Raw genomic sequence first — 213,008 nt, forward strand, 5'->3', positions numbered from 1 at the left:
GGTGGTGATGGCAGAGGGGTTCCACACGTTCCCATCTCGAACACGACCGTTAAGCCCTCTAGCGCCGATGGTACTTGGACCGCAGGGTCCTGGGAGAGTAGGAAGCCGCCAAGCCAAAGAGAAAGAGTCTTTACCGTTCATTCGGTAAAGGCTCTTTTGTTGTTTAAAGAGTATTTTATCCCTTGCCCTTAATTTTGCGCCCTCGCAGCCGGCGAAGCCGCTGCCTCTTCCCTGCGGCGTATAACAGCCCGCTTGACCGTACAGTATTCCCGCTCTGCCTCTCAAGCGCCTGGAGGCTTGAGAGGCCTTCTCTACCCCCAGAGCGGGCCCGTTTCGAACCGGCGCGCCTTTGTCCTTCCCCTTTTTCCGCCAGATGCTTTAATTCCAATCGAGAAAAGGGGGAGGGCAACGAAGCGCAGGTCGAAACGGACCCGCGGCCCTCACCATCGAACAACAAGCCCCAAATGGGTCAGTCCCGCCCCGAATCCGTACATCGCAAGCAGGTCGCCCCGTTTGACTTTTCCCGCGTCGATCCCGAGCTGAAGCGCCAAAGGAATCGATGCGGCTGAAGTGTTTCCGTAATATTCGGCGCTTGTCAGCGTTTTGTCTTTGGTAAAGCCCGCTTTTTCGGAGATCGAATCGATCATTTTCAGGTTGGCGCTGTGGGGAATGAACCAGTCCACGGCCGGCGTGCCTTCCGGCAGGGAGGCATGCAGCTGTTGAACGCCTTCCGGAACGGTGCGAACGGCCCATTTGTACACTTCGCGTCCGTTTTGTACCACTTTCCCGTTGCCGTCCAAAGGCTGTCCGTTCAACGTATCGGACATACCGGCGCGATAGACGTGCATGCCTCCGCTTCCGTCGCTGCCCATGTGGGCCGCGAGAAAGGCGCCTTCTTCACTGTATTCGACAACTGCCGCGCCGGCTCCGTCGCCGAACAGGATGCAGGTGCTGCGGTCGGTGTAATCGATCGTTTTGCTCATGCATTCTCCGGCCACGACGAGCACTTTGCGATGCATGCGCGAGGTGATCATTCCGTTGGCCAGATGGAGCGCGTACGTGAAGCCGGTGCAGGCGGCGCTCAGATCCAGCGTACCGGCGTTCGGCAGCTTAAATGCATCCTGGATGAGACAGGAGACGGTAGGAAAAGGGTAGTCGGGCGTTGTTGTAGCAGCCAACACCAGATCGACGCCTTCCAGCGCTCCCGGATAACGCCGCAGCAGATCTTCCACGGCCCGTATACAGAGATGCGAAGTGAATTCGTCGTCGCCGGCGATTCGTCTTTCCCGGATGCCGGTTCGCTGAACGATCCATTCGTCGTTGGTCTCGACCAGCGCTTCCAGGTCGTCGTTGGTCAGTCTGCGCTCGGGAACGTAAGTGCCGAGAGCGGCGATGCGTGCAGTCGAATGAATTTGGGTCATTACGCAGGTCAGCTCCTTTAGCACTTTACATTAGTACCTGGTACTAATATAAAAGGCTTACCTATTTTTTGCAAGTTTTTAACGAAACAAATTTGCCGGGTATGCTAAAGTTGAGAAGAGGCGAAGCCGTTCGAGTCGGCATTTCGCCGCGATCTCGCTGCCGAGCGACATTTTATCGAGAAAGAAAGGGTGGATAGATTTGGATTCCGCAAAAATGATCGTCGGATTCGCCGGTATCGGAGTCATGGGCAAAAGCATGGCCGGCCATATTTTGGATAACGGTTACGAGGTACATGTCTATAATCGGACCCCGTCGAAAGCGCAGGAATTGATCGACCGCGGAGCGGTCTGGCAAGATTCGCCGGGCAAATTGGCCGCGGCCTGCGACGTGATCGTCACGATGCTTGGCTATCCGCAGGACGTGGAAGAGGTCTATACGGGCGAGGACGGCCTGATTCCCCATGCCAAAGCAGGCAGTTACCTGATCGACATGACGACGTCCAGCCCGCTGCTTGCGCGCCGTCTGGCCGAGCAGGGACAAGGCAAAGGGCTGCATGTGCTGGACGCGCCGGTCTCTGGCGGAGACGTGGGCGCCAAGAATGCCAAACTGTCGATCATGGTCGGCGGGGAACAGGCGGATTTTGAAGCGGTGCTGCCGCTGCTGCAGATTCTCGGCAGCAATATCGTGCTTCAGGGCGGACCGGGAGCCGGGCAAAATACCAAAATGTGCAACCAGATCGCGATTGCATCCAATATGATGGGCGTCACCGAAGCGATCGTGTATGCCGAGAAGGCGGGGCTCGATCCGAAAAAGGTACTGCAAAGTATCGAGACCGGAGCCGCCGGCAGTTTTTCGCTCAGTAATCTGGTGCCGCGTATGCTTGACGGCGACTTCGAACCGGGGTTCTACGTCAAGCATTTCATCAAGGACATGGGTATCGCCCTCGAATCGGCCGCCGAGATGAAGCTGGAGCTGCCCGGCTTGAAGCTTGCGGAATCGCTTTACCGCAAGCTGGCCGATGCCGGTTATGCGGACAAAGGGACCCAGGCGCTGTACAAGCTGTGGGCCGATTCCAAGGACTGATCGGATCGACAAGAAGGCATAGCATGGAATCGTTCGGATCGGGCTGTACAAACGGCCTGAAAAGCTCCCGGCAGACCGGGAGCTTTTTTTGCGCCGCAGCGTTTGGACAGGGTTGTATGACGGGTAAAAAAGGGCACGGGGACAGGCTTTACGGAGGCGTTTTTAAATTGTTTTAATTTTTTTATCAAAAAGGGTTGACGGTTATAATGCCTGCATGGTATATTATTTCTTGTCGCCGCGGACGAAACGCTGAAACGAGCGAGACGCCTGCAGGAAGCGAATGACAATGAGGCCCGTTGGTCAAGGGGTTAAGACACCTCCCTTTCACGGAGGTAACAGGGGTTCGAATCCCCTACGGGTCATAACATGGAGGCTTAGCTCAGCTGGGAGAGCATCTGCCTTACAAGCAGAGGGTCGGGGGTTCGAGCCCCTCAGCCTCCACCATGAAGACTTTAGTGACGAAGTCGGATATAGCAAGTATACACTCTGACGCGGGGTGGAGCAGCTCGGTAGCTCGTCGGGCTCATAACCCGAAGGTCGCAGGTTCAAATCCTGCCCCCGCAATTGTTTCACCTTTTGGCCTGGAACCGTGGTGTAGGGGTTAACATGCCTGCCTGTCACGCAGGAGATCGCGGGTTCAAATCCCGTCGGTTCCGCCATTTTAATTAAATAATGTTTTGCGGACGTGGCTCAGCGGTAGAGCATCGCCTTGCCAAGGCGAGGGTCGCGGGTTCGATTCCCGTCGTCCGCTCCATTGTTTTTTGCGCCCTTAGCTCAGCTGGATAGAGCGTTTGACTACGAATCAAAAGGCCGGGAGTTCGAATCTCTCAGGGCGCGCCATTTTATTTTCAAGAAGCGTATTTTCTGACGCGGATAAGAAAGACTGCTTTTCAGGCGGAAATTTCCGGCTCGAAAGCAGTCTTTTTTTGTTGTGTTCCGAACGATCAAAGGTTTTGCCGCCGGGATGCCGAAATTGAAGAAGCGGACTTCCTTTTTGGGTGTCTCCTTTTTTCATCTTTTGCTATAATGAAAAGACGGATACATATGTTCGGTGGAATGTATGGGCCGGACTGGACAAGACGCGCAGCGGATAGCCTGCAAGGCGATGCCGTCGTTTGCTTTTTCGGGGAAAAGGAGAGATCAACTTGCGGATATTGGGAATCGACCCGGGGATTGCGATCGTCGGCTTCGGATTTATCGACAAAGAGGGAAGCAAATGCGTTCCCGTTCAATACGGATGCATTCAGACCGAGGCGCACACGCCCGACGAAGAACGGCTGCTGCATGTCTATGAAGCGATGGTGCAGCTGATCGATAAATACAAACCGGACGAAGTGGCGTTCGAGAAACTGTTTTTCAACCGGAACGTGTCGACGGCGATGCCGGTCAGCCAGGCTCGCGGCGTGCTTATTTTGGCGGCGCATCAGAAAGGCCTGCCGATCGGCGAATACACGCCGATGCAGGTGAAGCAGGCCATCGTCGGATACGGCAAGGCCGAAAAGCGGCAGGTCCAGGAGATGGTGCGCATGTTCCTCAAGCTGCAGGCCATTCCGAAGCCGGACGACGTGGCGGACGCTTTGGCGGTCGCTATCTGCCACGCGCATTCGTCCACACTAAATTCCAAACTGAATGAGGTATTGCGAAAATGATCGATTTTGTGCGAGGGCAAGTGGCTCATCTGGAAACGGAATATATCGTCGTGGACGTGCAGGGCGTCGGGTACCGGGTCTTTTGCCCGAACCCGTACGCTTTTGCCGCCAAGGGGGAAGAACCGGTAACGGTCTACACCCATCATAGCGTGCGGGAAGATGCCATTTTGCTGTACGGCTTTTCCACGCGGGAAGAACAAAAGCTGTTCCGCCGCCTGATCGAAGTATCGGGTATCGGGCCGCGAGTCGCGTTGGGCATTTTGGCGGGGGGAACCCCGGAGAAAGTCGTCTCGGCGATCCAGCAGGAGAATCTTACGTTCCTGATCAAACTGCCGGGCATCGGGAAAAAGACGGCGCAGCGCATGGTGCTCGATCTCAAGGATCGGCTGGACGGATTCGCGGCGCCCGCGCTCGGCGGACTGTTCGACAACAACGCCGCGGCGGAAGCGGAACTCGACGGCGGCGGTTGGAGAGAAGCCCGCGAAGGGCTCGAAGCGCTCGGATATACGGAAGCGGAATTGGATAAAGTCTGGATGCACCTCAAAGAAGACCTGCAGCCGGGCGAACCGGTCGATCTGCTCATGAAACGGGCTTTGAAGGTTCTTTACAAAGGTTAAATGCGGTACAGTATAAACGGGGAGGAACGGTGGACTTATGGATGACCGGATCATATCGGCCAATCTGATGATGGAAGACCAGGCGGTGGAACTGAGTCTGCGTCCCCGCTATCTATCGGAATATATCGGTCAGAATCAGGTCAAGGAAAACCTGAAAGTATATATCGAAGCGGCCAAAATGCGGGGAGAAGCGCTCGATCACGTGCTGCTGTACGGACCTCCGGGACTCGGCAAAACGACGCTCGCGAACATTATCGCGAACGAGCTCGGCGTGAACCTGCGCACGACGTCGGGACCGGCGATCGAACGTCCCGGCGATTTGGCGGCGCTGCTGACGAACCTGCAGGAAGGCGACGTGCTGTTTATCGACGAGATTCACCGGCTGCACCGGACCGTCGAAGAAGTGATGTATCCGGCGATGGAAGATTCCGCGCTCGATATTATGATCGGCAAAGGTCCGAGCGCGCGTTCCGTGCGGCTCGATCTGCCTCCGTTCACGCTGATCGGCGCCACGACGCGGGCGGGACTGCTGTCCGCGCCGCTGCGCGATCGCTTTGGCGTCGTGAGCCGGCTCGAATTCTACGGCGTCGAAGACCTCGCTTTCATCGTCTCGCGCAACGCCGATACGCTGAACGTCGAGATCATCGGCGATGCCGCCGAAGAAATCGCGCTGCGCGCCCGGGGAACGCCGCGGATCGCGAACCGGCTGCTCAAGCGCGTGCGGGACTTCGCGCAGGTGCGCGGAGACGGGATTATTACGCCCGAGATCGCGGCCGAAGCGCTGTCGCGCCTGCAGGTCGATCCGCGCGGACTCGACAGCATCGACCATAAAATGCTGCGCTCGATGATTCAAAGTTTTCGCGGGGGACCGGTCGGGCTCGATACGATCGCCGCGACGATCGGCGAGGAGAGCCAGACCATCGAAGACGTGTACGAGCCTTACTTGCTGCAAAGCGGATTTATCCAGCGCACGCCGAGAGGCCGCGTTGTGACTGCCCAGGCTTACGCCCACTTGGGACTGCCAATGCCGGAAGACGGAAAATAATTCGCCTCGACCGATGAAGAGGCTCCGATCCACAAGGAGGAACGCAAGCATGATCAAGCAATTCTCGAACGCCAAGCCCCTCAAATGGGGAAAACCGCTGCTGGCAGCGGCCGTCGCCCTATCCTGCCTGCCGCTGAGCGCACCGGCCCATGCGGCCGAAGCCGACAACGCGGTACGCGTAGGACTGTTCCTGAATTTGGGGAGCACGTACAAGCAAACGACGCAGAAGATTACCCTTACGCCGGAAAGCACCGTAGCGTTCGGACTGAGAACGGATAACGGGTACGCCAAAGAGTTCTCGATCGCGGCCGGCAGCGCAGCGGCTTTCGCGCTTGACGGCGCCAAAGTCAAACTGGGCGAAAGCTCCGATCTTCAGGCGGTCTCTTCGGTTGCGTCCAAGCTGAAGTCCGGTTCCGACAAAGTGTCCGTCTACAAGATCAGCCGCGGCGGCCGGGACATGTACCAGCTGTACGCCGGCCCGTACGCAAACGACAAAGCGGCAGCCGACGCGGCGGCGCGCCTGTCCGCCAGTCCGGCCGTCAAGGGAATCGCCGGACTCTCGCCCAAAGCGACGGGTTCCTTCACCCTGAACGCGGGCAGTTACGCGTCGCTCGGCGCGGCTGCCCCGGCGCTGCAAAAAGCGCTGGATGCCGGCCTGGACGGCGTCGTCGCCTTATCGAGCGACGCCGCCGGCAAAGCCGTCTACGTCGTCCGCGTCGGCGAAGAAACGTCGGCGGCCGCTCTCGACGCGATCAAAGCCGCGGCTTCCGGCGCACTCGGCGGCGCGCTTTCGGCAGCGCCGGACTCCGCTTCGGCGTCGATCGTGCTGCGCAGCGACGCCACGGCGGGCCTTGTGGCCGGCACGGCTTCCCCGCTGTATCTGTTGACGCTCGGGGAAAAAGACCGGTTGTGGATCGACGGCACGGCGGAGAGCGGCATCCGCGTCGAAGAGCGTTCGAAGCGTTCTTACCGCGGCGGCCTCGAAATCGGCGTCTACGGCAGCCAGCTGTACCTGGTGAACGAGCTGCCGATGGAGCAGTATCTCTATTCGGTCGTCGGCTCGGAAGTTCCGGCTTCGTGGCCGGCCGAATCGCTCAAGGCACAGGCCGTGGCGGCGCGCAGCTACGCAACGGTGCAGACGCAGACGACGACCAAGTTCAAAGTGGCCGACGTCGTCGACTCCACGTTGAGCCAGGCGTATAACGGCATCGCTTCCGAGAGCAAGACGGTCAATGCGGCCGTCGACGCGACGAACGGCGAGATCCTCGAGCAGAACGGCAAGCCGGTCGAAGCGCTGTTTTCGTCCAATGCGGGCGGCGTCACTTCCGATCCGGTCGAAGTATGGAACAGCGGGGGCGCCAGCCTGTTCTCCAGCGTCCCGTCCGAATCGGACAGCGCGGCGGCGGCCAATCTCAAAAAATGGTATCATGTCGCCCTGGCCAACGGAACGGTCGGCTACGTGCGCGAAGATAACGTCAAAGACAAAGGCACCGACGCGACCGGCTTCCGCAAAATGACGGTGACGGCTCCGAGCACGAAAGTGCGTCCGCTGCCGATGATCCAGAGCAGCGTGTCGGAATTGTCGAAAATGAATCCGGGCGACGAAGCGCTCGTGCTGGAAGTCGTCAGCGAATCGAATACGTACGAATGGATTCGCGGGCCGTATACGTCGTCCCAACTGCTGACTTCGCTCAAAGGGCGCACGACGACGAAGCTGCCGACGACGATCCAGACGATTCAGGTCAGCCAGCGCGGCCCTTCGGGCCGGGCGACGGAAGTGAAAGTGAACGGCACCAAAGTCGACGTGAAATATCCGGATATGTTCCGGACCGCGTTCAGCGGGCTGCCGAGCACGCTGTTCGACGTCGTGTCGGCCGATGCCTACACGGCGATCACTTCGGCGACGGCTTCCGGCAGCGTGAAAGCGGCGCAGCTCAAGATCGGCGCTTCCGCGAAAACGGGCACGATCAGCCGCAGCCTCGCGGCGGTTGGCAGCAATACGTCCGCGGTGACTTCGGGCACCGGATTCTTTTTCGTCGGCCGCGGCAACGGCCACGGTCTCGGTCTCTCCCAGTGGGGAGCGAAAGGGCTGGCCGACCAGGGACAAAGTTACGAAGACATCCTGCTTCGCTATTACAATAACGTAGAACTCGTTAAGGACTGAAGACTCCATGAATGTAGAAGATTACGATTTTGAACTGCCCGAGCGTCTGATCGCGCAGACGCCGCTCGCCGAGCGGTCGTCTTCGCGGCTGCTGACGCTGGACAAACGTACGGGCGAGATGGCGCATGAGCATTTTTACGATATATTGGACATGCTGCATCCGGGCGATACGCTGATCCTTAACGACACCCGCGTCATGCCGGCGCGCCTGCACGGGATCAAACCGGAGACCGGAGCGCGGATCGAACTGCTGCTGCTCAAAAATATCGAAGGCGACCGGTGGGAGACGCTGGCGAAGCCCGGCAAAAAAGCGAAAGCCGGTTCGGTGCTGAGCTTCGGCGACGAACTGGAAGCGGTCGTGCTGGAAGAAGGCGATATGGGCGCCCGAATCATCGAGTTCCGCTATGAAGGTATTTTCCAGGAAATTCTCGACCGTCTCGGCGAAATGCCACTTCCGCCTTATATCAAGGAACGGCTGGACGACCGGGAGCGTTACCAGACGGTCTATGCCAAGCACGAAGGCTCGGCCGCGGCTCCGACGGCCGGCCTGCATTTTACCGAAGAACTGCTGGATCGGCTGCGCGCCAAAGGCGTGGAGATCGGCTTCGTGACGCTGCACGTGGGACTGGGCACTTTCCGTCCGGTCTCGGTGGAGAACGTCGAAGAACATGTTATGCACGAAGAGTATTACGAACTTTCGGCGGAAACGGCCGAATTGATCAACCGGACCCGCGCGCGCGGCGGACGGGTGATCTCGGTCGGCACCACGTCGACGCGGACGCTTGAATCGGCGGCAAGGCGCACCCTGGACGAACAGGGACGCCTCGGCGCCGATAGCGGATGGACGCAGATCTTCCTGTATCCGGGCCAGGACTTCAAAATCGTCGACGCGCTCATTACGAATTTCCATCTGCCCAAGTCGACACTTGTCATGCTCGTCAGCGCGCTTGCCGGACGGGACCGCGTGCTTGCGGCCTACCGGGAAGCGGTAGAGCGGGAGTACCGCTTTTTCAGCTTCGGCGACGCCATGTTTATCTATTAAATTTTCTTGCAAAGGAACGATCCGATGACATCAGCAATCCGTTACGAACCTATCAAAACCTGCAAGCAGTCGGGCGCGCGGCTCGGCCGCGTGCACACGCCGCACGGCATCATCGATACGCCGACGTTCATGCCGGTCGGCACGTTGGCCACCGTCAAAACGATGAGCCCGGAAGAACTCAAGCAAATGGACGCGCAAATCATTCTGAGCAACACGTATCACCTGTTCCTGCGTCCGGGACACGACATTATCCGCGAAGCCGGCGGCCTGCACAAATTCATGAATTGGGATCGCCCGATTCTGACGGACAGCGGCGGCTTCCAGGTGTTCAGCCTGGCGGAGATGCGCAAGATTACCGAAGAAGGCGTCAACTTCCGTTCCCACATTAACGGAGACAAGCTGTTCCTGTCGCCGGAAGTGGCGATGAACATTCAGAACGCGCTCGGTTCGGACATCATGATGGCGTTCGACGAATGCCCGCCTTACCCGGCGGAACATGCGTACCTCAAACGTTCGCTCGAGCGGACGTCGAGATGGGCGGAACGCTGCCTCGAAGCCCATGCGCGTCCGCAGGATCAAGGTCTGTTCGCGATCGTTCAGGGCGGCATGCACGAAGATCTGCGGCGCCAGAGCGCGGCTGATTTGACTTCGATGGATTTCCCGGGGTATGCTATTGGTGGACTGAGTGTGGGAGAACCGAAACATCTGATGTATGAAGTGCTGGAGTATACGGTACCGCTGCTCCCGGCGAACAAACCCCGTTATTTGATGGGCGTCGGTTCGCCGGATGCTCTGCTCGAAGGCGCCATTCGCGGAGTCGACATGTTCGACTGCGTGCTGCCTACGCGCATAGCGCGTAACGGAACGACGATGACAAGCCAGGGCCGGGTAGTTGTACGCAATGCCCAGTACGCGAGAGACTTCGGTCCTCTCGATCCGAACTGCGATTGCTATACCTGCCGGAACTATTCCCGGGCGTACCTGCGTCACCTGATCAAGGCGGACGAGACGTTCGGCCTCCGGCTGACCACTTATCACAACCTCCACTTCCTGCTCGAATTGATGCGCGGCGTTCGGCAAGCGATCCGCGAAGACCGTCTGTTGGATTTCCGCGACGAATTTTTCGAGCAGTACGGCATGCACGCTAATGATAAAGGGTTCTAAAAGCCCCACGGGTCCAGTACGATTCGTCGTACGGCCATTCGCACAATAAGGGGGATTCACTATGTTTCCATCTACAACGCTTACGGCTGCTGCCGGCTCGGGCGGCGGACTGCTCATGACCATCGTGCCTTTCGTGTTCATGATCGCCATCTTCTACTTCCTGCTGATCCGTCCGCAGCAGAAAAAACAAAAACAGCGCAACGCCATGCTCGGCCAGCTCAAAAAAGGCGACAAGATCGTCACGATCGGCGGCCTGCACGGCACGATCCTCGAAATCACCAGCGATATCGCGGTCGTTCGCGTGAACGACGTCACGAAGCTGACTTTCGATCGCAGCGCGATCAGCCATGTCACGACTGCGGGTTCCGACCTCAGCCTCGACAAAAAGTAAGCTAAGAGAAAAGCAAGCTAAGAACAAAGTAAGCTTAATCGAACAAGGAAGCGCCGGCGGGGGTTGACCGCTTCGGCCTTTCCCCGCAGCTGCCGCCGAACGGATCACTCCGTTCTCCGGCAGTTTCTTTTTTTGAGAACCTTTAAATTGCCGGCCGGACCGAAACCTTCCCGCGCAGATACACTCTATATAGATAGCGGGACAAGATCGGGTCCGATCCAACCCCAGGCCCCAGGCAAAGCTCGAAAGGAAGTGAACGCATGATTTCCGCATTCGATACCGCATTTTGGCCGGTCTATACGGCGGCAGCCGTGTTCGCGATCGTCTATGTGCTGGTCGTAACGGAAAAGATAAACGGAAGTTTGGCGGCCGGCATCGGCGCGCTTCTGCTGTTGGTCATGGGCATCGTCGACTGGAATGCCGCGCTGACGCATCATATTCTGTGGAATGCCCTGCTGCTGCTGTTGGGCATGACGGTGACCGCGGCGGCGGCCGACCGCAGCGGAATCGTGCAGTTTGCGGCGCTCCAGCTGATCCGCTTGTGCCGCGGCAGCCTGCCGGCGATTCTGTCGGCGGTCACGCTGTCGGCCGCGGCTGCTTCCGCGCTGCTGGGCAGCGGCCCGGCCCTGCTGCTGCTCGCGCCGCTGATTCTGCGGATCGGGCGCACGCTGCGGATCGGTCCGGTACCGCTGCTGATCATGAGCGTGATCGCCTGCAATCTGGGCGGCATGACGACGCTTGTCGGAAGCGTGCCGAACATGATGATCGGTTCCGCCGCGGAACTCGATACGCGCGCGTTCGCCGCACACTTGTGGATACCCGGCTTGTCGCTGCTGGTCGTGCATCTCGTGCTGCTGATGGTCATCTTTCGCCGGGAAATGCGCGGCGGAGCAAGCCGTAGAGCCGAGATTCAAGCGATGGAACCGTCGCTTTATGTGAGTGATCGCCCCCGGGCGCTGCTGTCGCTGGGGATACTGATCCTGTTGGTCGCCGGACTGCTCGGACAGGAGCAGCTGCGCTTGAGCAGCGGAGCGATCGCGGTATACGCGGCCCTGCTCATGCTGCTCGTCAATGTCCGCTCCGCGGGCGAAGCCCGGCAGATCCGCGAACGCATGGATTTCAAAACGCCCGGCGTGCTGATCGGTTTCTACATATTGGCCGGCGGCCTGGTCGAAACGGGGATTACGGGCGAGATCGCGACGCGGCTGCTGGAGCTGACGAACGAGAACAAATCGTTGACCGCGCTTGTGCTGTTCGCGGTAACGGGCCTGCTGTCGGCCGTGCTCGATCCCGTTCCGCTGACAGCCGCGGCCATTCCGCTCGTGCAGACGATCGGACTGCAAATGGAAGTGGTGCGGCCGTCCGACCTGAATCCGCTGTGGTGGGCGCTTGCGCTCGGCTGCGGCATCGGTTCGAGCGGCACGCTGGTCGGTTCGGTCGCCGGGGTGCTGGCGGCGGGACTTGCGCAGAAGGAAGGATACCGCTTCTCCTATTTCTCCTACTTGGCCGTCGCGTTTCCGCTCACGCTGCTGGCGCTCGGGGCGGGAGGCTGGTATCTGTACGCTCATATCCTGTAAGGCCTGCGCTTCTTTTGCCTGTCTCCGGCATGCGGCAGGAAAAGGCAAGGTCGGCGTCGAAAGAAGCATAGACGCCGGCCGCCCGCTTTCGGGCGCGGCAAGCGCCTATCCGCTTCGGAGAAAGACCGCACACAAGGAGGACATTCATGACAGACGAGCAGTTGAACCGGCAGGAGCCCCCGGCGGAAGAATTGACCGGAGAAGACTTGACGGAGGCCGTAATCGAGCTTTGCCGGCGCAAAGCCGACGAATTTCATTTCCTCGGATACGAACAGGCGATGTGGGAAGACGTGTGGCGCTGCGTCAATAAAAGGTATGCAGGCAAGGTCGATCCGCCGCTGCATCAGATCGTGAATGACATTCTGACGCTCCGTGTAGACGGGCTGATGAACCACCTTACGATGGCGGCGCTGAAAGAGGCTCCCTTTTCCTAAAGGAGAGTCTTTAATTTTGCTTCATTGACTCCATTTTCCGGCGTCGCTATAATGGGAATATTGAGAAAAAAGGGGGAACCAGAAACGGCATGAAGAGAATTGTCAGTTTCATTGTGATTGTGCTCGTCTCGATCGGGGTCATGGTCTGGAGTACGCCTAACCTGTTGAATTCGGTTCGATTGGGACTGGACTTAAAAGGCGGCTTCGAGATTCTGTACGAGGCGTCGCCAATGACGGGCGGAGCAGAAGTCACCAGAGAATCCCTGACCGAAACGGCCAAGAGTCTCGAAAAACGCGTAGACGCCCTTGGGGGAAGCGAGCCCGAGATTACGACCGAAGGCACGAACCGGATCCGTCTCAGAATCGCCGGCGTCACGGACGAAATGGCCGTTAGGGAACGCATCAAAGAACCCGCCAACCTGACGTTCCGCAGTATGGGGAACGCTTCGGAGACCGGCGCGGCAGGTAAGACCGACGCGGCAGCCAAAGACGAGGCCGCTTTGGAAAATACCGATTCCGCGGATGCGGCAGCCGGTACGGACGAAGCGGCTCCGGCCGAGGAAGACACGAAGACCGACGCCGCCGCAGGAACCGGTACGGACGATACGACCGGTACCGATAAAGCGGCCGGCACGGACGAAACGACCGGCACGAAGACCGACGCCGCGAAAGCCGATCCGTTCCAGGGGTACGACAAGATCGAGCTGACCGGCCAGGACTTCAAGCCGAACGGCGCTTCGGTCCAGTACACTTCGTTGAACGAACCGATGATTTCGATCGAACTCAACGACCCGGACAAGTTTGCGGAAGTGACCGGCAGATTGATCGGCCAGCCTATGGCGATCTTCCTGGACGACGAACTGCTGTCGGCTCCGGTCGTGCGGGATCGCATCACCGGCGGAACGGCGCAAATCTCGGGCGATTATTCGCGTGAAGAAGCGCAGAACCTGCGCGATACGATCAACCTGGGCGCGCTGCCGCTGCAGTTGACCGAGAAATACTCCCAGAGCGTGGGAGCGACGCTCGGACAGCTGTCGCTGGACCAGACGCTTCGGGCCGGCATCGTCGGTTCGATCATCATCTTGATCTTCATGATGTTCATGTACCGGATTCCGGGTCTGATTGCCGCATTCTGCCTGATCATTCATACGTGGGGCACGATTCTGGTCTTTATCTGGGCCGATATTACGCTGACCCTGCCGGGCATCGCGGCCTTCATACTGGGCATCGGGATGGCGGTCGACGCCAACATCATCACCTATGAACGGATCAAGGAAGAACTGCGCAGCGGAAAAAGCATTTTGTCGGCTTTCCGGTCCGGCAGCAAAAGTTCGTTCCGTACCGTTATGGATGCCCAGATTACAACCTTGATCGCGGGCGCCGTCATGTTCTGGCTCGGTACGGGATCGGTTCGGGGCTTCGCGCTCGTCCTGATGATCGATATCGTGACCAGCATCATTACGAACGTCTTCCTGTCCCGTTTCCTGCTCTCTCTGCTCGTTAAGGCGAAATCCTTGAAGAAGCCGGGGTATTTCGGAGTAAAGGGGAGTGAAATTCGTGAGCTCTAAAAATCAATCGAACCATTCGAACTGGAATTTCAACTTTGTCAAAAAGAGCAAGTATTTCTATACGTTCTCGTTGATCGTGACGCTCGCCGGCATTATCAGCCTCTCGGTGTTCGGCCTGAACTACGGCGTCGATTTCCGTTCCGGTTCGAACGTGGATATTTCGGTATCCAAAGCGGTGACGCAGGCTCAGGTGGAGAAGGTGGTCAGCGATGCCAAGCTCGATCAGGAAGCGAGTATCACGGCCGGCAACGACCGTGTCAATATCCGCTTCCCCGAAGTGCTGACGGACGCGCAGGTGCAAAGTTTGCAGTCGACGTTCAACAGCGAGATCGATCCGAACGCTTCGTACGAGATCAACACGGTCGATACGGAAATGGCGAAGGAGCTGGAGCGCAACGCGCTGCTGGCGATCGCCGTGGCCAGTATCGGCATCATGATCTACGTTACGATCCGTTTCGAATGGCGCTTCGCCTTGTCGGCGATCGTGGCCCTGCTGCACGATGCTTTTCTCGTCATCAGCGTGTTCTCGATCCTGCGGCTTGAAGTCAACCTGACGTTCATCGTGGCGATTCTGACCATCATCGGTTTCTCGATCAACGATACGATCGTTATTTTCGACCGAATCCGGGAAAATCTGCGCTTTGCCAAAAAGCAGACGCGCGGCGATCTGGAAGAACTCGTCAACCGAAGCATTTCGCAGACGATGATCCGCTCGCTCGGTACCGTATTCACCGTCTTCATCGCGGCATTCGCCCTGCTCGTCATGGGCAGCGAGTCGATTCGCATGTTCTCTCTGGCGATGGTGCTCGGACTGCTGTTCGGTACGTATTCTTCCATCTTTATCGCAAGCCCGATGTGGCTGGCGCTCAGAAGCAAGAAAAAGCCGTCCGCGGCCGCTCCGTCCAAAGCGACGAACTAAGATTGTTACGGCAGTGCCGTAAAGCCGCGTCCCGCATTCGAGGCGCGGCTTTTCTTGTGTAACAGGCTCCGCACAGATCGGCGCGGCTGCGTCCGATTCAATACGAGAGGGGAATGCTTATGGCGGTCCGTCAACAACAAGGCGGGAAAGCTTCAGGTTGGACCGATGCCTGCATACTGGGTGCCGCGGCACTGATCAAAGGCATCGGAGGATGGATGGGAGGAAGTCCGGCGCTGCTGGCCGACGCGCTGAACTCCGCTTCCGATGCCGTGCGCAGCCCGCGCGGGGGAAAAGGCTTGTCGGTGCCGGTCGTGCGCATTCTGTTCGCCGCGCTGATTCTGGTCGGGGCGATCGAAGTATCGATTTCGGGCTTCGACGATCTGGCGGCCGGGGTACCGCAGTCACCCGGCGCACGCGCGTTTGCCGCCTTTTTCGTCGCGGTGATCGTCGGGCAGGGCTTGTTCGTGCACCGTTATCGCCGCCTTGCGGCCCAGGACCGTCCGGCGGCCCGCCGCTTCGCGGCCGAACACCGCTTTTCCCTGTACGCGTCCATGGTCGTGGCCGCGGGCATGGCGCTGTCGATCACGGGCAGCCTGTACGATATGCCGCAGCTGATGTACGCGGATTCGGCGGCTTCGATTGCGGTCGCGTTCGTGGCCATCGTCAAAGCGCTCCGGTTGATGCTGCGGGTGCTCGAAGAATCGCCGGCCGCGGTCAAAAAAGTCGAAGAAAATCCGAAGCCTTTTGTGGAAACGGTCCAGCGCGTTCGCGGCGTGATCGAAGTACGCGAACTGAAAGCGGTCCGTTCGCTGGAAACGGTCCGTATCGAGCTGGTGCTGAGCGTCAATCCGCGCATGACGGTCAAGGAAGCGGAAGAGATCGCCCAGCGGTCCCGCGATCTGCTCATGCACCGCTTCGTGCAGGTAATCGAAGTCGATGTGCGGGTCGAACCGTATCATACGGGTTATCCGTACAAGTCGAATGAAGAACTGCTCAGCAGCGGCGAAGAGCCGACGATCGTGCAATGAATAGGCAGCATCTATTCGAACGCGGAGCAATCCGCGTTTGTTCGATTTGAAGCCCGAACTGAATTCTGATTGAAGCCCGAACTGAAGTATGAACTGAAGCCCGAAGCCGGTCGGGGCTCTAACGCCATCGATATCTATTCAAAAAAAGAAAAGGCAGGTGAGCTTGTGCTGCATTCGCAATATCAATGGAAAATCGCAAGTCCGGAGCGCGAGGCGGTAGAGCGTCTCGGCGAAGAACTGAACCTGTCCCCGCTGCTGTCGTCGCTGCTCGCGAACCGGGGGTACACGGAGCCGGCATCGGCGGCCGGCTTCCTAGACGGAGACGAAGACTTGGCCGGGCTGCACGATCCGTATCTGCTGCACGGCATGCAGGCGGCGGTGCAGCGTATACGCGCCGCCCTGGAAGGCGGAGAACGGATCTGGATCTACGGCGACTACGACGCCGACGGGGTATCGAGCACCGCGCTCATGATCCGGCTGATGAAGCGGCTCGGTGCGGACTTCGGGACGTATATCCCGCATCGTTCCAAAGAAGGATACGGCCTGCACCGCCATGCGATCGACGAAGCTGCGGCCGAAGGCGTCAAGCTGATCGTGACCGTGGATACGGGGATCAGCGCCGTCGATCAGATCGCTTACGCGGCGGAGCTCGGTATCGACGTCGTCGTGACCGATCACCACGAACCGCCGGCCGTGCTGCCGCAGGCATTCGCCCTCGTCAATCCGAAGCTGCCGCTGTGCGAATATCCGTACAAAGGCCTGGCCGGAGTCGGGGTCGCGTTCAAGCTGGCCCATGCGCTTCTGGGAGAGCCGCCGGAGGAATGGATGGACCTGACGGCGATCGGCACGGTCGCGGATCTGATGCCGCTGACCGGCGAGAATCGGCTGCTCGTCTCGCGGGGCATCGAAGCGATGCGGCGAAATCCGTCGCCGGGCGTGGAAGCGCTGCTGGCAGTTGCCGGCAGCGCGCCGGACCAGCTGACTTCGGTCGGCATCGCGTTTGCGATCGCGCCGCGCATCAACGCGAGCGGCCGGCTGGATCACGCCAACCGCGCGGTCGACCTGCTCATTACCGAAGAGCGCGACCGGGCGGAACATCTGTCGTCCGTGTTGGATCTGCTTAACAAAGAGCGGCAGAAAAACGTCGAAGACATCGTCGGCGAAGCGGTCGTCCTGCTGGAGAAAAAAATCGTGGACGCGGGCGAGGTGCCGAACGTGATCGTGCTGGCAGGCGAAGGCTGGAACGTCGGCGTCGTCGGCATTGTAGCTTCCAAAATTCTCGAACGGTATTACCGTCCGACGATCATTCTCGGGATCGACGCGGACAAAGGAACGTGCAAAGGCTCCGCGCGTTCGATCGCCGGCTTCGACATCTACGAAGCGCTGCTGTCGGTCGAAAAGACGATGGACCATTTCGGCGGCCATCCCGCGGCGGCGGGCATGAGCCTGGGTAGCGGCCGGATCGGCGAGTTCGAAGCCGGGCTGAACGCTTACGCGGCGAACGTGCTGAAGCCGGAACATCTGGTGCCGGTCATCGAAGCGGAGACGGAGTGCTCGCTGGCCGATATTCCGCTGCCGGTCATCGAAGAACTGGACCGGATGGCTCCGTTCGGCATGAGCAACCCGACTCCCCAGCTCGTCTTCCGGGGCGTCAAAGTGCAGCGCGTGCTGACGATGGGCAAGACGAACACGCATCTCAAACTCGTGGTCGAGCAGGACGGGTGCGTCGTCGAAGCGGTCGCCTTCGGCAAAGGCGCCCTGGCCGAGTACGTGGTCGAAGGCGACCGGCTCGATCTGCTGGCCGAACCGGGGATCAACGAATGGCGCGGCAGCCGCAAGCCGCAGCTGATGGTGCGCGATCTTGCGCTTCCGGCGTTCCAGGTATTCGATCGCCGCTCGGCGACGGCGTCGGCGGAAGACGTCGAACGCTTCCGCAAAAAAGCCGAATCCGTGCTTGCCTGCGGGCCGGATCAGATCGCGGCAGCCGTTCGGCCGGAGACGCTAAAAGTTTCGAATAAGACTCTGGCGCAACTGCCGGTTTGGCTGTATGATAAATATTCCGGGATTGAAGAAACGGAAAGCGGCCATGCGGAAGCGGACCCGGCCAAGACGCGCACGCTGTTCATTCTGGATCTGCCGGACACGGCGGAACCGTTCGAACGGATGCTGGCGCAATTCCCCGCTCTGGAAAACATCGTGTTGATGTATCCGGCAGGCGGCCCTTCGGCCGAACGCCTCAGCGACCCGAGCCGGGAGCGGATCAAGACCATCTACGTCGAGCTGCGCAAAGCCGCGGCCGAGCCCGTGGACGGTCGGCAGTTGGTCCAACGGCTCTGCCGGACGTCCGGCTGTTCGCCGCGCATGATTCGCATGACGCTGGACGTCTTCGAAGAACTGCGGTTCATCGTCCGGGCCGAAGGTTCCGTGACCGCGAATCCGAGCCCGCCCAAGGCGGCGCTCGATTCGGCCGCGGCCTATCGCACGCTGCAGGAAGCCGAGGCGCTGGAACGCCGGCTGCTCGGTCCGGGCGAGGACATCGGCATCTGGCTCACGCAGCGGATGCAGGCGGTCCGTGCCGCAAATCCGGACGCGGCTTTATCTTTTTCGGTGTAAGAGGGCGGAAGCCGTTCTTTCGCCGTCCCATCCGGGAAACCAGACTTAGGAGGAGATTGATTTGGATTTTAACGAACATATTCGCGTGATTCCCGATTTTCCGAAACCGGGCATCAGCTTTAAAGACATCACGACCCTGCTCGGCAACGGACCGGCGTATCGCGAGGCGATCGACGCTCTGAAGAAACAGGTCGAACATTTGCAAATCGACCTGATCGCCGGACCGGAAGCACGCGGATTCGTCGTCGGCGCGCCGCTGGCTTACGCGCTCGGCGTCGGCTTCGTACCGATTCGCAAAGTCGGCAAACTGCCTTACCAGACCGTTGAAATCGAATACGATCTCGAATACGGCAAAGATACGCTCGCTATGCATATCGACGCTGTCAAAGAAGGACAAAACGTCCTGATCGCGGACGATCTGCTCGCGACCGGCGGCACGATCGCCACGTCCGTCAGCCTCGTTCGCCAGCTCGGCGGCAACGTCGTCGGTGCGGCTTTCCTGATCGAACTCGAAGAGCTGAACGGGCGCAGCCGCCTGGACGACGTCGAAGTGTTCAACCTGATCAAAGGCTGATAAGCGCACGCAAGCCGGCTCGAAATCATTCCGATTTTATTAAATAAGAGCTTAAAGACCCGTTATTTGACATCCCGTGCAGCAAGCGGGAGCAAATGACGGGTTTTGTTGCTTTTTAGCGCTTTTTATGCCCAAAAGAACAAAAAACGAAAATAAATCGCCTTTTTTTGAAACCTTTTCTATTGCGGGCCGTAGAGTAGGGGGAGACTCGGAAAAAGAGCCTCTTTTCGTTTTGGACGGTTCTTTTTACCCGGTCCGCATTTTACAAGTTAAGGAGGGGATACCATGTCCGTCATTAGAGAAACCGACCTTCCGGGAATCGGGCGTAAATTCCTGATCGACACCGAAGAAGGCGACCGCTTCATCGTGATTTTGCATGAAGACGGCAAGCGCGAACTGTTCTGTCCATCGCCGGAGGATCCGGAGGAGTTGATGAGCGTCATGACGCTGACCGACACCGAAGCCCGCCAGTTGGGCGGCATCGTGGGCGGTATGAACTACCAGCCGACAGCGCTCGAGAAAGTCGAGCATACGCTGGACCAGCTGTCGATCGAATGGTACAAGCTCAAAAAAGGCATGAAAGCGATCGGGCGTTCGATCGGCGATTTGAAGATCCGGGAAAATACCGGAACGATCGTGATCGCCGCTATCGAAACGTCGCACAGGCAGACCGTAAGTCCGGGACCGGAATACGTGCTGGCCGAAGGCATGACGCTCGTCGTGGCCGGAGAACGCCAAAACATTCAGACGTTGAAAAGGATGCTGGAAGCAGGTGAGGCGTAATGGACCATATGGTATTCGAAGTCGGGATCGCGGTACTGCTTATCGCGCTCGCCGGGTTCCTGTCCGTTAAGCTCCGCTTCTCCGTCGTTCCGTTCTACATTCTCGCCGGCATGGCCGTCGGGCCGCACGCGCCGCATTTCGGGTTGATCGACCTGCGCTTTATCGAAAGCGCGGAGCTGATCAACTTCATGGGCCGGCTCGGCGTCATCTTCCTGCTGTTCTATCTGGGACTCGAATTTTCGGTCGGACGCCTGGCCAAAGCCGGCAAGTCGATCGCAATCGGCGGTTCCATTTATATCGGCATCAATTTCACGCTCGGACTGCTGTACGGCTTTATCTGCGGTTTTCCGATTCTCGAAACGCTCGTTATCGCGGGGGTTACGACCATTTCGTCCAGCGCCATCGTCGCCAAGGTTCTCGTCGACCTGAGACGGACGGCCAACCCGGAGACGGAAATGATTCTGGGCATCATCATGTTCGAGGACGTGTTCCTCGCCGTGTACCTGTCCATCTTGTCCGGTCTTCTGCTCAGCGGAGCGACCACGCTCGGCGGCATCCTGCTGTCCGCGGGCATCGCGCTCGGATACATGCTGCTCGTGCTGATCGTCGGCAGACTGCTCGTGCCGGTGCTCAACAAACTGCTCGGCATTTCTTCGAACGAAGTCTTTTTGACGACGGTGTTCGCGATGCTGTTCCTCGTAGCCGGCTTCTCCGAAACGATCCACGTGGCGGAAGCGATCGGCGCCCTGCTCGTCGGCCTCGTATTGGCGGAGACGAAGCATATGCACCGGATCGAAAAAGCGATCCTGCCGTTCCGCGATTTCTTCGGCGCTTTGTTCTTCTTCAGCTTCGGCTTGACAATCGATCCGCTCAGCCTCAAAGGCAGCGCGGTATGGCTTGCGATCGGCGCGGTCATCCTGACGATCATCGGCAACTACACGGCGGGCATGCTGGCCGGACGCACGGGCAATTTGTCGCCCAAAGCTTCGTCCAACGTCGGCTTGACGATCGTATCGCGCGGCGAATTTTCCATCATTATGGCGAATCTGGGCGCGGCCGGCGGACTGATGGCGATTCTTCAGCCTTTCGCGGCGATTTACGTCTTGATCCTGGCGGTACTCGGACCGTTCCTGACCAAGGAATCGGCAATGGTGCACAAGTTCGTCACGAAGATCATTCCGATGAAATCGAAGCCCGGCGGAGACAAGCTTCAGTAGAGGCAGACTCCAATAAAGACAAGCTTCAATAAAGGGATGTTCGAATCGGAAGTTTCGCAAAAAACGCTTAGGCCAGGCAAGGCCCAGCGTCACATGAATTATTTTCCTATAACATGGAGCGGCAGCGATTCTTCTCCACAACTCCGTATCATGGGAAAATAACTCGTGCAGCTTACGCAAAAAAGGCCGTGTCCTCCTTCTTCGGAAGGAGTGCACGGCCTTTTTGCTTTTTTTTGCCTGACTTGCAGCGTTCGATTACAGATCCGGCGTTTTCGTTTCCGTCGACGGCTCTTCTTTTTCGTTAGAAAGCCCGATCAGCACGATCAAGCGGAACACGACGTTCACGACGATACCGACGATCGTCGCAAGCGCCATGCCCTTGAGCGAGACGCTGCCGATCGTCAGGGTGATGCCGCTGAGTCCGACGCCCAGAATGAGCGCGGCGAGCAGCATGTTGACCGATTTCGAGAAATCGACTTTTTGCTCGACCAGAATGCGCAGGCCCGATACGGCGATGACGCCGAACAGCAGCAGCGAGACACCGCCCATGACCGGTCCCGGGATGTTGGCGATTGCCGAGGAAAACGTGCCGGAGAACGACAGCAAGATGGCGATGACGGCCGCTCCGCCCACGACGAACACGGAGTAGACGCGCGTGAGCGCCATGACGCCGATGTTCTCGCCGTACGTCGTGTTCGGCGTCGAGCCGACGAAGCCCGACAGGATGGTCGAGATGCCGTTGCCCAGCAGCGAACGGTGCAGGCCCGGATCTTTGGACAGGTCTTTGCCGACGATGTTGCTCGTGACCAGCAGATGGCCGACATGCTCGACGATGACGACGAGCGCGGCCGGCAGGATGGTCAGGATCGCCGCAATGTCCCAGCTTGGCGTGGTAAAGTCCGGCCAGGACAGGAAGTCGGCCTGGGCCACCGCGGCCGTATTCACTTCGCCCATCAGGTAAGCGACGATATAGCCGACCGCGATACCGATCAGGATATGGATGATTTTCGGGAAGCCGCGGAACAGCACGGCTCCGAGCACGGTCACGCCCAGCGTGATGATCGAGATCCAGATCGCGTTGGCGTTGTAGGCGACGGCTCCGGTGACGGCGTCCTTCGTGCCGAGCAGGCCGGCCAGGTCCGCTGCGACCGGCAGCAGTTCAAGGCCGATCAGGGCGACGACGCAGCCCATGACGACGGGCGGGAACAGGAAATCGATCCAGGCCGTGCCGGCCACTTTGACGAGCAGGGCGACGAGCACGAAGACGATCCCGATCACGATGAAGGCGCCCAGCGCTTTGGAGTAATTGTCCATGTGGTCGCCGGACCAGGCCAGCACGACGCCGACCGGGCCGAGGAACGCGAAGCTCGAACCGAGGTAAGCCGGAATCTTGCCTTTGCAGATCAGAATGTAGAGCAGGGTGCCGATCCCGTTCATGAGCAGGATGACGCTCGGGTCCACGCCGAACAGGTTCGGGACGAGGACGGTACTGCCGAACATGGCGAACAGATGCTGCAAACTGAGCAGCAGGCCGGGAGCGAAGCCCGGCCTTTCGTTGACTTGAATTTCACGCTGCAAAGACGCTCACTCCTTGGGGCATAGGTTGGAGCCGCTCCGGTGGATCGGAGAGCGGCTCAAGGCGGATGAGAAAAACGGGTAACTATCCGGCATGAAGCGTAAGCCGAAGCGGCAAAATCCGTACGCGCTTGATCATCTTAACTAGATTATAGAGGTTTTTGTTTTTTTTCAATAACATTTTCGCCAAAATACGCAATAACTTTCGGATTTAGCGCATTTTCCGTCAAAAAGAACGTACAGTCCCGCAGCGATGAGCATTTGGTGAAGAAAGCAACAATTTCCGTGCACGCATTGACGGCGATACACCTAAAAGGCATAATGAAAGGAAAACCCTATCGATACGCCTGAATGCGAATTCCGCAAGCAGGCTTCATTTTCTTATAGAAAGGAATCGGAAAGGACTCAATGGGCATTGAACGATTACTTGAAAAGGCGTCCGTTTATATCCGTGAATCGGACCTCCCCCGCATTCGGGAAGCCTACGAATTCGCCGATCAGGCCCATTCCGGGCAGGTCCGAAAATCCGGCGAGCCGTATATTCTGCACCCGCTGGCGGTTGCAGATATTGTCGTGGGCATGCAGATGGACACCACGTCCATCGAAGCGGCCCTCCTGCATGACGTAGTCGAAGATACGACCGTATCGCTCGACGAGATCCGCGAGCACTTCGGCGAGACGTGCGCCATGCTCGTCGACGGATTGACCAAGCTCGAACGAATCAAATTCCGATCCAAGGAAGAACAGCAGAACGAAAACTACCGCAAGATGTTTATCGCCATGGCGCAGGATATTCGCGTCATCGTGATCAAGCTGGCCGACCGGCTGCACAATATGCGCACGCTCAAGCACCAGTCGGAAGAAGGACAGCGGCGGATCGCCTACGAGACGCTGGAGATTTTCTGTCCCGTCGCCGACCGGCTCGGTATTTCGGCGATCAAATGGGAGATGGAAGATATCGCGCTGCGGTATCTGAATCCCCAGCAGTATTACCGGATCGCCAACCTGATGCACAAAAAGCGCGCCGAGCGCGAGCAGTTCATCTCCGACGTCATCGGACGGATCAACGAAAAGTTGGACGAGATGGGCGTGGAGGCCGATCTGTCGGGACGCCCGAAGCATATTTATAGCGTATACAAAAAAATGACGAGCAAAAACAAACAGTTCAACGAAATTTACGATCTGCTGGCGATCCGCGTGCTCGTCGACAACGTCAAAGACTGTTACGCCACGCTCGGCATCATCCATACGCTGTGGAAGCCGATGCCCGGACGGTTCAAGGATTATATCGCCATGCCGAAAGCGAACATGTACCAATCGCTGCATACGACGGTCGTCGGCCCGAACGGGGAACCGACCGAAGTGCAGATCCGCACCTGGGACATGCACCGCACGGCGGAATTCGGTATCGCGGCCCACTGGGCCTACAAAGAAGGCACGACGGCGACAGGCGGCGGGATCGAGAACAAAATGCCGTTTTTCAAAGAAATCATCGAACTGCAAAACGAAGCCAAAGACGCGTCGGAATTTGTCGAATCGCTCAAGATGGATTTCTTCTCCGATCTTGTCTTCGTGTTCACGCCCAAAGGACAGGTCATCGAGCTTCCGACCGGTTCGGGACCGCTCGATTTTGCTTACCGCATCCATACGGAAATCGGCAACCGGACGATCGGCTCCAAAGTGAACGGGCGGATCGTCCCGCTCGACCACAAACTCAAAACCGGCGATATCGTGGAGATTTTGACGTCGAAACATTCGTACGGACCGAGTCAGGATTGGGTCAAAATCGCTCAATCCTCGCATGCGCGCAGTAAAATTAAACAGTGGTTTAAAAAAGAACGGCGCGAAGAAAATGTCGAAAAAGGTCGGGACGGACTGGAACGCGAGATCAAAAAGCTCGGGCTCGAAGTCTCGGAATGGCTGACCGACGACAAGCTGCTTGAAGTGGCCAACAAGTTCGCGTTCAACGATACCGACGACATGCTGTCCGCGATCGGCTTCAACGGTATCACCGCTTCGCAGGTCATCACCCGACTGACGGAAAAATGGCGCCGCGAGCAGGAAGAAAGCAGCAACCATCTGGAATTGACCAACGAGGTGCGCGAAGTCAAAGCGGCCCCGGCGGACAAAGAGAAGAAGCGTCCGACCAACGGCGTCAAAGTCAAAGGGGCAAGCAATCTGCTCGTTCGCTTCGCGCGCTGCTGCAATCCGGTGCCGGGCGACGACATCGTCGGCTATATTACCCGCGGGCGCGGCGTGTCCGTCCACCGCTCCGACTGTACGAACATTCCCGGAGCGAACGACGGCCAGGAAGCGGCGCGGGTCATCGAAGTCGAATGGGAAGACGCGGTGGAATCGAACTTCAGCGTCGATATCGAGATTACGGGCCTCGACCGCCGGGACTTCCTGAACGAAGTGCTGCAGGCCGTCTCGGAAAGCAAAACGAATATGACCGCCGTCTCGGGACGCGCGGACAAAAACAAAATGGCGCTGGTGCATATTACGATCCTGATCCGCAACACCGAGCATCTGCAATCGGTCGTGGAGCGGATCAAGCGTGTGCGCGACGTGTACACGGTTCACCGGATCATGCAATAAACGGGCGGCGGCCTTCAAGCCGCGCCCGGTGAAGAAGGAGTTCGAGCTTCTATGAGACTCGTCATTCAACGCTGCAAACGCGCGTCCGTCGAAGTCGACGGGCAGGTCGTCGGCCGGATCGACGCGGGCTTGACGGTGCTCGTGGGCGTGACGGGCGACGATACGGAAAAAGACGCGCAGTACCTGGCCGACAAAACGGCCGGGCTGCGCATTTTCGAAGACGGGGACGGCCGGATGAACTACAGCGTTCAGGATATCGGCGGAGCCGTGTTGTCGGTGTCCCAGTTCACGCTGTACGGCGACTGCCGCAAAGGCCGGCGTCCCAACTTCATGGCCGCCGCGCGCCCGGAACCGGCGTTGGCGCTCTACGAAGCGTTTAACGAAGCGCTGCGGGCCAAAGGACTGACGGTCGAGACCGGCACGTTCGGCGCCATGATGGACGTCTCGCTCGTCAACTGGGGACCGGTCACGCTGATCGTCGACAGCCGCGATTAATCGCATGAACATTGCAAGCCGCTTCGGCCGCCTTCACGGGCAGCCGGGGCGGCTTTTCTTTTTCGGCGTTTGTTTTGAATTCCAAGTCGGCAGGGTAATAAGAAAGCGAGAACAGCTTACATCACGGAGGACAGAGAGGAGTTCTGAACCGATATGAGTAAAATCGCATTTTTGCTAGCCAACGAATTCGAAGATTCCGAAATGCAGGTTCCGTACGACGAGTTGAAAAAAGCCGGTCATACGGCGGATATCATCGGACTCCAGGCCGGAGAAACGGTCAAAGGCAAACTGGGAAAAGCCGAATATACGACGGACAAGGCGATCTCCGAAGCGAAAGCGTCGGACTACGACGCCGTCGTCATTCCGGGCGGTTCCTCGCCGGAGAATCTGCGCCTCGATCCGCATGTGCTCCAATTCGTCAAAGACGTAAACGCAGCGAAAAAGCCGATCGCCTCGATCTGCCACGGCCCGCAAATTTTGGCCAGCGCCGATCTGCTGCAAGGCCGCACGATCACTTCGTATCCGCCCCTGCAGGACGATATGGTCAATGCCGGCGCGCAGTTCAAGGACGAAGAAGTCGTGGTGGACGGGAACTTCATTACGTCCCGCACGCCGGATGACGAACCGGCCTTCGTACGCGAAATCCTGAAAGTTCTGTCCTGAAGGTTCTGTAAAGCCGGCTCTGCCGGCTTTGCTTCCTCATAGACTCCCAAGAACCGACCCGACGGAAACACCGATTTTTTTGATGAATGCCCATTCCAAAGGAGGGAATTACAATGTCCAAACATATCCAAGCTTATTTCAAAACCGAAAGCGAAGCGGAAGGCGCAAGAATGAGTCTGATGACGTTCACCACCGAGCAGCTCGAAGTCGGAGAACTGCAGGGCGGCGTCGGATACGGCGGAAATAACGGCGGCACGGGACGCGTCGTCGTTCCATTGGTTCCATTGTCCGGCACGACGAACGCGGGCTTCAACGGCGGTGCGGTCGGTTCCGGCAGCGCGGGCAGCATGATCGGCGATCAGGCCGTTCCGGTTCCGGCCCACAGCGAGTCGGGCGATATCGGCGGTCAGCCGATCGACAAAAAGGACGTTGACGCAGACAATTATGATGACGCTTCCGACAAGGATCTGCGCGATTTGTCGTATACGCTTTCCGTCAAAGTCAAAGACGAAGACTACAAAGACGTCGTACGCAAGCTGCGCAACAACAACGGCTACGTGCACGTATACGATTGAGCCTGAGCCGAGCTTCGCAGGCAAGTTGTCATACAACCGTAATGTCCGGTTCATCTTTCCTTAACAAGAAGCGGTTATATTAAACGTATGACCCCCTTAGATATATTTGAAGGCCCCAGGCAGCTGCCTGAGGGCCCTTTTTTTGCGCACAGATTCACCAAGTAAGCGCAACCATATGCAGGGCGGCGATTTTGCGCAGGCCAAACGGTTGACTTTAATCATGTACTTGATTACAATCATAAAATATAACAAGCGCAGTAAGTATTTTCTGGCCGGTCCGGCAGGAAGCTTGCGGCGAATATCATGATTCGATGACGGGAAAAAGTAGTCCGATCCCAAAGCGCACAAGAGAGGAATTCCATGGCTGGAAGAATTCCGCGCGGCGGCCGGACCAAAGACCTCCCCGAGAACGCACGGCGAACGACGGAAAAAGCGGCGGATTTCGTATCCGGCTTCCCTTTTTGGAGTTCAAGTAGCCGATGCGCGAGATCAGGCGGGCGTTAACCGTCTTCAATGAAGCGGGTTTTGGCTGTAATTGGATGTGGGGAATGTCCGGCATGCCAAGCAGAGAACCCGAAATGTGGGTGGCACCACGGGAGATTCGTTTATGCGGTCCCTCGTCCCTGTACTATGCGTAAGATAGCGGCATAGACGGCGGACGTGGGGCTTTTTGGTATGTTATAAAAAGAACCCGGACGCGCAGGCCGGAAAGGAAGGGAAAACAACATGGATTTTCAAAAGCCAAAAGGCACGCTCGATTTTCTGCCGGGTACGGTAGAAAAATGGCAGTACGTGGAGAATAAAGCCCGCGACTTGTCCAGACGCTTCAACTATCGCGAAATTCGCACGCCGATCTTCGAATACACGCAGCTGTTCCAGCGCGGCGTAGGCGAGACGACGGATATCGTGCAAAAAGAAATGTTCTCGTTCCAGGATATGGGAGGGCGCGGCATGACGCTGCGGCCGGAAGGTACGGCAGGCGTCGTGCGTGCCTACGTGGAGAACAAAATCTACGGCGAGCCCGACGTATCCAAGCTGTTCTACATCGGCCCGATGTTCCGCCAGGAACGGCCGCAGGCGGGACGCTACCGCCAGTTCCACCAATTCGGCATCGAAGCGATCGGCTCGGTCGATCCCGCGATCGACGCCGAAGTCATCGCGTTCGGCATGCAGTTCTTCGAAGATATCGGCCTCAAAGGCACGAGCGTCGAGATCAACTCGGTCGGCAACGCGGCATCGCGCGCCGAATATAACGAACGGCTGCTGGCGTTCCTCAATCCGATGCGCGATACGCTGTGCAAAGACTGCCAGAGCCGCATCGACCGCAATCCGCTGCGCGTGCTCGACTGCAAAGTCGATCAGGACAAGTTCACGGACGCGCCGTCGATCCTCGACAGCCTGGACGAAGAAAGCCTCGTGCACTTCGAAGCCGTGCAAAGCCATCTGGCGGCGATGGGCGTGCCGTACAAAATCAATCAGCGCCTCGTGCGCGGACTCGATTATTACACGCTGACGGCGTTCGAGTTCAAAACGGAAAGCGGCATCGGCGCGATCGATACGATCGGCGGCGGCGGACGCTACAACAAGCTGGTCGCCGAAGTCGGCGGACCGGACCAGCCGGGCATCGGCATGGCGATCGGCATGGAACGCCTGCAGCTGCTGCTGGCGGACCAGCAGACGGAGATCGAAGCCGAACCGCCGCTGGACATTTACCTGATCGCCCTCGGCGACAAAGCCAACGCGGAGATCACGAAGCAGCTGCACAAGCTGCGCCGCCTCGGCTTCTCGGCCGAGCGGGATTACCAGGGCCGCAAGATGAAAGCGCAGATGAAGTCGGCCGACCGGCTGCAGGCGCGCTACACGGCGATCCTCGGCGACGACGAACTGGAACGCGGTGAGATTGCCGTCAAATCGATGGAGACGCGCGAGCAGGTCACGGTGCCGCTCGGCGAGCTGGAATCGGTGTTGACCTCGCGTACGACCTAGAATCACCCACACCCGGATAGCGCCGGCTCCGGCCGGTCGTGTCCGAACCAAAGGAGAATGACCTTATGATGCTCAGAACTCATCACTGCGGACAGATCACTTCCGCGCAAATCGGCGAAACGGTTACATTGAACGGCTGGGTCCAGACCCGCCGCGACCTCGGGGGCGTCCTGTTCATCGATCTCCGCGACCGCAGCGGCATCGTGCAGGCCGTCTTCAACCCGGCTTACTCGGGCGAAGCGCTGCAAACGGCGGAACGCGTACGGACGGAATACGTCCTGGCCATCAAAGGTACGGTCGTCAAACGCGAAGAAGAGACGGTCAACAAAAACCTGCCGACCGGCGAACTTGAAGTGCGCGTCACCGAGATCGAAGTGCTGAACGCGGCCAAAACGACGCCTTTCTTCATCGAAGACGGCATCGAAGTCGACGAAGCGCTGCGCCTGAAATACCGCTACCTCGACCTGCGCCGCCCGGAAATGCAAAAGACGCTCATGCTGCGTTCGCAGTCGGCCAAAATCTTCCGCAACTACCTCGACGAACAGGGCTTCGTGGAAGTCGAAACGCCGATCCTGACCAAAAGCACGCCGGAAGGCGCGCGCGACTACCTCGTGCCGAGCCGTGTGCACGAAGGCGAGTTCTTCGCTCTGCCGCAGTCGCCGCAGATCTTCAAGCAGCTGCTCATGGTCAGCGGCCTGGAACGCTATTACCAGATCGCGCGCTGTTTCCGCGACGAAGACCTTCGGGCCGACCGTCAGCCGGAATTCACGCAGGTCGACCTTGAATTGTCGTTCGTCTCGCGCGACGAAATTCTCGGCCTGATCGAACAATTGATGGCGAAGCTGTTCCGCGAGACGATCGGCGTCGAAGTTCAACTGCCGTTCCAGCGTCTGACGCACGCGGAAGCGATGAGCAAATACGGTTCCGACAAGCCGGACCTGCGCTTCGGCATGGAACTGGTCGATGTCGGCGACATCGTCGAGACGAGCGAAGTCAAAGTGTTCGCTTCCGTGATCGGCAGCGGCGGGCAGGTCAAAGTGCTGAACGCCAAAGGCTGCGGCACTTGGACGCGCAAAGAGATCGACGATCTCGGTCCTTACGCCGCCCGTTACGGCGCGAAAGGCCTGGCCTGGATTCAGGTCAAGGAAGACGGCTTCAAAGGCCCGATCGTCAAGTTCATGAGCGAAGAAGTCATTCAGGCGCTGCGCGAGCGCACGGACGCCGAAGTGGGCGACCTGCTGCTGTTCTCCGCGGACAAAAAACAGGTCGTGGCCGACGTGCTCGGCGCGCTGCGCCTTAAAATCGGCCGTCAGCTCGGCCTGATCGACGACAGCATCTACAAATTCGCCTGGGTACTGGAATTCCCGCTGCTCAGCTACGACGAAGAATCGAAGCGCTACGTGGCGGAACACCATCCCTTCACCCGTCCGCTCGAAGAAGACCTGGAACTGTTCGAGACCGACCCGGGTGCGGTGCGCGCCCAAGCTTACGACCTCGTGCTGAACGGTTACGAAGTCGGCGGCGGTTCGCTGCGGATCTTCGAACACGACCTGCAGCAGAAAATGTTCAGACTGCTCGGCATTTCCGAAGAAACGGCGCAGGAGCAGTTCGGCTTCCTGCTGGACGCGTTCCAGTACGGCACGCCTCCGCACGGCGGCTTCGCGTTCGGCTTCGACCGTCTGGTCATGCTGCTCACGCAGCGTACCAACCTGCGCGAGACGATCGCGTTCCCGAAAACGGCAAGCGCAACCGATCTGCTGATGAACGCGCCGTCCGCGGTCGACCAGGGACAGCTCGAACAGCTGCATATCAAGCTGGCTCCGAAACCGGCCAAAAAGCCGGCGGCAGCCGAAAGCGAACAAGCCTAAACGTACGCAGGAGGAGGTTGTTGGACGATGCTGCATGCTTTTTCCAGAACGGAACTCGCGATCGGCCCCGGCGGGCTCGAAGCGCTCAAAAACAGCACGGTAGCGGTACTCGGCATCGGCGGCGTCGGCGCCATGGCGGCCGAAGCGCTGGCCCGCTCCGGCGTGGGCACGCTGATCCTGATCGACAAGGACGTCGTGGACATCACGAACATCAATCGCCAGATCCATGCGCTGACGACGACGGTCGGCCAGCAGAAGACGGAACTGATGGCCGAGCGGGTCAAACTGATCAATCCGGACATCCGGACGATCGTGCTGAATATGTTTTACACGGAAGAAACGTACGAAACGCTGTTCGAACACCACATCGACTACGTGATCGACGCTTCCGATACGATCGTCTACAAGATCCATATTATCAAGGAGTGTCTGGAACGCGGCATTCCGATCATCTCCAGCATGGGCGCGGCGAACAAAATGGACCCGTCGCGCTTCCAGGTGGCGGACATTTCCAAAACGAAAATGGACCCGATCGCGCGGATCATCCGCAAAAAGCTGCGCAAAGACAGCGGGATCAAAAAAGGGGTCAAAGTCGTCTTTTCGACCGAAAAGCCGATCAAACCGCGCGCGGACGTGACCGAGCAGATCGCTCCGGCCGGCGCCAAGATCCGCAAAGCGAAGCAGCCTCCGGCCAGCAACGCTTTCGTGCCTCCGGTAGCCGGGCTGATCATGGTCAGCGAAGCCATCAAAGACCTGCTGATCCTCGGCGGCCATCCGATGCCGGATCAGACTTGATTTCATACCGAATTTGTACAAGGCGCTTCCGCCAGGAAGCGCCTTTTGCTGCGCGCCCGGAAAATAATTAAGGTGGTTTGCGCGGGAATATGCTATGCTGGTAATCCTTTTGCATTTTCGCCCCCGAATCCGGCGGGCGAAAATGCCGATTGATTTCGGCATTTTGTGCGGCCAAGTTCGCCGGTTCGAGAGAACCTCTGTACAAAATGCTCATCTTAGGAGGTAACTGAAATGAGCGACAATCTTCAAAGTGCCTATCAAGAAGAGCAACACAAGCTGGATTCCGTTCTGCAAGAAATCGGAACGCAGCTTGCGCGCCTTCGGGCCGTGCCGGTCTATACCGGGCACGATTTCACCGAGCAGGTGCTTGAGGCGGGACGCGAAGAGCGCCGCCAACGGCTGATCAAGTCGGAACCCGAGCCGTATTTCGGACGGATGGACTTCGAGGAAGAAGGCCGCGCCGCGCCGGCGCCGCTCTATATCGGCAAGACCGGGCTTGACGGACGCGATCCCGGCAGTCTGCCGATCGTCGTCGATTGGCGGGCGCCGGTCGCGAGTTTGTTCTATTCGTTTACCGGCGGAGAAGAACGGGTCGAGTACGAAGCGCCGGAAGGGCTGATCGGAGGCGCGGTGCATCTCAAACGCAATATTATGGTGCGCCGCTCCGAACTGGAACGCGTCGTCGACACGTACACGCGCGGCGGCGAAGAACCGGCCGTCTCGGACGAGTTCCTGCTGTACCGGCTGGGCGAGAACAAAGACAACCGGCTGCGCGATATCGTCTCGACGATCCAGGCCGAGCAGGACCGGATCATCCGGGCGGAGAAAAACACGGCGCTGATCATTCAGGGCGTCGCGGGCAGCGGCAAGACGACCGTCGCGCTGCACCGGCTCGCGTTTCTGCTGTATCAGTACAAAGAGCAGGTATCGGCGGAGAAAATGATCATTTTCGCGCCAAACGGCATGTTCCTCGATTATATTTCCGGCGTCCTGCCGGAACTCGGCGTAGGCGATATCCAGCAGCGCACGTTCACCGATTGGGCGGTCAAGCAGCTGGACGCGGAATCGATGCTGGCCGACCCGGCCGAGACGCTGGACTTCTGGTTCGGCCGCTCCGCCGGGGAAGCTCCGGGCGACGACGCGCCGGGACGTTTCAAAGGCTCGGACCTGTTCCGGGGCATGCTCGACGCCGCGGCGGCCGCGCTCGAAAGTTCCGGCGCGCCGGAGCTTGAATTTTCACCGTGGGAAGGCAAAGTGCTGCCGTACGAAACGATTCTGCACTGGTACGCGGACGAGTACAGACATTATTCGGCGGCCGGCCGCAAAGAACGCGTACTGGCGAGAATCCATCGCTGGATCGAAATGGAACTCAAGCCGGTCAAGCCGGAGACGCTGCGCAAAGAGTTCAAAAAGAAAGCGGCCCAGCGCGAAAAAGCGTATGCGAAAAAATGGCCCGATTTCAGTCCGCTGACGCTGTACAAGCAGATGTTCGGAGCAGCCAAAGACGCCCGCGGCATCCTGCCGCAGGAGAAGCTCGCCGGCATTCCGGCCGCCGTGCTGAAATCGACACGCAAAGACCTCAAAGAAAACCGGCTGCGCGAAGAAGACCTGCCGGCGCTGCTCTATTTGCGGCTGCTGCTGAACGGGATCGAAGGGTCGGAACGGTTCGACCATATCGTCATCGACGAAGCGCAGGATTTTTCTCCGCTGCAGGTGACCGTGCTCGACCGGTTCGTGCGCGGCCATTCGTTTACGATTCTGGGCGATCTGTCGCAGGGCATCCATGCGTACAAAGGCGTTCAGGCGTGGGAGGAAATGAGCGGACTGTTCGGCACGCAGGACACTTCGTATCACGCGCTGACGCGAAGCTACCGTTCGACGATGGAGATCATCGGGTTTGCCAATACGATTCTGGCCGGCGGCGTGGCGAACGCGATCGAAGCGGTGCCGGTGTTCCGAAGCGGCAACCCGGTGCGGATGATCGATTTCGGGCTTGAAGGCGAAAGCGGCGAGGCCGAAACAGTCGGCGCGGCTGCCGCGTCCGCTGCGGCCAAAGCGCTGGGAGCGCTGTGGGGACGGGAGCACAAAACGGTGTCGCTGCTCACCCGGACACAGTCGCAGGCCCGGGCCCTGCATGCGGCGTTGAGCTCGGAGTTCCCCGAGCTGAACCTGATCGACGGCAGCATGACGCAGTACGAAGGCGGCTTGTCCGTGCTTCCGCTGCATCTGTCCAAAGGACTGGAATTCGACGCGGTCGTTATTGCGGACGCGGGAGATAGCCGGTACGGCGACAGCGAATGGGACGCCAAGATGCTGTACGTCGGCTGCACGCGGGCGCTGCACGAACTTTGGGTGCTGCACGGCGGCGCGACGCCGGCTTTTCTGGACGCTTCCGGCGAGTGGAGCGTACCCGGCTGGCCGGACGGCGAAGCTTGAGCGCTTCGGCCTGTCCTTGTTGACGTGTGACTTCTCGTTGTAAAAAAAGCAAAACAAAAGGACGGCCTGCAGGCCGTCCTTTTTGCGTATGGGTATGGCCGGCAGAGGAGGGGAGGGAATCGCGTCTCAGGCGGAGTCGTTCAGGTCTTCGCCGTGGATGCAGACCCGGTTGCGGCCTGCGGCTTTGGCCCGGTACAGCGCGGAATCCGCGGTGCGGATCAGTTCCTGCGCATTTTGCCGCAGCTGAAGTTCCGCGACGCCGAAGCTTGCGGTGACGACGTAATCCGGCGAAGGCGAATCGAACTCGATCAGCCTGCGCAGCCGTTCGGCGACGTCCGCCGCTTCTTCGATCGGCGTATCGGGCAGCAGCACGGCGAATTCTTCGCCTCCGAAGCGGACAGGCAGATCGCCGAAGCGGCTGTATGCGCGAAGCAGCAGGCCGATATGCTTCAGCACCGTATCGCCTTCCTGGTGGCCGCGCGTATCGTTGAGCCGCTTGAAATGGTCCACGTCCAGCAGAATCAGGCTGAGCGGGTGTGCGTTCGGATTGTGCTTGGGGAACGTCTCGTTGTGCAGCTTGACGAGCGAATCTTCGAAATACCGGCGATTCCAGAGGCCCGTCAGGCCGTCGCGCATCGCAAGCGACTGGATCTGCCCGGTCTGCCGCACGTTCTCGATCGAGGTGACGATCAGCGGAACGAGCTTTTCCAGACGCTGCTTTTTGACCGCGGTAAAAAAGAACGGCTGCACGGACATCAGGCTCAGGACGCCGACGATCCGTTTGTCTTTGCGCAGCAGCAGTTGGATGGACGAGCGAATCCCGTTCCCGTACAGCCGGTCGGCCAGCTCGCCGCGGGGCCTGCGCATGTCCCAATCTTCATGCAGCACTGACACGCCGCCGCGGATCAGCTCCCTTAACTGTTCCTGCTCGCCGGGCAGCAGCGCTTCTTTCGGTTTGAGGTGTTCGCCCTGCAGCACCGTTTTGAAATAAAAGCGCCGGTCCGCGTTTTGCATAATCAGGCTGATTTTGTCGCATTGGACGAGCGCGCGCATATGCACCAGCGTCTCGCGATAGACGTCCTGCAGCGAAGCGGCCTGATTGAGCGCATTGATCATCTTGTACGTGTCTTCGAGCTGCTCGCTTTCGCGCCGCATGTCTTCGCCCATCCGGTTGAAAGCGCCGACGAGCCGGCCCAATTCGCCGGAAGACGTATAATCGCTTCGTTCCAGCTCGCATCGGCTTCCTTCATAGAAGGAGATGGCGCGATCGAGCGCCGCCAGCGGATCGATCAACCTGCGAATATGTTTAATGATGAAGAAGACGTACAGGCCAAGCGCCAGCAGCGCGGCGGTGCCGGCCAGCGCAAGCGTCAGGCTGATCCGACTGAGCAGCCGTTCGCGTTCGAGATCGCGCTGCACGACGATGCGCGACAGCACGTCGTCGAATTCGGCGCTCAGCGCAAGGAACGCGGCTTCGTCGATTTTGAGCTGCGTCGCGCTGGCCGAGCGGCCCAGCAGCGATTGGTTGAACAAAGCCCGGATGTGCCGGCTTTCCCAACGCTGAATATCGGACAGCAGCGAATCGATATCGCTTTCGAAAAGAGGCGTCAAAAAAGCGCGGTCCCGGAGATTTCGCACAAGCTGCCCGTAGTCCGCGGTTCCGCGGTCGTACGCGTCGAGAAACGACTGTTCGCCGGTGATGCTATAGCCGCGCTGGCCGCTTTCCTGCTCGACCAGCGCTTTTTCCAGCAGGTCGAGATTTTCGGTTAGCAGGGCCAGATCGCGAACCTGAAGGTAACTGCTTTTGATAAAATGGTTCTGAAGCAGGTAGGCGCCCCCCAACAGCAGGGCGAATACGGCCAGGAAGGCGAGGCTGAACCGGACCAGCAGCGCGCCCAGCTTCGTTTCGTTTCGGTGCCGTTCACGGCTTGGCGAAATCATCTTCGTCACTCCCTCGGATTGGGCGGGTTTTGTGCGGAGTTACCCGATTCGGCGACCCGTCGTTGCATACAAAGGATATATCGGCAAATGGAAGCTAACTTGTAAGCGATTTTGCGCCAAAACGAACCTGTCGCTCCGATCCGGCGCCGAATGTTCGATTTTCGTGCGGGATCGTACGGAATTGGGCGTTTTTTGGAAGTTTGGAGACGGTTTTGATTTGCGTTCCGGGCAGATGCCCTCTATATTGGATAAAGAACGAAAGGACGTGACAAGCTTGGATCTGTTTTCTTACGGAGGCGACTCGGACGCGCAGACGGGCAGCGGCCTGCTGGCCGACCGCATGCGACCGCTGACGCTGGACGAATATATCGGCCAGGAAGACATCGTCGGCCCGGGCCGGCTGCTGCGCCGCGCGATCGAGGCGGACAAAGTCGGTTCGATCGTGCTGTACGGACCGCCGGGATGCGGCAAAACGACGCTGGCTCACATTATATCGAATCATACGCAGGGCAAGTTCGTACGCCTGAACGCGGTGGACGCCACGGTCAAGGACGTGCGCGAAGTCATCCGGCAGGCGGCCGACGACAAAGCGCTGCACGGCAGCAAGACGATCTTGTTCCTCGACGAAGTCCACCGCTTCAACAGCTCGCGCCAGGATGCCCTGCTGCCGGCGGTGGAGAAAGGCACGATCATCTTTATCGGCGCGACGACGGAGAATCCGTTTCACTACGTCAACGGAGCCCTCATGAGCCGCTCGACGCTGTTCCAGCTGGAGCCGCTCACGGCGGAGCATGCGTTGATCGCGATGCGCCGCGCGTTGGCCGACCCGCAGCGCGGTCTCGGCTACATGGACCTGCGCGCCGACGAAGAAGCGCTGGACCATATCGCGGCGATGTCGGGCGGCGATATCCGCCGCGCGCTCAACGCGCTGGAACTTGCGGCGCTGACGACGCCGCCCCAGCCGGACGGCAGCGTCGTCATCTCGCGGGAAGCGGCCGAAGAATCGGTGCGCCGCCCGATCGCGCGCGCCGACGAGTCGACCCAGTACGACGTCCTGTCGGCGTTCCACAAATCGATTCGCGGTTCCAGCGACGCCGCGCTGTACTGGTTCCTCTATGCCGTCGAGAAGCTCGGTATGGACCCGATGACGTTTATCCGCCGCCTGATCGCGGCGAGCAGCGAAGACATCGGGCTCGCCAACCCGCAGGCGATGGTGCAGGCCGTATCGGCGCTGGAAGCCTACCGCAACAACGGCTGGCCCGAAGCGAAGCTCAATATCGCCCAGGCGATCCTGTTCGCCGTCGAAAGCCCCAAGTCCAACGCCGTGTATACCGCGATTTCCCGGGCCGAAGCCGCGTTCGGCCGCACCGCGACGACGGAAGTTCCGCTTCATCTGCGGGACACCCATTACAAGGGAGCCGAGCAGCTCGGGCACGAAGGCTACAAATATCCGCACAACTTTCCGAATCATTATGTGGAGCAGGCGTATCTGCCCGCCGAACTGCAGGGTACCGTCTTTTACGAAGCGACCGAACAGGGCAACGAGTCGAAAATCCGCCTGAATCAACAGCGACGCCGCGATAAAGGCTGAACGGGGCGGCCAAACGGCCGGATCTCTCGAAATTTGCGCCGTACGGTCCGCAAACGCGATTCGTATGTTAGAATTGTCAGAACAATACGAAATGTAGTAATCTAAGAGATGTCTTGAACTTCGGGCACCCGCCCGAAGACGGTTTGCCCTGCACGCGCTTTTATTTTAGCTTCCATAAGGGATTATAAGGTCCGTAGTACGCTGACTGCGTTACAGGTTCGCAAGAGCCCGGTCAACGTGGCAAGCCGACGACTTTTGTGGAGAGAGAAAGGTACGAACAAAATGGATAAAAACCAGCCGGCCGAGGCTCGCGTTCTCACAAGAGCACAGAGGCATCGCAAGAAAAAGACGAAGAAAAACAAAGGCAGAGCCTGGCTGATCGCACTGGGCGTGGTGCTGGTGCTGGGGCTCGGAGGATTTATTTTCCGCAAAGAATTGATGGTGCTCGCGTTCGATACGTTCCTGGCCGATACCGTCAAAAACACGCTCGACGATTCTTTCGTTCCGCTGGATCAGCCGCCCAAAGGCGGAGGCGCGGAAGAACTGACCGTCGCCGAACTCACCAAAGAACCTTTTTCTGTGCTGCTGCTCGGAACCGACCAACGGGACGACGAACTGGCCCGGACCGATTCCATTATCTATTCGGTCGTACGGCCGGTGGACAACAAAGTGCTGCTGATCTCTATCCCGCGCGACTCCTACGTGGACATGGTCGGTACGCCGACGATCAAAGGCACGCGTTCGAAAACGAAAATCAATGCGGCTTACGCTTACGGCGGCGCGCAGATGAGCGTCGATACCGTGGAGGCGCTGCTTGAACACGACGTCGATTATTACGCGACGATCAACTTCAACGGACTGAAAGACGTCGTCAACGCGCTCGGAGGCGTCGAACTGCCGATTACCGAGACGATCGAGAACAAGCAGGCCGACCACGAGAAATTTACGATCGAAGCCAACAAGCCGATCTACGACGGGACGGAAGCGCTCAATTACGTCCGTTACCGCGAAGATTCGGACTTCAAGCGGACCGAGCGTCACCGCATCTTCCTCAAGCAGGTACTGGATCGGTTGAAAAGCGTCGAGAACCTGACGCAGATCCCGAAACTGATCGGGATTGCCGGACAGAACTTCAAGACGAACATGAATTCCGAATTTATGCTGTCGCTGGCCAAAACGGTCATTCTGAACGATTCGACGCCGACGATCAGCAGCCATATGCTGCAGGGCGAAGGCGTGTCGCGCGATGCGTGGTATTACGAGCTGGACGACGAAGACCTGGAAGAAACGATCGAGTCGATCAACAAATGGCTCGACCCGAATTCCGTGCCGGCCGATCTGATCGTGGACGACACCGACGAAGGCGGCGATTCGCATACGGACCAGGAAGGCCAGCCTGCCGGAGACGTCGGTCAATAACGTCATAACGCCGCTTCCCGGCTTTGGCTCGCCGGATGATCCGTGCCGGCGCGAACGTCCCGTTTTATCGACGGAGCTTTCGCGCCGCGCCGCATAACGAAAAAGCCCGCTTCTCCCCGTCAGACGGGAGAAGCGGGCTTTTTCGTTTTTTACACGGTGGGCCGTTCGCGATTTTGAATCCCGCGCCGTACGGCCCTCACGACGCTTCACCGCTTAAAAGCTGAGCGTTTGCTGCGGCTGTTCGGCCGGCACTTTCTCGACCGTCTCGATCGTTCCGCCGCCGAGGCAGACGTCGCCGTCGTAGAACACGACCGCCTGGCCGGGCGTGATCGCTTTTTGGCGCTCGTCGAACGCCACATGGACCGAGCCGTCCGCAAGAGCGGTCAGCGTAACGCCCTGATCGGGCTGGCGGTAGCGGAATTTGGCTGTGCACGACTTCGGTCCCGCCGCCAGTTCGTCGCGTCCCGAAGCGAACGTCACGCCGCTTGCGACGAGCGCGGTGGAGTACAGGCTGTGGTGCTTGTCGCCCTGCACGACGTACAGGATATTGCGTTCGAGGTCTTTGTCGGCGACGAACCACGGTTCGCCCGAACCGGAACCGCCGATGCCGAGACCCTGGCGCTGTCCGAGCGTGTAATACATCAGCCCGTCGTGGCGGCCTTTCGATTCGCCGGTGGCGATATCGATCATCTCGCCGGACTTGGCCGGCAGGTAGCCGCTCAGAAATTCGCGGAAGTTGCGTTCGCCGATAAAGCAGACGCCGGTGCTGTCTTTTTTGCGCGCGGTGGCGAGGCCCGCTTCTTCGGCGATGCGGCGCACTTCCGGCTTCGGCAGATGGCCGATCGGGAACATCGTTTTGGACAGCTGGTACGGATTCAGCGCATTGAGGAAATACGTCTGGTCCTTGTTGGCGTCTACGCCGCGCAGCAGCTTGAATTCGCCGTCTTCTTCGACGACGCGGGCATAATGGCCGGTCGCGACGTAGTCGGCGCCGAGATCGAGCGCCTTGTTCAGGAACTCGCCGAACTTGATCTCGCGGTTGCACATGACGTCCGGATTCGGCGTGCGGCCGCGCTTGTATTCGTCGAGGAAGTACGTGAACACTTTATCGAAATATTCTTTTTCAAAATTGACCGTATAATAAGGGATGCCGATTTTCTCGCAGACCCGGCGCACGTCTTCGGCGTCGTCTTCCGCGGTGCAGTGGCCGAACTCGTCGGTATCGTCCCAGTTTTTCATAAAGATGCCGATCACGTCGTATCCCTGCTCCTTGAGCAGCAGCGCCGTGACCGAAGAGTCTACGCCTCCGGACATGCCGACGACGACCCGGGTCTCCTGTGGAGATTTATTCATGAATATCACCGTCTTCTATTGAGGTATGGGCAAAAATGGGGAAGTTGGGCAGATCAATAGACGCGCCCCGCGCGTCTGACTGCATTTTACCACAAAAACGGTCGCCTTACGACTGCCGCACGCTTTTTCCGCAGCGGCTATTTCCACCTTACGCGGACATTCTCCGTCTGTACACGCATTGCGTAGTGCATCCGGCTCCGCGAGTATGGTACGATAGTCTGAGTATACACAGGCCATAACCCCGAATGAACCGAAAGAGGTGCCTCTATTGAAAATATCGACTAAAGGCCGTTACGGCTTGACCATTATGATGGAATTGGCAGGAAGATACGGCGAAGGCCCGACTTCCCTCAAAAGCATTGCCGAGAAAAATTCGTTGTCCGAACATTATCTGGAGCAGTTGATCGCGCCGCTCCGCAACGGTGGACTGGTCAAAAGTGTCCGCGGCGCCTACGGCGGCTACATTTTGTCGCGCGACCCGGACACGGTGACCGCCGGCGAGATCATCCGCGTGCTGGAAGGACCGATCTCCGTCGTGGACTTTACGGAAGAAGACGACCCGGCCAAGCGCGACCTGTGGAAAAGAATCCGCGACGCCATCGCCGACGTGATCGATTCGACGACGCTCGGCGAACTGATCACGTACCGCGAAAAAGGCGAGCCGGACAGTTACATGTTCTATATCTAACCGAGGTGAATCCAGCATGAACAGAATTTATATGGATCACGCCGCGTCGACGCCCGTGCATCCGCTCGTCGCCGAAGAGATGCTGCGGGTCATGACCGGCACGTACGGCAACGCCTCGAGCGTGCACGCGTTCGGGCGCGACGCAAAGCGGATCGTCAGTTCCGCGCGCGAGACAATCGCCGCCGCGATCGGTGCCAAGCCGGCCGACCTCGTCTTTACGTCGGGCGGCACCGAGAGCGACAATGCCGCGCTGTTTGGCGCGGCTGCCGCGCGTGCGGAGCACGGGCGGCATCTGCTCGTCTCCGAGATCGAGCATCATGCGGTGCTGCATGCCGCGGAGAGCCTGGCGGAGCAGGGCTTCGAAGTGGAATACATTCCGGTCGATACGCGGGGACGCGTCAGCGTCGACTGGATTCGCGAACATACCCGCCCGGACACGACGCTGATCAGCGTCATGCTCGCCAACAACGAAGTCGGCACGATCCAGCCGGTACGCGAGATCGGGGCGTTCGCGCGCGAGCGCGGCGTCTGGTTCCATACGGACGCCGTACAGGCGCTCGGCTCGCTGCCGATTCACTGCGCGGATCTGAACGCCGACCTGATCAGCTTCTCCGCGCACAAGATCAACGGGCCGCAGGGAATCGGGGCGCTGTACGTGGCGCCGGGCATCAAGCTTCCGGCGCTGCTGCGCGGCGGCAATCAGGAACGCAAGCGCCGGGCCGGGACGGAGAATCTGGCCGGCATGGCCGGCTTCGCCGCGGCGGTCCTGCTTGCCGTATCCGATCTGGAGGCGCGCCGGGCGCGGACGCTTGCGCTGCGCGCGCAGCTGCTGAACGGTCTGTCGGCGGCGATCGGCGAATCTTCTTTTGTAGTCAACGGCGATCCGGACCATCATCTGGACCATATCGTGAACGTCAGCTTTCCGGCGGTGGGGACCGAGACGATGCTGATGAACCTCGATATGACCGGCATTGCGGTCGCCAGCGGATCGGCCTGTACGTCGGGTTCGCTTGAGACTTCGCACGTGCTGCGCGCCATGAATCTTCCTGAAAATGTTTTGAATTCCGCGATTCGATTCAGCTTCGGATTGGGTAATAATTCGGAGGAAATCGAGACGGTCGTCAAAACTATTGAAACGATTATGAACCGCGTGCGTATGAAGCGTTGAGCGCTCCGCAAGGACGCTTTTCGCTCGGTAGGGTAGATTCCTTCCGCCTTCATGCGGACGCTGTTCGACGGGCGGCTTGCCCGGGTCTTATCTTGTGAATAATCATTCAATCGGAAGAGATATGCATTTCTTCGCGACTTTCAAATAAGCGGACGGATAGGTGATCCCCATAATGAAATGTCCAAATTGCAGTTCCAAAGATATCGGCAAGATCGGCTCGCACCAGTTCTACTGCTGGAGCTGCTTTATCGAACTGACGGTCAATGGCGGCAGAATGTCGGTATTCCAGGTCGAAAAAGACGGTACGCTCAGCTCTCTGGACGATCTGTTCTGCCTGGAAGAAGCCGAGTCGTTGTCGCAGCTTCAGGCAACCTCCTAAAGCGGACTGCTTGCAGACGGCCGGATATTCCGGCGCCGCGCCTTTACGGGCCGCGCGCCGGACTGTCCGGTTTTTTTGTGCGCGCAAAATAGATTGAAGCCTCGACGTGGGCGAAGCGGCGCCGCCGCGCCCGCCGCCTGTTCTTGCCGTCCGGGCTCGCGATCCGCCGGTGCATTGACAGAAAATCGGGCGCCCGATATACTGGGAAGGCATTGAAGATAACCGACAAATCGATGATGGAATGAAGTACGTCCCGAAGCGACGCCTTCTCAGCGAACAGGCTCCTTGCGCGATCCGCGCCTGGGTGGAAGAGCCTGGAAGGCCGACGGACCGAAAGCTGATTCCGGAGTGCCGCGAACTTTCGCCAAGCGAAGGCCGCGGCCGACTCGTCCCCGTTAACGGACTCAACGAGGCGATCGTTTTTTCGCGGCTCCGCTTCTGCGACAGGCAGAAGGCAGCGCGGCACAAACGGTAACCAGGGTGGTACCGCGAGCAATCGTCCCTGAATTTTTTCAGGGGCGTTTTTTATGTTTTTTACTATTCCCAAACGGAGGTCTTCCAACCATGAACGCTAGTGAAATCCGCTCCAAATGGCTGCAATTTTTCGAACAAAAAGGCCATCATATCGAGCCGAGCGCTCCGCTCGTGCCGCACAACGATCCGTCCCTGCTGTGGATCAACGCCGGCATGGCGCCCCTGAAAGCTTACTTCGACGGCCGGGTCAAACCGGAAAATCCGAGAATCGCCAACTCGCAAAAGTGTATTCGCACGAACGATATCGAGAATGTGGGCAAAACCCGCCGCCACCATACGTTTTTCGAGATGCTGGGCAACTTCTCCATCGGGGACTATTTTAAGGAAGAAGCGATTACGTGGGCCTGGGAATTTCTGACCGGACCCGAATGGATCGGCTTCGATCCCGAGCGGATCAGCGTCACCGTGTACGCGGAAGACGAAGAAGCGTTCAAGCTCTGGAACGAAAAAGTCGGCCTGCCCGCGGAACGCATCATCAAGCTGGGCGACGAGAACTTCTGGGATATCGGCGAAGGCCCGTGCGGTCCGTGCAGCGAAATTTTCTACGACCGCGGCGACGCTTACGGCACGCTCGACCCGAACGATCCGGAGATGTATCCGGGCGGCGAAAACGAACGTTTCCTCGAAGTGTGGAACCTCGTCTTCTCGCAGTTCAACCATAACAAGGACGGCAGCTACACGCCGCTTCCGAACAAAAACATCGATACCGGAGCCGGTCTCGAACGTCTCGCTTCCATCTTGCAGGAAGTGAACTCCAACTTCGATACGGACCTGTTCCAGCCTATGATCCAGCGCACCGCCCAAATGGCCGGTATCCAGTACGGCGTGAGCGAAGAGCATGACGTGGCGCTCAAAGTGATCGCCGACCATGTGCGCACGGTAACGTTCGCCGTCGGCGACGGCGTGCAGCCTTCGAACGAAGGCCGCGGTTACGTCATCCGCCGCCTGCTGCGCCGCGCGGTCCGTTACGGGCGCGTATTGGGACTCGACCGTCCGTTCCTGCACGAGCTGGTCGGCACGGTGGGCGACGTCATGGGCGTCTACTACAGTCAGGTACTTGACAGCCGCGAGCTGATCGAGCGCGTCATCCGTCTGGAAGAAGAACGGTTTCACAAAACGCTGTCCGACGGTCTCGCCATTCTGACCGAGACGGCCGAGCGAGCCAAAGCGGCGGGCGAGAGCCTGATCGGCGGCGAAGACGCGTTCAAAATGTACGACACGTACGGCTTCCCGCTCGACCTGACGGAAGATTTCGCGCACGAGCATGGCATGACCGTCGATCGCGAAGGCTTCGAGACGGCGATGCAGCAGCAGCGTACGCGGGCGCGCGAAGCGCACAAAAAAGGCGGCGGCATGAACATTCAAGGCGGCGCGCTGTCCGAACTGCAAGCCGGCAGCGAGTTCGTCGGCTACGGCCAAACGTCCGTCGAAACCAAAATCGCCGTGCTGATCCGCGACGGCGAAGTCGTCGATTCGGTCGGCGAAGGCGATACGGCGCTGGTCGTGCTCGACCAAACGCCGTTCTACGCGGAAAGCGGCGGCCAGGTCAGCGACGTCGGCACGATCTCTTCGTTCACGGGCACGCTGAACGTCGAAGGACTGGTCAAAGCGCCAAGCGGCCAGCATGTGCACCAGGTTACGGTACAATCGGGCGAGCTGCATGTCGGCGACGAAGTCCGGGCAAGCGTGGAGCGCGATTCGCGCGCGGCGATCGAGAAAAACCATACCGCGACGCATCTGCTGCACAAAGCGCTCAAAGAAGTGCTCGGCACCCATGTCAACCAGGCGGGATCGCTCGTCGAGCCGCAGCGTCTGCGGTTCGACTTCTCCCACTTCGGCAGCATTACGCCGGAAGAACTGGCGGACGTGGAACGCCGCGTGAACGAGCAGATCTGGAGAGGCGTCAACGTCCAAATCGAGCTCAAAGGTATCGAAGAAGCGAAAGCGATGGGCGCGATGGCGCTGTTCGGCGAAAAATACGGCGATATCGTACGCGTCGTCGAGATCGGCGATTACAGCCTTGAGCTGTGCGGCGGCTGCCATGTGCGCAACACGGCCGAGATCGGCCTGTTCAAGCTCGTGGGCGAGAGCGGCATCGGCTCCGGCGTGCGCCGGATCGAAGCGCTGACCGGCCGCGGCGCGTACCTGTACCTCGACGGGCAGCTCGATCTGCTGAAGCAGTCGGCCGCGGCGCTCAAGACGCCGGTGACCGAAGTGCCGAAACGGATCGACGGCATGAACAAGCAGCTCAAGGATGCCGAGCGCGAGATCGAATCGCTGCGCGGCAAGCTTGGCGCGATCGAAGCGGGCCAACTGACGGACCGCGTGCGCACCGTGGGCGACGTGCAGGTGCTGGCCGAAGCGGTGTCCGCTTCGGGCATGGACGCGCTGCGTTCGCTCGCCGACGAACTGAAAACGAAGCTGCCGCAGGCGGTTCTCGTGCTCGGGGCGGTAGACGGCGAGAAAGTCAACTTCGTCGTGGCCGTTCCCCAGGAACTGACCAAGCGCGGGCTGCATGCCGGCAAGCTGGTCAAAGAAGCGGCTTCTGTCTGCGGCGGCGGCGGTGGCGGCCGTCCGGATATGGCGCAGGCCGGCGGCAAGGACGCGTCCAAGCTGCAGGAAGCGCTCGGGGCGGCTGTCTCCGTGCTCGAACAATCGCTGAACGGCTGATCCGAATTGCCGGTCTTTGCCCGATTGCCCGTTTCTTGATCGGGCGAAAGTGTGATATGATGAATAAGATACAATACTAAGGCGTCAAGGCGCGCCGCGCGCACGCGGATGCCTTGTGAAGCGAGGTGTAATCCTTATGGATTCCATGGACAAAACTGTAAAGTTCAACGTGAAGGGCGACGAAGAGACCTCCGCGCAGGAGATTCTGCTTACCGTGTACGACGCGCTTGTGGAGAAAGAGTACAATCCGATCAATCAGATTGTAGGCTACCTGCTGTCCGGCGATCCGGCTTACATCCCGAGACATAACAACGCACGAAGCCTGATTCGCAAAAAAGAGCGCGACGAGCTGATCGAAGAACTGGTTCGTTCTTATTTGTCCAAGCTTCGATAGGAGATACGAACAATGAAATTGCTGGGCCTCGATTATGGAGATCGCCGGATCGGCGTCGCGGTCAGCGACATCTTCGGCTGGACCGCTCAAGGGATCGAAGTGGTTCAACGACGCGAAGACGATTCTCACCTGCGGCGCATCGCGGAACTCGCGGCGCTGCACGAGATCGGGGAAGTGGTCGTCGGTCTCCCGAAAAACATGAACGGCACGATCGGCCCGCGCGGCGAACTGTGCATCGAATTCGCCGAGTCGCTGCGCGAACGGCTGGGTCTGCCCGTTCACCTGTGGGATGAACGTCTTACGACGGTGTCCGCCGAGCGTACCCTGCTCGAAGCCGATGTCAGCCGCAAGAAGCGCAAGCAGGTCGTCGACAAAATTGCCGCGGGCCTGATCTTGCAAAATTATCTCGATTCCATATCAAACCGGTGAAAGGGTGACGGGCATGACAAACGATTCTAATCTCGTAGGCGAAGAGCCGGAAATTATCTATATCCCCGATGAAGAAGGCCAGGAAGAAGGCTTCGAAGTCATCATGAAGTTTGAAGTGGACGGTTCCGAGAGCAAGTACATGATGGTCGTTCCGCTCGATTCCGAAGACGAAGAGACGGACGAAGTGTACGCTTTCCGTTACGAAGAAGAGAACGACGATCTCAAGCTGTACGTGATCGAGGACGAAGCGGAGTGGCAGATCGTCGAAGAGACTTTCAACACGCTGGTTGCCGAATTGGACGGGGAGGAATAGAAGCGATGACGGAATTTTCCGCAAGTCAGGTCGTATACACGAACAAGCTGGAACAGGTGTACGGATTGGAAGTCGAGTTGATCGACGAGAATGCCGAATCGGTCACGTACCGGATCTTGAAAGAGTTCGAAGTAGGCGGCGGCGCTTATGCGGTTTTGCAGAACGAGACCGCCGGAGCCGAGGACGACGTGCAAATTCTCAAGATCGAGACTTCCCCGGAAGGCGAAGTTCAGCTGGCGACGATTGACGATGATGACGAGTGGGAAAACGTGGCCGAACTGTTCGACGAACTCACGTTCCCGGAAGAAATGTAAGGGAATCGGTAAAGCAAGCGGACCCGGCTAGCCTGGTCCGTTTTGCCGTGCGCAAAAATAAAAGACGAGGGAATTTCCCGACGGGGAATACCCGCGATTCAAGTCCGACAAAGGATGTGCGCCGTAGTGACCCAAATAAGAAAAAGATCGAAAGCCCCGCTCGTCCTGCTGTTGATCGTGCTGCTGCTGATCGCTTCGATTTCGACTTTCGTGTATGCCTCGATGCGCCCGGTGGCCTCTTCCGACGAGCCGGTCACGTTCGAAGTGGCCGAAGGCAGCGGAAGGGCGGAGATCGCCGATCGCCTGCAGGAGCAGGGACTGATTCGCAGCGCCCTGTTGTATAAGGTATATCTCAAAATGGAAAAAGAAGGCGGAGCGTTCAAAGCCGGCACGTATCGGCTGCTGCCGGGTTCTGATTACGCCGCGGTCACGGCCGCGCTGAACGGAACCGGGGAAGTCGAACGCGAAGCAGTAGTCAAGGTGACGATTCCGGAAGGACTGACGATCAAGCAGATCGCGGAGCGCCTGAACGAGCTTGGCGGCTGGGATGCGAAGACCGTTCGCCAGCTGGCGCGGGAACCGGAGAAATTCGCGGACGATCTGCCCGCCGGGATTCCGGCCGAAGCCGGTATCACCTACCCGCTAGAAGGGTATCTGTTTCCCGATACGTACGAGTTCGCCGCTTCCGCCACGGAAGAAGACGTCGTCCGCCGCCTCGTGCAGGAGACGAAGCGCAAGCTTGAATCGATCCCGAACTTCGAAGCGCTGCTCAAAGAACGGGGATTGAGCGTGCATGAGCTGCTGACGCTGTCTTCGCTCGTGGAGCGGGAAGCCGTCGTCGATTCGGAGCGTCCGATCATCGCCGGCGTCATCTATAACCGGCTGAACGATCCGATGAAGCTGCAAATCGACGCGACGGTCCAATACGCGCTCGGCAAGCAGAAAGACCGGCTGCTGTATTCGGATCTCGAGATCGACAGTCCGTACAACACGTACAAATACGACGGCCTGCCGCCCGGTCCGATCGCGGCGCCAAGCCTCAAGTCGATCGAAGCCGCGCTGCAGCCGGAGAAGACCGATTATTTCTTCTACGTAACCAAAAAGGACGGGTCCGGCGAGCATCTGTTTGCCGAGACGTTCGCGCAGCACGAACAAAACATCGAAGCGAGCAAAGCCGGCGGCACTCCGTAAGGAAGACGTCGAGCCGCCTAGGCTTCATGGCCGGGCTCGCTTGAATGGAACGCCAAGCCAATTCCGTATCACCGCAACAAAAGCCGCGCGCCTCTAAGCCAAGGGGACGCGGCGCAAACGAAGTCGAAGAAGGGAGTGGCCGTTTTGGGAAAAAAGCCCGAACTGTTGGCAACTTGCGGCACACTGGATGAATTGAAGGCGCTGGCGGAAGCCGGCTGCGACGCTTTTTTATTGGGGGAAGAACGATACGGCATGCGCCTGCCGGGCGAATTCACGCCGGAGATGATCGGGGAAGCGGTGAACTTCGCGCATCCGCGCGGCATCAAAATCTACGCGGCCGTCAACAATCTGATGGACAATGAGAAGCTGCCGCTTCTGCCGGAGTATCTGAAGCGCATGGGAGAACTCGGCGTGGACGGTATCGAGTTCGGCGATCCGTCCGTGCTTATGCAGGCCCGAAGCCTGCTGCCGGGACTGCCGCTGCACTGGAACGCCGAGATGACGTCGACCAACCACGGGACGGCGAACTACTGGGGACGCCGGGGAGCGACCCGGGTCGTGCTCGCACGCGAACTGAACATGGACGAAGTGACCGGCATGATGCCGTCGCTCGAAGTGGAAGCCCAGGTGCAGGTGCACGGGATGACGAACATTTATCATTCCAAGCGCAGCCTCGTGCACAGCTACATGGCGAATCAGGGACGGCCGGTCGAAGACGATAACGTCGGTCTGACCCGCGGTCTGTACCTGATCGAAGCGGAACGCCGCGACGAACGGTTCCCGATCTACGAAGACGCGAACGGCACGCATATTATGAGTTCCGGCGATATTTGCATTCTGGAAGATTTGTATCTGCTGATGGAGGCGGGCATTCAGAGCTTCAAGATCGAAGGCATCCTGAAAAGCACGGCGTACAACGTCGCGGCCGCCCGCGCCTATCGCCGGGCGATCGATTTGTTCGCCGCCGATCCGGCCGGATACGCGTTCGACGAAACGTGGCTGGACGAGATTCGGGCGCTTCAGGACCCGGAGCGCGAGCTGTCGTTCGGATTTTTCTATAAGGAACAGGTGTATTGAGAAAGGGGATTGTATCGTGGAAATGACACAAACGCCGGTTCAGGACAAGCCGCAGCACAAAGGCAAGCGGTACCGGCTGGACAAACCGGAGCTGCTGGCTCCCGCCGGCAATCTGGAAAAGTTGAAGTTCGCCGTGCATTACGGCGCGGATGCCGTCTATATCGGCGGGCAGAAATACGGCCTGCGCTCGGGCGCGGACAACTTCACTTTCGAAGAAATGAAGGAAGGCGTGGAGTTCGCCGCGAAATACGGCGCGAAAGTGTTCGTCGCCACGAATATTTACGCGCATGAAGAAGACCTGGACGGCATCGCCGAATACCTGCGCAATTTGCAGGAAGCGGGCATCGCCGCGATCATTACGGCCGATCCGATCATCGTGGAGACGGCCAAAACGGCGGCTCCGCGTATCGAAGTGCATCTGAGCACGCAGCAGTCGACGCTGAACTGGCAGGCGGTGCAGTTCTGGAAAGAAGAAGGACTGCCGCGCGTCGTGCTGGGCCGCGAGACGAGCCTCGAAGAGATCGCCGAGATCAAAAAGCATGTCGACGTCGAAATCGAATCGTTCGTGCACGGCGCGATGTGTTCATCGTATTCGGGGCGCTGCGTCCTGTCGAACCATTTTACCGACCGCGATTCCAACCGGGGCGGCTGCTGCCAGTCCTGCCGCTGGAAATACGATCTGTTCGAGAGTCCTTCCGCCGAAGGCGAATGGGTCTCCGAAGAACAGCAGGCCGAAGCCGGCGAAGGCAGCCCGCTGTTCCGTTCCGAAGACAATGCGTTCACGATGGGTTCGAAAGACCTGTGCATGCTCGGTTCCATTCCCGATCTGATCGAAGTCGGCATCGACAGCTTCAAGGTCGAAGGCCGGATGAAGTCGATCCATTACGTGGCGACCGTCATCAACGTCTATCGCCAGGCGATCGACGCGTACATGGCGGACCCCGAGCATTACGAGTTGAAGCCGGAGTGGATGGAAGAGCTGGGCAAAGCCGCCAACCGTCCGCTCAATACCGGTTTCTTCTATGATACGCCGGATCATGAAGACCATATTTACGAGCCGGAACAAAAATCGGTCCCTTACGACTTCGCCGGACTCGTGCTCGATTACGACGCAGAGACGGAAATGGCGACGATCCAGCAGCGCAACCATTTCAAGCCCGGCACGGAGATCGAATTTTTCGGTCCCGGCGGCACGTTTTTCAAACAAACGGTCGGCACGATCTGGGACGAAGACGGCACCGAGCTCGACGCGGCCCGCCATCCGATGCAGCGCGTCAAATTCAAGGTGGAGCGTCCGCTGCGTTATTTCGACATGATGCGCAAAAAGAACGTCAAAAAGTAGGAGACTTACGTCGTAGGTCTTGGGAAACCCTTCAATTCCTTCAAAGGAGTTGAAGGGTTTTCTTTGGATGTCAACTTTTTTTGAAAAAAGGCCGATTTTGCTGTTCATTTTGCTTGCTTGGGCCGATAATAAAGATAACCAGCATTTTGTAATCCCGGGCTTTTCAAGAAGAAAGTAGGTACATAGGCAAGCGAGAGAGCGCTTTCTAAACTCCGGTGTTGCAGCGCTGATTCTAAAGACTGGCGGGTGGGAGCATGAGCATGATGAAGAAAAAAGGCGATAACGGGGGAAATCCGATCCTTGAACCGGATGGCGAACAAGCGGAAGGAAAAGGGAAACCTTCGCTGAAGCTTTTGAGAAAAGATAAAGGACCGAAAAAGGTTCGAGAGAAAAAGCAAAAGCTGCCTAAGGTCGTTCCGGGGACATTGGAAAATGGTTCTGAAGGTACTGGACGAAATGAGAACGCTTTAAAGGGTACGGCTGCCCGGCTGCTGCCCGGCTTCGGTTCGAAAAAAGGCGGCCGTTCCAGGCTGCCGAAACGTTCCGTGCGCGAGTGGGGAGGCTTAATGGGCGGAGCGCTCAAAAACTGGCGCGCGCTCGATCCGGGCAAGTCGGTAGGCGTTCGCCTGTTCCTTATCTTCCTCGTGAGTATGGTCGTCTTCGTGTCTTCGCTCGGCATTTTCTCGTACGTTAAAGCCCGCGACACGATCAAGGCGAACGCCGCGACGGCCAACGAGCAGACGATCATCCAGACTTCGGAGAAGCTGGACATCATTTTGCAGCGCTACATGGATTCGTCGACGCAGATCTTTTTCAATCCGGAAATTCAGGACGCGATCAACAATTTGCAGCGGGCGACGAGCGATTTCGATCGTTTGCAGGCTTACCGCGAGATCAACGAATCGCTGAGCAATCAGGTCAACGTCACAAGCGGGCTGCAGTCGGTCTTCTTCCTGTCGACCGACGAAGCCTCGAACGATTTCTTCACGGCGGGTAACCGCCTTCCGACGGCGGAAGAAATCCGCGGCACGGCCTGGTACAAGGAGCTGACAACGACCAAGACGAACGTGCAGTGGATTCCGACCGACGTCGAACGCAGCAGTTATTCGCTCGTCCGGCTCATGTCCACGACGAACGGCAGCGGAGCGAAGTTCGTCATCGGCCTGCAGCTTGACGTCAAGACGCTGGAAGAACAGCTGGCCTCTGTCCAGTTCGGGGAAGGCAGCCATATCGAACTCGTCGCGGCCGACGGTACGAACGTCGCTTCCGACAAGGAAGGATCGGCGGGCCAGCCGAGCACTTACGTGTTCGACCGGGACCAGCTCGGCGAGAGCGGCAAGTTCGAAGCGAAGCAGTTCGGCACTACCGTGCTGGCCGCGTACAATACGATGGAGTCATCCGGCTGGAAGCTGATCGGAACGGTTCCGGTCAAAGTGCTGCTCGAAGGCGCGTCCGGCATCCTGATTCTGATCGTGATCTTCGTCGCGGTAGCGGTACTCGTGGCGATCGCGATCGGCATCTGGATGGTTCGTATGATCGGCCGTCCGCTCGGCCATCTCAAAGGCTTGATGCAGGAAGGCGCGACAGGCAATCTGAGCGTGCGTACCGATTACCGCTCGAGAGACGAGATCGGCGAACTGTCGACCGCCTTCAACCAGATGATGGACCGCATTACCGATCTCGTTCGCCAGACGACGGATACGGCGCAGCAGGTGCTCGATACGGCCGGCGAACTGGAGACCGCTTCGAAGCAGACGGCGTCTTCGGCCCGCGAGATCGCGATCGCGACGGAAGAAATCGCGAACGGAGCGTCGAGCCTGGCCCAGGAAGCGGAGAAGAGCACGGAACTGACCGAGCGAATCGGCGAACGGATGGAAAACGTCGTCTCCGCCAACCGCGAAATGGACGCTTCGGCGCGGGAAGTCCAGACGGCGAGCCGTCAGGGAACGGTCCATCTGGACAAGCTGCTGACCCAGACCGGCAGCACGGAGAACATGGTGCGTTCGCTCGTGACGCGGGTCGACGCGCTCAAGGAGAGCACGGCTTCGGTCATGAAAGTGCTCGACGTCATGCAGAACATTACGAAACAGACCAATATTCTGTCGCTGAACGCGACGATCGAAGCGGCCCGCGCGGGAGCGGCGGGACAAGGGTTCATGGTCGTCGCCGGCGAAATCCGGCAGTTGGCCAGCCGTTCGCGCGAATCGATCGATATGGTCGGCGAGATTACCGACAATATCCAGTCCGAGATGGACGAGACGGTGCGTACGCTGTCGACCGTCTACCCGATGTTCCAGGAGCAGGTGCAGTCCGTGAAGCAGACGAGCGGCATTTTCGACTCGGTGCAGGATCAGATGCAGCAGTTCTCCGGCAAGCTGGACGGCGTAACGGCGTCGATCGGCGAACTGGGCAGCGCCCAGAAGACGATGGCCGAAGCGATGACGAGCGTCAGCGCGGTCGCCGAGCAGTCTTCCGCGACGTCGGAAGAAGTCGCTTCGCTCAGCAGCGAGCAGCAGAATGTCGGCGTGCGCTTGGTCGAACTGTCGGCCAAGCTCAGCAACGCTTCGAACGAATTGAAAGATTCGATTTCGAAATTTACGATCTGATCGGAGCGGGAATGAAGTTCGTCGGACCAATCGTCCCGCAAGCCGGTTGAATATAAGCAAAAAGCCTGTTCCTCTACGGAACAGGCTTTTTGCTTATGTTTTTTTCGGAAGGATCGGGTTCGGAATATCGACGTACAGCGGCGTCTCGCCGCGCTGGTGGAAGCGGCTGAGCAGATTGGCTTTGGCCGGCAGCGTCGGCGAGGCCAACAAGTCGTGTGCGACGGCGCGAAGCCGCGTGTCCGAAGGGTCTTCGGCCAGCGTCGCAAGCGTTTGCCGCACGACGGCCCAGAAGAGATGTTCCGCCTGCCCGGAATAATAAGCGAGCCTCTGCACCACATGACTGAGATGATTGACGAAGAAGTAATATTTCAATCGGTGCAGCGCTTCTTCGCCGGAGTACAGGACGGGGCTGTCCGCGCTTACCAGCGTGCCGATCCAGCCGTGGCTCTGCGCAAGGGTGCGATCGACGCTGATGCCTTCCAGGTCGCGCACGAGCAGCGCCGAAGGCCGGCCGTTTTCGAGGCGCAGCATCGAATTTTGCACATGCGCTTCCAGGCTGATGCCGAACCGGGCATACAGCCGGAGAATCGGCACGATCGACACATCCGCATAGTCGCGGAACCAGTCGATCCAGTCTCTCCAGCCGCTCGTGTCGTTCCGGTCGCTTTCCGTGCCGGAGCGGCCTGCCGGCTGATCGGCCGGCTGATCGCGTCCAGGGGCGTCCGGCGCGTCCGGGCTGCCCGGTCCGCCCAGGCTGCGCCGGTTTTCGCGCACGGCGCGGAACAGCAGCGGCTCCGCTTCGCCGGGCAGCACTTCCAGCAGCGAAGCCAGCACGTACGGCACGCTGCGCGAAGGGTCGGACAGATCCGGCGCTTCGCGCACGATCATCGAAAAGCCGGACATGATCGGCTCCCGCTCGGCCGCTTCCGCATCCGGAAGCGACAGTGTCCGGTAGCCGGTCTCCAGCAGGAGACCGAACCGCGGAGAATCGTTCTCCCGCTGCACGGCAGCCGCGATCCGGGAAGCATCCAGCGTGCGAAGCAGCTGCTCCTCGCTGTTCTCGCGTATAAAATTGGTGATACGGATATGCAGCGACAGCTTGTAGAAGCATTGTTCTGTCGGGTTCCATACGGTTCGGACCGAAGAAGTGGGCACGACCCGCGGACCGATCGGGCCGAGATCGACCAGGTCGCCCGCGGCCAGCAGCCGCTGCACGCTGTCGAGCGAGCGCAGATAGCGGGCCTGCCAAGGATGGCAGGGCAGAATCCGGTACGATTTGCCCCGCGGCGGCAGCAGCCGAGAGGCGGCTTCCCGCATTTCGGCGGGCACCCACGCCGCATCGGGATCGCCGCCGCCGGCTTCAAGCCAGTCTTCGGCGATCAGTTCCGGGGCGGCGGCGAAGCCGTGCAGCGCGAAGTCGACGCCGTATTCCGGCGAATAAGCGAGCGAATCGGACAGGCTGAAGCCTTCCAGACTTTTGGGCGTGGGATGAAACGGATGGCCGCACAGAAGCGACTGCTCGGCGCGGCGGAAATCGAGCGCGGCCGGAGCGCCGGCAGGCGACGCATGCCGCAGATACGCGGTCATGCGATACAGGCTGTTGGCGATCGCCTCTTCCAGCTGTCTGCGCTTCAAGTCGGCCGAACCGGGATCAAGCGCATTCGGGCCGAGCTGCGCGGCCGCCGCGATCTCGCTCAGCAGCCGCTCGATGACCGGCTCGAAAGCAAGCGGCTGCCAGTCGTCGATCGGCTGCGCTTCGATCTCGATCCCGTACAGCCGATCGCCGTATTCATGATGGCCGGCATCGGAACGATGCCGCAGCTTGCCGTAGATGCGCTGCCCGGTAGCGGGCAGCAAGGCCGCCAGCGACAGACCCGGCAGGGAAGGGTCGTCGATGAAGGGATCGGTCTGCCCCGTTTCGCGCAAATAGGCATTGAGAATCCGGGTTAGCGTTTCGCGCTGTGCCAGGGCGGAAGCGGCTTCGTCGGTGCCCGCGACTTCGGGGCGGATAACCGGGCCGGACGCGGCCTTCGCGGCGTCCGTATGTTGAATATCGATAAGAATTCACCCTTTCTTCGTAGATTGGAGCGGCAGTCTTTCGGCGGCTTTTTTGCCGGCCGCCGAACCCGGCGGGATCAGGAACAGGGCAGACAGCATGACCAGGCCCATCACGACGTAGACCGAGGACAGGCCCCATAATCCGCCGATCCGCACGCCGAGCGTCGGCCCGATCAGCTGACCGGCCATCAACAGGCTGTTCGTCGCGCCGATCCGCACGCCGCGGTCGCGATCGCTCGAAGAGTCGAGCACTTGAAGCATGACGGTCTGCAGCAGCGCGCTGTACGCAAATCCCTGCAGCAGGCGGACGAACATCAGCCAAGGCACGCCCAGCGGGACGGCATGCGCCAGAACGCATACGCCGCACAGCAGTCCGGCAAGCTTGAGATTGCGCTCGGGCGGCCGGCGGTCGTTGCGTTTGCCCCACCAGGAAGCGCCGAGCAGCTCGCCGACAGACGACATCGCCAGCAGCAGGCCGACGAACAGGACGGCAGCATCGGACGGAATCAGTTGCCGAACGTAAGGCGTGAACATCGTAAACGTCGCAAAATCGACCAGTTTGAACAGAATGCCGGCCAGCACGAGGCGGCTGATCGTCGGGTGAGACACCAGAGAGCGAAAAGCATGCCCGATCCCGCCGCGGCCGTCGGTTTGCGCCGATAGGGCCGGAGGCCGCGACGCCTGCGAAGAGTCAGCCTGACGATCGCTTTGCTCCGCATCGCCCAGCTTCCAGGCGGCGAGCAGCGCGAAAGCCAGCGTCAGGGCCGCCGTCAGGAACAGCAGCAGGCGGCTGCCCCATAAATGGACGCACAGACTGCCGAGCAGAGGCCCGGCAAGCAGTCCGGCCGCCGAAGCGCGTTCAAGCGTCCCCAGCGCCGAGCCCCGCCGATCGGCCGGAGCATGCGACCCGACAAAAGCGCTGCTGGCATCCGAAATGCCGCCGAACGCGCCCTGACAGAGACGGAACAGGAAAAACTGGAACGGAGTCTGGGCGATCCCCATCAACATCATGCTGAGAGCAAGCCCGACCAGCGCCCGCACCACCATCCATTTGCGGCTCCATCGATCACCGAGTTTGCCCCATACAGGAGTCAGCAGCGCATAGGACAGAGCGGGCGCCGACACCGACAGCCCGGTCCACAGCAGCACTTCCTGCGGACTGCCCGCGTTCATCCCTTCCAGGTAATACGGAATGAACGGGCTGATCCCGGTCAGTCCCGCGCTGGACAGAAAACGTCCGCCCGACAAGAGGCGCAGGCTGTTATTCCAGGCGGGCGAAGACTTCATGCAAGCGATTCACCTCCCCGATTTTGGCAACGTAAAATCCAAGTTCAACCAGATTATCAATAATGATTATCATTGTCAATTAAGCTTTTTTACAAATACATGCACGATATTTCACGGTTGACAGGGGGAAAAAAGCGATAGCATAATAGGGGCTGTATCCGAGGTGATATTGATAATCATTATCATGTAAAGCCTGCGTATACCTAATTCGATTCGGAAAGCGGGTGCGTATTCATGGAACGAAATGCCGTGCAAGCGCAAGGTCAATCGCCCGGCGTCGCGGATTCTATTATCGATTGTATCGGCCATACTCCGCTGGTTCGGTTGAAGTCCCTGTTCGGTGAGCAGGGAGCGTCCGTCTATGCAAAGCTGGAATTGATGAACCCCGGCGGAAGCATGAAAGACCGCTCTGCGCAGTACATTATCGAGCACGGCCTGCGCGACGGAACGATCAAGCCCCATACCCATGTCATCGAGAGCACTTCGGGCAATTTCGGGATCGGGCTGGCGCTCATGTGCAAAAGATACGGCTTGAAGTTTACGTGCGTGGTCGATCCGAAAATCACGTCTACCAATCTGCGCCTGATCGAATGTCTCGGCGCGAATATCGATCGGGTGACGGAAGCCGATGCGTACGGAAGCTACCTGCAATCGCGGATTCGGCGGGTGCAGGAGCTGTCCGCCCGCGATGCGAACGCGTATTGGGTCAATCAATACGCCAATCCGCTGAATTGGCAGGCGCATTATCACGGCGCCGGCGCGGAAATCGTCGAGCAGATGAACGGGCGGATCGACGTGCTGGTATGCGCGGTCAGCACGACCGGCAGTCTGCTCGGCATCTCGCGCCGGGTCAAAGAAGCCAATCCGCATGCCAAGATCGTGGCGGTCGACGCGGTCGGTTCCGTCATTTTCGGAACCCCGTCCGGACCGAGAGAGCTTCCGGGAATCGGGGCGAATCGCGTCCCCGAACTGCTGCATCCGGCCGAGATCGATCAGGTCATCCATATAGACGATCGGGAATCGGTCCGCGGCTGCTACAAGCTGCTGGATCGGGAAGGCATTTTCGCGGGGGGATCGTCCGGTTCGCTTATCGCCGCGCTCGAAAAGCTTGTGCCTACGCTTGCGCCTTCGGCCAACGTCGTGACGCTGCTGCCGGACCGCGGAGAACGATACCTGGACAGCGTGTATGACAAGCGCTGGGTGGAGAACCTGCCGGGAAGCCGGATCGCTTCGGCCGAAGCCGTCAACTGAATCCATAAGCCGACAGCCGACCGAATATTCGTACAAACCACAAGGGGGAATCGCACATGAGCGTCGTTCAAACGCACAGCCTGCTCTTTTTGAGCAAACAGGATATCGAAGATCTTGAAGGGCTTCGCTCCGATCTTTATGTCACAGCCGTTACCCGGGCGCTGGAGCTGCATGCCCGCCAAGAAACGGTGCAGCCGTTGAAGCCTTATTTGCGCGTCGACGAAGCGAACGGACATATCGCCGACCGGATCATCGCCATGCCCGCCCACGTCGGCGGCGACGTCGCCATGAGCGGACTGAAATGGATCGGCAGCAAGCACGACAATCCGCAGAAACGGGACAAAGAGCGGGCCAGCGCCCTGATCATTCTCAACGATCCGGACAGCAATTACCCGGTCGCCGTCCTGGAAGGCAGCCTGATCAGCGGCATGCGCACGGCGGCCGTCACGGTGATCGGAGCCAGACATTTGGCCAGGCCGGGCTTCGGTACCGTTAGCGTGATCGGCTGCGGCGTGATCGCCAAAATGCAGATCGTCTCGCTGCTTGAGCAGTTCGAAACGATCGGCAAGCTGTACCTGTTCGACCTGAACGCCGAAGCTTCGAGCCGGTTGGCGGCGGAGATCGGGCTTCGGTTCCCGCAGGTGACGATCGAAATAGCGGAAACGTCCGAACATGCCGTCCGGGCAGCCGAAGTGCTGATTACGGCCACGGTTGCTTCAAGCCCGCATATTCCGTACGCCTGGATATCCAAAGGCACGTTTATCAGCAATATCTCGATCATGGATTTGCACAAAGACGTTTTCCTCGGAGCCGACAAAGTGGTCGTGGACGATTGGGATCAAGCGAATCGGGAGAAAAAAACGCTGCATCAGCTCGTGCAGGAAGGTTCTTTTTCCCGGGAACGGCTGCACGCCGAATTGGGCGAGATCGTCGCGGGCGACAAGCCCGGCCGCGAACATGCAGACGAGATCATCGTGCTGAACCCGATGGGGATGGCGATCGAAGACATCTCCAGCGCGGCGGAAGTGTACAAGCGGGCGCTCGCGCAGGGCAAAGGGACGCGGTTATGGATGTAAAACAACGGGATACGGGGCAGCGGGATACGGAACGACGAACGGAACGACGGGATGCGGAACCACGGGACATGGAAACGTCGGATGCGCAACGACGGGATGCGGAGTCGCGCAATCCGGAACAAACGGCGGCCCGCGATTCGTCGGCGCAGCAGCGGTCGGATGCCCGCGTGCGCGCCTGCGTGCGCGAACTGAAGCGGCCCGGCGAACCGCTGTGCGCTTATGTGCGCGATCTTGCCCGGTTGGCGGAGCATGTCAGCGATCTGGTTCGCCGGCTGCCTGCCCGGACCGAGCTGTTCTATGCGATCAAAGCGAATTCCGAACAGGAAGTGCTGCGCGCTCTGGCTCCGGTCGTGCACGGGTTCGAAGTCGCTTCGTTGGGAGAAGTCGAGAAAGTGCGGGAAGTGTCCGCGACAATCCCGATCCTGTTCGGGGGACCCGGCAAGACGGAAGCCGAGCTGGAAGGCGCGATCCGGCACGGCGTACGGCTTATTCACGCCGAGAGCCTGCATGAGCTGCGCAAGCTGGACGATCTGGCCGGCCGCCGCGGCACGGCCGTGTCCGTGCTGCTGCGCATCAACCTCAAAGGTCCGCTGCCGCATGCGACGCTTGCGATGGGCGGACGCCCGACCCAATTCGGAATCGACGAAAGCATGCTTCCGCACGTCATGGAGCAGCTTCCGAAGCTGACGCATATTCGGGTGGAAGGGCTGCATTTCCATTCCCTGTCCAACAATCTGGACGCGGAGCAGCACGTGAAGCTGGTGGACTATTACTGCCGCTTCGCGCAGGAATGGACGCAGCGGTACGGCTATCCGCTGCGGTATCTCAATGCCGGAGGCGGTATCGGTGTCAATTACGCGCAGCTCGAACAGCAGTTCGACGGCGCGCTGTTCGCCGGCGGACTGGCTTCCGTGCTGGAGCGGGCGCTGCCGCCGGAGACGACGCTGCTGCTTGAATGCGGACGGTACCTCACCGCTTCGAGCGGGTATTACGCTGCCGAAGTGCTGGACGTGAAAAGCAATCACGGCCGCAATTACGTCGTCGTGCGCGGCGGGACGCACCATTTCAGGCTGCCGTCGTCCTGGCAGCACAGCCATCCGTTCGAAGTGCTGCCGATCGACGAGTGGCCGCACGCCTACGACCGGCCGGGGCTTCCGCCGAACGCGCCGTATACGGTCGTCGGCCAGCTCTGCACGCCCAAAGACGTGCTGGCCAGCGAAGTTTCGGCAGCCGAAAACGTCGGCGTCCGGGTAGGCGACGTACTGCTGTTCCGGTATGCGGGCGCTTACGGCTGGGCGATTTCGCATCACGATTTTCTGAGCCATCCGCATCCCGGGCATGTCTATTTGCGGGAATGAAGAAGACGGACGGAAGCAGACGACGGACGAAAGTCCCTATATTTGGAGGAGGTGCGCGATGGACGGTTTGACAGCGGCGCTTGCCGGGTCGGCGGAGATGACCGCCGTTCGGCGGCGCGTATTCCGGCAGCTGATCGAGTCTCTGCTCTACGAACAAATGATTCGGGATCCGATTATTACGGACGCGGCGGAGCGGGAATACACACTGGAAGGACAAACGGAGGAAGGGCAAGCGGTGCAGTACGTGTTCCGGGCCGCGCGAAAACTAAGTTTCGATCGTATCCGGCTGTCCGATCGGCCTGTGCTGCGGATCGGCGCGGAAAGCGCCGCCGAAGCGGAATCGGTCGCCCTGTTCGTGCACGAATTGTCCGGACGGATCGGCGCGCCCGCCCATCTGCTGGTACGATTCGTGAACGAGCTGCAGCAGACGCTGTGGAAAGACGCCCAGTCCGCAGCCGAACCGGCAAGCCGGCCCGGTCCGTACGACAAAGACTATGATGGCTGGGAATCGGCGATGACCGAAGGTCATCCGTACCATCCGTGCTACAAATCGCGGATCGGTTTTACGCTGGCCGACAACCGGGCGTACGGACCGGAATTCAGCCCGGAATTCAAGCTGGTCTGGATCGCGATCCGGCATGACGCGGTGCGCTTGTCGACGTCGGCTTCGATCGGCAGTTACGCAGCTTTTGTCCGGGAACAACTGGGTACCGCCGAATCGGAACGGATCGGCCGCCTGTTCGGCGCAGCGGCGCCGGGCGCGAGTCTGGAAGACTATGCGTGCGTGCCGGTGCATCCGTGGCAGTGGGAGCGGGTTCTGTCGACCGCCTGCCTGGATCAACTCTCGTCCGGACAGCTGATCTTTCTCGGCCGGGCCGGAGACAGGTACCGTCCCCAGCAGTCGATCCGCACGCTGACCAATCTTGATCGGCCGGACCAACCTTACGTCAAGCTGCCGATGAATATCGTGAATACGTCTTCGGGCCGCATTTTGGCGCAGCATACGATTCTGAACGCGGCCCGCGTCTCCGACTGGATTGGCCGGATGGCGGAGGAAGATCCTTATCTGCATACGGAACTCCGTCTGATCGTGCTGCGGGAAATCGTCGGCATCTCGTACGACCACCAGAAGCTGCCGGACCTGCTGGAGCAAAGCGTGTACGGTTCGCTGGGCGCGATCTGGCGCGAAAGCCTGCATCCGCATCTGACGGACGACGAAGCGGCGTTTCCGTTCAATATGCTCACCCGGCTGGAACGTGCGGGCGAGCCGACGATCGATCCGTGGATTCGGCAGCACGGACTGGAAAATTGGTGCCGGCAGCTCATTGCCGTGGCGACGGCTCCGCTGCTGCATCTGCTCTATGCTTACGGGGCGGGTCTGGAATCGCATGCGCAGAACATGATTGTGATCGTAGAGAACGGATGGCCGACCCGGATCGCGCTCAAAGATTTTCACGACGGCGTGCGGTACTGCCCGTCTTTGCCGCATCCGTTCGGTTATCCGGGCGTCGATTATCCGCCGGCCAATCACCACGGGGTGAACCGCAATTCGTTTCTGGAAAAAGAACGTCCCGACGAAGTGAAAGACTTCATGCTGGATGCGCTGCTGTTTATCCATTTGACGGAACTGGCGTTTTTTATGGAAAAACAGTACGGCTTGAGCGAAGAGGCTTGGTGGAGTCTGGTGGCGGAAGCGGTGCTGGATTATCAGGGACGTTTCCCGAAACAGAGCGAGCGGTATGCGCAGTTCGACGTTTTTTCCGCCGATATCGAAGTGGAGCAGTTGACCCGCAGGCGCCTGCACGAAGGGCCGGGCGACTGCGTGCACCGCGCGGCCAATCCGCTGCATAGACACAGGCCGGTACAGCCGGATCAAGCGCCACGAGCGGAAGGAGCGGGACCTGAATGAGGAAAAAAGAAAATCGGGAGCGCGATCGGTATGCCGAAGCGTTATCGTCGCCGCACGATGCCGCCGCGCGCAGACGCATATTCAAGCAGCTCGTCGAATCGCTGCTGTACGAAGGGATCGTCGAAGCGTCGGAAACGGCCGGCCCGGATGGGTTGATGGTATGGACACTGGCGGGACGCGACGCCGAAGGCCGGCCGGTCGCTTATCGCTGCACCGGCCGAGCGCATCTGACGTTCGGCCGGCTGCGCTTGACGGACGAACCGCTGCAGCGCGAAGCCCCACGGCCGTCCGGCAGCGCGGAGCGCAGGCCGACAGCCGTGTCGGACGCCGGAGCGGCAGCCGCGCAGGCGGCGGACGAATCGGCTGCCGAATTGGCGGAGGAAGCCCGGCCCGCGGCGGAAGAAGCCCGGTCGATCGCTTTGTTTCTGCTGGAGATTATGCTGTCCGGCACGCCCGACCCGGCGAAACGGCTGTCTTTTATCCGGGAACTGGAACAGACGCTGCTCAACGATACGCTGGCCCGGCATTGGAACGCGGTCCGCTTCCGGCAAGGGCTGCCCGCCGCGCCGTCGGACGAAGATTGGGAGCAGCGGCTGATCGACGGGCATCCGTATCATCCGAGCTACAAATCGCGCCTCGGCTTCCGGGTGGAAGACCAGCTGGCGTACGGCCCGGAATTCGGAGAGAGTATTCGGCCGATCTGGCTCGCCGTGCGCCGGGAGCGGCTGCGGCTCGGCTTCTCGGCTTCGCTCGCCGGCTCCGGCGGAGAAGAAGGCTGGATCGCGGATCAGTCGGGCGCAGCGGTCTATGCCGGATTCCGGCGCAAGCTGCGGCAGGCCGGCGCGGACGAACGCGATTACGGGATCGTGCCGGTCCATCCCTGGCAGTGGCGCAGCGTGATCTCTTCGGCGTTGGCGGACGAGATCCGGCAGGGCAGCCTGATTCTGCTCGGCGAAACGGACGACGTCTATACGGCGCAGCAGTCGATCCGCACGCTGGCCAACCGCTCGCGGCCGGAGGCGTATTCGCTGAAGCTGTCGCTCAGCATCGTCAATACGTCCACGAGCCGGGTCATTGCGCCGCATACGGCGCAAAATGCCCCGCTCATTACGGACTGGCTGCAGGGCCTCGCCAGCCGCGACGCCTATCTTCGGGACGAGCTGCGCCTCATTCTGCTGGGCGAGATCGCCGGCGCGGCGTACGACAACGGCCATCTGCCCGATGAACGCAGAGCGGACGGCTACGGCGTCCTGTCGTGCATCTGGCGCGAGAGCGTGCAGACGCGGCTGCAGGGCGGCGAAGCGTCCATGCCGTTTAACGGACTCTGCTGCGTGGATGCCGCAGGGCGGCCGTTTATCGACGCCTGGGTCCGGCGGCACGGGACGGCCAATTGGTTGGAACAGCTGCTGAACGTATCGGTGCTGCCGATCATTCACTGGCTGTTCGCCCACGGGATCGCTTTCGAATCGCATGCGCAAAATATGCTGCTTATTCATGAAGAAGGCTGGCCCGTGCGGATCGCGCTCAAAGATTTTCACGACGGTATCCGCTTCAAGCCCGAGCTGCTGGCGCAGCCGGACCGCTGTCCCACCCTTGCGGACGTACCGGCATACCACCGCCGGGTGAACCGCAATTCCTTTTTGGTCGCGGACGATCCGGCGGAGGTGCGGGACTTCGTGCACGATGCTTTTTTCTTCATCAATCTCGGGGAATTGGCGCTGTTTATGCACAAGCATTACGGTCTGTCGGAGACTTGGTTCTGGACCGAAGTGCACGCCGTTATCGCCTCGTACCAGCGCCGTTTCCCCGAGCACCGGGAGCGGTACGAGCTGCTGTCGCCGTTTGCGGCCACGATCGGCGTGGAACAGCTGACGAAGCGCAGGATGTACGCCGACGACGAACTCCATATGCATCAGGTGCCCAATCCGCTAGCCGAAGCAAGCCGCGAAAGCCGCGCCAAAACGGCTGTACCTACGCCTACGCAATCAAAAAGTGTATGAGATCGAAAGATTATTGCATGGACTAAGCAAGCATGATCGGGTATCTTTTTATTAATAATGAGAATCATTATTAGTTGGAGTTTACCGAGGAAAGAGGGGGCGCTATGTCTATTCAAAGCAACAGACAGAAAAAAGGAACGTTTTTCTGGATGAACGCGGTGCTGTTGGCCGCTTTGGTCCTGCTTCTTGCCGGGTGCGGCAATCCGGGAGCCGGCGCGGCCGATCCGGCCGCCGAAGCGAAGCCGCAGCAGGCGGCGGCCGAGACCGAGACCGGTGATACGCGCAAGGTCAAAGATGCCTACGGCGAAGCGGAAGTGCCGGCGAATCCGGCAAGAATCGTCGTGCTGGACATCGGCGCGCTGGACAATTTGCTGCAAATGGGCGTAAAGCCTGTCGGGGCACCGTCCATTTTGGCAGCCGGCGATCCGTATCCGGCTTACCTGCCCGGCACGGACGGGATCGAGAATATCGGTTCGGTCAACGAGCCGAATCTGGAAGCGATCGACGCGTTGAAGCCGGATCTCATTATCGGCAACAAAGATACGCATGACGCGATCCACGCGCAGTTGGCGCAGATCGCGCCGACCGTGTTCGTGGAGACGCTGGGCGTCACGTGGAAAGAAAACCTGCAGCTGCACGCGGACGCCGTCAACAAAAGCAAGGAAGGCGCCGAACTGCTGAGCGCGTACGAGCAGCGTGCCGCGAAGATGGGCGAAGAACTGGCGGCGCAGCAGCCTGCGGAAGTGTCGCTGATCCGTCCGCGCGAAGACAAAATCCAGATTTATTTGACCGAGACGTTCGCGGGCACGATCATGCGGGATGCCGGCGTCGTCCGTCCGGCGGCGCAGCAGGCCGCCGAATTTTCCAAAGACGTGACGGAAGAGCAGATCGCCGATCTCGACGGAGACGTCATTTTGTGGTTCGACCGGGAACCGGACGCTTTCGCGAAGCTGGAGCAAAGCGCGCTGTTCGCGACGCTCAAAGCGGTGCAGAACAAACGCGTCTATCCGGTCAACTGGGAATACTGGCTGAGCGGACTCGGCATTCAGGCGGCGAACAAAGTGCTGGACGACCTGGATACGCACGTCGTTCATCCTTCGTAAGGGATCGTCCGCAGCCTGCCGGCCGCGGACAGAATTTTTCGCCGGCTCGCCTCGCCAGGCGGGGGTCGCAGCTATAAGTTTGCCCGCAAATTGGGTCGTCCCCGCGACGATCCAATTTTTCTGCATGATCGGATTGGAAGGAGAGACCACCATGACAAAAAGTAGGGGATGGAGCCTGCTGGCGCTGCTCGCGGCGCTCACGGCGCTGGCGTTCGCCGGCAGCCTCACGCTCGGCATCGTGCCGGTTCCGCTGCGCTCGGTGCTGGACGCGTTCGGCGCGTTCGACGGTTCGCGCGAGCAGCTTATTATCCGGACGGTCCGGCTGCCGAGAGCCGTTATCGCGGTGATCGTGGGCAGCGCGCTGGCCGTGGCGGGCTGCTTGATGCAGGCAATCAGCCGCAACGCGCTGGCCGGGCCGGAGCTGTTCGGCATCAATTACGGCGCGGCGCTGACCGCCGTGCTGGCTTCGTTCTGGCTCGGCACTTCTTCGCTGCAGCTGTTCGCCGCTTCTTCGCTGCTCGGCGCGGCGTTTGCGGGCCTGCTCGTCTTGGGTCTCGGCGCGGCGAGCAGACCCTCCCTGTCCCCGGTCAAGCTGGTGCTGGCGGGATCTATGCTGAACCTGCTGTTCGCTTCGCTGACGCAGGGCATTTTGATCCTGAACGAACAGTCGCTGGACACGATGCGATTCTGGCTGGCCGGTTCGTTGACGGGCCGGGATATGGCGCTGCTGCTGCAGGTGCTGCCTTACCTGCTTGTCGGGCTGCTGATCGCGCTCGTCTTGAGCCATCCGCTGAACGTGTTCAAGCTCGGCGAAGAAGTGGCCCGCAATCTGGGCCAGCGCATGGGCGCGATTCGGATCGCCGCTATCGCGGCGGTCGTGCTGCTGGCCGGCGGCGCCGTAGCGATCGCCGGACCGATTGGGTTCGTCGGCCTGGCCGTGCCGCATATTGCGCGAAGCCTGACCGGCGGCGATTACCGCTGGGTCATTCCGTGCGCCGCGGCGCTCGGGGCGCTGCTGCTGCTCTCGGCCGATATCGCGGCCCGGTTCGTGCTGCCGGACCGGGAGATTCCGGTCGGCGTGGTCACGGCCTTTTTCGGGGCGCCGTTCCTGATCTATCTGGCCGGGCGCAAGGAGAAATCGCTATGAGGCCCCAGACGCGCAAGCGTACCGCGGCCGTAGGGATCGTGCTGATTGCTTTGAACCTGGCCGTACTGGTGCTGAGCGTCATGCTCGGCGAACGTTCCGTGCCGCCGCTCGAAGTGCTGCGCAGCCTGACCGGCTTCGGCGATCCGGAATACCGGTTCACGATCTTCGAACTCCGGCTGCCGCGCGTGCTGACCGGATTTCTGGCCGGCTGCGGTCTGGCGCTGGCCGGCGCCGTGCTGCAGGTCGTCACGCGCAATCCGCTGGCTTCGCCCGGCGTGATCGGCCTGAACGCGGGAGCCGCCGCCGCGGTCGTCACCGCTCTGGTGCTCGTTCCGTCCGTACCGCTGCGGGCGATGCCCTGGGTCGCTTTCGGCGGAGCGCTGCTCGCCGTCGGCCTCGTGTACGGCTTGTCCGTCCGCGGCAGGGGCGGCGATCCGACGACTCGCATCCTGCTGATCGGCGTCGGCATTTCGGCGATCGCCGGAGCGCTGATCACGTATCTGCTGACAGCCGGCCAAATTTTCCGCGTGTCCCAGGCGTCGATCTGGATGGCCGGCAGCCTGTACGGCCGAACGTGGGAACATTTCTGGCCGCTGCTGCCGTGGCTGCTTCTGCTGTTCGCGCTGCTGCTGAGCAAATCGGTCGCGCTCGATGCTTTCCTGCTCGATACCGAATCGACGGCGGGGCTTGGCGTCCGGCTGGAGCCGATGCGGATCGCTTTCCTGCTGATCAGCACGGGGTTGGCCGGTTCGGCCGTATCGATGGTAGGCACGATCGGTTTTGTCGGCCTGATGGCGCCCCATATGGCCCGAAGTCTGGTCGGCGTGCGAAGCTTCGTTCGCCTGCCCGCCGCGGCGCTGCTCGGCGGGTTGATCGTCATGTCGGCCGACCTGATCGGCAGGCAGCTGTTCGCCCCGCACGAAATTCCCGCCGGATTGATCACCGCCCTGGTCGGCGCGCCTTACATGCTGTATTTGCTGGTTGGCCGCAGATCGCTATAATGAACATAAACAGCAAGCCAATGAGAGGCGGTTGCCCGACGCATGACATCCCAGTTGAACGAAGCGCAGCGCATGTACCTGTTGTCGTGGGCCAGCAAGCGCAAGCTGCCCAGATCGGGACGGTCCGGGCAAATACGCATTTCCGCTTATTTGCTCGGCTTCGTCGTCGAAGGAGAAGGCGTCATCCTGCTGGACGGCGTTCTGCACAAAATCAAGCCGTTCCAGCTGTATCTGCTCGTGCCCGGTATGGTGTTGGACATTCCCGAAGGAAGCGGCAGCTTCGACTATTACGCCGTCCGCTTCGAGCCGATGCGGCTGTCCCGCTCAAGCGGACGCTGCGAGGGAGAGCTGCTGCCGCTGCTGCCCGGTCCGCTGTCGCCGGGACGGCTGCCCGTGCACCGGCCGCAGTCCATGCTGCAGGCGTTCGAGCGGCTGCACGAGTCGGGCCGGCGGGAACCGGCGCGGCATTCTTTTTCCGGGCGGCTTCAACTGGAGCAGCTGCTGCATGAACTGATGCGCAGCGAACCTCCGGCGGCGGCCGTCGACGAGCGGGTTCAGCGCAGCCTGGCTTATATGAATCTGCATTATAAGCAGAAGCTGAGCATCGAGCAGCTGGCCGAGTCCGCGGGCGAGATGTCCGGCCCGGCGTTCTCGCGGTTGTTCCGGCACGAGACGGGGACGACGCCGATCGAATATTTGAACCGGGTCCGTATGGAACACGGCAAGCGGATGCTGAACGGCAAAGACGCCCGGGTCAAGGAAGTCGCGGCGGAAGTCGGGTTCCGCAGCGAATTTTATTTCAGCCGCATGTTCCAGCGGCGGGTCGGCGTATCGCCGTCGCTCTACATGAAGCGCGGCACGCTCAAAGTCGCGGTCGCTTCGTCGCTCAGCCTGCACGATCATCTGACGTCGATCGAGATCGAGCCTGTATGCACGGTCGACCTGTTCCGCTATCCCGGGCAAAGCGACGACGAATACGCCGAGCGGCTCGCGGACCAGCTCATGCGGCTGCGCGAAGCCAAGCCGGATCTGATCGTCGCGGACGAGTACCATACCGAGTTCGAGGAAGAATTCAAGCGCACGGCCGCGCCGGTATTTCTCGATTTCTCGGTCTGGGACTGGAAGCGCAATTTCGAGCAGATCGCCGAATTGGTAGGCCGGGAACGGGAAGCTTCGGAAATGCTGACCCGGTTGTATATGCAGGCGGAGATTACGGGCCGTGAACTGCGCCGCACGCTGGGCTCGGAGCGCCTGACGATGCTGCAGGTCAACCATCGCACCGTCGGCATTCAGGGGCGGGCGAAGCATCCGCTGAACGAATTGGTGTACGGCGAGCTGGGGTTGAAGCCCTGCACGCAGACTCCGCGCGAAGTCTGGCGTCTGGAGATGCCGCCCGAAGCGCTGCCCGTGCTGGAAGCGGAACATCTGTTTATCCATCAGCATCACGTGCTGGCCGGCAGCGCGGACCGTTACCGGGAGCTGACGGGAACGTCGGCCTGGTCGGCGGCGGAAGCGGTCAAGCAGGGCAACGTGTACGATATTCCGAACTGGTTCGCGATGAGCTGGACGCCGCTCGGCCGGCAGCGCATCATGAACGAACTGCGGCGAACGCTCGGCGGCGCGGACGCTGCCCGATGAAGCTGCCCGGGTCGCTGGCGCGGAGCACGCCAAAGAGCTTTGGACTACAAGTCCAAAGCTCTTTTTGGTGTGCCGATCGCTGCTCGGGAAGAGAGGAGCCATACAGGCGGCAGGCTCAGTAAGGGCCGGCTTCGCGGCCTTTTTCCTGCGACTGTTCGACGGCTTTGTGCGGATTCGCCTGACCGTCGGCCGACTCTTCGGACTTGGCGGAGACCAGTCCTTCGGAGACGCGTCTGCCGTAATCGGCGTCGGCCTGGGTGAAGTAATCGATCATCCGCTCTTGAATATCGGATTTGCACGGCGAGAGAGCGCCGACCAGATTGTCGATCAGTTCGTCGCGCTCCCAGTCTTCGAACGAGCGGTAGGTGTCGCCGGCCTGTCCGAAGTTGTTCGGACGGTCGATCGGCGCTCGGACCAGCTTCGCATGGTATTCCGGTTCATGGTCTTTGCCCGGCTTCGGCGCTTCCTTGAGGCCGCCCATGGACGACGGTTCGTAATTGACATGCGGATTTTGGCCCGGTGCGCGATCGACTTTGAACTGCATCTGTCCGCCGCTCTGATTGGTGGCGACATGCGTCTTGGGCGCGTTGATCGGCAGCTGCAAATAGTTCGCCCCGACGCGGTGGCGCTGCGTGTCGGAGTAGGAGAACGTGCGGCCCTGCAGCATTTTATCGTCCGAGAAGTCCAGCCCGTCGACGAGCACGCCCGTACCGAACGCCGCCTGCTCGACTTCCGTGAAGTAATCTTCGGGATTGCGGTTCAGCGTCATTTTGCCGACCGGAAGAAACGGGAACTGCTCCGGCGGCCACAGCTTCGTATCGTCGAGCGGATCGAAGTCCAGCTCCGGGTGCTCGCCGTCTTCCATGATCTGTACGCACAGCTCCCACTCCGGGTAATCCCCCCGTTCGATCGCTTCGTACAGATCCAGCGTGGCATGGTTGAAGTTGGTGGACTGGATCTCGTTGGCTTCTTTTTGCTTCAGGTTCTTGATTCCCTGCTTCAGCGGTTCCCAGTGGTATTTGACCAACACGCCTTCGCCTTCCGTGTTGACCCATTTGTACGTATTCACGCCCGAACCCTGCATCTGCCGATAGTTGGCGGGAATGCCCCACGGCGAGAACAGGAACGTGACCATATGGGTCGCTTCCGGACTGAGCGAGACGAAGTCGAAAAAGCGTTCCATGCTCTGCACGTTCGTGAGCGGGTCCGGCTTGAACGCATGCACCATGTCCGGGAACTTCAGCGGATCGCGGATAAAGAACACTTTGAGGTTGTTGCCGACCAGATCCCAGTTGCCGTCTTCCGTATAGAACTTCGTGGCGAACCCGCGCGGATCGCGCAGCGTTTCCGGGGAATGTCCGCCGTGGATGACGCTTGAAAAGCGGACGAACACCGGCGTTTCCTTGCCTTCTTCCTGGAACAGCTTGGCGCGGGTATATTTCGATACCGGCTCGTCTCCGGCTGTGCCGTACGCGGTAAAGACGCCGTGCGCGCCCGCTCCGCGTGCGTGAACGACCCGTTCGGGGATACGTTCGCGGTCAAAGTGGGTAATCTTTTCCAGGAACTGATAGTTTTCCAGCGTCGTCGGTCCCCGGCTGCCTACCGTGCGTACGTTCTGGTTGTCGCGGACGGGATGTCCCTGGCGGGTCGTTAACGTCATGTCGTTTTCCTGTTCGGCGTCCTGGTTCGGTTTTTGTTCGTCGGTCATGAGAAGTCCCCTTTCCATCGTTCGAATAATGGATGCGGCCTGTTCCAAAGACTTACAGATTATGGGCATACGCAAACCATATACCCGGAGCGGCAGACGTTAAAACGGCAGGGGAGAACCCTTCATGCAACCTTCATTCCGGTTTCGGCGAGCGCCGGGAAGGCATATGGGGATAGTCCGTATTTGGGCATTGATTCGAGAAGGAGCTATGATAAAATAAAGTGATGGCATGGCGAGCAATAGACGAACCGGACTTTTGCTCGAATAGAGTTGCTCGAATTTATTTGGATGAAGAAACGGAGCGCGGAAATGGAAACGACCTTGCTGATATGGCTTTTTTACCTCTCTTCCTTTTATGCGTTCATTCCGGGCTTGATCAGCCGGATTTTCGGTTTCCGGGCTTTTCGCAAAGGAAAAAGCGGGACGGAACTCGCGCTGACGTTCGATGACGGACCGGACCCCCGTTACACGGCGCAGCTGCTCGATTTATTGAAACGATACGGGGCGAAAGCCACGTTTTTTGTTGTGGGTTCGCATGCGGCGCAGCATCCCGAACTGCTCCGTCGGATGCAGGCCGAAGGTCATGCGATCGGTATCCACAACTATGTCCACCGGACCAACTGGCTGATGCGGCCGGGTTCCGTGCGCAAGCAGGTGAACCGGACGAACGAAGTGATCGAGCGGGTCACCGGGCAGCGCGCTATTTATTACCGTCCGCCGTGGGGGATCGTGAACCTGTTTGACCTCGTCGGGCGGCATGAACTGAAGCTCGTGCTCTGGTCGGGCATATTCGGCGACTGGCGCAAGCGGCTCGGCGAAGAACGGCTGCTCAAGCGGCTGCGCCGCAAAATGCGCGGCGGCGAAGTGCTCGTGCTGCACGACTGCGGCGCGACGCTCGGAGCGAACGACAAAGCGCCGGAAAATATGCTGCGCGCGCTCGAACGTTTTCTGGAAGAAGCTTACGCCAAAGGGCTCAGCAGCGTGACGATCGAACGTCTGATGGAAACGACGAAGAAAGCGGGTGTCAAAGAAATGGGCAAAATTTCTCCGCTCAAAAAAGGGCTGGTCGGCGCTTGGCTGCTGTACGAACGGGGCTTTCGCTTCGTGTTCCGGCTGCAGGAAGCCGAGAACGCGCCGCTGTACCATTTCCGCAAAACACGCTACTCGGGCAAAACGCTTGATCTCGGCGAAGGGCGGCTGCTGAATGCCGGCGACGCGATCGTGGAGCTGCATTTTGACAACAAGATGCTGTTCGAGTTCGGCAGCCGTTCCCGCTCGGCGGTGCAGCTGGCGATTCTGATGATCCGGGGGACGGAACAAAGCTTCCCCGGCATCGCCGACCATATCCGCCGGGACCCGGACCTGCGCGAAGCCAAAGCGGTCTACGCGGTAAGCATGATCAACCGGGGACCGGAACAGTTCGGATTTCAGGTACACGACCTGCCGGACGGACTGTTCGCGCGGGCGACCCGCCTGTACTTGAAGCTGCTGCTCTGGGCGATGCACCCGTCGGGCAGCGCGCGGCTGCAGGAACAGAGCGAATTCCTCGTGCCCAAGATCATGGTGATGCCTATGGAAGTGATGCTCACCCGCGATTTCAAAGCGGACAAACGCAAAAACCGCCGCACGGCCGCGCGCAGCGAGACCGGTCCCGCAGCGGTGGAACGGGAATCTGCGGCAGCGGCAGACGCGCAGCCGGAACCGGCCGCCGCGGCGGTCCGCTCCGACGGCACGCCTGCCGAAGCGGCCGCTGTGCGCTAACGGCCGCGCCGCGTCGATGCGGGCGGCCGCCGCAATCGCGCGGCCGGGCTTTACGCGTCTCGTAAGTATCGAAAAAGGACTTCGACATCCGCCTTGCGGCGGGAATCGAAGTCCTTTTTCGTCTGTCCGTATGTGTCTATCGGTATGCGTGCGGTATGCGCGTTACGCGGGCTTGTCCGTACGCGCAGCGAGGCCGCAAATCAAATCTTCATGATGCCGCCCATGCTGGCATTGGTGACCAGCTTGGAGTAGCGGGCGAGGTAACCGGTTTTCACTTTCGGTTCGAAGCCTTTCCAGTTCGCGCGGCGCGCGGCGAACTCTTCTTCGCTGATCTCCAGCTGGATCGTACGGTTGTTCAGGTCCAGTTCGATGATGTCGCCTTCTTCGACGAAAGCGATCGGTCCGCCTTCGGCCGCTTCCGGCGAGATATGGCCGATACTGATGCCGCGGGAGGCGCCGGAGAAGCGGCCGTCCGTGATCAGCCCGACTTTGGCGCCGAGCCCCATGCCGACGATTTGCGACGTCGGAGCGAGCATTTCCGGCATGCCGGGTCCGCCTTTGGGTCCTTCGTAGCGGATCACGACGACGTGGCCTTCCTGCACGCGGCCTTTGGCGATGCCTTCAAGCGCTTCTTCCTGCGAATCGAAGCAGATCGCCGGCCCTTTGTGGTAGCCGCCGACCGAAGCGTCGACCGCGCCAACCTTGATGATCGCGCCTTCCGGAGCCAGGTTGCCGAACAGGACGGCGAGGCCGCCGCGCTCGGAATGCGGGTTGTCGATCTTGTGGATAACTTCCGTGTTCTGGATCTCCTGGCCTTCCACGTTCTCGCGGATCGTTTTGCCCGTGACCGTGATCCGGTCCGCATGCAGCGCGCCCGGCTTCTTGAGCAGTTCGTTCAGCACGGCGCTGACGCCGCCGGCGTTATGCACGTCTTCGATATGCCAATCGGACGCCGGAGCCAGCTTGGCCAGATGCGGCACGCGGTTGGCCACTTCGTTGATGCGTTCGATCGGATATTCGATGCCGGCTTCCTGCGCGAGGGCGAGCGTGTGCAGCACGGTGTTCGTCGAACCGCCCATCGCCATATCGAGCGCGAACGCGTTGTCGATCGCTTCGACCGTCACGATGTCGCGCGGCTTCAGGTCGAGCTTGATCAGTTCCATGAGCTGGGTCGCGGACTGGCGGACGAACTCGCGGCGTTCGGGAGCGACGGCCAGAATCGTGCCGTTGCCCGGCATGGCGAGGCCCAGCGCTTCGGCCAGGCAGTTCATGGAGTTGGCCGTGAACATGCCCGAGCACGATCCGCAGGTCGGACAGCCGAACTGTTCGAGTTCCAGCAGCGTCTGGTCGTCGATCTTGCCGACCTGGTGCGCGCCGACGCCTTCGAAGACCGAAGTCAGCGAGATGGAGCGGCCGTTTTTGTCTTTGCCCGCTTTCATCGGTCCGCCGCTGACGAACAGCGTCGGGATGTTGACGCGCAGCGCGCCCATAAGCATGCCCGGCGTGATCTTGTCGCAGTTCGGGATGCAGACCATGCCGTCGAACCAGTGGGCGGAGACGACCGTCTCGACGGAGTCGGCGATGATCTCGCGGCTGGGCAGGGAATAGCGCATGCCGATATGGCCCATGGCGATACCGTCGTCGACGCCGATCGTATTGAATTCGAACGGAACGCCGCCCGCTTCGCGGATCGCGTCTTTGACGATTTTGCCGAATTCCTGCAGATGCACATGACCCGGAACGATATCGATATACGAATTGCAGACCGCGATAAACGGTTTGCCGAAATCTTCTTCCTTGACGCCGGCTGCACGCAGCAGACTGCGGTGCGGCGCGCGGTCGAATCCTTTTTTGATCATGTCGGAACGCATTTTTTTAGGTGCCATCCTGTCTTTCCCCCCACAACGGTATATTGGCGCACTGCTTTAGCGCGGTTAACGGCCAAAGCTTGCAGCGCAAAAAAAAGAAGCTAAATTTTCTAAACAGTCTAACACAGGATGTCCTTTTTATCCAGCCTGCAGGCACAAAATCGGACCGGGCGCTTGGAAGCCGGCGAAAGCCGGACCCGAACGGGGGGAAGATTCAGGGCCGGACATGCCGAAAAAGCGCGCCCAGGCGAAAGAGCCGAACACGCTGATCATAAAGGTTTCGGCTCTTTCGCTTGGCGCGCGCGAGGGAGTTGAACGAATAGTGGACAAACCGTGTAGGCTGCGGATTACTTTTGTCCGCCTTTGCGTCCGATTTCCCGATAAAAATCTTTGTCATGCGAGTTGGAAGTGGCTTCTCCGCCTTTGCGGCCGATTTCCTGATAGAATTCCCGGCTGTGCGACTTGGCTGTAGCTTTACCGCCCTTGCGTCCGATTTCCTGGTAGAATTCCCGGCTGTGTTTCTTGGCCGTAGCTTCTCCACCCATACGTCCGGCTTCCTCGCGACTCATCTTCTTGTTGCTCGACTGACTGTTTGTCATCTCAATCACTCCTCAGTAGTTGTTATTGCCGCGTGCACAAACTATTTACCACCGAGTTTTTGCGATGAAACGCCGAGCAAGCTTCAAAAAGCCCCGGCCCGGGCCGGATTTCTTTCCAAATCCTTGCAGCGGCGCGGTCTGCGGCTGTTTTCATTTTTTCGCAGATTTTCACGCTTTTTCGCTTTATCGCTTCGTTTTTTGCGAAAAGCAGGTTGTTATTGGTTCTTTTCCGTTTTTTGCATTGACACCGTAAAAGTGTTTGCCCCACAATGAAAGCGAGTACAAGGCGGCGGAAAAACGTACATAACTTATCCAGAACAGGTCGGCCGGACTGCCGTATACGGCCGTAAGCGGAGAGGACTGAATCATTGATGAAAAAGATCAAAGTGCTGCAGCGCATTCTGGACTGCGGCGTCGTGGCGGTACTGCGCGGGGATTCTCCCGATCAGGTCGTCGAAATGGCCGAGCAGGCGATTGCGGGCGGCGTCAAAGTCATCGAAGTCACGATGACCGTGCCGAATGCGCTTCAAGCGATCGAGCGCCTGAGCGCCAAATACAGCCCGGACGAGCCGATCGATTCGGACCGGTTCGCGGTCATCGGCGCGGGGACCGTGCTGGAGCCGCATACGGCGCGCATGGCCATCATGGCGGGTTCGCATTTTGTCGTCTCGCCTTCCCTGAACGAAGAGACGGTCAAGCTGTGCAACATGTACCGCATTCCGATCATGCCGGGCGTCGTCACAATCGCCGAGCTGCTCAAAGGGCTTGAATTGGGCGCCGACGTCATGAAACTTTTCCCGGGAAATATGTTCGATCCTTCGATCATCAAAACGTTCAAAGGACCGGTTCCGCAGGCCAATCTCATGCCGACAGGCGGCGTGTCCGTGTCCAACCTCGGCGAATGGATCGCGGCGGGCGCAGTGGCGGTCGGCATCGGTTCCGACCTGACCAGCGAAGCGCTGAAGACCGGCGACATGAACAAGGTGCGCGAGAAAGCGGCGCAGTACGCCGAAGCGTACCGTCAAGCGAAAAGTGTCTAAGCCGCGGACTTCTCCAACAGGGGGAACATCCGCAAGCCCGCAAGCTTTTTCCGGATTCGGAAGGCGCGGGCTTTTTTTGCGTCGACTTTTCGGCAGGATGCTTTGCCGGGGAGGAGGCGTTTCTTTATAATGGGACGAGGACAGCCAACGAATCGTAAGGAGGACGTAAGATGTTAACGGGAGACAGATCGCCGATCCGGGCGTTCGAAAGCGGGAAACGAAAAGGAACGCCGAAACGAAGCGGAGGAGGGTCATACCGCAAAAAAAGAAAGAAATGGCTGCCGATCCTGCTCGTGGTCGTGCTGGTGCTGATCGCGGCGGCCGTCGTGTACGTCAGTACGCCTTACGGGCCTTCCGCGGAAGCGCGGGCGGCCCTGCAGGGCGACGATGGGGTAGCCGTGTCGCAGACGGACGACTGGATCGAGTTCGAACCGATCGAGACGGAAGCGGCAGGCGCGGTCAAGCAGCCGGGCGTTATCTTCTATCCGGGAGGCCGGGTAAAAGCGGAAGCTTACGCGGCTTTCGCCCGCGAACTGGCGGAGACCGGCCGGCATGTGTTTATTGCCAAAATGCCGCTGAATTTCGCTTTTCTTGGCCAAAATGAAGCGGACAAAATAGTTGACGCTTATCCGGACGAGCGTTTTGTCATCGGCGGCCATTCGCTCGGCGGCCCGTTCGCGGCCCGGTATGCGGCGGAGCACAAGACGGACATCGCGGGCATTTTCTTCCTCGCCTCCTATGCGGAAAGTAAAGGCGACCTGTCCGGCACGTCGATGCCGGCGCTGTCGATTACCGCTTCGGGCGACGAAGTGCTGAACCGCGAAAGCTACGAGACCGGCCGGGCTTACCTGCCGGCCGGCGCCCGGCACGAAGAGATCAAAGGCGGCAACCACGGCCAGTTCGGCAGCTACGGCGAGCAGGGCGGCGACGGTCCGGCTTCGATCTCCGGCGCGGAGCAGCGGAAGCAGACCGTGACGCTGCTCGCGGCCTGGCTGGACGGCATCAAGCCTGCGCAGACGGCGAAATGACGAGATAACGAAATCGAAATGACGCAATAATGAAAAAAAGAAGCGGCAGAAGAACGGAACCGGCGGACCAGGGTTGCGATCTACATCCGTCGATTGGCGGATTCGCACATAAATGCAGTCCGCCCGGGAAGGAGGGGTTGGCATGGCTTTTTTGACAGTCGGAGGCAGGGCGTTCGAGTGCGAAGCGCTCCTGTTCGACAAAGACGGCACGCTGCTCGATTTCATGGAATTGTGGGGCCGCTGGGCCGACGACCTGCTGCAGCAGACCGAAGCCGCGCTGCACGCGGCGGGCGGCGGCTGGACAGGCAGCGCCGAACAGGTTTTCGGCGTCGTGTTGGGCCCGGACGGCCGGATCGCCGATTACGATCGCGGAGGGCCGCTGGCGCTCGCCACCGCGGAGGAACTGACCGGCGTACTCGCCTGGCAGCTCTACGGAGCGGGCACGCCGTGGCATGACAGCGTGGACGCCGTGCGCGGCTTTGCCGCGGCGGCGGAGGAGCGGCTTGCCCGCGAACGGCCGGTGCGGCCGCTGCCCGGCCTGTCGAGCCTGCTCCGCGAGGCGCGGCAGGCCGGGCTCAAGCTGGCCGTCGTGACGTCGGATACGACGGAAGCGGCGGTCCGGCATTTGCACTGGGCCGGGCTGGACGGCCTGTTCGATTCCGTCCACGGGCGGGACGGGGTCGACGCGGGCAAGCCGGCGCCCGATCTGGCCCTGCAGGCGTGCCGGAGTCTCGGCACCGAGCCGGCCCGCGCGATCGTGATCGGCGACGGCGGCGCCGATATGGAGATGGCGCGCCGGGCCGGCGCCGCGCTGGCGATCGGGATCGCGCCGGGCGGCGGCCCGCGCCTGCATCTGGCGGGCGCCGACGCCGTGATCGGCAGCTACGCCGAATTGGGGATCGTGCCCCGCGCCTGACTGGCATCTAGCGGAGGAAGACGCACGCAGGACGCGCAGGGCACATGGAAGACATCGATGCGAAGACGAAGGAGGAGAACGGGATGGTCCAAGATCAAGCGAAGAGGTTGGCGGAGTGGATCGGGGAAGCGAAGCGGATCGTATTTTTCGGCGGAGCCGGTACGTCGACCGAAAGCGGCATTCCCGATTTTCGCTCGGCGGGCGGACTGTACGAAAGCGGGGACGACGAGTTTCCCTACTCGCCGGAAGAAATGCTGAGCCGGGAGTTTTTCGCCCGGCAGCCGGGCACGTTCTACGAGTTCTATCGCAAACGCATGGTGTACGAAGACGCGCAGCCGAACGATATGCACCGGCTGCTGGCGGAGCTTGAGCAGAGCGGCCGGCTTGGCGCGGTCATTACGCAAAATATCGACGGTCTGCATCAAAAAGCGGGCAGCGTCAACGTACTGGAGCTGCACGGTTCCGTGCTGCGCAATACGTGCCTGTCGTGCGGAGCGACTTACGGGCTGGAAGCCGTCATGCACAGCGTCGGCATTCCACGCTGCGCGGCGTGCGGCGGCATGCTCAAGCCGAACGTCGTGCTGTACGGCGAGATGCTGGATACCAGCGTGCTGGAAGCCGCGGCGGCCGCGATCGAAGCAGCGGACCTCATGCTGGTCGGTGGCACTTCGCTGACCGTCCAGCCGGCGGCGAGCCTCGTCGGCATGTTCGAGGGGGGCCGCCTGGCGCTGTTGAACCGGACGCCGACTCCATACGACAGCCACGCCGACCTGCGCTTCACGGAACCGATGGGGACGATCGCGCAGAGCGTACGCCAAGCGCTCGGATACGCATGAAGCCCGATAGGGAAAAGTTGTAATCGTTTTCTTGCCAAGCGGCACACCCGGCGATAAGATGGAAGCAAGTTCGAAACGAAAGGATGGAGACAAACGATGGAATACAAGGCGAGCGGAGAACGCTACGACCACATGAAATATAACCGCAGCGGGCGGTCGGGACTGAAGCTTCCCGCGATCTCGCTCGGATTATGGCATAATTTCGGCGGCGTCGACGCTTACGAGAACGGACGCGGCATCGTGCACCGCGCGTTCGATCTCGGCATTACGCATTTCGACCTGGCGAACAATTACGGACCGCCGCCGGGATCGGCCGAAGAAATGTTCGGCCGCATGCTGTCGACCGATCTTAGAGCTTACCGCGACGAACTGATCGTCTCGACTAAAGCCGGCTACCATATGTGGCCCGGCCCTTACGGCGAATGGGGTTCGCGCAAATATCTCGTGTCGAGCCTGGATCAGAGCCTCAAGCGGCTCGGGCTGGATTACGTCGATATTTTCTACCATCACCGACCGGACCCCGATACGCCGCTCGAAGAAACGATGCGAGCGCTCGACCATATCGTACGTTCCGGCAAAGCGCTGTACATAGGCGTGTCCAACTATTCGGCGGAACAGACCTGCGAAGCGGTCGCGATCCTCAAAGATCTCGGCACGCCGCTCACGATCCATCAGCCGAGCTATTCGATGATGAACCGCTGGATCGAGCACGGCCTGCAGGACGTGCTCGACGAGAGCGGCGTCGGCAGCATCGCGTTCAGCCCGCTGGCGCAGGGCCTACTGACGAACAAATACCTGAACGGGATTCCGGAAGATTCTCGCGCGGCGAGCGCTTCGCCGTTCCTGAACCAGACGCAGATTACGCCGGAAGCGATGCGCCGCGTGCGCGCGCTCAACCAGATGGCGGTCGCGCGCGGACAGAGCCTGGCCCAGTTCGCGCTGGCCTGGGTGCTGCGCGGCGAGCGCGTAACGTCCGTGCTGATCGGCGCAAGCCGCGTCGGCCAGATCGAGGAAAATATCGAGACGCTGCAGCAGCTCGAATTTTCCGCCGAAGAGCTGGAGCGGATCGAGAAGATCCTCAAAACGGAAACCGAACAATAACAAGAGTCGGAACAAGAGGCGGCAGCGTGCAAGCGGCCAAGCCGATATCAGGCAGGAACATGAACGCCTGCCGTATTCCGGCCAAATCAACAGCGAAACCCCCGAATCTCCGCCGTTTGCGCGGAAGATTCGGGGGTTTTTGCCGTGCCGGGGAGCGCCGCTTCCGCCCAAATGCGGCGTCGAACGCTTGAAGCCCTCGCTTGCACCTGTACCTGCACCTGTATCTGCGCCTACGCTTGTACTTACGCCTGTACCTGCGCTTGCACCTGCGCCCTGCTGCACCTGCGCCTCCCCGGCGGCTTCCCGACAAACGGTTCCTTGCCGGAATAAGGTTCTGCCGCCGCGCTGCGGTTAATTTAGGGAGGGGACTCCTGCGCGGCCAGCGAACGGATTCACGGCCGGCCGAGCACCGATTCCCGGTACGCGGTCGGAGACTGTCCGTGCAGCCGCTGGAACTGGCGCGAGAAATAGAGCGGGTCGGTCAGCCCGACCGAAGACGCGATCTGCTGGATCGACAGATCGGGCCGTTCGCGCAGCAGCCCGCGCGCTTTGTCGATACGCAGCCGCAGCAGGTAGGTGACCGGGGCGACGCCCGTATCCTGCTTGAACAGCCGCGACAGATAAGCCCGGTTGTACCCGAGGCTCTGGCACATGTCTTCGATCGAGACGGGATGGGCATACTGATCGGTCATGTAGCGGATCATCTGCTTGACCGCCAGACTTCCGGCCGTATCGGCGGCGGGCAGCGCCGAATCGCCGCGCACGACGTCTTCGGCCGCGGCCAGAATCAGGTACAGATAGCCGAGCGAAGCCAGATGCGCGCCCGCCCGTCTCGACCGGAACGATTCCAGCGTATCGGACAGCAGGCGCGGAATGTCCGATACGGCGGCCGGGCGGAATACGGGATGTTGGGGCGTCAGCCCCGCCGCGTGCACCGCTTCTTCGGCGAGCGGGCCGGCAAAAGAGATCCAGCGGTAGCGCCACGGATGCAGCGGATCGGCGGCGTAGCTGACGAGCCGGCCGGGCCGGATCAGAAACGCGTCTCCGGCTTCCAGCTCGTAAGGCTGCCCGTCGTGCACGAAGACGCCCCGGCCTTCTTCCACGATATGCAGCAGGAAATAATCGTAGATCTTCGGCCCGATCTTGTGTTCGGGCAGCGTCTGGCTCTCGCCGGCGAACAGGACGTACAGCATGCCTTTGTCGTCGTAGATCGGATTCGGCGCGACAGAGTAGGAGAAGGCGTGCGGCTGCGCGGCCGGAGGGGGGGTTACGGTCATGGACGTTCCTCGCTTTCCTGAATGCCAAGCTGGGTTCCAGTATAACCGCTGCCGGGATGAAAGTCATATAAGTCCATGCAGTCCGCACATCGGTGCATTATCAAGAAGAACGCTATCTTTTATACTTAGAGCACAGACAGACAAATCAACCCATGAGGTGATCGCACAGTGAATACCGAACAAATCAAGCAAATGTTTATGGAAAAATTCGGACCTTCGGACATCGAACCGCGCGTGTTCCATGCCCCGGGACGCGTGAACCTGATCGGCGAGCATATCGACTACAACGGCGGTTACGTGCTGCCGGCGGCGCTGGAATTCGGCACGACGCTCGTCATTCGCGAACGTGCGGACGGCCTGATCATTCTTGCGTCGAGCAATCTGCCGGAAGAAGCGCAGATCAAGGTCGACGAGATCGGGCTGAACCGCACCGGAGCCTGGACCGACTATCCGGTCGGCGTCATGGTCGAGCTGGCGCAGCGCGGCTACCCGGTCTCCCGGGGCTTCGAACTGCTGTACCACGGCGAAATCCCGAACGGAGCCGGCCTCTCGTCGTCTGCTTCGATCGAAGTCGTCACCGGCTACGCGCTGCTGTCGATGGGCGGCTACGAGCGCGACACGGTCGAGATCGCCCTGCTGTCGCAGGCGGCGGAGAACAACTTCGTCGGCGTCAACTGCGGCATCATGGATCAGTTCGCGGTCGCCAACGGCAAACGGGACCATGCGATTCTGCTCATGTGCGACACGCTGGAATACAAGCACGTTCCTTTTCAAACGGGCAGCTACAAGCTTGTGATCGGCAATACGAACAAGCGCCGCGGTCTGGTCGACTCCAAATACAACGAGCGCCGGGAGCAGTGCACGCAAGCGCTGGAACGCCTCCGAAGCTGCAAAGCCGACCTCAACTACCTGGCCGAGCTGACGCCTTCGCAGTTCGAAGACTTCAAGTCCGCCCTGACCGACGAGACGGTACGCAATCGCGCGCAGCACGTCATCGAAGAGAATGCCCGCGTGCTGGCTTCGGTCGAAGCGCTCACGGCGAACGATCTGCAGGAATTCGGCCGCCTGATGAACCTGTCCCATGACTCGCTGCGCGATCTGTACGAAGTGAGCTGCGAAGAACTCGACGTCATGGTCGAGGAAGCGCGCCGCATCCCGGGTACGCTCGGCGCACGCATGACCGGGGCGGGCTTCGGCGGCTGCACCGTATCGCTGGTCCACGAAGACGACGTGGAACGTTTCGTGGCGGAAGTGGGCGAACGGTACACGGCGCGCACCGGCCTCGAAGGCGAATTTTATGTCTGCGGCGTAGGCGAAGGCGTGGAAGAACTCGGCGCAAACTGATTTTCAGGGCAAGGACGGCAGCTCGGTTTTCTTTTCAAAAAAACGTTTATCATCCAAGGAGGAATTAACAATGGCAATTTTGGTTACCGGCGGTGCCGGCTATATCGGTTCGCATACTGTGGCGGCTCTGCTCGAACGCGGCGAAGAAGTGGTGGTTATCGACAATTTGCAGACGGGTCATCGGGACGCGCTGCTGGGCGGCAAGCTGTACGAAGGCGATCTGCGCGACAAGGAACTGCTGAAGAAATTGTTTGCGGAAAATGAGATCGAAGGCGTCATCCATTTCGCGGCGAATTCGCTGGTCGGCGAAAGCATGGAAAATCCCGGCAAATACTACGACAACAATATGTACGGCACGCTCTGCCTGCTCGAAGCGATGAACGAGGCGAATGTGCGCCGGATCGTCTTCTCGTCCACGGCGGCGACTTACGGCGAACCGGAGAAGACGCCGATCGAAGAAACGGACCGCACCGAGCCGACGAACGTCTACGGCGAAACGAAGCTGATGATGGAACGCATGATCCGCTGGTACGATCGCGTGCTGAATGTCCGCTACGTCGCTCTGCGCTACTTTAACGCGGCCGGCGCGCACGACAGCGGCAAGATCGGCGAAGACCACCGTCCGGAGACGCATCTGATCCCGATCGTGCTGCAGACGGCGCTCGGACAGCGTTCGCACATTTCCGTCTTCGGCGAAGATTACCCGACGGAAGACGGCACCTGCGTGCGCGACTACCTGCATGTCAGCGACCTGGCGGATGCCCATCTGCGCGCAATCGACTATCTCAAAAACGGCGGGGCGAGCGACGTGTTCAACCTCGGCAGCGGCAGCGGCTTCTCCGTGCGCGAGATCATCGAAACGGCGCGCCGCGTCACGGGCAAGGAAATTCCGGTCAAAACCGAACCGCGCCGCGCCGGCGACCCGGCGATCCTGATCGCTTCGTCGCACAAAGCGCGTACCGTGCTCGGCTGGAGCCCGGCGCGCGAAAATATCGAGACGATCATCTCCAGCGCCTGGAACTGGCACCAATCGCGTCCGGACGGCTATAACGACTAAAAAACGAGATCGATAACGGGGGCAGCCTTTTATGAGCGAACAGTTGAAACACGGAGTACAGCAAGGAGCGGCGGGCGAACGTCCGGGCGACGTTCAGCCGTCCGGCAGCACGCGGCGCGCCGCCACGGGTTCGTCTGACGGACCCGTGTCCCGCGAAGAAGCGCTGCGGGCGATCGACCGCCTGACCGCGTTCTCGCTGCGGGAAGGGCTGCTGGAAGCGGCCGACGAAGATTACGGACGCAACCGGCTGCTGGAGCAGTTCGGATTCGACGAGCCTTACGCCGGCGGCGACGCGCCCGGCGAGGAACTGCCGGCAGGCCCGCAGCCGATGCTCGACGCGCTGATCGATTACGCGGCGCAGACCGGAATGATTCCGGAGAATACGGACACGCAGCGCGATCTGCTCGACAGCAAGCTGATGGGCCTGCTGCTCGCGCGCCCGTCGGAAGTGACCCGCGATTTCCTCGCGGCGGAGCAGGAAGGCGGCATATCGGCGGCGACGGACCGTTTCTATAAATGGTGTATCGATTCCAACTATATCCGCATGGACCGGGTCGCCAAAAACCTCTATTGGACGCACGAGTCGGACTTCGGGCCGATCGAGATCACGATCAATCTGTCCAAGCCGGAGAAAACGTCGGAAGAGATCGCCCAGGCGCGGCTGCTGCCGCCTCCGGTCTACCCGAAATGCCAGCTCTGCCGCGAGAACGTCGGCTATGCGGGCCGGATCAACCATCCGGCGCGCCAGAACCTGCGCGTCATTCCGCTCACGCTGAACGACGAGCCGTGGCTGTTCCAGTATTCGCCTTACGTCTACTACAACGAACACTGCATCGTCCTGCACCGCGACCATGTGCCGATGAAGCTGACGAAGGACACGCTGCGCCGGCTGCTGCAGTTCACCGACCGGTTCCCGCATTATTTCCTCGGCTCGAACGCCGACCTGCCGATCGTCGGCGGTTCGATCCTGACGCACGACCATTTCCAGGGCGGCAAGCATACGTTCGCGATCGAACGCGCCGTGACCGAAGCGGTCTTCGCGCATGACCACTACCCGTCCGTGAAGCTGTCGATCGTCCGCTGGCCGATGTCGGTCGTGCGCTTGTCCGGCAGCGATCAGGGCGAACTGCTGGAAGCGGCGAACGACATTTACGAGACGTGGAAAACGTACAGCGACGCAAGCGTCGACGTGCTCGCGTCGAGTGACAAGAACGGCGAGAGCGTGCGGCATAACACGGTGACGCCGATCGTCCGCCGCCGCGAAGGCGCGTACGAGCTCGATCTGGTGCTGCGCAACAACCGGACGGACGAACGTCATCCGGAAGGCATTTTCCACCCGCACCGCGAAATGCACCATGTCAAAAAAGAAAATATCGGCCTGATCGAAGTGATGGGTCTGGCGATTCTGCCGGGTCGTCTCAAAGACGAACTGGACCAGATCGGCCGGATTCTCGGCGGCGATTCCGCGCTGCTGGCCGCGGCGGAGAGCGACGCTCATCATCCGCTTGCCCAGCATCTGCCGTGGGTGCGTTCGATGATCGAACGCGGCGGCTCCGCGCTGAGCCCGGAAGCGGCGCTCGATCTGATCCGCCTCGAAGTGGGCGCGAAGTTCACCGAGATTCTCGGCCATGCCGGCGTGTACAAGACCGACGCCGCGGGCCGCGAAGCGTTTTTCCGCTTCGTCGCAAGCTTCGGCTGGAACCGGACAGACGCCTGATCGCCGGTCGTTCGCACCACGCGGACACCGCCGCAGCTTGAAGAAAAAGAGCGGGCGCATCGCACGATGCGGCCGCTCTTTTTGTTTTCGCGCGGACTTGGTATATAATCAATACATGCTTATCAAAAGAAAGGGGTAACACTCACTCATGAAATCTTTCACTTTCTATAATCCGACCCGTCTTATTTTCGGCAAAGGCCAACTGGAGCAGCTCAAAACACTCGTTCCGCAGTACGGCAAAAACATTCTGCTCGTCTACGGCGGAGGCAGCATCAAGCGCTCCGGCCTGTACGACAGCGTAACGGCCCTGCTGAAGGAGACCGGTTCGAATGTCGTGGAACTGGCAGGCGTCGAGCCCAACCCGCGTCTGTCGACGGTGCACAAAGGCGTCGATCTGTGCAAAAACGAAAACATCGACCTGATCCTCGCCGTCGGCGGCGGCAGCGTAATCGACTGCGCCAAAGCGATCGCGGTCGGCGCGAAATACGACGGCGACATGTGGGACTTCGCGGAACGCAAAGCGGTCGCCCAAGCCGGCCTGCCGCTTGGCGTCGTGCTGACGATGGCCGCGACCGGTTCCGAGATGAACAGCGGGTCCGTCATCACGAACGAAGAGACGATGGAGAAGCTCGGCTGGGGCAGCGCGCATTCGTTCCCGACGTTCTCGATTCTCGATCCAGAGTTCACGTATTCCCTGCCCAAAGACCAGACGGTCTACGGCGTGGTCGACATGATGTCGCACGTGCTGGAGACGTATTTCCATCTGGACAGCAATACGCCGGTACAGGACGGCTTCTGCGAGTCCGTGCTGCGCGCCGTGATCGAAGCGGGACCTGCGCTCGTCAACGATCTGGAGAACTACGAGCTGCGCGAGACTGTCATGTACAGCGGCACGATGGCGCTGAACGGCGTTCTGAGCATGGGCAGCACCGGCGACTGGGCGACGCATAACGTCGAGCACGCCGTATCCGCCATCTACGACATTCCGCACGGCGGCGGCCTGTCCATCCTGTTCCCGAACTGGATGAAGCACAGCCTGCATGTGGATCCGGAGCGCTTCAAGAAGCTCGCCGTCAACGTATTCGGCATCGACGCTTCCGGCAAATCCGCCGAAGAAGTCGGCCTCGAAGGCATCGAAGCGCTGAGAAGCTTCTGGAACTCGATCGGCGCGCCAAGCACGCTGGCCGATTACGAGATCGACGGCAGCCGCATCGAGGAAATGGCCGACAAAGCGATGAAGTTCGGCCCGTTCGGCAACTTCAACAAGCTGCAGCGCGAAGACGTCGTGGCGATCTACAAAGCTTCGCTGTAAGCGATCGTTTTGTAGCAGGAAGCCGCGACCTCAATCACAGCCCGGCCCGGAGGAATTTTTCCTTCGGACCGGGCTTTTTTTGCTTTTTTCGGGTTGAAGCCGCAGGAATGCTTAGTTGCAGCCAACTAAGTGGAAGCGGCAGACGTTTATTAGAAGAAAAGGAGGGGTTTTTATGAAAATCCATAACAAAATCAATCGTGCGATCCCGCGCCTGCTGGCGTCTGCCCTGCTGCTCGGCTCGCTAGCCGCCTGCTCGTCCGCACCGTCCGTGTCTGAGGAGTCGAAGAAGCCGCTCAGCCTCGCGGGCGCGGAGCAGCAGGTGAACAACCTGTATCCCGGTGCCGGCATACCCAGCATCGAAGGAGTGAAATTGACGGCCGTTTATAAGGAAAAAGCTTTTTCGCCGAGCGAGGCGCTGGGTGCCACGGATGAACAGCAGCCTGCCGGCCGTACGGACAGCTTGACCTTTTTGTATGCCGACCAAAAAGGAGAAATCGACCAAGCGGCGCAAAAAGCGCTTTTGGCAGACGGGGAACTGCTGTACGGTCCGTATTCGGGCACGAACCGGCTGAGACTGACGCTGAGCGAACTTCCCGTTCAGACTGCCGGCGCCGAGAACCGTTCCGTCGATGGAACGCAGCTGCAGGTCGCCCACGCCGAAGACGGCAGCCTGATTGCGACCGCGCGTTCGGGTGAAGTTACTTATACGCTGGCCGGCGAAGCGAAAAGCAAACAAGAAGAAGAAATTTGGTTGGGAATTTTAGCACAAGTATCTCACTAGAAGGAGAATCATATATTTTTTTGCAAATATTGAAACCGAATTATCAATCAAACGTATGTAATCATAGACTTACCCGGAAAAGCCGTCGTCCGATCGACAAGGCTCGCGGTCCACTTTCCGGGTAGGGCACCTTCAATACGGAAGGAGGGAAACGCATATGGAAGCGCTATATTTCGGTTGTCTGGCGGGAGGCGTCATGTTTGCGTTGATCAGCGTCGTGTTCGGGGACTGGATCGGCGACGCGCTGGGCGGAATATTCGATGCGGTGTCGTTCGAGTTCCTGCAGCCGATCGTGCTGGCCGGCATGGTGACCGTGTTCGGCGGGGCCGGCATTTTGATCGAACGGTATGCGGGACTGACGCCTGTGTTGAGCGTATCGGCTGCGGTGCTGTGCGCGCTGGCTTCCGGTCTGCTGCTCTATCTGGGCTACGTCAAGCCGATGCGGGGCAGCGAAAATTCCGTCGGATATTCGATGAAGGACCTGACGGGCCGGATCGGCGAAGTGACCGTACCCGTACCGGAAAAAGGCTACGGCGAAGTGCTGGTCGGCATGGGAGGCTCGGGCAATACGCTGCACACCGCATTCAGCTTCGACGGAGCGTGGATTCCGGCAGGGGTAAGGGTTGTCGTCATCGATATCGAAGACGGGACGCTGGGCGTCTGCGAACTCGAAAAAACGGAAAAGGGGTTGGAGTAAAATGAACATTTTCGATCAGGTGCCGGATTATCTGTTGATACCGGGCATCGTCATAGCCGTGCTGCTCGTACTGGGTCTCGCGTTTTGGGCCCGTTACAAGACGGTCAGCACGGATGAGGCGATGGTAGTGACCGGTTCGTTCCTCGGCGCGAAGAATATCGCCGACGACGAAGCCGGACGCAAAATCAAGATCGTACGCGGCGGAGGCGCTTTTATCCTGCCGATTTTCCAAAAAGCCGAATATCTGTCGCTGCTGTCGCACAAACTCGACGTGTCGACGCCGGAAGTGTACACCGAGCAGGGCGTTCCGGTTCTGGCCGACGGCGTGGCGATCATCAAGATCGGCAGCTCGACGGAAGATGTGGCGACGGCGGCCGAGCAGTATATGGGCAAGCCGATCGAATCGCTCAAATCGGAAGCCCAGGAAGTGCTCGAAGGCCATCTGCGGTCGATTCTCGGCTCTATGACCGTCGAAGAGATGTACCGCAACCGCGACCGTTTCGCGCAGGAAGTGCAAAGCGTCGCGGCCCGCGACCTCAAGAAGATGGGGCTGCAGATCGTCTCGTTCACGATCAAGGATGTGCGCGACAAGCACGGCTACCTCGAATCGCTGGGTAAGCCGCGGATCGCCGCGGTCAAGCGCGACGCCGAAATCGCCGAAGCCGAAGCGATCCGGGATTCCCGGATTCAGAAAGCCCGCGCCGAAGAAGAAGGGCAAAAAGCGGAGCTGATCCGGGATACAAACATCGCCGAAGGGCAAAAAGAAAAAGAATTGAAAGTGGCCGCATTCAAGCGCGATCAGGATACGGCCAAAGCCGACGCCGACCAGGCGTATCATATCCAGGAAGCGCGTGCCAAGCAGGTTGCGGTCGAAGAGCAGATGAGAGTCGAGCTGGTCCGCAAAGACCGCGAGATCGACCTGCAGGAAAAAGAAATCCAGATTCGCCAGAAGCATTACGATGCCGAAGTGAAGAAAAAGGCCGACGCCGACCGTTACGCGGTCGAAGTGGCCGCCGAAGCGGACAAAGCGCGCCGGATGCGCGAAGCCGACGCGCTTCAATATTCGATCGAAACGCAGGCCAAAGCGTCCGCCGAACAGAAGCGGCTCGACGGCATCGCTTCCGCCGACGCGGAACTTGCCCGCGGTACGGCCGACGCGGAAGTCATCCGCCTGCGCGGCGCGGCGGAAGCCGAAGCGAAAGAGAAGCTGGCGGAAGCGTTCAAGCATTACGGCGAAGCGGCGATTCTCGACGTCATCGTCAACATGCTGCCGGAACTTGCCGGCAAGATCGCCGAGCCGATCGCGTCTATCGACAAGATTACGGTCGTCGATACGGGCCGGGGCGAAGGCGGCGGCGCTTCGCGCGTCAGCGGCTACGTGACCGAGCTGATGGCGACCGCGCCGGAAATGCTCAAAAGCGTATCGGGGCTCGATCTGGAGCAGATGATCCAGAATCTGACCGGCGGCAAAGGGCCGAGCGAAGCGCAAATCGCAGCGAAGCTGGAAGCGGAGAAAGCGTCCAAATCGTCGGCTGTCGCGTTGGAAGAACGTCCGGCGGCAGACCGGAACGACTAAGCGAGGAGACCGGCCGCAGGCAGCGGGGAAGCCGCCCGGCGAGGCGGCGGAACCGGCGGCCGGTCGGGCTTGAATTACAGCGTTTTCGAATAAGTATGCAGGAAGGACCGAATTCCGCATTTTCCCCGGGAAAATGCAGGTTGACGGTCCTTTTTTGCATGGGATAGAATGAGGGGATTGCATGCGCGCCGGTCTGCCGCAAACGGGCGGCGCGGCGGGAGAAATGCCGGAAAAGGACGGGAATACGAACCATGGAAAAAAAGAGGGCAGCCAAAACGGCTGCGGATATCGCGTTTATAGCGCTCGGCGCGTTCATTTTTGCGTTGGCGGTCAATCTGTTCGTCATTCCGAACGACTTCGGCGAAGGCGGCGTGACCGGCGTTACGATTATTTTGTTTTACGCTTTTCAATGGTCTCCGGGCCTGATCAACCTGATCATCAACTCGATTTTGCTGGTGGTCGGCTATCGCTTTTTGGATAAGAAAACGATTATTTATACAATCCTTGCGGTCGGCTTTAACTCGCTGTTTCTGCATTTGACCGAGAGCTGGGATATCCATTCCACGGAAAAAACGGTCAATGCGATCTTCGCCGGCATCTTCGCGGGTATTGGAATCGGCATGATCGTGCGCGTGGGCGGCACGACGGCCGGCACGGTCATTCTGGCCCGGCTGGCAAACAAATACCTGGACTGGAATATCAGCTACGGCCTGCTGTTCTTCGACGTCGTCGTCGCGGTCGCTTCGCTGCTCGTGATCCAAGTGGAGAACTTCATGTTCACGATCGTGCTGCTGTACGTCGGCACGAAGGTGATGGACTTCATTATCGAAGGCCTGAATCCGAAAAAGGCGGTCATGATCATCTCCAAGCACCAGCACATGATCGCCGAGCAGGTGAACACGATCATGGACCGCGGCGTCACGGTGCTGTCGGGCCACGGCTTTTACACAAAAGAAGCCAAGGAAGTGCTGTATATCGTCATCAGCAAGCAGGAAGTCTCCCAACTCAAAAAGATCGTGAAGCAGGCGGACAAAGACGCGTTCGTGACGATTCACGACGTGCGCGACGTGTTCGGCGAAGGGTTCGTGGACATTTCCAAATAGGTTCGAACAGGTTTTTTTCAAAATAACGGGGTTCCCGGGCTTCGCGGCCCGGAAACGAGAAGGAGCGGAATCAAGCGGATGCTGGTGTCCAAAGTATTGAACAACAATGTCATTATTGCGGACGATCCGCAGTACGGCGAAGTGGTCGCGATCGGAAAAGGGATCGGATTCGGACGGGCGGAGCGGGATTCGATCGAGCCGGAAGCGGCCGAGAAAATGTTTATTTTGCGCAGCCCGCGCGAGCAGGAGCAGTACAAGCAGCTGCTGCCGCAGGTCGACGAGAAGCTGATCGAAGTGATGAACGAAGCGATCCAGACGATCGGCGCGCGCAGCGCTTCGCCGCTCAACGAGCATATCCACGTCGCGCTGACCGACCATATCGCGTTTGCGCTCAAGCGGATCGAGCAGGGCATCATGTTCCAGAATCCGTTTCTGTACGAGACCAAAGAGATCTACCCGGAAGAATACGAACTGGCCGAATACGTCGTGGGGCTGATCGAAGACCGGCTGGGCACGTCGCTCGGTCCCGACGAAGTCGGCTTCGTGGCGCTGCATATCCACAGCGCGATCACGAACCGGCCGATCGGCGAAGTGCGGGGACATTCGGAACTGATCTCGGATCTGGTCGACCTGATCGAACAGAATATCGAAGGCGGCCTGAACCGGGGCAGCCTCGATTATTCGCGCCTGCTGACCCATCTGCGCTTCGCGATCGAACGGGTATGCCGCGGGGAGGAAGTCCGGTCCACCAACCGGCTGGAAGAACTGCTCGCGCGCGAGTACCCGGAGATGTATTCGCTCGCCTGGAAGCTGACCAAAGTGATGGAGAAAAGGCTGGGCCTGCCGGTATACAAAGCCGAATCCAGCTATTTGACCGTGCATCTGCAGCGTCTGGCCGACAAAGAAGCGTTATAAATTTTGTGTGTGAAAGGGCTTGCCAAGCTCTTGGCGCTTTGCTATAATGACCGACGTAAGCCAACTTAAAACGATCTTTGTAACGATGTGTCACTGATACGATCAGGCATGAATCGATACGGAGAATAAAACGCATACTCTTGAACAGGACCGATCTATACCCGGGGGTCCGTGCAGGAGAGTATTCCTTTTATTTTTCGTACGTTCATGCCTTTTTTGCGTATTCCGAAGGCACTTTCGTTCGGGATCGGTCGAAAACAAAGAAAATCAAATACACAACAAGAGGAGTTGCGCATCGATGTTCAAGAAATTGTTTGGACTTTTGCAGCGGGTCGGCAAAGCGGTCATGCTGCCCGTCGCCATCCTGCCCGCGGCAGGTCTGCTGCTGGCGATCGGCACGCTGCTGGTCAGCCCCGACTTCCTGGAACTGGCTCCCATGCTGGACGTCCAGTGGGTACAGTCGGTAGCGACCGTATTGATGAAGGCGGGCGACATCGTCTTCGCCAATCTGCCGCTGCTGTTCGCGGTCGGCGTCGCCGTCGGCTTGTGTGACGGCGAAGGCGTCGCGGGCCTCGCGGCTATCGTCGGCTTCCTGATCATGAACGTGACGCTTGGCGTCGTCGTCGGCGTAACGCCGGCGCTGACCAGCGAAGCGGGTCTCGGCTATGCAAGCGTGCTCGGCATCCCGACGTTATCGACCGGGGTGTTCGGCGGTATCATTATCGGTATATTGGCCGCGGCCATGTACAAGCGGTTCTTCCGGATCGAACTGCCGTCGTATCTCGGCTTCTTCGCCGGCAAACGTTTCGTTCCGATCATGACGGCCGCGATGTCGATTCTGGTCGGCCTGCTGCTCGTCATCATCTGGCCTCCGATCCAGCACGGCCTGAACTCGCTGTCGAACGTCATGATCAACGGCAACCCGACGCTGTCGGCGTTCGTCTTCGGCGTCATCGAACGTTCGTTGATCCCGTTCGGCCTGCATCACATCTTCTACTCGCCGTTCTGGTACGAATTCGGCGAATATGTCAACAAAGCGGGCGAAGTGTTCCGCGGCGACCAACGGATCTTCATGGCGCAGATGCGCGACGGCGTCGACTTCACGTCCGGCATGTTCATGACCGGCAAATTCCCGTTCATGATGTTCGGCCTTCCGGCTGCGGCATTGGCGATCTACCATGAAGCCCGTCCGGAACACAAGAAGTACGTAGCCGGCATTATGGGTTCCGCGGCGCTGACTTCGTTCCTGACCGGTATTACCGAGCCGCTGGAATTCTCGTTCCTGTTCGTGGCTCCGATCCTGTTCGGTATTCACGTTATCTTCGCGGGTCTGTCGTTCATGACGATGCAGCTGCTCGACGTGCATATCGGCATGACGTTCTCCGGCGGCCTGATCGACTTCCTGCTGTTCGGGGTACTGCAGAACCGTACGCCGTGGTGGAACGTCATTATCGTCGGCCTCGTGCTGGCGGTCATCTACTACTTCGGATTCCGCTTCGCGATCCGCAAGTTCAACCTCAAGACGCCGGGCCGCGAAGAACCGACCGAAGAGTCGGCGAACGCTTCGGCGAGCAAAGGCACGGCCGGCGAACTGCCGCAGAACATCTTGTCGGCGCTCGGCGGACGCGAGAACATCTCCAATCTGGACGCCTGCATCACGCGTCTTCGCGTTCAGGTCAACAACGTCGGCAGCGTCGACAAAGACCGCCTGAAGACGCTCGGCGCCGCAGGCGTGCTGGAAGTCGGCAACAACATCCAGGCAATCTTCGGCACCCGTTCCGATACGATCAAATCGCAGATCCAGGACATCATGTCCGGCCGTACGCCGGTCGAAGCGCCGGCCGCAGCCGTGGAACTTCCCGAGAAAAACGCAGATGCCGCCCAAGCGGTAGACGTGCTGAACGAAGAAATGATCGTGTCGCCGGCCAACGGCGAACTGCAGGACATTTCCAACGTACCCGATCCGGTCTTCTCGCAGCGCATGACGGGCGACGGATTCGCGGTGCTGCCTTCGGACGGAAATATCGTGTCGCCGGTCAACGGAACGATCTTCAACGTGTTCCCGAGCAAGCATGCGATCGGCATCATGTCGGAAGGCGGCAAAGAAATTCTGGTCCATATCGGCGTCAATACCGTTAAACTTAAAGGCCAAGGGTTTAATGTATTGGTAGCGGAGGGCGATGCCGTCATGGCCGGACAGCCGATTCTCGAAGTCGACCTGGCTTACGTGCAGGAACATGCCCCTTCGATCATGACTCCGGTTATCTTCTCCAACCTGCCGGAAGGCGCCAAGGTTACCCTGCTCAAGAGCGGCACGGTCAAAGCGGGAGAAGAAAACATCGTTTCGATCAAGTAATCGAGCAAAAAGAAGTCAAACGTGCAAAAAGTAGGCAAGCGTGCAAAATGCAAGCAGGTAAGCTATAATAAGTATGGTTACTTTAAAAACAGAAGACATTGGAGGAATTCAATCATGGAAAAAACATTCAACATCGTAGACGAAGACGGTATCCACGCTCGCCCGGCAACGGCGCTTGTCAATACGGCTAACAAATTCAAATCGACGGAATCGTTCGCGGAAGCCAACGGCAAACGCGTTACGCTGAAATCGATTCTGGGCGTTCTGTCCCTCGGTCTGGAAAAAGGATCGACGCTGACACTGATCACGCAGGGCGAAGAAGAAGGCGCGGCTCTCCAGGCTCTGGAAGACGTTATGGTCGGAGAAGGTCTGGGCGAAGTCAATGCTTAATATTTCCGGAATCGCGGCTTCGGCCGGCATCGCTATCGCTAAAGCGTTTCGCCTGGAGCATCCGGATTATACCGTAACGCAAAAAACGGTTAAAAATGCTGAAGCGGAAATCGCCAAACTCGACGACGCGCTTGCGAAATCGCAAGTCGAGCTTGAGCGGATCAAAGAACGTACGCTTCAGGAACTCGGTGCCCAAAAAGCGGAGATCTTCGAATCGCATCTGCTGATTCTGAACGATCCCGAGCTGATCAGCCCGGTCAAAGACATGATCACGAACGATCAGGTTAATGCCGACTACGCGCTCAACGAAACGTCCAAACAGTTCGTTTCCATGTTCGAGAACATGAAGAGCGTGTATCTGCAGGAACGCGCAGCCGACATGAAGGACGTGACCAAGCGCATCTTGGGCCATCTCCTCGGTCTGAACGTGCAGAACCCTGCGGAGATCAGCGAAGAAGTGATCGTCATCTCCGAAGACCTTACGCCTTCGGATACGGCGCAGCTGAACCGCAAATACGTCAAAGGCTTCACGACGAACATCGGCGGACGCACGTCCCACTCGGCCATCATGGCCCGCTCGCTCGAAATTCCGGCCGTAGTCGGAACGAAGAACGTGCTGGAGCAGGTAGAGCCGGGCGATCTCGTTATCGTCGACGGTCTCGAAGGCCAGATCATCGTGAATCCAAGCGATGAAGTGGTAGCCGAATATCGCGACAAGCAGGTCAAATACGACGAGCAGCGCGCCGAATGGCGCAAGCTGCGCGAAGAGCCGACCGTATCGACCGACGGCGTCCACGTTGAACTGGCAGCCAACATCGGCACGCCGAACGACGTGGCCGGCGTCATCGACAACGGCGGCGAAGCGGTCGGTCTGTACCGGACCGAATTCCTGTACATGGGCCGCGACAAGCTTCCGTCCGAAGACGTGCAGTACAACGCCTACAAGACCGTGCTGGAGAAAATGGCTGGCAAGCCGGTCGTCGTCCGCACGCTCGACATCGGCGGCGACAAGGAACTGCCTTATCTCGATCTGCCGAAAGAGATGAATCCGTTCCTCGGCTTCCGCGCGATCCGGTTGTGCCTGGATCGTCAGGACATCTTCCGCACCCAGCTCAGAGCGCTGCTGCGCGCAAGCGTACACGGCGATCTGCGCATCATGTTCCCGATGATCGCGACACTCGTCGAGTTCCGGGACGCGAAGGCGCTGCTTGAAGAAGAACGCGCGAACCTGATCGGCGAAGGCGTGGCCGTCGCCGACCATATCCAGCTCGGCATCATGGTCGAAATTCCTTCGACCGCCGTACTGGCCGACCAATTCGCGAAAGAAGTCGATTTCTTCAGCATCGGCACCAATGACCTGATCCAGTACACGATGGCCGCGGACCGTATGAACGAACGCGTCTCGTACCTGTATCAGCCCTACAACCCCGCTATTTTGCGCCTGGTTGACATGGTTATCAAAGCGGCGCACAAAGAAGGCAAATGGGCCGGCATGTGCGGCGAAATGGCCGGCGATTCCGTCGCTATTCCGCTGCTGCTCGGTCTTGGCCTCGACGAATTCAGCATGAGCGCCACGTCCATCCTGCCGGCGCGCAGCCAGATCTCCAAATTGTCCCGTGCGGACATGCAGGAACTGGCCGCGAAGGCACTGGAATGCGGCACGGCTGAAGAAGTCGTCGCTCTTGTCGAAGCGATCCAAGTCTAACGATCGTTTTCACGTATTTCGTACCATTCGTTTGATCTGCAAGATCTCTGTCGCTCCGGCGTGTTCGCCGAGCATCTTGGCACGCCGAAGCTGCGTCCGTCCGGTTCCCTGTGGGAGCCGGATTTTTTTGTTTGCCGCGGAAATATCCGCAAGCTTGTTTATTTTCCTACAAAAAAAGAACCGGCAGACTTCTGCCGGTTCCTTGCCGCCTACCACAGGCTCTGAATATTTACGCCTTTCGGCTCCGCCTGCGGATCGCTTTCGTTAATATGGTCGTAGAACATGACCCCGTTCAGGTGATCCAGTTCATGCTGCATGACGATCGCGGGATAGCCTTTGAGCTTCAGCAGCACTTCCTTGCCGTTCTCGTCGTACGCTTTGAGCTTGATCTTCTCGTAGCGCGGCACGATGCCTTCGACCGGACGGTCGACGGACAGGCAGCCTTCGCCGTCCGGCAAATACGTCATCGCCGCCGAATGGCTGACGATTTTCGGATTGAACAGCTTATGGGCGTACAGCGTCGGATTCTCTTCTTCGTCTTCCATGATGTCCGTGAACAGCACGGCGAACATGCGGCGGTCGAGGCCAACCTGGTTGGCGGAGATGCCGACGCCGGCGCGCAGGCCGTATTGCTCGGCCAGTTCGTCGTCCTGGCTTTCTTCGAGATAACGCATCATGGCGTCCATCGCGTTGCGGTCCGCATCGGAGAGCGGGAATTTCACTTCCGCTACCTTGCGGCGCAAAATGTCATGACCTTCGCGGACGATATCGTCCATGGTGATTCGGTAACCTTTATCTGTGAGTGACATAATCGTGAGATCCCTCGGCTTCCTCAAAATGTGTTGGGGTGAAACGGAAAAGGCCGCCGGCTTTGCGTCTTGGACGCAACAGGCGGACCTTCTTCTATTATGAAGCGGGGCGTGGCAAAAGAAAAGCCGCTTTTCCGGAAAAGTCCGGAAAGCGGCGGGAGAGAAAGGGATATACACACGCGGACTTCGGGATCGGCTTAGCTGCAGGCGCAGTTCAACACCGGTTTGCGCGCGGCGTTCGTCTCGTCGAGACGGGTAACCGGCGTCGTGTACGGCGCGTTCAGCAGCAGTTCCGGATTTTCCTCGGCTTCGCGGGCGATCCGGATCATCGTGTCGATAAATCCGTCGAGCGTTTCTTTGCTTTCCGTCTCGGTCGGCTCGATCATGATGCACTCTTCGACGTTGAGCGGGAAATAGATGGTCGGCGGGTGATACCCGAAATCGAGCAGCCGCTTGGCGACGTCCAGCGTGCGCACGCCGTATTTTTTCAGGCCGCTGCCGCTCATGACGAATTCGTGTTTGCACGGGCCGGCGAACGGCACTTCGTAATGGTCTTTGAGGCGGGCCATCATGTAGTTGGCGTTGAGCACGGCGCATTCGGAGACGCGGCGCAGGCCGTCCGGGCCGTATGTGCGGATATAGGCGTAGGCGCGCACGAGAATGCCGAAGTTGCCGTAATACGCTTTGACGCGGCCGATCGAAGTCGGCGACGCGGCGGCAAAATCGTACGATCCGTCTTCGAGCTTCTCGACGACCGGAGCCGGCAGGTACGGGATCAGGATCGACTTGACGCCGACCGGACCCGCGCCGGGACCGCCGCCGCCGTGCGGCGTGCTCATCGTTTTGTGCAAGTTGAGATGCACGACGTCGAAGCCCATGTCGCCCGGCCGGGTAATGCCCATGATCGCGTTGGAGTTGGCGCCGTCGTAATAGAGCAGGCCGCCCGCTTCGTGCACGATCTGCGCGATTTCGACGATTTGTTCTTCGAACAGTCCGAGCGTGCTCGGATTGGTCAGCATGAGCGCGGCCGTGTCGGAACCGACGGCGGCGCGCAGCGTGTCGAGATCGACCATGCCTTTGGCGTTCGACGGAATGGTCACCGTCTCGAAGCCGGCCACGGTCGCGCTCGCCGGATTGGTGCCGTGCGAAGAGTCGGGCACGATCACTTTGGTACGCTGATGTTCGCCGCGTTCTTCGTGGTAGCTGCGGATCATCATCAGGCCCGCCCATTCGCCGTGCGCGCCGGCGGCCGGCTGGAGCGTGACGGCGTCCATGCCGGTCAGCGCGGCCAGGTCATTCTGGAGCGTGTACATCAGCTCAAGCGCGCCCTGCGCGCTCGACACCGGCTGATACGGGTGGATCTTGGCGAAGCCGGCGTAGCGGGCCACGTCTTCGTTGATCTTCGGATTGTATTTCATCGTGCAGGAGCCGAGCGGATAGAAGCCGTTGTCCACGCCGAAGTTGCGGCGGGACAATCCCGTGTAATGGCGGATCACGTCGACTTCGTACACTTCCGGCAGGGCGGCGGCATCGCTGCGCTTGAATTCGGCCGGGAGCCAGTCCGCGGCTTCTTCTTCGCTGACCGGCACGTCGCAGTCCGGCAGCGAATAAGCGACGCGGCCGGGGGTGCTGAGTTCGAAAATCAGGGCGCAATCTTCTTTGGCGTCGAAGCCTGTCGGCGTCGTCAGATCGAGGCTCGTGTTCATAGACTTCCCTCCAAAATTTCCGCGAAGCGGTCGATGTCTTCCTTGGAACGTCTTTCGGTGACGGCGATCAGCAGGGCGCTGCCCAGTTCCGGATACTCGCGCGACAGGTTATAGCCGCCGATGAAGCCTTCTTCCAGCAGCTTTTCGTTCAGGGCGTCGATGTCCGTGCCTTCCGGCAGCTTCAGCACGAACTCGTTGAAGAACGGCGAAGTGAAAGCGGGCTTCACGTCATGGATCGAACCGAGCTGCTTGGCGGCGTAGTGCGCTTTTTTGAGATTCAGGTCGCAGACGTCGATCATGCCCTGGCGGCCCATAACGGACAGGTACACCGAAGCGGACAAAGCGAGCAGCGCCTGGTTGGAGCAGATGTTCGACGTCGCTTTGTCGCGGCGGATATGCTGCTCGCGCGCCTGAAGCGTCAGCACGAAGCCGCGCTTGCCGTTTTTGTCGGTCGTCTGGCCGACGATGCGGCCGGGAATTTTGCGCATAAGCGCTTTGGAGACGGCGAAGTAGCCGCAGGTCGGGCCGCCGTACGAACCGGAGATGCCGAGCGGCTGCGCGTCGCCGACCGTGATGTCCGCACCGAGCCGGCCCGGCGCTTCCAGCAGGCCGAGCGACAGCGGGTTCGCGCTGACGACCAGCAGTCCTTTTTGCGCATGGACGAGTTCGCCGATACTTTTGACGTTTTCCACAGCGCCGAAGAAGTTCGGCGATTGAACGAGTACCGCCGCGGTATCGCCGTCGATCATCTTTTCCAGCTGCTTCAGGTCGGTCACGCCGTTCTCGAAGCCAGCTTCGACCACTTCGATGCCGAGTCCGTACGCGTACGTGCGCACGACCGCCCGGGTCTCCGGATGCACCGTGCTCGCGATAATGATCTTTTTGCGTTTGGTGGCGCCGCTTGCGAGCGAAGCCGCTTCGGCCATCGCCGTCGCGCCGTCGTACATGCTGGCATTGGCGACTTCCATGCCGGTCAGCTCGCAGATGTACGATTGGAACTCGAAGATCGCCTGCAGTTCGCCCTGGCTCACTTCCGGTTGGTACGGCGTGTAGGCCGTATAAAATTCCGAGCGCGAGATGACGTGGTTGATGACGACCGGAACCTGGTGATCGTACAGCCCGGCTCCGAGGAAGCTGGCGTAGCGGTCGCTGTCGGCGTTTTTGCCGGCGAGCTGCGTCATGTGGCGCAGCAGCGCCGCTTCGTCCAGAACGCCGGACATCGGCAGCGTGCCTTCGTAACGGACGTTTTTCGGAATATCGACGAACAGGTCCTCCATGCTCTGCGCGCCTACGGCGGCGAGCATGTCGCGTTCGTTCTGCTCGGTCATCGGAATATAACGGTGCTTTTTCAAGGCGTATTCACTCCTTTTTCGGATGGGGCGTTGTCGGACGGGCTATGTTGAATAAGCGCTTTGTGCGCCGGGGTGTTTTTGTAAAAAGGAGCTTTGACGACTTCGGCCTGCAGCTTCTTGCCGCGGATCTCGACTTCGATCTTCGTGCCGATCGCCGCGAATTCCGCGTCGATCAGCGCCAGCGCCAGATTGCGCTTGAGCGTCGGCGACTGCGTGCCGGTCGTCACTTCGCCGATCCGGCGTCCTGCGGCGAAGACGGGATAATGCGAACGCGCGATGCCGCGGTCGATCATCTCCAGGCCGACGAGCTTGCGGGGCACGCCGGCTTCTTTCTGGGCGGCCAGCGCTGCGCGGCCGATGAAGTCGCCTTTGCCGAGCTTGACGAAGTAGCCGAGGCCCGCTTCGAGCGGCGTGATGTCCGCCGACAGCTCCTGCCCGTACAGCGGCAGCTTGGCTTCGAAGCGCAGCGTGTCGCGGGCGCCGAGTCCGCACGGCAGCAGCCCAAGCGGTTCGCCGGCAGCGATCAGATCGCGCCAGATAACGGCGGCGACCTGCGGATCGGCGTAGATCTCGAAGCCGTCTTCGCCGGTGTAGCCGGTGCGGGACACATAAGCCGCCGGGCCTTCGAACGCGTTCGTCGCGATGAAGTGAAACGGCTTGAGCTCGTCGAGCGCCGGCTCGGCGCACACCTGCTTGAGAATTTCCAGCGAAGCCGGACCCTGCAGCGCGATTAACGCGGTGCCTTCCGAGACATCGCGGAATTCGACCGATTCGGGCAGATGCGAGTTGATCCACTGCGCGTCTTTGTCGATATTGCCGGCATTGACGACGAGCATGTACTGCCCCGTGCCGATCCGGTAGACGAGCAGATCGTCCACGACGCCTCCGTTTTCGTAACACATGAACGTATAGACCGCTTGTCCGTCTGCCAGCGATCGAATATCGCCGGTCGTAAGTATCGACAGAAAGTCTTCGACGCCTTCGCCGCTGAGCATGAATTCGCCCATATGCGAAACATCGAACAATCCCGCACGTTCTCGCACGGCGTCGTGTTCTTTTTGAATGCCGAAGAACTGAACAGGCAGGTCCCAGCCGCCGAAATCGATGCAGCGGGGTTCGCCGGTCTCCGCATACAGCGGGTAGAGCGGGGTACGCTTGAGAGAAGTCATCGTGTAAGAGTCTCCTTCGGAAATCGGATTTGGTGTTGGATGGCGCGAAAAAGGACAGGTCCCCAAAGACCGGCTCTTTAGGTCGCCGAAGCGAAAAAAGGGCCTGATCGAAAGGGCTCTGTCCTTGATACCTGAGAGTTACCCCGCCGCCGAATTCCGATCAAGTGCGATCGGGACATGCAGCAGGTTTCCCCTTGGGTGATCCGCCTGCGGTCCGGGTTCGAAAATTCCGGCTGCGCGGATGCTCTCCAGAGTGGCGTCCGGCACAGGTCCTTTTGCCTGAGAGATTCGCCGCTTCGCGCAGCGTCCTGATCGACACGCGCCAATGTTCGGTTTACTCCTTCGGCGGCACCCGCAAAGCTCTCTTCGCTTCCGGTGCTCTCTCCCTATGCTTTCACTCGCCTATGCGTCAATCGTCGAACGTTCGTGTTTTGCCAAATGCGGATCAAATGCTTTATCCTAATTATTAAGGGATGCGGCACCCCATTGTCAACAAAACTTTACGGAGTCCAAAAAATATTGTGAGGAACATTGACACGTCAAATAGGCTGCCGTAAGCTAAAAGCATTGAAAATTCCCGAACAACGCAAACAGCACATCAGCCGAATGTTCGGCAATACACCGAAATGGAGCGAACTTACAATGAGCGAAGTCAAAGCGGGTTTGTACTATACCAAAGATCACGAATGGGTGGAAAAGCTGGAAAACGGCAATCTGCGTCTGGGCATTACCGATTTTGCGCAGCATCAACTGGGCGATATCGTGTTCGTCGAACTGCCGGAAGCCGGCGCGGCAGTTGAAGCGGAAGGCAGTATCGGTTCGATCGAATCGGTCAAAACGGTCTCCGACCTGTTCTGTCCGGTCGGCGGCACGATCGCGGCGGTCAACGGCGCACTTGAGACCGAACCGGAACTCGTCAACGGCGCACCGTACGGCGAAGGCTGGATGATCGAAATCGAGCCGGACGGCGCGGCGGAAGGGCTGCTTGCCGGTCTGCTGACGCCCGAGCAGTACGAAGCCGAGCAGGCCGACTGATTCGGGATGACAACCCCGATAAGGCTGGAAGAAAGCGAAGCGCCGATCTCGGCCGCCGATCTGGACGCGCTGGAGCGGCGGTTCGGCTTTGTGTTCCCGCTTTCTTTTAGGACGCACTATTTGAAGTTCAACGGAGGCTACCTGCCGGAAGAGCGGATGGAGCGGCAGCGGATGGCTTTTGGCGGGTTCAATCCGATCCGTTACAGCACCCTGCCGGCGGAGACGCTGTATCTCGATCTGCTGGAAGCTTTCCCGCAGCTGGAAGGTCTGTTTCCGTTCGCGTACGATCAGGGAGGCAGCTCGTTTATGATCGCGCTCGGCGAACGGGCCGACTTGGGCCGGATCTATATCTGGCTCATGGACGGCGAAGAACTGCTGCCTATTACGGATTCGTTCGACGAGTTCGTCGACCTGCTGTGGGAAGAGTAGCCAACGTTTGAAGCCTGCGCGTCGGTCGCGGGCTTTTTTGTCGTTTATCCAATTGTCACGGACCGGCGCCCTGGTTTATGATGGACAGTAAGCGAACACCGTTCCGACACAAACTGGAGAAGTGCGAAGGAGGCGAACGGATTGACGGACAAAACGGCGCTCGTAACAGGAGCGAATTCGGGCATGGGCTTGGCGACTTCCGCCGGTCTGGTCCAAAAAGGGTATCGGGTGCTTATGGCATGCCGCAGCCGGGCACGCGGGGAAGAAGCGCTGGAGCGGATTGTACAGTCCGGAGGACCCGGCTCGGCGGAACTTGTGCTGTGCGATCTGGCCGATCTGGCTTCGATCCGCCGCTTTGCCGACGACGTGCACGGGCGTATTTCGTCGCTCGACGTGCTGATCAACAACGCGGGCGTCGTCAGCCCCAAGCGGCAGGAGACGAAGGACGGCTTCGAGCTTGCGCTCGGCGTCAATCATCTGGGTCATTTTCTGGCGACGAATCTGCTGCTGGACCTGATCAAGCCGGCCGGCGGCCGGATCGTCGTCGTGGCGTCCGGCGCGTACAAGGCGGGGCGTATCCATTTCGAAGATCCGCATCTGCGGGACGGATACAATGTCGTCAAATCGTACGGCCAGTCCAAGCTTGCGAATATCCTGTTCGCGCGCGAGCTTGCGCTGCGCCTATATGCGGACGGCGTCGCCGTCAACTCGCTGCATCCGGGAGCCGTGCTGACGCAGCTCGGCGTCAACCGCGGAACAGGCTTCGGGCAGGGCGTGTATCGGGCGCTCGGCCGGATGCCTTCGTTCCAGACGCCGGAAGAAGGCGCTTCGACAGCCGTTTATTTGGCGGACAGCCCGGAAGTGGAAGGCATTTCGCGGGAATACTTTTACCGGAGCCGCCCCAAGCGCCTGGACCGCAAAGCGGAAGACGACGAGACGGCCGCGCGCCTGTGGGCATGGAGCGAGCGCGAAGTCGGTCTGTGAGGCGTCCTTTTCGCACAACGGTTCTTCGGAGCAAATGGGATGCAGCCAAAGAAAGTCCAAACGGGGGAAGTCCAAATTTTGACGGCCGATTCCGATCGGCCGATACGACGATGGGGGAAAAGACATGACGACATCCAAAGAAGCGGCATCCGGTCAACCGGCATCCGATCCAACGACAATTGATCCACAATCATCCGGTCCGGTGCCGGCGATTGAACTGGCCGCGTTCGAAGACCTGCCGGCTATCGTGGACATTTACAATTCGACGATAGCGGGACGCATGGTGACGGCCGATCTCGAACCGATCACGGTCGAGAGCCGCCTCGCCTGGTTCGAAGAGCACGAGCCGTCCCGCCGTCCGCTCTGGGTCATGCGTCGCGACGGCCGCGTCGCGGCGTGGATCAGCCTGCAGTCGTTCTACGGCCGGCCCGCTTACGACGCCACCGCCGAAGTAAGCATTTACGTCGACGAGGCGCTGCGCGGCACCGGAGCCGGCAGCCGTCTGCTGGAGAAAGCGATCGCGGAAAGCCCGGCGCTCGGCGTGAATACGCTGCTCGGTTTCGTATTCGGACATAACGTGCCGAGCTTGAGACTGCTGCAAAAATACGGGTTCGAATCGTGGGGCAATCTGCCGCGCGTGGCCGTATTGGACGGAGTGGAACGGGATCTCGTCATTTTGGGGCTGCGCCTCAACCCGTAACGGCGGTCCGAAGACCGCGGCAAGAGAACGGAGTGTCGACGACACTCCGTTTTTTCATAGGCGCAGGAGGTTTTTTTTAGGTGAAAAGTGTAGAAAAAGTGCGTCCGTCGGGCGATTTGCGTCCAATATAACTAGGAAGCCGGGCGGTGCGCGCAGCCGCTGCGCCGCATGCCCGCAATATCGCATGGACAAACAAGATTTTGGAGCGAGGGGGAAGGGATATGACCGACATGCTGAACTTTAACGATACGCTGGACTGTCCCGATTTCGAAGCTTATCCCTACGGGGATTTGGGACTGACGTTTTCGCCGCAGTACTGCACGTTCAAAGTGTGGGTGCCCGGCGCGGAACAGGTGCGGATCGCGATTTACGAAGACGCGGGTACGTACGAAGCCGACGGGCGGGTGACCGACCATTCCGGCGGGCGCGAACTGACGATGGAAGAAGACGAGTACGGGGTATGGAGCATCGTCGTGCCGGGCGATCTCGAAGGATATTATTACCTCTACCACATCACGTACAAAATCGGCGAGCACGAGAACAGCCGGTACGTGGTCGATCCGTATGCCAAAGCTTCGTCGGCCAACGGTCAGCGCGGCGCGATCGTCAACATGAAGCGCACCGATCCCGAGAATTGGGAGAACGATCTTCGCCCGCCGCTGCGGCATGCAATCGATTCGGTCGTCTACGAGCTGCATGTGCGCGACTTTTCTTCTTCGGAAGATGCAAAAATGAACCATTCCGGCCAGTATCTGGCGTTTGCCGAAAGCGGCATCCGGACCCGGGAAGGGCGCAAGGTCGGTATCGACCACCTGGAAGAACTCGGCGTGACGCATGTCCATCTGCTGCCCGTATACGATTACTGTACGCTCAACGAATGCGACGTGACGCCCGATGCGTACAACTGGGGGTACGATCCGCAAAACTACAACGTGCCGGAAGGTTCGTATTCGTCCGATCCGCACAATCCGGAAGCCCGGATCCGCGAGTTGAAAAAGATGGTACAGGCGCTGCATGCCCGCGGTATCCGCGTCGTCGTGGACGTCGTGTTCAACCATACGTTTTCGGTCGAAGACGGGCCGTTCGATCCGGTCGTGCCGGGCTATTATTATCGGTTCAACAAATACGGACAGCTGAGCAACGGTTCCGGCGTCGGCAACGAACTGGCGACCGAACGCCCGATGGTGCGCAAATACATTCTCGATTCGCTGCTGTACTGGGCGGAAGAATACCATATCGACGGGTTCCGGTTCGACCTGATGGGCTTGATCGACACGACGACGATGCGCACGGTCGCGTCGGTGCTGCACGAGAAAGTCGATCCGACGATTCTGATCTACGGCGAGCCGTGGACCGCGCTGGATTCGCCGCTGCGCGAGCTGACGCTCAAAGGGTCCCAGCAGGGCGGAGGCTTCGCCGTGTTCAACGACAACTTCCGCAACGCGCTCAAAGGCGACGGCGACGGCTGGGGAACCGGCTTTATCAGCGGCGCGTCCGGCAAGGAAGGCGAGGTCGCGCAGGGACTGCGCGGGTCGGTCCACGATTTCGCGGCGGAACCGGCGGAGAGCGTCAACTACGTTACCGCGCACGACAACCTGATTCTGTGGGACAAGCTGGTCAAGTCGCGCGGACAGTGGGAAGCGGCGGGGCTGATCGAATTCGATAACGGCAAGCCGGCGTCGGGCCAGACAGCGGCCGAAGCGGTCGCGGCCTGCGATCCGCACCGTATGCTTGGCGAAGATCCGCTGGATCACGATCTGGTCAAAAGACAGCTGCTCGCTTACGGGCTCGTGCTCACTTCGCAGGGCATTCCGTTTATCAGCGCGGGCGACGAGCTGCTGCGCAGCAAATTCGGCGACCATAACAGCTACCGCAGCCCGGACGCGGTCAACGCGATCCGCTGGAACAACAAAGACCGGTTCCATGCGGTCACCGATTATATCCGGGGACTGATCGAGCTGAGACGCTCGCACCGGGCATTCCGCCTCAAGACGCGCGGCGATATCGAAAAACATATGGACGTATTCCGCATGCACGGCGGAGTCGTCGGCTTTACGCTGAACGACCATGCCGGCGGCGACTTGTGGCGGACGATCGCCGTCGTGCACAACGCGACGGAATCGGAGCAGGGCATCGAACTGCCGGCGCGCGGCCGGCCGTGGAAGATCGTCGTCGACGGACGCCGGGCCGGCACGCAGGTGTTGGGCGAGACGGGCGATTACATAAGCGTACCGCCGTTGTCGACCCTGGTGCTGTACGACGACGAAGACGATTACGTGCCGGAGCCTGCGCAGCTCGAATGGGAAAATATGCCGGGCGTCGTCCAGCCCGGCGAGAAAGTGTTCCTGCACGCGACCGTGCGCGATCAGCGCGGGCGCCGCATGCCCGAAGTGCAGGTCTCGTACCTGTCTTCCGATCCCGAGAAGATCATCATCCGGCGCGACGGTTCGGCCTGGACGATCGGGCAGGGCCGGGCGCTGATCACCGCAGTCTGCGGCGATATGCAGAGCAGCACGGCGATTCTGATCGAGCGCCGCACGCTGCACCAGCTCGGCATCGCCATGGAAGACGAAGTGCGCCGCCTGTACGTCGGGCGCAGCCTCAAGCTGCGGGCCGAACCGAAAGATCCGTTCGGCAACCCGATGTCCGCTTCGCGCCTGGAATGGCGTTCGAGCGACGTCGGTATCGCGACCGTCAACCAGGCCGGCCGCGTAACGGGCATGCGCCCGGGCCGCGCCGTCATCTCGGTGTCCGGCGACGGCGTGCAGGCGCAGCTCGCGCTGAAAGTGCGCGAATATACGCCGCGCAAGCTCATTCTGGAATACGAGCGCGAAGATCTCGATTACGCGGGCTGGAACCTGTGGATGTGGGGCGCTTCCTTCGGCAGCCGGCGCGTCGATTTCCTCGGCGAGCAGGGCGGCGTGGCGTCGGTGCTGCTTGAAGTGGCACCCGATGCTGCGAGCCTCGGCTTTATCGTTCGGCACGAAGAATGGGAGAAAAAAGACATTGCCGCCGACCGGTACATCGACCTCGGCGTCATTACCGGAGGCTGGGTCCGCATCCGGATTCGCAGCGGCGAATTCCGCGTCTCCGCCGAAGCGCTGAACGAAGCCGACATTCCGGCGGAGCAGGAAAAGTTCGCGCGCTGGAAGCTCGAAGCCGACGAGCGCGCGGAGCAGGCGGGCCGAGCGGCGGAAGCTGCGGCGGGTAGCGAAGCGGGCGGAGCCGGAGACGGCGAGGCGACTGGAGAACGAGTCGAAGACGAAGTCGGAGTTGGTGAAGCGGGAACCGGCGCTGCAGCCGGGGATAGCGGAGATTCGGGTCGGGCCGAGGAGGGCGAACAGTCCGACTGGGTCGAAGAGGCGGATTGGGCCGACGAGGCCGAACAGGCAGGTCGGGTCGAAGGCTCGGATCGGACCGAACAAGCCGAATCGGCGGATCTGACTGAAGATCCGGCACGGCCCGACGAGCACGGCCCGACCGAATCGGCCATAGGAATCGCGCAGACCGAATCGGCAGCCGGATCGACCGGGCCGAATGTCGAAGGCGCGGAAGCGGCCTCGGCCGATCCGCACGGCACGGATGCAGCGGCCGAAGCGGAAGCCCGGTTCGCTCGGGTCTCCGAAGCCGAACTGTCGTCTGTGCAGGCCGACGAAGGCTACAGCGAACCGGCACAGCCGAGCGCGGCCGGCTCCGATGATCCCGCCGCCAACGGCGAAGACGCGCAGTGCCGGGCTGCGGAGCAGCCGGAGTCCGAACACGGCGCCGGCGAAGAGGAACGCCCTGCAGCCGACGAACAGGCCGGCGAAGGCGCAAACGACGGCACCGAAGCGCCAAAAGACGGCCAAGACCGCGGCGCAGGCATCTAAGCGGCGGCCGGATAGCGGCCCGACGGGCAAGCTGCCCAACAGGCGGCGTTCCAAATATCGAACAACCCGGCTCTCTACACGGAGGGTCGGGTTTTTTCGGCGTATTCCGTAACGAAGAAGATCGGACCGGACTGCGACGATTATGCAAACTTTGGCAGCCCGATCAGATTATATGCGAAAACGGCCTTATCGAGTGTGCAGGTTAGCAGGCTAATCCCCTCAATCTTGATCCGCAGCAGCAATAACTGCGTGAATCCACTTATTTTCGCTCAAAAGCCGCCCGGATCGCAAATAACTGCACAGATCCACTTATTTTGCGGAAAAAAGAGCTTTTCACTGCCCAAGCGATGAAATAACTGCTCTTACGCAATTATTTCTCGCAGCGTAGGCAGCCCGAAGAAAATAACTGCCCTCTCGCAGTTATTGCTCGCCGCTTTTTGCAAAAGAACGAGCGCAAGGACAAAATTTGCCTACATACACTTGAGAATTGGACATTCGCCTTTAGACAATCGTCTTTTTACACAATTGCCTAATAATAAAAAAAAGAAGCAGGCTCTTTGGAAGAGCCTGCTTCTTACTTGCCTATAAACGGCGCACTTCGCGTTGCCGCGTCCCCCGCGCTGCCACGCCATCCGCGCCGCCACGTCCCCCGTCCTGCCGCTTTCAGCAGACATTCACCCTTCCGAACCGTCAAAATACACCGCTTTGCCTGTACGGGCCGATTCGTAGATCGCTTCCAAAATTTCCGAGACGACGCACGCCTGTTCCGGCGTGACCGTCGGCGTCAGATCGTGCTGGATCGCTTCGATCCAGCGGAACATTTCCACGTCGGCATCGCTTTGCGCGCTGCCTTCGTAGAAAGCTACGCCGCCGGCGGAGAGGTCGACTTCCTTCGTGTACAGTCGGCCGAATTCTTCGCCGTTGATGCGCAGGCCATTCTTCATGTCCGCGCCGCCTTCGCTGCCGCTCAGGCTGCATTTGGCTTCATCCACGTCGAGCGAGTTCAACGCCCAGCTCGATTCCAGCGTGACCGTCGCGCCGTTCTCCATGACGATCATGCCGAACGCGGAATCTTCGACCTTGAATTCGGCCGGGTTCCACGGGCCCCAGGCGTTGGCCGCGTTCTCGCGTTGGGACAGCTCGTGGTACTTCGTGCCGAGCACGACTTTGGGCTTGTAATTGTCCATCATCCACAGCGTCAGGTCGAGCGCGTGGGTGCCGATATCGATCAGCGGGCCGCCGCCCTGCTTCTCTTCGTCGAGGAACACGCCCCAGGTCGGAACCGCACGGCGGCGGATCGCGTGGGCTTTGGCGTAGTAGATATGGCCGAGCGTGCCGGCTTCGCACGCTTTTTTCAGATGCTGGCTGTCCGGGCGGAACCGGTTATTGTAGCCGATCGTCAGCTTTTTGCCGCTGCGCTGCGCCGCCTGCACCATTCGGCGCGCTTCGGCGGCCGTTTTGGCCATCGGCTTTTCGCACATGACGTGTTTGTCCGCTTCGAGCGCGGCGATCGAGATCGTCGCATGCGATTCGTTCGGTGTCAGGACGTGCACGATATCGATCGAAGCGTCGCGCAGCAGTTCGGCGTAATCGGTATAGACGGCGGCTCCTTCGGCTCCGTATCGGGATGCCGCTTCGGCCGCGCGTTCCGGCACCAGATCGCAGAAAGCGACCAGTTCGACGTTGTTCAATTTGCTCAGGCTCGGCAGATGTTTGCCGTTGGCGATTCCGCCGCAGCCGACGATGCCGATTTTATACGTTTTGCTCATGGATATTCACCTCGTTTGGGGAGTGGTCGATCTGTCCGGGCGGCGTGTCGGCGGGATGCCGGTGCAGCTCGGATTGTTTGGCTTTGCGGTAGACGGACGGGGACGACCCCATCCGTTTGCGAAAAACGGTATGCAGATAAGCGGCGGTCGAGAAGCCTTCGAGTTCCGCGATCCGCTCGATCGACAAGCTGCCGGTCCGCAGCCGGTCGCAGACGGCCTGCAGGCGGATGTCTTCCAGCACGCGGCTGAACGGCCGGTCGCGATCGACGCCGCGGAAAATGCGCTGCAGCTGCCGCGGGCTGAGATCCAGCTTCTCCGCGACGTCTTCCAGCCGCAGGCCGGACGTGTAATTCGCTTCCATGTAGCGGACGGCGTAATCGTAACGGTAAGCCGCCATATCGCGGCTGGGCGCTTCCGTGCCGATATCGCCGGAATCGTACGCCTGAATCGTTTTGAGCAGAATGCCGATCACCTGCATGCGGATATCGGTATAATAGCCGATCCGTTTGCTCTCGCACGCTTCGTACGCCTGCAGGAAGCACGGCATGGCGCCGTGGCTATCGGCGGCGGGTCGCAGCGGCAGCGCGCCGAGCTTCTGCATGCATTCTTCGGCTTCCGCCGCTTCCCACGGATCGACGGAAGGATTGGGCCGGCGCACGATATCGACGTGCAGGCACAGCTCGTCCATCGCCTGGGCGCCGTCGGCTTCCTGATAATGCATGACGCCCGGCCCGGTCAGATACAGCAGCCCTTCCGACAGCGAGTGCGGCTGGTCGCCGAGAATGACCCGGCCCGCTCCGCGCGGAATAAAATGGAACTCGTACGTCGAATGATTATGGAAATTGATGATGCGTCCCGGCTCGAACGACGTCAGATGGAAGCGCAGCACGCGGATTTCGTAATGGCCCCAATGGACCGCGATATCAAGCCGCTCCAGAATGTCCCCTTTGTCGAACATGGCTTCGTAAGGGAACCCGGCGCGCGCGAAACGTACCGTCATCTACCGATCCAGCTCCTTCGGCGACACGACGCGTTTTTCGCGTGCGGAACGGTTGGAAGCTTCCATCAGCGCAGAGAGTTCGACGGCCGCGGCCATGTTTTCCGCAGCGGTCGTGCCGGTCTGGATATGCCGGACCCACTGCTCGAGAGCGCTCTCCCGATTCGGCGGCAGCGTCTGTTCGGTCCAGTCGGCAAGACTCTCGTCGCGTTTGGAACGAAGCAGCAGCTTGCTCTCTGGCGTGCCGTACAGAAGCGTCCCTTCCGTGCCGTGCACTTCGATCGTGAACGGCGAATGCGCGTTGACGAAGCCCGCTTCGACCGAAGCGATCGCGCCGGAGGCCGTGAACAGCGTCGACAGCGCGTTGTCTTCGACTTCGCGGCCCGTGATATGGCCGAAGTTGGCGCTGACGCCGGTGACCGGTTCGCCGAGGAACAGGGCGGACAGGTACATCGGGTGGCAGCCGAGATCGATCAGCGCGCCTCCGCCGCACTGCCGGGCATCGTAGAAGTGTTCGGGCAGCCATCCGGCCAGCGCCCCGTCGTGGGAGAGCCGCACCCGCACGTACGTGACCCGGCCGAGCAGCCCGCGTTCGAGGATATCCGAGATCGCAAGCGTGTAGCCGTCGTTCAGACGCGGCAGCGAGACGGTCAACTTAACGCCGGCACGTTCGATTTCCGCCACGATATCCGCCGTTTCCGCCGCGGTCGTCGCAATGACTTTTTCCGTAAACACATGCTTGCCTGCCCGAGCCGCCGCGACGATCACTTCTTTATGGCGGTTCGTCGGCGCATCGACGATGACCGCGTCCACGCTGCCGGAAGACAGCATGTCTTCAAGCGTCTCGTAATAAGGCACGCCGAGCTTCTCCGCCGCTTCGCGTCCACGCTGCGGCACTTCGTCCCACACCGCCGTTATTTCCGTATCGCCGTGTTCTTGAGCCTGACCGATATAATCCCAGGCGTGCACATGCCAGAGACTGGCTTTGCCTATGCGAATCGTCAATGTGTCGTCCTCCTGTAATCGATATCTAAAATTCTGACATTTCCCTCCTTAAAATAGCATAGCGTTGTTCCGAATTCACTAAAACGTCGCGACATTTCATGTTCAAGATCGCGACATGAAGTTCGGTCCGCCATGCAAATCGCGATCGCCGCCCTGCCTGTTGTTTAACGGCGAGCGTTTGCGGTTATCCCCTAAAGGTAGGTACCTGGACACAAGCAGCCCGGCCCGGACGTCCATGCAGGCGGCAGGCCGCGGCAAGAAGGAGGAGCGCGATGGAGTCGCAGCAGCAAAAACGAACAGGGGAACAAGAACAGCCGGGCAGCGGCGATTACTGGAAGGAAGGGGTGCTATACCAGCTGTATCCGCCAAGCTTCAAAGACAGCGACGGCGACGGCTGGGGCGATCTCGGCGGCATGCTGGAAAAGGTGGACTATCTGGCGGAACTCGGCGTCAGCGCCGTCTGGATCGGTCCGGTATGCGATTCGCCGATGGAAGACAACGGCTACGATATTCGCGATTACTATAAGATTCACGACGCGTACGGCACGATGGAGCAGCTCGAAGAACTGATCGCCAAGCTGCACGAGCGCGACATTCGGCTGATTATGGACATGGTCATCAACCATACGTCAGACGAACATCCGTGGTTCGAAGCGTCCCGGTCGTCTATCGACAATCCGTATCGCGATTACTATATCTGGAAGCCGCCGGGCGAAGACGGAGGACCTCCGAACAACTGGCGTTCCTTCTCCGAAGAATCGGCCTGGGAGCTCGACGAAGCGACGGGCGAATACTACCTGCATATTTTCGATAAAAAACAGCCCGATCTGAATTGGGAAAACGCGGACATGCGCCGCGATCTGTACGAAATGATCCGCTTCTGGCTCGACAAAGGCGTAGACGGGTTCCGGTTGGACGCGATCAACATGATTTCGAAAGACCCGTCTTTTCCGAATGCGCCGGAAGAAGCCCGTCACCCGAGAGGGCAGCAGTTTTACAAAAACGGTCCGCGTATTCACGAGATGCTGCGCGAGCTGCACGAAGAGACGTTCGGCCGGTATCCGGGCACGCTGTCGCTCGGCGAAGCGCCGACGGTCACGATGGACGAAGTCGTCCGCTACACGGCGCCGGAGCGGCGCGAAATGGATATGGTGCTCCAGATGGAGCTGATCCGGCTGGGCAAAGATTTCGGCAATCCGTGGAAAATCGATCCCGATTGGTCGCCCGTGACGCTTAGGGAAAGCGTCGTCCGCTGGCATGCGGAAGTGTTCGGGCGGGGTGCATACGCCACTTACCTGAACACGCACGACCATCCGCGCATGATCGGGACTTTGTTCGGCGGTGCGGCCGGGAAGTCCGAAGCGGAAGCGGGCGAGCTGAATCAGGCGGCCGCCAAAGCGATCGGCACGTTCCTGCATACGCTGCCCGGCACCCCGCTCGTGTACCAGGGCGAAGAACTGGGCATGCCGAACGCCGATTACGGCTCGCCGGACGATTATCGCGACAAAGCGACGGTCGCCGCGTACAAGCGGCGCACGGGCGAAGGCGAAGCGCCGGAAGACGTGCTGCGCAGCGTGCATGCGCGCAGCCGGGACGGCGCGCGTTCGCCGATGCACTGGACCGGCGGCGAGCGGCGCGGATTCACGACCGGCACGCCGTGGATTCCACTGTCGCCGGACGGACGCGAAGCGAACGCGGAAGACGAACGCGCCGACCGCAATTCCGTATTCCACCATTACCGCCGGCTGATCGAACTGCGCAAGCAGTCGCCCGTGCCGGCGCACGGCGATTTGACGATGCTTCCGCTGGAAGACGACTGGATCTTCGCCTATATCCGCGAAGCGCAGCATGAACGCTGGATGGTGCTGATCAATTTCTCGGCCGAGCCCCGGGAATGCCCGGTTAACGCCGAATGGGCCAAACTCGCCGAAGCGGGCGAACTGCTGCTCGGAAGCGCTCCGGCGCATGCGGGCAGCGCCGGGGCGGGCGCTCCGTTCCGGCTGAGCGCGGGCCAATACCGGCTGCATCTGCTGCCGTACCAATCGGCCGTGTACCGGCTGGACGGCGACCGCGCCGACGCGGCGCCGGAACCGCTGTAAGCGCAGCAGCCGCGTGTCCCGATCGCGCATCCCGGTCGCGCATTCCGTATCCATACGCAAAAAAAGCGGTCCCCGGTAAGGGGGACCGCTTTTTCGTATGATGTGCAGGCGACGAACAGCTGCGTTCGGTCAGAGACTGGAATTACGCGGTCTGCTTTTCTTCGAACGTCGTGCATTCCGCCGTGTGGTCGGGAGCGAAGACGACTTCGATCTTCTCGGCTGTGCAGGTGTTGTCGTCCCAGTTGGTGCAATCCGAAACTTGGCATTTGATATCAGACATGATGATAACCTCCGTTTATATTGGTTTTTTGCTGCGAACCTTCTGTCAGGGCAACAAATCTTGTAAAACCAATATAACACGAATAAGCGGGTCCGCAACCCGCGTTTTTAAAAAAATATGAATATTATTTATAAAAAAGGCTCGGAATGTTCGGTTTTAGTGAGGATGATAGTCATTGTCGGGATAATGAATTTCATTGTCAAGATAATGAGAGTCACTCTCGGGAGAATGAGACTCAGTCTCAAACTGCTCTTTTTAATTTAGCATATCGTTTTGGAATGTTCAACCGTAAACGCCGAATCCGGAAAACATTTTCGGTTTTGTGTTTTCGAAGCGGTTTCATAGAAAAGCGAGGCGGTTACGCAATAGATAATGGAAAACAAATCCATGCAGCAAGTCCATACAGCAAATCGATCCAGCCAAATACAGAGGAACCGAGGAGGAGACGCAGCATGACGACAAAAGCATTGGCAGGCAAAGTGGCGGTAGTAACGGGAGCGGGTTCGGGGATCGGCAAAGCAAGCGCGATTCGCTTCGCGCAGGAAGGGGCCAGAGTGGCCGTTCTGGAGCTGACGTCGGATACGGCGCAGGAGACGAAACGGGAGATCGAACAGGCCGGCGGCGAAGCGCTTGTGCTGGAATGCGACGTGTCGGACCCGGAATCGGTGCGCCGGGCGATCGGAGAAGTGGGCGCGGCGTGGGGACGCATCGACGTCGTGTTCGCCAACGCCGGCATCAACGGAGCGGCGGCCCCGATCGAGACGATGGAGATCGAAGACTGGAACAAGACGCTCGAGACCAATCTGCGCGGCACGTTCGCCACGGTCAAATACGCCATTCCTTTTTTGAAAAAAGAAGGAGGCAGCGTCGTGATCACAAGCTCGATCAACGGCAACCGCGACTTTTCCGGCACCGGTTTCGCGGCGTATTCGTCTTCCAAAGCCGGACAGGTCGCTTTTGCCAAAATGGCGGCGCTTGAACTCGGCCGGTACAAAATCCGGGTCAACGTCATCTGCCCGGGCGCGATCGACACGAATATCGGCAAAAACACGTTCCCGAGCGACGACCTGCAAGAAATCGCGATTCCGGTCGAATATCCCGAAGGCAGCCATCCGCTCAAAGGCAAACCGGGCAAGCCGGAAGAAGTCGCCAAGCTCGTGCTGTTTCTCGCGTCCGACGAGTCTTCGCATATCAGCGGCACCGAGATCTACGTCGACGGCGCGGAATCGCTGCTCTGATCCTGGTTCTAATCGCGGCTCTGAAGCGTCAGCCCCGTCCGCGCCGCAGCGCGTCCGGAATGACGAAGAAGACCAGGTGCAGCGTCGTAAACATAAGCAGCGCGAGCAGTTCTTCCGCGAGCAGATACAGCGGGTAGTCGCCGAACAGGTCGAGCACCGACGGCGTATCCGGCTTGCCGCGCAAAAACATGTAGTTGGCGCCGAGCAGTACGTCGAGGATGTAGACGGCAAGCGCGATGGCGTTCAGCGACAGCATGGCCGTCAGTACCGTTCTCCACGTCGCGCGGAACCGCTCGATCCAGACCATGTACAGCGCGGACAGGATAATGGCCGCGTGGGCGACGAAAAATTGCACGAAGCGAAAATGCGGATAAGCGTACGCCAGGTTCGGCGTGATCAGCGCCTGCAGCGCGCCGCCGATCCCGGCGAACAAGAGTAGTCCGGCCAGAAACCGGCTGCGCGTGACCAGCATGAGGATCGCCGCAAGCAGCATCAGGCTGCACAGCTCGAGCGGCAGCGTGAAGCGGGCGTTCCAGGCGTCCTGCGTCACATACCAGATATGTAGGGATAGTTCGGACGCCGCAAGCGCGGCCAGCAGGGCAAGGCGCAGGCCAAGCGCCAGCCGGGGACTTGAACGAATACGCCGGCGGCAGGCGAACAGCAGCGACGCCGCGAGCACGAACAGCGCCAGCGCAAGCAGATGGGCCGGCGCAAACGCGGTAAACGGCTCGGAGCCGGAAGACGAGAAAAAAGCAGCGGACACTTGCACAGCCTCCATTCCTGAAAAAATCGTGCAGCTCTTGATTTGATCTTCGGGGATTGCCGGGCATTCGTCAATGGCCGACCGCACGCAGAATTCGCCACGCACGTCAAAAAGCGGCATTCCCGGTAGCCTGTCGGCTAAAATTCGGGGATGCCGCTTTTTGCGCATGAAACGGTCGAACGATTCATCCGACGCTCTGGGCACTCAGCTCGTCTTCAACGAATTCCTGCTCCATAAAAGCATCTTCACGTCTGCCTCTGTGGTCAATTAGACCTAGCTCACCTTCAGCCTTATATTTACGCATCCAGATCTTTAGACGATTGAGATCGTAAATGCCGAGCTCTTTCGCCACCTGCTTTTTGGTCATTCCGTCCATACGCATTTGAACGGCTCTAAGCTTCGTTTCATAGCTGTACTTGCAAAATGTTTGTCCCTTAGTTGCCACTAAAACCACCCCTTGAGACTTATATCGGACGGTGGATGTTTTTTCTGATGGTTTTGACAGCGAAAAGGAAAAAATATTTTTTGGCGCTATATTCCGGCCGAAGCGTCGACAGAAACGAAGTCAGGCACGTTCGATGATCGTGTTCATCGTGGTGCGATCGAGACCTTTGACGAGGCGTACGAGCAGTTCTTTGGCTGCCGCGTAATCGTCGGTATGAATGATCGACGAAGACGTATGGATATAACGTCCGCAGATGCCGATGACGGTCGAAGGGACGCCGATTCCGCTCAGATGCACTTGGCCGGCGTCGGTGCCGCCCGGGGAAATGAACGGCTGGACTTTAACTTTGTGCGTGGACGCCGTATCCTGCACGTATTCGAGCAGGCCGCGGTGCGTGATCATCGTCGGATCGAAAATGCGCAGCAGCGCGCCTTCGCCGAGATGGCCGAACAGGCTGCGGTCGCCCGTCATGTCGTTCGCCGCGCTGCAGTCGAGCGCGAAGAAGATGTCCGGCTGAATCAGATTGGCCGCCGTTCTGGCGCCGCGCAGCCCGACTTCTTCCTGTACGGTAGCGCCGCTGTAGACCGTATTCGGCAGCTGCTCGCCCTGCAGTTCCTTCAGCAGCTCAATGGCGAGACCTACGCCGTAACGGTTGTCCCAAGCTTTGGCCATAATTTTCTTCGGATTGGACAGCGGGGTGAAATCGCAGATCGGCAGCACCTGCTGGCCGACCTTGATGCCGAAGCTTTCCGCTTCCGCGCGGTCGTCGGCGCCGAGGTCGATATACATCGACTTGAGGTCCGCCGGACGGTTCGCTTCCGCTTCGCCGAGCAGATGCTTCGGCGTCGAGCCGACGACGCCGGTAACGGGACCGTTTTCGGTAATGATCTGCAAGCGCTGCCCGAGCACGACCTGGCTCCACCAGCCGCCGAGCGGCTGGAAGCGCACGAGACCTGTCGGCGTAATGCCGTTGACGAGGAAGCCGACTTCGTCGAAGTGTCCGGCGACCATGACTTTCGGTCCGTCTTCCTGGCCGCGCATGACGCCGAACAGACTGCCGATCCGGTCCTGGACGAACTCCTGCGTATACGCTGACAGCTTCTCCTTGACCAGGGCGCGCAGTTCGCGCTCGAATCCCGGAGCCGCCGGGAATTCCGTTAATTGTTTGAACAAAGCCAATGTTTCGTTATTCATGTTCGCACTCTCCATTCTTGAATATGACCGCGGGAACGCCGTGCCCGCTCTTCCTTATAAGTATGCAGGCTCAGGCAGCAATTGTCACGACTGCCGGCATAATCCCGTTTTTTCCAGCCGGATATGTGCGTTCGGTGCTTTGATCATGTACAATATACTAGCGTACCTTTTCAGAAGCATCTTACTTTTTGAAAAACGGTTTGCGCGTCCGTAGGAGAATGACTTAGGAGGTTGTCCACATGTCCGTAAGTTCCGAATCCATGCAGATCGTTACCGCCGTAAGATCCAATCTTGAGACTTGCATATTAGGGAAAACCTTTGAAATAAAATTGTTGATGACCGCCCTGCTCGCCGGGGGACACGTGCTGATCGAAGACGTGCCCGGCACGGGCAAAACGCAGCTGATCAAAGCGCTGGCCCGCTCGATGGAAGGCGTCTACCGCCGCGTCCAGTGCAACCCCGATCTGCTGCCGACCGACATCACCGGCGTATCGATCTACCATCCGCGCGAAGAGCGGTTCCAGTTCCGTCCGGGCCCGATCATGTCGCATATTTTGCTCGCCGACGAGATCAACCGCGCCACGACGAAGACGCAGTCCGCGCTGCTGGAAGCGATGGAAGAACGCAGCGTGACGGTCGACGGGGAGACGCATCCGCTGCCGCATCCGTTTATGCTGTGCGCCACGCAGAACCCGATCGATTTCGAAGGCACATACGTGCTGCCGGAAGCCCAGCTTGACCGCTTCATGATGAAGCTGCATATGGGTTACCCCGATCTGGAGACGGAGAAAAGCCTGATCAGCGCCAACCGGATCGGCCAGCCGGCCGACCAGCTGCACGCGGTGACCGACATGGCGCAGATCGCCGCTATCCAGCGCGAAGTGCGCGACGTGCATATGAGCGAAGCCGTCACGTCGTACATGCTCGGCATCATCCGCGCCACGCGCGAACATCCGTCCGTGCTGCTGGGCGCAAGCCCGCGGGCCTCGATTTCGTTCGCTCTGGCGGCCAAAGCTTACGCCTTCATTAACGAACGCGATTTCGTGCTGCCCGACGATATCAAGGAATTGGCGCCTTTCGTGCTGCCGCACCGCGTCCTGATCCGTCCGGAAGCCCGTCTCGACAGCCTGAACGCCGAATCGCTGATTCGCAATCTGCTGGCCGCCAGCAGCGTTCCGGTATCGATGGGACGCTAACGCATGCGGGAAATCTGGAGCCTTTTCAAGCCCAAGCTGTCTCCCGCCAAAATGTCGATGCTGATCTCGGTCTGGATGTGCTGCCTGTTCTACCTGCTGTTCCAGGGCGGCAAAACGTCGGTCATGCTGTTCGCCATGGTTACGCTGTTCGGTCTGTACCTGCTGTTCGGCGGCCTTAACGGCATAGGCCGGACGCGGGGAGAACGCAGCTTCTCGGGCGACGTGGGCGAATGGGGCGGCGTGCTGCATGCCGGCGACCAGATCCGGGTCCGGCTGCGGCTGGAAATCCCCGGATTTCTGCCTCTGCCGTACGTTATCGTGCGCGAGACGCTCAAACGCCACAGCGGAGAAACGTGGTCGTTCGAAGAAAGTCTCGTACCGGGCATGAACGGCCGGGGCGAACTGCTGTTTCAGACGCCGCCGCTCGAACGCGGCCGGTACGCTTTTTCGGAGACGGAATGCGTCACGGAAGACATTTTCGGCCTGATCGAGCATCGCGGCGCCTTCTCGGCCCGCGGCGAATTCCGCGTCCGGCCGCGCACGGCCCAAATCGCCAAATGGCAGTTGCTCGACCGCCGCAACCGGCTGCTCGGGCCGCAGTCGGTCGGCAACGTGTCCGGCCGCGAGACCAATCAGGTCGGCGGCGTGCGCGACTACGTCTACGGCGACCGGATCTCGCGTATCCATTGGAACGCGACAGCCCGGACCGGAGAATGGAAATCGAAAGAATTCGAATACGAATCGATTCCCAAAACGATGCTGGTGCTCGACACGTTCGAAGAACATTATCGTTCCCCGAGACAATTCGAAACGGCCGTCTCGACAGCCGCTTCGATTTTGGAATACGGCGGGCGCGAATCGATTCCGATCGGGTTGTGCTCGCTCGGCAGCGAAGTGCGCGTGTTCGAGTCGGGGCAGGGCCGTTCCAAGCTGCACGAGATGATGGATCATCTCGTCGATCTGGACTCCAAAGGCAGCGGCTCGCTGCTCTCTTCGCTGGAGTCGGCCCGGAGCCGTCTCCCCAGAGGAGCGGTTCTGGTGCTCGTGACGCCGCTGTCCGAAGGACCGGTCACGGAACTGATGCGCTTCGCGCAGACGCACCAGATGAGTTTTTGCCAGGTTCAAATTACGGAGGCTCCGGCAAAAGAAAGCGAAGCCGCGTCGAAGCAGTGGGTGTCTTCGCTGCGTGCCAAAGGAGTCGCCGCTTACCGCGTCGGCAGCCTGGATGAGCTGCCGTCCGTTTTGGAAGGAGGCATTAGATGAAGAAATGGGCCGAATCGTTGAAATCGTCCTGGTATACGGCGGTCGCTGCCGTCTGGCTGATGATCTTCGCCCTGCAATGGTTGACGTATACGCGCACCCTCTGGTTTGACGAGACCAATGCTCTCGTGCTGGCCGTGCTGGCGACGGTAGCCGTGATCCACGTGCTGCTGCCGAACGTTTCCTGGTTCAGGCTCGGGCTGAAGGCGATCGCTTTCGTCGTCGTCATGTACAGCGTGCTGCGCCGCTACGGCGTATTCGAACCCACCGGAACGCTGGCGTCGAGAGCGGAGCAGTTCTCCGCAGCCATGTTCCCGTACGTCTGGTTCGCCCTGATCGCCTGGCTGCTGTTCGAATTTTGTATTCGCGCGGTGAACAGCCAGCGGCGGATTCTCATTTTCGCTTTTCTGAACATCGTGCCGATGGCGGCGCTGGATTCGTTCACGGTCGTCAGCTTGTGGAAACAGGTGGCGTGGATCGTGTTCGCGACGATGGGCTGGCTGGTGTGCGATCACTTTCGCCGCTTCCAGACCCGTTTCCCCAGAGGCTGGACCGCGATCCGCCGCAATCCGTTCAAGCTGCTGATCAACACCGCAGTCGTGTTCTCGCTCGTTATTCTGGCGGGCATCAACATGCCGTTCGTCCAGCCGATTCTGACCGATCCGTACACGGCCTGGAGACAGATTCAGGGCACGTCGACTACGGCGTTCAACGGAAACGGCCTGCTGCAAAACCAGGCTTCGTCTTCCGGGTACAGCCGGGAAGACGGCCAGCTCGGCGGCGGTTTCAATTTCGACTATACGCCGGTCATGACCATCGAATCGACGGAGCGCAGTTATTGGCGCGGCGAGACGCGCATGACGTATACCGGCAGCGGCTGGGATGCCGACAGCGGTTGGGGATCGCTCGACGAAGTGACCCGCGACCGCGAACTCGAAGCCGAGGAAGACGCGCCGCTGACGCCGACCCAGACGGTACGCCAGCGCGTTACCATGCAGTCCGATTCGACGTATCCCGTCCTGTTCGGGGCGTATTCCATCAACCGGGTGGAGAACGTCGATATCGAAAACGGCGAATCGCGCATGCAGTGGAAGCCCGAACAGGGCGAGCTGCATTGGCAGGAGCGCGCCGGCCGCGGCGCGACGATCTATCCGAAGACGTATACGATCACGTCGGAAGTGCCGATCGTGCCGGTGGACGCCCTGCAGAAGGCGACGTATACCCAGCTGTATCCGGACGGCGTCGATCCGCGTTACGTGCAGGTTCCGCGCGGATTTCCGCAGCGCGTCACCGATCTCGCTTCGGAAGTGACGTCTTCGGGCAAGACGCCGTACGAGAAAGTGTATTTGCTGCAGCAGCATTTGCAGCAAAACTATATGTACACGAACAACCCGACGCTGTCGCGCCGCCAAAGCGACGACTTCGTCGAAGGATTCCTGTTCGATATCAAAGAAGGCTACTGCGATTACTTCTCGACCGCGATGGTCATGATGGCCCGCTCGCAGGGCATTCCGGCCCGCTGGGTCAAAGGCTACGCGCCCGGCAATTCGACGGGCGAGATTCCCGAGCGCTTCAGCGAGAACAGCGCCGAGTACGAAGTCACGAACGCCAACGCCCATTCGTGGGCGGAAGTGTATTTCGGCGATTACGGCTGGGTGCCGGTCGAAGCGACCAAAGGCTTCAGCATGCCGCTGCTGCAAGACTCCGCCGCGCCGGACCAACCCGATCCGGTGGAAGAACCGGAACAGCAGCCGGAAGAAGAGGAAGAAGAAGCGGTGCCGGCCGATACGGCCGCGCCGACCGATTCCGATTCGCCGTTCGTGCCGATTATCGTGACGGCGGCTGCGGTCATCGTCGCGGCCTGGGGCGCGTTCCTGCTCTGGGTACGCCGCCGTTCGATCTACTTCTTCGTGATGGGTCTGCGCATGGGCGGCCCGCTGACGTCCGATCAGAAAATCGTGCTGGAAATGGAACGTTTCCTGCGCTTCCTCGGCCGCAAAGGCATGAAGCGCGAACAACACGAGACGCTGCGCGAGTCGCTGGCGCGCTGGGAACGCAAAGTGACCGGGGCGGAAGCCGTCACGGCGCCGATTCTGGCCCTGTTCGAGAAAGCCCGTTACAGTCCCGAGCGGATTACGGACGACGAATGGGCCGAAATGCAGCGCCTGACGTCCGAGCTCAAGAAGAACTGGAAAGGGTACTATCCGGTTACGCCGCCGCTGCCGCAATCCAATAGCTGACGCGAAGCGTTCGCTGTGATATAGTTTGAACTTAAAGACTAAAAAGGCTATCCCCGAACGAAGCCTCGCTGCCGTGCGGGGGTGGAGTCTTTCGAAGAGGTGACAAGACGTTGTTTCAAACACTGCTGCCCAAGCTTCAAGTCGATACGGTGTTCGATATCGACCTGGAAGATTTGTATAAGCGCGGCTATCGCGGCATCGTGACCGACCTGGACAACACGCTGGTCGGCGCCAAAGCCCCGAACGCCACGCCCGAACTGATCGCCTGGTTTGCGAAAGTGAAAGAGCTCGGTTTTCAACTGGTGATCGTATCCAACAATAATATGAACCGCGTGTCCGTGTTCGCTACGCCGCTCGATATTCGTTTCGTGCATGCGGCCCGCAAGCCGTCCCACGCTCCATTTCGCAAAGCGATGGAGCTGATGAAGCTCAGCGAGAAGCAGACGATCGTCGTCGGCGACCAGCTGCTTACCGACGTGCTCGGCGGCAACCGGCTGGGCCTGTACACCGTATTGGTGCTGCCGATCGCCATCAGCGACGAAGGCTGGCGTACCCGGTTCAACCGCAGGGTCGAACGCGTCGCGATCGGACGCCTGCGCAAAATGGGCAAATGGCTCGAGGAGGAAAAAAAGAAATGACGGAAAGACTCGAAGGCTCGGCCGTCGTCCGCTGCAGCGGATGCGGAGCCGCGCTTCAAACGGAAGACCCGGCGGGACTGGGCTATATTCCGCAGTTGAAGGAAGAAGGCGCGCAGATCTGCCGCCGCTGCTTCCGGATCAAAAATTACAACGAGGTGGCTTCGGTTGCGGTCAATCAGGACGAGTTCCTGCGCATGCTCAGCCAGATCGGCGACCGCAAGGCGCTCGTGATCCACATCGTGGACCTGTTCGACTTTGACGGCAGCATCATTACCGGACTGCAGCGCTTCGTCGGCAGCAATCCGGTTATTCTCGCGGTCAACAAAATCGACCTGCTGCCGAAAGTGACGAACTGGAACAAAGTGCGCAACTGGGTGCAGAAGCAGGCGAAGGAAGCCGGTCTCAAGACCGAAGAGATCGTGCTGTGCAGCGCCAAAAAAAATCTGGGCTTCGACCGTCTGCTTCAGGAAGTCGCCGATCGCCGCGGCGATCGCGACGTCTATGTCGTCGGCGCGACGAACGTGGGCAAGTCCACGCTCATTAACCGCCTTATTACCGATTACAGCGATCTCGACGAAGAGTTGACGACGTCCCGCTATCCGGGCACGACGCTCGATATGGTCAATATCCCGCTCGACGACGGCAAATACATCGTCGATACGCCGGGGATCGTCTACCCGTCCCGCTATACGGAACTGGTGACGCCGGGCGATATGGTCAAGATCATGCCCGAGAAGCCGCTCAAGCCGGCCGTGTACCAGCTCAACGAAGGCCAGACGCTGTTTATCGGCGGACTGGCGCGGTTCGACTTCGTTGAAGGCGAACGCCAATCGTTCACGTTCTATACGAGCGGAGCGCTCAAGCTGCACCGGACGAAGCTCGGCCGTGCCGACGAGTTGTACGCCGATCATGTCGGCGAGCTGCTGACGCCGCCGTCGCTCGAAAGCGGGCAGAATATCCCGGCCTGGACGCGGCACGAATTCCGCATTCCCAAAGGCGGCGCCCAGGATCTGTTCATCTCCGGTCTCGGCTGGATCAAAGCGAACGGGGAGAGCGGCGCCAAAGCGGCCGTTCACGCGCCGAAAGGCGTAAAAGTCATTATGCGCGGTTCGCTGGTCTGACGACCGGCGCGCGTTCGGGAGGAATAAGCCGTGAATCGACAGCGTGCGCTCAAGCTTGGCGTGATCGGAGATCCGATCGCGCATTCCAAATCCCCGGCGATGCATAACGCCGCGCTGCGGGAACTGGGCCTCGAAGGCGAGTACGCGGCGATCCATGTGACGCCGCAGCGGCTCGGGGACATGATCCGTTCCGTGCGCGAAGACGGCTACCGGGGCATCAACGTGACGATCCCGCACAAGGAAAACGTCATGCCCTACCTCGACGAGCTGGGCGAAGACGCCCGGCGGATCGGCGCGGTCAACACGATCGTGAACGAGAACGGCCGGTTGATCGGCCGCAATACGGACGGGATCGGGTATGTCCGTTCCCTGAAGGAAGAGGCGGCGGCCGAATTGACGGGCCGCCGCATCGTCGTGATCGGGGCGGGCGGCGCCGCAAGAGGCATCGTGCATGCGCTCGCGGCCGAAGCGCCGGACCGGATCACGCTGCTGAACCGGACGACGCAGCGGGCCGAAGAACTGGCGCGCGAGTGGAGCGACCTGATCGATCTGGTCGCGCTGCCGGCGGACCGTGCGGCGCAGGCGCTCGAAGGCGCCGATCTCGTCATTAACACGACGTCGGTCGGGATGCATCCGCACGTGGATGGACTGCCGCTTGATCCCGCGCTTCTGCGCGGGACGGAGATCGTCAGCGACCTGATCTACAACCCGCTGGAGACGCGCCTGCTGCGCCTTGCGCGCGAGCGCGGCTGCCGGACGCACGGCGGACTCGGCATGTTCGTCTACCAGGGCGCCTATGCGCTGGAGTATTGGACGGGCGTGCCGGCACCGGCCTCTGCCATGCGCCGCGCGGTGCTGGCAAGCATGGAGATTTGAAGCAAAATGGGTAAAGAATGAATAAGAACGGCCGTCCGCACTGGGGGCGAACCCCGCCGTGCGGGCGGCATTTTCCAAAAAGAGGAGTTTATCAAACTTATGCTGACAGGCAAACAAAAACGTTATTTGCGCTCCGAGGCGCATCATCTGAACGCGATCTTCCAGATCGGCAAAGGCGGATTCAACGATCAGCTCGTTCGGCATATCAACGAAGCGATCGAGACCCGCGAACTGCTCAAAATCGCGGTGCTCAAAAACTGCGACGAAGAGCCGAAGGAACTCGGATCGAAACTGGCCGAAGCCGCGGAAGCGGAATTGGTGCAGGTTATCGGCCGCACGATCGTGCTGTACAAAGAATCCAAAGAAAACAAGCAAATCGTACTGCCTTAATCCGGCGGCGCCGCGAATGCGGCGGCCTTGAAGCGAAGCGGAGGAGTGAAAGATGGTGAAGATCGGAATCATGGGCGGAACGTTCGACCCGATCCATATCGGGCATTTGGTCGCCGCCGAGACGGCGCGCGAGGCGCTCGGCCTGGACGAAGTCTGGTTCATGCCGTCCCATATCCCTCCGCACAAAGCCGAAGCCGGCTTCTCGGGCGAGGAACGGCTGCATATGGTGGAGCTCGCCATCGGCACGCAGCCGGCGTTCCGGACGCTCGATATCGAGCTTCGGCGCGGAGGCGTCTCTTATTCGGCGGATACGATGGGCGAGCTTGTGGCGAAATATCCGCACGCGTCTTTTCATTTCATTGTCGGCACGGATATGGTCAACTACTTGCCCAAATGGGAACGGATCGAAAAGCTGGCTCTGCTGACCCGCTTCGCGGCCGTCGGCCGGGCCGGGTACAAGCTGGATACGTCGGGACTCGACGCGCTCGTCGCGGAGCGGATCGACCATGTCGACATGCCGCAGCTCGAAATTTCTTCGACGGAAATCCGCGACCGGCTCAAGCAAGGCGTATCCGCTCGCTACCTCGTTCCCGATAACGTCTACGATTATTTGCGGAGGAGCGATACGCATGCGGTACACGCGCCAGGAACTGATTGACCGCGTCTCGGCGCAGATGCCGGCGCGCAGATGGCAGCATACGCTCGGCGTCATGCACTCGGCGATCGAACTTGCCGAGCGCTACGGCGCCGATCCCGCCCGGGCGGAGCTTGCCGCCATCATTCACGACGTGGCCAAATATTGGCCTGTCCAGCGCCAGTCGGCGGTCATCGCCGAGAACGGCATGAACGCCGACCTGCTGAATTACGACGCGCCGATGTGGCATTCGGAAGTGGGCGCCTACGTGGCGGAACACGAATACGGCATCGAAGACCGCGAAGTGATCGACGCGATCCGGTATCATACCTCCGGCCGCGAAGGCATGACCCTGCTCGACAAAGTGGTCTGCCTGGCCGATTATATCGAGCTGGGACGCGATTTTCCGGGCGTGGAATTTATCCGCGAAAAAGCGCGTCTCAGCTTGGAAGAAGGACTGGTCGCCGGATTCGACTCCACGCTGCGCGTGTTGGTCGAACGGGGACAAACGATATTTCCGACAACGGTACTGGCCCGCAACGATCTGATTCGCCAGCTCGCGCAGCGCGAGTCGGCGCGGCAGAACAAGCCGGTATCCGAAAAAAAGGGAGGCTAACGAATGAGTGTAAAACCAAAAGAACTGCTTCATCTCGCGATGGAGGCCGCAGCGGAGAAAAAAGCGATGAATGTCGTTGCTCTGGACTTGACCGGCATCTCGATGGTCGCCGATTATTTCGTGGTATGCCACGGCAATTCCGATACGCAGGTTCAGGCGATCGCGGCGGAAGTGCGCAAGCACGCTATTGACGCCGGCGCGCCTATTCGCGGTATCGAAGGCATGGATTCGGCACGTTGGGTGCTGATGGATCTGGGCGACGTCGTTGTGCATATTTTCCACCGCGACGAACGCGAATATTACAATATCGAGCGCGTCTGGTCGGACGCCAAAGTGGTGACGTCGGTATGAGTCTCGAAGCGGGTACGATCGTTACGCTGAAGGTGGCCCGTGAAGTGTCGCCGCACGGATTTTTCATGACCGACGGCGTGAACGAAGTGCTGCTTCCGTACACGGAGCGCACCGGCAACCTGAAATTCCGCAACGGCCAGGACACCGAGGTGTTTATTCACCACGACTCCGAAGACCGTCTGATCGCCACGATGAAAAGACCGCTGCTGACGTTCGGCGAGATCGGCGCGCTGGAAGTCGCGGATATTCATCCGCGGCTCGGCTGCTTCCTCGAAATGGGTCTCGGCCGCCAGCTGCTGCTTCCGAAGCGCGAGCTGCCGGAAACGCCGGAACTGCAGCCGGAGATCGGCGACCGCGTCTTCGTGCGCATGGACCGTGACAAGCAGGGACGTCTGCTCGCCCGCGCCTCGGGCGAAGAAGAACTGTCGCCGCTGTGCTTCCAGGCACCGGAATCGTGGAAAAACCAATGGATGAAAGCGACGGTCTACCGTCCGCTGCAGATGGGCACGTTCGTCGTCGTCGACGGCGGCGTTCTGGGCTTCGGCGCGCTGGGCCTTATCCATTCGACGGAACGTCCGCGGCCGCTGCGCCTGGGCGAAGTGATCGACGTCCGCGTCGCGCGCGTGCGCGAAGAAGACGGCCGCGTCAATCTGTCGATGGCCAAGCCCAAAGAAATCGGCATGGACGAAGACGCGGAGCGGATTCTGGAATTCATGCGCGGCCGCGACGGCGGCGCGATGCCTTATTCCGACAGCACGGCGCCGGACATCATCAAGCTGCGCTTCGGCATCAGCAAGTCGGCGTTCAAGCGGGCGCTTGGCCGCCTGATGAAGAACGGGCTGATCGAGCAGGACGACAACTGGACGCGCCTCAAGCAGACGGGCGACGAAGCCATTAATGAGAAGCCTTCCAATGAAAAGTCTTCCGGCCCGCAGCAGTAAGGTCTGTGCAGGCGAGAGGCATTGATCGACAACGGCTCTTTTCCGGGTAGGAAAAGAGCCGTTTTTTTGCGGGAAAAATAAAAGGGTAAAGGGGCAAGTGACATGTCTTACGGAAAATTCGCTTACGTCTACGACGAGCTGATGCAGGATATGCCTTATGCCAAATGGAAAAGATTCGCGCTCGAAGCGTGGGAGAAGCACGGACAGCCCGGCGAAGTCGTCGAACTGGGCTGCGGTACCGGCACGCTGACGACGATGCTGGCCGAAGAAGGGTATCGCCTGACGGGAATCGACCTGTCGGAAGACATGCTGGCGGTCGCGCGCGGCAAAGCGGACGAACGTCCGCCGCTGCAAGGGCTGCTGCGCAGCGGAAGCCTGCAGTTCGTGCGGCAGGACATGACGGAGTGGGCGGCGCCGGCGCCGGTCGATTCGGTCATCTCGTTCTGCGACTGCCTGAATTACCTGACCGAGCCGGAGCAGGTCGAAGCGGCGTTCCGCGCGACGTACGCCGGGCTGAAGCCGGGCGGGACGTTCCTGTTCGACGTGCATCATCCGAACACGCTGCGCCGCTACGAAGAAGAGCAGCCGTTCGTGCTCGACGAAGAAGGGGTGTCCTATATTTGGACGTGCGGACTGGACGAAGAGCGGACAGAGATCGAGCATCATCTGCGCATCTTCGTGCGGCGAAGCGGCGGCGGAGCCTCTTCGGACGTCTACGACCGCTTCGACGAAGTGCATGTCGAGCGGGCGTACGAGCCGCAGTGGCTGCGCGAAGCGCTGCTGCGTGCCGGCTTCTCCGGCGCGGAATTTTATGCCGACTTCGAATGGGAAGCGCCGGGGGAAGACACGGTGCGGCTGTTCGGCGTCGCGATCAAATAAAATGATCAAATAAAATGATCAAATAAAGCGATCAAATGAGGAACAGCCCCGGATCGGCAAAAAACGGATCTCCCGGTAGACGGGAGATCCGTTTTTTTTTTGGCTTGTCGGCGCAGGGACAGTGGAATCGGACTTGTGCCGGGAACTTTCGTTCACAGCCCGTTGATCAGCAGCATCAGCGCGGCCAGCAGGGCCGCCATACCGGCCAGTTGGCTCAGCGTGACCGGAGCCGGGGGCGTCTGCGCTTCGGCCGCATGATCTTCGCGATTGCGTTCGTATCGGCTGCACCATATCCAGTGCGGAGCCAGGACGTTTACCGCCCCGATCGCGACCAGCGCAAGAAAAAGCAGGAACATGATGATGACCAACCCCTTTCCGCATACCCTTGTCTTACGTATACGCGCCGCAGGCCGGGAAGTTTTTGTCGCTTCGCTTGGTTGCGCGACATTTTGCGGGAAAAAGGTCGATCAAGTGTCCGCTTCAAGCGGACCTGCCGATCATTCGTAGAACAGCAGCCTTTTGGCATACGCGTTGCGGAAATCGCTTGGCGTCAGTCCCACGATTTTTTTAAACGCTTTCATGAAATTATGCGAGTCGCTGTAGCCGAGCTTGACCGATACCTCGCTAATATTCTGGTTCGTGTCGGTCAGCAGAAATTTGGCGAGTTCCATCTTTTGCTGCAAAATATACTGCTTGAGCGACACGCCGGCGATCGAAGAAAACAGATGCGACAAATATTTCTCGTTGTAGCCGAACAGCTGCGCGATCTGCGACACTTTGACGGTCTCGCCGCGGCTCCATTTGATATAGTCGACGATGTCGTGGTAGAGCTGTTCCTGCCGGGTTTTTTTGATCGAACCGAGACTTGTTTCCGTATGGAACAGCTGGCTGTACAGTTCGCACAAAATGACGGTGGACATGTAATCGTTGAGCGTCGACGTGCTGTAGCTGCGCACGGAATCCTGCAGCTGCTTCATCATGACGATCATTTTTTCCAAGCTTTTGACTTTGCCGTAGCGAGGCAGGACGATCTTCGGCTCCTGCTTGTCCGGCAGTTTGCACTCCGAATCGACGATCCGGACCGTCTGTTCCCTGGCCGAGAAATGCAGCCAGTAAAAGCTGCATGCCGATCCTTTGTAGCCGTACTGCTCGGTCGACGGTGGCAGCAGCAAATATTCGCCTTCGGCGACGTCGAAGCGCTGTTTGCCGTCCGCAAGATGCAGCACGCCTTCGGTGACCACCATCAGTTCGTAGTCGGTCAGCGTGCGGCTCAAGTGTATCCAGTTGGCGTCGGGAGCGACGAATTTTCCGGTAATCGCAAGCTCTACGGGAGTGTCGATGGCCAGTTCGTACGCAATCATCAACGCGGCCTCCTTTTCTGATTTGTTCTTTTGCGAATGATTAGGGTTAAGACAAAGCTATCATAAAACCCCTAATCGTGCCAAATTGTTTTTATCCGGAAGCTGACTTTTTGACACTTATTCGAACTTTAAGCTATTTGTTCACGGGTGAAATGCGATTAATCTAAGAGCAGCAAAACGATTTGTAAGCGGATTCAAAAGACGTCTATGCCGCTTTCACCAATCAAAGGGGGCCGGAACGGCAGCAGGGAAAAGTGTCATACATACAGCCTTTACCGCTTTCCCGCTGCATCCGGCATTCAAAAAACGGAGGAGATTCAATATGAAAAAAAGTATGGCGATGATGGCGGTCCTGACGCTCGGCGCGGGACTGCTCGCAGGCTGCGGCGGTTCGGAAGAAGGCAGCGGCGACAGCGGGCAGACGACGCCGGACGGCAAGGTCAAGCTGACGGCGATCATGACCAAGCACCCGCTGACCCAGGAATTTTCCAAAATGAAATGGCTGCAGGAAGCGCAGGAGCGGGCCGGCGTCGAGATCGAATGGCAGGAAGTCAGCGCGGACTGGGGCCAGAAAAAAGGGGCGCTGCTCGCGGGCGGCGACGTGCCCGACCTGATCATCGGACCGAATGCGATCACCGACGCGGATTACGCGCAGTTCCCGGGGCTGTTCGAAGACCTGACGCCGCTGCTGGACACGAACGCGCCGAATATCAAGAAGATGTTCGAGGAGAAGCCGGAGACCAAAGCGATCTCGACCCAACTGGACGGAAAAATCTACGGCCTGCCGAAGTATCAGCGGTTCTGGCCCGAAACGACGACACGCCAATTCATTAACAAGCAGTGGCTCGACAATCTGGGCCTGCAAGAACCGACGAACTGGGACGAACTGTACGACGTACTGCTGGCGTTCAAGGAACAGGACGCCAACGGCAACGGAGACGCCAACGACGAGATTCCGATGGACTTCGCGCCGAGCGGAACAGGCGGTTTCGGTCCGTTCATGCCGACGGTGCTGCTCGGCAGCCAGGGCATCACGCTCACGGACACGAGCGGGCAGGGCTATTTCGTGGAAGACGGCAAAGTCAAAAACTTTTTCGTCGACGAGCGCTACAAAGACCTGGTCGCTTTTTTGCACAAATGTTACGCGGCCGGCCTGATCAACAAGGAAGTGTTCACGCAGGACTACACGAAGTACCAGTCGGTGGCCCGCGGCAGCGGAGACACGGCAGCCGTCGGCTTCACGTGGGGCTGGGAAGTGACCGACCGCTTCGGCAACGCGCTGGCGCCGCAGTACGAGTCGATCGCGCCGCTTAAAGAGAGCGCTTCCTCGACCGATCCGCTGTCGTGGTCGTACGATTACAACTCGCTGAACTACGGCGTGAACATGGTCTCGCTCGCTTCGACGTCGAAGAACAAGGAAGCGGCCGTGAAGTTCATCAACGAACTGTACGATCCGGAAGTGAGCATGCAGGTGCTGTTCGGTTCGCTCGGCACCAATATCAAGGACAACGGCGACGACACGTACGAAGTGCTGCCTCCGGAAGACGCCGCGATGGACCCGGGCACGTGGAAATGGACGACGACCTGGGCCGACAACGGTCCGATGTATATCTCCGATGCGCTCAAGCTCAAGCTCGGCACGGACATGCAGTCGGTCGGCAAGCAGACGGAACCGCTCAAAGCGGCACTGGAAAACGTCGACAAGGACCAGGACGTGCTGCCGAGCCTGTTTATCAAATACAGTGTCGAAGACAATAACGCGATGACGTTGAACAATACGGCGATGCTGTCGCTTACGCTGTCCAAATGGGCAGAATGGATTACAAAAGGCGGCGTCGAAGACCAATGGGCCGGTTATACCGAAGACGTCAAAAAAACCGGCATCGAGCGCAACGTCGAAATCATGCAAAAATATTACGACGAGTACACGAGCCAAAATTAATCGTTTGCGGCGGAGAAGCCGTTTTCGCGCCGAGCGAAAGCGGCTCCCCCATTCGCGAAAGGAGCGGATAGGCGGATGGTTCCCAAAAATCCTTACGAAAATCCAGTCAACCTGAGATCGTACAAACGTAAAAAGCCGACGGTCCTCAACACGTTCAGACGGGACTATCAGCTGTGGATCATGATTTTTCCGGCGATCGCCGTTATTTTCGTGTTCAATTACATCCCGATGTACGGCATTCAGCTCGCGTTCCGCGATTACAATTTTGCCAAGGGACTGACAGGCGGCGAATGGCGCGGACTGTTTTATTTCAAGCAGTTTTTCGAAAGTTACCAGTTCGCGGATTTGATGAAAAACACGATCGTGATCAGCTTGTCTACCGTCGTGCTCAGCTTCCCGGCCCCGATCATTCTGGCGCTGCTGATCAATCAGCTGCGCTGGAAACGGGCCAAAAAGGCGCTGCAAACGACCGTCTACCTGCCGCACTTCATTTCGATCGTCGTCATGGTCGGCCTGCTGAACGTGCTGCTCTCGCCGAACTCCGGCGTGATCGGTCACCTGCTGCAATCGCTTGGCCTCGGCGACGTCAACCTGATCGGTTCCACCTCGACGTTCGTGCCCGTGTACGTCATCTCCGAGATCTGGCAGCACTGCGGCTGGAACAGCATCATCTATCTGGCGGCGCTCTCGACCGTCGATCCGCAGCTGTACGACGCGTCGAAGATCGACGGGGCCAGCCGCTGGCAGACGATCCGCAATATCGAGATTCCGGCCCTGATTCCGACGATCATCATCTTGTTCGTGCTCAGCATGGGCAGCGTGCTCAGCACCGGCTTCGAGAAAATATTCCTGATGCAGAACTCGCTGAACCTGCCGGTGTCGGAAGTCATCGCGACGTATGTGTACAAGATCGGGATCGTGAGCAATCAGTTCAGCTATTCGGCGGCGATCGGGCTGTTCAATACGCTGATCAATTTCTTCTTCCTGTACACGATGAACCTTGTGGCCAGAAGAACGTCGGAGACCAGCCTGTGGTAACGCCGGCAGGCCGGGGACGAAAGGAGCGGAATTACCATGCAGCTTACGCAAAAAAAACAAAAAGAAGTCGTGCATAAACGAAGCCCCGGCGAGTGGGCATTCGACGCGGTCGTGCTGACGATCTGCCTGCTGATCTTCCTCAGCATCGTCTATCCGCTGTATTTCGTCGTCATCGCTTCGATCAGCAACTCGACGCTCGTCTCGACGGGGCAGGTGACGATTTTCCCGAAAGACATCAGCTTTTTCGGCTACACGGAAATATTCAAAGACCAGCGGATCTGGACCGGCTATGGCAACACGATCCTGTATACGGTGCTCGGGACAGCGGTAAACCTGCTGTTCACGCTGCCGGCGGCCTATGTGCTGTCCCGGCACGAGTTCCGCGCCCGGCGCTTTATCATGTTCGCGTTCGTCGTCACGCTGTTTTTCGGCGGCGGGCTGATTCCGACTTACCTGCTGATGAAAGACCTGAACATGCTCAACACGATCTGGGTGTTTATCCTGCCGTTCAGCGTGAACGTGTACAATCTGATCATTGCGCGGTCCTTTTTCGAAAGTTCGATCCCGAAAGAGCTGTACGAAGCGGCGGCGATGGACGGCTGCTCGCACTTCCGTTATTTCGGTTCGGTCGTGCTGCCGCTGTCCAAAGCGATCGTATCGGTCATCGGGCTGTATTACCTGGTCGCGCACTGGAACGATTTCTTCACGGGCCTGATCTATATTCGCAGCAACGATCTTCAGCCGCTGCAAATCGTACTGCGCGACATTTTGCTGTCCAACCAGGTGTTCTCGCAGGGCGCCGGTGCCGGCGGAGCGTCGGGCGGCTATGCCCAGCAGTATGCCGACCAGGTCAAATACGGCGTCATCATCGTCTCGACGCTGCCGATCCTGCTCGTGTATCCGTTCCTGCAAAAGTATTTCGACAAAGGCGTCATGATCGGCTCGGTCAAAGGCTGATCGAAGCGGCCGCGGCGGCGTTCAAGCCTGCAAAGTGCACGACGAAGAGGCCGGAGATCCGGCCTCTTCGTCGTGCAGGCTTGATTGTACGTGAAGCGTCTTCTGCGCCAACCCGGCGCCGTCAGGTCGCCGAAGCCGCGGCGGGAGAGTCTTCGGCCGGCGCCTCGCTGTCGTGTACGTTGTACAGCACGCGCGCGAGCAGATGCTGGGCATAGTTGCCGAAATGCCGGCCGAACAGCGTGAGGCCGCGCTTGTTCAGCGGTCCTTCGGTAACGGCCATGCGGAAAGTGAGCTCGCTCCGGTAATCGAGCCGGATATCGGCCAGCGTCACGTCCGAGATCCGGCAGCCGTCGACGAAGCTGCCTTCGCCGTTGACGCGGATCAGCTTGAGCATGCCGTACTGGTTCAGATGCGGCGGCCACCAGTCGGGATTGAACGTGCCGCGTACGTCGCCGAAATCGCCGGGGCTCGTCCAGGTCCCGATCGGAATGCCGTTGAGCGAAAAATCGATGTCCGACGGATAAAAATCGTTATAACCGGGTGCCTCCGAACCGATCTCCATCGAAAACTGGATTTCGCGGAAGCCGTGGTTGGCTTTGAGGTAATTCGGAATCCGGTATTCCACGAAGCCTTCGGCCAGCCAGATGATCTCGGCGTGGATCCGCTGGGGATCGGCAAAATAGCGCGGGTCGTCAAAATCGCCGATGATGCTGTCTTTGGTTGCCAGGCCGCACGTCGGGACCGCTTTGTAGTCGCTGTAATGCCCGACCTGAATCTCGACTTCGTACAGATTATCGGCTTCCTTGCTGCGCAGGTCGACCATGAGTTTATCTTTGTTCAGATAACACAGCTTCTGCAGGCCGTGCTTGCCGCCCGCTGTCCGGATCTCGATCAGTCCGCAATCTTCGAGCTTTTTGATATGCGGGGTAATCGCTCCGTTGCTCAATTTGAGCTTTTTGGCCAGTTCGTTCAGGTTCAGTTCGCCGTTATGCGCCAGCAGTTCGAGGATTTGTATCCGGATTTCCGAGCTCAGCGCTTTGAAGATATCGATGCCGTTCATCAGCTCTTTGATGTAGATCATGTCGGTTCCCACTTTCTCAAGTTGTCCTGAAACGGTTCACTAGTTTAGATCATTATAAACATAAAGCGCTAAAAAAAGGAATTCGGAGACGGGTGACAGGAAAAAGATGCTTTTAGAAGCAGAAACAAACGCAAAACAGGTATTTAATTATAGAATTATCTAAACTAAAATATACAAGGACACATTTTTGGATTTAAAGCTGAAAATGCTACTAAAACGCCTTTCCTAGAGTGTTTTCGTCTGTGATCGTTTTAAAACTTGTAGTTTACAACGGATGATTCCTATGTTATTTTATTCCTGCAAGCGGATACATTCAATCATTAATTAATCGTTTTGGATTTATCTAAAACAAAGGTTGATTAATGGAGAAGCGTATTTGCGATACATATTCTTATTATTCGGGAGGGTCAAGAAAGATGATGAAAAAAGGATGGGTCCTGTTAACGCTGTGCGCGCTGCTGCTCGTGATGTCGGGCTGCGGCAATGCGCCGAGCAGCGCGTCGTCTGGCGAGAAGTCGGTCATCGACGCGGGAGCGGGCGAAGGCGCCACCGAGCTGTCCTATTGGACGTTCGTGGAACTGCACGGCAAGCACTTCGAGAAGATGCTCGAAAAGTGGAACAAGGAAAACGCCGACCGCCAAATCAAGCTCAACGTCACAGTCATGCCTTACGACGACATGCACAACAAGCTGTCGATCGCGCTGCAGATCGGCACGGGCGCGCCGGACATCGCCGATATCGAGCTCGGCAAATTCCCCGATTTCCTCAAAGGCACCCCGCAGCTTGAACCGCTGAACGACGTCATCGATCCCTACCGCGACACGATCGTCAAATCCCGTATCGATATTTACAGCAAAGACGGACAAAATTACGGCATTCCGACCCACGTCGGCGCTTCGGTCGCTTTTTACAATACCGAAATTCTGGAGGAAGCCGGCGTCGATTACACCAAGATCGAGACGTGGGACGACTTCAAAAAAGCCGGCCAGCAGGTCTACGAAAAAACCGGCAAATACATGGGTACCGCCGACACGAGCGCGCCGTGGGAAGAATCGATGCTGCTGGCGCAGCAGGGCTCCGATTATACGGACGCCGACGGCAAGCCGCAGGTGAACACACCGGAGATGGTCAAAGCGCTGAAGATGCTCAAAGACCTTCAGACCAGCAACGTGATCGCGACAATCGCCGGCGGACAGCCGGATACGGAAGAAGCTTACGGCGAATACAACTCCGGCAATTATGCTACCGCTTTCATGCCGCTGTGGATGATGTCGCGCTATACGAACTACATGCCGGACCTCGCGGGCAAGATCGCGATCGCGCCGATTCCGGTGTTCGAAAAAGGCATGCCGCGTTCGGTCGGCGGCGGCGGAACAGGCACGGTCGTGACCAAAACGGCCAAAGACGTGCAGCTCGCCAAAGACTTCCTCGCCTTCGCCAAACTGTCCGAAGACGCGAACATCGAAATCTGGAACACGCTCGGCTTCGATCCGGTCAACATGAAAGTGTGGGACATGAAAGAAGTGACGCATAACCCGGACAACGAATTCGTGAAATATTTCAAAAACAATCCGTTCGACGTATTGAACGAGATTCGCGACGAAATCAAATTCGTCAAATCGGTACCCGCTTCCCCAACGATCAACAACGTATTGGGCACCGTGACGCTGAACGAGATTTTCGAAGACGACAAAGATATCGAACAGGCGCTGAACGATGCGCAGGCGCAGATCGAGCAGGAACTTCAATAGACCGCTGACCGATCCGTATTTCGCGAGGTAAGCCTGCACGCCGCGTTTTCCATTCTAACGAGCTCCCGCCTGCCGCAAAAGATTTCCTTTTGCGCGAAGGCGGGGTTCTCTATTCAAAGAAGGTGCCGAAAAATGATCAAACGATTCCTGTATTCGCAAAAAGTCGCTCCCTACGTGTTCGTGCTGCCGTTCATCCTGGTGTTTCTGGTCTTCTGGGTGTATCCGCTCGGCAGTTCCTTCACGATGAGCTTCCAGAAGCTATCGCTCGGGCAGGAAGCGCAGTGGATAGGGCTGGACAATTACAAGAAACTGCTCGGCGATACGATCTTCCTCAAAGCGGTCATGAACAGCGCCGTGTACATGCTCTGCACGCTGCTGATCCTGATTCCGCTGCCGATGCTGCTGGCGGTGCTGATCAACAACAAATTTATGTGGGGCCGCGAATTTTTCAAATCTTCGCTGTTTTTCCCCGCGCTGACTTCGGTCGTCGTGGCCGGCACGATTTTCCGCCTCATGTTCGGGGAAATGGACGGCTCGCTGATCAACAGCTTCCTTGGCCTGTTCGGCATCGAACCGGTCAAATTCCTCAAAGGGCAGGTGACGGGGTTCATCGCGCTGCTGGCGCTTGCGACATGGCGCTGGCTCGGCGTGAACATCCTGTATTTCCTGTCCGGACTCAAAAGCATCCCGGAAGATTATTACGAAGCCGCTTCGATCGACGGCGCTTCGGCGTGGCAAAAATTCCGCATGATCACGATGCCGCTGCTCAAGCCGACGACGATCTACGTGCTGACGATTAGCATCTACGCGGGACTTGCGATGTTTATCGAAAGTCTGATGATCTGGAACGGCAACAATTCTCCGAAAAATATCGGTCTGACGATCGTCGGCTATTTGTATCGCCAGGGGATCGAGAAAAGCAATCTCGGTTACGCGGCGGCGGTCGGCATCGTGCTGCTGGTGCTGGCGATGACGATCAACATGATCCAGCTCGCCTTCTCCGGACTGTTCAAGAAGGAGGATTAAGATGAAGAAAGAGACGACGCTCAACATGAACGAACGCTCCGGTGTGTCGGTCAAAAAAGACATCCCGCTCAAAATTTTGCTGTTTGTCCTGTTTACGCTGCTGTGCGGATTGATCCTGATTCCTTTTTACGCGATCGCGCTCGCTTCGTTCAAGCCCGGCGAAGAGCTGATCCGCTACGGTCTGAACCTGAGATTCGATTTGTCGGTCATGAGCTTCGACAATTACACCTACCTGTTCACGGGGGACCATTCGTATTTCGTCTGGTTTTTCAACTCGCTGCTGCTGACCGTCGTTCAGGTAGCGCTCACGCTGATCGTCAGCGCGACGGTCGCCTACGGCTTTTCCGCCTATGAATTCAAAGGCAAAAACTTTTTGTTCATCTGCGTGCTGCTGATCATGATGGTGCCGTTCGAAATTTTGCTGCTTCCGCTGTACACCCTCATCTTCAACCTCAAGCTGATGAATACGTATTCGGCGATTATTTTGCCCGGTATCGCAAGCGCGGCGACGATCTTCTTTTTCCGGCAGTATTTGAGCGGCATTCCGAAAGAGATTATCGCGGCGGGCCGCGTCGACGGAGCGAGCGAATACGGCATCTACTGGAGATTGATCCTGCCGATCATGAAGCCTTCGTTTGCGGCGATGGCGATCCTGAACGGGATGAACAGCTGGAACAACTTCCTCTGGCCGTTTATGGTGCTGAGCGACGAACGCAAATATACGCTGCCGATCGGGCTCAAGACGCTGCTGACGCCTTACGGCAACAATTACGATCTGCTGATCGTCGGTTCGTTTTTCTCGATCATCCCGATTTTCCTGCTGTTCCTGGCATTCCAGAAATATTTCATCGACGGCATGACGGCCGGCGCGGTCAAAGGCTGAGCACGATCCCTGCCTATTCAAAGACACAAGGAGAGACATGGACATGGACGAGACGAAAAGGTACAGCAATCCCCTGATCGAGCAGCGGGCCGACCCTTATATTCACAAGCACGACGACGGCTATTACTATTTTACCGCTTCGGTGCCGGAATACGATCGACTCGAACTCAGACGGGCCCGGACGATCGAAGGGCTGCGGACGGCGGAGCCTGTCGTAATCTGGACCAAACGGCAAAGCGGACCGATGAGCGCCAACATCTGGGCTCCCGAGCTGCACCGGATCGACGGCAAATGGTATATGTATTTCGCGGCGGCGCATACGACGGAGACGAACGAAGGGCTGTTCGATCACCGGATGTACGTGCTGGAAAATGTGTCGGATAACCCGCTCGAAGGCATATGGACAGAAAAAGGCCAGATGATCACCGCCTGGGAATCGTTCGCGCTGGACGCGACGTCGTTCGAGCACCGGGGCAAACGTTATTACGTATGGGCGCAGCAGGACCCGAGCATTCCCGGCAATTCGAATCTGTATCTGTCGGAGATGGAGAACGGCTGGACGCTCAAAGGTCAGCAGGCCATGATCAGCACGCCGCAGCATGACTGGGAAAAGATCGGCTTTTCGGTCAACGAAGGCGCGGCGGTCTTGAAGCACGGCGGCCGGATATGGATCACGTTCTCGGGCAGTGCGACAGACCATCATTACTGTATGGGCCTGCTGTTCGCGGACGAAGACGCCGATCTGCTGTCGCCGGCTTCATGGACCAAGCTTGACCGTCCCGTCTTCGCGACCAGCGAGGAGAACGGGCAGTACGGGCCGGGCCACAACTGCTTTACGACCGGCGAGGACGGCGAACCGCTGCTCGTCTACCACGCCCGGAGCTACAAAGACATCCAGGGCGATCCGCTGTACGATCCGAACCGCCATGCGCGCGTCAAAGCTTTCGGCTGGACGGAAGACGGGCTGCCGGACTTCGGCGTGCCGGAAGCGGATACGGCGGCGGCTCCGGCTGCGGAGATCGGCAGCGACCGGTAAGCGGGGGACGGCAATCGAGCCGCGGAAGTCTGTGTATGGAAAAGCAATCGGAAAACGAATAGGTAAAAAGCGCTTTGCCCTTGATCGGGGCAAAGCGCTTTTTTTGGTTCGGCTTCGGCTGTGCACAGGGGCAAGCATCAGAGGGGCGGACTTCAGTTGGCGTCCGCTTTCACGATTTCGATGACGTAATCGCGGGCTGCCGCATGATCTTCGGCTTTGGACGTCAGGCGCAGCGTCGTGCGGGCGCCGCCGAGCTTGACCGTGCGGCGCAGCGTGTCTTCGATCAGCACGCCGCCTTCGTAGACGAGGCCGTTTCTGCGGCTCGGCACGGCGAGGTACCCGATCGTGTCCGACTCCGCCGGCAGATGCAGCGCGTAGCGCATGCGCGCCGGCTCGAACGGCGGTTCGAGCGTGCCGGCGCTGAATTCAAGCCGCCGCAGCGAAGCTTCGGTATCGAACGGAATCAGGACGCGCAGGATGCCGAAAATGCCTGTCTCTTCGCCGGCGACGCGGAAGACCACGTCGAGCGTATCGCGATCGCCGATCAGGTCCGCCGGCAGCGGATAGCGATGCGTATGGAAGCCGCGTTCGACGTCGGACGCCGGGATGCCTTCGAACAGCAGCGTTCCGCCGGCTTCGATCGTGATCGCCCGGTCGCCGCGGTGACCGGAGAAAAACGTCGCTTCCAGCACCTGCTCTTCGCGCGGACGCACCGACAGCGTATACCCGAACCAGCCGCCCGTCTCGGCGCGGCGGGTCGTGCTGCCGTCCCAGACGTCGACGAACGTCCGCTCGCCGCGGACTTTATGCTCCAGCTCGTACTGGTCGTTGCCGACCGGCAGGCTGTCGACGGTCAGGTCTTCCACGCGGCGGCTGCGCTTCGCGTCCAGAATATGCCGCTGCATCTCCGGCGAATCGGCTTCGACGATCCGCCAGTAGATGCCGTAGCGCTCGCCGTGCCGCTTGTAATGCGGCGTGAACGTCAAGCGCTGATCTTCGTCCGTGCCGCGCAGGACGAATTCTAGCCCTTCGCCGCGCCGTTCCCAGCGCGAAGCGAAAGAGTGCAGCCATTCGTCCGGGCTGCCGGGCACCGTCAGGAAGTCTTTGACGAGCATAGGCTTCGTCGGCACGCTCACCGCCACGCCGGTGGCGGACTCGGCCATGTCCTCCTGGCCGAGTCCCGCGCTGAGCACGAGCGGGCCGTACTTGAACGCGACGGCATGCGGCGCGTCGGGCAGGCCGACCGCGCGCAGCGTCATCGGCAGGCGCAGCTCGACCTGGTCTCCGTCGCTCCAGACGCGATCGACGACGGCGAAGCCGCCTTGCGACTGGATATCCAGGCGCTCGCCGTTAAGCGTCAGCTCGGCCTCGCCGGCCAGCCAGCCCGGCAGACGGAAGCGCAGCGATACCCGGCCGGCCTGCGGCCGGGTCAGGGATACGGCGAAAGAGGCCGTATCGCCTTCCGGCAGGGCGGAGCGCTGGAGCAGCTTCAGGCCGAATGCCTCGGCGTCCAGTTCCGAGGAGAGATATTGGTGGACGAAGATGCCGTCTGCTGCCTGGAAGTACAAGCTGTCATTCAGCTTGGTGAAGCTCTCCATGCCGGTCCCGGTGCAGCACCAGAAATGGTCGAACGGAGAACTGTATACTTTGAAATAGCCGGTCGCCATCGGCTGGAAATACATCGTCATGCCGGTATGCGGATGCTGCGACGAGAGGATCGCGTTCAGGAACGTATTTTCGTAGAAATCGGCGTATTTGACGTCGCCGCTTAGCTTGAACAGCTCGCGCGACAGCTTGAGCATATTGTAGGTGTTGCACGTCTCGGCCGTGAAGTTGGAACGTTCGCGGTCCAGCAGGTCCGGCTCGCCGAAATGTTCCCATTCGCTGTTGCCGCCCGTAATATAGCTGTGATGGTGCACGACCATCTCCCAGAAACGTTCCGCCGCTTCGAGATAGAAGCGTTCGCTCTCGCCGAGCGTGCGGTAGCGGTTCAGGGCGCCGAGAAATTTCGGGATGGTCGTGTTCGCGTGCTTGCCGCGCAAAATGTCGCGGCCTTCGCGGACCGGACCGAACAGCGTCTCTTCGTCGAAGAGGTGCGCCGCTTCGACATGCGTCGTCTGGCCGGTCAGCCGGTACAGGTCGTAGAGGCAGTCGTTCATCCCGCCGTATTCGACGGCCAGTACGGCCGAGCGGATCTCCGGCGTCCACGCCAGCGCCCGGCCGGCGATCCAGTCGCCGAGCTTCGCAGCGAGCGCCAGCGCGCGTTCACTGCCTGTGTATTCGAACGTGGCCGTCAGCCCCGCGACGATCTTGTGCATCGTGTACCACGGCACCCAGGCCGGCTGCCGGCGTTCGATCCGGTCGAACAGCTCTTCGGGAAAAGCGGACAGGTAACCGTTCTCGAACTGGCATTCGGCGAGTCCGGCGATCAGCGTCTCCAGCCGCTTGTGCAGCTCGGCGTCGCCGGAGCTTGCGCACGCCTGGGCCAGCGATTTGAGGTAATGGCCGAGCGTATGGCCGCGAATCTCGGTGCTTTCCCAGCCGGGATAGGGCTCGGCGAGCGGCGCAAGCCCGCGCGTCTCGCGGAAGCCGGCCAGCAGCCGGTCCGGTTCGTACTGCCGCAAATAGCGGACTTCGTTGGCAAAAGCATTTTGCAAATAAGGATCGTCGATCCGTACGCGATCAAGCGGGTAATCGTTCAGCAGCGCCGCGGGCGCGGAAAAGGCGGAAAATTCGGTTGGCATGGCAGTTCTCCTCGTTGGGCAGGATGGATGTGGAACGGATGGGCCTGGGCCGGATGTATGGATGTGTGCAGCATAAGTAGGGGAAGCCGGATCGTTATCGATATCGGGCCGGCGTCTCTTAGATTCAGCTTATCGGGAGTAGGCGATCCGGTAAATGGCCCAACGTTCGAATGAGTGTCAAAAAGTTAGGTAAACGGATCAGAGAGCCGCTTGTGAAAAAAACGCCGAAACAGGCAGGAAATGCGCGGCTGCGCTTTTCCTGCCTGTTGGGCTTGAAAGATATTTTGTCAGGCGGCTGCATGCAGGTGTCAAAACGTCAGGTTACGCCGCGTTCAATCCGACGTCTTAATCCGACGTCGTCAACCAGACCGTCATCTCGCCGGTGCCGCGGTTGCCCCACAGATAATAAGGCACGGCCGTGAGGCTAACCGGCTCCAGACGGGGAGGCACGGTGCCGTACAATGCGGCCCCGTCTTCGCCTGCGTCCGGCGAGACGCTCACGCTGCGCAGCGCCTGCGTCTCGACGGCGATCGCGCCGCCGGGCAGATCGTCGGCGCCGCGCTCCGAGAACACGGCTGTCTGCGGCAGCCGCAGCGAAGAGATCGGCTCGCCGTTGTCGATGCTCTCCGCGCAGTAGACCAACGGCCCGCGCTGGATCGCCGCTTTGTGCGCATCGGCTCTGACCCGTGCGTCGGCGTAGACGAGAACGGTCGACATCTGCAGCGAGACGGTAACGACGTCGCCGTCGGTCCATTCGCGGCGCAGGATCAGGTAGCCGTGCTCAAGATCTTCGCGCGAGAAGGAGACCGGCTCTCCGTTGACGGCTGCCGTCATGTCCGGGCTCCACGACGGCACGCGCAGTCCGAGCGCGAACTCGCCTGTCCGATCCGTGGCGATCTCGAACGAGACGTCGCCGCTCCACGGCAGCGCCGCCTGCTGCTTGATCCGCACCTGCGCGCCGCCAAGTTCGGCAGACAGCTCGCTGCCGATATACAGATTGGCATACAGCGTGTCGCCGTGCTGCGTATAGATGTAGCGGCCGAGCGACGTCAGCAGCCGCGCCACGTTCGGCGGGCAGCAGGCGCAGCCGAACCAGGCCTGGCGTTCGGACTTGACGTGCTGCTTGCCCGGATTGTGGGCGCACGCCTGCGGCCACACTTCCAGCGGATTGACGTAGAAATAATGTTTGCCGTCCTGCGCCATCGAGCCGAGCACGTTGTTGTACAGCGCGCGTTCCATGACGTCGGCATATTCGGACTTCGGCTCCAGCAGCAGCATGCGCTGGGCGAAGAAGATCAGACCGATCGCCGCGCACGTCTCGGCGTAGACCGTATCGTTCGGCAGATCGTAATCGAACGTGAACGCTTCGCCGTGATGGGTCGAACCGATTCCGCCGATTACGTACATCTGCGTGCGCGTCACGTTGTGCCAGAGCCGGATGCACGCCTGCCGCAGCTGCTCGTCGTCGTTCAACCGGGCCAGATCGGCCATCGCCGTATACATGTAGACGGCCCGAACGGCGTGTCCGACCGCTTCGGACTGTTCGCGCACCGGCTTGTGCGCCTGTAAATACGACAGGTCGAGATTTTGCCGCACATTCGGTTCGAAATGCCCGCGGCGGCCGCGGCTTTTCCATTCCTCGCGCAGGAAGTTCGGTTCCTGACCGCGTTCGTTAATGAAGAAAGCCGCAAGCTTCAAATAGCGTTCTTCGCCGGTCAGCTTGTACAGCTTCACGAGCGCAAGCTCGATCTCCTGGTGGCCGTCGTAGCCGCGCAGCTTGCCTTCTTCGGGGCCGAATACCGTTTCGACATGGTCGATCATGCGCTGCATGATGCGCAGCAGCTTGTCTTTGCCGGTCGCTTCATAATAAGCGACCGCCGCTTCGATCATGTGGCCGGCGCAGTACAGTTCGTGGCAGTCGGTCAGGTTGGTCCAGCGCTTGCCCGGTTCCTTGATCGTAAAATACGTGTTCAGGTAACCGTCCGGCTGCTGGGCCGCGCCGATCAGATCGATCAATTCGTCGGCGCGGCGTTCGAGCTCGGCATCGCGCCGGATTTGCAGCGAGTAGCCGACCGCTTCGAGCCATTTGGCCACGTCGCTGTCCTGGAACACCCAGCCGACGAACGATCCTTCGGCCTGTCCGGCGGCGATACGGAAATTCCGGACGGCGCCGCTCGGCTCCGCACCCGGAGCGCGGTCGTGCAGCGCTTCATATTGGTAAGGAATGACGACGTTTTGTACCCGCTCGGTATAATCGGACCAAAACGGATCGCTCAGGGTGACGCCTGCCGGAACGGCAGCGGCGGAAGCCGCCGGTTCGGACGGGTTCGGGATCGGGGACATTGGGGTTCTTCCTTTCGCTTATCGGATTTGGGTCTGTACAACGTCATTATATGCTTTAGAATCAAAGGAGACGATTGAGGAAAGCGCCCGGATTCTTGTCGGATTTCACACTCAATGAAAGCGTTACCCAAAAACGGAACCGCAGAAAGGGAAAAAGAGCCATGCAGCAGGAAGCATCGGTCATTTATTTGGCGGCGCCGCCGTTTCCGTATTTTATGGAATGCGGCCGCACCTTGTACGAACCGGGGGAGAGCCACCCGAATCGCCGTGATTTGGGTATGTTCGATCTTATTCTCGTGGAACGGGGCACGTTGTTTGTCGGGGAAGAGCATCGGCAGTGGGACGTGGGAGCGGGCAACGCGCTGCTGCTGCTGCCGGACCGTTATCATTACGCGGTCCGGCCCTGCGAGGAGCTGACGAGTTTTGTCTGGATTCATTTTCGCGCGCTGGGGCAGTGGGGCGCCGCAGGCGACGGCGGCGAGCCGGCTTTTGTCGATCGGGACGGGCATATGGGCCGCTTCGCGACGGCGCCGTACACAATCCGGCTGCCCCAGCTGGGCATGCTGCCCGGCGCGCCGGGCGGCAGCGGCGAAGGGGAGCAGCTGCTGCGGCTGGAAGAACGCAGCCTGTCCGGTGCGGTCTGGGAACGCCAGCGGCTGTTCGAACAGCTGCTGCGTTCGCTTGATCTGCGCCGCCGCGATCCTTCGGGCAGCCCGGCGGAGAGTATCGCCGAACGGACCGAAAGTTATATCCGGGCCCATTACGCCGAGCCGCTGACCGGGACGGCGCTGTCCGAAGCGCTGCATTTTCATTACAATTACTTGACGCGCTGCATGAAGCGGGTGAACGGCTTGACGCCGATGGAATACCTGGAAGAATGCCGGCTCGAACAAGCCCGGCTGCTGCTGCTGCGGACCGAGTATCCGATCGCGTCTGTCGCCGAACGGGTCGGCTTCGAGACGGCGCCGTATTTCTCGCGCCGCTTCTCCGAACGGTTCGGCGTCTCGCCGCTGCGCTTTCGCCAGCGGCACCGGCGCTGAGCGTCAAGCCGCATCAGACGGTCCATTCCTGCAGCAGCATAAAAGCGGCGCCTGCCGCGACCGCGTTTTCTTTCAGCTCCGCCAATGAAAAGGCGGGGCTGTATTCGTGTCCGCTGACGATATTTTTGAGCGCGGTCGATACGGCCGTCTCGTATACGAGCGGATGGGCTTCGATCAGCGGGCCGCCGAGCACGACGACGTCGGGATGCAGCACGTTGATCAGATTGGCGAGTCCGATACCGAGATAAGCGGCCGCTTCGTCGAATTGTTCCTTGACGAGCGCGTCGTCGGCTTCCAGCGCTTCCGTCAGATCGGCAAACGTGACCGTGTCCGGATGCCGGCCGGCGAGCAGGCTGGGACGGCCGATTTTGAGCTGGGTACGTACGCGATTTTCCAGCGCGCGCACCGAGACGAACGCTTCCCACGCGCCGTGATTGCCGCGTCCTTCGAAGCGCGGCCCGTCCGTGGCGATGATCATCTGCCCGACCGCGCCTTCGGCGTCCGCCGCGCCGCGGATCAACCGTCCGTCGGACATCATCGCCGCCCGCAGGCCGACGCCGGCATGCACGTAGAGCAGATGCCGGGGGCTTTGGCCGCGCAGCGCCCAATGTTCGCCGAGCAGCGCCGTATTCGAGCCGTTGTCGAGCCGCGCCGGAAGGCGCAGACGCCGCTCCAGCAGCTCGCAGATCGGCACTTCGTCCCAGCCGGCGGCCGGGAAAAATTCGGGGCTGCGAATCAGGCCGCGCTCCCGGTCGAGCGGTCCGACCGCGCCGACCCCGATGCCGAGCAGGCTGCCGGGCTGCAGGCCGTGCTGCGCCAGAAAACGTTCCGTCTCGACGCCGACGCGTTCCGTCAACCGTTCCGGCGTCGTGTCCGCATCCATTTTCCAGCGGATAGACGAGAGCGGGTTGAGCTGCATATCGTACAGGCCGAGCGTCGAATAGATGCGCGATATTTCCAGTCCGAGCAAATAGCGGTACGTAGGATTGGCCTGGAACAGGATCGGCTTGCGTCCGCCGGTGGAAGTGCCGAGTCCCGATACGCGGATGATGTCCTGGTCGGTCAGATCGTCGAGCAGGCGGGTCATGCTGCTGCTGGTCAGCGCGAAGTCCCGCATCAGTTCGGCTTTGGAGACAGGGCCGAGCTCCAGAATGCGTTGGTAAACGTCTTTGCGAATCGAAGTTTGAGCACGGGCGATCGTCAATCGAATCTCTCCATTTCCGAGTATGTAGGTAGGTTATTCTTCAGTATAAAGGAGCCTCCCGCTTATTTCTACTTTCTGCACAAAAAACATAGGAATACTCGACTTATATTCGGTTTGGTAATTAGTTGTCTTTATTTTATCAATATACGGCTTTTTGAGCGATTTTCACACCTTTTTATAGTTATTTTATCTCGACTTAAATTCATAATGAGAAAATGTGTTATACTGGACAAGCTGAATAAGAGGCGAGAAAGGAGCCTGTCCCATGAACTTGACGGCGGGAACGAAAAGTCGGCTGCGGCAGGTCCCGGCTATTTTTGTCGCGTTTCTCAAAATCGGACCGTCCACGTTCGGCGGAGGCTACGCAATGCTTGCGACGATCGAACGCGAAATCGTGGAACGCCGGGGCTGGATGCGCCGGGAAGAGATGAGCGACATGGTGTCGGTAGCCGGTTCGGCGCCGGGCGGCGTCGCGGTGAACTCGGCGGCTTTTGTCGGCTACCGGCTCGGCGGCGTTGCCGGAGCGGCCGCGGCGGTGCTCGGCATCACGCTGCCGACGCTTGCGATCGTGCTGGCGCTCAGTCTGCTGTACGCTTTGTTTCGGGAAAATCCGAAAGTGGAAGCGGCGCTCAAAGGCGTGCATGCGGCGGTGACCGCGCTGATCCTGCTGGCGGCGTGGAAAATGGCCAAAACGTCGCTGTTCGACGCGGTAACGTTCGGCATCGCGGCCGCGGCGCTCGCGCTGCTGCTGCTGACCCATCTGCATTCGCTCTGGCTGATCGCGGGCGGACCGGCTGTCGGCCTGGCTGCGACGCTGATTCGGCGGCATGCCGGCGCGCAGGCGCACACGGAACCGAAGCGGAGCGTCGAAGAACCGGAAGCGATGCTGCCGGAATACTATATCTGATCCGGATACGCGGTCTATAGGCTATTTACGCGCTATCCCTACTATAGGAAGGCAGGAGAAACGTTATGCTGTGGGAGCTGTTCGCCCTTTTTTTCAAAGTGGGCTGTATGGCCTTCGGCGGAGGCTACGCGGTCATGAGCCTGATCCAGCGGGAAACGGCGGAGCGGGGCTGGATCGATACGCCCGCGTTTCGCGAAATCGGCTCGCTGTCGGGCATGGCGCCCGGGTCGATCGCGACGAACAGCGCGACGCTGATCGGATACGCGCAGGCGGGACCGGCGGGCGCGATCGCGGCGACGCTCGGCATCGTGCTGCCGTCGCTGCTGCTCGTCGTCGTACTGACCGCTTTTTTCGTGCGGCTGCACGACAAACTCGGCGTCAAAGCGGTCTTCTACGGGCTGCGCCCGGTCGTCGTCGCGCTGATTGTGTATGCGGGCATCCATTTCGGGTTCGGCGGCCTGACCGCGCAGACGCTGCTCGGCTGGTCGACGATCGGCATGCTGCTGATCGGAGCGGGCGGGTTGATCGCGCTCGTCAAGTGGAAGCTGCATCCGCTTGCGGTCATTTTGCTTTCCGCCGCGGCCGGAATCGTCCTGTTTTGAACAAGGCTTTGCTTATCCGGACATCCGTTCGGGGGCAGAGCCTTTTTTGTATGGAACGTCTGGGAATTTTTTTAAAAAAAGAATGGGTCTCCCGCATCTTAACAATCGCCTGTTCGTCGTCGATGATATAACTAACCCTGTTTAGGTTTGATCCCGAACGTGGGGCAGGCGATCGACCACGATGATTCGCGCGAAGGAGACACGCCATGAGCCTATTGATCGTCGACGACTCGATGATGAACCTCGCCTATTTCAAGCAGGTGCTGTCGGAAGCCGGTTACTCGGGTATCGAGACGGCCGCTTCCGCGGAGGAAGCGCTTGGACGGCTCGGCATGAGCCACGGACGCGTACCGCGCAAAGCGGCCGCGTTCGACCTGATTTTACTCGATATCGTCATGCCGGACATGGACGGAATCGAAGCGTGCCGCCTGATCAAGGACTGCCCCGCGTACGTCGATCTGCCGATCATTTTCCTGACCGGGGACCGAAGGCATTTCAAGGAAGCGTTCGGGGCGGGCGGCATGGATTTTATCGAAAAAGGAGCGCCGGAATACGAACTGCTCGCGCGCGTGCAGTCGGCGATCCGGCTCAAAAAAGAGACCGATATCCGCAAAGCCCGGGAGATCGGCCTGCTCAAGGAACTGCAGCTGGCGAAGCGGGTCCAGAAAACGGTGCTGCCGCCGCCGATGATCGAACCGAGCATCGAGATCCACGCCCAGTATATCCAGTCGGACGAAGTGTCCGGCGACATGTTCTACTGGACGCGGATCGACGAACATCGCTGCGGGGTCATGCTGATCGACGTGGCCGGGCACGGGTTGTCTTCGGCGCTGATCAGCATGTCGGTCCGCTCGCTGCTCGACGGCATGGTCAAGCGCCTGTCGGAACCGGAAGAAGTATGCCAGGAACTGAACAAGCAGATCTGCAGCCTGTTCGGCGGCAGCCGCGGCTCGATCTACCTGACCGCGATCTACCTGCTGATCGATCAGCAGGCGCGGGAGATTCGTTACTTCAACGCGGGACATCCGCCGGGACTCTTTTTCCCGTCGGATCGTCAGGCGCATTATATGGAACATACCGGCGTGCCGCTGGGGATCCGCAAATCGATCGGCCGCGGCAGCGGCGTGTGCCGCTACGACGGGCCGGGCAAGATCGTGCTGTACACCGACGGCCTCGTCGAGACGCCGCGGGAATCGATTCGAGACGGCATCGGCCGGCTGGAAGAGTACGCGTCCCGGTTTCGTTATCTGCCGAACGACCGTTTTACCGAAAAGCTGGCGGTGCTGGGACAAGGCAAAAAAGACGATGTGTGCATCGTATCCATTCAATTGAACGAATAACGTCATCGAACGGATGGAACGGGCGGAAGCCAAGATGCGGCGGGAAAGGAAGGAAAGCCGATGGAACGATCGATTATTACGCGAGCCAAAAGCGCCGAACTTGCAGTCGGGGAAGCGCTTAAATTGTTGTCGGTGCCGCGCGAGTCCGTGCAGATCGAAATATTGGAACCGGGCGGCCGCGGGGTGTTGGGGCTTGGAGGACGGCTTGCGGTCGTCAAAGTGACCGCGATGGACGAAGCAAGGCGTACGGAGAATACCGGGCCGGAACCCGGCGGCGCCGCGGAAGCTTCCGGCTTGCGGGAACCGCCCGGCCTGCCTGGGCAAGAGCGACTGCCGGGTGAAGCCCGGGAAGCAGGCGTGAGCGGTACCGGTTCGGAAGCGGCCGGCGAGCCGGTCAGCGGCATCGGGATCGAGAACGGTCTTTTCCGCGTTCGCGTGCTGGGCGGGAAGCTGCCTCTGCTGATCCCGCCTGCCGGCGCGGTGCTGCTTCGGGGCGGCGTGCCGATTGAAGAACGGGTGTCCGTGGCGGCCGAAGACCGGCTGGAACTCGACCCGTCGCCGCGGATCGAAGCGCCTGTCTGGCGTATCGAATTCGACGAAGCGTGCCTGCGCGCCGATCTGCACGTACGCCCCGGCTTCGAGAGCCGGTACGAGCTGCTCGACTGCCGGGAGCAGTCGCCGCTGACCGTGCCGGTCAAGGAGCATCGGACGCCGCTGCGCATCGAGCCGGCCGAAGTTGCGGCCCGGCTGCGGGAACTCGGCGTCGTCTACGGCATTCGCGCCGAAGCGATCGCGCAGGGCTGCGCTGCGGCGCAGCCGGGCGTGTTCGTCATCGCCGAAGGAACGCCCGCCGTTCAAGGCGCGGACGGCCGGTTCGAGACGAACTTCGAGACCGAGACGAAGCGGCTCAGCCCGCAGAGCCGCGAAGACGGCACGATCGACTACCGGGAGATCGTCGAATTTCCGACCGTGACCGAAGGGCAGGTGCTCGTGCGGACGCTGCCGGCGAAGCCGGGCCGCCCGGGGCGCGATCTGCTGGATCGTCCGATCGAGCCGCGCGCGGTCCATTCGATCGAACTTGCGGCCGGCGAAGGCGTCTCGATTACGGAAGACGGGCGCCGCGCGGTATCGACGCGTCCGGGTATGCCCAAGCTCAAGCAGCAGGGCTTCCGCGTCCATCTGTCGGTGCTGCCCAAATTGTCGCATCGCGGCGACGTCGATCTCAAATCGGGCAATATCCGGTTTCGGGGCGACGTCGAAATATCCGGCGGCGTCCAAAACGGCATGAAAGTGGAAGCGTTCGGCAGCATCACGGTGCGGGGCGCGGTCGGATCGGCGTCGCTCGACGCCGCGTATTCGCTGATCGCGTCCGGCAGCCTGATCGGGGCGCGGGTCAATATCGGCAAGCGCGACGAATTTGCCGACCAGGCCGAACCGCTGCTGCTGGAGATCGCTTCGCAGATGCATATGCTGCAGGCGGCGATCGAACAGCTCGGCCAGACGGCCGCGTTCAAGCTGAACGACCTGCAGCGGACCGGGCTCGGCACGCTGCTGAGCGTGCTGCTGCGCGGCAAGTTCAAAGCGCTGCACGCGGTGCTGCTGCGCTTCTCCGAACAAGCCGCCAGAAACGAAGCACAGCTTGACGAAGAATGGCGGGACTATGCCGAACGCCTCAAGTTCGGATTTCTCGACCTGCGGATGGGCGGATTTCGCGACGGCGAAGCGATGAACGCTTTTCGCCTGCGGACGCTTGAATTGTACGAATCGGTCTGCGGGCCGGAAGACCGGCCGGTGTTCGCGGATTTCCAATATGCGCAGAACAGCCATATCTACTGCGGCGGGAACGTGCGCGCGGCGAAAGGCAGCTACAATACGACGATCTACTGCCAGGGCGTGCTGGAGTGCGGCGGAACGCTGCGGGGCGGCGTCTACTTCGCCGGCAAAGGCATCAACGTCAAGGAAGTCGGCGCGATGGGCGGCGTGGCGACGAAGCTTCAAGTGCTGGAACAGTCTTCGATCCGCGCCGGCCGGGTGATGGAAGGCACGGTCGTGCAGATCGGCCGGCGTTCGTTCCAATTCGTCGAAGCGGCCTCGAACGTGCATGCGCGGCTCGGTCCGGCGGGCGAAATGCTTTTATTTTGATCGACAACAGGAGGAACATCATGTTTGCTTACCGGATTCATAAAAGCGAGGACGAAGCCGTCGTCATCTTCGAGGGCGACCTCGATATCGAAAGCGGCGACGTACTGGAAGAAGATATTTTGCCCGTCGTGTCCGAATATCCGAACGTGCTGCTGAATTTCGGCGAAGTGTACTTCGTCGATTCGTCGGGGATCGGCTTGATCATCCGCACGGTGGACGAGCTGCGCGAAGGCGGACGTTCCGTGAAGATTCGCGACGTGCGCCCCGAAGTGATGGAAGTGTTCGAACTGCTGCAAATCCGCGAAATTCTCGGCGAAGAAGTGTTCGACTAAGCGGCCGGGGAGATCGTAACCGATCGAAGCTTCAAGCGCTGCCGCCGCAAGGCGCGAGCCTGCCCGTCCATCTCCCAGGAAAGGAACCGATGAGCTTGAATCAATTACCGAATGCGACAAACGGCAAAAACGACGTTCCTTATCCGTTCTGGGCGCTGGCCGGCTTTCTCTACGGGGCGATCCTCGCCGTCGGAGCCGGACAAGTGGAATGGGCTTTCGTGCTGCCGATCCTGCTCCTGACGCTGCTGCTCGATCTGTTTCCGATCCGGCTGCTCAGCGGGGACGAATTCGGCGCGGGCCTGATCGGCTTTTTGGCGCTGCTGATCGGCTTCGGCCCGTATACCGCTCTGCTTGGCGTGTTCATAAGCTGCCTGGCGAACGAAGCCCGGCAGGCGGGCTTCCGCGCTGGCGGATTCGATCCGGTCCGCTGGCTGTCGCGGCTGGCCGTCTATACGCTCAGCACGTGCGGCGCGGCGCTGGCGCTTGCCGGGCTGCACCAGGTCTGGCCGGGCGCTTCGCCCTACGTGCAGGCGGCCGCCGCGGCGCTGGCGTTCAAAGCGGTCAAGCTGCCGCTCGATTCCGGCATGCGCAAGATGCTGACCGGCATCGCGCTGCTGGCCGGAATCCGCGGCCGGCTCAAAGAAACGCGGGTGCCGATCCTGCTCTGCATCCTCGTCATCCCGCATTTTCTCGGCATGCTGTCGCGCAGCGACATGTTCTACGAGCTGGCCTACACGGGACTGCTGCTCGTGTTCGTGCTGTATTTTTCCAGCGTATACGGCAGGGAAGCGGCCGGCTGGCGGCGTACGTTCGAACGGTTCAGCCTACTGTTCGAATCCCGTCTGTCGCCCGCGCTGGAAGGACACGGCATCCGCACCGGCGTCATCGCCGACCATCTGCTGGACCGCCTGTCCTACCCGCGCGACAAAAAAAGGATGCTCGTGCGGATCGCGATCCAGCACGACATCGGCAAATCGACGCTGCCCGCCTATCTGTTCAACAAGCGCGGAGCGCTGTCGCTGTCCGAAGAAGACGAGTATCGGTCCCATAGCGAAAAAGGAGCCGAGATCATCTTCACGCTCACCGAAGACGAACGCGCGGCGAAGTGGGTGCGGCATCATCACGAGCGTTGGGACGGCAAAGGCTTTCCCGGCGGCTTGAAAGGGCGTGACATTCCGTACGAATCCCGCGTACTGTCGCTGTGCAGCCGGATCGACCATCTGCTGCGGCGCGAACCGGGCGACGAAGAAGTGTGCGCCCTCGTGCGCAAGCAGGCCGGGCGGGAGCTCGACCCCGAACTGGCGGCGGTCGTCGACCTCGCGTTGGTGCAGGAACTGCGCGAGAGACTTGCGCTGCGGGGAGCCGAAGCATCGCCGGCATCCGCGCCGCCGGAGCCTCGCGCCGGGGCGATCAAGCCTGCCGGGACGGACCTGTCCTCGCCGGACGAACAAGGTTCCTACGTCGGCGCCAGCATGCAGGTCAAGCTGTCGTCCGACGGGCTGCTGTACGGGCTTGAGGAACCGGAGCTTGAAGCGCCGGTAATCCGTCTGGCGCGCCGCGCCGAAGCGGAGCAGACTGCCTTCTACGAGCTGCTGCCGTGCGGCGAACGCACGTACGAAGCGCATTTCGACCCGGAGCACGGCGAAGTGCGCATTATGCTGACCGATATTACGCCGGCGATCGCTTACCGCGAGCGGCTGCAGCGGGAGACGCTGCGCTCTTATCAAGAGATGATGTGCGCGCTGTCGGGCGGCAAAGTGACGCTGTGCCCGGCCGAAGAAGAGCTGGTCGCACGTCTGGGCGAGCGTCTCGACGCCTGGACGGTGGCCGCGCGCTCCGACGTGGGACGCAGCCGGGACCTGGCGGCGAGCTTTATGCCGCAGGGTGATCCGAAGCGCCTCATGCAGGTCAAGCTCGCCGTATCCGAAGCGTCGACCAACCTGCTCAAGCATGCGCTGGGCGGCAGGGTGAGCGTGTACGCGCACGAAGGCGCGCTGCAGGTGCTCGTGCGCGACGAAGGTTCGGGCATCGCGCTGCACGAACTGCCGAAAACGTTTGTCGGGTCCGGGTACAGCAGCAAACGATCGCTTGGCCGCGGCTTCGGCGTCATGTACGCTTCGGCCGACCGGATGTTCCTGCATACGGATACAAGCGGCACGCAGCTGCTGCTCGAATTCGACGGTATGCGGGAGCTGGGGGTAGACGAAGGAGGCTCGGCTGGGCTGCCTGCGGCCGTTTCTTCTCTTCGGGAAGCGGCCGCCGCTCCTCTGGGCGCGGAGCGGAACTGACGGCAGGGTAGCGTAAGCGGGCGGGTGGAATCGGGGAAAGGCGGGCGATGAGCCCGCCTTTTTGGCGTGCGCGCACAACGTTTTCCGGGCCTGACGACAATGCTTGCGGCTGCGTCGATCGAAGCCGGTCCTTATCAATGTTTTGTATAAGACTATCGAAAAAGTTGATTAGCCGAATGCCGACGCAGGTGATACAGTTATCAACAATCAATTCCGACTAAACAAATCGGGGATGTAAAAATTAAAATGGAGGTGCCGACCATGAGTGAAGTTTACCGCAGAGCCGAAGCCCGGGACGCGGAGCGGCTGGCCGACCTGACGTACCGCGCTTACGAACTGATTCGCGAGTTGGGCCTGCATTGGCCCGCCGCCCATGCGGACGTGCCGCTGGTGCTGCAAAACATCGAGGAGAACGAATGCTACCTGCTGGAAGCGGACGGCGTGCCGGTCGCTACGCTGACGCTGTCCACGAACGGGGAGAGCAAAGCGATCACCGAGCTGCCTTTTTTCAAATGGTTCGCGACCGATCCCGACGTGTCGGGCCGGGGCTACGGAGGCCGGCTGATCGACTGGGTCGAACGCGAGATCGTGCTGGGCAAGCATGGGCACCGCGAAGTGACGCTGGCGACGGCGGAGAAACATCCGTGGCTCGTCGAGATGTACGAACGCCGGGGCTACACACGCATTTTGGAGATCGACGCCAAAAACGGGGACGGCCTCATGTACCTGTTTCGCAAAAATATTGCCGACTCCCGCTATTCCGACGACTATGCCATCCAAAGGAGCTAATCGAACATGAAAACACGGACCAAAATACGGAAAAGCCTGCCAAACAAACAACAAGGGTGGATCGCGGCCGCACTCGGCCTCATGATCGTCGTATCGGGATGCGGCACGGGCGGGGAACCGACCGCGCAGGCTTCGGGCGGCGGAGAGTCGCAAGCGGGCGTCCAGACGATCGTGGTCGGCACGGGCACGGCGTTTCCGCAGGTCTGCTTTCTCGACGAGAACGGCAAGCTGACCGGCTTCGACGTGGAACTGCTGCGCAAGATCGACGAACGGCTGCCGGAGTACGCGTTCGAGTTTCAGACGATGGATTTCGGCAACCTGCTGCTGAGCCTGGAGACGAACAAGATCGATCTCGTCGCGCACGTCATGGAGAAGAATACGGAGCGCGAGCAGAAATACGCGTTCAGTTCGGAGCCGTACGCGCATTGGCGCAACCGGATCGTCGTCGCCAAGACGAACGAGACGATTAAGACGCTCGACGATCTGCAGGGCAAAAAAGTGCTGACCAGCGCCACGAGCGCCGAAGCGCAAATCGTTGAAAACTACAACAAGGAGCACGACGCCAAAATCGATATTGTGTATCAAAGCGGCCAGGCGAACGATACGGTCAGCCAGCTCGTGTCCGGGCGCGTCGACGCTACTATCGCGGCTGACTTCGTCGTGCCGGTCATTGATCCGACAGGCAAGCTGAAGCAGGTAGGCGAAGAATTGACGTCGGACGACGTCTTGTACGTGCTGCGAAAAGGCGACGCCGATTCCGCGAAGCTGTCCGCAGCGATCGACGGTGCGGTCAAGCAGCTCAAAGAGGACGGCACGTTAAGCGACTTGAGCGTCGAATGGCTCGGCAGCGACGTGACGGCCGACCACGCCAAATGAAGCGTACGCTTCCGACTTCCGACGAACCGGTCTACCCATTCTATTCATTCTATCCGGCATTCGGGAAAGGGGACTTGCGATGAGCGCGCCTTTTGAGATCGGCTATGTCTTTTCGTTTCTGCCGAAGCTGATCGATACGCTGGGCGTTACGCTCCTGATCGTAGCCGGCTCGCTGTTGACGGGGCTTGCGGCCGGATTCCTGGTCGCCCTGCCCCGCCTGTACAAAATTCCGGTACTGCGTAATCTGTCCGGTTTGTACTTGTCTTTTTTTCGCGGAACACCAATCCTGATTCAGCTGTTTCTGTTCTATTACGGACTGCCGGAGCTGCTGAAGCCGCTTGGCCTCGATCTTACGCGCACGCCGGTGCTGTTCTTCGTCATTCTCGTCTACGGGCTGCATACCGGCGCTTATGCGGCGGAAATGATTCGCGCGTCGGTCGAAGCGGTGGACCGCGGGCAGGTCGAAGCCGCTTACGCGTCGGGCATGACGGCGTATCAGGCATTTGCCCGGATCGTCCTGCCGCAGGCGCTCGCGATCGCGGTGCCGGTCTTCTCGAATCTGGTCATCGCGCTGCTCAAAGACACGTCGCTTGCTTTTACACTCGGGGTGATGGAGATGACCGGCAAAGCGCAGACGCTCGGCACGCTGACCCAGCATTTTTTCGAGACGTATATCGCGCTGGCCCTGATCTATCTCGTAATCAGCTTCACGCTCGAAAAAGGGCTGTCGGCTGCCGAACGCCGCTTGAAGCGGCATGAAGTGCGCGAAGAAGCGCCGGTTCGCCGGTTCGGCCGCAGAGGCAAAGGGTCGTACCGCGCCGTACTGGCCGAGATCGACGCCGGAAAAGGAGGACAAATCTGATGCAGCTTGATCCTTCGTTTATTTGGACCGCTTTTTGGCAGCTGCTCGGGGCGATCCCGACGACGCTGTCGATTACGGCCGTATCGGTGCTGCTCGGCTTCGGGATCGGCACGGCGACCGCGCTCGTTCGCCTGTACCGGATTCCGGTGCTGGCGCAGCTTGCGTCCGCTTACGTCACGTTTATTCGCGGCACGCCGATGCTGACCCATCTGCTGCTCATTTATTTCGGGCTGCCGATGCTGATCGACGGGGCGGCCGAAACGTTCGGCTGGAGCTTCCGCTCGGTATCGATTCCGATGATCGGCTTCGCCTACCTGTCGTTTTCGATCACGGCGGGCGCGTACATGTCCGAAGTGGTGCGGGCGGGGGTGCTTGCGGTCGACCGGGGTCAGGTGGAAGCGGCGTATTCCGTCGGCTTGACGACGGTGCAGGCGCTGCGGCGTATCCTGTTCCCGCAGGCGCTGGCGGCGGCGCTGCCGAATCTGGCCAACTCCGTCATCGGCATGCTGCACGGTTCGACGCTCGCTTTTGCCGTATCGGTCGTCGATATTAATGCCAAAGCGCAGATCGTCGCGTCGACGAACTGGAAGTTTTTCGAAGCGTATTTGGCGGCCGCGTTAATCTTCTGGGGACTTACGGTGCTGATCGAGCGCGTCGCGGCAATGATCGAGAAGCGGGTAGGCGCTTATAATCGGGGAGGTGTCGCATGATCGAATTAAGCCATATTTCCAAATCGTTCGGGCGCCAGGAAGTGCTGCGGGACATCAGTCTGAGCGTCAAGACGGGCGAGGTGGTCGTCATTCTCGGGCCGAGCGGATCGGGCAAAACGACTTTGCTGCGCTGCGTGAATTATTTGGAAAAACCGTTCGGCGGCACCATCGCGGTCGGGGATTTCCGGCTGGACTGCTCGCAGGCCAAACGCGGCGATATCCTGAAGCTGCGGCGCAAAACGGCGATGGTGTTCCAACAGTACAATCTGTTTCGCCACAAAACGGCATTGGAGAACGTGATGGAGGCGCTGCTCGTCGTCAAAAAAATGCCGGCCGCCGAGGCACGCGCCCGAAGCGCGGCGCTGCTCGACAAAGTCGGCCTCGGCGACAAGCTGAACGAGTACCCGAGCCGCCTGTCCGGCGGCCAGCAGCAGCGCGTCGGCATCGCCCGGGCGCTTGCGCTCGAACCGGAAGTGATCCTGTTCGACGAGCCGACGTCCGCGCTCGATCCCGAACGGGTCGGCGAAGTGCTGGAAGTCATCCGCGATATCGCCCGCGAAGGCATCACGATGATCGTCGTGACGCACGAGATGGGCTTTGCCCGCGACGTCGCCAATCGCGTCGTGTTTATGGACGGCGGCGTTATCGTCGAGGAAGGCACGCCGGACGACGTGTTCCAGCGTCCGCGCGAAGAACGAACCAAGCAGTTTCTGCGCCGCATCACGCCGCAGGCGAACTGGGTCATCTGAAGGCTGCGCAGCCCAGCCCGCTCCCAAGACGCGTTTTCTCATACTTGTATCCGCCGACTTGGCTTATTTTCCGACCTCACAGACAGGAGGCTTCGCCGATGACCCGCCATACCCAAACTGTATCCCACCCCGTCGCCGAAGGTTCTCATCCCGTCGGCAAATTGTCTGGGGGCTCCGCGTCTTCGGGCGTACTGGCGCCCGAAGAATGGATCGCGATCCGGCGCCATCTGCACCAACGCCCGGAATTGTCGGGCGAAGAATACGAGACGACCGATTATCTGCGCGCGAAGCTTGCACGGATCGGCGTCCGCCTCGTCGAGACCGGGCTGAAGACCGGCTTGATCGCCGAAATCGGCAGCGGGGCAGGTCCGATCGTCGCCCTGCGCGCCGATATCGACGCGCTGCCGATCGAAGAAGAGACGGGCCTGCCGTACGCTTCGATCCATCCGGGCAGGATGCATGCCTGCGGGCATGATTTTCATGCCGCGGCGCTGATCGGCGCGGCGCAGCGCCTCAAGCTGCGCGAGGCGGAGCTGCCGGGCACTGTCCGGCTGCTGTTTCAGCCCGACGAAGAACGGGCCAAAGGCGCGCAGCAGCTTATCGCGGCCGGCGCGCTGGAAGGCGTCGGCGCCGTGATCGGCCAGCATAACAAGCCGGATCTGCCGGTCGGCACGGTCGGGATCGCGTCCGGCCCGATCATGGCGGCTTCGGACGGCTTCACGGTGACCGTCAAAGGGACGGCGACGCATGCGGCCGTGCCGGAAGCCGGCATCGATCCGATCGTGACGGCCGCGCATCTGGTGACGGCGCTCCAGACGATTACCGGCCGCAGCATCAGCGCACAGGATCGCGCGGTCGTCAGCGTGACGCAGATTCACGCCGGCAATACGTGGAACGTCATTCCCGATACGGCCCTGCTGCACGGCACGATCCGTTCGTTCGACGAGTCCGTGCATGCCCGGATCAAGGCGCGCTTCGCAGAGATAGCCGGCGGCGTAGCTGCCGCGTTCGGCGCGGAAGCTTCCGTCCGCTGGAGCGGCGGACCTCCGCCGGTCGTGAACGACGCGGAACTTGCCGAACTGGCCCGGGCCTGCGCCGACAGGCTCGGCCTGCATGTGGCGAGCGGTATCACTTCGCCGGCCAGCGAAGATTTTGCTTTTTACCAGCAAAAAGTGCCCGGCCTGTTCTTGTTCATCGGGACGTCGGGCAGTCAGGAATGGCATCACCCGGCGTTCGAGCTGGACGATTCGGCGCTGCCCGATGCCGCCGCCCTGCTGGCCGACCTAGCGCTCGCGGCGTTGGCCCGACTGTCGGACAAGCGGTAGAGGAGAGTTTTAAGTGAATATATCAATATATGAAAAATTCATAATAAAAAAACGGGAATATAACCTGGACAAGCAGTACACGACAGCTTAACCCAAACCCAACCGCAAACCCTAATAGTGTAAATCAAATCCAAAGTCGCAAGGAGGAAGATTCTGATGAGCGAAAAAATCTTGGCCGACGTGCTCGGTACCTCTCCCCGGTTGAGGCAGGCCGTCGAAGGGCTGGACGAAACGGCTCTGCACTGGAAAGCATCGCCGGACCGCTGGAGTATCGCCGAAGTGCTTGGCCATCTGACCGACCATTCCGTCGTCGTATCGTTCCGCATACGCGCCGTACTGGCCGGATCGGCGCAGAGACTGCCGGCGCTTGCGCAGGATGCCTGGGTAGACGGGCAGCGGACGAATGAAAGTTCCGCGGCCGGTATTTTGGAAGATTTCGAAGCGCTGCTGCGGTACAACATCCGGCTGCTGGACCGGCTTCAACCGCACGAATGGGCGAAAAGCGGCGTGAACGCGCAGGGCACGACAGTCAGCGTCGCCGATATCGCGCGCGGATTTGCGGCGCACGTCGAGCGGCATCTCGGTCAAATCGACCGGGTCCGACAAGCATGGGCGGAAGCGAACGGAGGCGTTCGGTCCGAAGTTTCTTCTTAAACCGGCAGGGCAGGACGGAGACGCAAACAGACACGTAAAAAGATACGCAAAAACACCCGATCGCCGAGGCGACCGGGTGTTTAAGTATAACTTAGATCGGGATGACACGATTTGAACATGCGACCCCCTGGTCCCAAACCAGGTGCTCTACCAAGCTGAGCTACATCCCGTAACAATTATTTCCTACAGCAATAGATTATACGCGCTTCTAATTTAACTGTCAACTATTTATGTGAAAAAAATTTAATAAGCTTTAATGAACCTTAATGAGCTTTAACGCGGGCAGACAGTGTTTGTTATTTCGAGCGTTCTCTCCAAAATAACGGCGCAGGAAACGTTATTTTACTCCCGCTATGGTTAGCCGATCGAAATAACTGCATGAGAGCAGTTATTTCACTCCGCTAGGGATGGTTGATCAAAATAAGTGCGTGAGGACAGTTATTTTACTCCGCCTATAGCTGACGATCGAAATAAGTGCGTGAGAGCAGTTATTTCGCATGGCAGGTATGAAAAAACACGTTTCGCCGGCAATTAAGTGTCGCTACGCAATTATTTGCGATTGTGACGGCTTTTTGCTCAAAATAAGTGTCGTCAGGACGTTAATTCGGGTGACACTGTGCGATGTGCGATGTGCGATGTGCGATGTGCGATGTGCGATGTGCGATGTGCGAGGCAAAGGTGTAAAGGTGTGCGGATATGAGGATATAAGGGGTTAAGCGTACACAACTGTACGATTGAACAATCCTCTAACTTTCGCGATTCACCGAGTCTGTCTGCGCCATGATCTGCGCCACAAATCGACAAAAGCCGGAAGAGTTATCTTCCGGCTTTTCGACCTTACCCATCTACCCATCCACAAGCCCCGCGCCATAATACCCCTTAATCCGCGCATACTCCTCCTGCGTAATACCCAGCACGGTGCCGTGCTTGAAGCCGTACGGGAAGCTGAAGTCGGCGTCGGAACGGATAAAGCGTCCGTCGGCGAGGCTGTCCGCGATAAACGGGACGTAGCCCTGGCCGTCGCCTTCGACGCCGTAGAAGTCGAGCATGAGGCACCATTTGCCGTCGCGGAGCCGGAAAGCGGTCGGCGCTTCGTACACGCCCTGCTCAAGCTTCGCCATTTCTTCGTCAAAAGCATCATTGCGCACATAGTCGTCGCCGGTCAGCGAAGCTCCTTTTTCCAGAATCAGCGTCTCGGGATTTTTTTCGCTTTTGAGGAAGCGGTAGAAATAGCCGTCTTCTTCGTAGATCGCCGAATCGATGATGCCGCTGTCCGCTTTGCGGTGCAGCAGCTTCGGTGCGGTGAACTGCTCGAAGTCCCGGGTGCGGGAGTAGTAGATCGCTTTCGGCCCGTAGCCGTTGGACGCGTGCGAAGACGACCAGTGCACGACGTAGTCGCCCTGCTGAGGATCGCGAATGATGTCGGGCGCCCACAGGCAGCCGAAACCGTCGTCGCCGAGTTCGATCAGCCGCTGCTCGGACCAGTGTACGAGATCGTCCGACGACCAGAGCGACAGATTGCGGCTTCCGCCGGTGCCGATATGGGCCCAGTCTCCTTCGTATTTGCCGTGAAAAGAGTTCGCCAGGCTGAGGTCGGTCGCGAGAATATGGAATTTGCCTTCGTCCGTGCGCACGATCGTGTGGTCGCGGACGCCGTTTTCCCCGAGTCCGCTCTCAAGCACCGGCTGTCCGCCGTTCACCGTCTCCCAATGAAAGCCGTCCGTGCTGAGCGCAAAATAGACCTGCTCGCCGTCCGGCGTCTTTTTTTCCTTGAAATGCACGAATAGGTAAGCGTCCAAAATAGTTTCCTCGCCTTCGTCGAATATCTGTTTACCATAACCGTTTGCCGAAAAGGGAAACAATGAATTATAATGGCTAAAAACTGACGGATCGTGCTGGATCGAAGGCGGAGGAGGGAAGAGATGATACGGCTGGTGAACTGCGGCTGCCGCTTTACGCACCGCGAAGGCATCCGGATCGAACGCCCGCACGGCGCGGGCAATTATGCGTTCGTCTTTTTTCGTACGCGGGCCGAAGTGACGGTGAACGGCCGGGCGTTTCAGGCGGAGCGCAGCTCGTATATTCTGTTCTCGCCGGATACGCCGCACGCGTACCGGGACCTGGAGCGGCCGTACGTCAACGACTGGTTTCACTGCGAAGGCGGCGGGGTCGGGGAGCTGCTGCAGCGGCTCGGCCTGCCGACGGACCGTCTGCTGTCCGCTCCCGATCCGGCGCTCGTGCCGAGGCATATTTTGGAACTGCAAAGCGCCGGGCGGGAAGAAGGACCGTTCCGTGCGGAGATCGCCGAACTCGAACTGCGCAGCCTGCTGACCAAGCTTGCCGCCGCGCTCGTGCGCCCGGCTCCGCCGGCCCGGACGCTGCGCTACGCGGACTCGCTGTCGCGGCTGCGGGCCGATCTGTACGGTTCGCCGGACGCGCGGGTATCGGTGGAGGAGCTGGCGGCGAAGGTCAGCTTGAGCAAGTCGCATTTTCAGCATTTGTACAAAGAGACGTTCGGCTGTTCGGTCGTCACCGACATGATCCGCGGCCGCGTGGAATACGCCCAATACCTGCTGCTCAGCACGCGGCTGCCGGTCGGGGAGATCGGCAGGCTGTGCGGCTACGAGAACGAGACCCATTTCATGCGGCAGTTCAAGCAGTTTGCCGGCACGACGCCGGGCGCCTGCCGCAAAGGATCGGGCTGAACCTTCGCTCGCCGTTCCTGTTGAACGCTGCTGCCGATACCGTTATCGGCAGCACGGCTGTCCGACCTTCTTTTTCGTTGCTTCCGGCCAGGTGGGGGCGTATAATCGAACGCATAATGAAACCCGTTTCACAAACACAAATTTCCCAGGGGAAAGAGGAATGCAGATGCGACCGGTGACCGTCTACGATATCGCCAGAGAAGCGAATGTGTCCGTAGCAACCGTATCCCGAGTGCTCAACAATACCGCGCCCGTCAAAAAAGAAACGAGGGAACGGATCGTCGCGCTCATGCACAAGCATCAGTTTCAGCCGAACGCGCTGGCCCGCAGCCTGTCGCGCAAAGAAACGGGCATGATCGGATTCATCTTGCCGGACATCACGAATCCTTTTTTCCCCGAGGTACTGTCCGGGTTCGACTACGAAGCGCGCAAGCTCGGTTATACGTATTTCCTGTGCGATACGATCTCCACGAACGAAGAAAACGAGCGGCAGTACGATCGCCAGTACGAGCGCGAGTCGCAGTATTTGAATCTGCTGATGGAAAAGCAGGTCGACGGCATCGTCATGATCGGCGGGCGCGTCGATCTGGCCAAGCCGGGCAGCGAGCTGGAGCGTGAAGTGGAAGAAGCGTCCAAGCGGGTGCCCGTGCTGCTGCTCAACGGCAATCTGCCGCAGACGAAGCTGAACCGGATCTCCGCCGACCAGAAGCTGGGCGCGCAGCTCGCGGTGCAGCATCTGATCGATCTCGGGCACCGGGACATCGCGGCGATCGGCGGTTACGCCAAGATGACGAACACGCAGCAGCGGCTGCTCGGTTTTCGGACGGCGATGAAGGAAGCGGGTCTGCCCGTGCGCAAGGAATGGATACTGACCGAAGGCTTTTCCGTAGAAAAAGGGCGGGAATTCGCGTCGAGGCTGCTCGGGGCGAAGCGGCGCCCGTCGGCTATTTTCTGCATGAACGACCTGCTCGCGATCGGGGCGCTGAAAGCGGCGCACCGCGTCGGTCTCGGCGTGCCGGAAGAACTGTCCATCGTCGGCTACGACGATATTCCGCAGGCGACTTACAGCATCCCGGAACTGACGACCGTCTCGCTCCAGTCGCAGGAGATCGGCCGCCAGGCCGCGCGAACGCTCGACAAAATGATCGCCGGCAAAAAAGTGCCGCGGCTGCAATCGATCATGCCGGAGCTGGTCGTGCGGGAAACGACGGCGCTTTATACGGGGCCGTCGCTGTAAATCTTTTTTCACAAAAAAATATTGACAAGAGCAGGAACAGGGATTATTCTGATGTCAAAAGAAAGCGATTACATTTTGGTTCGGAGTGAAACGGGTTTCATAAAAATAGGCAGTGGGACAGGGAGCTATCCGGGAATATCGCTTTAACTCGTATGTCGTGTATGAGAAGACGCATAAACCTGATTGGATAGGTCCCTTTTTACAGCCACAAAAATGTAATCGGTTTCATTCGAGTTCCGTGCCGTCGACCAGAGAAGGAGGGGATTGCGTTGTCCGTATTGACCGAGAAAGAAATGAGCGTGGAACTTGCCAACAAACGGGCGGGCTCCTGGTGGAAAAAGCTCAAAAACAACCGTACGCTGCTGATCATGTGTGTGCCGGCTCTCGTCTTTTTCATCGTGTTCGCGTACCTGCCGATGCCGGGGCTGTACCTGGCCTTTATCAAGTACAACTACTCGGACGGCATATTCAACAGCCCGTTCGTCGGATTCGAGAACTTCCGCTTCCTCGTCATCACCGGGGACTTGTGGAAGCTCACCTTCAACACCGTCGCGTACAACCTGGCGTTTATCCTGCTGGGCAACGTGCTGCAGATCGCGGTGGCCGTGCTGCTCAACGAACTCACAGGCAAATGGTTCAAAAAGATTTCCCAGACGCTCATGTTTCTGCCCCATTTCATCTCCGCCGTCCTGATCGGCCTGATCGCCTACAACATCCTCAGCTACGACTACGGCCTGCTCAACGGCATTCTGCAAGCGCTCGGCATGGAACCGGTCAAAGTCTACTCGACGCCGAACGCCTGGCCGTTCATCATCGTGCTCACCTACCTCTGGCAGGCGACCGGTTACGGCTCCATCATCTACTTCGCCGCCATTATGGGACTCGACAACGAAGTGGTGGAAGCGTCCGAGATCGACGGAGCGAACGCGTTCCAGCGGATTCGCTACATCGTCCTTCCGTGGCTCAAACCGACGTTCATCATCTTGCTGCTCTTCTCGCTCGGCGGCGTGCTCAAAGGCAACTTCGGCCTGATCTACAACCTGGTCGGAGCCAACAACACGGCGCTATACGCCACGACCGACATCATTGAGACGTACGTGTTCCGTTCCCTGATGACCAACTTCAACTTCTCGCTGGGCAGCGCGGTCAGTCTGTACCAGTCGTTGTTCGGCTTCGCGATCGTGCTGACGGCCAACTGGCTCGTGCGCAAGCTGTCGCCGGAAAATTCACTCTTTTAAAAAAAGGAGGGGCCTCTTATGGGCGTTATGGATGAAGAAAGAATCCGCACCCGCAAAACGACCGATCGCAGCAGTATCCTCATTCGCGCCATCAGTTATGTGTGTATCGGCGGCTTCGCGCTATGCTGCCTGCTGCCGTTCCTGCTCGTGCTCGGCACTTCGTTCACTTCCGAAGCTGCGGTCAAGCAGAGCGGATTCAACTTTTGGCCAAAAGAATTCAGTACGTTCGCTTACCGGATCGTGCTCGAAAATCCGGCGCAGATTCTCGGTTCCTACCTGGTCACGATCGGCATTACCGTCGTCGGCACCGCGGCCGGCCTGCTGATCGTGGCGATGACCGGCTACGCGCTGCAGCGTCCGGACTTTATTTTCCGCAACAAAATCTCGTTCTTCATCTACTTCACGACGCTGTTCTCCGGCGGGCTCGTCCCGTTCTACCTGCTGATCACCCAGTATTTGCATCTCAAAGACAATTATTTGGCCGTTCTGCTGCCGGGGCTGCTCAGCCCGTTCCTGATCATCATGATGAAAAGCTTCGTCCGCTCCATCCCGCATGCGATTACCGAATCGGCCAAAATCGACGGCGCCGGCGATTTCACGATCTTCGTCAAGCTGATCCTGCCGATGACGACGCCGGCGCTGGCTACAATCGGATTGTTTATCGCCCTGGGCTACTGGAACGAATGGTACAATTCCATGCTGTTCCTCTCGTCGGACATGGAGTACAGGCCGCTGCAGCTGTATCTGTACAACGTGGTCACCAAAGCGGACGCGATCCGCAACTCCGCCGCCGCGTCGAACGTGCCGCTCAGCGACGTCCCGATCGAGACGATGAAAATGGCAATCGCGGTCATCGCGACAGGGCCGGTCATTCTGTTCTACCCGTTCGTGCAGCGTTACTTCATCAAGGGCATTACGGTAGGCGCGGTCAAAGGCTGATCGCTTCCCGTTTCATACGTAGGCCAACCGATTTGAAGATTTGGCACCGACCAAAATATTCAGAGGGGGTATACAGATGTTGAGATGGAAAAAAAGTATGGCACTGCTGATGTCCGCAATGCTGGTCGTATTGACGGCATGCGGAGGCGGGGGCGGAGGCGGCGGGACGAGCGCTTCGGGCGGAACGAAAGCCGACGGCACGCCCGATACGTCGAAGTTCGTGAAGATCAGCTATGTCGTCCTCGGCGACAAGCCGCAGAACGGGCAGTTCGAAGCCGTCATGGATAAAGTGAACGTGATCATGAAAGAAAAAATCAATGCCGAACTGGAATGGAAATGGGTCGAATGGGCGGATTGGCAGACCAAATACAATCTGCTGCTCGCTTCCGGCGAACCGGTCGACCTGATCACGATCGGCACCGACTGGCTCGACACATGGGCCAACGCGCAGCGCGGAGCGTTCATGAACCTGGACGAACTGCTGCCGACCTACGCGCCGGAGACGTGGAAATCGATTCCGGAAGAAGACTGGAACGAAAGCAAATACAATGACAAGATCGTCCTGATCCCGGAGAACGATTACACGCAGTGGGTCAACCACGGGTTCTTCTACCGCGGCGACTGGGCCAAAGCGGCCGGCTTGAACGAGCCGATCACCAACTGGGAACAGATCGGCGAGTATCTCCAATACGTCAAAGACAACAAACCGGACGTCGTGCCGTGGGATATGGCTTCGGGCGCGATGACATGGGGCGGCTACGTCGATTCCTACACGGACAATCTCGGCCTGCCGATCTCGACCGGCTATATGCCGATCTTCACCGCCGTATCGAACGACGAGAAATATACGGTCGCGGAACCGGTATTCAGCGACACGCTGCTTGATTACACGAAGCTGATGAAAGAATGGGCCGACAAAGGGTTCTGGCGCGAAGATGCGCTGAACAACAAAAACGATAACCGCGTCGCGCTCAAAGCCGGCCTGTCCGGCATGGACCAGCATCACACCCAGACGTTCTCGGGCCTGCGGGTCGAAATGGACAAAGCGCAGCCGGGTTCGGAGCTGCAAATGTTCGCCTTCAACACGACGGGCGGCAAAAACCTGATGGAACTGTCGATCACGCATGGCGGCACGTCGCTCGGCGCGCACAGCAAAAATCCGGAACGCGCCCTCATGGCATACGATCTGATCCGCAACAACGAAGAGATCTACCATCTGCTGAACTATGGCATCGAAGGCGTGCAGTACGAACTCAAAGACGGCAAACGGACCCGTCCGGCCGGCTACGAAGAAGCGCGCGACCAGTTCTACTCCGATTTCTGGGGCGGCCGCGTCGACAAGTTCGAAATTCCGAGCGATACGACTTGGGACAAGATCGATACCGTCTACGCCGAATACGACAAGATCAAGATCCCTTATCCGTACGGTCAATTCGTCTTCGACAAAACACCGGTCGAAAGTGAGCTGACAGCCATCTCGCAGGTCGCCGGCGAACTCGGTCCCGCGATCAACTTCGGCAAAGTCGCCGATCCGGCACAGGCCGTCGAAGAATTCCGCGCCAAGCTCAAAACGGCCGGCTATGACAAAGTCAAAGCCGAGCTGCAAAAACAGCTGGACGCGTACAAAGCGAAAATGGAAGCGCAGCAGTAAAGGCGCAAGCTTTGACTCGGGGCGACGCGGAGAAATCCAAGCGATCGTTGTATGCGACCTGAAGAAACCCTCGACTGTCCAATCGGCAGTCGGGGGTTTCTTTTTTTGTATTCGGTCTCGGTTTGCGGTTCGGGATCAGATTCCGGCCCGAATATTTTTGACCGTCTTGGCTTCCAGCGAAAAGTCCGAATAGATGCGTTCTCCGCCTTGTCCGGTCGGGGCCTGAGGCACGAATCCGACTTTGACCGTATCGCCGACAGGCAGCGTGAAGTAGCGAATCATATCGTAGCGAATCCCGTCTGCCGAATAGTGGAAAGCGAACGACGGACCGACGCGTGCGATCTGAAGCCAGGCCTGCTTGCTGTCCAGATTGCTGCCGTTGGCATCGTCGGATACTTGATTGGTGACGACGCTGACCACCGCATTCGTTGCGAAATCGGTACGCTCCAAGCAGAGTTTGGCCCAGACGTTCAAGTCCTGCATGACCATGACCGAAGCGGAATCGTAGACGTCTTTGAAGTCGTGTTCGACTTTGACCCGCATCACAAAATCGCCTTCCGCTTCCGTGTAAAAGAAAGGAGCGTTCGTGAGCGATTCGGGAGTCGTCCCTTCTTCGGAAGCATTCCCATGATTGCAGAAAAAATCGCTGTTCGCAGGAGCTTCCAGAACGATTCGATGCTCTTCGAAACGGATCTTGCTTTCGTTCAACCAGCGGAAATGTTGGAAATCGGACGGATTCAAACAAAATTCCTCCTTTATGTAATTCGGATTGGAGAAGCTTCCCCTCAAGGAACGTTTCTCTCTATGATTATACCCTCTATTATGATAGTTTGGATTTCGGACCGAACATCAAACGGAGGGGAGCGGAAATTCCGAATACCTGTCGGTCCATATTCGGAGTTTCTTCGTGAAGAACTATGATTACTTTGCTGCTTATTATGATTTATTTGGCTTTTATCGGCTTGGGTCTGCCCGATTCGCTGCTTGGCAGCGCCTGGCCGGTCATGAAGTCGGACTTGAACGCGACGACGGAAATGGCGGGCCTCGTCCCGTTCGTCGTCTCGCTGTGCACGGTCGCGTCCAGCCTGCTGGCGAACAAGCTGCTGTACCGGTTCGGCACGGGCAAAGTGGTCGCGTGCAGCCTGCTGTCGACAGCGCTTGCGCTCGTCTGCTACGCGCTTGTGCCGAACTTCGCACTGCTGCTTGTCGGCGCGGTGCTGCTCGGATTCGGGGCGGGCGCGGTCGATGCGGCGCTCAGCAATTACGTGGCGCTGCACTTCAAAGCCAAGCATATGAGCTGGCTGCACTGCTTCTGGGGGATCGGCGCGACGGCCGGTCCGCTGGTGATGGCGGCGCATCTGCGCGGCGGCGAAGACTGGCGCGGCGGATTCATGACGGTCGCGCTGATCCTGCTGGGGCTCGTCGCCGTGCTGCTGCTGGCGCTGCCGCTGTGGAAAATATTCGAGAGCCGCGTACAGCCGGAAGAAGAAGAGCCCAAGTACATGAGCGGCCGCGAAGCTTCCCGTATTCAGGGAGTCAAGCCCGCCATGCTCGTGATGCTGCTCTATAACGGTTCGGAGACGGCAATCGGCTTATGGGCGGCGTCTTATCTGATCGCCGGCAAAGGGTTGGCTGTCAACGAAGCCGCGGCGTATTCGTCGCTGTATTTTATCGGCATCATCGTCGGCCGCGTCCTGTCGGGCTTTTTGTCCGAACAGCTATCCGCCAAACGGCTGATCCGCTACGGCATCCTGATCGGCGCTGCGGGGTTGATCGTATTAATCGGTTCTTCGAGTCTTCTGCTGGCGGGAGTCGGATTGTTCGTGCTCGGCTTCGGCGGCGCGCCGATCTATCCGAGCCTCGTGCATATGACGCCGGAACGATTTGGCAAAAAAGCTTCGCAAAGCGTCATCAGCCTTGAAATGGCGAGCGCGTATACCGGTTCCACCGTCATTCCGCTGCTCGTCGGCCTCGTCGTCGGATCGCTTGGCATGGCGATGATGCCGGTCGTCATCCTGATCCTGTTCGCGGGGATGTTCGTCTCGTCGGTGTTGGTGCGCTGACTCCGGGCAGCGGGCCATACTCCCCGCCGCTGCGCCCGGCGCGTGCCGCTTGCCCGACAGCAAAAAGAGCAGACCGCGGTCTGCTCTTTTTGCTTGGCGTATTCGGCTTGGGCTTGGCGCGTTCCCGGCCGATGTCGGATTCGCCGGGGGCCAGGGGAGTATCACGTTAGTGTTTAACGCTGCAATTTCTTCGCCCGTTCTTCGTCTTCGGCCGCGATCTCGCGGCGCCATTCGTCGAGCTCGGGCAGCAGGCGGCCCATCATGACGCAGCAGGCGTAGACCGACTCTTTCAGTTCGACGTAGTCTTTGTCGTAGCCGATCTTCACGAGTTCCTGCACGACCGGCAGCGCCTGCTCGGAGCCGAGGCGGCACAGGCCGTCGGCGAGTTTGGCGATGCGGGTGAAATGGTCTTCTTTTTCAAGCAGGGCAATCAAGGCTTCTTCGGCGGACGGCAGCAGGATACGCGACAGAATATCGACGATGCCGAGCAGCAGGAAGCCGTCTTTTTCCTCGGCGTACATCTGTACCAGCTTCTCGACCACTTCTTCGCTGCCGACGCGAACGAGCGCATCGGCGGCCTGTTCGGCCACGAGATCGTTGTCGGACTTGAGCGCGTCGTAGAACAGCGGCAGCGCGTACGCGATCTTCAATTTGCCGGCCGCCTGCATCAGGTACACCGTGCGGACGGATGCCGGGTCTTTGGTGTACTGTTCCTGCAGTTCGTCCATCGTCTCGCGCGGCTGCAGCATCTCGCGTTCGATCATTTCGCCCAGCAGCAGATCGAGCGTATCGTAGTCGATCTCGCCGTAATCGAGGCCGCTGTTTTTTTGCGTTTCTTCATTAAAAAGACGGCGGACCCATTCGTCGGTCAATTCCGATACGCGCACGCGCTCGGCCGCTTCGCCTTGCCAGTCTTCGTCCAGCTCCCGGATCGCCGCCAGATGGGGCTTGAGCAGTTCCGGGCTGCTGCCGAGCAGCATGCGGGACAGGAAGAGGCGCGCGTTGCCGGTCACGAGATTCGCTTTGAGCAGATGGAGCATCGCCTGTACCGTGATTTTGGTCTGCGGAAAAGCCGCGGCGCGGTGCAGATACACGTCTTCTTTGCGCGGGGCGGCGACCAGTTTCTCCAGTACCAGCGCGGAGATGTCCTGCGGGTATTTATACGTCTCGGCCAAAAACCGGATCGCCGCGTTGCTGACGAGCGGGTCGGCGTGCGTGATAAACGGTTTGACCTGTTCGGGTGTGAACATATGAAAATTCCTCCTCAAGTGCTTCGAGTGCGCCTACCAGTATACCACAGCTTGAGAGCGGAAGGCGCGGAGTCATTGACTTTTTGCGTTTGTTTTCTATATAATAGGGGCATTGCACAGGTAAAAAAACTCGTCGATGATGAGGAGCAGTAGGCAGCGGTACGTTTCCAAGAGAGTCGGCGGATGGTGGAAGCCGGCAGCGAACCCTGTACGAACTCGCCTCGGAGATATGCGGCAGAATGCGGCACGTCCGGTATGACCGGCATGCGCGCGGTAAGTCGCATCGGCTCATCCCCGATAACGGATGCTTAAGTGAGCGGCAGCAGAGAACATTCGGCCGCTAACTAGGGTGGTACCACGGGAAGCAGCGCCTCTCGTCCCTAGCGTCGTTGACGCTGGAGACGGGGGGCTTTTTGATTTCAGAAGCGAAGGGGACAGATGACGATGAGCGAAAGATACGAGCAGGGAAGCGGTCCGCAAGGTTACCGCGCCCAGACGATCGAACCGAAATGGCAGCAAAAATGGGACGAGGAAAAAACGTTCAAAACAGACGACGCCGATCGTTCCAAACCGAAATTTTACGCGATGGACATGTTCCCGTATCCGTCCGGCGCCGGCCTGCACGTCGGTCACCCGGAAGGCATGACCGCCACGGACATCGTGTCGCGCTACAAACGGATGAAAGGCTACAACGTCATGCACCCGATGGGCTGGGACGCGTTCGGTCTGCCGGCCGAGCAGTACGCGATCGACAAAGGCGGCCATCCGCGCGAATTTACGATTCAGAACATCAACAACTTCCGCCGTCAGATCAAATCGCTGGGCTTCTCGTATGACTGGGACCGCGAGATCAGCACGACCGACCCGGAATATTTTAAATGGACGCAGTGGATCTTTATTCAGCTGTACAACAAAGGACTCGCTTACGTCGCCGAGATTCCGGTGAACTGGTGTCCCGCGCTCGGTACGGTGCTGGCGAACGAAGAAGTTATCGACGGCAAAAGCGAGCGCGGCGGCCATCCGGTCATCCGCAAGCCGATGCGTCAGTGGATGCTGAAAATTACCGAATATGCCGACCGCCTGCTGGAAGATCTGGACGAACTGGATTGGGCGGAAAGCATCAAGGACATGCAGCGCAACTGGATCGGCAAGTCCAAAGGCGCGGAAGTGACGTTCCAGGTGGAAGGTACGAACGAGTCGATCGACGTGTTCACGACCCGTCCGGACACGCTGTACGGCGCGACGTACTGCGTGCTGGCGCCGGAGCATCCGCTCGTGGACGTCATTACGACCGAGCACGAAAAAGAAGCGGTCAAAGCGTACCAGGAAAAAGCTTCGCATAAAAGCGACCTGGAGCGGACCGACCTGAACAAAGACAAAAGCGGCGTGTTCACCGGCGCTTATGCGGTCAATCCGGTAAACGGCGCGAAACTGCCGATCTGGATCGCCGATTACGTGCTGGCCGCTTACGGCACCGGCGCGATCATGGCCGTACCGGGCCACGACGTGCGCGACTGGGAATTCGCCAAGAAATTCGGCATTTCGATCATCGAAGTCGTCAAAGGCGGCGATATCGAACAAGAAGCGTATACGGGCGAAGGCGAACACGTCAACTCCGGCTTCCTCGACGGCCTGAACAAGGAAGACGCGATCGCGCGCATGATACAATGGCTGGAAGAAGGCGGCAAAGGCGCAGGCAAAACGACTTACCGTCTGCGCGATTGGCTGTTCAGCCGTCAGCGCTACTGGGGCGAGCCGATTCCGATTCTGCATCTGGAAGACGGCAGCATGAAGACCGTGCCGGAAGACAGCCTGCCGCTGCTGCTGCCGGAAATGGACGAGATCAAGCCGTCGGGCACCGGCGAATCGCCGCTTGCGAACGCGACCGACTGGGTCAACGTCATCGATCCCGAGACGGGCATGAAAGCCCGCCGCGAGACGAACACGATGCCGCAGTGGGCCGGCAGCTGCTGGTATTATCTGCGCTACCTCGATCCGACCAACGATCAGGAGCTGTGCAGCAAAGAGAAGCTGGATCACTGGCTGCCGGTCGATCTGTATATCGGCGGCGCGGAACACGCGGTTCTGCATCTGCTGTACGCAAGATTCTGGCATAAAGTGCTGTACGATCTCGGCGTGGTCAGCACGAAGGAACCGTTCCAGAAGCTGGTCAACCAGGGCATGATCCTCGGCCCGAACAACGAGAAAATGAGCAAATCGCGCGGCAACGTCATCAACCCGGACGAGATCGTGAACGAATACGGAGCGGACACGCTGCGCATCTACGAGATGTTTATGGGACCGCTGGAAGCGACCAAACCGTGGAACACGAACGGCGTCGAAGGCGCGCACCGTTTCCTGGCCCGCGTCTACCGCATGTTCGTCGACGACAACGGCAGCCTGAGCGTGAAAATTTCCGATACGGCAGCCGGCACGGACGAATTCAAGCGCACGTGGCACAAAACGATCAAAAAAGTGACGGAAGACATGGAAGCCCTGCGCTTCAACACGGCGATCAGCCAGCTCATGATCTTCACGAACGACGCGTACAAGCAGGAAGAACTGCCGCGCCAGGCGATGGTGGACTTCATTCAACTGCTGTCTCCGCTTGCGCCGCATCTCGCGGAAGAGCTGTGGGAAAAAGTCGGACGCGGCGACAGCCTGACCTATGCGGCCTGGCCGGCATTCGACGAAGCGTGGACGACGGAATCCGAAGTCGAGATCGTCGTGCAGGTAAACGGCAAAATCGTGCAGCGCGCCAACGTCCAGAAAGACTGGGACGCCAAAGCGCTGGAAGACCACGCGATGAGCCTGGAAAACGTGCAGAACGCGCTGGCCGGCAAAACGGTCCGCAAAGTGATCGCCGTACCGGGCAAACTGGTCAACATCGTCGCGAACTAAAAGCTCGTCCGGTCGGATAAGCGGTGCTGTATGTGCAGGATTCGTACAGGCTCGAAAGCGAATCCGGCGGATAACGGGAGTGGGAATGACATGGGGAGCAGTCCGCGCAAAGATTGGGATACGTATTTTATGGATATCGCTTTTATGGTGTCGACGCGTTCGCAGTGTCCGAGGCGGCAGGTCGGCGCGGTGCTGGTGCAGGGCAAAAAGCTGCTCGGCACCGCCTATAACGGAGCGCCGATGGGCGTGCCGGACTGTTCGGAAGCGGGCTGCATGATCGCCGAAGAATACGAGCTGGTGCAGGCAAACGGCGCGGAACAGGTAATCAAAAAGCAGCGCTGCGTGCGGACGATCCACGCCGAGCAGAATCTGCTGCTGTTCACCGACCGCGCCGACCGCGAAGGCTCGACGGTCTACGTGACCGACGAGCCGTGCTGGACGTGCGCCAACATGTTGGCGAACAGCGGCATCACGGAAGTCGTCTACTGCCGCGCCTATCCGAAAGACAGCGGCAAAGTGCAGGCGATGATGAAGCAAAAAGGCATCGCTTTTCGCGGCATCGGACCGTACAGCCCGCCGACGGCTTCGGCGGAGCCGCTTGTCTGAGCGTCATGCCGTATGGATTCGGCTCGGTTTATTTTTGGATCGATCCAATTTCAGTGTGATATAATGAGGGCAGTCGATGGCTCTTTTTACGAATCATGCAGATTCCGGTTCATCTCCGTTAGCGGATGATAGTCAATGACGGGCGAAGCACGCCCGGTCATTCACTAGGGCAGCAAGGGAATTCAACCCCTCGTCCTAGCGTATACCGCTGGGGACGAGGGGTTTTTGCGTTTTCCAACGAGGGGTCAAATTCAGTGTCGAGCAGGAGAACAGGGTTTGCGGCCGGCTGCTTGCAGCGCAAGGCACAGCTCACCGAAGAAGCAGGCATCGCTGGCGATGCCGCTTCACATAGCCCAAGGAGCGTCCGAACGAATTGCCGCCTGACCCGAAGCGAAGAATCCAACATCCTTACATTCGGGAGGCAAAACAGATGAAAAAGCAAGTATGGATCGCGGCGTGCATATCGGCGGTATTGGGAACGGGCGTCCTGCTGTTGTCGGGAGGCCGCGAAGCGGAAGGTCTGCCCTGGCAAACGTTGAACGGGAAAATCGAGACGGCTTTGGCGGTGCAGGAAGAGACGGACAAAGCGGCGGACCGGAGCCGCAGCGGGGGGATGCAGACCGAGTGCGCGAGTGCAAGTTCAGGCCAAGGGCAAGCCGGGAGCGGCCGGCCTGCCCGCGGCGCTCTGCCCGCGCAGAAGCCGCAGCCTAGCCGGCCGGACGAGAAGCCGGCTGCGCAGAACGGGAACGCCGAACCCGAGGCGAAAACGGCTCCGCGTTCGACTACGGCGCAAGCGGCTTCGGGCGCAACCGCGACGAAATCTTCCGCCGCAGCCGAATCTTCGCCGGGCGACGCTGCACCGGGCGAAGCCGGAAAGATCCGGCTGAACTCCGCCGATGCGGCCGCCCTGATGGAACTGCCCGGCATCGGGGCGAAGAAAGCGCAGGCGATCCTCGATTATCGCGCTAAGCACGGTCCGTTCCGCGACGTGACCGAGCTTTTGGAAGTCAAAGGCATCGGGACAAAAATGCTGGAGAAGATGATGCCGGAGCTGGCACTGTGAGGGGCGGCCGATGAATCGAAGACCCCTGGTCGCTTTTACGGTCTGTTGGCTGTGCGGCGCGGCGTCCGCGCATTTGTACGGAGGGATCAGATTGGCGACCGTGCTGTCCGGGTTGACGCTGCTGCTGATCGCGGCCGCGCTGTGCGCCCGAACGCCGCGCAGGCTGCTGCTCCTCTTGGCGCTGGCGTTGTGGACCGCTGCCGGTTACGGCACGTTTCGCGAAGCTTCCAACGTCTCCGCCGTGCCGCAGCGGCTCGGCGCAGCGGTCGAAGGCGGTTACGCCGGCGTCCGGCTTCAAGGGGAAATGGCCGGTCCTGCGAAAGTGGACGGCGATCTGGCGATGTTCGAAATGAAAGTGGACCAGGTGGCGGGCGGTACGGCGGCCGACGGTCCGAAGCCGGCGGCGGCAGGAACCGCGCACGCCCCGAACACCGGCAAAGCGTTCAAGCCGCTGTCCAAAAGCGAAACCGTGGTCGTGCGCGTCAAGCTGGCGGCGGAAGCCGAGCAGGCGGTTGCCGCTTCGTGGCGCCGGGGCGACCGGCTGGTCGTCTCCGGCAATCTGGAGCGGCCCGCGGAAGCGCGCAATTTCGGCGCGTTCGATTATCGCCGTTATTTGCGCGACAAACGCATTCATTGGGTCGCCCGCGCGGCGGGGGTTTCCGGCGTAAGCCAATCGGAAGCGGCGCCGGGCGGATTCAATCTGCTGCGCCGCAACGACGAACTGCGCGCCTTCTTGGCCGGGCGGCTGGAGCGGCTCTATCCCGGTATCGGAGCCGGGTATATGCAGGGACTGCTGCTCGGTCTGCAGGACGGTCTCGATCCCGGGACGTATACCGATTTTATCCGGCTCGGTATGACGCACGTCCTGGCCATTTCCGGCATGCATGTCGCGCTGTACGTCGGCGGAGCGCTTCTGCTGCTGCGCCGAAGCGGAATGCCCAGAGAAACGGCGCTGCTGATCGTGCTCTGCCTCGTCCCGCCTTACGTGCTGCTGACCGGCTCGTCGCCGTCCGCGGTTCGCGCCGGGATCATGGGCATGATCGCCCTGTACGCGGCAAGGCGCGGCTGGCTCAAGGACGGCCTGCCGGTTCTGTGCCTCGCCGCGCTGCTGATGCTGGTCTGGGACCCGTATTATCTGACTTCGATCAGCTTCCAGCTGTCGTTTGCCGTGACGGCGGGCATTATTGTGCTTACCGCTCCCATGCAGCGTATCCTGCGCGTGCTGCGCGGTCTGCCCAAAGCGGTCGCGGCGGGAGCCGCCGTCTCGCTCGTCGCGGACCTCGTTTCTTTTCCATTGAGCCTGTACTATTTCAATCAATATCCGCTGCTGGGACTGGCCGCGAATCTCGTGCTCGTGCCGCTGATCAGCTTCGTGTCGATCCCGGTCGGAACGATCTCGCTCCTGCTCGGCACGTTCTGGATGCAGGGCGCGCAGTGGACCGCGTATCCGGTCCGGCTGCTGAACGCCGCCGTGTTCCGCAGCGCGGAAGCGGCCGGTTCCGTGCAGGCGGCCCGAACGATCTGGGCGTCGCCGTCGCCGCTCTGGATGCTGCTGTACGAAGCGGCGCTGATTGGCGGCCTCTGCCTGCTTGCCGCGCATCTCGAAGCGAGGAGGCCGTCGCCCGCCGACGACCCGGAAGCGCTCGGCGGGGCACCCGCGCCGCAGCAGGCACACTCTTCGCCGGGCGGCTTCGCTCCCGACACCGTGCCGCTTGCGCCGGGTCTGCGCGCGGCCGGACTGCCCGCCGCAGCGGCGTCGCCGTCGATCCGTTACGGCGGCCCGCTGGACGATCGCCGCGCGAAGCTTAGGCCGATCGGGGCGGCTGCGGCCGGCTTGGTGTGGGCGTGCCTGATCGCAAGCGCGTATACGCCCCGCTTCGATCCGGCAGGCGTCGTGCAGATGCTGGACGTCGGGCAGGGCGATTCGATCCTCGTGACGACGCCGCAGGGCAAACAGATTCTGATCGACGGCGGCGGAACGGTCACGTTCGAGCGTCCGGGCGAAGCGTGGAAGCGGCGGCTCGATCCGTATGAAGTGGGCCGCGAAGTGGTCGTGCCGCTGCTTAAGAAGCGCGGCGTGCACGCTCTGGATGCGGTCATCCTGACGCACGGCGACCGGGACCATTACGGCGGGCTGCTCGCCGTGCTGGACGAGATTCCCGTCGATCGCTTCATTATGAACGGCACCCGCAGCGGCGGCGAAGACCTTGACAAACTGTTCGCTGCGGCGCTTGCACGCGGAACCGAAATCTACGCGCCGCAGGGCGGGGATCTGTGGCAGCCCGACGAGCGGACGTCGCTGGAATTTTTGAGCCCCTCGGGCGCTCTGGCCGACACGTCCGCGCTGCCCCGGCTTGAAGAGCAGAATGAACATTCGGTCGTGTTCCGCCTGGAGATGAACGGTCACTCGTTCGTATTTACCGGGGATATCGGAGCCGAGGCCGAACGCGACATTTTGGAACGTCTCGGCGGAAGCGAACAGGCCGGTGCAGTGGAAGTGCTCAAAGTCGCGCATCACGGCAGCAAACATTCGTCGTCCGCCGCTTGGGTCCGTTCGTTTTCGCCGGAACTGTCGCTGATCTCGGCCGGAGTCAACAACACGTACGGCCATCCGAATCCGGACGTGGTGCAGAGGTTGGAAGACGCCGGTTCGGCCGTGCGGCGGACCGATCTGGACGGCGAAATCCAGGTGTCGACGCCGTTTGGCGAATCGCTGCGTATCCGCACGAAGCTCGCAAGAGCCGCCGATCCGGCCGGGGCCGAGCGCTGAACCGGGTGCGGAAGCGAAAAGGCTTTTACCCTGATCGGCGGCGAAAAATCATTGAGATGACGGGCATATGCGTTTCTGGTAGACTGATTGGAGATATGCGCAGAACCGGGAAGTCGGCGCCCGGCCATTTCGACACCCAGATTAGGAACGCAGCAACTCAATTTGAAACGATTTTTTTGAAAAAACAGAAAAAGAACGCAACCTTTCGGCGGGAACGCTCGTCTGAAAAGGTGCAAGAGAGGGGGACCCTTAGTGGTCGAGCAGGAACTCATTAGAGCCGCTCAATCGGGCGATCGCGATGCTCTTATCACCCTATTGCGAGAAATTGAACCGGCTGTCTACAAGACGGCTTACTATACGCTGAACAACGAACAGGACGCGATGGACGCGGCGCAGGAAGCGCTGATCCGCATTTATACCAAAATCGGTTCTTACGAAGAGAAAGCGCAGTTCAAGACCTGGGTGCAGCGAATCGTGACCAATATTTGTATCGACAAATTCAGACGCGCCAAGCCTACGGTGTCGATCGAAGAACACGAGATGGTGTTCGAAGGAAGCGACAGCGTGGAAGGCGAAGTCATGCGGGCGTATACCCGCGAAGATATCGACCGGGCGATTAATCTGCTGCCGGAACATCACCGGACGGTCGTGATCCTTCGCTACGTGCAGGATATGTCGTACAACGAAATCGCCGGATGCCTGGACCTGCCGCTTAACACGGTGAAATCTTATTTATTCAGAGCCCGAAGCCAGCTGCAGCAGCTGCTTCGAGATTATCAGAAAGGAGGTGCGCTGTAGATGAAGCATGAAGAAGCGTTGGAATACATGAACCGTTATCTGGACCACGATCTGGATGCCCAAGAAACGGAGCAGCTGCTGCGTCATCTCGGCGACTCTCCGGAAGCGCAGGCGGATTTCGATTTTTTGCAAAGTCTGTCGGACAAGCTTGAATCGCTGCCGGACGTGAAGCCGCCGATCAGTCTGGTCGACTCGATTCTGCCCCGCCTGAACGAGATCGACATTGCGGCTTCGGCAGCCGCGCCGGAACCGGAGAAACTGTCGGAAATGGAAAGCAAGCGAATGTTCGGCGCAGAAGAACCGGCCCGCCGCCGGGCGTCTTCGTTCTGGCGCTCCACGTTGGGCCGCGCCGTCGGCGGCACGAGCGTCGCGGTCGCGGTGCTGGGCATTTTCGTCGCCACGTACGAACCGCAGCAGATGCCGAACGCGGAGATCACGTCGTCCACGGCCGTATCGGGCGCGCTCGACGATACGCTCGTCCCGTCCGACAGCGGACAGACGACGAACAGCGAAGAGCTGCCGGACGTGACCGATCCGAGCACGGAAGTCGAACCGATTCAGCCGGAAGCGACGCTCAAAGCCGATGACGACGTCATGGCGCAGCGGTCGACCGTGCCGGAAGACGGCGCGGCGCAAGAGCCGGCCCAGCCGGGAGATTCCGCCGAACCTTCGACCGACGTGCCGGCTGCGGGTGACAGCCCGCAAGCTTCGACGCGCGGCGCCGAAGACGCTCCCGCGGCCGACGAGGCGGCGCCGTCCGGCGGCGGCAAGACGCCTTCCGAAGCTCCGCCGGTACAATCGAGCCCTTCGGGCACCGCTCAAGATCGTTCCGACGACGCGGCCGCCGACACCGAAGGCAAGAACAATCATTCCAAAGAACCGGTCCCACAAGATAAAGCGCCAAAAGAAAATGCAAAAGACAAACCCAAAGACAAACCACAAGGCAAGCCCAAAGAAAACGCCGCCGCCGCGAACGAAGGACAGCCTGCGAACGATTCCATCTCCGCAAGCGAAGCGCCGACGGGCAATGACCCGGCCGCTGCCGGAAGCGCGGACGAAGAGACGCAGCCGAACGAAGGCATCGGCACGTTTTCGCCCAAAGACCGGGTGCCGAGCGATTCCGAAGGTACCGAATCGTCCGATTCGACAAGCGCCGATGCCGCGTCGCCCGAAGTGGCGGACAGCCGGATCTTCGGATTGACGGCGGTCGCTTCGGAATGGGTCTCGCCGAACAACGCCTACCTCGTGACGTATTCGCAAAATACGCTGAAGCTGCTCAAAGGCGACCGCTCGATCGAGCTGGGCAGCCGCAAAGTGGACGGAAGCGTCGCCGGAGGCGTCTGGTCGGCCGACGGCCGGACGTTCACCTACGATCTGATCAAGCCGGACGGCACGTCTGCCCAGGGCACGTGGAAGGTCGAAGACGCCAAGCCCGAGACGGGCAGCAAATAAGCCGGAACTCTCGCATACGAATATTTATACCGGCCATGCGCCGTTTCAACGTTCCGCTTTGCGGACGATTGAGCGGATGCACGGCCGTTTTTTGCGTTTTTTTGCGGGAAAATAACGGAAAGGAGACGTCTGCGGATGCGTTTCCCGGCATAATTCGGTACAATGGAAACAGTGCGGGCGGCGCAGACGCGAAGCCGTACCTATTCAACGAGTGAAGCCGGTCGACCCGATCGGCGCAAGCGGAAAAGAGGCTGTAAACCGATGGATTTGAAAACGGCGGTCAAACAGGTCAAAGCGGGCGAAGTCTCGCCGGTCTATCTGTGCTACGGCACCGAAAAATACAGAATCAAACAATTCGTCTCCATGCTGGAGAAAGAACTGATCGCCGAAGATCAGCGGGCGTTCGCGATCGCGCATTACGATCTGGCGGAGACGCCGGTAGAGATCGTGGTCGAAGAAGCGGAGACGGCTCCGTTTCTGTCCGAACGCAAGCTGATCGTCGTGCGCGACAGCAGCCTGTTCATGGCGGGCAAAGAATCGACCAAAGTGGAGCACCGGATCGAGAAGCTGCTGGAGTATCTCGCCAATCCGGCGGACTACAGCGTGCTCGTCTTTTTGGCCTATGCCGACAAGCTCGACGAACGCAAAAAGCTCGTCAAGTCGTTCAAAGCGTCGGCGCAGGTCATTGCGTTCGCGCAGATGAACGAAGGCGAGCTGTCCGGCTGGATTGCCAAACAGTTCGCCCATAACGACGTATCGATCCCACCGGATGCGGCGAACCTGCTGCTCAAGCGGGCCGGCACGTCGCTGGCTGCACTGTCGGGGGAAATCGAGAAGCTGTCCCTGTTTGCGGGAAAAGGCGGAGCGGTCGCGGCGCTGGACGTCGAGACGCTCGTGGCGATCGGGACGGAACAGAGCGTGTTCGTGCTCGTCGAGCATATCGCCAATCTCAAGCTGCAGCAGGCGCTCGGCGTCTTCTACGACCTGCTGAAGCAGCGCGAAGAACCGATCAAGATCGTCTCGCTGATCGCGCGGCAGTTCCGTATCATTCTTCAGGTAAAAGAAATGGCGGGGCAAAATTATTCGCAGCAGCAGATGGCGGGGCAGCTCGGGCTGCATCCGTATGCGGTGAAGATCGCGTCCGAGCAGGCGCGGCGGTTCGAGGCGGCGCGATTGCGGCGCATTTTGTCTTCGATCGCCAAGCTCGATCACGAGATCAAAACGGGCGCGGTGGACAAAGTATTCGGCCTGGAAATGTTTTTGCTCAAACTGGGCGCGTAGGTTTGGGATGGAGGTAAGCCGGATATAACGATTGAACGTAAACAGGATTGGACGTAAAAAGGGCAGGTTTGACGCGGAGCTCCGCATCGAACCTGCTCTTTTGGGTTTTCGGATGCCGAAAAACTTAAAAACCCCGATATCCTGAAGGATTCCGGGGTTTTGTAAGCAAGGTTGTATCGAGCGATTATATCGCAAAACGCGATTGCCTTAGGCTTTTTCAGCTGTCAGAGCGTTCGCTTTTTTAGCGAGACGGGATTTTTTGCGCGCTGCCGCGTTTTTGTGGATCAGGCCTTTGGTTACGGCTTTATCCAGCTTCTGCGAAGCGTTCTTGACTGCAGTTTGTGCAGTTTCCACATCGTTGCTTTCCAGTGCTGTCGTAGCGGTTTTTACTGCGCTGCGAAGTGCGGATTTTTGCGAAGCGTTAAGCGCACGGCGTTTCTCGTTCGTCTTCACGCGTTTGATGGCGGATTTGATATTAGGCATTGCATTCACCTCCTGTAAAGCATATACGAAACATCGAAAGTTTCACAACTTAAAGTATCTTACCATGAGCCAGGCAAAAAGGCAACCATTCTTCGCCATTTTACATTTTGTTTTTGAAGCATGTCTCAAAGAGAGCCGTTTGGGGGGTTCATGGGATTGCTGGGATTATCGTCAACTGCTATAATGAGTGGATTGATTCGACTTGTCAAATTGAGGCGGAGGTAAGGAATGACTGACATTGCAGCAAGACAGAAGAAGATAAGGAACTTTTCCATTATCGCGCATATCGACCACGGCAAGTCTACGCTTGCCGACCGGATTCTTGAATATACCGGCGCTTTGACTTCCCGCGAGATGCAGGAGCAGGTGCTCGATCAGATGGAACTCGAACGCGAACGCGGCATCACGATCAAACTTCAAGCCGTACGCCTGACCTACAAAGCCGATGACGGCGAAGAGTATTTGCTCAACCTGATCGATACGCCGGGACACGTCGACTTCACCTATGAAGTCTCGCGTTCCCTGGCCGCCTGCGAAGGCGCGCTGCTGGTCGTCGACGCCGCTCAGGGCATCGAAGCGCAGACGCTGGCCAACGTGTATCTGGCGCTCGACAACAATCTGGAGATTTTGCCGGTCATCAACAAGATCGACCTGCCGAGCGCCGATCCCGAACGGGTGAAGCAGGAAGTCGAAGACGTGATCGGCCTTGACGCGAGCGACGCCGTTTTGGCTTCCGCCAAAGCGGGCATCGGCATCAAGGAAATTTTGGAACAGGTCGTCGCCAAAGTGCCGGCGCCTACGGGCGATCCCAATGAGCCGCTCAAAGCGCTGATCTTCGACTCGCACTATGACCCGTACAAAGGCGTTATCGTCTATATCCGGGTACTGGACGGCAAGATCAAGTCCGGTTCCAAGATCAAGATGATGGCTTCGGGCAAAACGTTCGAAGTTATCGAAGTCGGTGCTTTCATGCCGCGCATGACGATGGTGGACGAATTGAACGTCGGCGACGTAGGCTTCGTGGTCGCGGGCATGAAATCCGTCGGCGACACGCAGGTCGGCGACACGATTACCGACGCGAAGAATCCGACGGCCGAACCGATGCCGGGCTACCGGAAGATCAATCCGATGGTGTTCTGCGGCCTGTACCCGATCGAATCGTCGGATTACAACGATCTGCGCGAAGCGCTCGAAAAGCTTCAGCTCAACGACGCTTCGCTGACCTTCGAGCCCGAAACGTCCAGCGCGCTCGGCTTCGGGTTCCGCTGCGGATTCCTCGGCCTGCTGCATATGGACGTCATCCAGGAGCGGATCGAACGCGAATTCGATATCGCGCTGATCACGACCGCACCGAGCGTCGTGTACAAGATCGGCATGACCGACGGTTCGATCATGCAGATCGACAACCCGTCGCACTATCCGGAAGTCGGACGGATCGACTACGTCGAAGAACCTTACGTCAAGGCGGCCGTCATCGTCCCGAACGATTATGTCGGTACGGTCATGGAGCTGTGCCAGAACAAACGCGGCGAGTTCGTCAACATGGAATACCTCGATACGACGCGCGTTACGCTGACGTACCAGATTCCGCTGTCGGAAATCGTATACGATTTCTTCGACCAGTTGAAGTCCGGCACCAAAGGCTACGCTTCGTTCGATTACGAAATTTCGGGCTACCGCAAGTCCAATCTCGTCAAAATGGACATTTTGCTCAACGGCGAACAGGTCGATGCCCTGTCGTTCATCGTGCACCGGGACCGCGGCTACCAGCGCGGACGCATCATCTGCGCCAAGTTGCGCGAGCTCATTCCGCGGCAGATGTTCGAAGTGCCGATCCAGGCTTCGATCGGAACGAAGGTCGTGGCGCGCGAGACGGTCAAAGCGATGCGCAAAAACGTCCTCGCCAAATGTTACGGCGGCGACATCTCGCGTAAGCGGAAGCTGCTCGAGAAGCAAAAAGAAGGCAAGAAGCGCATGAAGCAGGTCGGCAACGTCGAAGTGCCTCAGGAAGCGTTCATGGCTGTGCTGAAGCTGGACGAGTAGTTTTCTTTTTGCGCGGAGTAGGCGCGAAAGTTCAAGGGCGGCTCGGGTGCGCAGGTGCGTGCCTCGGTCGGCCGGGAAAAGGGGTCGGGCTTAACCGCCGTTGGAATCGGGAAATAAGATGGAAGCCGGATAAGGTGGATTTCCCGATTTCCAAATGCGGCTGTTTAGCTCATAAGTGAAAAAACAGCGCGGAGTATTCGACGCTGGGTATGCAGAAGGAAAGCCGGACTCCGGCTTTCCTTTTTGAAGATTTAAGGCGCTTTTACGCGTCGGCATATTGGATAGCATCTGTCCAACCATTAGTTAGGAGGCTCCACCCATGACTACAGAAATCGACCGGAACCGTGCCGCAGCAGCGCCGGAAGCCGTCTATATCCATATTCCGTTTTGCACCAACAAATGCTTCTATTGCGATTTCAACTCGTATGTCCTCAAAGACCAGCCGGTGATGGATTATTTGCGCGCGCTGGACCGGGAAATGGAGCAGACCGTCTTGATTACGCCTCCGGGCGTAATCAAGACCATTTTCGTCGGAGGCGGCACGCCTACGGTATTGAAGCCGGACGAGATGGCCTTTTTCCTGGCCTCGGTCCGCAAGCATTTTCCGAATTGGGCCGACAATATCGAATTTTCGATGGAAGCCAATCCCGGCACGACCGATCTCGACAAGATGAAAGTCATGAAAGACGGCGGCGTGAACCGTGTCAGCTTCGGCGTACAGGCGTTCCAGAACAGTCTGCTCGGCGAAATCGGACGGATTCACAACACGGACGACGTGTACCGCTCGCTGGAGAACGCGCACAAAAGCGGCCTGCACAATCTGTCGATCGACCTTATGTTCGGGCTGCCGAACCAGACGGTCGCGATGTTGGACGAGAGTATCACGCGCGCGCTTGAACTCGACCTGCCGCATTATTCGATCTACAGCCTCAAAGTCGAAGAGAACACGCTGTTCCATACGCTGTTCAACAAAAACAAGCTTCCGCTGCCGAACGAAGACGACGAGCTGGCGATGTACAAGCTGCTCATGGACCGGATGCGGGGCGCGGGCTACAAACAGTACGAGATCAGCAATTTTGCCAAGCCGGGCAAAGAAAGCCTGCACAATATCACGTATTGGAAAAACGAAGATTATTACGGCTTCGGCGCGGGCGCGCACGGCTACGTCGGACGCAAGCGCCATATCAACATCAAAGGCGTCAATCCTTACAACGAAGCCGCAGGCCGCGGACTGCCGAGACTCGAAGAGTTCGAAGTGCCGCGTGAAGAAGCGATGGAAGATTTCATGATGGTCGGGCTGCGCATGCTGGACGGCATGGAAAGCGCACGGTTCCGCGACCAGTTCGGCGTGCCGGTGGAAGAGATTTTCGCGGCTCCGCTCAAAAAGATGACGGATCTCGGACTGATCGAGCGCCGCACGGATCTCGAAGGCTACCGACTGAGCGAAAAAGGCATCCTGTTCGGCAACGACGTGTTCGGCGAATTTATCGGGTATTTGACGGTGGGCGCGTAATAACGTCGGTCTTCGAAAGTGGTCCGGACTTGGAAAAGAACGCGTTTATGCATAGCGGGTGCAAAGCGCGCAGCAAAAGCGCCCAACCGGAAATACGTGCTTTTCAGGCAGCCGTCGAGCGGGTCTCGGCGGCTTTTTTGCGTTTTTTTGGCGAAAAACGATCCGGGGGGCTGAAGCGGCACGCAGGTCGAAGCTTGGCGGGTTCTCGGTGTTAACGCTTTCCCAAGCGGCTCGCTTACGGTTATGGATACGCAAGATCGGGTAAAGAGTGCCAAGCGCGATTTCGGGCTTTATTTTAAATTCCATGAAAAGTTCTCGACAAAAGTGTTGAAAAAGTATGCGTAATGATGTATATTTATCCAATCGAAAACTTATCCGGCCTCAAGCTTTTACGAAAACATGCCGAGAACAATCCTAAATGAACAGGGAGGTGAACGGCTTATGCCTGCCGTTACCGTGACATGCAGACAAGCGAATACGGAAGATGTCGAACCGCTGTATCTTATGATCGAAGAATACGCGCGCAAGGGGATCATGCTTCCGCGCTCCAGAGAAGTGCTGCGGCGCCAGATCGACAATTTCGTCGTGGCGGAAGAAGACGGCAGAGTCATCGGGTGCGGTTCGCTCTGCCTGCTGGGTCCGGATCTCGTAGAGATCCGCTCGCTCGGCATTATGGACGGGAACAAAGGCAAAGGGATCGGGTCGAAGCTCGTCGATCGACTGATCGAGCTCGCGATCGAGCAGCAGATTCCGAAGATTATCGCGCTCACGTACGAAGTTTCTTTTTTCGTGAAAAACGGCTTTACCGTCGTGCCGATGGACGTGTTTCCGGAGAAGGTATGGACCGACTGTATCCACTGCGCGAAGCGCGACCGCTGCGACGAAATCGCGGTACTCAAAATCATCGGCTGATTTTGTCCGCCGGGAATGCAAAAACGTCTATTTAAGCGCCAAACCGAACTTGACAACGCCAAGTCCGGTTTGGTATTTTTGTATTAGAGTTTAGCACTCATTTGAATAGAGTGCTAACGGAAGAAGGTTCCGATTGGCTCTTATCGATCCGGACAGGAGGGGATCTCGTGTTAAGCGAACGTCAGAGCATGATTTTGAACGCGATCGTGGACGACTACATTCGTTCGGCCGAACCGGTCGGGTCCCGCAGCATCTCCAAGCGGGGCGATGTGGCGTTCAGTCCGGCGACCATACGCAACGAAATGGCCGATCTGGAAGAGTTGGGTTTTCTGGAGCAGCCGCATACGTCGGCGGGGCGTATTCCTTCCAATAAAGGATATCGTTATTACGTCGATCATCTGGCTCCGCTGCAGCCGCTTCGGGCCGAAGACCTGAAGCTGTTCAAGCAGTTGGCCGCGGAGAAGCTGAGCGCCGTGGAAGAAGTCGTCCAGCATGCCGGAACCATTCTGGCTTCGATGACCAATTACACGTCGATTTTGCTCGGACCGGAAATGTTCAATACTTCGCTGCGCCACTTCCAGCTGCTGCCGCTCAACGAGACGACAGCGGTCGCGATCATCGTGACGAGCACCGGCGAAGTCGAGAACCGGACCGTGTCCATCCCGCCGGGTCTGTCGGCTTCCGATATGGAGCGCACGGCGAACCTGCTCAACGCCAAGCTTGCCGGCGTGCCGATGCACAAGCTGAAGGCGCGCCTGTACTCGGAGATTGGGCAGGAGATCCAGCGCCATGCCGAACACTACGAGGAACTGATGAAGCTGCTCGACGATTCGTTCGCGAGCGGCAAAGACCAGAAAGTGTTCCTCAGCGGAACGACGAACATGCTGATCCAGCCCGAATTCCGGGACATCGGCAAGCTCAAGACCGTGCTCGACCTGCTGGAAGAGACGCCGACGCTTACGCGTCTGCTGAATTCCGAGCGGAAAGGCATCCAGGTCCGGATCGGCAGCGAGAACGTGCATCAGGCGTTTGTCAACTGCAGCCTGATCACGGCTACGTATTCGCTCGACGGCGAAGCGTTCGGCACGATCGGCATTCTCGGTCCGACCCGGATGGAATACGCCAAAGTCATCGGAACGCTCGACCTGCTGTCGCGGGCGATGAGCCGTGCGCTTGGAGGCAGGTACGGAGCGTAACGTCGCATAGAAGTCTGTCAGACCCGTGCAGGCGGCAAGCCCGCCGCATACAAGCTTGATCTACACAAGGAGGTGAATGCATCTTGAAGAAAGAACAACCGCTGCACCCGGAACACGAAGTCGAAATTATGGAAGATTACCAGGATGCAGAGACAGCCGAGAACGATACCGAAGAGTTCAATGCGCAGAACGCAGGCGAACCGGCTGCCGCAAGCGCGGAAGAACTGCAGGAGCGCGTTCAGGCCCTGACAGCGCAGTCCGAAGAATATATGCAGCGCCTGGCTCGTTCGCAGGCCGATTTCGATAACTTCCGCAAGCGCACGATCCGCGAAAAAGAAGAACTCGGCAAATATGCTTCGTCGAAGCTGATCTCCGAACTTCTGCCGGTCATCGACAACTTCGGCCGCGCGCTGGAGACGAGTCCCGAAGGCGAAGGCTCCGAGTCGTTCGTCAAGGGCGTGCAGATGATCCATCGCCAATTCGAAAACGTCCTGCTGGCCGAAGGATTGACCGCGATGGAGACGATCGGGCAGCCGTTTAACCCGGAATTCCATCAAGCCGTCATGACGGTCGAGAGCGACGAGCACGAAGAAGGCATCGTGGTCGAAGAACTGCAAAAAGGCTATATGCTCAAAGACAAAGTGCTTCGTCCCGCGATGGTGAAAGTCAGCGGCTGAGCCGCGTTTTCGCAAAAAGGCACCCAAGTTTGAAAACGCGCGCCAAACCGTTATGATAGAGCGTAGGGTCCGCAGTCTGGACGCAGCGCATGGGTACGCCCAATGTTCCGACATGAATAAGCAGTTTCAAAACCAATCGCATTTTACCTGAGGAGGATATTTACTGTGAGTAGAGTAATCGGGATTGACCTTGGTACAACGAACTCCTGTGTGGCTGTTATGGAAGGCGGCGAAGCCGTCGTTATCCCTAACCCGGAAGGCGCACGCACGACCCCTTCGGTCGTAGGCTTCAAAAAAGACGGCGAGCGCATCGTCGGCGAAACGGCGAAACGCCAAGCGATCACGAACCCGGACCGCACGATCGCTTCGATCAAGCGCCATATGGGCACGAACCACAAAGAAACGATCGAAGGCAAAGACTACACGTCGCAAGAAATTTCGGCCATGATCCTGCAGAAGCTGAAATCCGATGCCGAAGCTTACCTCGGCCAGACGGTTACGCAGGCGGTTATTACCGTTCCGGCTTACTTCAACGATGCCCAGCGCCAAGCGACCAAAGACGCCGGCAAAATCGCGGGCCTCGAAGTGCTGCGGATCGTCAACGAGCCTACGGCTGCGGCACTGGCTTACGGTCTGGAAAAATCCGAAGATCAAACGATTCTCGTCTATGACCTCGGCGGCGGCACGTTCGACGTATCGATCCTTGAACTCGGCGACGGCTTCTTCGAAGTCAAAGCGACGAGCGGCGACAACCACCTCGGCGGCGACGACTTCGACCAAGTGATCATCGACTACCTGGTAGCCGAATTCAAAAAAGAGCAGGGCGTCGACCTGAGCAAAGACAAAGCGGCTGTGCAGCGTCTCAAAGACGCGGCGGAAAAAGCGAAGAAAGAACTGTCGGGCGTTATGACGACGACGATCTCGCTGCCGTTCATCACGATGGTCGACGGGGTTCCCCAGCATTTGGAGCTCAACTTGACCCGTGCCAAATTCGAAGAAATTTCCGCTACGCTCGTTGAGCGCACGCTCGCTCCGACGCGCCAGGCGCTGAAAGACTCCGGCCTGTCGTCGAACGAAATCGACAAGATCGTGCTCGTCGGCGGTTCCACGCGGATTCCTGCCGTACAGGAAGCGATCAAAAAGCTGACCGGCAAAGATCCGCACAAAGGCGTTAACCCGGACGAAGTCGTCGCTCTCGGCGCTGCCGTGCAAGCAGGCGTCCTGACGGGCGAAGTCAAAGACGTGGTTCTGCTGGACGTTACGCCTCTGTCCCTCGGGATCGAGACGGCAGGCGGCGTATTCACCAAAATGATCGACCGCAACACGACGATCCCGACCAGCAAATCGCAGGTCTACTCGACGTATGCCGACAACCAGCCGAGCGTTGAGATCCACGTTCTGCAGGGCGAGCGCGAAATGGCGGCCGGCAACAAAACGCTGGGACGCTTCACGCTGGGCGATATCCCGCTGGCGCCTCGCGGCGTGCCGCAAATCGAAGTCACGTTCGATATCGACGCCAACGGCATCGTGAACGTGTCGGCGACCGACAAAGGCACGAACAAGAGCCAGAAGATCACCATCACGTCGTCGAGCGGTCTGAGCGACGCCGAAGTCGAGCAGATGATGAAAGACGCCGAACTGCACGCGGAAGAAGACAAGAAGCGCAAAGAACTGGTTGAAACGAAAAACAACGCCGATCAGCTGCTGTACCAAGTCGACAAAACGATCAAGGACCTCGGCGACAAAGTCGATGCGGCCGAGATCGAAAAAGCGAACGCGGCCAAAGAGAAAGTCCAAAAAGCGCTGGAAGGCGACAACGTGGACGAAATCAAATCCGCAACCGAAGAGCTGACGGAAATCATCCAACAGCTGTCCGTGAAGCTGTACGAGCAGGCCAATGCCGAAGGCGCCCAGGCGGGCGGAGAACCGGAAGGCGGCGCTTCTTCGCAAAATCGCGATAACGTGGTCGATGCCGATTACGAAGTGGTCGACGAAGACAAAAAAGACTAATTGCCCCTACAGGCGATTCTGATCCATAAACGAGAGCCCGTTTCCGCCGGTTGGGCGGACGGGCCGGCTGGGGAGGTCAGGCCGGGTCATCCCGGACCGGACTTCCCTTTTGCGTGAAAAAACAGATTATGAGCATAAAGGAGTTGGAGTGCACCGATGGCGGACAAGCGCGATTATTACGAGGTGCTCGGCATCGAAAAAGGCGCGGGCGATCAGGACATCAAGTCGGCTTACCGCAAGCTGGCGCGCAAATATCATCCGGACGTCAACAAAGCGGATGATGCCGAGACGAAGTTCAAGGAAGTCAAGGAAGCGTACGATGTATTGAGTGACGGCCAGAAGCGGGCCCGTTACGACCAGTACGGCCACGACGACCCGAGCCAGGGCTTCGGTGGAGGCGGCGGCGGAGATTTCGGCGGCGGCGGATTCAGCGATATCTTCGACATGTTCTTCGGCGGCGGAGGCGGCGGAAGATCCCGCAACCCGAACGCGCCGCAGCGGGGCAACGACCTGCAGTACACGATGACGATGGAGTTCAAGGAAGCGGTGTTCGGCAAAGAGCTGGACATTACGATTCCGCGCACCGAGAGCTGCGACACGTGTCACGGCAGCGGCGCCAAGCCGGGCACGCAGCCGGAAGTCTGTACCGTCTGCCACGGCAGCGGGCAGGAAGAAGTCGTGCAGAACACGCCTTTCGGCCGCATGGTCAACCGCAGAGCCTGCTCGAACTGCAGCGGCACCGGCAAGATCATCAAAGACAAATGCGCTACGTGCAGCGGCAGCGGCCATGTGAAAAAGCAGCGTAAAGTGCATATCCGCGTTCCGGCGGGCGTGGACGACGGCGCTCAACTGCGCATGACTGGCGAAGGCGACGGCGGCCTGCGCGGCGGCCCGGCCGGCGACCTGTATATCGTCATCCGCGTCAAACCGGACGAGTTCTTCGATCGCGAAGGCGACGACATCTACTGCGAAGTGCCGTTGACGTTCACCCAGGCCGCTCTCGGCGACGAGATCGAAATCCCTACGCTGACCGAAAAGGTCAAGCTGAAAATTCCGTCCGGCACCCAGACCGGCACGTACTTCCGCCTCAAAGGCAAAGGCGTTCCGCGCCTGCGCGGCACCGGGCAGGGCGATCAGCATGTCAAAGTGGTCATCGTGACCCCAAGCAAGCTGACCGAAGAGCAAAAAGACCTGCTGCGCCAGTTCTCCGGCTTGAGCGGCGAAAACACGCACGAGCAGGAGCAGTCTTTCTTCGATAAAATGAAGCGCGCTTTCCGCGGCGACTGATTGGCGTAACCCGGAAACGCACACGCGTGCTCCATCCCTTATAAGTTAAGGACCGTCCATTCGGACGGTTCTTTTTGTTTTTTGAAAAATCGTAATGAAAACCCGACAGGCCGCGTTCCTCATACAGAGACTGAACACGATAGGGAGGACAACGAGATGATTTTTGTGATTTTATTGGTGATTTCGGCAGTCGGTTACAGCTGTATGCATTTTCTGATTCGTTCCCTTAACCCGACCGCGGAAACGTATGTACGGGAATGGGCGAGCTTTTTTTTTGCCGCCTTGCTTTTTGCGCTGTGCGGATACTTTTATCTGATCGGCTCCGCCTCATAAGGCGATAAAGTTCTCCGCGCTCCGAGCCGTTAGCCGCTCGGCACGATTCCCTGCCTTTTAAGCCTTCAAGCGCAGCTCCCGATAGGAGAGCCTGCGCTTTTTTGCGCGAAAGCGTTTAAAATTTTGCGCCGCGCTTAAATATAAAAGACAGACTCCCGAATCGGCTTTGCCTTTGCGGTCTGCGAAGCCGCCGCCTTCCTGTTCGTTCTCGCCTTTGCAGCCGGCAGAGCCGCTGCCCGTCCGCCCTTGCGGTCGGCGAAGCCGCCGCCTGCCCGCCCGGCGGTCCGGCCCGAGGGGCCGCCTGCTTCCCCCGGATCGGAAGCGGGATTTTCGGGGCTGAGCGACTTTTGGCTTTCCCTTTACTCGCGGACTGCTTTACAGTCCCGAGCAGGAAAACAACCCGAGCGAAGCACCGAAAATCCCGCTTTTCCCGAAAATCCCGCGCCTTTCTATGTAAATGTTGACACTATAAAAATTTGCGGTATAATAGTTCGTATACGAATTGTTCTGGTACCAATTATTGCTATAGAAACATTTCGCAGGAGAACGTTCAGGCAGGTGAGAAAGGACAGCGATATAGGTGAACACCAATACGGAGATTGAACTGCATGAAATTGTCGATTCTTTCCGGGAAGTGAAGCAGCTCTTTTTTCAACTGATGTCGGAAATGTCGTGCCGGTTCGGCGTGACGGGCATTCAGCTGATGACGCTCAAAGCGCTGCGGGACCGACCGGAGATCGGGCTCGGCGAACTGGCGGAGCATATGCGGCTGGTCAGCAGCACGGTCAGCGGCGTCATCGACCGGCTGGTCAAGGCCGAGCTCGTCAGCCGGGAACGGCCGAACCACAACAGGCGCTCGATCGTGCTGAAGCTGTCGCCCAAAGGGATGCAGGTTCTGGAAGAAGCGGACGCCGCCTACCGCAAGTATTTGTCGGGGTTGAACGATCTCGATCCCGAAGAAGTCCGGGCCATGCTCGGCGTGCACCGCAAGATCATCAAAAAATTAGAAGAAGTGAGAGATGAAAACCACCATGAATAACCGAACCGCTGTACAAGATATTCAGACCCTGAAAAAGGGACCGATCCTCGTCGCTCTGCTGATCGGCGCTTTCGTGGCGCTGCTGAACCAAACGCTGCTCAACGTGGCGCTGCCGACCATGGCAATCGACCTCGGCGTCGAGACGACCGTCATTCAATGGCTGAGCACGGGCTTCATGCTCGTCAACGGCGTCATGGTTCCGGTCACCGCTTACCTGATGGCCCGTTTCACGTCGCGTAACCTGTTTATTACCGCGATGAGTTTGTTCACCGCCGGCACGCTGCTGTGTGCGTTCAGCGAATCGTTCGGTCTGCTGCTCGCGGGCCGTATGGTCCAGGCTGCCGGAGCCGGCATCCTGATGCCGCTGATGACGTTCACGATCCTTACCATTTTCCCGATCGAAAAACGCGGTTCCGCCATGGGCCTCGTCGGCGTGGCCATGATCTTCGCTCCGGCGATCGGACCTACGCTGTCCGGCTGGATGGTCGAGCATTACGACTGGCATTACCTGTTCTATCTGATTCTGCCGTTCGGCGTGATCTCGATCATCCTCGGCATCCTGTTCATGCGCAACGTCACCGAGACGTCGCGGCCGAAGCTTGATATGCTCGCCGTCGTCCTCTCGACGATCGGATTCGGCGGCATTCTGTACGGCTTCAGCCAGGCGGGTTCGCAAGGCTGGGAATCGGCGGAAGTGCTGTGGACGCTTGCGATCGGCGCGGCTTCGCTGCTCTGGTTCGTTATTCGCCAGCTCAGAAGCGAGAAGCCGATTCTGGAAATGCGCGTATTCAAATACGACGTATTCACACTCACAACGATTATTAACGTCATCGCTACGATGGCGCTGTTCTCCGGCATGATCCTGCTTCCGCTGTATTTGCAAAACGTCCGCGGCTTCACGCCGGTCGAATCCGGTCTCATGCTGCTGCCGGGCGCGATCTTGATGGGCATCATGTCGCCGATCACCGGTTATATTTTCGATAGAATCGGCGCGCGTTGGCTCGCGGTCGCAGGTCTTGCGATCATGACCATCACGACGTACCAGTTCAGCCAGCTTAGTATCGATACGACGTATCGCCATCTGATCATCGTGTACACGGTGCGGATGTTCGGCATGTCGCTGATGATGATGCCGATCCAGACTGCCGGCCTGAACCAGCTGCCGGCCCGTCTGAACGGCCACGGCACGGCGATGTCCAACACGCTGCGCACGATTGCCGGCGCGCTCGGCACGGCGCTGCTCGTCTCGATCATGTCCAACAAAGCGGCCGAAATCGGCAAGCAGTTGGTCGTCAGCATGGGCATCAACCCGCAGGATGCGGCGCAAATGGCGACCGTCACGCGCGAAGCGACCGTACAGGGCATCAACCATTCATTTGTCGTCGCCACGTGGATGACGGCTGCGGCGTTCGTACTCGCTTTCTTCATCAAACGCGTCATCGTGGAACGCCAGGGCGTACCGGCCGCGAAAAAAGTACCGACCACGCCTGCGGAAAACGCAAAAGCATAACGGTCTTCCTGCAGCTCCGTCCGGCGGAACGTTCGAACGATTCCAATCCGCCGCGCGAGATGAAAAACCCCGTACTCCGATTTTCGGAGTACGGGGTTTTTGCTGTTGGGTGACTTGTGCACGACGCTTATCGCGTGCATCGCCGAACTTCAATCCGCCGCCTGTCGCGAACGGGAAGCGTCCGCTACAGATCTTCGCGGTAACGCGTGCCGGACCGCTCTTTCTCCGCGCGTACCGCGCCGCGCAGCAGGTCTTTGACTTTCTCGGCGTCCCTGACGTCTTCGAGCAGCACCGTCGGCGTGGTCGGGTCGCTCGAATGGACGGTAATCGTGCCGACGCCCATCATGCGGTCCATTGCCGTTTTTTCCAGCGTGATGTCTTTGACCCGGACCAATTCCAGTTCTTCCGACTTTTTGCCGATCAGACCGGTCGTGACGATCAGCCGCTGGCTCGTAATCGTGTAGCGGACGTTGTTGAGCAGCAGTCCGGTACGGATCTGGTCGCCCAGATCGGACGGACGGCCTTCCCACAGCGTCTGTTCTTCGCCCATAGACTGATTTTCCTTTGCCGCAGACGGCGCCTGATGCGATGTGTCGCCCGGCGCGGTGCCTCCGCTCAACGCATGTCCGCATTTTCCGCAAAACTTGGCGTCGTCCGGACACGGGGCTCCGCAGTTTGTGCAATAGATCATCGGCTTGTCCTCTTTTCTCCCGAAAACGTTCAGGGTTTTGTGCTGTCTCTTCGTCTATAGTACAATGAAACGAACGCAAAAGTTAATATTGAGGAGCGATTGATGATGCTGTGGCACGAATTGACCATACATACGACCGAGGAAGCGGTGGAAGCGATCTCGAATTTCCTGCACGAAGCGGGAGCGGGCGGCGTTTCGATCGAAGAATCCGGCAATTTGAATAAGAAGCGCGAAAGTCCTTACGGCGAATGGTACGACCAACCGCTGAACGATATTCCGGAAGGCCGCGCCGAGATCAAAGGCTATTTTTCCGAAGATATCGATATCGAGTCGGTGCTGGAAGAAGTGCGCAATCGTACGACGGAACTTGCGACGTTCGATATCGATACCGGCAGTCCGACGTTCGCAAGCCGCCTGGTGGACGAAGAAGAATGGGCGACCGCCTGGAAAGCGTATTACAAGCCGCTCAAAGTGTCCGACAAACTGACGATCAAGCCGTTATGGGAAGAGTATGAAGCGGCGGAAGGCGAACACGTGATCGAACTCGATCCGGGCATGGCGTTCGGTACCGGCACCCATCCGACGACGGCGCTGTGCCTGCGGGCGCTCGAAAGCATCGTTCAGGGCGGGGAAGAAGTGATCGACGTCGGCACGGGTTCCGGCATTTTGGCGATCGGCGCAATCAAGCTCGGAGCCCACAGAGTCATGGCGCTCGATCTGGACCCTGTCGCCGTGCGAAGCGCGCGGGAGAACGTGACGCTGAACGGGCTGGATGAGCAGATTCTGGTCAAGGAAAGCGATCTGCTGTCGGTGCTGACCCCGAACGCAGAAGGGCAGTCTGCCTCAATCAACGTCGAGCTGCCGGTGCAGATCGTCGTCGCCAACATTTTGGCCGAAGTGATCCTGCTGTTCACGCACGACGTGTACGCGGCGCTGCGTCCGGGCGGCCTGTACCTGGCGTCCGGCATCTACAAAGACAAGGAACAAGCGGTACGCGACGGTCTGACCGCGGCCGGCCTGACGATTCGCGACGTGCATCGCGAGGAGGAATGGTTGGCGTTTATCGCGGAAAAGGTGGTGTAAATGGAAAACTTTCTTGCTTTTCCGTTCGATGAACTTCCGTTCGTTCTGATCGTGCTGATTATCGCGTTTACCGTGCACGAATTCGCGCATGCGTACGCGGCGTACAAACTGGGCGATCCGACGGCGCAGCTGCTCGGCCGCGTCACGCTGAACCCGGCGCGCCACGTCGATTTTCTCGGCATGATCCTGATTCTGATCGCGGGCTTCGGCTGGGCGCGTCCCGTCCCGGTCACCCGCGAGAACTTCAGCCGTCCGCGTCTGATGGGCGTGATCGTCTCGGCGGTCGGCCCGCTGAGTAACCTGCTGATCGCTTTCGTCGGGGCGATCGTCTATGCGGGGCTGCAGGTAAACGGCGTGCTGGACGCAGCTTCGACGTCGAGAGGGGTCGAAGCGGTCGTGCTCTTTTTCGAAAAACTGATCCAGCTCAACGTGTTGTTGTTCCTGTTCAACCTCGTGCCGCTGCCTCCGCTGGACGGGTACCGGATTCTCGAAGATATCGCGCCAAAGCCGCTGCGCCGCAAGCTTCAGGCGATCGAGCCGTATTCCATCTTCATTTTCCTGATGATCGTGTTCATCCCGCCGCTTCGCGACAATACGATCGGCCGGATCGGCATCTGGGTGTATGAACTTTCGCAGGCGATGTTCGATTTCGGCGTCCGATTGTTCACGTAACGTTTCTGCCGGTTTTCCCACGCGGGAAAGCCGGTTTTTCGCTATGTCCACTGGTCAGCGGCGGGCAAATTGTGTATGATGGAATTTGGTCAAAAACGGAAGAGAAGTGGATGAGACATGCAGAGATATTTTGTGGAAAAAGAGCAGTTTGAACAGGATAAAGTTCGTATCGTCGGCGAAGACGCGCGTCATATCGGCAAAGTGATGCGCGGTCGGCCGGGAGACCGGATCATCGTCTGCGACGGACGGGAACGCCTCGTGCTGGCCGAACTCGAAACGGTCGAGCAGGGCGAAGTGGTCGCGTCCGTGCTGGAAGAGATCGCGGAGAAAAGCGAAGCCCGCTTCCGCGTCAGTATCGCCCAGAGTCTGCCCAAGGGAGACAAGCTGGAGACGGTGATCCAAAAATGCACGGAGATCGGCGCGGCGGCGTTCGTACCGTTTCTGTCGGAGCGCACCGTGGTGCAGTACGACGCGAAGAAGGAAGAGAAACGGCTGCAGCGCTGGAGCAAGATCGCCAAGGAAGCGGCCGAGCAGAGCCATCGCAGCCGCATTCCGGGCGTGCTTCAGCCGCTGACGTACAAGCAGCTGCTGAAGACGTTCGAAGCGTACGACCTCGTCTTATTTTGCTATGAAAAAGAAAACGGACAACAGCTGCGGGATCTCGTGCGCCCGTTTGCGGAAGGACGGCCGGAAGGCGCGGCGAACATACTCGTCGTCGTCGGCCCGGAAGGCGGGTTCTCCGAGCGCGAAGCGGACGAAGCGTCCGCGGCGGGCGCCAGGGTCGCCGGCCTGGGCAAACGCATCCTGAGAGCGGAGACGGCCGGAATGACCGCGCTGTCCTGCATCCTGTACGAGTCCGGAGAAATGGGAGGAATTTAACGATGCCATCGGTCGCTTTTTATACGCTGGGCTGCAAAGTCAATTTCTATGATACGGAAGCCATCTGGCAGCTGTTCAAAAAAGAAGGGTACGAACAGGTGGAGTTCGATCAGACGGCGGACGTCTACCTGATCAATACATGTACGGTCACGAATACCGGCGACAAGAAAAGCCGCCAGATTATTCGCCGCGCCGTGCGCCGCAATCCGAACGCGATCGTCGCGGTGACAGGCTGCTACGCGCAGACGTCCGCGGCCGAAATTTTGGAAATTCCCGGCGTCGATCTCGTCATCGGCACCCAGGACCGCGAGAAGATCCTGCCGCTCGTCGACGAGATCAAAGCCAAGCGCGAGCCGATCAACGCCGTGCGCAATATCATGAAGACGCGCACGTTCGAAGAACTCGACGTGCCGAGCTTCAACGGCCATACGCGCGCGTTTCTCAAAATCCAGGAAGGCTGCAACAATTTTTGCACCTTCTGCATCATCCCGTGGTCGCGCGGACTGTCCCGCAGCCGCGATCCGCAAAGCGTGCTGAACCAGGCGCGCCAGCTGGTCGCCGCCGGGTACAAAGAAATCGTGCTGACGGGTATCCATACGGGCGGTTACGGCGACGATATGGACCAGTACCGCCTGTCCGACCTGATGGAAGAACTGGACAAGGTCGAAGGACTGGAGCGGATACGCATCAGTTCGATCGAAGCGAGCCAGATCGACGACAAGATGCTGGACGTACTGAAGCGGTCGACCAAAATGTGCCGCCATTTCCATATTCCGCTGCAGGCGGGCGACGATTCGGTACTCAAACGGATGCGCCGCAAGTATACGGTCGCCGAGTTTGCCGAGAAGATCGCGCGTATCCGCGAGACGATGCCGGACGTGGCGATCACGACCGACGTAATCGTCGGCTTCCCGGGCGAGACCGAAGAAATGTACCAAAACGGCTATGCGTTCATGCAGCAGATCGGATTCTCGGAAATGCACGTTTTCCCTTATTCGCAGCGTACCGGCACGCCGGCCGCGCGGATGGAAGACCAGGTGGACGACGAGGTCAAAAACGCGCGCGTTCACGAACTGATCCAGCTGTCGGAACGCATGCAGCTTGAATACGCGGAGAAGTTCGTCGGCCAGGTCGTCGACGTCATTCCCGAGAAAAACGAAAAAGGACTGTATCCGCAAGGCTGGGTTGCCGGACACAGCGACAACTACCTGACCGTCCTGTTCGAAGGTTCGCAAGAACTGCAGGGCAAACTGTGCCGGGTCAAGATTACCGAAGCAGGCGCGAACGAATGCCGCGGCCAGCTGCTGCGCGTTCTGGACGAAGTCCAGGCGGCGTCGGTATCCTGAGCACGATCCGAATTCCGTCCGGTGCGCAGCCAGGCGGAAGCGGGAGACAGGCAGCAGGGGACTTCGCCGACAGCCGCGGAGTCCTTTTGCTTGCGGGACGGTCAAGCACGGACGAGGAGAGAAGACGGTGAGCAGAACGGAAATATCGGCGGGCGGCGTCGTATATCGCAGAGAAAGCGGAAAGCTTCAGATCCAACTCATTCAGGACCGCTACGGCAAAGTCTCGCTCGCCAAAGGCAAGCGCGAAGTCGGCGAGACGCCGAGGGAAGCGGCCCTGCGCGAAATTCGCGAAGAGACCGGAATCGAAGGGCGGATCGTAGAACTCGTGGACATCATCCGCTACCAATACGAGAACGAAAAATACGGGCTGGTCGACAAGGAAGTCCGGTATTACCTGGTCGAAGCGCTCGGCGGACAGCTGAGAGCGCAGCAGGAAGAAATTCGGGGCGTCGAGTGGTTTTCCCCGGAAGAAGCGCTGATTCTGCACAAAAAATCGGGGTACGAAAACAACCACCCGATTCTGAGATCGGCTATGCAAATGCTCGGCCTGAAGCTGTAAGCGTGGCAGACAGGCAAGAGCGGCAATTTGAGGAGGAAAGAATTTGGCAAAAGTCATACTGGACAAAAACCGGAAAAAGCGTCTTGAAGAAGGCCATCCGTGGATTTATAAAAGCGAGATCGCCGGTACGGAAGGCGCCATAGCGCCGGGCGACCTGGTCGAAGTGACCGATCATCGCGGCAAGCCGCTCGGCACGGGCTATTACAACGAAAATTCGCAGATCACGGTCCGGCTGCTGTCGCACGGCGTCGTCGAAAAGATGGACGAGCGCTTTTTCGCGTTGCGTTTCCGGGACTGCCTGCGCCACCGCGACCGGTTCGTGGACGGTGACGCGTACCGCCTCGTCTACGGGGAAGCCGATTTCCTGCCCGGATTGATCGTGGACCGCTTCGCGGACATTCTCGTCGTGCAGATTTTGACACTCGGCATGGATCGCCGGCGAGACGAAATCGTCAGCGCGCTGGTCGAAGTGCTGTCTCCGGCCGGCATTTACGAGCGCAGCGACGTATCGGTGCGCCTGCTGGAAGGACTGGAAGAAACGACGGGCGTGCTGTATGGCGAATGCCCGCGCCACGTAACTGTGTCCGAGAACGGACTGAAGCTCAAAGTCGATATCGAGCAGGGACAGAAGACCGGTTATTTCTTCGATCAACGGGAGAACCGCGCTTCGATCGCTCCGCTCATGACCGGCTGGGGAGAGCGCAGCGGGATCGAACTGCAGGACGTGGAAGGCACGCCCCGTCCCGTCAACAAAAACGGCAAAGTCGTCGATTTCCCTTATTGGGACGGCGCGACGGTGCTGGAATGCTTCTCGCACACGGGCAGCTTCACGCTGCACGCCTGCGCCTACGGAGCCAAAAAAGTGACGTGTCTCGACATTTCGGCGCATGCGATCGAAAGCGCGCGGGAGAACGTCAGCCTGAACGGCTTCGACGATCGGGTCGAGTTCGTCGTGGCGGACGCGTTCGATTATCTGCGCGAAAACGTCAAAGGGCTCGAAGAGCGCAAACGCCGCTCCGAAGGCACGTCCAAAGTCGATACGTCGGTTCCGATGCCGGCCGGCGGCGGACGCAGCTGGGACGTCGTCATCCTCGATCCGCCGGCGTTCGCCAAAGCGCGCGCGGCCGTCAAAGGCGCGGTGCGCGGCTACAAGGACATCAATCTGCACGGCATGAAGCTGGTCAGCGAAGGCGGCTATCTGGTGACGGCGAGCTGCTCGTACCACATGAAGCCGGATCTGTTCCTGGACACGATCCACGAAGCGGCGCGCGATGCGGGCAAAACGCTGCGCCTGATCGAATGGCAGGCGGCCGGCAAAGACCATCCGCAGCTGCTCGGCGTCGAAGAAGGCCATTATTTGAAGTTCGCGATTTTTGAAGTGCGCAGCCGGTAAACGTCCGATCCGCGTTCAGTTCGATTCATTCAAAAGGTAGCCCGGGCAGGGCCCGCGTTTCGCCGACAGCGAAACGCGGGCTTTTTGCGCAAGGCGGCAAAAGGGTTCGGAACGTTTGTTCCCGTTTTCTGTTTTTCTGCCGCGCGATGCGGTATACTGTAGGAAGAAGCTGAATACGAGATTGCAGAACAAGGAGGCCGTCGGCCGATGACTTTACAGATTAGGCTCGGACGTTCCGGAAGCGGCAAAACAAGCCGGATTCTAGACGAGATTCGCGCGAAAATGCAACAAGATCCGCTGGGCCCGCCGCTGCTGCTGATCGTGCCGGAACAGTCGACGTTCCAGACGGAATACGCGCTGTTTGCCGGCAAGGAAGGCGGGGGAAGCCTGCGCGCCCAGGTGCTCAGTTTCCACCGCCTCGCGTACCGCGTCATGCAGGAGACGGGCGGTTCCGCGCTGACGGCGATCGGCGACGAAGGCAAGCGGATGCTGCTGTACCGGCTGCTCCGGGAGCGCCGCAGCGACCTGCGGCTGTTCGGCGCGTCGAGCGAGCAGCCGGGATTTATCGCCAAACTGAACGATTTGTACACGGAACTGAAACGGTACAAAATCGATTCGGCCGTGCTGGAGCAGCATATGCAGGACCTCGTGTCGGCCGGCCATTCGCCGCTGCTGCGCGAGAAGCTCGAAGACGCGCTGCCGGTCTACCGCGATTTCGAGAGCAAGCTGTCCGAGTTGTACGTCGATTCGGAAGATACACTGATCCGCCTGGCGGAGCAGTTGGGACAATCGTCGCTCGTGCGCGGGGCACAGGTGTGGATCGACGGATTTTACGGATTCACGCCGCGCGAATACGAAGTGATCGCGGGGCTGCTCGGGACGGCGGAGTCCGTCGCGTGTTCGCTGACGCTCGACCGGCCGTACGACGGCGCCGAACGACCGGACGACCTGGACCTGTTCCACCAGACCGCTTCGACTTACCGGAAGCTGCGCAAGCTGGCCGAAGGCGCCGGAAGCGGCTGCGAGACGGTAGAAGCCGAAGCGGCGGATTCGCTGCCGCGCTTCGCGGGCAGCCCGCTGCTGGCCGCGCTGGAAGAACAGCTGCGCGGCGGCCGGCGCGGCGCGCGCGAAGTCGGCGAACGCGAACGGCTGAACGCTGACGGGGAACCGGCGATCACGCTGCACGCCGCCAACGACCGCCGGGCGGAAGCCGACGCGGCGGCGCGGGAGATGCTGCGCCTGTCGCGGGAGCACGGAGCGCGTTATCGGGACATGGCCGTTTTCGTGCGCAATTTGGACGATTACGAGTCGGTGCTGGCGCCGGTATTCGAAGAATACGGCATTCCGGTGTTCACCGACCGCCGCAAAAACGTGCTGCATCATCCGCTCGCCGAATTTGTGCGCGGCGCGCTTGACGTCGTGCAGTACCGCTGGCGGTACGAAGACGTGTTCCGCTGCGTGAAGACCGACCTGCTGCTGCCGGAAGCGCGGGAAGGCGGCATCTCGCGCGACGATATGGACCGCCTGGAGAACTTCGTGCTGGCGTCGGGCATCCGCGGCACGCGCTGGACCGACGGTCGGCCGTGGCGCGACGCGCCCAAAATGTCGCTCGACGACGAAGGACGTCCGGTAGTGGAAGAAGAAGCCGCGGAATCGGCGGCGCGCATGGAGCGGCTCGAAGCGTGCCGCGACCGCATCACGGCGCCTCTGGCCGCGTTCGAACGCGAACTGAACCGGGCGGTCACGGCCCGGGAAATGTGCGAAGCCGTCTACCGGATGCTGGACGCGGCCGAAGCGCCGCAGCGTCTCGACCGGATGGCGCAGGTCTCGGCGCGGCAGGGCGATCCGCAGGCGGCGGACGTGCATCGGCAGATCTGGGGAGCGATGATGGATCTGCTCGACCAGATCGCCGAGCTGATCGACGCCGAGGAAGTGACCGTGGAGCAGTTCGCGGGCATGCTGGAGACCGGCATCGCGGGCCTGACGCTCGGCCTCGTGCCTCCGGCGCTCGATCGCGTCCTGCTCGGCGATATGGCCCGGACGCGTCCGCTCGGTATCCGGTACGCCTTCGTGCTCGGCCTCAACGACGGCGTCGTGCCGCTCTCCCCGCTGCAAAACGGGCTGCTGAGCGAACCGGAGCGGATTCGCCTGGCCGAAAGCGGGCTGGAACTCGCGCCGGGTTCGGAACGGCGGCTGCTCGACGAGAAGCTGCTCGTCTACCATACGCTGACCAGCGCTTCGCACAGGCTGTGGCTGAGCTACGCGCTCAGCGACGACGAAGACAAGCCGCTGCTGCCGTCGGAGATCGCGCTCGATCTGCGCGCCGCGTTCCCGTTTATCGGCGAACGCCGCGAAAATGCCCTGCCGCTGCCGGGCTTGCCTGCGGCCGAATACCGCAATTTCGTCACGCGGCCGGAAGCGACGCTGCCGCATCTGCTCTCGCAGCTGCGGCTGTGGAAAGCGGGCACCGAGATCCATCCGCTGTGGTGGGACGTGCTGAGCGCTTACCAGGAACGTCCCGAATGGGAATCGCTGCTCGTCAGCCGGCTGGCTTCGCTCGTGTACACGAACGAATCGGACCGGTTGACGCGGGAGACGAGCCAGCGGCTCTACGGCCGCAAGCTGCGTTCGAGCGTCTCGCGCATGGAGAAATTTACGGCCTGCGCGTTTTCCCATTTCGCTTCGCACGGGCTTAAGCTCAAAGAGCGGCAGCTGTACAAGTTGAACGCGCCCGATATCGGGCAGCTGTTCCATGCGGCGCTGAGCGATATCGCCATGCGGCTCAAACTGGAGAACCGCAGCTGGGGCTCGCTCTCGGCCGAGGAATGTCTCGCCGAAGCGCGTGCAGCCGTCGACAAGATCGCGCCGAGGCTGCAGGGCGAGATTCTGTTCAGTACGAGCCGGTACGGCTATATTTCGCGCAAGCTGATGGATATCGTCGGCCGGGCTTCGATCATTTTGGGCGAGCAGGCCCGCCGGGGCGATTTTGAACCGCTCGGCATCGAACTCGATTTCGGTCCCGGCAAAGACCTGCCTCCGCTGATGTTCGAGCTGGACAACGGCTGCACGATGGAAATCGTGGGCCGGATCGACCGGGTCGACGTCGCGGAAGGCGAAGACGGCCTGCTGCTGCGCGTGATCGATTACAAGTCGAGCGGCAAAGAGCTGCATCTGCACGAAGTGTATTACGGATTGTCGCTGCAGATGCTCACCTATATGGACGTGCTGCTGACGCACGCGGAAGACTGGATCGGCGCGCCGGCGCTGCCGGCGGGAACGCTCTATTTCCACGTGCAAAATCCGCTGCTGACGTCGGCCAACGGCATGGCGCGCCAGGAAGCGGCGCAGGAGATGCTCAAGCGCTTCAAGATGAAAGGGCTTGTGCTGGCCGATCACGACGTGGTGTCGAAGATGGACCGCGACCTGACGAGCGGCCAGTCTCCGGTCATTCCGGTCGCGCTCAAAAAAGACGGCGGCTTCTACAGCAGCTCGACCGTCGCCGATCCGCAGCAGTGGGAATCGCTGCTCAAAGGCGTCCGGCGCAATATCGCGGGCATCGGCAGGCGGATCACGGAAGGCGAATCGGAAGCCCGTCCGTACCGGATCCAGCAGGAAAAAGCGTGCGATTTTTGTCCGTACCATTCGGTCTGCCAGTTTGACGAGAGCCTGGACGATTCGGGTTACAACCATCTGGGCAAACCGGGACGCGACCGGGTCTGGGACCTGTTTCGCGAAGCGGACGGAGACGCCTACAGGGAGGAGAATCGATAAATGGTCATGAACATTGCCGACAAGCCGGAAGGCAGCCAATGGAGCGACGATCAATGGACGGCGATCGCCGCTTCCGGCGGCAACATGCTGGTCGCCGCGGCGGCCGGTTCGGGCAAAACGGCGGTATTGGTCGAACGGATCATCCGCAAAGTGACCGATCCCGCCAGAGGAACCGGCGTCGACCGAATGCTTATTGCGACCTTTACCAAAGCGGCGGCGTCAGAGATGCGCCAGCGGATTCGCGACGCCCTGAACAAGGAACTGGCGGCGAATCCGCAGGATGAACATCTGCGCCGCCAGCTGTCGCTGCTCGGGCAGGCGTCGATCACGACGCTGCATTCGTTCTGCCTCGAAGTGATCCGCCGCCATTACACGCTGATCCCGCTCGATCCGGGCTTCCGGATCGCCAACGAGCACGAGAGCAAGATGATGCGCCAGGAGACGCTGGAAGAACTGTTCGAAGAAAAGTACGCGCTGGAACAAAACGGTGCCACGTTCCGGCGGTTGATCGACTGGTTCGGCGGCGAACGTTCCGACGATCCGGCGTTTGCGCTCGTGCAGCGGTTGTACGATTTTGCGCGCAGCCATCCGTGGCCCGAGAACTGGCTGCGGCAGTCCGCCGCCGATTTCCGCGTCTCCGATCCGGAGGCGCTCGGCGAGACGATCTGGGCGGCTAGCCTTGCGGCCGATGCCCGGATGGAACTTGCGGGTACGGAAAACTTGCTGCTGCGGGCGTTCGACCTTTGCTCGCTGCCGGGCGGACCGGCCCCTTACGCCGAAGCGCTGCAAAGCGACCTTGAGCAGATGCGCCGGCTGCGCGCCGCCGCGGAGCAGGAACCGTGGCCGAAGCTGTACGCGCACTTCGAGTCGCTGGCGTTCGTCACGCTCAAGCGGGTCAGCGCCAAAGACCAATACGACCCCGAACTTCAGAAGCAGGTCAAAGATCTGCGGGACGCGGCCAAAAAAGACCTGGGACGGATCCGGGACTTCTATTTCGGCCGTCCGCCCGAAACATTTCTGGTGGAACTGCACGAAGCCGCCCCGCTGATGGAAGAACTGGCCGAACTGACGATCGAATTCGGCGAACGGTACGCCAAAGCCAAAAAGGCGAGAGGGATGGTCGATTTCTCCGACCTGGAGCATTACTGCCTGCGCATTCTGCGCGATCCCGCTTCCGAGCCGGGACGCCCGGTTCCGTCGGCGGCCGCGCTGGAATACCGGGAGCGCTTCGACGAAGTGCTGCTCGACGAATACCAGGACATGAATTCGGTCCAGGAAGAGATCGTCTTGCTGATCGCGCGCGAAGGAGCCGGCAACCGCTTCATGGTCGGCGACGTCAAGCAGAGCATCTACCGGTTCCGTCTGGCGGAACCGGGACTGTTCCTGCATAAGTATCGCGCTTACGGCAGCGATTTTTCGGGCGGCGGGCTGCGCGTGGATCTGGCGCGCAATTTCCGCAGCCGGAATGAAGTGGTGGAAGCGGTCAACGGCATTTTCCGCCGCATCATGAATCAGCGGGTGGCGGAGATCGAATACGACGAGCGGGCCGAACTGGCGTACGGCGCCTTGTCGTACCCGGCGGCGGAGCATGACGAATACGCGCCGGAACTGATGCTGATCGAACGCGCAAACGCCGCGGACGGAACAGACGGCGGAGAAGCGGCGGACAGCGAGAGCGCCCTCGCCGCGGAAGCGGCGGAGATCGAGACGGCGCGCCTCGAAGCGCGTGCGATCGCCGCGCGCATTCACGAACTGACCGGACAGGCCGAAGGACATGCGCCGCTGATGATCTATGACAAAAGCGCGGGCGGACTGCGTCCGGCGGCCTACGGAGACATGGTCATCCTGCTGCGCGCGGTGAGCGCGTGGGCGCCGCTGATGATCGAGGAGCTGCGGCTGGCCGGCATTCCGGCGATCGGCGATGCGGCGCGTGGGTATTTCGACGCGACCGAAGTCGAGATCGTCATGTCGCTCCTCGACATCATCGACAATCCCCAGCAGGACATTCCGCTGGCTTCGGTGCTGCGTTCGCCTATCGTCGGCTTGAACGAAGACCAGCTGGCGCGGATTCGGCTGCACGGCCCGCGGCTGTCGTTCTACGACGCGGTCCGCGCAGCGGCTGGCGCAGACGCGGAGATCCCGCAGGAAAACGGCGGATCTTCGTCGGAGCGTTCCGACGCGGCGTCGGCAGGTTCCCCGCCCGGCGAAACGGACGGCGATGCGGAACTTGCCGGCACGCTGCGGCAGTTCCTCGCTTCGCTTGAACGCTGGCGCGCTCTCGCGCGAAGCGGCGAGCTCAGCGAACTGATTCGCACACTGTACCGCGAGACCGGCTACGCCGACTGGGCGTCGGGTCTGCCGGGCGGCGCGCAGCGCCGGGCCAATCTGTTGGCGCTGCATAACCGGGCGGTACAGTTCGAAAAATCGACTTCGGCACAAGGCTTGTTCCGCTTCCTGCGCTTCGTCGAACGGCTCAAGGAAAACGGCGGAGATCTGGCCGAAGCGCCCGCCGAAGCGCTGCACGATTCGGTGCGCGTCATGACGATCCACAAAAGCAAAGGGTTGGAGTTCCCGGTCGTCTTCATCGCCGGGCTGTCCAAAAATTTCAATATGCAGGATCTGAACGCTTCCTTTATGACGCATAAGGAACTGGGCTTCGGCCCGCGTTTCGTCGACGAAGAGAGCCGGGTCGGTTATCCGACGCTTCCCGCGCTCGCCATTCGCCGGCGGATGCAGATGGAACTGCTGGCGGAAGAGATGCGCGTGCTCTACGTGGCGCTTACGCGTCCGCGCGACAAGATGATCCTCGCCGCTTCGGTCAAAGACCTGCCCGCCCGGATCTACTCCTGGATGCAGGCGGCCGGAGGAGCGGAAGGGATCGCCGATTACACGCTCGCCAAAGCCCGCTCGTACATGGACTGGATCGGGCCGGCGCTGATCTTCGAGCCGGGAGCGGCAGAGCTGCGCGGCTTGTCGGACGCTTCGCTGCTGCCCGACGATTCCTCCGCGGGATACGGCTGGACGTTCTCCGTCCGGTCCGGCGATGCGGAATCGGCCGCCGAACGCGACGGGGAAGAGCTGTACGCCGAGCGGATTCAGCGCCTCAAAGCGCTGATCGCCGGCGAGTCCGCGGGCGATCAGGGCGAGCGCTCCAGGTTCGCCGAGCGGTTCGCGTGGCGTTATCCGCATGAAGCGTCGGGCATGGCCGCGGCCAAAACGTCGGTCACGGAGATCAAGTCCCGCTTCGCGGGCGACGAGTATCCGGCCGCCGACGCGATGGAAGCGGCGCGCCTGCTGGCGGGATATGACAGCGAAGTCGACGAGCGCGAAGCAGGTTCCGCGCCGCAGGGCGAGGCGGCAACCGGAGTCGATCCGGACCGCTCTGCCGGGCCGGCCGGAGGCACGACGCTGCAGCTGCGGCGTCCGCGCTTCATGGAACGGCGCAGCTTGACCGGAGCCGAACGGGGGACCGCGTACCATACGCTCATGCAGCATCTGCCGCTGCATGCCGATACCGGCGAGCGCGAAGTGAACGAGACGCTGGCCGAACTCGTTCGCAAAAACATCCTGCTGCAGGCGGAAGCCGATACGGTGCAGGCCGGCGACGTCGCCGGCTTTATCCGCAGCGATATCGGCAGACGGGCCGTCTCGGCGGAGTGGCTTCGCCGCGAACAGCCGTTCAGCACGGGTGTCGGCGCGGACGAGGAGCTCGGTTCGCTGGTGCTGCCCGTCCACGGAGGCGCCGCCGGCATTCCGGAATCGGAAGACGCGCGGCCAAGCGCAAGCGGCGCGCGCCGCATCCGGCTGGAAAGGCTGCCGGGAGAGCGGGTGCTTGTGCAGGGCGTGCTGGACTGCCTGTTCCGGGAAGACGGCAAGCTGATCCTGCTCGATTACAAGACCGACCGGATCAAGCCCGGACGGGGCATCGAAGCGCTGGCCGACCATTACCGGTTCCAGCTCGACTTTTACGCCCGGGCCGTCGAAGACATGCTCGGCGAGCCGGTGCACGAGAAATGGCTGTACTTTTTCGATGGAGGTCAGGGCGTTCGCTTGTAGGGCTGCCGGATCGGTTGACACATAGACAGAACGGCTTGGAAGCCGTCACGGGGAGGAGCTCCAACGATGCGCGTGCTGCATACGGCGGACTGGCATCTGGGGAAAACCCTGGAAGGCCGGAGCCGCTTCGAAGAACAGGAAAAATTCATGGACGAACTCGTCGGGATCGTGCGGCGGGAAAAGGTCGATTTGATACTGATGGCGGGAGACGTCTACGATACGGTCAACCCGCCGGCGGCGGCAGAGCAGCTTTTCTATGAAAGCGCGGCCCGGATTCGGGCGGAAGGCTGTCTGCTGGCTGCGATTGCGGGCAATCACGACCATCCGGAACGGGTAGCGTCCGTACGCCCGCTCGTAAAAGGCAGCGGCATTTCGCTCGTCGGCCTGCCGACCGAACGGGCGCTGAAGCTGAACGTGCCGAGAACGGGCGAACAGGCCGTGATCGCGGCGCTGCCGTATCCGTCCGAAGCCCGGCTCAACGAGCTGCTGACGCTGGACGGCACGGACGAAAATTTGCTGCGCAAAGCGTACAGCGAACGGGTCGGCCTGCTGATGCGCAAGTTGGCCGAAGAGTTTTCGCCGCGCACGGTCAATCTGGCGATGAGCCATATTTACGTGCTTGGCGGGCTGGAATCCGATTCGGAACGTCCGATTCAGGTCGGCGGCGCCTACACGGTCGATCCGTCGGCGCTGTCGTGCGGCGCGCAGTATACGGCGCTTGGCCATCTGCATCGTCCGCAGGCCGTCAAAGGCGACGGGATTATCCGCTACAGCGGTTCGCCGATCGCGTACAGCTTTTCGGAAGCGGGACAGACCAAGTCGGTCATGCTGATGGAGATCGAGCCGGGCAGCGAACCGAAGCTGCAGGAGATCTATTTGTCCTGCGGACGTCCGTTGGTGGAATGGAATGCCAAGGAAGGTCTGGCGCAGGTACAGTCCTGGCTGGACGAAGGCCGCGATGCCGGCGCGTTTATCGACCTGCGCATCACGCTGACCGAAGCGATGGCGCTGGGCGAGATCCAGGCGCTGCGGCGGGCCTGCGACGGGCTTGTGCATATTAGGCCCGTCTATCCGCAGCTGGAGCAGATCGATATGCCGGAAGAACGGGTACGGCTGCCGATGCACGAATTGTTCAAGACGTTCTATCGCCGGCAGACCGGCGGAGCGGAGCCGGACGACGCGCTGATCTCGCTCTTTATGGAATTGGCCGCCGACGAACGGGAACAGCCGGAAGGAGGCGAAGTCGAATGAAGCCGATTACGCTCCGATTGTCCGGGCTGCAAAGTTACCGCGAAGCGCAGGAGATCGATTTCACGGAACTGTGCGAAACGGGATTGTTCGGCATATTCGGTCCGACGGGCAGCGGCAAATCGACCGTGCTCGACGCGATCACGCTCGCCATGTACGGCAAAGTCGAACGGGCTTACGGCGGTACGCAGGGCATCATGAACCATTCGGAAGACACGCTGTACGTCGCGTTTACGTTCGAACTGGAATCGGCCGCGGGCGTGCGGCGCTTCCGCGTGGAGCGCCGCTTCAAGCGGACCGGCGAAGTGTCGGTCAGCAATACGCTCAGCCGGTTTATCGAGGTCAAGCCGGAAGGCGACGAAGTGGTAGCCGACAAGCTGGCCGAAGTGACCAAAGCGGTCGAAGAACGAATCGGCCTCAAAATGGACGATTTCACCCGCGCCGTCGTTCTGCCGCAGGGCAAATTCGCGGAATTCCTGTCGCTCAAAGGCAGCGACCGCCGGCAGATGCTGCAGCGGCTGTTCCATTTGGAACAGTACGGCGACCGGCTGGTGCAGAAGTTGAGCAAGCGCGCGCGAGAGACGGAGTCCGCGCTGCGCACGCTCGAAGCCGAGCAGCAGGGGCTCGGCCTCGCTTCGGCCGAAGCGGTCAAAGACGCGAAGGCGGCCCTGGACGCGGCCGGCCTGGCGGCCGAAGCCCGGCGCGCGGAGCTGGACGCGGCGGCCGAGGAACACGGCCGGCTGGCGCGCGTGCGCGAACGCGCGGGCGAGCGCCGCGAGAC

171 protein-coding genes, 7 tRNA genes, 1 rRNA gene, 1 pseudogene, 1 riboswitch and 1 other annotated feature are annotated in these 213,008 nt (G+C 59.7%); of the genes and pseudogenes, 146 read left to right on the plus strand and 34 right to left on the minus strand.

What is annotated here, in order from left to right; genetic code table 11:
- Nucleotides 1-114: ribosomal RNA gene (gene rrf, locus FTE24_RS21035) — 5S ribosomal RNA — on the plus strand; the annotation flags it as partial.
- A gap of 326 nt (nucleotides 115-440) precedes the next feature.
- Here the strand turns inward: rrf and FTE24_RS21040 are convergent.
- Nucleotides 441-1,421, minus strand: coding sequence for a ketoacyl-ACP synthase III (locus FTE24_RS21040; RefSeq protein WP_202111952.1), 981 nt, complete (start codon nucleotides 1,419-1,421; stop codon nucleotides 441-443).
- Nucleotides 1,422-1,635: 214 nt separating this feature from the next.
- Here FTE24_RS21040 and FTE24_RS21045 point away from each other — a divergent pair, with 214 nt between their 5' ends.
- From FTE24_RS21045 to FTE24_RS21155, 23 genes are all read left to right on the plus strand, one after another.
- Nucleotides 1,636-2,505 carry an NAD(P)-dependent oxidoreductase gene (locus FTE24_RS21045; protein WP_150235724.1) on the plus strand — a complete coding sequence of 290 codons (870 nt, stop codon included), beginning with the start codon at nucleotides 1,636-1,638 and terminating at the stop codon, nucleotides 2,503-2,505.
- Nucleotides 2,506-2,795: 290 nt separating this feature from the next.
- Nucleotides 2,796-2,867, plus strand: a tRNA-Glu gene (locus FTE24_RS21050).
- Nucleotides 2,868-2,873: 6 nt separating this feature from the next.
- Nucleotides 2,874-2,949 (plus strand) — tRNA-Val (locus FTE24_RS21055).
- A gap of 46 nt (nucleotides 2,950-2,995) precedes the next feature.
- Nucleotides 2,996-3,069, plus strand: a tRNA-Met gene (locus FTE24_RS21060).
- Between the two features lie 19 nt (nucleotides 3,070-3,088).
- A tRNA-Asp gene (locus tag FTE24_RS21065) sits at nucleotides 3,089-3,164 on the plus strand.
- A 20-nt stretch (nucleotides 3,165-3,184) separates the two neighbouring features.
- Nucleotides 3,185-3,259, plus strand: a tRNA-Gly gene (locus FTE24_RS21070).
- A 9-nt stretch (nucleotides 3,260-3,268) separates the two neighbouring features.
- Nucleotides 3,269-3,345, plus strand: a tRNA-Arg gene (locus FTE24_RS21075).
- Nucleotides 3,346-3,650: 305 nt separating this feature from the next.
- Nucleotides 3,651-4,154 carry a crossover junction endodeoxyribonuclease RuvC gene (gene ruvC / locus FTE24_RS21080; protein WP_141446464.1) on the plus strand — a complete coding sequence of 168 codons (504 nt, stop codon included), beginning with the start codon at nucleotides 3,651-3,653 and terminating at the stop codon, nucleotides 4,152-4,154.
- Nucleotides 4,151-4,771: a Holliday junction branch migration protein RuvA gene (gene ruvA / locus FTE24_RS21085; RefSeq protein WP_141446463.1), complete on the plus strand. Its 621-nt coding sequence runs from the start codon at nucleotides 4,151-4,153 to the stop codon at nucleotides 4,769-4,771. The genes ruvC and ruvA overlap by 4 nt, the downstream gene beginning before the upstream one ends.
- Nucleotides 4,772-4,808: 37 nt before the next feature.
- The gene (gene ruvB / locus FTE24_RS21090) at nucleotides 4,809-5,816 is read left to right on the plus strand and encodes a Holliday junction branch migration DNA helicase RuvB (protein WP_141446462.1); all 1,008 of its coding nucleotides are present in this window, start codon (nucleotides 4,809-4,811) and stop codon (nucleotides 5,814-5,816) included.
- A gap of 49 nt (nucleotides 5,817-5,865) precedes the next feature.
- Nucleotides 5,866-7,980, plus strand: a complete 2,115-nt coding sequence (locus FTE24_RS21095; RefSeq protein WP_160441850.1) for a SpoIID/LytB domain-containing protein — start codon at nucleotides 5,866-5,868, stop codon at nucleotides 7,978-7,980.
- 7 nt (nucleotides 7,981-7,987) lie between these two features.
- Nucleotides 7,988-9,022, plus strand: coding sequence for a tRNA preQ1(34) S-adenosylmethionine ribosyltransferase-isomerase QueA (gene queA / locus FTE24_RS21100; protein WP_150230589.1), 1,035 nt, complete (start codon nucleotides 7,988-7,990; stop codon nucleotides 9,020-9,022).
- 24 nt (nucleotides 9,023-9,046) lie between these two features.
- Nucleotides 9,047-10,186: a tRNA guanosine(34) transglycosylase Tgt gene (gene tgt / locus FTE24_RS21105; RefSeq protein WP_150230587.1), complete on the plus strand. Its 1,140-nt coding sequence runs from the start codon at nucleotides 9,047-9,049 to the stop codon at nucleotides 10,184-10,186.
- 61 nt (nucleotides 10,187-10,247) lie between these two features.
- The gene (yajC, locus tag FTE24_RS21110; RefSeq protein WP_150230585.1) at nucleotides 10,248-10,577 is read left to right on the plus strand and encodes a preprotein translocase subunit YajC; all 330 of its coding nucleotides are present in this window, start codon (nucleotides 10,248-10,250) and stop codon (nucleotides 10,575-10,577) included.
- 260 nt (nucleotides 10,578-10,837) lie between these two features.
- On the plus strand, nucleotides 10,838-12,154 hold the full coding sequence (locus FTE24_RS21115) for an SLC13 family permease (RefSeq protein ID WP_150230583.1): 1,317 nt from the start codon (nucleotides 10,838-10,840) through the stop codon (nucleotides 12,152-12,154).
- A gap of 146 nt (nucleotides 12,155-12,300) precedes the next feature.
- Nucleotides 12,301-12,588: a post-transcriptional regulator gene (locus FTE24_RS21120; protein ID WP_150230581.1), complete on the plus strand. Its 288-nt coding sequence runs from the start codon at nucleotides 12,301-12,303 to the stop codon at nucleotides 12,586-12,588.
- Between the two features lie 89 nt (nucleotides 12,589-12,677).
- On the plus strand, nucleotides 12,678-14,156 hold the full coding sequence (gene secD, locus FTE24_RS21125; RefSeq protein ID WP_150230579.1) for a protein translocase subunit SecD: 1,479 nt from the start codon (nucleotides 12,678-12,680) through the stop codon (nucleotides 14,154-14,156).
- Nucleotides 14,137-15,075, plus strand: coding sequence for a protein translocase subunit SecF (gene secF / locus FTE24_RS21130; RefSeq protein ID WP_415663131.1), 939 nt, complete (start codon nucleotides 14,137-14,139; stop codon nucleotides 15,073-15,075). Before secD ends, secF begins: the two co-directional genes overlap by 20 nt.
- Nucleotides 15,076-15,194: 119 nt before the next feature.
- On the plus strand, nucleotides 15,195-16,103 hold the full coding sequence (locus FTE24_RS21135) for a cation diffusion facilitator family transporter (protein WP_160441851.1): 909 nt from the start codon (nucleotides 15,195-15,197) through the stop codon (nucleotides 16,101-16,103).
- A gap of 165 nt (nucleotides 16,104-16,268) precedes the next feature.
- A complete protein-coding gene (gene recJ / locus FTE24_RS21140) occupies nucleotides 16,269-18,716 on the plus strand; it encodes a single-stranded-DNA-specific exonuclease RecJ (protein ID WP_150230573.1) in 2,448 nt (815 codons plus the stop codon).
- 61 nt (nucleotides 18,717-18,777) lie between these two features.
- On the plus strand, nucleotides 18,778-19,290 hold the full coding sequence (locus FTE24_RS21145; RefSeq protein WP_150230571.1) for an adenine phosphoribosyltransferase: 513 nt from the start codon (nucleotides 18,778-18,780) through the stop codon (nucleotides 19,288-19,290).
- 285 nt (nucleotides 19,291-19,575) lie between these two features.
- Nucleotides 19,576-20,073, plus strand: coding sequence for a cation:proton antiporter regulatory subunit (locus FTE24_RS21150; RefSeq protein ID WP_150230569.1), 498 nt, complete (start codon nucleotides 19,576-19,578; stop codon nucleotides 20,071-20,073).
- Complete coding sequence (locus FTE24_RS21155) at nucleotides 20,073-21,290, plus strand: cation:proton antiporter (RefSeq protein WP_150230568.1); 1,218 nt, start codon at nucleotides 20,073-20,075, stop codon at nucleotides 21,288-21,290. Before FTE24_RS21150 ends, FTE24_RS21155 begins: the two co-directional genes overlap by 1 nt.
- A 255-nt stretch (nucleotides 21,291-21,545) precedes the next feature.
- Here FTE24_RS21155 and uraA read toward each other — a convergent pair whose 3' ends face one another.
- Nucleotides 21,546-22,868, minus strand: a complete 1,323-nt coding sequence (uraA, locus tag FTE24_RS21160; protein WP_150230567.1) for a uracil permease — start codon at nucleotides 22,866-22,868, stop codon at nucleotides 21,546-21,548.
- A gap of 405 nt (nucleotides 22,869-23,273) precedes the next feature.
- Here uraA and FTE24_RS21165 point away from each other — a divergent pair, with 405 nt between their 5' ends.
- From FTE24_RS21165 to FTE24_RS21200, 8 genes are all read left to right on the plus strand, one after another.
- Nucleotides 23,274-25,463, plus strand: a complete 2,190-nt coding sequence (locus FTE24_RS21165; protein WP_141446447.1) for a RelA/SpoT family protein — start codon at nucleotides 23,274-23,276, stop codon at nucleotides 25,461-25,463.
- A gap of 51 nt (nucleotides 25,464-25,514) precedes the next feature.
- A complete protein-coding gene (gene dtd / locus FTE24_RS21170) occupies nucleotides 25,515-25,958 on the plus strand; it encodes a D-aminoacyl-tRNA deacylase (protein WP_141446446.1) in 444 nt (147 codons plus the stop codon).
- A gap of 153 nt (nucleotides 25,959-26,111) precedes the next feature.
- Nucleotides 26,112-26,621 carry a type 1 glutamine amidotransferase domain-containing protein gene (locus tag FTE24_RS21175; RefSeq protein WP_150230565.1) on the plus strand — a complete coding sequence of 170 codons (510 nt, stop codon included), beginning with the start codon at nucleotides 26,112-26,114 and terminating at the stop codon, nucleotides 26,619-26,621.
- 113 nt (nucleotides 26,622-26,734) lie between these two features.
- Nucleotides 26,735-27,196, plus strand: a complete 462-nt coding sequence (locus FTE24_RS21180; RefSeq protein ID WP_150230563.1) for a hypothetical protein — start codon at nucleotides 26,735-26,737, stop codon at nucleotides 27,194-27,196.
- 726 nt (nucleotides 27,197-27,922) lie between these two features.
- Nucleotides 27,923-29,182: a histidine--tRNA ligase gene (hisS, locus tag FTE24_RS21185; protein WP_150230561.1), complete on the plus strand. Its 1,260-nt coding sequence runs from the start codon at nucleotides 27,923-27,925 to the stop codon at nucleotides 29,180-29,182.
- Nucleotides 29,183-29,250: 68 nt separating this feature from the next.
- Nucleotides 29,251-31,050 (plus strand): aspartate--tRNA ligase, encoded by a 1,800-nt coding sequence (gene aspS, locus FTE24_RS21190; protein WP_141450319.1) that lies wholly within the window; start codon nucleotides 29,251-29,253, stop codon nucleotides 31,048-31,050.
- Between the two features lie 27 nt (nucleotides 31,051-31,077).
- Nucleotides 31,078-31,845 carry a tRNA threonylcarbamoyladenosine dehydratase gene (locus tag FTE24_RS21195; RefSeq protein WP_150230558.1) on the plus strand — a complete coding sequence of 256 codons (768 nt, stop codon included), beginning with the start codon at nucleotides 31,078-31,080 and terminating at the stop codon, nucleotides 31,843-31,845.
- A 231-nt stretch (nucleotides 31,846-32,076) separates the two neighbouring features.
- Nucleotides 32,077-34,281: a HelD family protein gene (locus tag FTE24_RS21200; protein WP_150230544.1), complete on the plus strand. Its 2,205-nt coding sequence runs from the start codon at nucleotides 32,077-32,079 to the stop codon at nucleotides 34,279-34,281.
- Between the two features lie 126 nt (nucleotides 34,282-34,407).
- Here the strand turns inward: FTE24_RS21200 and FTE24_RS21205 are convergent, their stop codons facing one another.
- The gene (locus tag FTE24_RS21205) at nucleotides 34,408-36,222 is read right to left on the minus strand and encodes a sensor domain-containing diguanylate cyclase (protein WP_150230542.1); all 1,815 of its coding nucleotides are present in this window, start codon (nucleotides 36,220-36,222) and stop codon (nucleotides 34,408-34,410) included.
- Nucleotides 36,223-36,496: 274 nt separating this feature from the next.
- Here FTE24_RS21205 and FTE24_RS21210 point away from each other — a divergent pair, with 274 nt between their 5' ends.
- Nucleotides 36,497-37,813 carry a replication-associated recombination protein A gene (locus FTE24_RS21210; protein ID WP_141446439.1) on the plus strand — a complete coding sequence of 439 codons (1,317 nt, stop codon included), beginning with the start codon at nucleotides 36,497-36,499 and terminating at the stop codon, nucleotides 37,811-37,813.
- Nucleotides 37,814-38,095: 282 nt separating this feature from the next.
- Nucleotides 38,096-39,232: an LCP family protein gene (locus FTE24_RS21215; protein WP_150230540.1), complete on the plus strand. Its 1,137-nt coding sequence runs from the start codon at nucleotides 38,096-38,098 to the stop codon at nucleotides 39,230-39,232.
- Nucleotides 39,233-39,445: 213 nt separating this feature from the next.
- Here FTE24_RS21215 and mnmA read toward each other — a convergent pair whose 3' ends face one another.
- A complete protein-coding gene (gene mnmA / locus FTE24_RS21220; protein ID WP_150230538.1) occupies nucleotides 39,446-40,585 on the minus strand; it encodes a tRNA 2-thiouridine(34) synthase MnmA in 1,140 nt (379 codons plus the stop codon).
- 268 nt (nucleotides 40,586-40,853) lie between these two features.
- On the opposite strand from mnmA, the gene cymR reads away from it, so the two are divergent.
- From cymR to FTE24_RS21280, 12 genes are all read left to right on the plus strand, one after another.
- A complete protein-coding gene (gene cymR, locus FTE24_RS21225; protein ID WP_141446436.1) occupies nucleotides 40,854-41,273 on the plus strand; it encodes a cysteine metabolism transcriptional regulator CymR in 420 nt (139 codons plus the stop codon).
- Between the two features lie 16 nt (nucleotides 41,274-41,289).
- Nucleotides 41,290-42,441: a cysteine desulfurase family protein gene (locus FTE24_RS21230; protein WP_150230536.1), complete on the plus strand. Its 1,152-nt coding sequence runs from the start codon at nucleotides 41,290-41,292 to the stop codon at nucleotides 42,439-42,441.
- 172 nt (nucleotides 42,442-42,613) lie between these two features.
- Nucleotides 42,614-42,820, plus strand: a complete 207-nt coding sequence (locus tag FTE24_RS21235; RefSeq protein WP_141446434.1) for a hypothetical protein — start codon at nucleotides 42,614-42,616, stop codon at nucleotides 42,818-42,820.
- A gap of 564 nt (nucleotides 42,821-43,384) precedes the next feature.
- On the plus strand, nucleotides 43,385-46,024 hold the full coding sequence (gene alaS / locus FTE24_RS21240; protein WP_150230534.1) for an alanine--tRNA ligase: 2,640 nt from the start codon (nucleotides 43,385-43,387) through the stop codon (nucleotides 46,022-46,024).
- Nucleotides 46,025-46,160: 136 nt separating this feature from the next.
- Nucleotides 46,161-46,418: an IreB family regulatory phosphoprotein gene (locus FTE24_RS21245; protein ID WP_141446432.1), complete on the plus strand. Its 258-nt coding sequence runs from the start codon at nucleotides 46,161-46,163 to the stop codon at nucleotides 46,416-46,418.
- A gap of 12 nt (nucleotides 46,419-46,430) precedes the next feature.
- Nucleotides 46,431-46,847 (plus strand): Holliday junction resolvase RuvX, encoded by a 417-nt coding sequence (ruvX, locus tag FTE24_RS21250; protein ID WP_150230532.1) that lies wholly within the window; start codon nucleotides 46,431-46,433, stop codon nucleotides 46,845-46,847.
- Between the two features lie 13 nt (nucleotides 46,848-46,860).
- A complete protein-coding gene (locus FTE24_RS21255; protein ID WP_141446430.1) occupies nucleotides 46,861-47,160 on the plus strand; it encodes a DUF1292 domain-containing protein in 300 nt (99 codons plus the stop codon).
- Nucleotides 47,161-47,165: 5 nt separating this feature from the next.
- Nucleotides 47,166-47,474 carry a DUF1292 domain-containing protein gene (locus FTE24_RS21260; protein ID WP_141446429.1) on the plus strand — a complete coding sequence of 103 codons (309 nt, stop codon included), beginning with the start codon at nucleotides 47,166-47,168 and terminating at the stop codon, nucleotides 47,472-47,474.
- 126 nt (nucleotides 47,475-47,600) lie between these two features.
- On the plus strand, nucleotides 47,601-48,665 hold the full coding sequence (gene mltG / locus FTE24_RS21265) for an endolytic transglycosylase MltG (protein WP_150230530.1): 1,065 nt from the start codon (nucleotides 47,601-47,603) through the stop codon (nucleotides 48,663-48,665).
- A 144-nt stretch (nucleotides 48,666-48,809) separates the two neighbouring features.
- Nucleotides 48,810-49,742 (plus strand): peptidase U32 family protein, encoded by a 933-nt coding sequence (locus tag FTE24_RS21270; protein WP_150230527.1) that lies wholly within the window; start codon nucleotides 48,810-48,812, stop codon nucleotides 49,740-49,742.
- Between the two features lie 22 nt (nucleotides 49,743-49,764).
- Complete coding sequence (locus FTE24_RS21275; protein WP_150230767.1) at nucleotides 49,765-51,084, plus strand: peptidase U32 family protein; 1,320 nt, start codon at nucleotides 49,765-49,767, stop codon at nucleotides 51,082-51,084.
- A gap of 566 nt (nucleotides 51,085-51,650) precedes the next feature.
- Nucleotides 51,651-53,690, plus strand: coding sequence for a methyl-accepting chemotaxis protein (locus FTE24_RS21280; RefSeq protein WP_160441852.1), 2,040 nt, complete (start codon nucleotides 51,651-51,653; stop codon nucleotides 53,688-53,690).
- A 93-nt stretch (nucleotides 53,691-53,783) separates the two neighbouring features.
- On the opposite strand, the gene FTE24_RS21285 is transcribed toward FTE24_RS21280, so the two are convergent.
- A complete protein-coding gene (locus FTE24_RS21285; RefSeq protein WP_150230523.1) occupies nucleotides 53,784-55,616 on the minus strand; it encodes an IucA/IucC family protein in 1,833 nt (610 codons plus the stop codon).
- Between the two features lie 138 nt (nucleotides 55,617-55,754).
- Nucleotides 55,755-57,035 (minus strand): MFS transporter, encoded by a 1,281-nt coding sequence (locus FTE24_RS21290; protein ID WP_150230521.1) that lies wholly within the window; start codon nucleotides 57,033-57,035, stop codon nucleotides 55,755-55,757.
- Nucleotides 57,036-57,269: 234 nt separating this feature from the next.
- Between FTE24_RS21290 and sbnA the strand changes: the two genes are divergently transcribed.
- The 9 genes from sbnA to FTE24_RS21335 all read left to right on the plus strand — a co-directional run bounded on the left by sbnA (nucleotide 57,270) and on the right by FTE24_RS21335 (nucleotide 69,518).
- Entirely contained in the window at nucleotides 57,270-58,286 is a 1,017-nt protein-coding gene (gene sbnA, locus FTE24_RS21295; RefSeq protein ID WP_150230519.1) for a 2,3-diaminopropionate biosynthesis protein SbnA, read from the plus strand.
- Nucleotides 58,287-58,342: 56 nt separating this feature from the next.
- A complete protein-coding gene (sbnB, locus tag FTE24_RS21300; protein WP_150230518.1) occupies nucleotides 58,343-59,362 on the plus strand; it encodes a 2,3-diaminopropionate biosynthesis protein SbnB in 1,020 nt (339 codons plus the stop codon).
- A 68-nt stretch (nucleotides 59,363-59,430) separates the two neighbouring features.
- The gene (locus FTE24_RS21305; protein ID WP_150230516.1) at nucleotides 59,431-60,720 is read left to right on the plus strand and encodes a type III PLP-dependent enzyme; all 1,290 of its coding nucleotides are present in this window, start codon (nucleotides 59,431-59,433) and stop codon (nucleotides 60,718-60,720) included.
- A 58-nt stretch (nucleotides 60,721-60,778) separates the two neighbouring features.
- On the plus strand, nucleotides 60,779-62,629 hold the full coding sequence (locus tag FTE24_RS21310; protein ID WP_160441853.1) for an IucA/IucC family protein: 1,851 nt from the start codon (nucleotides 60,779-60,781) through the stop codon (nucleotides 62,627-62,629).
- The gene (locus FTE24_RS21315) at nucleotides 62,626-64,629 is read left to right on the plus strand and encodes an IucA/IucC family protein (protein WP_150230512.1); all 2,004 of its coding nucleotides are present in this window, start codon (nucleotides 62,626-62,628) and stop codon (nucleotides 64,627-64,629) included. Before FTE24_RS21310 ends, FTE24_RS21315 begins: the two co-directional genes overlap by 4 nt.
- Nucleotides 64,630-64,733: 104 nt before the next feature.
- On the plus strand, nucleotides 64,734-65,732 hold the full coding sequence (locus FTE24_RS21320; RefSeq protein ID WP_150230510.1) for an ABC transporter substrate-binding protein: 999 nt from the start codon (nucleotides 64,734-64,736) through the stop codon (nucleotides 65,730-65,732).
- Between the two features lie 151 nt (nucleotides 65,733-65,883).
- Nucleotides 65,884-66,879 (plus strand): FecCD family ABC transporter permease, encoded by a 996-nt coding sequence (locus tag FTE24_RS21325; protein ID WP_150230508.1) that lies wholly within the window; start codon nucleotides 65,884-65,886, stop codon nucleotides 66,877-66,879.
- On the plus strand, nucleotides 66,876-67,880 hold the full coding sequence (locus tag FTE24_RS21330; RefSeq protein ID WP_150230506.1) for a FecCD family ABC transporter permease: 1,005 nt from the start codon (nucleotides 66,876-66,878) through the stop codon (nucleotides 67,878-67,880). Before FTE24_RS21325 ends, FTE24_RS21330 begins: the two co-directional genes overlap by 4 nt.
- Nucleotides 67,881-67,922: 42 nt before the next feature.
- The gene (locus FTE24_RS21335; RefSeq protein WP_150230505.1) at nucleotides 67,923-69,518 is read left to right on the plus strand and encodes a helix-turn-helix domain-containing protein; all 1,596 of its coding nucleotides are present in this window, start codon (nucleotides 67,923-67,925) and stop codon (nucleotides 69,516-69,518) included.
- Between the two features lie 115 nt (nucleotides 69,519-69,633).
- Here the strand turns inward: FTE24_RS21335 and FTE24_RS21340 are convergent, their stop codons facing one another.
- A complete protein-coding gene (locus tag FTE24_RS21340) occupies nucleotides 69,634-71,226 on the minus strand; it encodes a catalase (RefSeq protein WP_150230503.1) in 1,593 nt (530 codons plus the stop codon).
- 309 nt (nucleotides 71,227-71,535) lie between these two features.
- Between FTE24_RS21340 and FTE24_RS21345 the strand changes: the two genes are divergently transcribed.
- On the plus strand, nucleotides 71,536-72,987 hold the full coding sequence (locus FTE24_RS21345; RefSeq protein ID WP_150230502.1) for a polysaccharide deacetylase family protein: 1,452 nt from the start codon (nucleotides 71,536-71,538) through the stop codon (nucleotides 72,985-72,987).
- Nucleotides 72,988-73,187: 200 nt separating this feature from the next.
- Here FTE24_RS21345 and ilvD read toward each other — a convergent pair whose 3' ends face one another.
- Together ilvD and FTE24_RS21355 are read right to left on the minus strand one after the other, a co-directional pair.
- Nucleotides 73,188-74,873: a dihydroxy-acid dehydratase gene (ilvD, locus tag FTE24_RS21350; RefSeq protein ID WP_150230500.1), complete on the minus strand. Its 1,686-nt coding sequence runs from the start codon at nucleotides 74,871-74,873 to the stop codon at nucleotides 73,188-73,190.
- A gap of 329 nt (nucleotides 74,874-75,202) precedes the next feature.
- Nucleotides 75,203-75,454, minus strand: coding sequence for a KGG domain-containing protein (locus FTE24_RS21355; RefSeq protein ID WP_141446411.1), 252 nt, complete (start codon nucleotides 75,452-75,454; stop codon nucleotides 75,203-75,205).
- 371 nt (nucleotides 75,455-75,825) lie between these two features.
- Here FTE24_RS21355 and FTE24_RS21360 point away from each other — a divergent pair, with 371 nt between their 5' ends.
- The 5 genes from FTE24_RS21360 (at nucleotide 75,826) to mgrA (ending at nucleotide 80,375) form a co-directional block, all read left to right on the plus strand.
- Nucleotides 75,826-76,494, plus strand: coding sequence for a bifunctional 2-keto-4-hydroxyglutarate aldolase/2-keto-3-deoxy-6-phosphogluconate aldolase (locus FTE24_RS21360; RefSeq protein ID WP_141446409.1), 669 nt, complete (start codon nucleotides 75,826-75,828; stop codon nucleotides 76,492-76,494).
- Nucleotides 76,495-76,664: 170 nt separating this feature from the next.
- Nucleotides 76,665-77,522, plus strand: coding sequence for an alpha/beta fold hydrolase (locus FTE24_RS21365; RefSeq protein WP_150230497.1), 858 nt, complete (start codon nucleotides 76,665-76,667; stop codon nucleotides 77,520-77,522).
- 142 nt (nucleotides 77,523-77,664) lie between these two features.
- Nucleotides 77,665-78,438, plus strand: a complete 774-nt coding sequence (locus FTE24_RS21370) for an HAD family hydrolase (RefSeq protein ID WP_150230494.1) — start codon at nucleotides 77,665-77,667, stop codon at nucleotides 78,436-78,438.
- 83 nt (nucleotides 78,439-78,521) lie between these two features.
- Nucleotides 78,522-79,274, plus strand: a complete 753-nt coding sequence (locus FTE24_RS21375; RefSeq protein WP_150230492.1) for an NAD-dependent protein deacylase — start codon at nucleotides 78,522-78,524, stop codon at nucleotides 79,272-79,274.
- A 96-nt stretch (nucleotides 79,275-79,370) separates the two neighbouring features.
- Nucleotides 79,371-80,375: an L-glyceraldehyde 3-phosphate reductase gene (gene mgrA, locus FTE24_RS21380; RefSeq protein WP_150230490.1), complete on the plus strand. Its 1,005-nt coding sequence runs from the start codon at nucleotides 79,371-79,373 to the stop codon at nucleotides 80,373-80,375.
- 392 nt (nucleotides 80,376-80,767) lie between these two features.
- Here mgrA and FTE24_RS21385 read toward each other — a convergent pair whose 3' ends face one another.
- Nucleotides 80,768-81,652 (minus strand): AraC family transcriptional regulator, encoded by an 885-nt coding sequence (locus FTE24_RS21385; protein WP_150230488.1) that lies wholly within the window; start codon nucleotides 81,650-81,652, stop codon nucleotides 80,768-80,770.
- 168 nt (nucleotides 81,653-81,820) lie between these two features.
- Here FTE24_RS21385 and FTE24_RS21390 point away from each other — a divergent pair, with 168 nt between their 5' ends.
- From FTE24_RS21390 to ptsP, 12 genes are all read left to right on the plus strand, one after another.
- Nucleotides 81,821-82,996, plus strand: coding sequence for a galactokinase (locus FTE24_RS21390; protein WP_150230486.1), 1,176 nt, complete (start codon nucleotides 81,821-81,823; stop codon nucleotides 82,994-82,996).
- A gap of 70 nt (nucleotides 82,997-83,066) precedes the next feature.
- The gene (gene galE, locus FTE24_RS21395) at nucleotides 83,067-84,053 is read left to right on the plus strand and encodes a UDP-glucose 4-epimerase GalE (protein WP_150230484.1); all 987 of its coding nucleotides are present in this window, start codon (nucleotides 83,067-83,069) and stop codon (nucleotides 84,051-84,053) included.
- 31 nt (nucleotides 84,054-84,084) lie between these two features.
- Entirely contained in the window at nucleotides 84,085-85,770 is a 1,686-nt protein-coding gene (locus FTE24_RS21400; RefSeq protein WP_150230482.1) for a UDP-glucose--hexose-1-phosphate uridylyltransferase, read from the plus strand.
- A 148-nt stretch (nucleotides 85,771-85,918) separates the two neighbouring features.
- Nucleotides 85,919-87,082: an iron-containing alcohol dehydrogenase gene (locus tag FTE24_RS21405; RefSeq protein ID WP_141446400.1), complete on the plus strand. Its 1,164-nt coding sequence runs from the start codon at nucleotides 85,919-85,921 to the stop codon at nucleotides 87,080-87,082.
- A gap of 172 nt (nucleotides 87,083-87,254) precedes the next feature.
- Nucleotides 87,255-87,863 (plus strand): hypothetical protein, encoded by a 609-nt coding sequence (locus FTE24_RS21410; RefSeq protein WP_150230480.1) that lies wholly within the window; start codon nucleotides 87,255-87,257, stop codon nucleotides 87,861-87,863.
- Between the two features lie 157 nt (nucleotides 87,864-88,020).
- Entirely contained in the window at nucleotides 88,021-88,560 is a 540-nt protein-coding gene (locus FTE24_RS21415; protein WP_141446399.1) for an NfeD family protein, read from the plus strand.
- 1 nt (nucleotide 88,561) lies between these two features.
- Nucleotides 88,562-90,136 carry a flotillin family protein gene (locus FTE24_RS21420; RefSeq protein ID WP_170314922.1) on the plus strand — a complete coding sequence of 525 codons (1,575 nt, stop codon included), beginning with the start codon at nucleotides 88,562-88,564 and terminating at the stop codon, nucleotides 90,134-90,136.
- 251 nt (nucleotides 90,137-90,387) lie between these two features.
- Nucleotides 90,388-91,239: a YitT family protein gene (locus tag FTE24_RS21425; protein WP_150230478.1), complete on the plus strand. Its 852-nt coding sequence runs from the start codon at nucleotides 90,388-90,390 to the stop codon at nucleotides 91,237-91,239.
- Between the two features lie 69 nt (nucleotides 91,240-91,308).
- On the plus strand, nucleotides 91,309-92,154 hold the full coding sequence (gene glcT / locus FTE24_RS21430; protein ID WP_150230476.1) for a glucose PTS transporter transcription antiterminator GlcT: 846 nt from the start codon (nucleotides 91,309-91,311) through the stop codon (nucleotides 92,152-92,154).
- A gap of 298 nt (nucleotides 92,155-92,452) precedes the next feature.
- A complete protein-coding gene (gene ptsG / locus FTE24_RS21435; RefSeq protein WP_150230474.1) occupies nucleotides 92,453-94,510 on the plus strand; it encodes a glucose-specific PTS transporter subunit IIBC in 2,058 nt (685 codons plus the stop codon).
- Between the two features lie 114 nt (nucleotides 94,511-94,624).
- Nucleotides 94,625-94,900 (plus strand): HPr family phosphocarrier protein, encoded by a 276-nt coding sequence (locus FTE24_RS21440; RefSeq protein WP_141446395.1) that lies wholly within the window; start codon nucleotides 94,625-94,627, stop codon nucleotides 94,898-94,900.
- Entirely contained in the window at nucleotides 94,893-96,605 is a 1,713-nt protein-coding gene (ptsP, locus tag FTE24_RS21445; RefSeq protein ID WP_141446394.1) for a phosphoenolpyruvate--protein phosphotransferase, read from the plus strand. Before FTE24_RS21440 ends, ptsP begins: the two co-directional genes overlap by 8 nt.
- 209 nt (nucleotides 96,606-96,814) lie before the next feature.
- On the opposite strand, the gene def is transcribed toward ptsP, so the two are convergent.
- The 4 genes from def to gcvT all read right to left on the minus strand — a co-directional run bounded on the left by def (nucleotide 96,815) and on the right by gcvT (nucleotide 101,641).
- A complete protein-coding gene (gene def, locus FTE24_RS21450; protein WP_141446393.1) occupies nucleotides 96,815-97,414 on the minus strand; it encodes a peptide deformylase in 600 nt (199 codons plus the stop codon).
- A 197-nt stretch (nucleotides 97,415-97,611) separates the two neighbouring features.
- Nucleotides 97,612-99,120, minus strand: a complete 1,509-nt coding sequence (gene gcvPB, locus FTE24_RS21455; protein ID WP_150230472.1) for an aminomethyl-transferring glycine dehydrogenase subunit GcvPB — start codon at nucleotides 99,118-99,120, stop codon at nucleotides 97,612-97,614.
- Entirely contained in the window at nucleotides 99,117-100,472 is a 1,356-nt protein-coding gene (gene gcvPA, locus FTE24_RS21460; RefSeq protein WP_150230471.1) for an aminomethyl-transferring glycine dehydrogenase subunit GcvPA, read from the minus strand. Before gcvPA ends, gcvPB begins: the two co-directional genes overlap by 4 nt.
- Nucleotides 100,469-101,641: a glycine cleavage system aminomethyltransferase GcvT gene (gene gcvT / locus FTE24_RS21465; protein ID WP_150230469.1), complete on the minus strand. Its 1,173-nt coding sequence runs from the start codon at nucleotides 101,639-101,641 to the stop codon at nucleotides 100,469-100,471. Before gcvT ends, gcvPA begins: the two co-directional genes overlap by 4 nt.
- Before the next feature lie 257 nt (nucleotides 101,642-101,898).
- A riboswitch (glycine riboswitch) is annotated at nucleotides 101,899-102,039 on the minus strand.
- Nucleotides 102,040-102,283: 244 nt separating this feature from the next.
- On the opposite strand from gcvT, the gene gcvH reads away from it, so the two are divergent.
- The 5 genes from gcvH (at nucleotide 102,284) to pulA (ending at nucleotide 108,658) form a co-directional block, all read left to right on the plus strand.
- Nucleotides 102,284-102,676, plus strand: coding sequence for a glycine cleavage system protein GcvH (gene gcvH / locus FTE24_RS21470; RefSeq protein WP_141446390.1), 393 nt, complete (start codon nucleotides 102,284-102,286; stop codon nucleotides 102,674-102,676).
- Between the two features lie 6 nt (nucleotides 102,677-102,682).
- Nucleotides 102,683-103,105, plus strand: coding sequence for an SMI1/KNR4 family protein (locus FTE24_RS21475; protein ID WP_150230467.1), 423 nt, complete (start codon nucleotides 102,683-102,685; stop codon nucleotides 103,103-103,105).
- A 141-nt stretch (nucleotides 103,106-103,246) separates the two neighbouring features.
- On the plus strand, nucleotides 103,247-104,089 hold the full coding sequence (locus FTE24_RS21480) for an SDR family oxidoreductase (RefSeq protein ID WP_150230465.1): 843 nt from the start codon (nucleotides 103,247-103,249) through the stop codon (nucleotides 104,087-104,089).
- A gap of 124 nt (nucleotides 104,090-104,213) precedes the next feature.
- The gene (locus FTE24_RS21485) at nucleotides 104,214-104,789 is read left to right on the plus strand and encodes a GNAT family N-acetyltransferase (RefSeq protein WP_237401882.1); all 576 of its coding nucleotides are present in this window, start codon (nucleotides 104,214-104,216) and stop codon (nucleotides 104,787-104,789) included.
- A 221-nt stretch (nucleotides 104,790-105,010) separates the two neighbouring features.
- Nucleotides 105,011-108,658, plus strand: a complete 3,648-nt coding sequence (gene pulA / locus FTE24_RS21490; RefSeq protein WP_237401883.1) for a type I pullulanase — start codon at nucleotides 105,011-105,013, stop codon at nucleotides 108,656-108,658.
- Between the two features lie 674 nt (nucleotides 108,659-109,332).
- On the opposite strand, the gene FTE24_RS21495 is transcribed toward pulA, so the two are convergent.
- From FTE24_RS21495 to FTE24_RS21505, 3 genes are read right to left on the minus strand one after another with little or no spacing between them, the layout of a single operon-like run.
- Nucleotides 109,333-110,427: a Gfo/Idh/MocA family protein gene (locus FTE24_RS21495; protein WP_150230463.1), complete on the minus strand. Its 1,095-nt coding sequence runs from the start codon at nucleotides 110,425-110,427 to the stop codon at nucleotides 109,333-109,335.
- A complete protein-coding gene (locus FTE24_RS21500; protein WP_150230461.1) occupies nucleotides 110,411-111,427 on the minus strand; it encodes a helix-turn-helix domain-containing protein in 1,017 nt (338 codons plus the stop codon). The genes FTE24_RS21495 and FTE24_RS21500 overlap by 17 nt, the downstream gene beginning before the upstream one ends.
- Nucleotides 111,428-112,429, minus strand: coding sequence for a Gfo/Idh/MocA family protein (locus FTE24_RS21505; protein WP_150230460.1), 1,002 nt, complete (start codon nucleotides 112,427-112,429; stop codon nucleotides 111,428-111,430).
- Between the two features lie 272 nt (nucleotides 112,430-112,701).
- Between FTE24_RS21505 and FTE24_RS21510 the strand changes: the two genes are divergently transcribed.
- Nucleotides 112,702-114,528 carry a glycoside hydrolase family 13 protein gene (locus FTE24_RS21510; RefSeq protein WP_150230458.1) on the plus strand — a complete coding sequence of 609 codons (1,827 nt, stop codon included), beginning with the start codon at nucleotides 112,702-112,704 and terminating at the stop codon, nucleotides 114,526-114,528.
- Between the two features lie 142 nt (nucleotides 114,529-114,670).
- Here FTE24_RS21510 and FTE24_RS21515 read toward each other — a convergent pair whose 3' ends face one another.
- Nucleotides 114,671-114,808 (minus strand): DUF1540 domain-containing protein, encoded by a 138-nt coding sequence (locus FTE24_RS21515; protein WP_202111955.1) that lies wholly within the window; start codon nucleotides 114,806-114,808, stop codon nucleotides 114,671-114,673.
- 452 nt (nucleotides 114,809-115,260) lie between these two features.
- Between FTE24_RS21515 and FTE24_RS21520 the strand changes: the two genes are divergently transcribed.
- Nucleotides 115,261-116,046, plus strand: a complete 786-nt coding sequence (locus FTE24_RS21520; protein ID WP_150230456.1) for an SDR family oxidoreductase — start codon at nucleotides 115,261-115,263, stop codon at nucleotides 116,044-116,046.
- Between the two features lie 28 nt (nucleotides 116,047-116,074).
- On the opposite strand, the gene FTE24_RS21525 is transcribed toward FTE24_RS21520, so the two are convergent.
- The 3 genes from FTE24_RS21525 to FTE24_RS21535 all read right to left on the minus strand — a co-directional run bounded on the left by FTE24_RS21525 (nucleotide 116,075) and on the right by FTE24_RS21535 (nucleotide 118,448).
- The gene (locus FTE24_RS21525) at nucleotides 116,075-116,809 is read right to left on the minus strand and encodes a TMEM164-related integral membrane acyltransferase (RefSeq protein ID WP_150230454.1); all 735 of its coding nucleotides are present in this window, start codon (nucleotides 116,807-116,809) and stop codon (nucleotides 116,075-116,077) included.
- Nucleotides 116,810-116,993: 184 nt separating this feature from the next.
- On the minus strand, nucleotides 116,994-117,254 hold the full coding sequence (locus tag FTE24_RS23520) for a helix-turn-helix domain-containing protein (RefSeq protein ID WP_150230452.1): 261 nt from the start codon (nucleotides 117,252-117,254) through the stop codon (nucleotides 116,994-116,996).
- 120 nt (nucleotides 117,255-117,374) lie between these two features.
- Entirely contained in the window at nucleotides 117,375-118,448 is a 1,074-nt protein-coding gene (locus FTE24_RS21535) for a M42 family metallopeptidase (RefSeq protein WP_150230450.1), read from the minus strand.
- A 239-nt stretch (nucleotides 118,449-118,687) separates the two neighbouring features.
- Between FTE24_RS21535 and FTE24_RS21540 the strand changes: the two genes are divergently transcribed.
- The 12 genes from FTE24_RS21540 (at nucleotide 118,688) to FTE24_RS21595 (ending at nucleotide 129,590) form a co-directional block, all read left to right on the plus strand.
- A complete protein-coding gene (locus FTE24_RS21540; protein ID WP_141446378.1) occupies nucleotides 118,688-119,644 on the plus strand; it encodes an AAA family ATPase in 957 nt (318 codons plus the stop codon).
- Nucleotides 119,645-119,647: 3 nt separating this feature from the next.
- Complete coding sequence (locus tag FTE24_RS21545) at nucleotides 119,648-120,907, plus strand: DUF58 domain-containing protein (RefSeq protein WP_150230448.1); 1,260 nt, start codon at nucleotides 119,648-119,650, stop codon at nucleotides 120,905-120,907.
- Complete coding sequence (locus FTE24_RS21550; RefSeq protein WP_150230446.1) at nucleotides 120,904-123,144, plus strand: transglutaminase TgpA family protein; 2,241 nt, start codon at nucleotides 120,904-120,906, stop codon at nucleotides 123,142-123,144. Before FTE24_RS21545 ends, FTE24_RS21550 begins: the two co-directional genes overlap by 4 nt.
- Nucleotides 123,145-123,254: 110 nt before the next feature.
- Entirely contained in the window at nucleotides 123,255-123,782 is a 528-nt protein-coding gene (locus FTE24_RS21555) for a YqeG family HAD IIIA-type phosphatase (protein WP_150230444.1), read from the plus strand.
- Nucleotides 123,779-124,903, plus strand: coding sequence for a ribosome biogenesis GTPase YqeH (yqeH, locus tag FTE24_RS21560; protein ID WP_150230442.1), 1,125 nt, complete (start codon nucleotides 123,779-123,781; stop codon nucleotides 124,901-124,903). Before FTE24_RS21555 ends, yqeH begins: the two co-directional genes overlap by 4 nt.
- A gap of 30 nt (nucleotides 124,904-124,933) precedes the next feature.
- Nucleotides 124,934-125,779, plus strand: coding sequence for a shikimate dehydrogenase (locus FTE24_RS21565; RefSeq protein ID WP_150230440.1), 846 nt, complete (start codon nucleotides 124,934-124,936; stop codon nucleotides 125,777-125,779).
- 99 nt (nucleotides 125,780-125,878) lie between these two features.
- Nucleotides 125,879-126,169, plus strand: a complete 291-nt coding sequence (gene yhbY, locus FTE24_RS21570) for a ribosome assembly RNA-binding protein YhbY (protein WP_150230438.1) — start codon at nucleotides 125,879-125,881, stop codon at nucleotides 126,167-126,169.
- 55 nt (nucleotides 126,170-126,224) lie between these two features.
- Nucleotides 126,225-126,827: a nicotinate-nucleotide adenylyltransferase gene (locus FTE24_RS21575; protein ID WP_150230763.1), complete on the plus strand. Its 603-nt coding sequence runs from the start codon at nucleotides 126,225-126,227 to the stop codon at nucleotides 126,825-126,827.
- Entirely contained in the window at nucleotides 126,799-127,419 is a 621-nt protein-coding gene (gene yqeK, locus FTE24_RS21580) for a bis(5'-nucleosyl)-tetraphosphatase (symmetrical) YqeK (RefSeq protein WP_150230436.1), read from the plus strand. Before FTE24_RS21575 ends, yqeK begins: the two co-directional genes overlap by 29 nt.
- Nucleotides 127,420-127,422: 3 nt before the next feature.
- Complete coding sequence (gene rsfS, locus FTE24_RS21585) at nucleotides 127,423-127,770, plus strand: ribosome silencing factor (RefSeq protein ID WP_150230434.1); 348 nt, start codon at nucleotides 127,423-127,425, stop codon at nucleotides 127,768-127,770.
- Nucleotides 127,767-128,711 carry a CvfB family protein gene (locus FTE24_RS21590; protein WP_150230432.1) on the plus strand — a complete coding sequence of 315 codons (945 nt, stop codon included), beginning with the start codon at nucleotides 127,767-127,769 and terminating at the stop codon, nucleotides 128,709-128,711. Before rsfS ends, FTE24_RS21590 begins: the two co-directional genes overlap by 4 nt.
- Before the next feature lie 102 nt (nucleotides 128,712-128,813).
- The gene (locus FTE24_RS21595) at nucleotides 128,814-129,590 is read left to right on the plus strand and encodes a class I SAM-dependent DNA methyltransferase (protein WP_150230430.1); all 777 of its coding nucleotides are present in this window, start codon (nucleotides 128,814-128,816) and stop codon (nucleotides 129,588-129,590) included.
- 152 nt (nucleotides 129,591-129,742) lie between these two features.
- Here the strand turns inward: FTE24_RS21595 and FTE24_RS21600 are convergent, their stop codons facing one another.
- Together FTE24_RS21600 and FTE24_RS21605 are read right to left on the minus strand one after the other, a co-directional pair.
- Nucleotides 129,743-129,946, minus strand: coding sequence for a hypothetical protein (locus FTE24_RS21600; protein ID WP_150230428.1), 204 nt, complete (start codon nucleotides 129,944-129,946; stop codon nucleotides 129,743-129,745).
- Nucleotides 129,947-130,087: 141 nt separating this feature from the next.
- A complete protein-coding gene (locus FTE24_RS21605) occupies nucleotides 130,088-130,951 on the minus strand; it encodes an AraC family transcriptional regulator (RefSeq protein WP_141446365.1) in 864 nt (287 codons plus the stop codon).
- 322 nt (nucleotides 130,952-131,273) lie between these two features.
- Between FTE24_RS21605 and FTE24_RS21610 the strand changes: the two genes are divergently transcribed.
- The 3 genes from FTE24_RS21610 to FTE24_RS21620 all read left to right on the plus strand — a co-directional run bounded on the left by FTE24_RS21610 (nucleotide 131,274) and on the right by FTE24_RS21620 (nucleotide 134,888).
- The gene (locus FTE24_RS21610; RefSeq protein ID WP_150230426.1) at nucleotides 131,274-132,893 is read left to right on the plus strand and encodes an extracellular solute-binding protein; all 1,620 of its coding nucleotides are present in this window, start codon (nucleotides 131,274-131,276) and stop codon (nucleotides 132,891-132,893) included.
- 75 nt (nucleotides 132,894-132,968) lie between these two features.
- A complete protein-coding gene (locus FTE24_RS21615) occupies nucleotides 132,969-133,931 on the plus strand; it encodes an ABC transporter permease (RefSeq protein ID WP_150230424.1) in 963 nt (320 codons plus the stop codon).
- 36 nt (nucleotides 133,932-133,967) lie between these two features.
- Nucleotides 133,968-134,888, plus strand: coding sequence for a carbohydrate ABC transporter permease (locus FTE24_RS21620; RefSeq protein WP_150230422.1), 921 nt, complete (start codon nucleotides 133,968-133,970; stop codon nucleotides 134,886-134,888).
- Nucleotides 134,889-135,009: 121 nt separating this feature from the next.
- On the opposite strand, the gene FTE24_RS21625 is transcribed toward FTE24_RS21620, so the two are convergent.
- Entirely contained in the window at nucleotides 135,010-135,969 is a 960-nt protein-coding gene (locus tag FTE24_RS21625) for an ArsR/SmtB family transcription factor (protein ID WP_150230420.1), read from the minus strand.
- A gap of 419 nt (nucleotides 135,970-136,388) precedes the next feature.
- Here FTE24_RS21625 and FTE24_RS21630 point away from each other — a divergent pair, with 419 nt between their 5' ends.
- From FTE24_RS21630 to FTE24_RS21645, 4 genes are all read left to right on the plus strand, one after another.
- Nucleotides 136,389-137,720 carry an ABC transporter substrate-binding protein gene (locus FTE24_RS21630; RefSeq protein WP_150230761.1) on the plus strand — a complete coding sequence of 444 codons (1,332 nt, stop codon included), beginning with the start codon at nucleotides 136,389-136,391 and terminating at the stop codon, nucleotides 137,718-137,720.
- Between the two features lie 132 nt (nucleotides 137,721-137,852).
- Entirely contained in the window at nucleotides 137,853-138,746 is an 894-nt protein-coding gene (locus FTE24_RS21635) for a carbohydrate ABC transporter permease (protein ID WP_150230418.1), read from the plus strand.
- A gap of 25 nt (nucleotides 138,747-138,771) precedes the next feature.
- On the plus strand, nucleotides 138,772-139,629 hold the full coding sequence (locus FTE24_RS21640) for a carbohydrate ABC transporter permease (RefSeq protein ID WP_150230759.1): 858 nt from the start codon (nucleotides 138,772-138,774) through the stop codon (nucleotides 139,627-139,629).
- Nucleotides 139,630-139,672: 43 nt separating this feature from the next.
- Nucleotides 139,673-140,665 carry a glycoside hydrolase family 43 protein gene (locus FTE24_RS21645; protein ID WP_150230416.1) on the plus strand — a complete coding sequence of 331 codons (993 nt, stop codon included), beginning with the start codon at nucleotides 139,673-139,675 and terminating at the stop codon, nucleotides 140,663-140,665.
- Between the two features lie 152 nt (nucleotides 140,666-140,817).
- Here FTE24_RS21645 and FTE24_RS21650 read toward each other — a convergent pair whose 3' ends face one another.
- Nucleotides 140,818-143,409, minus strand: a complete 2,592-nt coding sequence (locus FTE24_RS21650; protein WP_150230415.1) for a glycoside hydrolase family 127 protein — start codon at nucleotides 143,407-143,409, stop codon at nucleotides 140,818-140,820.
- A 345-nt stretch (nucleotides 143,410-143,754) separates the two neighbouring features.
- Nucleotides 143,755-145,752 carry a glycoside hydrolase family 127 protein gene (locus FTE24_RS21655; protein WP_150230413.1) on the minus strand — a complete coding sequence of 666 codons (1,998 nt, stop codon included), beginning with the start codon at nucleotides 145,750-145,752 and terminating at the stop codon, nucleotides 143,755-143,757.
- A 161-nt stretch (nucleotides 145,753-145,913) separates the two neighbouring features.
- On the opposite strand from FTE24_RS21655, the gene FTE24_RS21660 reads away from it, so the two are divergent.
- Nucleotides 145,914-146,792 (plus strand): helix-turn-helix transcriptional regulator, encoded by an 879-nt coding sequence (locus FTE24_RS21660; RefSeq protein WP_150230411.1) that lies wholly within the window; start codon nucleotides 145,914-145,916, stop codon nucleotides 146,790-146,792.
- A 13-nt stretch (nucleotides 146,793-146,805) separates the two neighbouring features.
- On the opposite strand, the gene FTE24_RS21665 is transcribed toward FTE24_RS21660, so the two are convergent.
- Entirely contained in the window at nucleotides 146,806-147,996 is a 1,191-nt protein-coding gene (locus FTE24_RS21665; RefSeq protein WP_202111958.1) for an ROK family protein, read from the minus strand.
- Nucleotides 147,997-148,261: 265 nt separating this feature from the next.
- Between FTE24_RS21665 and FTE24_RS21670 the strand changes: the two genes are divergently transcribed.
- From FTE24_RS21670 to FTE24_RS21730, 13 genes are all read left to right on the plus strand, one after another.
- A complete protein-coding gene (locus FTE24_RS21670) occupies nucleotides 148,262-148,903 on the plus strand; it encodes a chromate transporter (RefSeq protein ID WP_150230409.1) in 642 nt (213 codons plus the stop codon).
- A gap of 65 nt (nucleotides 148,904-148,968) precedes the next feature.
- Nucleotides 148,969-149,505: a chromate transporter gene (locus FTE24_RS21675; RefSeq protein ID WP_150230407.1), complete on the plus strand. Its 537-nt coding sequence runs from the start codon at nucleotides 148,969-148,971 to the stop codon at nucleotides 149,503-149,505.
- A gap of 206 nt (nucleotides 149,506-149,711) precedes the next feature.
- Complete coding sequence (locus tag FTE24_RS21680) at nucleotides 149,712-150,845, plus strand: PP2C family protein-serine/threonine phosphatase (protein WP_141446354.1); 1,134 nt, start codon at nucleotides 149,712-149,714, stop codon at nucleotides 150,843-150,845.
- 60 nt (nucleotides 150,846-150,905) lie between these two features.
- Entirely contained in the window at nucleotides 150,906-152,987 is a 2,082-nt protein-coding gene (locus FTE24_RS21685) for a FapA family protein (RefSeq protein WP_150230405.1), read from the plus strand.
- Between the two features lie 20 nt (nucleotides 152,988-153,007).
- Nucleotides 153,008-153,319 (plus strand): STAS domain-containing protein, encoded by a 312-nt coding sequence (locus FTE24_RS21690; RefSeq protein WP_141446352.1) that lies wholly within the window; start codon nucleotides 153,008-153,010, stop codon nucleotides 153,317-153,319.
- A gap of 95 nt (nucleotides 153,320-153,414) precedes the next feature.
- Complete coding sequence (locus tag FTE24_RS21695; protein WP_160441854.1) at nucleotides 153,415-155,607, plus strand: HD domain-containing phosphohydrolase; 2,193 nt, start codon at nucleotides 153,415-153,417, stop codon at nucleotides 155,605-155,607.
- A 261-nt stretch (nucleotides 155,608-155,868) separates the two neighbouring features.
- Nucleotides 155,869-156,396 (plus strand): GNAT family N-acetyltransferase, encoded by a 528-nt coding sequence (locus FTE24_RS21700; RefSeq protein ID WP_141446350.1) that lies wholly within the window; start codon nucleotides 155,869-155,871, stop codon nucleotides 156,394-156,396.
- Nucleotides 156,397-156,402: 6 nt separating this feature from the next.
- Nucleotides 156,403-157,272, plus strand: coding sequence for a transporter substrate-binding domain-containing protein (locus tag FTE24_RS21705; RefSeq protein WP_150230401.1), 870 nt, complete (start codon nucleotides 156,403-156,405; stop codon nucleotides 157,270-157,272).
- A gap of 79 nt (nucleotides 157,273-157,351) precedes the next feature.
- Nucleotides 157,352-158,134: an amino acid ABC transporter permease gene (locus FTE24_RS21710; RefSeq protein WP_141446349.1), complete on the plus strand. Its 783-nt coding sequence runs from the start codon at nucleotides 157,352-157,354 to the stop codon at nucleotides 158,132-158,134.
- On the plus strand, nucleotides 158,134-158,844 hold the full coding sequence (locus tag FTE24_RS21715) for an amino acid ABC transporter permease (RefSeq protein WP_150230400.1): 711 nt from the start codon (nucleotides 158,134-158,136) through the stop codon (nucleotides 158,842-158,844). Before FTE24_RS21710 ends, FTE24_RS21715 begins: the two co-directional genes overlap by 1 nt.
- Nucleotides 158,841-159,593, plus strand: coding sequence for an amino acid ABC transporter ATP-binding protein (locus tag FTE24_RS21720; protein WP_150230398.1), 753 nt, complete (start codon nucleotides 158,841-158,843; stop codon nucleotides 159,591-159,593). Before FTE24_RS21715 ends, FTE24_RS21720 begins: the two co-directional genes overlap by 4 nt.
- Before the next feature lie 161 nt (nucleotides 159,594-159,754).
- Nucleotides 159,755-160,918, plus strand: a complete 1,164-nt coding sequence (locus tag FTE24_RS21725; protein ID WP_415663136.1) for an amidohydrolase — start codon at nucleotides 159,755-159,757, stop codon at nucleotides 160,916-160,918.
- Nucleotides 160,919-161,074: 156 nt separating this feature from the next.
- Nucleotides 161,075-161,572: a DinB family protein gene (locus FTE24_RS21730; protein ID WP_150230394.1), complete on the plus strand. Its 498-nt coding sequence runs from the start codon at nucleotides 161,075-161,077 to the stop codon at nucleotides 161,570-161,572.
- Between the two features lie 96 nt (nucleotides 161,573-161,668).
- On the opposite strand, the gene FTE24_RS21735 is transcribed toward FTE24_RS21730, so the two are convergent.
- Nucleotides 161,669-161,742 (minus strand) — tRNA-Pro (locus FTE24_RS21735).
- Nucleotides 161,743-162,417: 675 nt separating this feature from the next.
- Nucleotides 162,418-163,371: a glycoside hydrolase family 43 protein gene (locus tag FTE24_RS21740; protein ID WP_150230392.1), complete on the minus strand. Its 954-nt coding sequence runs from the start codon at nucleotides 163,369-163,371 to the stop codon at nucleotides 162,418-162,420.
- 123 nt (nucleotides 163,372-163,494) lie between these two features.
- Between FTE24_RS21740 and FTE24_RS21745 the strand changes: the two genes are divergently transcribed.
- From FTE24_RS21745 to FTE24_RS21765, 5 genes are all read left to right on the plus strand, one after another.
- A complete protein-coding gene (locus FTE24_RS21745; RefSeq protein WP_150230390.1) occupies nucleotides 163,495-164,277 on the plus strand; it encodes a helix-turn-helix domain-containing protein in 783 nt (260 codons plus the stop codon).
- A gap of 160 nt (nucleotides 164,278-164,437) precedes the next feature.
- A complete protein-coding gene (locus FTE24_RS21750) occupies nucleotides 164,438-165,514 on the plus strand; it encodes a LacI family DNA-binding transcriptional regulator (protein ID WP_337190078.1) in 1,077 nt (358 codons plus the stop codon).
- A gap of 293 nt (nucleotides 165,515-165,807) precedes the next feature.
- Nucleotides 165,808-166,752, plus strand: coding sequence for an ABC transporter permease (locus FTE24_RS21755; RefSeq protein ID WP_141450308.1), 945 nt, complete (start codon nucleotides 165,808-165,810; stop codon nucleotides 166,750-166,752).
- A gap of 27 nt (nucleotides 166,753-166,779) precedes the next feature.
- Nucleotides 166,780-167,691, plus strand: a complete 912-nt coding sequence (locus FTE24_RS21760; RefSeq protein WP_141450307.1) for a carbohydrate ABC transporter permease — start codon at nucleotides 166,780-166,782, stop codon at nucleotides 167,689-167,691.
- Between the two features lie 76 nt (nucleotides 167,692-167,767).
- Entirely contained in the window at nucleotides 167,768-169,342 is a 1,575-nt protein-coding gene (locus FTE24_RS21765; protein ID WP_150230388.1) for an ABC transporter substrate-binding protein, read from the plus strand.
- A gap of 135 nt (nucleotides 169,343-169,477) precedes the next feature.
- On the opposite strand, the gene FTE24_RS21770 is transcribed toward FTE24_RS21765, so the two are convergent.
- On the minus strand, nucleotides 169,478-170,083 hold the full coding sequence (locus FTE24_RS21770; protein WP_150230386.1) for a DUF1349 domain-containing protein: 606 nt from the start codon (nucleotides 170,081-170,083) through the stop codon (nucleotides 169,478-169,480).
- A gap of 185 nt (nucleotides 170,084-170,268) precedes the next feature.
- On the opposite strand from FTE24_RS21770, the gene FTE24_RS21775 reads away from it, so the two are divergent.
- A complete protein-coding gene (locus FTE24_RS21775) occupies nucleotides 170,269-171,405 on the plus strand; it encodes an MFS transporter (protein WP_160441855.1) in 1,137 nt (378 codons plus the stop codon).
- A gap of 173 nt (nucleotides 171,406-171,578) precedes the next feature.
- Here FTE24_RS21775 and FTE24_RS21780 read toward each other — a convergent pair whose 3' ends face one another.
- Nucleotides 171,579-172,655 carry a HEAT repeat domain-containing protein gene (locus FTE24_RS21780; RefSeq protein WP_150230383.1) on the minus strand — a complete coding sequence of 359 codons (1,077 nt, stop codon included), beginning with the start codon at nucleotides 172,653-172,655 and terminating at the stop codon, nucleotides 171,579-171,581.
- Between the two features lie 127 nt (nucleotides 172,656-172,782).
- Nucleotides 172,783-173,040, plus strand: a binding site (T-box leader).
- A 59-nt stretch (nucleotides 173,041-173,099) separates the two neighbouring features.
- On the opposite strand from FTE24_RS21780, the gene leuS reads away from it, so the two are divergent.
- The 7 genes from leuS to holA all read left to right on the plus strand — a co-directional run bounded on the left by leuS (nucleotide 173,100) and on the right by holA (nucleotide 183,526).
- On the plus strand, nucleotides 173,100-175,556 hold the full coding sequence (leuS, locus tag FTE24_RS21785; RefSeq protein WP_150230382.1) for a leucine--tRNA ligase: 2,457 nt from the start codon (nucleotides 173,100-173,102) through the stop codon (nucleotides 175,554-175,556).
- Nucleotides 175,557-175,646: 90 nt separating this feature from the next.
- Nucleotides 175,647-176,162 (plus strand): deoxycytidylate deaminase, encoded by a 516-nt coding sequence (locus FTE24_RS21790; protein WP_141446336.1) that lies wholly within the window; start codon nucleotides 175,647-175,649, stop codon nucleotides 176,160-176,162.
- Nucleotides 176,163-176,592: 430 nt separating this feature from the next.
- Nucleotides 176,593-177,225 (plus strand): ComEA family DNA-binding protein, encoded by a 633-nt coding sequence (locus FTE24_RS21795; RefSeq protein ID WP_237401884.1) that lies wholly within the window; start codon nucleotides 176,593-176,595, stop codon nucleotides 177,223-177,225.
- 10 nt (nucleotides 177,226-177,235) lie between these two features.
- Entirely contained in the window at nucleotides 177,236-179,995 is a 2,760-nt protein-coding gene (locus FTE24_RS21800; RefSeq protein WP_150230380.1) for a ComEC/Rec2 family competence protein, read from the plus strand.
- Between the two features lie 252 nt (nucleotides 179,996-180,247).
- A complete protein-coding gene (locus FTE24_RS21805) occupies nucleotides 180,248-180,793 on the plus strand; it encodes an RNA polymerase sigma factor (protein ID WP_141446334.1) in 546 nt (181 codons plus the stop codon).
- The gene (locus tag FTE24_RS21810; protein ID WP_150230378.1) at nucleotides 180,794-182,245 is read left to right on the plus strand and encodes an anti-sigma factor family protein; all 1,452 of its coding nucleotides are present in this window, start codon (nucleotides 180,794-180,796) and stop codon (nucleotides 182,243-182,245) included. It abuts the gene before it with no gap.
- Between the two features lie 261 nt (nucleotides 182,246-182,506).
- Nucleotides 182,507-183,526: a DNA polymerase III subunit delta gene (holA, locus tag FTE24_RS21815; RefSeq protein WP_150230375.1), complete on the plus strand. Its 1,020-nt coding sequence runs from the start codon at nucleotides 182,507-182,509 to the stop codon at nucleotides 183,524-183,526.
- 207 nt (nucleotides 183,527-183,733) lie between these two features.
- On the opposite strand, the gene rpsT is transcribed toward holA, so the two are convergent.
- Nucleotides 183,734-184,009, minus strand: coding sequence for a 30S ribosomal protein S20 (gene rpsT, locus FTE24_RS21820; RefSeq protein WP_141446331.1), 276 nt, complete (start codon nucleotides 184,007-184,009; stop codon nucleotides 183,734-183,736).
- Between the two features lie 228 nt (nucleotides 184,010-184,237).
- Between rpsT and lepA the strand changes: the two genes are divergently transcribed.
- From lepA to FTE24_RS21870, 10 genes are all read left to right on the plus strand, one after another.
- On the plus strand, nucleotides 184,238-186,052 hold the full coding sequence (gene lepA, locus FTE24_RS21825; protein WP_150230373.1) for a translation elongation factor 4: 1,815 nt from the start codon (nucleotides 184,238-184,240) through the stop codon (nucleotides 186,050-186,052).
- A gap of 319 nt (nucleotides 186,053-186,371) precedes the next feature.
- Nucleotides 186,372-187,565, plus strand: a complete 1,194-nt coding sequence (hemW, locus tag FTE24_RS21830; protein WP_150230371.1) for a radical SAM family heme chaperone HemW — start codon at nucleotides 186,372-186,374, stop codon at nucleotides 187,563-187,565.
- 441 nt (nucleotides 187,566-188,006) lie between these two features.
- A complete protein-coding gene (locus FTE24_RS21835) occupies nucleotides 188,007-188,477 on the plus strand; it encodes an N-acetyltransferase (RefSeq protein ID WP_141446328.1) in 471 nt (156 codons plus the stop codon).
- Nucleotides 188,478-188,644: 167 nt separating this feature from the next.
- Nucleotides 188,645-189,673: a heat-inducible transcriptional repressor HrcA gene (gene hrcA, locus FTE24_RS21840; protein ID WP_150230369.1), complete on the plus strand. Its 1,029-nt coding sequence runs from the start codon at nucleotides 188,645-188,647 to the stop codon at nucleotides 189,671-189,673.
- 83 nt (nucleotides 189,674-189,756) lie between these two features.
- Nucleotides 189,757-190,350 carry a nucleotide exchange factor GrpE gene (gene grpE, locus FTE24_RS21845; RefSeq protein ID WP_237401885.1) on the plus strand — a complete coding sequence of 198 codons (594 nt, stop codon included), beginning with the start codon at nucleotides 189,757-189,759 and terminating at the stop codon, nucleotides 190,348-190,350.
- Nucleotides 190,351-190,515: 165 nt separating this feature from the next.
- Nucleotides 190,516-192,360 carry a molecular chaperone DnaK gene (gene dnaK / locus FTE24_RS21850; RefSeq protein ID WP_150230367.1) on the plus strand — a complete coding sequence of 615 codons (1,845 nt, stop codon included), beginning with the start codon at nucleotides 190,516-190,518 and terminating at the stop codon, nucleotides 192,358-192,360.
- Between the two features lie 156 nt (nucleotides 192,361-192,516).
- Nucleotides 192,517-193,647, plus strand: coding sequence for a molecular chaperone DnaJ (dnaJ, locus tag FTE24_RS21855; RefSeq protein WP_150230365.1), 1,131 nt, complete (start codon nucleotides 192,517-192,519; stop codon nucleotides 193,645-193,647).
- A gap of 156 nt (nucleotides 193,648-193,803) precedes the next feature.
- The gene (locus tag FTE24_RS21860; RefSeq protein WP_160441856.1) at nucleotides 193,804-193,980 is read left to right on the plus strand and encodes a hypothetical protein; all 177 of its coding nucleotides are present in this window, start codon (nucleotides 193,804-193,806) and stop codon (nucleotides 193,978-193,980) included.
- A gap of 580 nt (nucleotides 193,981-194,560) precedes the next feature.
- Nucleotides 194,561-195,019 (plus strand): MarR family winged helix-turn-helix transcriptional regulator, encoded by a 459-nt coding sequence (locus FTE24_RS21865; protein ID WP_141446324.1) that lies wholly within the window; start codon nucleotides 194,561-194,563, stop codon nucleotides 195,017-195,019.
- Nucleotides 195,000-196,529: a DHA2 family efflux MFS transporter permease subunit gene (locus tag FTE24_RS21870; RefSeq protein ID WP_150230363.1), complete on the plus strand. Its 1,530-nt coding sequence runs from the start codon at nucleotides 195,000-195,002 to the stop codon at nucleotides 196,527-196,529. The genes FTE24_RS21865 and FTE24_RS21870 overlap by 20 nt, the downstream gene beginning before the upstream one ends.
- A gap of 184 nt (nucleotides 196,530-196,713) precedes the next feature.
- On the opposite strand, the gene FTE24_RS21875 is transcribed toward FTE24_RS21870, so the two are convergent.
- Together FTE24_RS21875 and FTE24_RS23630 are read right to left on the minus strand one after the other, a co-directional pair.
- Entirely contained in the window at nucleotides 196,714-197,079 is a 366-nt protein-coding gene (locus FTE24_RS21875; RefSeq protein ID WP_202111968.1) for a PH domain-containing protein, read from the minus strand.
- A 72-nt stretch (nucleotides 197,080-197,151) separates the two neighbouring features.
- A pseudogene (locus FTE24_RS23630) lies at nucleotides 197,152-197,220 on the minus strand (zinc-ribbon domain-containing protein); the annotation flags it as partial.
- A 105-nt stretch (nucleotides 197,221-197,325) separates the two neighbouring features.
- Here FTE24_RS23630 and prmA point away from each other — a divergent pair.
- The 10 genes from prmA to FTE24_RS21925 form a co-directional block, all read left to right on the plus strand.
- A complete protein-coding gene (prmA, locus tag FTE24_RS21880) occupies nucleotides 197,326-198,303 on the plus strand; it encodes a 50S ribosomal protein L11 methyltransferase (protein ID WP_150230746.1) in 978 nt (325 codons plus the stop codon).
- Nucleotides 198,304-198,975, plus strand: a complete 672-nt coding sequence (locus FTE24_RS21885; protein ID WP_150230361.1) for a site-2 protease family protein — start codon at nucleotides 198,304-198,306, stop codon at nucleotides 198,973-198,975. It abuts the gene before it with no gap.
- Between the two features lie 117 nt (nucleotides 198,976-199,092).
- A complete protein-coding gene (locus tag FTE24_RS21890; RefSeq protein ID WP_150230359.1) occupies nucleotides 199,093-199,854 on the plus strand; it encodes a 16S rRNA (uracil(1498)-N(3))-methyltransferase in 762 nt (253 codons plus the stop codon).
- A 2-nt stretch (nucleotides 199,855-199,856) separates the two neighbouring features.
- A complete protein-coding gene (mtaB, locus tag FTE24_RS21895) occupies nucleotides 199,857-201,200 on the plus strand; it encodes a tRNA (N(6)-L-threonylcarbamoyladenosine(37)-C(2))-methylthiotransferase MtaB (protein ID WP_150230356.1) in 1,344 nt (447 codons plus the stop codon).
- A gap of 127 nt (nucleotides 201,201-201,327) precedes the next feature.
- Complete coding sequence (locus FTE24_RS21900) at nucleotides 201,328-201,759, plus strand: NUDIX hydrolase (protein WP_141446319.1); 432 nt, start codon at nucleotides 201,328-201,330, stop codon at nucleotides 201,757-201,759.
- A gap of 43 nt (nucleotides 201,760-201,802) precedes the next feature.
- On the plus strand, nucleotides 201,803-203,152 hold the full coding sequence (locus FTE24_RS21905) for a class I SAM-dependent rRNA methyltransferase (protein ID WP_150230353.1): 1,350 nt from the start codon (nucleotides 201,803-201,805) through the stop codon (nucleotides 203,150-203,152).
- Nucleotides 203,153-203,359: 207 nt separating this feature from the next.
- Nucleotides 203,360-206,923, plus strand: coding sequence for a helicase-exonuclease AddAB subunit AddB (addB, locus tag FTE24_RS21910; protein WP_150230351.1), 3,564 nt, complete (start codon nucleotides 203,360-203,362; stop codon nucleotides 206,921-206,923).
- Nucleotides 206,924-210,979, plus strand: coding sequence for a helicase-exonuclease AddAB subunit AddA (gene addA / locus FTE24_RS21915; RefSeq protein WP_150230348.1), 4,056 nt, complete (start codon nucleotides 206,924-206,926; stop codon nucleotides 210,977-210,979).
- Between the two features lie 66 nt (nucleotides 210,980-211,045).
- Complete coding sequence (locus FTE24_RS21920; RefSeq protein ID WP_150230346.1) at nucleotides 211,046-212,230, plus strand: exonuclease SbcCD subunit D; 1,185 nt, start codon at nucleotides 211,046-211,048, stop codon at nucleotides 212,228-212,230.
- Nucleotides 212,227-213,008, plus strand: a 782-nt coding sequence (locus tag FTE24_RS21925) for an AAA family ATPase (RefSeq protein WP_160441857.1), incomplete at its 3' end; no start/stop codon positions are given. The genes FTE24_RS21920 and FTE24_RS21925, both read left to right, overlap by 4 nt.

The sequence above is a fragment of the Saccharibacillus sp. WB 17 genome, assembly GCF_008634075.2.
Classification (GTDB): Bacteria; Bacillota; Bacilli; order Paenibacillales; family Paenibacillaceae; genus Saccharibacillus; species Saccharibacillus brassicae.

Coding starts and splice junctions, on each gene's coding strand:
- FTE24_RS21040 (WP_202111952.1), bottom strand. CDS start 1,421: ATGACCCAAATTCATTCGACTGCACGCATCGCCGCTCTCGGCACTTAC.
- FTE24_RS21045 (WP_150235724.1), top strand. CDS start 1,636: ATGATCGTCGGATTCGCCGGTATCGGAGTCATGGGCAAAAGCATGGCC.
- ruvA (WP_141446463.1), top strand. CDS start 4,151: ATGATCGATTTTGTGCGAGGGCAAGTGGCTCATCTGGAAACGGAATAT.
- ruvB (WP_141446462.1), top strand. CDS start 4,809: ATGGATGACCGGATCATATCGGCCAATCTGATGATGGAAGACCAGGCG.
- FTE24_RS21095 (WP_160441850.1), top strand. CDS start 5,866: ATGATCAAGCAATTCTCGAACGCCAAGCCCCTCAAATGGGGAAAACCG.
- queA (WP_150230589.1), top strand. CDS start 7,988: ATGAATGTAGAAGATTACGATTTTGAACTGCCCGAGCGTCTGATCGCG.
- tgt (WP_150230587.1), top strand. CDS start 9,047: ATGACATCAGCAATCCGTTACGAACCTATCAAAACCTGCAAGCAGTCG.
- yajC (WP_150230585.1), top strand. CDS start 10,248: ATGTTTCCATCTACAACGCTTACGGCTGCTGCCGGCTCGGGCGGCGGA.
- FTE24_RS21115 (WP_150230583.1), top strand. CDS start 10,838: ATGATTTCCGCATTCGATACCGCATTTTGGCCGGTCTATACGGCGGCA.
- FTE24_RS21120 (WP_150230581.1), top strand. CDS start 12,301: ATGACAGACGAGCAGTTGAACCGGCAGGAGCCCCCGGCGGAAGAATTG.
- secD (WP_150230579.1), top strand. CDS start 12,678: ATGAAGAGAATTGTCAGTTTCATTGTGATTGTGCTCGTCTCGATCGGG.
- FTE24_RS21135 (WP_160441851.1), top strand. CDS start 15,195: ATGGCGGTCCGTCAACAACAAGGCGGGAAAGCTTCAGGTTGGACCGAT.
- FTE24_RS21150 (WP_150230569.1), top strand. CDS start 19,576: ATGTCCGTCATTAGAGAAACCGACCTTCCGGGAATCGGGCGTAAATTC.
- FTE24_RS21155 (WP_150230568.1), top strand. CDS start 20,073: ATGGACCATATGGTATTCGAAGTCGGGATCGCGGTACTGCTTATCGCG.
- FTE24_RS21165 (WP_141446447.1), top strand. CDS start 23,274: ATGGGCATTGAACGATTACTTGAAAAGGCGTCCGTTTATATCCGTGAA.
- dtd (WP_141446446.1), top strand. CDS start 25,515: ATGAGACTCGTCATTCAACGCTGCAAACGCGCGTCCGTCGAAGTCGAC.
- FTE24_RS21175 (WP_150230565.1), top strand. CDS start 26,112: ATGAGTAAAATCGCATTTTTGCTAGCCAACGAATTCGAAGATTCCGAA.
- FTE24_RS21180 (WP_150230563.1), top strand. CDS start 26,735: ATGTCCAAACATATCCAAGCTTATTTCAAAACCGAAAGCGAAGCGGAA.
- hisS (WP_150230561.1), top strand. CDS start 27,923: ATGGATTTTCAAAAGCCAAAAGGCACGCTCGATTTTCTGCCGGGTACG.
- aspS (WP_141450319.1), top strand. CDS start 29,251: ATGCTCAGAACTCATCACTGCGGACAGATCACTTCCGCGCAAATCGGC.
- FTE24_RS21195 (WP_150230558.1), top strand. CDS start 31,078: ATGCTGCATGCTTTTTCCAGAACGGAACTCGCGATCGGCCCCGGCGGG.
- FTE24_RS21200 (WP_150230544.1), top strand. CDS start 32,077: ATGAGCGACAATCTTCAAAGTGCCTATCAAGAAGAGCAACACAAGCTG.
- FTE24_RS21205 (WP_150230542.1), bottom strand. CDS start 36,222: ATGATTTCGCCAAGCCGTGAACGGCACCGAAACGAAACGAAGCTGGGC.
- FTE24_RS21215 (WP_150230540.1), top strand. CDS start 38,096: ATGGATAAAAACCAGCCGGCCGAGGCTCGCGTTCTCACAAGAGCACAG.
- mnmA (WP_150230538.1), bottom strand. CDS start 40,585: ATGAATAAATCTCCACAGGAGACCCGGGTCGTCGTCGGCATGTCCGGA.
- FTE24_RS21230 (WP_150230536.1), top strand. CDS start 41,290: ATGAACAGAATTTATATGGATCACGCCGCGTCGACGCCCGTGCATCCG.
- FTE24_RS21235 (WP_141446434.1), top strand. CDS start 42,614: ATGAAATGTCCAAATTGCAGTTCCAAAGATATCGGCAAGATCGGCTCG.
- alaS (WP_150230534.1), top strand. CDS start 43,385: ATGAACGCTAGTGAAATCCGCTCCAAATGGCTGCAATTTTTCGAACAA.
- FTE24_RS21245 (WP_141446432.1), top strand. CDS start 46,161: ATGGATTCCATGGACAAAACTGTAAAGTTCAACGTGAAGGGCGACGAA.
- ruvX (WP_150230532.1), top strand. CDS start 46,431: ATGAAATTGCTGGGCCTCGATTATGGAGATCGCCGGATCGGCGTCGCG.
- FTE24_RS21255 (WP_141446430.1), top strand. CDS start 46,861: ATGACAAACGATTCTAATCTCGTAGGCGAAGAGCCGGAAATTATCTAT.
- FTE24_RS21260 (WP_141446429.1), top strand. CDS start 47,166: ATGACGGAATTTTCCGCAAGTCAGGTCGTATACACGAACAAGCTGGAA.
- FTE24_RS21275 (WP_150230767.1), top strand. CDS start 49,765: ATGACACAAACGCCGGTTCAGGACAAGCCGCAGCACAAAGGCAAGCGG.
- FTE24_RS21280 (WP_160441852.1), top strand. CDS start 51,651: ATGGGCGGAGCGCTCAAAAACTGGCGCGCGCTCGATCCGGGCAAGTCG.
- FTE24_RS21290 (WP_150230521.1), bottom strand. CDS start 57,035: ATGAAGTCTTCGCCCGCCTGGAATAACAGCCTGCGCCTCTTGTCGGGC.
- sbnA (WP_150230519.1), top strand. CDS start 57,270: ATGGAACGAAATGCCGTGCAAGCGCAAGGTCAATCGCCCGGCGTCGCG.
- sbnB (WP_150230518.1), top strand. CDS start 58,343: ATGAGCGTCGTTCAAACGCACAGCCTGCTCTTTTTGAGCAAACAGGAT.
- FTE24_RS21305 (WP_150230516.1), top strand. CDS start 59,431: ATGGAAACGTCGGATGCGCAACGACGGGATGCGGAGTCGCGCAATCCG.
- FTE24_RS21310 (WP_160441853.1), top strand. CDS start 60,779: ATGGACGGTTTGACAGCGGCGCTTGCCGGGTCGGCGGAGATGACCGCC.
- FTE24_RS21315 (WP_150230512.1), top strand. CDS start 62,626: ATGAGGAAAAAAGAAAATCGGGAGCGCGATCGGTATGCCGAAGCGTTA.
- FTE24_RS21320 (WP_150230510.1), top strand. CDS start 64,734: ATGTCTATTCAAAGCAACAGACAGAAAAAAGGAACGTTTTTCTGGATG.
- FTE24_RS21325 (WP_150230508.1), top strand. CDS start 65,884: ATGACAAAAAGTAGGGGATGGAGCCTGCTGGCGCTGCTCGCGGCGCTC.
- FTE24_RS21330 (WP_150230506.1), top strand. CDS start 66,876: ATGAGGCCCCAGACGCGCAAGCGTACCGCGGCCGTAGGGATCGTGCTG.
- FTE24_RS21335 (WP_150230505.1), top strand. CDS start 67,923: ATGACATCCCAGTTGAACGAAGCGCAGCGCATGTACCTGTTGTCGTGG.
- FTE24_RS21340 (WP_150230503.1), bottom strand. CDS start 71,226: ATGACCGACGAACAAAAACCGAACCAGGACGCCGAACAGGAAAACGAC.
- FTE24_RS21345 (WP_150230502.1), top strand. CDS start 71,536: ATGGAAACGACCTTGCTGATATGGCTTTTTTACCTCTCTTCCTTTTAT.
- ilvD (WP_150230500.1), bottom strand. CDS start 74,873: ATGGCACCTAAAAAAATGCGTTCCGACATGATCAAAAAAGGATTCGAC.
- FTE24_RS21355 (WP_141446411.1), bottom strand. CDS start 75,454: ATGACAAACAGTCAGTCGAGCAACAAGAAGATGAGTCGCGAGGAAGCC.
- FTE24_RS21360 (WP_141446409.1), top strand. CDS start 75,826: ATGAAAAAGATCAAAGTGCTGCAGCGCATTCTGGACTGCGGCGTCGTG.
- FTE24_RS21365 (WP_150230497.1), top strand. CDS start 76,665: ATGTTAACGGGAGACAGATCGCCGATCCGGGCGTTCGAAAGCGGGAAA.
- FTE24_RS21370 (WP_150230494.1), top strand. CDS start 77,665: ATGGCTTTTTTGACAGTCGGAGGCAGGGCGTTCGAGTGCGAAGCGCTC.
- FTE24_RS21375 (WP_150230492.1), top strand. CDS start 78,522: ATGGTCCAAGATCAAGCGAAGAGGTTGGCGGAGTGGATCGGGGAAGCG.
- mgrA (WP_150230490.1), top strand. CDS start 79,371: ATGGAATACAAGGCGAGCGGAGAACGCTACGACCACATGAAATATAAC.
- FTE24_RS21385 (WP_150230488.1), bottom strand. CDS start 81,652: ATGACCGTAACCCCCCCTCCGGCCGCGCAGCCGCACGCCTTCTCCTAC.
- galE (WP_150230484.1), top strand. CDS start 83,067: ATGGCAATTTTGGTTACCGGCGGTGCCGGCTATATCGGTTCGCATACT.
- FTE24_RS21400 (WP_150230482.1), top strand. CDS start 84,085: ATGAGCGAACAGTTGAAACACGGAGTACAGCAAGGAGCGGCGGGCGAA.
- FTE24_RS21405 (WP_141446400.1), top strand. CDS start 85,919: ATGAAATCTTTCACTTTCTATAATCCGACCCGTCTTATTTTCGGCAAA.
- FTE24_RS21410 (WP_150230480.1), top strand. CDS start 87,255: ATGAAAATCCATAACAAAATCAATCGTGCGATCCCGCGCCTGCTGGCG.
- FTE24_RS21415 (WP_141446399.1), top strand. CDS start 88,021: ATGGAAGCGCTATATTTCGGTTGTCTGGCGGGAGGCGTCATGTTTGCG.
- FTE24_RS21420 (WP_170314922.1), top strand. CDS start 88,562: ATGAACATTTTCGATCAGGTGCCGGATTATCTGTTGATACCGGGCATC.
- FTE24_RS21425 (WP_150230478.1), top strand. CDS start 90,388: ATGGAAAAAAAGAGGGCAGCCAAAACGGCTGCGGATATCGCGTTTATA.
- ptsG (WP_150230474.1), top strand. CDS start 92,453: ATGTTCAAGAAATTGTTTGGACTTTTGCAGCGGGTCGGCAAAGCGGTC.
- FTE24_RS21440 (WP_141446395.1), top strand. CDS start 94,625: ATGGAAAAAACATTCAACATCGTAGACGAAGACGGTATCCACGCTCGC.
- ptsP (WP_141446394.1), top strand. CDS start 94,893: ATGCTTAATATTTCCGGAATCGCGGCTTCGGCCGGCATCGCTATCGCT.
- def (WP_141446393.1), bottom strand. CDS start 97,414: ATGTCACTCACAGATAAAGGTTACCGAATCACCATGGACGATATCGTC.
- gcvPB (WP_150230472.1), bottom strand. CDS start 99,120: ATGAACACGAGCCTCGATCTGACGACGCCGACAGGCTTCGACGCCAAA.
- gcvT (WP_150230469.1), bottom strand. CDS start 101,641: ATGACTTCTCTCAAGCGTACCCCGCTCTACCCGCTGTATGCGGAGACC.
- gcvH (WP_141446390.1), top strand. CDS start 102,284: ATGAGCGAAGTCAAAGCGGGTTTGTACTATACCAAAGATCACGAATGG.
- FTE24_RS21475 (WP_150230467.1), top strand. CDS start 102,683: ATGACAACCCCGATAAGGCTGGAAGAAAGCGAAGCGCCGATCTCGGCC.
- FTE24_RS21485 (WP_237401882.1), top strand. CDS start 104,214: ATGACGACATCCAAAGAAGCGGCATCCGGTCAACCGGCATCCGATCCA.
- pulA (WP_237401883.1), top strand. CDS start 105,011: ATGACCGACATGCTGAACTTTAACGATACGCTGGACTGTCCCGATTTC.
- FTE24_RS21495 (WP_150230463.1), bottom strand. CDS start 110,427: ATGAGCAAAACGTATAAAATCGGCATCGTCGGCTGCGGCGGAATCGCC.
- FTE24_RS21500 (WP_150230461.1), bottom strand. CDS start 111,427: ATGACGGTACGTTTCGCGCGCGCCGGGTTCCCTTACGAAGCCATGTTC.
- FTE24_RS21510 (WP_150230458.1), top strand. CDS start 112,702: ATGGAGTCGCAGCAGCAAAAACGAACAGGGGAACAAGAACAGCCGGGC.
- FTE24_RS21515 (WP_202111955.1), bottom strand. CDS start 114,808: ATGTCTGATATCAAATGCCAAGTTTCGGATTGCACCAACTGGGACGAC.
- FTE24_RS21520 (WP_150230456.1), top strand. CDS start 115,261: ATGACGACAAAAGCATTGGCAGGCAAAGTGGCGGTAGTAACGGGAGCG.
- FTE24_RS21535 (WP_150230450.1), bottom strand. CDS start 118,448: ATGAATAACGAAACATTGGCTTTGTTCAAACAATTAACGGAATTCCCG.
- FTE24_RS21540 (WP_141446378.1), top strand. CDS start 118,688: ATGTCCGTAAGTTCCGAATCCATGCAGATCGTTACCGCCGTAAGATCC.
- FTE24_RS21545 (WP_150230448.1), top strand. CDS start 119,648: ATGCGGGAAATCTGGAGCCTTTTCAAGCCCAAGCTGTCTCCCGCCAAA.
- FTE24_RS21550 (WP_150230446.1), top strand. CDS start 120,904: ATGAAGAAATGGGCCGAATCGTTGAAATCGTCCTGGTATACGGCGGTC.
- yqeH (WP_150230442.1), top strand. CDS start 123,779: ATGACGGAAAGACTCGAAGGCTCGGCCGTCGTCCGCTGCAGCGGATGC.
- yhbY (WP_150230438.1), top strand. CDS start 125,879: ATGCTGACAGGCAAACAAAAACGTTATTTGCGCTCCGAGGCGCATCAT.
- yqeK (WP_150230436.1), top strand. CDS start 126,799: ATGCGGTACACGCGCCAGGAACTGATTGACCGCGTCTCGGCGCAGATG.
- rsfS (WP_150230434.1), top strand. CDS start 127,423: ATGAGTGTAAAACCAAAAGAACTGCTTCATCTCGCGATGGAGGCCGCA.
- FTE24_RS21590 (WP_150230432.1), top strand. CDS start 127,767: ATGAGTCTCGAAGCGGGTACGATCGTTACGCTGAAGGTGGCCCGTGAA.
- FTE24_RS21595 (WP_150230430.1), top strand. CDS start 128,814: ATGTCTTACGGAAAATTCGCTTACGTCTACGACGAGCTGATGCAGGAT.
- FTE24_RS21600 (WP_150230428.1), bottom strand. CDS start 129,946: ATGTTCCTGCTTTTTCTTGCGCTGGTCGCGATCGGGGCGGTAAACGTC.
- FTE24_RS21605 (WP_141446365.1), bottom strand. CDS start 130,951: ATGATTGCGTACGAACTGGCCATCGACACTCCCGTAGAGCTTGCGATT.
- FTE24_RS21610 (WP_150230426.1), top strand. CDS start 131,274: ATGAAAAAAAGTATGGCGATGATGGCGGTCCTGACGCTCGGCGCGGGA.
- FTE24_RS21615 (WP_150230424.1), top strand. CDS start 132,969: ATGGTTCCCAAAAATCCTTACGAAAATCCAGTCAACCTGAGATCGTAC.
- FTE24_RS21620 (WP_150230422.1), top strand. CDS start 133,968: ATGCAGCTTACGCAAAAAAAACAAAAAGAAGTCGTGCATAAACGAAGC.
- FTE24_RS21625 (WP_150230420.1), bottom strand. CDS start 135,969: ATGATCTACATCAAAGAGCTGATGAACGGCATCGATATCTTCAAAGCG.
- FTE24_RS21630 (WP_150230761.1), top strand. CDS start 136,389: ATGAAAAAAGGATGGGTCCTGTTAACGCTGTGCGCGCTGCTGCTCGTG.
- FTE24_RS21635 (WP_150230418.1), top strand. CDS start 137,853: ATGATCAAACGATTCCTGTATTCGCAAAAAGTCGCTCCCTACGTGTTC.
- FTE24_RS21640 (WP_150230759.1), top strand. CDS start 138,772: ATGAACGAACGCTCCGGTGTGTCGGTCAAAAAAGACATCCCGCTCAAA.
- FTE24_RS21645 (WP_150230416.1), top strand. CDS start 139,673: ATGGACGAGACGAAAAGGTACAGCAATCCCCTGATCGAGCAGCGGGCC.
- FTE24_RS21650 (WP_150230415.1), bottom strand. CDS start 143,409: ATGCCAACCGAATTTTCCGCCTTTTCCGCGCCCGCGGCGCTGCTGAAC.
- FTE24_RS21655 (WP_150230413.1), bottom strand. CDS start 145,752: ATGTCCCCGATCCCGAACCCGTCCGAACCGGCGGCTTCCGCCGCTGCC.
- FTE24_RS21660 (WP_150230411.1), top strand. CDS start 145,914: ATGCAGCAGGAAGCATCGGTCATTTATTTGGCGGCGCCGCCGTTTCCG.
- FTE24_RS21670 (WP_150230409.1), top strand. CDS start 148,262: ATGAACTTGACGGCGGGAACGAAAAGTCGGCTGCGGCAGGTCCCGGCT.
- FTE24_RS21675 (WP_150230407.1), top strand. CDS start 148,969: ATGCTGTGGGAGCTGTTCGCCCTTTTTTTCAAAGTGGGCTGTATGGCC.
- FTE24_RS21680 (WP_141446354.1), top strand. CDS start 149,712: ATGAGCCTATTGATCGTCGACGACTCGATGATGAACCTCGCCTATTTC.
- FTE24_RS21685 (WP_150230405.1), top strand. CDS start 150,906: ATGGAACGATCGATTATTACGCGAGCCAAAAGCGCCGAACTTGCAGTC.
- FTE24_RS21690 (WP_141446352.1), top strand. CDS start 153,008: ATGTTTGCTTACCGGATTCATAAAAGCGAGGACGAAGCCGTCGTCATC.
- FTE24_RS21700 (WP_141446350.1), top strand. CDS start 155,869: ATGAGTGAAGTTTACCGCAGAGCCGAAGCCCGGGACGCGGAGCGGCTG.
- FTE24_RS21705 (WP_150230401.1), top strand. CDS start 156,403: ATGAAAACACGGACCAAAATACGGAAAAGCCTGCCAAACAAACAACAA.
- FTE24_RS21710 (WP_141446349.1), top strand. CDS start 157,352: ATGAGCGCGCCTTTTGAGATCGGCTATGTCTTTTCGTTTCTGCCGAAG.
- FTE24_RS21715 (WP_150230400.1), top strand. CDS start 158,134: ATGCAGCTTGATCCTTCGTTTATTTGGACCGCTTTTTGGCAGCTGCTC.
- FTE24_RS21720 (WP_150230398.1), top strand. CDS start 158,841: ATGATCGAATTAAGCCATATTTCCAAATCGTTCGGGCGCCAGGAAGTG.
- FTE24_RS21730 (WP_150230394.1), top strand. CDS start 161,075: ATGAGCGAAAAAATCTTGGCCGACGTGCTCGGTACCTCTCCCCGGTTG.
- FTE24_RS21745 (WP_150230390.1), top strand. CDS start 163,495: ATGATACGGCTGGTGAACTGCGGCTGCCGCTTTACGCACCGCGAAGGC.
- FTE24_RS21750 (WP_337190078.1), top strand. CDS start 164,438: ATGCAGATGCGACCGGTGACCGTCTACGATATCGCCAGAGAAGCGAAT.
- FTE24_RS21755 (WP_141450308.1), top strand. CDS start 165,808: ATGAGCGTGGAACTTGCCAACAAACGGGCGGGCTCCTGGTGGAAAAAG.
- FTE24_RS21760 (WP_141450307.1), top strand. CDS start 166,780: ATGGATGAAGAAAGAATCCGCACCCGCAAAACGACCGATCGCAGCAGT.
- FTE24_RS21765 (WP_150230388.1), top strand. CDS start 167,768: ATGTTGAGATGGAAAAAAAGTATGGCACTGCTGATGTCCGCAATGCTG.
- FTE24_RS21780 (WP_150230383.1), bottom strand. CDS start 172,655: ATGTTCACACCCGAACAGGTCAAACCGTTTATCACGCACGCCGACCCG.
- leuS (WP_150230382.1), top strand. CDS start 173,100: ATGAGCGAAAGATACGAGCAGGGAAGCGGTCCGCAAGGTTACCGCGCC.
- FTE24_RS21790 (WP_141446336.1), top strand. CDS start 175,647: ATGGGGAGCAGTCCGCGCAAAGATTGGGATACGTATTTTATGGATATC.
- FTE24_RS21795 (WP_237401884.1), top strand. CDS start 176,593: ATGAAAAAGCAAGTATGGATCGCGGCGTGCATATCGGCGGTATTGGGA.
- FTE24_RS21800 (WP_150230380.1), top strand. CDS start 177,236: ATGAATCGAAGACCCCTGGTCGCTTTTACGGTCTGTTGGCTGTGCGGC.
- FTE24_RS21810 (WP_150230378.1), top strand. CDS start 180,794: ATGAAGCATGAAGAAGCGTTGGAATACATGAACCGTTATCTGGACCAC.
- holA (WP_150230375.1), top strand. CDS start 182,507: ATGGATTTGAAAACGGCGGTCAAACAGGTCAAAGCGGGCGAAGTCTCG.
- rpsT (WP_141446331.1), bottom strand. CDS start 184,009: ATGCCTAATATCAAATCCGCCATCAAACGCGTGAAGACGAACGAGAAA.
- lepA (WP_150230373.1), top strand. CDS start 184,238: ATGACTGACATTGCAGCAAGACAGAAGAAGATAAGGAACTTTTCCATT.
- hemW (WP_150230371.1), top strand. CDS start 186,372: ATGACTACAGAAATCGACCGGAACCGTGCCGCAGCAGCGCCGGAAGCC.
- FTE24_RS21835 (WP_141446328.1), top strand. CDS start 188,007: ATGCCTGCCGTTACCGTGACATGCAGACAAGCGAATACGGAAGATGTC.
- dnaJ (WP_150230365.1), top strand. CDS start 192,517: ATGGCGGACAAGCGCGATTATTACGAGGTGCTCGGCATCGAAAAAGGC.
- FTE24_RS21860 (WP_160441856.1), top strand. CDS start 193,804: ATGATTTTTGTGATTTTATTGGTGATTTCGGCAGTCGGTTACAGCTGT.
- FTE24_RS21870 (WP_150230363.1), top strand. CDS start 195,000: ATGAAAACCACCATGAATAACCGAACCGCTGTACAAGATATTCAGACC.
- FTE24_RS21875 (WP_202111968.1), bottom strand. CDS start 197,079: ATGGGCGAAGAACAGACGCTGTGGGAAGGCCGTCCGTCCGATCTGGGC.
- prmA (WP_150230746.1), top strand. CDS start 197,326: ATGCTGTGGCACGAATTGACCATACATACGACCGAGGAAGCGGTGGAA.
- FTE24_RS21885 (WP_150230361.1), top strand. CDS start 198,304: ATGGAAAACTTTCTTGCTTTTCCGTTCGATGAACTTCCGTTCGTTCTG.
- FTE24_RS21890 (WP_150230359.1), top strand. CDS start 199,093: ATGCAGAGATATTTTGTGGAAAAAGAGCAGTTTGAACAGGATAAAGTT.
- mtaB (WP_150230356.1), top strand. CDS start 199,857: ATGCCATCGGTCGCTTTTTATACGCTGGGCTGCAAAGTCAATTTCTAT.
- addB (WP_150230351.1), top strand. CDS start 203,360: ATGACTTTACAGATTAGGCTCGGACGTTCCGGAAGCGGCAAAACAAGC.
- addA (WP_150230348.1), top strand. CDS start 206,924: ATGGTCATGAACATTGCCGACAAGCCGGAAGGCAGCCAATGGAGCGAC.
- FTE24_RS21920 (WP_150230346.1), top strand. CDS start 211,046: ATGCGCGTGCTGCATACGGCGGACTGGCATCTGGGGAAAACCCTGGAA.